This is a genomic window from Ruminococcus sp. AF20-12LB (genome assembly GCF_003478985.1).
In the GTDB taxonomy this organism is placed as follows: Bacteria; Bacillota; Clostridia; order Lachnospirales; family Lachnospiraceae; genus Blautia_A.
On the sequence record NZ_QUGH01000001.1, the window covers coordinates 1 to 230686 of the forward strand.

At 44.0% G+C, this 230686-nt stretch carries 201 protein-coding genes, 1 pseudogene, 2 riboswitches and 1 other annotated feature (1 of these 205 cut by a window edge); of the genes and pseudogenes, 165 read left to right on the plus strand and 37 right to left on the minus strand.

What is annotated here, in order from left to right; genetic code table 11:
* From DWX61_RS00005 to DWX61_RS00035, 7 genes are all read left to right on the plus strand, one after another.
* The coding region (locus DWX61_RS00005) for a zinc ribbon domain-containing protein (protein ID WP_147419606.1) at nt 1–278 on the plus strand (278 nt) is incomplete at its 5' end.
* Nucleotides 279–423: 145 nt separating this feature from the next.
* The gene (locus DWX61_RS00010) at nt 424–921 is read left to right on the plus strand and encodes a GGDEF domain-containing protein (protein ID WP_118623140.1); all 498 of its coding nucleotides are present in this window, start codon (nt 424–426) and stop codon (nt 919–921) included.
* Nucleotides 899–1336, plus strand: a complete 438-nt coding sequence (locus DWX61_RS00015) for a DUF4186 domain-containing protein (RefSeq protein WP_202030576.1) — start codon at nt 899–901, stop codon at nt 1334–1336. Before DWX61_RS00010 ends, DWX61_RS00015 begins: the two co-directional genes overlap by 23 nt.
* A 234-nt stretch (nt 1337–1570) precedes the next feature.
* Complete coding sequence (locus DWX61_RS00020; protein WP_118623144.1) at nt 1571–2056, plus strand: RNA polymerase sigma factor; 486 nt, start codon at nt 1571–1573, stop codon at nt 2054–2056.
* Nucleotides 2053–2790 (plus strand): zf-HC2 domain-containing protein, encoded by a 738-nt coding sequence (locus DWX61_RS00025; RefSeq protein ID WP_118623146.1) that lies wholly within the window; start codon nt 2053–2055, stop codon nt 2788–2790. The genes DWX61_RS00020 and DWX61_RS00025 overlap by 4 nt, the downstream gene beginning before the upstream one ends.
* 274 nt (nt 2791–3064) lie before the next feature.
* Nucleotides 3065–3418: an arsenate reductase family protein gene (locus tag DWX61_RS00030; protein WP_118061718.1), complete on the plus strand. Its 354-nt coding sequence runs from the start codon at nt 3065–3067 to the stop codon at nt 3416–3418.
* The gene (locus DWX61_RS00035) at nt 3415–4269 is read left to right on the plus strand and encodes a YitT family protein (RefSeq protein ID WP_118623148.1); all 855 of its coding nucleotides are present in this window, start codon (nt 3415–3417) and stop codon (nt 4267–4269) included. Before DWX61_RS00030 ends, DWX61_RS00035 begins: the two co-directional genes overlap by 4 nt.
* 42 nt (nt 4270–4311) lie before the next feature.
* On the opposite strand, the gene DWX61_RS00040 is transcribed toward DWX61_RS00035, so the two are convergent.
* Nucleotides 4312–5694 (minus strand): NCS2 family permease, encoded by a 1383-nt coding sequence (locus DWX61_RS00040; RefSeq protein ID WP_118623150.1) that lies wholly within the window; start codon nt 5692–5694, stop codon nt 4312–4314.
* A 212-nt stretch (nt 5695–5906) separates the two neighbouring features.
* Between DWX61_RS00040 and DWX61_RS00045 the strand changes: the two genes are divergently transcribed.
* Together DWX61_RS00045 and DWX61_RS00050 are read left to right on the plus strand one after the other, a co-directional pair.
* A complete protein-coding gene (locus DWX61_RS00045) occupies nt 5907–6395 on the plus strand; it encodes a DUF1648 domain-containing protein (protein ID WP_182433918.1) in 489 nt (162 codons plus the stop codon).
* A gap of 145 nt (nt 6396–6540) precedes the next feature.
* The gene (locus DWX61_RS00050) at nt 6541–6813 is read left to right on the plus strand and encodes a hypothetical protein (protein WP_118623154.1); all 273 of its coding nucleotides are present in this window, start codon (nt 6541–6543) and stop codon (nt 6811–6813) included.
* 198 nt (nt 6814–7011) lie between these two features.
* Here the strand turns inward: DWX61_RS00050 and DWX61_RS00055 are convergent, their stop codons facing one another.
* A complete protein-coding gene (locus tag DWX61_RS00055; protein ID WP_118623156.1) occupies nt 7012–8037 on the minus strand; it encodes a LacI family DNA-binding transcriptional regulator in 1026 nt (341 codons plus the stop codon).
* A gap of 453 nt (nt 8038–8490) precedes the next feature.
* On the opposite strand from DWX61_RS00055, the gene DWX61_RS00060 reads away from it, so the two are divergent.
* The 8 genes from DWX61_RS00060 to DWX61_RS00095 all read left to right on the plus strand — a co-directional run bounded on the left by DWX61_RS00060 (nt 8491) and on the right by DWX61_RS00095 (nt 18210).
* Nucleotides 8491–9867 carry an extracellular solute-binding protein gene (locus DWX61_RS00060; RefSeq protein WP_118623158.1) on the plus strand — a complete coding sequence of 459 codons (1377 nt, stop codon included), beginning with the start codon at nt 8491–8493 and terminating at the stop codon, nt 9865–9867.
* Between the two features lie 110 nt (nt 9868–9977).
* On the plus strand, nt 9978–10856 hold the full coding sequence (locus tag DWX61_RS00065) for a carbohydrate ABC transporter permease (protein ID WP_118061727.1): 879 nt from the start codon (nt 9978–9980) through the stop codon (nt 10854–10856).
* Between the two features lie 15 nt (nt 10857–10871).
* Complete coding sequence (locus tag DWX61_RS00070; RefSeq protein ID WP_118512743.1) at nt 10872–11693, plus strand: carbohydrate ABC transporter permease; 822 nt, start codon at nt 10872–10874, stop codon at nt 11691–11693.
* A gap of 31 nt (nt 11694–11724) precedes the next feature.
* Nucleotides 11725–14109 (plus strand): glycoside hydrolase family 31 protein, encoded by a 2385-nt coding sequence (locus DWX61_RS00075; RefSeq protein WP_118512742.1) that lies wholly within the window; start codon nt 11725–11727, stop codon nt 14107–14109.
* Between the two features lie 64 nt (nt 14110–14173).
* Entirely contained in the window at nt 14174–14632 is a 459-nt protein-coding gene (locus DWX61_RS00080) for a ferritin-like domain-containing protein (protein ID WP_118512741.1), read from the plus strand.
* Between the two features lie 108 nt (nt 14633–14740).
* A complete protein-coding gene (locus DWX61_RS00085; protein ID WP_015526328.1) occupies nt 14741–14920 on the plus strand; it encodes a DUF6472 family protein in 180 nt (59 codons plus the stop codon).
* 315 nt (nt 14921–15235) lie between these two features.
* The gene (locus tag DWX61_RS00090; protein ID WP_118512740.1) at nt 15236–16516 is read left to right on the plus strand and encodes a 2-hydroxyacyl-CoA dehydratase subunit D; all 1281 of its coding nucleotides are present in this window, start codon (nt 15236–15238) and stop codon (nt 16514–16516) included.
* Nucleotides 16513–18210 (plus strand): acyl-CoA dehydratase activase, encoded by a 1698-nt coding sequence (locus DWX61_RS00095; RefSeq protein WP_118623160.1) that lies wholly within the window; start codon nt 16513–16515, stop codon nt 18208–18210. The genes DWX61_RS00090 and DWX61_RS00095 overlap by 4 nt, the downstream gene beginning before the upstream one ends.
* 54 nt (nt 18211–18264) lie before the next feature.
* Here the strand turns inward: DWX61_RS00095 and DWX61_RS00100 are convergent, their stop codons facing one another.
* Complete coding sequence (locus DWX61_RS00100; RefSeq protein ID WP_118623162.1) at nt 18265–19041, minus strand: helix-turn-helix domain-containing protein; 777 nt, start codon at nt 19039–19041, stop codon at nt 18265–18267.
* Nucleotides 19042–19376: 335 nt separating this feature from the next.
* Here DWX61_RS00100 and arfA point away from each other — a divergent pair, with 335 nt between their 5' ends.
* The 6 genes from arfA to DWX61_RS00130 all read left to right on the plus strand — a co-directional run bounded on the left by arfA (nt 19377) and on the right by DWX61_RS00130 (nt 25955).
* Complete coding sequence (gene arfA, locus DWX61_RS00105; RefSeq protein WP_118623164.1) at nt 19377–20882, plus strand: arabinosylfuranosidase ArfA; 1506 nt, start codon at nt 19377–19379, stop codon at nt 20880–20882.
* A 70-nt stretch (nt 20883–20952) separates the two neighbouring features.
* Nucleotides 20953–21942 (plus strand): aldo/keto reductase, encoded by a 990-nt coding sequence (locus DWX61_RS00110; protein ID WP_118623166.1) that lies wholly within the window; start codon nt 20953–20955, stop codon nt 21940–21942.
* A 50-nt stretch (nt 21943–21992) separates the two neighbouring features.
* Nucleotides 21993–22095, plus strand: a riboswitch (TPP riboswitch).
* A 281-nt stretch (nt 22096–22376) separates the two neighbouring features.
* On the plus strand, nt 22377–22931 hold the full coding sequence (gene thiW / locus DWX61_RS00115) for an energy coupling factor transporter S component ThiW (protein WP_118512736.1): 555 nt from the start codon (nt 22377–22379) through the stop codon (nt 22929–22931).
* Complete coding sequence (gene thiM / locus DWX61_RS00120; RefSeq protein WP_118623168.1) at nt 22894–23796, plus strand: hydroxyethylthiazole kinase; 903 nt, start codon at nt 22894–22896, stop codon at nt 23794–23796. Before thiW ends, thiM begins: the two co-directional genes overlap by 38 nt.
* Before the next feature lie 16 nt (nt 23797–23812).
* Nucleotides 23813–24454 carry a thiamine phosphate synthase gene (gene thiE, locus DWX61_RS00125; protein ID WP_015526321.1) on the plus strand — a complete coding sequence of 214 codons (642 nt, stop codon included), beginning with the start codon at nt 23813–23815 and terminating at the stop codon, nt 24452–24454.
* 556 nt (nt 24455–25010) lie between these two features.
* Nucleotides 25011–25955 (plus strand): RpnC/YadD family protein, encoded by a 945-nt coding sequence (locus tag DWX61_RS00130; protein WP_118623170.1) that lies wholly within the window; start codon nt 25011–25013, stop codon nt 25953–25955.
* 17 nt (nt 25956–25972) lie between these two features.
* Here the strand turns inward: DWX61_RS00130 and DWX61_RS00135 are convergent, their stop codons facing one another.
* Nucleotides 25973–26419 (minus strand): Lrp/AsnC family transcriptional regulator, encoded by a 447-nt coding sequence (locus tag DWX61_RS00135; RefSeq protein ID WP_118512732.1) that lies wholly within the window; start codon nt 26417–26419, stop codon nt 25973–25975.
* Nucleotides 26420–26816: 397 nt separating this feature from the next.
* Here DWX61_RS00135 and DWX61_RS00140 point away from each other — a divergent pair, with 397 nt between their 5' ends.
* Complete coding sequence (locus tag DWX61_RS00140) at nt 26817–28247, plus strand: aspartate ammonia-lyase (RefSeq protein WP_118623172.1); 1431 nt, start codon at nt 26817–26819, stop codon at nt 28245–28247.
* 123 nt (nt 28248–28370) lie between these two features.
* Nucleotides 28371–31808 carry a DEAD/DEAH box helicase gene (locus DWX61_RS00145; protein ID WP_118623174.1) on the plus strand — a complete coding sequence of 1146 codons (3438 nt, stop codon included), beginning with the start codon at nt 28371–28373 and terminating at the stop codon, nt 31806–31808.
* Between the two features lie 191 nt (nt 31809–31999).
* Here DWX61_RS00145 and DWX61_RS00150 read toward each other — a convergent pair whose 3' ends face one another.
* The 3 genes from DWX61_RS00150 to DWX61_RS00160 all read right to left on the minus strand — a co-directional run bounded on the left by DWX61_RS00150 (nt 32000) and on the right by DWX61_RS00160 (nt 36973).
* The gene (locus DWX61_RS00150; protein WP_110103604.1) at nt 32000–33373 is read right to left on the minus strand and encodes a sodium-dependent transporter; all 1374 of its coding nucleotides are present in this window, start codon (nt 33371–33373) and stop codon (nt 32000–32002) included.
* Nucleotides 33374–33556: 183 nt separating this feature from the next.
* A complete protein-coding gene (locus DWX61_RS00155; protein WP_182433919.1) occupies nt 33557–35164 on the minus strand; it encodes a response regulator in 1608 nt (535 codons plus the stop codon).
* An 18-nt stretch (nt 35165–35182) separates the two neighbouring features.
* Entirely contained in the window at nt 35183–36973 is a 1791-nt protein-coding gene (locus tag DWX61_RS00160; RefSeq protein WP_118623176.1) for a sensor histidine kinase, read from the minus strand.
* Nucleotides 36974–37185: 212 nt separating this feature from the next.
* On the opposite strand from DWX61_RS00160, the gene DWX61_RS00165 reads away from it, so the two are divergent.
* The 5 genes from DWX61_RS00165 (at nt 37186) to DWX61_RS00185 (ending at nt 42802) form a co-directional block, all read left to right on the plus strand.
* Nucleotides 37186–38493 (plus strand): ABC transporter substrate-binding protein, encoded by a 1308-nt coding sequence (locus DWX61_RS00165; RefSeq protein WP_114001823.1) that lies wholly within the window; start codon nt 37186–37188, stop codon nt 38491–38493.
* Between the two features lie 59 nt (nt 38494–38552).
* The gene (locus DWX61_RS00170) at nt 38553–39425 is read left to right on the plus strand and encodes a carbohydrate ABC transporter permease (protein ID WP_110103600.1); all 873 of its coding nucleotides are present in this window, start codon (nt 38553–38555) and stop codon (nt 39423–39425) included.
* A complete protein-coding gene (locus DWX61_RS00175) occupies nt 39422–40264 on the plus strand; it encodes a carbohydrate ABC transporter permease (RefSeq protein WP_118623178.1) in 843 nt (280 codons plus the stop codon). Before DWX61_RS00170 ends, DWX61_RS00175 begins: the two co-directional genes overlap by 4 nt.
* A 9-nt stretch (nt 40265–40273) precedes the next feature.
* Nucleotides 40274–42442: a glycoside hydrolase family 2 protein gene (locus tag DWX61_RS00180; RefSeq protein WP_118623180.1), complete on the plus strand. Its 2169-nt coding sequence runs from the start codon at nt 40274–40276 to the stop codon at nt 42440–42442.
* A gap of 108 nt (nt 42443–42550) precedes the next feature.
* Nucleotides 42551–42802 carry a hypothetical protein gene (locus DWX61_RS00185; protein WP_044961921.1) on the plus strand — a complete coding sequence of 84 codons (252 nt, stop codon included), beginning with the start codon at nt 42551–42553 and terminating at the stop codon, nt 42800–42802.
* Nucleotides 42803–42889: 87 nt separating this feature from the next.
* On the opposite strand, the gene DWX61_RS00190 is transcribed toward DWX61_RS00185, so the two are convergent.
* Both DWX61_RS00190 and DWX61_RS00195 read right to left on the minus strand, forming a co-directional pair.
* Nucleotides 42890–43093 carry a helix-turn-helix domain-containing protein gene (locus DWX61_RS00190; RefSeq protein WP_270426856.1) on the minus strand — a complete coding sequence of 68 codons (204 nt, stop codon included), beginning with the start codon at nt 43091–43093 and terminating at the stop codon, nt 42890–42892.
* A gap of 100 nt (nt 43094–43193) precedes the next feature.
* The gene (locus tag DWX61_RS00195) at nt 43194–43463 is read right to left on the minus strand and encodes a response regulator (RefSeq protein WP_118512726.1); all 270 of its coding nucleotides are present in this window, start codon (nt 43461–43463) and stop codon (nt 43194–43196) included.
* On the opposite strand from DWX61_RS00195, the gene DWX61_RS00200 reads away from it, so the two are divergent.
* On the plus strand, nt 43454–43636 hold the full coding sequence (locus tag DWX61_RS00200; protein WP_118512725.1) for an MGH1-like glycoside hydrolase domain-containing protein: 183 nt from the start codon (nt 43454–43456) through the stop codon (nt 43634–43636). The two genes, DWX61_RS00195 and DWX61_RS00200, sit on opposite strands and share 10 nt — an antisense overlap.
* Before the next feature lie 124 nt (nt 43637–43760).
* On the opposite strand, the gene DWX61_RS00205 is transcribed toward DWX61_RS00200, so the two are convergent.
* The gene (locus DWX61_RS00205) at nt 43761–44897 is read right to left on the minus strand and encodes an FAD:protein FMN transferase (RefSeq protein WP_118623182.1); all 1137 of its coding nucleotides are present in this window, start codon (nt 44895–44897) and stop codon (nt 43761–43763) included.
* Nucleotides 44898–45228: 331 nt separating this feature from the next.
* Between DWX61_RS00205 and DWX61_RS00210 the strand changes: the two genes are divergently transcribed.
* The 10 genes from DWX61_RS00210 to DWX61_RS00255 all read left to right on the plus strand — a co-directional run bounded on the left by DWX61_RS00210 (nt 45229) and on the right by DWX61_RS00255 (nt 62824).
* Nucleotides 45229–46107, plus strand: a complete 879-nt coding sequence (locus tag DWX61_RS00210; RefSeq protein WP_118623184.1) for a Cof-type HAD-IIB family hydrolase — start codon at nt 45229–45231, stop codon at nt 46105–46107.
* Between the two features lie 156 nt (nt 46108–46263).
* On the plus strand, nt 46264–46893 hold the full coding sequence (gene upp / locus DWX61_RS00215) for a uracil phosphoribosyltransferase (protein ID WP_118623620.1): 630 nt from the start codon (nt 46264–46266) through the stop codon (nt 46891–46893).
* A 51-nt stretch (nt 46894–46944) separates the two neighbouring features.
* Nucleotides 46945–47081, plus strand: a sequence feature (ribosomal protein L10 leader region).
* A 51-nt stretch (nt 47082–47132) separates the two neighbouring features.
* On the plus strand, nt 47133–47642 hold the full coding sequence (gene rplJ, locus DWX61_RS00220) for a 50S ribosomal protein L10 (protein ID WP_118512722.1): 510 nt from the start codon (nt 47133–47135) through the stop codon (nt 47640–47642).
* Between the two features lie 75 nt (nt 47643–47717).
* Complete coding sequence (rplL, locus tag DWX61_RS00225) at nt 47718–48092, plus strand: 50S ribosomal protein L7/L12 (RefSeq protein ID WP_015526302.1); 375 nt, start codon at nt 47718–47720, stop codon at nt 48090–48092.
* Nucleotides 48093–48219: 127 nt separating this feature from the next.
* Nucleotides 48220–50880 carry a right-handed parallel beta-helix repeat-containing protein gene (locus tag DWX61_RS00230; protein ID WP_118623186.1) on the plus strand — a complete coding sequence of 887 codons (2661 nt, stop codon included), beginning with the start codon at nt 48220–48222 and terminating at the stop codon, nt 50878–50880.
* Nucleotides 50881–51087: 207 nt separating this feature from the next.
* On the plus strand, nt 51088–54945 hold the full coding sequence (gene rpoB, locus DWX61_RS00235) for a DNA-directed RNA polymerase subunit beta (RefSeq protein ID WP_118623188.1): 3858 nt from the start codon (nt 51088–51090) through the stop codon (nt 54943–54945).
* A 17-nt stretch (nt 54946–54962) separates the two neighbouring features.
* Entirely contained in the window at nt 54963–58661 is a 3699-nt protein-coding gene (rpoC, locus tag DWX61_RS00240) for a DNA-directed RNA polymerase subunit beta' (protein WP_118623190.1), read from the plus strand.
* Nucleotides 58662–58759: 98 nt separating this feature from the next.
* Nucleotides 58760–60709 (plus strand): serine/threonine protein kinase, encoded by a 1950-nt coding sequence (locus tag DWX61_RS00245; protein ID WP_118623192.1) that lies wholly within the window; start codon nt 58760–58762, stop codon nt 60707–60709.
* A 30-nt stretch (nt 60710–60739) separates the two neighbouring features.
* The gene (locus tag DWX61_RS00250; protein WP_118512717.1) at nt 60740–61555 is read left to right on the plus strand and encodes a PP2C family protein-serine/threonine phosphatase; all 816 of its coding nucleotides are present in this window, start codon (nt 60740–60742) and stop codon (nt 61553–61555) included.
* Nucleotides 61556–61597: 42 nt separating this feature from the next.
* Nucleotides 61598–62824 carry a hypothetical protein gene (locus tag DWX61_RS00255; RefSeq protein ID WP_118512716.1) on the plus strand — a complete coding sequence of 409 codons (1227 nt, stop codon included), beginning with the start codon at nt 61598–61600 and terminating at the stop codon, nt 62822–62824.
* Between the two features lie 101 nt (nt 62825–62925).
* On the opposite strand, the gene DWX61_RS00260 is transcribed toward DWX61_RS00255, so the two are convergent.
* From DWX61_RS00260 to DWX61_RS00270, 3 genes are read right to left on the minus strand one after another with little or no spacing between them, the layout of a single operon-like run.
* Nucleotides 62926–65595: a CAP domain-containing protein gene (locus tag DWX61_RS00260; RefSeq protein WP_118623194.1), complete on the minus strand. Its 2670-nt coding sequence runs from the start codon at nt 65593–65595 to the stop codon at nt 62926–62928.
* A gap of 42 nt (nt 65596–65637) precedes the next feature.
* Nucleotides 65638–66792, minus strand: coding sequence for a serine hydrolase (locus DWX61_RS00265; protein WP_118512714.1), 1155 nt, complete (start codon nt 66790–66792; stop codon nt 65638–65640).
* Between the two features lie 21 nt (nt 66793–66813).
* Nucleotides 66814–67839, minus strand: a complete 1026-nt coding sequence (locus tag DWX61_RS00270) for an N-acetylmuramoyl-L-alanine amidase family protein (RefSeq protein ID WP_270426808.1) — start codon at nt 67837–67839, stop codon at nt 66814–66816.
* Between the two features lie 176 nt (nt 67840–68015).
* Here DWX61_RS00270 and DWX61_RS00275 point away from each other — a divergent pair, with 176 nt between their 5' ends.
* From DWX61_RS00275 to DWX61_RS00410, 28 genes and pseudogenes are all read left to right on the plus strand, one after another.
* Nucleotides 68016–68336: a PadR family transcriptional regulator gene (locus DWX61_RS00275; RefSeq protein ID WP_118512713.1), complete on the plus strand. Its 321-nt coding sequence runs from the start codon at nt 68016–68018 to the stop codon at nt 68334–68336.
* A complete protein-coding gene (locus DWX61_RS00280; RefSeq protein ID WP_118623196.1) occupies nt 68333–69016 on the plus strand; it encodes a DUF1700 domain-containing protein in 684 nt (227 codons plus the stop codon). The genes DWX61_RS00275 and DWX61_RS00280 overlap by 4 nt, the downstream gene beginning before the upstream one ends.
* The gene (locus DWX61_RS00285; RefSeq protein WP_118512711.1) at nt 69009–70013 is read left to right on the plus strand and encodes a DUF4097 family beta strand repeat-containing protein; all 1005 of its coding nucleotides are present in this window, start codon (nt 69009–69011) and stop codon (nt 70011–70013) included. The genes DWX61_RS00280 and DWX61_RS00285 overlap by 8 nt, the downstream gene beginning before the upstream one ends.
* A 237-nt stretch (nt 70014–70250) precedes the next feature.
* The gene (gene cysK / locus DWX61_RS00290) at nt 70251–71183 is read left to right on the plus strand and encodes a cysteine synthase A (protein WP_118512710.1); all 933 of its coding nucleotides are present in this window, start codon (nt 70251–70253) and stop codon (nt 71181–71183) included.
* A 447-nt stretch (nt 71184–71630) separates the two neighbouring features.
* Nucleotides 71631–72065, plus strand: a complete 435-nt coding sequence (locus DWX61_RS00295) for an RrF2 family transcriptional regulator (protein ID WP_118512709.1) — start codon at nt 71631–71633, stop codon at nt 72063–72065.
* Nucleotides 72066–72217: 152 nt separating this feature from the next.
* Entirely contained in the window at nt 72218–73081 is an 864-nt protein-coding gene (locus DWX61_RS00300) for a substrate-binding domain-containing protein (RefSeq protein ID WP_118623198.1), read from the plus strand.
* A 129-nt stretch (nt 73082–73210) separates the two neighbouring features.
* Nucleotides 73211–74068 carry a phosphate ABC transporter permease subunit PstC gene (gene pstC / locus DWX61_RS00305; protein ID WP_118061759.1) on the plus strand — a complete coding sequence of 286 codons (858 nt, stop codon included), beginning with the start codon at nt 73211–73213 and terminating at the stop codon, nt 74066–74068.
* Nucleotides 74058–74972 (plus strand): phosphate ABC transporter permease PstA, encoded by a 915-nt coding sequence (pstA, locus tag DWX61_RS00310; RefSeq protein WP_118623200.1) that lies wholly within the window; start codon nt 74058–74060, stop codon nt 74970–74972. Before pstC ends, pstA begins: the two co-directional genes overlap by 11 nt.
* Before the next feature lie 9 nt (nt 74973–74981).
* A complete protein-coding gene (pstB, locus tag DWX61_RS00315; protein WP_015526284.1) occupies nt 74982–75740 on the plus strand; it encodes a phosphate ABC transporter ATP-binding protein PstB in 759 nt (252 codons plus the stop codon).
* A 4-nt stretch (nt 75741–75744) separates the two neighbouring features.
* Complete coding sequence (gene phoU / locus DWX61_RS00320; RefSeq protein ID WP_118512706.1) at nt 75745–76428, plus strand: phosphate signaling complex protein PhoU; 684 nt, start codon at nt 75745–75747, stop codon at nt 76426–76428.
* 186 nt (nt 76429–76614) lie between these two features.
* Entirely contained in the window at nt 76615–78297 is a 1683-nt protein-coding gene (locus DWX61_RS00325; RefSeq protein WP_330673244.1) for a sensor histidine kinase, read from the plus strand.
* Between the two features lie 267 nt (nt 78298–78564).
* On the plus strand, nt 78565–79893 hold the full coding sequence (locus DWX61_RS00330) for a hemolysin family protein (protein ID WP_270426803.1): 1329 nt from the start codon (nt 78565–78567) through the stop codon (nt 79891–79893).
* A gap of 145 nt (nt 79894–80038) precedes the next feature.
* Nucleotides 80039–80593 (plus strand): TetR/AcrR family transcriptional regulator C-terminal domain-containing protein, encoded by a 555-nt coding sequence (locus DWX61_RS00335; protein ID WP_118512698.1) that lies wholly within the window; start codon nt 80039–80041, stop codon nt 80591–80593.
* Nucleotides 80594–80773: 180 nt separating this feature from the next.
* A complete protein-coding gene (locus tag DWX61_RS00340; protein ID WP_118512697.1) occupies nt 80774–81328 on the plus strand; it encodes an HdeD family acid-resistance protein in 555 nt (184 codons plus the stop codon).
* A 56-nt stretch (nt 81329–81384) separates the two neighbouring features.
* Nucleotides 81385–82761 (plus strand): radical SAM/SPASM domain-containing protein, encoded by a 1377-nt coding sequence (locus DWX61_RS00345; protein ID WP_021652466.1) that lies wholly within the window; start codon nt 81385–81387, stop codon nt 82759–82761.
* 206 nt (nt 82762–82967) lie between these two features.
* Entirely contained in the window at nt 82968–84416 is a 1449-nt protein-coding gene (locus DWX61_RS00350; protein WP_118623204.1) for a uracil-xanthine permease family protein, read from the plus strand.
* A gap of 466 nt (nt 84417–84882) precedes the next feature.
* Nucleotides 84883–86001 carry a hypothetical protein gene (locus tag DWX61_RS00355; RefSeq protein ID WP_270426800.1) on the plus strand — a complete coding sequence of 373 codons (1119 nt, stop codon included), beginning with the start codon at nt 84883–84885 and terminating at the stop codon, nt 85999–86001.
* Nucleotides 85970–86305, plus strand: coding sequence for a hypothetical protein (locus DWX61_RS00360; protein ID WP_270426849.1), 336 nt, complete (start codon nt 85970–85972; stop codon nt 86303–86305). Before DWX61_RS00355 ends, DWX61_RS00360 begins: the two co-directional genes overlap by 32 nt.
* Nucleotides 86306–87025: a restriction endonuclease gene (locus tag DWX61_RS00365; protein ID WP_118623208.1), complete on the plus strand. Its 720-nt coding sequence runs from the start codon at nt 86306–86308 to the stop codon at nt 87023–87025.
* 111 nt (nt 87026–87136) lie between these two features.
* Nucleotides 87137–88744 carry a type I restriction-modification system subunit M gene (locus DWX61_RS00370; protein ID WP_118623210.1) on the plus strand — a complete coding sequence of 536 codons (1608 nt, stop codon included), beginning with the start codon at nt 87137–87139 and terminating at the stop codon, nt 88742–88744.
* Between the two features lies 1 nt (nt 88745).
* Nucleotides 88746–89933, plus strand: a complete 1188-nt coding sequence (locus tag DWX61_RS00375; protein ID WP_118623212.1) for a restriction endonuclease subunit S — start codon at nt 88746–88748, stop codon at nt 89931–89933.
* A gap of 356 nt (nt 89934–90289) precedes the next feature.
* Nucleotides 90290–90571, plus strand: coding sequence for a hypothetical protein (locus DWX61_RS19490; protein WP_330673189.1), 282 nt, complete (start codon nt 90290–90292; stop codon nt 90569–90571).
* A 208-nt stretch (nt 90572–90779) separates the two neighbouring features.
* Complete coding sequence (locus DWX61_RS00390; protein ID WP_118623214.1) at nt 90780–90998, plus strand: DUF3791 domain-containing protein; 219 nt, start codon at nt 90780–90782, stop codon at nt 90996–90998.
* On the plus strand, nt 90995–91507 hold the full coding sequence (locus DWX61_RS00395) for a DUF3990 domain-containing protein (protein ID WP_118623216.1): 513 nt from the start codon (nt 90995–90997) through the stop codon (nt 91505–91507). Before DWX61_RS00390 ends, DWX61_RS00395 begins: the two co-directional genes overlap by 4 nt.
* Nucleotides 91508–91550: 43 nt before the next feature.
* The gene (locus DWX61_RS00400) at nt 91551–91730 is read left to right on the plus strand and encodes a hypothetical protein (protein WP_286188048.1); all 180 of its coding nucleotides are present in this window, start codon (nt 91551–91553) and stop codon (nt 91728–91730) included.
* A 95-nt stretch (nt 91731–91825) separates the two neighbouring features.
* Nucleotides 91826–92290 (plus strand): annotated as a pseudogene (locus DWX61_RS19120) (restriction endonuclease subunit S domain-containing protein); the annotation flags it as partial.
* A 69-nt stretch (nt 92291–92359) separates the two neighbouring features.
* Nucleotides 92360–95344 carry a type I restriction endonuclease subunit R, EcoR124 family gene (locus DWX61_RS00405; protein WP_270426797.1) on the plus strand — a complete coding sequence of 995 codons (2985 nt, stop codon included), beginning with the start codon at nt 92360–92362 and terminating at the stop codon, nt 95342–95344.
* A 52-nt stretch (nt 95345–95396) separates the two neighbouring features.
* Nucleotides 95397–96323: a site-specific integrase gene (locus DWX61_RS00410; protein WP_118623222.1), complete on the plus strand. Its 927-nt coding sequence runs from the start codon at nt 95397–95399 to the stop codon at nt 96321–96323.
* 197 nt (nt 96324–96520) lie between these two features.
* On the opposite strand, the gene DWX61_RS00415 is transcribed toward DWX61_RS00410, so the two are convergent.
* A complete protein-coding gene (locus tag DWX61_RS00415; RefSeq protein ID WP_118623224.1) occupies nt 96521–96709 on the minus strand; it encodes a hypothetical protein in 189 nt (62 codons plus the stop codon).
* A gap of 61 nt (nt 96710–96770) precedes the next feature.
* Complete coding sequence (locus DWX61_RS00420; protein ID WP_118623628.1) at nt 96771–97634, minus strand: class I SAM-dependent methyltransferase; 864 nt, start codon at nt 97632–97634, stop codon at nt 96771–96773.
* 393 nt (nt 97635–98027) lie between these two features.
* On the opposite strand from DWX61_RS00420, the gene DWX61_RS00425 reads away from it, so the two are divergent.
* The 5 genes from DWX61_RS00425 (at nt 98028) to DWX61_RS00445 (ending at nt 104094) form a co-directional block, all read left to right on the plus strand.
* Complete coding sequence (locus tag DWX61_RS00425; RefSeq protein WP_118512694.1) at nt 98028–99311, plus strand: aspartate aminotransferase type Ic; 1284 nt, start codon at nt 98028–98030, stop codon at nt 99309–99311.
* Between the two features lie 72 nt (nt 99312–99383).
* Nucleotides 99384–100784: a L,D-transpeptidase family protein gene (locus DWX61_RS00430; RefSeq protein ID WP_118623226.1), complete on the plus strand. Its 1401-nt coding sequence runs from the start codon at nt 99384–99386 to the stop codon at nt 100782–100784.
* Complete coding sequence (locus DWX61_RS00435; RefSeq protein ID WP_330673190.1) at nt 100777–101892, plus strand: D-alanine--D-alanine ligase family protein; 1116 nt, start codon at nt 100777–100779, stop codon at nt 101890–101892. Before DWX61_RS00430 ends, DWX61_RS00435 begins: the two co-directional genes overlap by 8 nt.
* Before the next feature lie 64 nt (nt 101893–101956).
* Nucleotides 101957–103345, plus strand: a complete 1389-nt coding sequence (locus DWX61_RS00440; protein ID WP_118512692.1) for a UDP-N-acetylmuramoyl-tripeptide--D-alanyl-D-alanine ligase — start codon at nt 101957–101959, stop codon at nt 103343–103345.
* Nucleotides 103346–103494: 149 nt separating this feature from the next.
* Nucleotides 103495–104094: a hypothetical protein gene (locus DWX61_RS00445; protein ID WP_118512691.1), complete on the plus strand. Its 600-nt coding sequence runs from the start codon at nt 103495–103497 to the stop codon at nt 104092–104094.
* A gap of 294 nt (nt 104095–104388) precedes the next feature.
* Here the strand turns inward: DWX61_RS00445 and DWX61_RS00450 are convergent, their stop codons facing one another.
* Complete coding sequence (locus tag DWX61_RS00450; protein ID WP_118512690.1) at nt 104389–105657, minus strand: Glu/Leu/Phe/Val family dehydrogenase; 1269 nt, start codon at nt 105655–105657, stop codon at nt 104389–104391.
* A 273-nt stretch (nt 105658–105930) separates the two neighbouring features.
* Here DWX61_RS00450 and DWX61_RS00455 point away from each other — a divergent pair, with 273 nt between their 5' ends.
* On the plus strand, nt 105931–106794 hold the full coding sequence (locus DWX61_RS00455) for a MurR/RpiR family transcriptional regulator (RefSeq protein WP_118512689.1): 864 nt from the start codon (nt 105931–105933) through the stop codon (nt 106792–106794).
* Between the two features lie 56 nt (nt 106795–106850).
* On the opposite strand, the gene DWX61_RS00460 is transcribed toward DWX61_RS00455, so the two are convergent.
* Nucleotides 106851–107117: a hypothetical protein gene (locus DWX61_RS00460; RefSeq protein WP_015526267.1), complete on the minus strand. Its 267-nt coding sequence runs from the start codon at nt 107115–107117 to the stop codon at nt 106851–106853.
* A gap of 227 nt (nt 107118–107344) precedes the next feature.
* Here DWX61_RS00460 and DWX61_RS00465 point away from each other — a divergent pair, with 227 nt between their 5' ends.
* The 14 genes from DWX61_RS00465 to DWX61_RS00530 all read left to right on the plus strand — a co-directional run bounded on the left by DWX61_RS00465 (nt 107345) and on the right by DWX61_RS00530 (nt 125198).
* Nucleotides 107345–109603, plus strand: a complete 2259-nt coding sequence (locus DWX61_RS00465; RefSeq protein ID WP_118623228.1) for a hydratase — start codon at nt 107345–107347, stop codon at nt 109601–109603.
* Between the two features lie 2324 nt (nt 109604–111927).
* Nucleotides 111928–112626 (plus strand): RluA family pseudouridine synthase, encoded by a 699-nt coding sequence (locus DWX61_RS00470; protein WP_118512687.1) that lies wholly within the window; start codon nt 111928–111930, stop codon nt 112624–112626.
* A gap of 140 nt (nt 112627–112766) precedes the next feature.
* Nucleotides 112767–113864, plus strand: coding sequence for a substrate-binding domain-containing protein (locus DWX61_RS00475; RefSeq protein ID WP_118512686.1), 1098 nt, complete (start codon nt 112767–112769; stop codon nt 113862–113864).
* A gap of 275 nt (nt 113865–114139) precedes the next feature.
* The gene (locus tag DWX61_RS00480; RefSeq protein ID WP_207664982.1) at nt 114140–114475 is read left to right on the plus strand and encodes an ATP synthase subunit B family protein; all 336 of its coding nucleotides are present in this window, start codon (nt 114140–114142) and stop codon (nt 114473–114475) included.
* Between the two features lie 16 nt (nt 114476–114491).
* The gene (locus tag DWX61_RS00485) at nt 114492–116498 is read left to right on the plus strand and encodes a V-type ATP synthase subunit I (protein ID WP_118623230.1); all 2007 of its coding nucleotides are present in this window, start codon (nt 114492–114494) and stop codon (nt 116496–116498) included.
* A 4-nt stretch (nt 116499–116502) separates the two neighbouring features.
* Nucleotides 116503–116973 carry a V-type ATP synthase subunit K gene (locus DWX61_RS00490; protein WP_015526259.1) on the plus strand — a complete coding sequence of 157 codons (471 nt, stop codon included), beginning with the start codon at nt 116503–116505 and terminating at the stop codon, nt 116971–116973.
* Nucleotides 116974–116993: 20 nt separating this feature from the next.
* On the plus strand, nt 116994–117587 hold the full coding sequence (locus tag DWX61_RS00495) for a V-type ATP synthase subunit E (protein ID WP_118623232.1): 594 nt from the start codon (nt 116994–116996) through the stop codon (nt 117585–117587).
* A 27-nt stretch (nt 117588–117614) separates the two neighbouring features.
* Nucleotides 117615–118589, plus strand: coding sequence for a V-type ATPase subunit (locus DWX61_RS00500; RefSeq protein WP_330385182.1), 975 nt, complete (start codon nt 117615–117617; stop codon nt 118587–118589).
* On the plus strand, nt 118582–118902 hold the full coding sequence (locus DWX61_RS00505; protein WP_118623234.1) for a V-type ATP synthase subunit F: 321 nt from the start codon (nt 118582–118584) through the stop codon (nt 118900–118902). The genes DWX61_RS00500 and DWX61_RS00505 overlap by 8 nt, the downstream gene beginning before the upstream one ends.
* 24 nt (nt 118903–118926) lie before the next feature.
* The gene (locus DWX61_RS00510) at nt 118927–120696 is read left to right on the plus strand and encodes a V-type ATP synthase subunit A (RefSeq protein WP_118623236.1); all 1770 of its coding nucleotides are present in this window, start codon (nt 118927–118929) and stop codon (nt 120694–120696) included.
* Between the two features lies 1 nt (nt 120697).
* Entirely contained in the window at nt 120698–122071 is a 1374-nt protein-coding gene (locus tag DWX61_RS00515; RefSeq protein WP_118512681.1) for a V-type ATP synthase subunit B, read from the plus strand.
* A 14-nt stretch (nt 122072–122085) separates the two neighbouring features.
* Nucleotides 122086–122760, plus strand: a complete 675-nt coding sequence (locus DWX61_RS00520; RefSeq protein WP_022427340.1) for a V-type ATP synthase subunit D — start codon at nt 122086–122088, stop codon at nt 122758–122760.
* A 531-nt stretch (nt 122761–123291) separates the two neighbouring features.
* Complete coding sequence (locus DWX61_RS00525; RefSeq protein WP_118623238.1) at nt 123292–123846, plus strand: phosphatase PAP2 family protein; 555 nt, start codon at nt 123292–123294, stop codon at nt 123844–123846.
* Nucleotides 123847–124007: 161 nt separating this feature from the next.
* Nucleotides 124008–125198, plus strand: a complete 1191-nt coding sequence (locus tag DWX61_RS00530) for a pyridoxal phosphate-dependent aminotransferase (protein ID WP_118623240.1) — start codon at nt 124008–124010, stop codon at nt 125196–125198.
* Between the two features lie 159 nt (nt 125199–125357).
* Here the strand turns inward: DWX61_RS00530 and adhE are convergent, their stop codons facing one another.
* Together adhE and typA are read right to left on the minus strand one after the other, a co-directional pair.
* Entirely contained in the window at nt 125358–127994 is a 2637-nt protein-coding gene (gene adhE, locus DWX61_RS00535; protein WP_118623242.1) for a bifunctional acetaldehyde-CoA/alcohol dehydrogenase, read from the minus strand.
* A gap of 734 nt (nt 127995–128728) precedes the next feature.
* Nucleotides 128729–130561, minus strand: coding sequence for a translational GTPase TypA (gene typA, locus DWX61_RS00540; protein WP_118512766.1), 1833 nt, complete (start codon nt 130559–130561; stop codon nt 128729–128731).
* 201 nt (nt 130562–130762) lie between these two features.
* Between typA and DWX61_RS00545 the strand changes: the two genes are divergently transcribed.
* The 15 genes from DWX61_RS00545 to DWX61_RS00615 all read left to right on the plus strand — a co-directional run bounded on the left by DWX61_RS00545 (nt 130763) and on the right by DWX61_RS00615 (nt 147176).
* On the plus strand, nt 130763–131389 hold the full coding sequence (locus DWX61_RS00545; protein ID WP_015526248.1) for a single-stranded DNA-binding protein: 627 nt from the start codon (nt 130763–130765) through the stop codon (nt 131387–131389).
* A gap of 131 nt (nt 131390–131520) precedes the next feature.
* Nucleotides 131521–132027 carry a cob(I)yrinic acid a,c-diamide adenosyltransferase gene (locus DWX61_RS00550; RefSeq protein WP_118623244.1) on the plus strand — a complete coding sequence of 169 codons (507 nt, stop codon included), beginning with the start codon at nt 131521–131523 and terminating at the stop codon, nt 132025–132027.
* Between the two features lie 35 nt (nt 132028–132062).
* Nucleotides 132063–132959, plus strand: a complete 897-nt coding sequence (gene dapA, locus DWX61_RS00555; RefSeq protein ID WP_118512676.1) for a 4-hydroxy-tetrahydrodipicolinate synthase — start codon at nt 132063–132065, stop codon at nt 132957–132959.
* A 35-nt stretch (nt 132960–132994) separates the two neighbouring features.
* A complete protein-coding gene (dapB, locus tag DWX61_RS00560; RefSeq protein WP_118512675.1) occupies nt 132995–133750 on the plus strand; it encodes a 4-hydroxy-tetrahydrodipicolinate reductase in 756 nt (251 codons plus the stop codon).
* A gap of 234 nt (nt 133751–133984) precedes the next feature.
* Nucleotides 133985–134416, plus strand: coding sequence for a hypothetical protein (locus DWX61_RS00565; protein WP_118623246.1), 432 nt, complete (start codon nt 133985–133987; stop codon nt 134414–134416).
* A gap of 80 nt (nt 134417–134496) precedes the next feature.
* Nucleotides 134497–135267, plus strand: coding sequence for a phosphoribosylformimino-5-aminoimidazole carboxamide ribotide isomerase (gene hisA / locus DWX61_RS00570; protein ID WP_118623248.1), 771 nt, complete (start codon nt 134497–134499; stop codon nt 135265–135267).
* A gap of 247 nt (nt 135268–135514) precedes the next feature.
* Entirely contained in the window at nt 135515–136042 is a 528-nt protein-coding gene (gene hpf / locus DWX61_RS00575; protein WP_118512672.1) for a ribosome hibernation-promoting factor, HPF/YfiA family, read from the plus strand.
* 332 nt (nt 136043–136374) lie between these two features.
* Complete coding sequence (locus tag DWX61_RS00580) at nt 136375–138225, plus strand: fibronectin type III domain-containing protein (protein ID WP_118623250.1); 1851 nt, start codon at nt 136375–136377, stop codon at nt 138223–138225.
* 232 nt (nt 138226–138457) lie between these two features.
* A complete protein-coding gene (gene secA / locus DWX61_RS00585; RefSeq protein WP_021652694.1) occupies nt 138458–141037 on the plus strand; it encodes a preprotein translocase subunit SecA in 2580 nt (859 codons plus the stop codon).
* A gap of 154 nt (nt 141038–141191) precedes the next feature.
* The gene (locus DWX61_RS00590; protein ID WP_118623252.1) at nt 141192–142025 is read left to right on the plus strand and encodes a carbon-nitrogen hydrolase family protein; all 834 of its coding nucleotides are present in this window, start codon (nt 141192–141194) and stop codon (nt 142023–142025) included.
* Between the two features lie 73 nt (nt 142026–142098).
* Nucleotides 142099–143218 (plus strand): peptide chain release factor 2 gene (gene prfB, locus DWX61_RS00595; RefSeq protein WP_118512668.1). Its coding sequence is split into 2 segments (ribosomal slippage): nt 142099–142173 and nt 142175–143218, totalling 1119 coding nucleotides; the frame shifts between segments, so codons are not numbered across the junction.
* A gap of 172 nt (nt 143219–143390) precedes the next feature.
* The gene (locus tag DWX61_RS00600) at nt 143391–143843 is read left to right on the plus strand and encodes an ACT domain-containing protein (RefSeq protein ID WP_059086691.1); all 453 of its coding nucleotides are present in this window, start codon (nt 143391–143393) and stop codon (nt 143841–143843) included.
* A gap of 4 nt (nt 143844–143847) precedes the next feature.
* A complete protein-coding gene (locus DWX61_RS00605; RefSeq protein WP_021652697.1) occupies nt 143848–145059 on the plus strand; it encodes a homoserine dehydrogenase in 1212 nt (403 codons plus the stop codon).
* Between the two features lie 21 nt (nt 145060–145080).
* The gene (locus tag DWX61_RS00610) at nt 145081–146289 is read left to right on the plus strand and encodes an aspartate kinase (protein WP_118623254.1); all 1209 of its coding nucleotides are present in this window, start codon (nt 145081–145083) and stop codon (nt 146287–146289) included.
* Nucleotides 146290–146387: 98 nt separating this feature from the next.
* Complete coding sequence (locus tag DWX61_RS00615; RefSeq protein WP_118623256.1) at nt 146388–147176, plus strand: DUF975 family protein; 789 nt, start codon at nt 146388–146390, stop codon at nt 147174–147176.
* Nucleotides 147177–147234: 58 nt separating this feature from the next.
* On the opposite strand, the gene DWX61_RS00620 is transcribed toward DWX61_RS00615, so the two are convergent.
* Nucleotides 147235–147723, minus strand: coding sequence for a Gx transporter family protein (locus DWX61_RS00620; protein ID WP_118623258.1), 489 nt, complete (start codon nt 147721–147723; stop codon nt 147235–147237).
* Nucleotides 147724–147824: 101 nt separating this feature from the next.
* Entirely contained in the window at nt 147825–148193 is a 369-nt protein-coding gene (locus DWX61_RS00625) for a NusG domain II-containing protein (RefSeq protein ID WP_118623260.1), read from the minus strand.
* A gap of 416 nt (nt 148194–148609) precedes the next feature.
* On the opposite strand from DWX61_RS00625, the gene DWX61_RS00630 reads away from it, so the two are divergent.
* The 21 genes from DWX61_RS00630 to DWX61_RS00730 all read left to right on the plus strand — a co-directional run bounded on the left by DWX61_RS00630 (nt 148610) and on the right by DWX61_RS00730 (nt 177070).
* Complete coding sequence (locus DWX61_RS00630) at nt 148610–149203, plus strand: FMN-binding protein (protein WP_118512662.1); 594 nt, start codon at nt 148610–148612, stop codon at nt 149201–149203.
* Nucleotides 149200–149973 carry a 4Fe-4S binding protein gene (locus DWX61_RS00635; RefSeq protein WP_118623262.1) on the plus strand — a complete coding sequence of 258 codons (774 nt, stop codon included), beginning with the start codon at nt 149200–149202 and terminating at the stop codon, nt 149971–149973. The genes DWX61_RS00630 and DWX61_RS00635 overlap by 4 nt, the downstream gene beginning before the upstream one ends.
* A 3-nt stretch (nt 149974–149976) precedes the next feature.
* On the plus strand, nt 149977–151041 hold the full coding sequence (locus tag DWX61_RS00640; RefSeq protein ID WP_118623264.1) for an FAD:protein FMN transferase: 1065 nt from the start codon (nt 149977–149979) through the stop codon (nt 151039–151041).
* A 125-nt stretch (nt 151042–151166) separates the two neighbouring features.
* Nucleotides 151167–153389 (plus strand): penicillin-binding Tp47 domain A-containing protein, encoded by a 2223-nt coding sequence (locus DWX61_RS00645; protein ID WP_118623266.1) that lies wholly within the window; start codon nt 151167–151169, stop codon nt 153387–153389.
* A 164-nt stretch (nt 153390–153553) separates the two neighbouring features.
* Complete coding sequence (locus tag DWX61_RS00650; RefSeq protein ID WP_118623268.1) at nt 153554–155155, plus strand: FMN-binding protein; 1602 nt, start codon at nt 153554–153556, stop codon at nt 155153–155155.
* Between the two features lie 346 nt (nt 155156–155501).
* Complete coding sequence (locus DWX61_RS00655; RefSeq protein WP_118512657.1) at nt 155502–156449, plus strand: L-lactate dehydrogenase; 948 nt, start codon at nt 155502–155504, stop codon at nt 156447–156449.
* Between the two features lie 72 nt (nt 156450–156521).
* Entirely contained in the window at nt 156522–158678 is a 2157-nt protein-coding gene (locus DWX61_RS00660; protein WP_118512656.1) for a Tex family protein, read from the plus strand.
* 342 nt (nt 158679–159020) lie between these two features.
* Nucleotides 159021–159884, plus strand: coding sequence for a mechanosensitive ion channel family protein (locus DWX61_RS00665; protein ID WP_330673192.1), 864 nt, complete (start codon nt 159021–159023; stop codon nt 159882–159884).
* Nucleotides 159885–160294: 410 nt separating this feature from the next.
* Nucleotides 160295–160687, plus strand: a complete 393-nt coding sequence (gene panD, locus DWX61_RS00670) for an aspartate 1-decarboxylase (protein ID WP_015526224.1) — start codon at nt 160295–160297, stop codon at nt 160685–160687.
* A gap of 101 nt (nt 160688–160788) precedes the next feature.
* Nucleotides 160789–161628 carry a pantoate--beta-alanine ligase gene (gene panC, locus DWX61_RS00675; protein ID WP_015526223.1) on the plus strand — a complete coding sequence of 280 codons (840 nt, stop codon included), beginning with the start codon at nt 160789–160791 and terminating at the stop codon, nt 161626–161628.
* A 3-nt stretch (nt 161629–161631) separates the two neighbouring features.
* The gene (locus tag DWX61_RS00680; protein ID WP_118623270.1) at nt 161632–162618 is read left to right on the plus strand and encodes a bile acid:sodium symporter family protein; all 987 of its coding nucleotides are present in this window, start codon (nt 161632–161634) and stop codon (nt 162616–162618) included.
* Nucleotides 162619–162820: 202 nt separating this feature from the next.
* Nucleotides 162821–163849 carry an AraC family transcriptional regulator gene (locus DWX61_RS00685; RefSeq protein ID WP_118623272.1) on the plus strand — a complete coding sequence of 343 codons (1029 nt, stop codon included), beginning with the start codon at nt 162821–162823 and terminating at the stop codon, nt 163847–163849.
* 106 nt (nt 163850–163955) lie between these two features.
* Nucleotides 163956–164204: a hypothetical protein gene (locus tag DWX61_RS00690; RefSeq protein ID WP_118512653.1), complete on the plus strand. Its 249-nt coding sequence runs from the start codon at nt 163956–163958 to the stop codon at nt 164202–164204.
* A 479-nt stretch (nt 164205–164683) separates the two neighbouring features.
* Nucleotides 164684–165988 carry a phosphomethylpyrimidine synthase ThiC gene (thiC, locus tag DWX61_RS00695; RefSeq protein WP_022426187.1) on the plus strand — a complete coding sequence of 435 codons (1305 nt, stop codon included), beginning with the start codon at nt 164684–164686 and terminating at the stop codon, nt 165986–165988.
* Nucleotides 165989–166347: 359 nt separating this feature from the next.
* On the plus strand, nt 166348–167667 hold the full coding sequence (locus DWX61_RS00700; protein WP_118623274.1) for an ABC transporter substrate-binding protein: 1320 nt from the start codon (nt 166348–166350) through the stop codon (nt 167665–167667).
* A gap of 101 nt (nt 167668–167768) precedes the next feature.
* Nucleotides 167769–168629: a carbohydrate ABC transporter permease gene (locus DWX61_RS00705; protein ID WP_118623276.1), complete on the plus strand. Its 861-nt coding sequence runs from the start codon at nt 167769–167771 to the stop codon at nt 168627–168629.
* Between the two features lies 1 nt (nt 168630).
* A complete protein-coding gene (locus DWX61_RS00710; RefSeq protein WP_118623278.1) occupies nt 168631–169461 on the plus strand; it encodes a carbohydrate ABC transporter permease in 831 nt (276 codons plus the stop codon).
* Nucleotides 169462–169726: 265 nt separating this feature from the next.
* The gene (locus tag DWX61_RS00715; protein WP_182433920.1) at nt 169727–171418 is read left to right on the plus strand and encodes a sensor histidine kinase; all 1692 of its coding nucleotides are present in this window, start codon (nt 169727–169729) and stop codon (nt 171416–171418) included.
* Nucleotides 171396–172898: a response regulator transcription factor gene (locus tag DWX61_RS00720; protein ID WP_118623282.1), complete on the plus strand. Its 1503-nt coding sequence runs from the start codon at nt 171396–171398 to the stop codon at nt 172896–172898. The genes DWX61_RS00715 and DWX61_RS00720 overlap by 23 nt, the downstream gene beginning before the upstream one ends.
* Nucleotides 172899–172934: 36 nt before the next feature.
* On the plus strand, nt 172935–176138 hold the full coding sequence (locus DWX61_RS00725) for a glycosyl hydrolase (protein ID WP_118623284.1): 3204 nt from the start codon (nt 172935–172937) through the stop codon (nt 176136–176138).
* 48 nt (nt 176139–176186) lie between these two features.
* Nucleotides 176187–176304: riboswitch (FMN riboswitch) on the plus strand.
* Between the two features lie 130 nt (nt 176305–176434).
* Complete coding sequence (locus DWX61_RS00730; protein ID WP_118512651.1) at nt 176435–177070, plus strand: ECF transporter S component; 636 nt, start codon at nt 176435–176437, stop codon at nt 177068–177070.
* Between the two features lie 127 nt (nt 177071–177197).
* Here the strand turns inward: DWX61_RS00730 and DWX61_RS00735 are convergent, their stop codons facing one another.
* Nucleotides 177198–178586, minus strand: coding sequence for an MATE family efflux transporter (locus DWX61_RS00735; protein WP_270426773.1), 1389 nt, complete (start codon nt 178584–178586; stop codon nt 177198–177200).
* A 176-nt stretch (nt 178587–178762) separates the two neighbouring features.
* Between DWX61_RS00735 and DWX61_RS00740 the strand changes: the two genes are divergently transcribed.
* Entirely contained in the window at nt 178763–179374 is a 612-nt protein-coding gene (locus DWX61_RS00740) for an NUDIX hydrolase (protein ID WP_118623286.1), read from the plus strand.
* Between the two features lie 499 nt (nt 179375–179873).
* On the opposite strand, the gene DWX61_RS00745 is transcribed toward DWX61_RS00740, so the two are convergent.
* On the minus strand, nt 179874–180395 hold the full coding sequence (locus DWX61_RS00745; protein ID WP_118623288.1) for a hypothetical protein: 522 nt from the start codon (nt 180393–180395) through the stop codon (nt 179874–179876).
* Between the two features lie 336 nt (nt 180396–180731).
* On the opposite strand from DWX61_RS00745, the gene DWX61_RS00750 reads away from it, so the two are divergent.
* The 4 genes from DWX61_RS00750 to DWX61_RS00765 all read left to right on the plus strand — a co-directional run bounded on the left by DWX61_RS00750 (nt 180732) and on the right by DWX61_RS00765 (nt 185897).
* Entirely contained in the window at nt 180732–181916 is a 1185-nt protein-coding gene (locus DWX61_RS00750; protein WP_015526215.1) for an SAM-dependent methyltransferase, read from the plus strand.
* 78 nt (nt 181917–181994) lie between these two features.
* A complete protein-coding gene (locus tag DWX61_RS00755; RefSeq protein ID WP_118512648.1) occupies nt 181995–183101 on the plus strand; it encodes an ROK family transcriptional regulator in 1107 nt (368 codons plus the stop codon).
* 301 nt (nt 183102–183402) lie between these two features.
* A complete protein-coding gene (locus DWX61_RS00760; RefSeq protein WP_118623290.1) occupies nt 183403–184431 on the plus strand; it encodes a zinc-dependent alcohol dehydrogenase in 1029 nt (342 codons plus the stop codon).
* A gap of 101 nt (nt 184432–184532) precedes the next feature.
* Entirely contained in the window at nt 184533–185897 is a 1365-nt protein-coding gene (locus tag DWX61_RS00765; RefSeq protein ID WP_118512646.1) for an MFS transporter, read from the plus strand.
* A gap of 48 nt (nt 185898–185945) precedes the next feature.
* On the opposite strand, the gene DWX61_RS00770 is transcribed toward DWX61_RS00765, so the two are convergent.
* Both DWX61_RS00770 and DWX61_RS00775 read right to left on the minus strand, forming a co-directional pair.
* Nucleotides 185946–187922, minus strand: coding sequence for an EAL domain-containing protein (locus tag DWX61_RS00770; RefSeq protein WP_118623292.1), 1977 nt, complete (start codon nt 187920–187922; stop codon nt 185946–185948).
* Between the two features lie 48 nt (nt 187923–187970).
* Nucleotides 187971–188186, minus strand: a complete 216-nt coding sequence (locus DWX61_RS00775; protein ID WP_118512644.1) for a FeoA family protein — start codon at nt 188184–188186, stop codon at nt 187971–187973.
* Between the two features lie 297 nt (nt 188187–188483).
* On the opposite strand from DWX61_RS00775, the gene DWX61_RS19125 reads away from it, so the two are divergent.
* From DWX61_RS19125 to DWX61_RS00825, 11 genes are all read left to right on the plus strand, one after another.
* Nucleotides 188484–188804, plus strand: coding sequence for an MATE family efflux transporter (locus DWX61_RS19125; RefSeq protein WP_118512643.1), 321 nt, complete (start codon nt 188484–188486; stop codon nt 188802–188804).
* Between the two features lie 38 nt (nt 188805–188842).
* On the plus strand, nt 188843–189175 hold the full coding sequence (locus tag DWX61_RS19130) for an MATE family efflux transporter (protein ID WP_244789912.1): 333 nt from the start codon (nt 188843–188845) through the stop codon (nt 189173–189175).
* A gap of 65 nt (nt 189176–189240) precedes the next feature.
* A complete protein-coding gene (locus DWX61_RS00785; protein ID WP_118623636.1) occupies nt 189241–189777 on the plus strand; it encodes a methylated-DNA--[protein]-cysteine S-methyltransferase in 537 nt (178 codons plus the stop codon).
* A gap of 90 nt (nt 189778–189867) precedes the next feature.
* Complete coding sequence (locus DWX61_RS00790) at nt 189868–190365, plus strand: nitroreductase family protein (protein WP_118623294.1); 498 nt, start codon at nt 189868–189870, stop codon at nt 190363–190365.
* 47 nt (nt 190366–190412) lie between these two features.
* On the plus strand, nt 190413–191018 hold the full coding sequence (locus DWX61_RS00795) for a hydrolase (RefSeq protein ID WP_118623296.1): 606 nt from the start codon (nt 190413–190415) through the stop codon (nt 191016–191018).
* A gap of 155 nt (nt 191019–191173) precedes the next feature.
* Nucleotides 191174–191395 carry a hypothetical protein gene (locus tag DWX61_RS00800; protein ID WP_118512642.1) on the plus strand — a complete coding sequence of 74 codons (222 nt, stop codon included), beginning with the start codon at nt 191174–191176 and terminating at the stop codon, nt 191393–191395.
* Nucleotides 191396–191479: 84 nt separating this feature from the next.
* On the plus strand, nt 191480–192097 hold the full coding sequence (locus DWX61_RS00805) for a flavodoxin family protein (protein ID WP_118512641.1): 618 nt from the start codon (nt 191480–191482) through the stop codon (nt 192095–192097).
* A 90-nt stretch (nt 192098–192187) separates the two neighbouring features.
* Complete coding sequence (locus DWX61_RS00810; RefSeq protein WP_118512640.1) at nt 192188–192619, plus strand: Rrf2 family transcriptional regulator; 432 nt, start codon at nt 192188–192190, stop codon at nt 192617–192619.
* A 307-nt stretch (nt 192620–192926) separates the two neighbouring features.
* Nucleotides 192927–193322: a pyridoxamine 5'-phosphate oxidase family protein gene (locus DWX61_RS00815; RefSeq protein ID WP_118512639.1), complete on the plus strand. Its 396-nt coding sequence runs from the start codon at nt 192927–192929 to the stop codon at nt 193320–193322.
* A gap of 226 nt (nt 193323–193548) precedes the next feature.
* Entirely contained in the window at nt 193549–194529 is a 981-nt protein-coding gene (locus tag DWX61_RS00820; RefSeq protein ID WP_118512638.1) for an SIR2 family NAD-dependent protein deacylase, read from the plus strand.
* Nucleotides 194530–194628: 99 nt separating this feature from the next.
* Nucleotides 194629–195450, plus strand: coding sequence for a protein-ADP-ribose hydrolase (locus DWX61_RS00825; protein WP_118623298.1), 822 nt, complete (start codon nt 194629–194631; stop codon nt 195448–195450).
* A gap of 91 nt (nt 195451–195541) precedes the next feature.
* Here the strand turns inward: DWX61_RS00825 and DWX61_RS00830 are convergent, their stop codons facing one another.
* Together DWX61_RS00830 and fliB are read right to left on the minus strand one after the other, a co-directional pair.
* Nucleotides 195542–195859, minus strand: a complete 318-nt coding sequence (locus tag DWX61_RS00830) for a LysR family transcriptional regulator substrate-binding protein (RefSeq protein WP_118623300.1) — start codon at nt 195857–195859, stop codon at nt 195542–195544.
* 32 nt (nt 195860–195891) lie between these two features.
* Nucleotides 195892–197040, minus strand: coding sequence for a flagellin lysine-N-methylase (gene fliB / locus DWX61_RS00835; protein WP_118623302.1), 1149 nt, complete (start codon nt 197038–197040; stop codon nt 195892–195894).
* A 201-nt stretch (nt 197041–197241) separates the two neighbouring features.
* On the opposite strand from fliB, the gene DWX61_RS00840 reads away from it, so the two are divergent.
* Nucleotides 197242–198078, plus strand: a complete 837-nt coding sequence (locus DWX61_RS00840; RefSeq protein ID WP_118512634.1) for a S8 family serine peptidase — start codon at nt 197242–197244, stop codon at nt 198076–198078.
* Nucleotides 198079–198132: 54 nt separating this feature from the next.
* Here DWX61_RS00840 and DWX61_RS18835 read toward each other — a convergent pair whose 3' ends face one another.
* Nucleotides 198133–198303 carry a hypothetical protein gene (locus tag DWX61_RS18835; protein ID WP_005428285.1) on the minus strand — a complete coding sequence of 57 codons (171 nt, stop codon included), beginning with the start codon at nt 198301–198303 and terminating at the stop codon, nt 198133–198135.
* A 156-nt stretch (nt 198304–198459) separates the two neighbouring features.
* On the opposite strand from DWX61_RS18835, the gene DWX61_RS00845 reads away from it, so the two are divergent.
* Both DWX61_RS00845 and DWX61_RS00850 read left to right on the plus strand, forming a co-directional pair.
* Nucleotides 198460–198840, plus strand: coding sequence for a TnpV protein (locus DWX61_RS00845; RefSeq protein WP_005428283.1), 381 nt, complete (start codon nt 198460–198462; stop codon nt 198838–198840).
* 309 nt (nt 198841–199149) lie between these two features.
* Complete coding sequence (locus DWX61_RS00850) at nt 199150–199815, plus strand: PBECR4 domain-containing protein (protein ID WP_005428282.1); 666 nt, start codon at nt 199150–199152, stop codon at nt 199813–199815.
* Nucleotides 199816–200226: 411 nt separating this feature from the next.
* On the opposite strand, the gene mobQ is transcribed toward DWX61_RS00850, so the two are convergent.
* The 6 genes from mobQ to DWX61_RS00880 form a co-directional block, all read right to left on the minus strand.
* On the minus strand, nt 200227–201936 hold the full coding sequence (gene mobQ / locus DWX61_RS00855) for a MobQ family relaxase (RefSeq protein ID WP_023924145.1): 1710 nt from the start codon (nt 201934–201936) through the stop codon (nt 200227–200229).
* Between the two features lie 135 nt (nt 201937–202071).
* On the minus strand, nt 202072–202293 hold the full coding sequence (locus DWX61_RS00860; protein ID WP_005428277.1) for a hypothetical protein: 222 nt from the start codon (nt 202291–202293) through the stop codon (nt 202072–202074).
* A 169-nt stretch (nt 202294–202462) separates the two neighbouring features.
* On the minus strand, nt 202463–203320 hold the full coding sequence (locus DWX61_RS00865; RefSeq protein ID WP_118043958.1) for an ATP-binding protein: 858 nt from the start codon (nt 203318–203320) through the stop codon (nt 202463–202465).
* On the minus strand, nt 203317–204033 hold the full coding sequence (locus DWX61_RS00870; RefSeq protein ID WP_005428274.1) for a replication initiator protein A: 717 nt from the start codon (nt 204031–204033) through the stop codon (nt 203317–203319). Before DWX61_RS00870 ends, DWX61_RS00865 begins: the two co-directional genes overlap by 4 nt.
* A gap of 24 nt (nt 204034–204057) precedes the next feature.
* Complete coding sequence (locus DWX61_RS00875; RefSeq protein ID WP_005428271.1) at nt 204058–204441, minus strand: hypothetical protein; 384 nt, start codon at nt 204439–204441, stop codon at nt 204058–204060.
* Nucleotides 204442–204444: 3 nt separating this feature from the next.
* Entirely contained in the window at nt 204445–205548 is a 1104-nt protein-coding gene (locus DWX61_RS00880) for a ParM/StbA family protein (RefSeq protein WP_436286257.1), read from the minus strand.
* 351 nt (nt 205549–205899) lie between these two features.
* Here DWX61_RS00880 and DWX61_RS00885 point away from each other — a divergent pair, with 351 nt between their 5' ends.
* The 7 genes from DWX61_RS00885 to DWX61_RS00915 all read left to right on the plus strand — a co-directional run bounded on the left by DWX61_RS00885 (nt 205900) and on the right by DWX61_RS00915 (nt 213236).
* Nucleotides 205900–206655 carry a hypothetical protein gene (locus tag DWX61_RS00885; RefSeq protein ID WP_005428267.1) on the plus strand — a complete coding sequence of 252 codons (756 nt, stop codon included), beginning with the start codon at nt 205900–205902 and terminating at the stop codon, nt 206653–206655.
* Nucleotides 206648–207541 carry a hypothetical protein gene (locus tag DWX61_RS00890; protein WP_005428264.1) on the plus strand — a complete coding sequence of 298 codons (894 nt, stop codon included), beginning with the start codon at nt 206648–206650 and terminating at the stop codon, nt 207539–207541. Before DWX61_RS00885 ends, DWX61_RS00890 begins: the two co-directional genes overlap by 8 nt.
* A 12-nt stretch (nt 207542–207553) precedes the next feature.
* On the plus strand, nt 207554–208195 hold the full coding sequence (locus tag DWX61_RS00895; RefSeq protein ID WP_009245407.1) for an ABC transporter ATP-binding protein: 642 nt from the start codon (nt 207554–207556) through the stop codon (nt 208193–208195).
* Nucleotides 208196–208213: 18 nt separating this feature from the next.
* A complete protein-coding gene (gene ccpM, locus DWX61_RS00900) occupies nt 208214–209494 on the plus strand; it encodes a Cys-rich peptide radical SAM maturase CcpM (RefSeq protein ID WP_015526201.1) in 1281 nt (426 codons plus the stop codon).
* A gap of 128 nt (nt 209495–209622) precedes the next feature.
* A complete protein-coding gene (locus DWX61_RS00905) occupies nt 209623–211143 on the plus strand; it encodes a DUF6034 family protein (protein WP_005428257.1) in 1521 nt (506 codons plus the stop codon).
* 115 nt (nt 211144–211258) lie between these two features.
* The gene (locus DWX61_RS00910) at nt 211259–212353 is read left to right on the plus strand and encodes a S8 family serine peptidase (RefSeq protein WP_009245400.1); all 1095 of its coding nucleotides are present in this window, start codon (nt 211259–211261) and stop codon (nt 212351–212353) included.
* Nucleotides 212354–212378: 25 nt separating this feature from the next.
* Nucleotides 212379–213236, plus strand: coding sequence for an ABC transporter transmembrane domain-containing protein (locus DWX61_RS00915; RefSeq protein ID WP_015526198.1), 858 nt, complete (start codon nt 212379–212381; stop codon nt 213234–213236).
* A 238-nt stretch (nt 213237–213474) separates the two neighbouring features.
* Here the strand turns inward: DWX61_RS00915 and DWX61_RS00920 are convergent, their stop codons facing one another.
* Nucleotides 213475–215784, minus strand: a complete 2310-nt coding sequence (locus tag DWX61_RS00920; protein ID WP_353652857.1) for a tetratricopeptide repeat protein — start codon at nt 215782–215784, stop codon at nt 213475–213477.
* Between the two features lie 277 nt (nt 215785–216061).
* Between DWX61_RS00920 and DWX61_RS00925 the strand changes: the two genes are divergently transcribed.
* From DWX61_RS00925 to DWX61_RS00940, 4 genes are all read left to right on the plus strand, one after another.
* Nucleotides 216062–216229: a hypothetical protein gene (locus DWX61_RS00925; protein ID WP_009245398.1), complete on the plus strand. Its 168-nt coding sequence runs from the start codon at nt 216062–216064 to the stop codon at nt 216227–216229.
* A 76-nt stretch (nt 216230–216305) separates the two neighbouring features.
* Nucleotides 216306–217895, plus strand: a complete 1590-nt coding sequence (locus DWX61_RS00930; RefSeq protein WP_009245397.1) for a recombinase family protein — start codon at nt 216306–216308, stop codon at nt 217893–217895.
* Entirely contained in the window at nt 217892–219484 is a 1593-nt protein-coding gene (locus DWX61_RS00935; protein WP_005428244.1) for a recombinase family protein, read from the plus strand. Before DWX61_RS00930 ends, DWX61_RS00935 begins: the two co-directional genes overlap by 4 nt.
* Nucleotides 219485–219591: 107 nt before the next feature.
* Nucleotides 219592–220434 carry a S8 family serine peptidase gene (locus tag DWX61_RS00940; RefSeq protein WP_243119068.1) on the plus strand — a complete coding sequence of 281 codons (843 nt, stop codon included), beginning with the start codon at nt 219592–219594 and terminating at the stop codon, nt 220432–220434.
* Between the two features lie 321 nt (nt 220435–220755).
* On the opposite strand, the gene DWX61_RS00945 is transcribed toward DWX61_RS00940, so the two are convergent.
* Nucleotides 220756–221193, minus strand: coding sequence for an Rrf2 family transcriptional regulator (locus DWX61_RS00945; protein ID WP_118623306.1), 438 nt, complete (start codon nt 221191–221193; stop codon nt 220756–220758).
* 228 nt (nt 221194–221421) lie between these two features.
* Between DWX61_RS00945 and DWX61_RS00950 the strand changes: the two genes are divergently transcribed.
* Nucleotides 221422–221754, plus strand: coding sequence for a nitrous oxide-stimulated promoter (locus tag DWX61_RS00950; protein WP_118064022.1), 333 nt, complete (start codon nt 221422–221424; stop codon nt 221752–221754).
* A gap of 40 nt (nt 221755–221794) precedes the next feature.
* Nucleotides 221795–222421 carry a DUF3786 domain-containing protein gene (locus tag DWX61_RS00955; RefSeq protein WP_118623308.1) on the plus strand — a complete coding sequence of 209 codons (627 nt, stop codon included), beginning with the start codon at nt 221795–221797 and terminating at the stop codon, nt 222419–222421.
* Here DWX61_RS00955 and DWX61_RS00960 read toward each other — a convergent pair.
* Nucleotides 222343–222990 carry a TetR/AcrR family transcriptional regulator gene (locus DWX61_RS00960; RefSeq protein WP_082424858.1) on the minus strand — a complete coding sequence of 216 codons (648 nt, stop codon included), beginning with the start codon at nt 222988–222990 and terminating at the stop codon, nt 222343–222345. The genes DWX61_RS00955 and DWX61_RS00960 overlap by 79 nt on opposite strands.
* A 168-nt stretch (nt 222991–223158) precedes the next feature.
* On the opposite strand from DWX61_RS00960, the gene DWX61_RS00965 reads away from it, so the two are divergent.
* The 8 genes from DWX61_RS00965 to DWX61_RS01000 all read left to right on the plus strand — a co-directional run.
* Nucleotides 223159–223929: an ATP-binding protein gene (locus tag DWX61_RS00965; RefSeq protein ID WP_118623310.1), complete on the plus strand. Its 771-nt coding sequence runs from the start codon at nt 223159–223161 to the stop codon at nt 223927–223929.
* Between the two features lie 85 nt (nt 223930–224014).
* Nucleotides 224015–224947 (plus strand): AAA family ATPase, encoded by a 933-nt coding sequence (locus DWX61_RS00970; protein WP_118623312.1) that lies wholly within the window; start codon nt 224015–224017, stop codon nt 224945–224947.
* 6 nt (nt 224948–224953) lie between these two features.
* Nucleotides 224954–226771, plus strand: coding sequence for a cobaltochelatase CobT-related protein (locus tag DWX61_RS00975; RefSeq protein ID WP_118623314.1), 1818 nt, complete (start codon nt 224954–224956; stop codon nt 226769–226771).
* Nucleotides 226772–226787: 16 nt separating this feature from the next.
* Entirely contained in the window at nt 226788–226982 is a 195-nt protein-coding gene (locus DWX61_RS00980) for a hypothetical protein (RefSeq protein WP_015524507.1), read from the plus strand.
* A 22-nt stretch (nt 226983–227004) separates the two neighbouring features.
* Nucleotides 227005–227775, plus strand: coding sequence for an ATP-binding protein (locus DWX61_RS00985; protein ID WP_118623316.1), 771 nt, complete (start codon nt 227005–227007; stop codon nt 227773–227775).
* Between the two features lie 89 nt (nt 227776–227864).
* A complete protein-coding gene (locus DWX61_RS00990; protein WP_118623318.1) occupies nt 227865–228614 on the plus strand; it encodes an ATP-binding protein in 750 nt (249 codons plus the stop codon).
* A 203-nt stretch (nt 228615–228817) separates the two neighbouring features.
* A complete protein-coding gene (locus tag DWX61_RS00995) occupies nt 228818–229522 on the plus strand; it encodes a LytR/AlgR family response regulator transcription factor (protein WP_117510049.1) in 705 nt (234 codons plus the stop codon).
* Nucleotides 229523–229545: 23 nt separating this feature from the next.
* Nucleotides 229546–230686, plus strand: the 5' portion of a protein-coding gene (locus DWX61_RS01000; RefSeq protein WP_118623320.1) for an ATP-binding protein. It continues 167 nt past the right edge of the window; only the first 1141 of its 1308 coding nucleotides appear in the window; the start codon lies at nt 229546–229548; its stop codon lies off the right edge, out of view.

Below are 230686 nucleotides of genomic sequence, written 5' to 3' on the forward strand. Positions count from 1 at the left end.
GAGGGCTGCACCTTGGGAAAGGTGTGCAGGATAACGGGTACGGGCAGTTTCTGTTCATGTTGGGATACAAGCTGGAAGAATATGGAAAACATCTTATAAAAGTAGACCGTTATTTTGCATCCAGTAAGATCTGCAGTGTATGCGGACATAAGAAAAAGGAACTGGCATTGTCGGACAGAATGTATGTTTGTGAATGTGGAAATAGGATGGACCGGGATGTGAATGCAGCAGTCAACATCCGTGAAGAAGGAAAAAGAATCTATAAAGAATGTGCCTGACGGCACAAGAAAAAAATCCGTAACCGGATAAACATAAAAAACAAAACCGCGGGACACGCGGGGATAGCCTGTTTTAGCTTTGCCCTAAAGGGTAATCGAGCAGGAAGCCCCCACTTCAAAATCGTAAGATTTAAGTGGTGGGAGCATGTCACCGGACAGCCTGAAAGCCAAGGAGCGTAAGGCGCGTCTGCAGTACATGAGCTACCGTGATATGCTGACGACCTTGTATAACAGGAACAGGTATATTCAGGTTCTGGAAGGCATGCAGGCAAAAACAGTGATAAAAACAGGAGTAGCATATATTGATATCAATGGTCTGAAACGGGTGAATGATCTTTACGGACATGAGGCCGGAGACAGGCTGATCATAAATACAGCGCGTTCCATGCTTGCGATTCTGCCGGAGAATGCTTACCGGGTAGGTGGCGATGAATTTGTACTCATCTGTTTTGACATGGATGAGAAGATTTTTCGGAGTAAGGTCAGGGATATCTGTGACAGCATTGCTGCTAAAAGGATCAGTGTTTCTGTTGGCGCTGTCTGGGAGGAAAGCTCTTCGGAGCTTGAGACCATGCTGAGAAGAGCAGATGATCTTATGTATGAGGAAAAGAAGAAATATTATGAGGAACATGGAGTTGTTTGACCGGCTGGCACAGTCGAAATTCCGCAGCGGTTTTTATCTGAAAGAAAAAGATAAGGCTTATGCAGCAGACAAAGGCAGAGAAAAAATAGAAAAGCATGCACAGGATTTCATCCGTATGCGTCTGGCGCCTGCAGTGATCCCCAATGACGGGAAACAGACGCCGATGAAAGGCCATCCTGTATTTCTGGCCCAGCATGCCTGTGCCTGTTGCTGCCGTGGCTGCCTGGAGAAGTGGCACGGGATACCAAAAGGGCGTGAACTGACCGGCGAAGAACAGGAATACGTTGTGGATGTGCTGATGACCTGGATCGACCGGCAGATGGAAGGATACCGGCCGTCGAAAAGTTTGGCTTCAGCTTCCGGGAAGAAAGCGAAGGAACCGGAGTATGAGCAGCTGACGCTGCCGTTTGTATAGTTGATCAGAAGCGCAGCGACAGGTTCAATTGTGCTTGTTTGTACGAAAAAAAGAAATAACGATAAGAACAGGAAAAAGTTTCTGATTATGTTGTGCCCGGTATTTTTATATCGGGCATTTCGTTTGTAATGGAAGAAAGAGCTGGAAATCCGGGTAAAATTTTTCCGGGATTTTCTGTAACGTTTTTGAAACGGGTTCGTCTTATAAGTGAGAAGGGAGGAAAGAGAAAAACCGATGAACATAGAGGAACTTTACCGGACATATTTTGACATTGTATATCGGTATATCCGTTCTATCTCACAGGATGGAGCGCTGGTTGAGGAAGTGACACAGGAAACGTTTTTTAAAGCTCTGGAAAAGATAGACCAGTTCCGGGGTGACTGTGATGTGCGTGTGTGGCTCTGCCAGATCGCAAAAAATACGTTGTACGATCATCTGAAAAAACAGAAGAAGCAACTTCTCGGGGATGAGAAGCTGGAAGAAGCAGAAAGTGATGGCGGAGAGCTTCTGGAGGAAAAGCTGGCGCAGCGGAGCCAGGCTATGGAGATCCACAAAGTTCTGCATAGACTTTCGGAACCGTATAAAGAAGTTTTTTCCCTGCGGACCTTCGGAGAGCTTAAGTTTAGTGAGATCGGAATGCTTTTCGGAAAAAGTGAAAACTGGGCGAGGGTGACTTATTACCGTGCAAGAGTAAAGATCAGAGAGGAGTTGGAGCAATGAGGATCACATGTGATGTAATACAGGATCTGATGCCATCTTATGTGGACGGCATTTTAAGTGAAGACAGTCAGGCGTTGGTAAAAGAGCATATGGAAGCTTGTGAGGAATGCAGAAAAATGTTGGAGATTATGAAAGAGGAGCAGGGAAAAGAGCAGGCTCAAATGATATCATCTGCAGCCTCCGGAGCACGACGCAGAGCTGATGAAACGGAAAATATCGGAAGTGCAGCCGCACTGAAAAAAATCCGGAAAAAATTAATGATACGCAGAGTGCTGACAGCAGCAGTGGCAGTTATCCTGACACTCATCGTTGCGGCAGCAAGCTACAACCACTGGTATTTCAACGAAAAATACATGACCCTGGAAAATAGCGGAATGTACGTAAAAAATAATAATTTGTATTCTTCTAATAATCTCATCAATCGAATGAAAGTACAGTACACAGAAGATGGAAAAACAGAGTTCGTCTACGCCATTGACGCGCCATATGCAGGAACTCTGGAACTGAAAGGCGATGACATGCTGCTTCAGGATTTTTCCAAAAAGACAGAGGAAGTATCACCGGAAGATGACAGCACCCCGGAAACGGTAACAGAGGTTTATTATATGAGTGCGGAAGCCGGAAAGAAGAGCCTGGAATTAACAGAGCTGGAAGTAAAGGGAGATCTGGATGCAGCGGAGAAAATTGTGGATGAGATGAAACAGGAATCGAAGCTGATATGGTCGGAACAATAGAATAAAACTCTGTTTATGAATCAGGTAGAGATTTGTAATTCACAAAGGATTTATTCACTCTGGTTAAATGGAAACAGGCAAAGGTACTGTTCACTGGCAAAACCAGGCAAATGCAGGAAGATGGGCAGATACAGGATAGAAATACTGCATCGTCTATGTTAAAATAAAACCTGGACAGTACAGTAAAAAAAGTTCTATAAAAATTCTGTGCTGCAGGCGACAAAAACAGACAGCAGTGAATTTATTTACTGCTGAAGAACAGGAGGGACACAACATGTTATTTGTATGCTATCCAAAATGCAGTACCTGTAAAAAGGCTCAGAAATGGCTGGATGAGAGCAATGTGGAATATACGTTGCGTGATATCAAGACGGACAATCCAACTGCAGAGGAACTGAAAGCCTGGTGGGAAAAAAGCGGTCTTCCGCTGAAGCGTTTCTTCAATACCAGTGGAAATATTTATAAAGAGATGAAACTGAAAGATAAACTTCCGGAGATGAGTGAGGAAGAGCAGCTTGCGCTTCTTGCAACAGACGGGATGCTTGTGAAACGACCAATCCTTGTTGGGGAAGACAAGGTGCTGGTGGGCGCTAAAGAAAAAGAATGGGAAGAGTATCTGAAATCATGAAAAAGAAACTGAATTATGCGGATATCGTTAAGGAAACCGCAATCCTCACCGCGGCAGTGGCGATCATTGCAGCAGCGGTATATTTTTTCCTGGTGCCAAGCCATACGTCGGTCAGCAGTATTTCCGGTCTTGGAATCGTGCTTTCCAACTTTGTGCCGCTGCAGCTGTCGGCTATTACCATGATCCTGAATGTGGTATTGCTGATCATCGGATTTTTTACCTGTGGAAGAGAGTTTGGAGTTAAGACGGTTTATACCAGTGTGATGCTGCCGTTGTTTCTGAGATTGTTTGAGATCATTTTTCCAGATTTCGGTTCCATGACAGACAGCCAGGAACTGGATGTTCTGTGTTATGTTCTGGTAGTGAGTGTGGGACTTAGCATTCTTTTTAACCGGAATGCATCCTCAGGCGGACTGGATATCGTGGCGAAGATCATGAATAAGTATCTCCACATGGAGCTTGGAAAAGCCATGTCCCTTTCCGGTATGTGCGTGGCACTTTCCGCGGCGCTTGTGTATGATAAAAAGACGGTAGTCTTAAGTATTCTGGGAACGTATTTTAACGGAATTGTTCTGGATCATTTTATTTTTGATCATAACATCAAACGGCGCGTCTGCATTATCACGAAGAAGGAAGAGGAGCTGAGGCAGTTTATTGTTCATGACCTGCACAGCGGAGCCACGATCTATGAGGCCATCGGAGCCTATAAAATGGAAAAACGTCATGAGATCATAACCATTGTAGATAAAGGTGAATATCAGAAGCTGATGAAGTTTATAAACCAGGAGGACCCAAAAGCTTTTATTACGGTTTATAATGTGTCGAATATGCGGTATCAGCCGAAGAAATAAAAAACTCCCGGGATAAACCTCCCGGGAATTTTTTACCATATTTTACAGGAAAATATATTTCAGGATAAACAGCACTGCCAGTACATACATCAGAGCGCTGATCTTCTTTTCTTTTGCCTTACCTGTGATCAGGTTGATGGCTACGTATGTGATAATTCCCATGGAGATACCTTCGGAAATGCTGTAGAAGAACGGCATTGCGATGATACATACATAACATGGGATCGCCTCGGACATATCGCTGAAATCAATGCTGATAACATTGCTGAGCATGTACAGACCAACGATCACCAGAGCCGGAGCTGTGGCAAAGGACGGAATTGCCAGGAAGATCGGTGACAGGAACAGGGACAGGCCAAATAAGATGGCAGTTGTCACTGCAGTAAGTCCGGTTCTTCCGCCCTCGGATACACCAGAAGCACTTTCTACGAAAGTAGTAGTTGTGGATGTACCGAGAACAGCACCTGCAGTTGTTGCAACAGCATCTGCAAGAAGGGCACCCTTGATGTGAGGGAGCTTTCCATTCTTATCCAGCATACCGGCCTTGGAGGATACACCAACGAGAGTTCCGAGAGTATCAAAAAGATCTACAAATAAAAATGCAAACAGGATAACAAGGAAATCCAGTGAGAAAACTCCGTCAAACTGCAGCTTCGCAAAGATCGGAGCAAGACTCGGGATAGAGAGTCCGTTGCTGAAATCCGGAAGCAGGCTGTAGAAGCCGATTTCCGGGTTCGGAACATAAAGTCCGGCGAACTGACAGATGATTCCAAGTCCCCATGTGATCAGGATACCCCAGAGGATATTTCCCTTTACATTCTTAACAACCAGGATTCCGGTTACGATGATACCGATCAGAGCCAGGATAACGGTGATCCCGACGTTGTTGAAGGATGCCTCCACACCCTTGGCTGCGTTATAGCCATCTACAGAGAAAAGCTGCAGCAGAGTGGAGCCGCCGATCACGATATTGGCATTCTGTAATCCTACAAATGCGATGAAAAGACCGATACCAACGCTGACTGCGGATTTCAGGTTCAGAGGGATCGCGTTGAAGATTGCTTCACGTACATTGGTAAGTGAAAGAACGATAAATACGATACCTTCTGCAAAAACTGCGGTCAGTGCATACTGCCAGCTGTATCCCATACCGATAACGACTGTATAGGCAAAGTATGCGTTCAGACCCATTCCGGGTGCCAGTGCGAACGGGTAGTTGGCGAAGATCGCCATCAGCAGTGTTCCAAGGAAGGCTGCCAGTGCGGTAGCTGTGAATACAGCTCCGGAATCCATGCCGGTCGCGGACAGGATGTTCGGGTTAACTGCCAGGATATACGCCATTGTCATGAAGGTGGTGATACCTGCCAGAACCTCTGTTTTAGCGTCCGTTTTATTTGCGGACAGCTTGAAGATTTTTTCTAACATATTTCTTTCCCTTTCTTAAATATGTTTTTGGACAACATGTCTATTTTATCATATAAAAATTTCGTATGCAATCGTTAGTGCTCGCAGATATGGCTATAATAGGTCTTTTTTTGCAAAATACTTTTACAGGCAGGCAATTTGTGTGTAAAATACAGGAAAGAGAGTATTTGATTTACAGACGGGTTTATTTTGAAATAAAAGGGGGATGGATAATGTCTGAGAAAAAACTGCGGAATATTACAGATGTGCTCTGCTTTTTGATGATCCTTGGGTACGTGATGTATCTTGTGGCCACCTGGGGAAATCTGCCGGAGAGGGTGCCGATCCATTTTAATGCGCATGGGATCCCGGACCGGTATGGGAAGAAGGGCAGCCTTCTTCTGGAGCCGATTTTGGGGCTGCTGATCCTGGCGCTTCTGATGTTCTGTCAGAGATTTCCACAGTGGTGGAACTATCCGGTTGAGGTGACAGAGGAGAACAGAGAGCATATCTTTGAAATCGCGTCAAAAATGATGTCTGTGATCAAGCTGTTATCCATTGGAGTATGTCTTTATGCCGGGATCAGCGGGAATCTGGGAACGGCACCTATGTGGCCGGTGTGGATACTGATCGCAGGGATTTTCGTAACCTTGCTCCGGGGAATCCGGGGGATATATAAGGCTGGTAAAGAAACTGGCATGGATGAGGAGGATAAATCGTGAAGCGGTTGCGTTTGTGATCATGCAGCAGAGTGGAAGATAAATGTCCGATTTATTGTACTGAATATGGCTGGAACCAGCGAAAGCGGATCGCGAATATCCGCTTGGCGAAATTATAATAAAAACAGGAAAGGAATCTCAGGAGCATATGGCAGATACAAGAACAGATGAGCTTTACAGAGCGCTTCAGGATAAGGGATATCCCGATGAGCTGTGCCGGGAAATCGCCTATAAACATGTGAATACCGATTACACAGCTACACGGATGCTGGGGTATTTATACAGGGTGACAAGTCCCAGAGTGGAGGATGTGATCGATGAGATGCTGGCGATCTTAAGTGACCGGGAAGCCATCATCCGGAAAAAAGAGCTGGAGCACGCCCAGGCTACGATCAACAGCGTGTATCGGGAGGGTTTGTAACGGAAATCCCGGAGCTGTGCCAGTGCTGGCGGATCAGAAGCACTGCAGCAGTTCCGGGATTTTTTGATTTGATCCTGGTTCATGAACAGATACCTTTGGGGGTTCAGATGCTGAGTTCACAAAAACACTTCGCAGAACATTATCGGTGAACAGTAACAGGGATCCAACATCAAAAAATAAGAGGTAGAATCCCTGTACTTAATACAAAGAGATCACCGACTGCCTGTCCACGATCTCAACATCCAGGGCAGACTGGCAGGAGGAGCTGACAGAGCCGGTACGGATCTTTTCCAGAAGAAGGCTGGTGGCCAGCTTCGCCTTCTGGGGGATGTTCTGGGAAACCGAAGTCAGTTTTGGCAGGGTGTACTGGCAGAGAGTCAGGTTATCATATCCGATCACAGAGAGATCCACAGGAATGCGGTAGCCGCCCAGGCGGGCACCCTCCATAATTCCGATAGCACAGATATCCGCTGTAGTTACAACAGCGGTAACTGGAGAACAGTTGGATGCAATCTCACGGCCGGCCTGGATACCGCCCTCATAGGAAGGAGAGTACTCATAAACGTAATCCGGGTTAAAAGGGATATGGTTCTCCTCCAGCGCCCGTTTATAGCCATTGAAACGGTTGGTAAGAACGTGACGGTTTTTGTAATCGGCCACAAAAGCAATGGCGGAATGACCGTGATTGATCATATATTTTGTGGAAAGATACATGCCTTTCTCATCATTGGAGGTAATATTGATGAGATTGGGATGCTCCAGCTCGCAGTCAAAGGTGGCGATGGGGCAGGTGGCGGAATCCATCAGCTTCGCCATGTATTCGCCGGCGACAGGATAAAGAATGATGATTCCGTCTACATTCCAGTTTTTCAGAAGGGAAATGATATCCGCATTTTTTGATACAGAGCGGATCATGGTGAAATATTCATTCTTTTGCAGCTCTCCTTCGATAACACCGATCATGGTGCTGACATAAGGGTTCTCAAAATAGTTGATTCCCAGGAGCACATCTTTTTCATCGAGGGAAATGATAATGCCGATGATATGGGATTTTTTATTGGATAAGCTCCGGGCATTCAGGTTGGGAACATATCCGTATTCTTCTATGATCGCATTGACCTTGTCTCTGGTTTTCTGGGAAACGCGGCTGGTTTTGCCGTTGATCACATTGGAGACGGTCATCATACTGACACCGGCCAGGTCTGCGATATCTTTTAATGTCATACTACACACCTCTGTTCTTCCATAGCAGTTTCCGGGAAGGAAACTGCTGTCATACATACATATATATTATATAAAAAATTCTGACACATTTCTCAGTTAAAAATAAAAATACAATGAAAAATCCAGAATTTATGTATCCTCTTATTACAGGTTTACAAGGTTTAAACACGAAATATAAATGTTCGAAAAAAACGGTTTATAAACTATGCATATTATAGTCCAACATAGTGAAAAAATCAATGTATGATTGCGGGAAAATAAAAAAATGCAGCCTTGAAATATGAAAAATGCACAAAAAACTCATATAAATACTAGAAAAATCGATGAAATAATAAAATTATATTGACGAATCTCTATGCGCGTGATAGATTAACAATAGATTTAGCGCTAAACTAAAAGGAACGGAAAACGTAGTCAAAAAACAGGAAAATACCGGAAAGAAAGAGGTAATGCATGAAAAAGAGAGTTTTTGCAGCGGTAGTTGCTGCAGCAATGGTTGTAACTGCATTTACAGGATGTGGCAGTACAGGAAGTTCTGCCGGAAGTGACAGCAAATCCGAAGCCAAAGCAGAGGCACCTACAGAGCCTTTCGGAGATACGGTCAAATATGACCCAAGCGTGGAGATCAATGACGGAAAAGACATCACCGTAGAGCTTTGGGAGTGGGGCAGTGACGAGCTGTTCCAGCAGATCATCGACGGATACACAGCGATTCATCCAAATGTAACCATCAATCTTGTTGATAACCCATGGGAGGATTACTGGACCAAGCTTCCTCTTGCACTGGATGGAAACAACGGACCGGCTATTTTCAACGTACATAACAGCTACCATGAGAACCTGATCAATTACATGGCTCCTCTTGATATCCCCACAGAGGATCTGGAGGCAGATTTCAATGGTGTAAGCGCCCATGTGATCGATGGAAAGGTTTACTATATTGATTACGGTATGATGACCGGATCTGTATACTACAACAAAGATATGTGGGAGAAAGCAGGTCTGACAGATGCTGATATCCCGAAGACCTGGGACGAGATGATCGAGGTTGCCAAGAAGCTTACTATTAAAGACGGTGACAAGATCGTTCAGGCAGGTCTGAACTTCAACGATGATTTCCATCAGAATTACCTTCTTGGCCTGAATTATCAGCTGGGAGAAAACCTCTTCAAGGAAGACGGAGTTACTCCGAATGTAAACTCTGATGCAATGAAGAAGGTAATGCAGATGCTGGTAGATATGTATGATGTAGACGGCGTCGGTTCCAAGGACTTCGGTGAGAAAGCAGCAGACAGCTTCGGACAGGGACAGTCAGCCATGGTTATCCAGTGGGGACACTACTACAACACTCTGAAAACAACATGGAGCAACATCGACTTTGGCGTATTTGAGATCCCGACCTTTGACGGCGAGCCATATGCTTACAACCGTTACAACGGTGAGTCTACCTTTGGTGTGAACAAAAACGCTCCGGCTGACCAGCAGGCAGTTGCACAGGACTTCGTAAAATATTTCCTGGCAAACGATGACGCACAGATCGCATTTAACCTGGCAATGAGTACCTTCCCGGCTAAGAAATCTCTGGCAGATAATGAGAAGATCCTTGAGAATCCTTCTCTGAAGGTTCTTTCCGAGCACATTGACCACTATATCTGGCCGGGCCCGATGCCTGCAACTGTAGAGACTTCTATGAAAAAAGCAGGAGAGGATGTATTCTTCAACGGTGTTGACATCGATACTGCCCTGGACGAAGCAGAAGCCAACATCACAAAGGATATGAAGAACAGTACATTCAAATCTGTAGAAAACCTTTATAAGTATGCAAAATAAAAAGATGCCGTGAGTAATCCGCAGGTATCAGAGCAGAAAGGCGCACTTGGAAAAGGGTGCGCCTTTCTCGGCAAAAAGATGTGTATCGAAAAGATAAGGAGGATGCATCGATGTTTAAAAAAACAAATCCGCTGCAGAGCAAAAGCGAGATCATTTTGAGAAATATCGTTGTTCTGGCAATGGTGATCTTCTTTACGGTATTTCTGATCGTACCTATTGGAATCGCTTTTGCAGGAAGCTTTCATGAGTGGAACCCGTTGAGCGGTACTTACCGGTTCCTGGGTCTTGAGAATTATAAGGAAGTATTTACCAGTGCTCTGTTTGGAAAATCCATGTTGAACACAGTGATCTTCTCTGTTGTAGTTATTTTCTTTCGTGTAGGTCTTGGACTTGGAATCGCCTATGCGATCTATTCCACACTGATAAAATATAAAAGCTTTTTCAGAGCTGTATATTACATGCCAGTTGTAACTCCTATGGTAGCCGTAGCCTTTGTATGGAAATTCATGTACAATCCTCAGATCGGTACCATCAATCAGATCTTCGGACTGGATGTAAACTGGCTGATGAATCCGAAAACTGCTCTTCTTGCAATTATGATCATGACCATCTGGAAGGATTTCGGATATGCAGTTGTTATGTACATGGCAGGTCTCTATTCTCTTCCGACAGATGCTCTTGAGGCTGCAAAAGTAGATGGCGCCAACGCATGGCAGACGTTCCGTTACATCACACTTCCGCTGCTGAAGCCTATGACACTGTTCGTTATCATCACTTCTATTATTTCCTACCTTCAGGCATATGTTCAGATCCTGATCATGACAGAAGGTGGTCCCGGAACAGCAACTTACCTTGCATCCTACATCATCTATGATGAAGCGTTTGTAAAATACAACTTCGGATATGCATCTGCACTGTCCTTTGTATTGTTCGTTATCACAGCAGTATTTACCTGGTTATCATTCCGTGTTTCCGGAACAGAAGATTAAAGGAGGAAAACATTCATGAAAAGAAAAGTCAGCAGTATTGCTTTAAATGCACTCCTTCTGATCCTTGGAGTGGTTACCGTATATCCTTTTGTATGGATGATTTTTTCATCCTTCAAGGAAAATCAGGAGATCATGGCTCTGGAGCAGCATCTCCTTCCGCAGAAATTCATCATTGATAACTACATCAATATGAACGCACATTTTAATTTTGTCCGTTTCTTTTTAAACAGTATTGTTATTACGGTAGTGATCACTCTGATCGTAATTTATACAAGTACTATCTGTGGTTTTGTACTGAGTAAATACAAATTTAAAGGAAGAAATATTCTTTTCGGATTCGTACTTTCTACTATGATGATCCCGTGGTGTGTTACCATTATCCCGAAGTATTCCATGATCCAGGCATTTGGCTGGATGGACAGCTACAAAGCACTGATCATCCCGGCTATGTTCAGCGGCTTCGGAATCTTCATGATGAAGCAGCATATCTCCGCACTTCCGGATGAGATCCTGGAGGCGGCAAGAATTGACGGAGCCAATGAGTTTTATATTTTCCACAAGATCGTATTACCGATGTCAAAAAACGGAATCTTCAGTATTGCGATCTTCCAGTTCCTTTGGGCATGGGAGGATTTCCTGTGGCCATACCTGGTAATTACAAACAAAGACAAACAGCTTCTTGCCGTTGGTCTTAAGATGTTTAACGGACAGTATTCCACAGATTATGGTGCACTGTTTGCAGCAACTGCCATTTCTATCATCCCGGTACTTCTGATCTATCTGTTTTTCCAGAAACAGTTTATCGCCGGAATTGCAGCTTCTGCTGTAAAGGGATGATGGCATACAGATAATAAACGGAGGAACATAAATGCAGGACATATATAAAGTAGAAACGCATCCTCTGGCGTTAAGTGAAAATATGATCACAGGGGATAAATACAGGATTACGTTTCTCACAGAGGGATTGATCCGTCTGGAGTATGATGAGGAGGGCGTATTTGAGGATCGCCCCACGCAGATGGTGTTTTTCAGGGATTTTCCGAAAACGGACTATCGTGTAGTGCGTACAGAGGATGGGATCGAGGTCCATACGAAAAGAATCCATCTTATTTACAATGAGAAGGAATTTACCAGTTGGGGATTAAGTATTCAGGTAAAAGGAAACCTAAGTGCCTATCACAGCATCTGGCACTACGGAGAAGAGATCCATGATCTGAAGGGAACTGCCAGAACACTGGATATGGTGAACGGAGCTACAGAGCTGGAGCATGGTATTCTTTCCAGGTTCGGATATTCTCTGGTGGACGACAGCAGGTCGCAGGTGCTTTTGCCGGACGGCTGGATCGAGCCAAGAAGAAAGGGCATCAAGGATCTGTACTTCTTCGGATACGGACATGACTACAAAGAAGCACTTCATGATTTTTACAGACTCTGCGGAAAAACACCGATGCTTCCAAGGTTTGCTCTCGGAAACTGGTGGAGCAGATATTATAAATATTCTGAAGAAAGCTACAATGAGCTGATGGATAAATTCCAGGAAAAAAATATCCCATTTACGGTTGCAGTCATTGATATGGACTGGCATGTGACCGATGTTGATCCGAAATACGGAAGTGGCTGGACCGGATATACCTGGAATAAAGAGCTCTTCCCTGACCCGAAGCGTTTTCTGGATGGTTTACATAAAAGAGGAATGCGTACCACATTAAATGTACATCCTGCAGACGGCGTGCAGGGCTGTGAAGAAATGTATGAGGACATGGCAAAGGCCATGGGTGTGGATTATGAAAATGAAGATCCGGTAGTATGCGATCCGGCAAGTCCGAAATTTATAGAAGCCTATTTCAAATATCTTCATCATCCGAGAGAGGAAGAAGGTGTGGATTTCTGGTGGATCGACTGGCAGCAGGGAAGCAATTGTAAGATCGAGGGTCTTGATCCTCTTTGGATCTTCAATCACTTCCATTTCCTGGACAGTGCCAGAAACGGAAAACGTCCCATGACCTTTTCCAGATATGCAGGTCCCGGAAGCCACAGATATCCGATAGGCTTTTCCGGAGATACTCATATTACCTGGGATTCCCTTGATTTTCAGCCATACTTTACATCCACAGCCTCCAACATCGGTTATGGATGGTGGAGTCATGATATTGGTGGACATATGCTTGGATATAAGGATGACGAGATGACCGCCCGCTGGACACAGTACGGGATCTTTTCTCCGATCATGCGTCTCCACAGCTCATGCAGTGACTTCAACGGAAAAGAGCCGTGGCGTTTCAAAAAGGAGACAGAGGTTGTCATGGAAGAAGCTCTCCGTGAGCGCCACAGAATGATGCCGTATCTTTATACAATGAACTACAGAAGCTACCAGGAAGATCTTCCTCTGGTGGAGCCGATGTATTACGAATATCCGGAGGCACCGGAGGCATATGCAGTAAAAAATCAGTACTTTTTCGGAGATCAGCTGATGGTAGCGGCTGTGACAACACCGAGAGTAAAAGGCCTTAATGTAGCGAAGACGGCAGTATGGCTGCCGGATGGGGTATGGTATGATATTTACACAGGTCTGCGCTATGAGGGTGGACGAATGGTGGATATGTACCGTACTCTGGACAGTATCCCGGTTCTTGCAAAAGCAGGCGGCATTCTGGTGATGACCGATGAGATCCGTGGAACAGAGGCGGAAAAGAATCCGGAAAGCCTGAATATCCGGGTATTCCCGAGTGCTGACGGAAGCTTCAGATTGTATGAGGATGACAACGAAACCTGTGCTTACGAAAATGGTGCCTGTGTATTTACGGAAATGGATTATAAGGAAAAGAATCAGGGAGTGTTTACCATTCATCCCGCACAGGGAAAAACAGAGCTGATCCCGGCAAAGAGAGCTTATACCGTGGAGTTCTGTAATTTTGCGAAAACAGGCACAGATACTGTGAAGGTTCTGGTTAACGGAGCAGATGCTGAGGCTGCTGTAAAATATGAGGAGAAGCTTCAGAAGATCTGTGTGGAAGTGGCAGCAGATACAGCGGCAGAGGTGCAGATCATTCTCGCAGGAGAGGTAGCGGATAATCGTATAGAGAAACGTATCTTTGATTTCCTGAACCAGGCAGAGATCGGTTTTGTGCTGAAGGACAGATTATATCAGCTGATCACAGCCGGAAAGAAGCTGCCGGTTCTTCTGTCGGAGCTTCAGTCTATGGAACTGGAAAAGGATCTTTACGGAGCACTGATGGAGATCCTGACTGCGTAAAATATGAATAAAATCGCGTTTCCAAACCATACTATCATTATTATCAAAAGAAAGGATGATCATAATGATATTAAAGGAAAAAGAACGCACAGTGATCCAGGATCTTCAGACACAGGAAAAAAGCTGCATTGAAAAATACGGAAAATACGCACAGCAGGCCAGGGATCCGGAGCTTAAAAGCTTATTTCAGACTCTTCAGAAAAAAGAGCAGGAGCATTACGATTCCCTGAGCCAGGTGCTTTCCGGCACAGTTCCACAGGTAAACTGCAATGACAGTGACGGCCGTGATTACCAGCCAAAGACTACTTACACATCTGTGATGTCCTCAGAGGATAAGGAACACGATGCTTTTCTTGCAACAGACTGTATCGGAACAGAAAAGCTGATTTCCGGAGAATACAACTCGGAGGTTTTTGCTTTTGAAGACAGTGGTGTGAGGAAGCTTCTGGCAGATATCCAGGTGGAAGAGCAGAATCATGCGGAGATGCTTTACAAATATAAGACTGCGAACGGAATGTTCTGATATATAAAAAAAGGGAGGATTTCAGTAATGGAATTCTTCCTTTTTTTATTATATAATCAGGAGAACAGCAGGGAGAAATACTTTCCTGCAAAGAGAGGAGGAATAGATATGAAGGGAACCAGCTGCGAATACTGTGCAAACTATACATATGATGAAGAGTGTGACGAATATTACTGTGATGTCAATCTGGATGAGGATGAATATTATCGTTTTGTGAGCAGTGATTACAAGGAATGTCCGTATTATCGTTCCGGAGATGAATATAAGGTGGTACGTCATCAGATGTGACATAGAGTAACGGAAAAAACAGAGCAGAAATAAAGTGATAAGATAAATGCAGGTTTTCCACGAAAAGGAATGAGAGTTTTGGGGAAAATCTGCATTTTGATGTTTTGATATGTGCAAAAGGCTTCAAATTTGTAAAAATTGGCGTGTTTACATTTGAAAAAAATATCTTTATAATAAAAATATTGGTCTGACAGGTAGAATCTTTATACCATCCAGACGATGATAATGCTACAGGATTTTGTCTGAGACAAAATTTCGGGTAAGCGTCTGACAGACTTATAATAGATTTTTTGACTTGATGGAGGGTGTGACAGATTGGATATTATAAAGAAATTTGGGGATATGGTGGGAGAGGAATCCATCAGGGACCCGGAAAAAGCACGAAAACTTCTTCTCACTGGCTACCGGCTTCAGGAAAAACGTCTGCAGCTTTTTCCTGACAGGAAGCTTCCGGCTTCGGGACAGTATGTAGCCCGTGTAGTTATGCAGAATATTATCAAAGCCCTTGCAAAACCGGACGATACTGCTCTTGTGAGTATTTTTGTACCGGGAGAACTTCTGACAGCAGCAGGGATCACTCCGTATTCCGTGGAGGCAATGTCCTGCTTCATCGCCGGAACCAGATGCGAGCAGGCATTTCTGGCACAGACGGAATCAGAGGGCTTTCCGGAAACCATGTGCTCCTATCACAGAGTTTTTCTGGGAGCGTCCATGACAGGACTGGTACCGAAGCCCAAATGTACCATCTACACAAACCTTGCCTGCGATGGAAACATGATGACGTTTCCTTATCTGAAACAGAAATATCAGATCCCGGGCTTTTATATTGACGTACCCTATGAAAAAAATCAGGATTCCATCAGCTATGTTGCAGATCAGCTCCGCGAGATGAAGAAATTTCTGGAGGATGTCACAGGGAAAAAAATCTCCGAGCAGTCGGTACAGCGTGCAGTTGCCAACAGCAATGAAGCGGCCTCCTATTACAGCCGCCAGCTTGCCCTCAGGAAGGATCACGATCCGGTGACTTCCCTGACAAATGAGCTGTATGCGATCTTTATGTGCCATCTTCTTGCGGGCTCAGAGGAATCCCTGAAATACACAAAAATGCTTCTTGAGGATGTGAAGAAGGCACCAAAGGGGGAAGGTCTTCACATTTTGTGGATGCATATGATGCCGTTTTTGCAGGAGCCGGTAAAGGATGTATTTAATTACAGCCGGAACGTGCACATCAGTGCCTGTGATTTTGTCGCAGACGGCTTTCAGCGGATGCAGGCCTCGGATCCTTATGAGGCCCTTGCGGAAAAAATGGTCAACTGTATTTACAACGGAAGTGTGAAGCAGAGAATCCGGCGCGCCCAGGAGCTGGCGGACCTTACAGAGGCAGACGGCGGGATCCTTTTTGCACACTGGGGCTGCAAGGGAACCATCGGAGCTTCCAGCCTGATCAAAAATTCTCTGGAAAACGCAGGACTTCCAACCATGGTCCTGGACGGTGACGGCTGCAACCCGGCCAATTCCAGTGATGGCCAGGTATCCACACGACTTCAGGCATATCTGGAAATGTTGTCAGAAGGTAAGGAGGGAAAGAGATCATGATACATTACGTCTGTAAATATACACCGCTGGAGCTTTTTAAGGGTTTTGGCGAGGAATGTGCGGTTCTTGAGGAAATGCCGGAGAATTTTGAGCTTTCGGATCAGATCGCACATGCCAACCTCTGCGGCTTCGGAAAATCTGTGATCCAGGCAGTGCTGGAGGGAAAGGTAGAGCAGCTTGTTCTTGTTAACTGCTGTGATTCCATGCGCCGTGTGTACGACATTGTGGAAAGTACCGGTAAATGTAAATTTCTGTACATGCTGGACATGCCTCATGAGGATAACGACTGTGAAAAGGTGAAGCTTGCCCAGGGCATCCACCGTCTGAAGAAAGCTTATGAAAAATTTTCGGGGAAAACCTTCGATAAAAGTGGATTTCTGAATGCTTTTTCCCATGAAGATGTGGATAACCAGCCATACATCGGCGTTCTGGGTGTCCGTGTCAGCGGTGTCCTGGAAAAAATGATCCGGGATAACATCCGCATGGATGTGGAAAACCTGACCTGTACAGGTGGAAGACGTCTTGCAGTGATCCGTGAGGAGCTGGAAAAAATGGAAGACGATGCCATGTTCCTGGCTTATGCGGATGCACTTCTTTCCCAGATGCCCTGCTTCCGTATGAACAACAGCACCCGAAGAAACCGGCTGTATATGGATCCGAACCTGAAGGGGATTATTTATCATACCATCAAGTTCTGTGATTATTATGGTTTTGAATATGCAAGTATCAAGAGAGATATCAAGGTTCCGCTTCTGAAGATTGAGACAGATTTTACAAGCCAGAGTGCAGGTCAGCTCCTTACCAGAGTACAGGCTTTTGCGGAGACCCTGGAAGGCTCTGAGGATATGGACCCATCAAAAGGAATTAGCGAGGAGATAAGAAAAAAAATGGAATCAGGAGTTTATTATGTGGCAGGGATCGACAGCGGTTCCACAAGTACGGATGTTGTGATCCTGGATAAAGACGGAAAAATTAAATCGACCATGATCATCCCCACAGGCGGCGGCGCTATGATGAGTGCAGAGAAGAGCCTGGAGATGGCCGTGGAAAAAGCAGGGATCAGGAAAGAAGATATCGTGCGTATCGTTACTACCGGATATGGACGTGCCTATATTGACAGTGGTGATGACAGTATCACAGAGATTACCTGTCACGCAAAGGGAGCCCATTATCTGAATCCGAATGTGCGTACAGTTATCGACATCGGCGGTCAGGATATTAAGGCGATCAGCATTGACGAGAACGGTGCGGTAAAAAATTTCCTGATGAACGATAAATGTGCGGCCGGAACCGGACGCTTCCTGGAAATGATGGCCCGTACTCTTGGACTTTCCCTGGAGGAGATGAGTACCCGTGGTCTGGAGTGGAAAGAGAACGTAGTGATCTCAAGCATGTGTACTGTATTTGCGGAGTCCGAGGTAGTTTCTCTGGTTGCCCAGAATAAGGATGTGGCAGATATCATCCATGGTCTGAATGTATCTGTTGCTTCCAAGGTAGGAGCTCTTGCAGCCCGCCTTGGCAAAAAGAATCCGGGGGAATACATGATGACCGGTGGTGTTGCCAGAAATAAAGGTATCATCCAGGCACTGGAGGAGAAGCTGGGTGCAAAGCTTTATATCTGTGATGAGGCACAGCTTTGCGGTGCACTTGGTGCGGCACTGTTTGCTTATGAGAAGTGTAATGCGGCACGGTGATCAGATCAGACAAGTTGCCTGCGCAGTGAATGCAGAGTGTGAATATCCTTTTGGTCAGGGGCGGCGTGCCCACTCACTGGGCGAACAGCCACAGTTCTTTCGGAAGTACCGGCTGAAGTGGGAGAGATTTGAAAATCCGCACAGCAGAGCCACCTGCTGAACAGGCAGAGCTTCGTTGGTGAGCAGGTTTTTGGCTTTTTCCAGACGGAGCAGATTCAGGTCAGCATGGGGCGTGCTGTCAAAAAAATTCCGGTAGCAGGAATAAAACTGACTTTTTTCGAGATTAGCCATGGCGCAGAGTTTTTCTGTTGTCCATGGCTTTTCGTAATTGGTGAGCATTTCCAGGCGGATCTTCTGGAACAGGCTGTATAGCTCCGAGTCGGAAGAACTGCCGGCATCTGTACTACGGAGTTCCCGTGTGGCAGTGATCATCAGCTGGCAGAGCAGAGCATATTCATAATCCCGGGAAAAAGCTTCTCTGGCCAGATATTCATGCTGCAGTTTGCGGATATAGCGATCGATCTCCTGGCAGTCATTAGGGTAAAAAATCTCGTTGCAGGGAAGTCCGAACCGTTCTGCCAGATTTTCTCCGCAGGAAAAATGCACATAGCTGTTCCGGAATTTTCGCACAGCCTGATAATGCTGGGGATTTCCCGGAGTATAAAAGATGCAGGCATTATCCCGGGTGACAGTAAGCTGACCGCCCAGATAAACCTTCATTGGTGTTTTAAATAAAAGAAAAAGAAAATCTCCGCTTCCCTCCGGCCGGAAAATCCTGTCGTAATCGGAGTTGGAACGGTTGTATTCGCAGAAATTTAAGGTGAAATCCATGGAAATGCTGCGCTCCTTTCATTACGTAGATCAGACAATCCGACTGTGGCATTGTAAAGAACTTTCTGTCTGGAAGTATAAAGTAAAGTGACAGAGGGACGTCCGTCTGGTAAGACTGTCTTTACGATAAATCTTACCGGAAAAAAAGTCAACTATTTCGGAAGATAATCACTGGTATGGATAGAACAGGATGGTAAAATGAAACATAGAAACGGTTGATTTCCGCTGAGAGTGTGTGAGCGAACAGAGGCGTAAGAGCCGGTATATGGCGGAATCGGAAACAGAGCTAAATGCGGTAGCAGCAGAAAATAATAATTTACAGGAGGATTTTTACAATGAAAAAAGCGCAGATCATCGTGGACAAATATTTCCTCACCGGAAAAACAGACAAAAGGATCTTTGGTTCCTTTATAGAACATCTCGGACGTGCGGTTTATGAGGGGATTTATCAGGAAGGCAGCCCTCTTTCTGATGAGCAGGGATTCCGGAAGGATACTCTGGAACTGGTAAGAGAACTTCAGGTACCGATCGTTCGTTATCCGGGTGGGAATTTTGTATCCGGATTCCGTTGGGAGGATAGTGTCGGGCCGAAAGCTCAGCGTCCGTCCAGAACGGATCTGGCCTGGGGTGTCATCGAGACAAACCAGTTTGGACTCAATGAGTTTATGGACTGGTCCAGAAAAGCCGGCAGTGATGTGATGATGGCAGTAAACCTGGGAACAAGAGGCCCGGAGGATGCGAAAAATCTTCTGGAATACTGTAACTTTAAGGGAGGTACCTATTACAGTGATCTCCGTAAGGCTCACGGCTATGAACAGCCGCATGATATCAAATTATGGTGTCTCGGAAACGAGATGGACGGTCCGTGGCAGATGGGACATAAAACTGCGGCAGAGTACGGAAGAGTTGCAGCAGAGACTGCCCGCCTGATGAAATTTATGGATCCGGAGGTTGAGACTGTTGCATGCGGAAGCTCCAATCTGGAAATGCCTACCTTTGGCTCCTGGGAGTATACGGTTCTTGACGAGGCTTACGATCAGGTGGATTATCTTTCCCTGCATCAGTACTATGGAAATGCAGCGGGAGACACTGCCGATTTTCTGGCAAGCTCCAAGGGAATGGATGATTTTATCTCAGGAGTGGTTTCCATCTGCGATGCTGTAAAAGCAAAGAAGCATGGAAAAAAACAGATAAATCTTTCCTTCGATGAGTGGAATGTATGGTACCACAGCAATGAACAGGATAAGAAGCTGGAAAAATGGGTACAGGCGCCCCATCAGCTGGAGGATGTTTATAACTTTGAGGATGCACTTCTTGTGGGAAGTATGCTGATCACACTTCTCCGTCATGCAGATCGTGTAAAGATCGCCTGCATGGCACAGCTGGTAAATGTTATTGCGCCGATCATGACATCCGATACAGGCGCATGGCGTCAGACGATCTTTTATCCGTATATGCTGACAAGTGTGTTTGGAAGAGGAACCGTCCTTAATACACAGGTTCTTACACCTATATATGAGAGCAAGACTTATGGAGAGGCTCCATATCTGGATTCGGTGTGCGTCTGGAATAAGGAAAAGGATACACTGACGATCTTTGCGGTGAATAAGAGTCTGGATGAGGATATGGAAGTTTCCTGTGATTTAAGACAGTTTGAGGGGTATAAGATCATAGAGCATATCGTGCTGAATAACGATAATCTTCAGGCAGTTAATACAGAGGCGCAGCCCGAGAATGTAGTTCCTGTAAAAGCCAGTGCAGAATGCTCAAAGCTGGACGGCGGAAAACTGGAAGCAGTATTTACAAAACACAGCTGGAATATGATCCGTCTTGCGAAATAGGTGTGGGTGAAGTATAGTAGAAGTAGTTGCAGATAAGGTAAATCATGGGACATTATGGGAGGATTTTTTTATGTACGCACCTGCAAAGGAACGATACGAAACCATGGAGTATAACCGTTGCGGAGAAAGCGGTCTGATGCTTCCGAAGGTATCTCTCGGATTATGGCATAATTTCGGAGATACATCTGATTATGAAAATATGAAACAGCTTTGTTTCACAGCTTTTGACAACGGAATCACACAGTTTGACCTTGCCAATAATTACGGTCCGGCTTACGGAAGTGCGGAGCGGAATTTTGGCAAGATTTTGAAAGAAGAACTGATGCCGTACCGTGATGAGCTGATCATCACAACCAAGGCAGGCTATGATATGTGGGAGGGCCCTTACGGAAACTGGGGCAGCCGCAAATATCTTCTCGCAAGTCTTGACCAGAGCTTGAAACGTATGGGCCTGGAATATGTGGATATTTTTTACCATCACAGAATGGACCCGGAGACTCCCCTCGAGGAAACTATGGGCGCGCTTGCAACCGCAGTTCAGCAGGGCAAGGCCCTCTACGTAGGACTTTCCAATTATGATGGAAAAACCTTAAGTCAGGCAGCAGCGATCCTGAAAGACCTGAAATGCCCATTTGTGATCAACCAGAACCGTTATTCCATTTTTGACAGAACTGTGGAAGAGAACGGTTTAAAGAGAACTACCGGCATCCTGAAAAAAGGCCTGATCACTTTCAGCCCGCTTGCTCAGGGACAGCTGACAGACCGTTACCTGAACGGTATTCCGGAGGACAGCCGAATCCGCAGGGACGGAAGATTCCTGAAAGAAAGCGCCCTGACACCGGAGCGTCTGGACCAGATCCGGAGACTGAACGATCTGGCAGCACAGCGAGGCGAGAAACTTGCAGACATGGCACTTGGCTGGCTGCTCCAGCATGAGGAAGTCACCAGCGTGCTCATCGGAGCATCCAAACCGCAGCAGATCATTGATAATGTGAAGGCTATCCACTGTGCGCCGTTTACAGCTGAGGAACTGCGTCTGATCGACGCGATTTCTAAATAAGAGAAGTTTGACAATGAAACAGGGGTATGCTATATTGAAAAACAGAAAAGAAAAGTGCCAGCGGGAGCTTGTGTGACAGGCTGAGAGGAAGATAGATCTTCGACCGTACCTGATTTGGGTAATGCCAACGGAGGGATTGTGATTTCAGAGCGTGTCTCCGTGGAGTTTATCCATGGAGATGCGCTTTCACTTTTTTATGTGAGCTTCTGCGAAAGAGCGGGCAGGAAGGGGAGCGCCTTAATGTCTGGCAGGAGAGTGATATTCCGGAGGATTTTTCCGGAAGGATCATGTAAGCGATGGGAATCCGTGTTTTCGGAGTGAGAGGAAGTAAGGGAACTTCGACCGCCAAAATCTAAGGGCAGACTGCAGCAGACGGGAAGCTTTTGCCCGGATCTGACAGGGCTCTGCCTGATATTTCAGGGAGGAAAAACACTATGGAAAAACAAAGGATGCACACGCTTCGTATGGTAATGCTGGCAATGATGGTAGCGATCGGTGTCGTTATTTCACCGATCCTGAGGATTGAGGGAATGTGCCCCACGGCACATCTTGTCAATATCGTATGCTCGGTTCTGATGGGACCGTGGTATTCCCTTCTCTGTGCGACCATGATCGGCGTGATCCGTATGATGTTCATGGGAATTCCGCCACTTGCACTGACCGGTGCAATATTTGGCGCATTTCTTTCAGGTGTGTTCTACAGACTTTCCAAAGGCAAGATCATCTGCGCGGTGATCGGTGAGATCTTTGGAACAGGTATTATCGGATCCATGGTTTCTTATCCGGTGATGGCATTCCTGATGGGAAGAGGCGGGCTGACAGCATTTTATTATACGCCGATGTTCCTTGCAGCAACCACAATGGGAGGATGTGTTGCCTATATTTTCCTGAAGGCTCTGAGTAAAGCAGGTCTTCTGGTGAAATTCCAGGCAGCTTTGGGTTCAAAAACATATGAGACAAAGAATTTTACAACTGCGAAAGCGAATTAAAGAAGAAAAGCCGCTGATCCATTGCATCACCAATCCGATCTCGATCCATGACTGTGCCAACGTGGTCCTTGCAGTAGGTGCAAGGCCGATCATGGCGGAGCATCCGGCAGAGGTGACAGATATTACGGCATCGGCCGGTGCACTGATGCTGAATCTCGGGAATATTACTGATGCCAGGATCGAGTCAATGAAGCGTTCTATGAGAACAGCGATGGAAAATAAAATCCCGGTTCTTCTGGATCTGGTAGGGGTTGCCTGCAGTGATCTCAGGCTGGATCTGGCACGGGAGCTTTTGAGCATCGGCCATCCGGCAGTGCTGAAGGGAAATATGTCAGAGCTTCTGGCTGTTTCCGGACTGCCGTCTCATGCGATCGGAATCGATGCGGGGGCGCAGGATGCCCTGACTGCGGAAAATATGGAGACTGTCAGTGAGGTGCTGAGGGCTTTTTCAAGGAGTAATCAGGCAATTGTGCTGGCTACCGGGAAACAGGATTTTGTTACGGATGGTGAACGGGTTGTTCTGGTACAAAATGGCAGTGCGGCGCTGTCCGGGATCACAGGAACCGGCTGTATGGTCGGTGCACTGACTGCGGCGTTTTTGCCAGGGTGCGAAGATAATATTGCGAAAAAGATGACGGATAGTATAGAGGCAGGTGTCCGGTCTGGCGTTGAGATGGAATTAAATGGGAAATCCGGGAATTATTTGGCTGCGGCAGTGCTTGGTACTGCACTTATGGGTATCGCCGGCGAGGAAGCGGAGAAGATTTCCCGCGGTCCGGGAAGCTTTCAGGTGAATTTGCTGGATGAGATCTATGGGCTTTCGGATCGACAGCTGCTGAATCTGTTGAAAATTGAAATGTACTGAAAAAGAGGGGATCAGGATGGATAGAAAAGATTTGGATGTAACGTTGTATCTGGTGACGGATAGTTCTTATCATACGGAGGAGTCTTTGCTCCGTACGGTTGAGGAGGCTTGTAAGGGTGGTGTGACTCTGGTCCAGCTTCGCGAGAAGAATAAGGGTGGACGTGAGTATCTGGATAAGGCTTTTAAGGTGAAGGAGATCACAGATCGTTACAATGTGCCGCTGATCATTGATGATCGTGTGGATGTAGCGCTGGCCTGTGATGCGGCTGGTGTGCATGTTGGAGCTTCTGATATTCCGGTTGCTGTGGCAAGGAAGCTGATGGGACCGGATAAGATCGTGGGGGCTACTGCCAAGACGGTGGAGGCTGCTGTGAAGGCTTATGAGGATGGTGCGGATTATCTTGGTGTGGGGGCGATTTATCCTACTACTACTAAGGTTGTGACGATTCTTACCAAGGTTTCTACGTTGAAGGATATCTGTGAGGCGGTTCCGATTCCGGCGGTTGCGATCGGGGGATTGAATGCCGGGAATATGGATGTGCTTGAGGGTGCCGGTATGAGTGGTATGGCGGTTGTTTCTGCGATTATGAAGGCGGAGGATCCGAAGAAGAATGCGCGGGAGCTGAAGGAGAAGATTGTTGCTTTGATGGGAAAGTGATTTAGGACATGAGTGAAGAGCAGTGGTGAATTTGAGGTTCATTGCTGTTCTTTTTTTGTTGAAATACGGACGCCCGTGAGGCGTGTGCTGCCTGTCGCCGGGGCTTCGTCGGGGGCTGCTCGGGAGTTTGGGTGTAAATGTTGGGTTGAGTGGCCTTTGCCGGGAGATGGATGAGCTATCAGCGCTGCGCTGGATAGCTGGGAGGAAAGGCTGAGTTTCCGGTTGCCTGACGGTAGGGGGCCGAGACATACCGCGCGGATTTATGCGATCAGCATAAATTCTGTGCATCGCGAAGCGTGTTACTGAGAACGGAGTGAACAGTAACTGCTGTCGAATGTTGTTGAGATTTTTGGATGAATTTTGAGTGATTTTTATTATAGTATGTGGTATGGTTGTTATATCTTATAAGATCTTTTGTCTGTATGGACATTCTTGGAGCTTCGAGTTCTGAAGCATTTTCCATTTTTGGGTACTGTGAAATTTATGAAAGGCCGGTTTAGGGTGTTTTCATGTTTTATTTGTGTGGTATAATCTATATATACCAGTAGGAGTGTTAATGACTAACAATACTATATTTGATGATGTTTTCCGGACGATAGTGGAAAAGATGACATATCTGACCGTTCCGCTGATCAATGAGGTGTTTCATACATCATATCCGGAAGATGTGAAGATCATGCACCTTAGGAATGAGCATCAGCTTGAGGATGGTGAACTGATCACGGATGCTCGACTTCTGATCGGGGATAAGGTGTACCATATTGAGTGTCAGAGTTCTGATGATACTATGATGGCGATCAGGATGTTTGAGTATGATCTTGCAATTGCCTTGGAGAACAGACGGAGAGTCGGAAGGAAGTTTTATGTAGAGTTCCCGAAATCTTGTGTGATATACTTGAGATCTACGAAGAATACGCCTGATGTTGAGGAAGTGAAGGTTTTGTTTCCGGATGGACAGGTGTGTGTGTACCGGGTTCCGACAGTGAAGATGGAACTTTATACGAAGGATAGTATTTTCGAAAAGAATCTGTTGATGTTGCTTCCGTTTTACGTGATGAGGTATGAAAATGTAGCAGATATATTTGCTAAAGATTCGGAGAAGTTACAGGGATTGTTGATGGAATATGAAGATATCAGGATAAAACTTGAGAGAGAATTTTCAATCACTGGAAGAGCAGGTATGTATACAGATCTTAATAAATTGATCATAAGAATATCGGATTATATTTTTCGAAAAGAAGAAAAAGTCAGGAAAGGAGTGGGTGAAGTTATGGGCGGAAAGGTTTTGCAGCTGGAGTCGGAGCGACTTCGGGAGGAAGGTATGGCTATTGGAGAAGTCCGTGGAAAAGCGGAAGGGAAAGCAGAAGGAAAAGCAGAGGGAGAAGCAAGAATACGAGCCCTGATCAATTGTCTGATCTCGGATGGTCGCGTGGATGAGATACAGAAGATGGCTGATAGTGAGGATGTGTGTAAAGAATTGTACAGGGAATACGGTTTATAAAAAAATGCCGGTGGGGGTTACTCCACCGGCAGATCTCTGTGTTCTACGTTGGTGGAGAATACGATCTGTGTTTTGGTACGGCCGAACTGCTGGAGTTCGTTGATGAAGTGGTCCAGTTCCATGGTGGAGCGGAAGGCTACTTCGATGAGCATGGAGTAATCGCCGGTGACGCAGTTGCATTCGATGACGTTTGGGATGGACTGGATGAAGGGGCAGAAGTCTTTTTTCTGGTTGGGTTCTACTTCCAGGTTGATGAATGCTTTTATATGATAACCGAGAAATACCGGGTTGATCTGGGCGTGGTAGCCTGTGATCAGCCCGTTTTTTTCAAGGTGTTCGATCCTGGCGGAGACAGCGGGGGAGGAGAGGAAGACTTCCTTTGCGATTTCCTTTACCGGGGTGCGGGCGTTTTTCTGAAGCATTTCGATGATCTTTCGGTCGATGTTGTCGAGTTTGTGTTCCATGTGGAATGGCTCCTTTCGATGAAAAAATGTTATTTGCAACTGGTGCAGAGCTGCGTGGGGAAGTGGATTGAAAATATGTATTTCTGTATTGATTATACTGCGCGTGTTGTTACAACACAAGAAACGACTTAATATAAATAAGAAAAATAAAAGAAATTCTTAAAAAGATTAATATAAACTTTTGAAAAACACGGATAATCATGGTTTTCCCTTAAAAGTATTTACAAGCCACAAAGAAAGTGTTAGTTTCTTAGGCATCAGAAAAACAGCTGCTGATAAAAATGAAAATAACAGAATGATTTGTAAACAGTGAATATCCGTCGGACTGAAAAAATGAGATCAGAGGGCGGGCAAATCAGATGTGCACAGGATCAGAAGAAAGAAGAGGGATGACAAAATGACAACAGAAACAAGACTGGAAGCAGATTCAATCGGAACTATGGAAGTGCCTGCAGAGGCTTATTACGGAGTTCAGGCTTTAAGGGCAAAACAGAATTTTCCTATTACAGGTACAAAGCTTCATCCGGTATTTATCAGGAACCTGGCACAGATTAAAAAGGCAGCAGCTATCACTAATAATAATGCAGGGCTTCTTCCGGAGGATAAGGCAGATGCCATTGTCAGAGCCTGTGATGAAGTGATCGCAGGAAAACTGGCTGAGGAATTTATCGTAGATGCCATTCAGGGTGGTGCCGGAACCAGCGCAAATATGAATATGAATGAGGTGATCGCAAACAGAGCCGGTGAGATCCTCGGATGTCCGAAGGGCAGCTATAAAATGGTCCATCCAAATGATCACGTAAACATGGCGCAGTCCACCAATGATGTGATCCCGACGGCCGGTAAGCTTACCGTTCTGGATCTTCTTGCACCTCTGGAAAAAGCACTGGTAAGACTTGAGAAGGAGCTTGCAAAAAAGGCAGAGGAATTCGATGATGTGATCACTATGGGACGTACACAGCTTCAGGATGCAGTTCCGATCCGTCTTGGCCAGGTGTTCCACGGTTATGCGTCTATGGTTTCCAGAGACCGGAAACGTATCGAAAAGGCTCACAGGGAAATGTATACCGTAAACCTCGGAGGAACTGCAGTGGGAACTGCTATCAATGTTTCTGATTCTTATTTTTATAAGATCGTGCCAAATCTGGAAAAGCTTACAGGTTATCCGCTGAAACAGGCCGAGGATCTTTTTGACGCAACAGAAAATCTGGACGGCTTTGTTGCAGTTTCCGGTGTGGTAAAAACCTGTGCGGTGGATCTTTCCAAGATGTGCAACGATCTTCGACTGATGTCTTCCGGCCCGAAAACCGGATTTGGAGAGATCAATCTTCCGGCAAAGCAGAATGGGTCTTCCATCATGCCAGGTAAGGTAAATCCGGTCATTCCGGAGGTGGTAAGCCAGGTTGCTTTCCACATCGTAGGACATGATACCACCATTACCATGGCGGCAGAAGCCGGACAGCTGGAGTTGAATGCTTTTGAGCCGGTTGTATTTTGTAATCTTTTTGAATCCATTACGACTCTGGAAAAAGCAGTGGATACATTGAGCGTAAACTGCATCACAGGAATCACCGCAAACCGCAAACGCTGCAAAGACCTGATGGAAAGCAGTGCAGGAATCGCAACGGCTCTTTGCCCGCATATTGGCTACAAGGCGTCTGCAACCATCGCAAAAACTGCAGTAAAAACCGGCAAATCTGTCCGGGAACTTGTTCTGGAACAGGAGATCATGACTGAGAAAGAGCTGGAAGAGGTTCTTGATCCGTATCTGATGACAGAAGTCGGAGAAGAGCGGAAAGAGGATGAAGCAAGAAGGAAAGCCTGCTGAGAACGGAGTGAACAGTAACATCGACAGGAATAAGATATCAATGAATACACACAGGAGACTTGTCACAGTGCAGGTCTCCTTTTATAATGGAAGAAATGCGATAAGAAAAGAAGGGAAAGATACATGCTTAAACGAACAGCCATCCGGGCACTTTGTAATACAACGGCATATCAGAGAGGTCTTGATATTTATCGTACCGGAAAGAGGATCCAGTCGCTGGATATTAAGTCGGAAGGAGCTGTGGATAAAATATCTGCAGCAGTGAAGGGAAGTGGGCGTAATGTATACAATACAGGCTTTCAGTATGATACAGAAGCGGACCGCATAAAGGAAGCATACTGTGACTGCCCGGCCTTTCGCAGCTATTCCGGGATCTGTAAGCATTGCGTGGCAGTGCTTCTGGAATATGGAGACCGTAAGGCCTATGAGCGTGTGGAAATCCGCAGACAGCAGGATGAGGAACAGAAGCAGGCAGAGTTATTCAGCGGAACAGCATTTCCGGCTGCTTTATCCGGACCAGGGCAGCCTGCAACGAAAACCACCGTTGAGCTGAAAAGCCTCCTTAATCGCCAGCTATACAGCCGTATGCTTCCGTTTTCCGGGGATCCGTATTTTGGCAAGGTGGAGCTGGAAACCTGCCTGAAATTTAATTCTGTGAGAAATTGCTTTACCGTGGAATTCCGTGTTGGCTGTGAGAAAAAATATATCCTTAAGGACGTGTTGGCCTTTGTGTGGAATCTGGATCATAATGAGAAGGTTTCTTATGGAAAAAATCTGGAATTTATCCATTCAGATGAAGCCTTTTCAGAAGGATCCAGAAGCGTGCTGGCCTTTATCCGGGAATGGGTCGAGAATCATCACGGCACTTACATGTCCAGATATGAACAGCTGAAGGATATAGCTGTGGAAAAGGTGAGGGATCTTACCGTTGACAGAAAAGAACTTGAGGATTTGCTTCTTATACTTGGCGAAAAAAGTTTCAAGTTCAAAATGAACAATGATCCGGAAACAACATGGTATTCTGTCAGAGAAATTCCGGACAGGACGCTGATGATCCGGAAGAAGGATCAGGGGTTATCTCTTGAGATCGCGCCGGTATACAGTGTGACAGGCATACGGTATCATATGTATTTTGATAATGCGAAGGTATATCTGGTTTCCAGGCAGGAGCTTGGAGCAGTGGAGGAATTTGTTGCCTGTCTGGAGCGGCTTCCTGCAGGCCGAGGCTTTATTGATGAACCGGATGTGCCTGCGTTTGTGCGTGAGCTGCTTCCTTCTCTGAAAAAATTTTTTCACTGTGATCTCAGGGATTTCCCGGAAGAAACAGGTCTTGAATGCTACAAGGCTGCATATGAGATCTATCTGGATGCGCCGGAGCGTGACTGGATCACCTGTAAGGCATTTTCTGTTTACGGGAAGGATAAATTTTCGGTTTTTGACCGAGATGTGTCTGCCCGCACCAGGGATATTCCAGGAGAGATGAGGGTGTTTGCACTGCTGTCGAGGTATTTTAACGGGTATGACGCACAGCGGCTGGAGCTGGCCCTGGACTGCCGGGCCGGGAAGACGGAGAAGCCGTTTGTAGAAGAGGTACCTGTGGATATGAACAGCGCAGATATTAATTCAGTACTGCATATTCAGGGACGGGAAAGTGCGACAGATTCTGAAGAAAAACTCTATCAGCTTCTTACCGAAGGCATCCCCGCCATGCAGAAAATCGCAACCGTCTATATTTCCCAGTCCATCAAACAGATGAGGGTAACAAAACTGCCAAACATCCGTCTTGGTGTTTCTCTGTCAGCCGGACTTCTGAACCTGGATCTGGATGTGGAGGGGATGGATCAGGCGCAGCTTTTTGATATTCTTTCCAGGTACGATCGCAGGAAAAAATATTTTCGCCTGAAGGATGGCAGCTTTCTGGATGTTTCCGATGGTCAGCTCAGGGAGCTTTCTGCTCTGAAAAATGGACTGCAGATCAGTGATCGTGAACTGAAAAAAGGAAAGACTCAGGTTCCGGCCTATCGTGCTATGTATCTGGACAGTCAGCTGAAGGGCGGCGATCTGATCAAAGTAGAGAAGGATAATGCCTTTCGTGCGTTGATCCGGAACATGCAGACAATGGAAGAACATAAATTTCAGATTCCCAGGGAGCAGGAAAAAATCCTCCGGGGCTATCAGAAAGAGGGCTTTTACTGGATAAAAACTCTGAAGCATAATCAGTTTGGAGGAATCCTGGCAGATGATATGGGACTTGGAAAAACCCTCCAAGTGATCACATTTCTCTGGTCAGAATTTCAGGAATCTGCGCCGGGAGAAAATAGACGTGCCCTTGTGATAACGCCTGCTTCGCTGGTGTTTAACTGGATGAACGAGATCGAACGTTTTGCGCCGGGACTTCCGGCTACCGTTGTGACTGGTGATGTGAAGGAGAGGAAAGCACTGATCAAAAATGCGGGAGAACGGGAGGTTCTGATAACCTCCTATGACCTTCTGAAACGGGATCTGAAGGCTTATCAGAACTTGGATTTTGCTGTGCAGATCATTGATGAGGCGCAGTATATCAAGAATCACGGAACTCAGGTGGCAAAGGCTGTGAAGGAGATCCGGTCGGAATTCAGGCTTGCGCTGACTGGTACACCGGTGGAGAACAGGCTCAGTGAGCTGTGGAGTATTTTTGATTTTCTGATGCCGGGATTTTTGTATTCTTATGAGAAATTCCGCAAGGAAATAGAGCTTCCAGCTGTGCAGTACAGCAATTCCGATGCGATAGAGCGTCTGCAGAAAATGATCCGTCCTTTTGTGCTGCGGAGATTGAAGAGGGATGTGCTGAAGGATCTTCCGGATAAGCTGGAAAAAGATATGTTTTCCCCGTTGGAAAGCGAGCAGAAGGAGCTGTATGAGGCCCATACGGAACGGCTTCGCCTGATGCTTGGGATGCAGTCGGATGCGGAGTTTCGCACTTCTAAACTGCAGATCCTTGCAGAGATCACGAGGCTGCGGCAGATCTGCTGTTATCCGGGACTGGTATATGAAGGATACAAAGGGAATTCTTCCAAGCTGGAGATGTGCATGGAGTTGGTTCAGAATGCGGTGAATGGCGGACATAAGCTCCTGTTGTTTTCCCAGTTTACTACCATGCTGGATGTGCTGGCTGTCCGTCTGAAAAAAGCAAAGATTTCTTTTTATATGCTGACGGGGGCTACTTCCAAGGAAAAACGGGCGCAGATGGTACATGCATTTAATGAGGATGATACTTCTGTTTTCTGCATTTCTCTGAAAGCAGGAGGAACAGGCTTAAATCTTACTGCGGCAGATATCGTGATCCATTATGATCCCTGGTGGAATCTTGCCGTGCAGAACCAGGCCACAGACCGCGCCCACCGCATCGGTCAGCAGAACGTTGTCAGTGTCTACCGCCTCTTTATGAAAGACACCATAGAAGAACGAATCCGGGCTCTTCAGGAAAGAAAACGGGAACTGGCTGATGAGATCTTAAGCGGCGAGGGAATCGGCCAGGCTTTGATCAGCAGAGAGGAAGTACTGGAGCTGCTAGGCAGGTAAAATTCTTAACTGAATCAAGTAAGTTCCCTGCTTCAATTACGAAAAGCAATACGCAGTGAGGGGACTTGCTTGTATCGGGAAGAATGCAGGCTGTGAATATCCGCCTGACTCAACAAAAACACCCCCGATGGAAATCGCGTGTGTAAATCACATACGATATCCGTCAGGGGTGTTTTATTTAAAGTTTTATTTTATGCAAAAAACTTATCGTACAGACCAAAGAAGAAGATAAACAGAATGATCAGCGGCAGGATATAAGTGATGTATCCGCGCATCCATTTCCGGATCTTCATGCCTTTTCCGGTGTTGGCTTCTTCTGTGAAGTTTTCCCAGCCCCAGCCCCGTTTGGAAACACAGAAAAGCAGGTATACAAGAGAACCAAGCGGGAGCAGAATGTTGCTTACCAGAAAATCTTCAAGGTCGAGAATTGCGCCGCCGAATACCTTGAGCCAGTCCCAGGACCATACATTGTATCCAAGTACGCATGGCAGAGACAGAAGGATGATGGCGATGGCATTTACAAGACTGGATTTTTTTCGGCTCCAGCCGGTAAGCTCCATACCGCAGGAAATAATATTTTCAAATACAGCCAGGATGGTAGAGAAAGCTGCAAATGACATAAAGATGAAGAACAGGCTTCCCCACAGTCTTCCAAGCGGAATGTGGTTGAAAATATTCGGCAGTGTGATGAAGATCAGGCTCGGTCCGGAAGTCTGGTCAACATTGAATGTGAAACATGCCGGGAAAATAATAAGTCCGGAGGTGATCGCAACAAAAGTATCCAGAAGCGCAATATTCATGGATTCACCAAGCAGTGCATGATCTTTTCCGATGTAGCTTCCGAAGATAGCCATTGCGCCGATACCAAGACTAAGAGTAAAAAATGCCTGGTTCATGGCACCGGTGATGGTGGAAATGATACCGATCTCCTTCATGCGTTCAAAATCCGGGATCAGGTAGAATTTCAGTCCCTCTTTGGCACCATCCATGGTAAAACTGTTGATGGCAAGAACAACCATGATCACCAGAAGAGAGATCATCATAACCTTGGTAACTTTTTCAAGGCCGTTCTGAAGACCGCGGGAGCAGACAAAAACACCTGCAATAACAACAACGATCATCCAGAATCCCATAGTAACGGGCTGGCCAAGCATGTTGGTAAACTGTCCTGCAACACCGTCGGAATCAAGTCCCTGGAATTTACCGGTGGCTGTCATATAGAAGTAATTCAGCATCCAGCCTGTAACAGTGGTGTAAAACATCATCAGGAGATAACATCCGATCAGAGTGATATATCCATGGATGTGCCATTTCTGTCCTGGTTTTTCCAGTGCGTAATATGCTTTGACAGGACTCTTCTGGCTGGCACGTCCAACAGAAAACTCCATAGTCATAACAGGAAGTCCAAGAAGGGCCAGGAAGATCAGGTAAAACAGTACGAATGTGCCGCCACCGCCCTGTCCGGCCATGTAAGGGAATTTCCAGACGTTTCCGATTCCGATGGCACAGCCAGCAGAAATCAGAATGAATCCCAGACGGGATCCAAGTTTTTCTCTTTCTTTCATAACTCACCTCATTATTGCAGTATGGTAAACTGCTATTTGTATAAAGTCGCAGGTTTTATCTTAACACATTCCGGGATATTGCACAATAAAAAGAACTTGCATTTTACATAAAACATATGTTAGAGTAAAATGTAATTTTAATGAGATGAAGCGGTGAAACGTTACGCTTTAATGAGATAAAGATCATGTGCCGATAGAACCTGGATAACTGTTCTTTTCAGTCAGGGATACAAAGTTTTTTGGAGAGATTCCGTAATATTTCCGGAAACATTTGCTGAAATATCCGGAATCAGAAAATCCGCATAAAGAAGCTACATTTTGAATGGAAGGGCTGTCTTCCAGAAGAAACTGTCTGGCTTTTTTCATGCGGCAGACATTGATATAAGAGGTAAGTGTAACTCCGGATTCCTGACTGAATACAGCAGAGAGATGCTGGGGATTGACAAAAAAATGGGAAGCAATAGTTTCAAGACGAAGATCCGTCTGATTAAAATTCAGACAGATATATTCCTGAACCTGGGACACAAGAGCTGACTTCCGCGGATCTTTTTCATCAGCAAGGGAATCCAGAACTGCTTTGCAGGTAGACTGGAGCAGTTGTTTTAATTGCAGGGCACTCTGGCAGTTCTGGTAAGTATTCAGGGCGTTTTCCAGAAGAGGAAAAAGTGTTTCACGCTGACTGCACTCCGTGATAAAACCGTCAAGTACAGTAAGAAAAGCAGCAGTTACACTCCAGGTCTGCCGGATGTGGATTTTTTTTGTGATGATATCGTTGAAATATTCATCAATATATTTACAGAGAGCCGATGAATTTTGCTGGCGCAGAAAGATCAGGATATCATCATAAACCAGAGGCTTTAATGTAAAATCAGCGGAATGGGACTGGGGCGTGAAATAAAGAAATCCGGAAGAAGACGCAGTTCTGTTATGAAAAACAGAAAGAGCCTCTTCATAGGAATAACGGATTCCTTCCACGCCTTCATGAGGTGTTCCGCAGCAGAAAAAAGTGGAAATCTGTGCAATATTATCATATATCCCGGCAAGTCTGAGACAGGATTGTTCCAGATCGGCAAAAGAAAAATCAGAGCTTTTTTCCATGATGATATACTGTCTCATCTGAGAATAGTCAATGTAAATAAGCTCTTTGCACACAGGCTGTAAGATTTCTCTGCATATATTTTCCAGGATAGTGTGGAGCAGAGAAAAATCACCTTTTTCATCCCATATTTCCGGATTGGCACTGTGGATCTCCATAAGAATAGTAAGATAACCGGAAGTTTTATGAACCGGAATTTTTTCCAGATCATCCGGGGAAATGGTTGTTCCACTGATCACTTTCTGGAAGAAATTAAGCTGCATTTGTCGTGTATACAGATCGCGGAACTGAAAATAATTATTCACATAACTGTTTCTGGAATTTTCCTGATCGATCTCGTCACTTACTTTCTGGAGTGTCTCCATAAGCTCCCGGTGATCCAGTGGCTTCAGGAGGTATCCGCGGACCTGAAGAGAGATGGCTTTTTTGGCATAGTCAAAATCTTCGTATCCTGTGGAAAGGATGAATCTGGTATGACAGTCTGTTCCAAGAGCTGCAATCATATCCAGACCGCTCATAACCGGCATGGATATATCCACAAGGGCAATATCGGGTTTGACATTTTCAATAAGCTGGATTCCGGCCTGTCCGTTATTAGCTTCCCCTGCAATGTTATAAATGTTTTGTTTTTCAAGAAAATTGATCAGAGATTTTCTGAAAAAAATTTCATCGTCAATAATTACGAGTGTTTTCAATTTATATTTCCCCCTCAATCAGATTTTTTTGTCAGGTATTACTATGGTTACAGTGGTTCCCTTTTCAGGTGAACTTTCGATGGTGAGTCCGTAATTCTCACCGTAGAGAAGAGCAATCCTGTGGTTGATACTTGGAAGCCCGAAAGAATGTCGGGCAGTTTTGAAGTCTCTGATAGAACGGTTAAGTTCGGCAAGTTTTTCCGGCGGGATACCGGAACCATTATCAGAAACAGAAATACAGATGGTACCATTTCTGATAGAAACATTTAAGTGAATATGGCTCATCTGGCTGGTAAGTCCGTGGACAAAAATATTTTCCACAACAGGCTGTATGGTCAGCTTAGGTATCTCTGCCCCATGATCCTCCCAGGACGGCTCATAGGTGATCTCGTAATCAACAAAATCCATATACCGCAGATTCTGGATATAAAGATACTGTTCTGTAAGAAGCAGCTCCTGGCGCAGAGGAATGATAAACTGTCCCTTTGAAAGAGAGTTTCTGTAGAAAGATGACATGGCAGACACTGCTTTTACTGCGGTATCATTCATGTCAAGTTCTATGAGAGACTTGATGGTGTTTAAAGTATTATAAAGAAAATGGGGATTGATCTGGGACTGTAAAAGACGTATTTCCATTTTCTGTTTGGCATTTTGTTCCTCATAGATATCGTTAAGTAATGTCTGGATCTTCTGCATCATAAGGTTAAACTGGTTATAGAGAACTGCAAGTTCATCATTTGAAGAGTAACTGGCAGAAATATTCAGCTTTCCGGCAGACGCAGATTTCATTTTTTCTACAAGTCTCTGTATAGGTGCGGTGACAGTACCTGTACATAATATGGAAAAAAATACAGATAAAATAAACACTACAATGCTGATCAGAAGAATATTGTGCAGGATCACCATATGATCCAGAGGCAGACTTTCCAGAGGAATCAGGTTGATCACATTCCAGTTCAGGTCAGGATAGGATTTGCAGATAAAAAGAGTGTTAGTGCCGTCTACGGAAAAAAACTGCCTGTAGGTTTCTGTCAGGGTTTTATAATTCTCTGAACTGATTTTTGTATAGGATGAGAAGTCTTTATAAATACCTTCGGATGAAGAAGAGGAAAGTATCTGTCCATTTTCATCAGTAATATAGAAATCCCTGGAAGAGCTGTCCGGAAGGTCGCGGAATGCAGAGGAAATATTTGTTTCTCTGATCAGAAGGACCAGGGCGCCCAGATATTTGGTGTTATCAATGTTTGTAATGCTTTTTAAGGCTACAAAGGTTGGCTCCCCGCTTATCTGGAAGGGTCCGAGAAACTGAAAAGCCAGATTAGTCTGAAGGCTGTCAAGGACTTCGGGATCTAAAATGGAATCAAGCTGATCTGTTTCTGTGGTACTGCTGTGAAACCAGTGGTTTTCTGTATCCAGGATATCCCAGGCATAGATGTTTTTGTGAAGTCCGATGATACGCTGGGCCTGGTCTGTAAGTTCGGAATTTACCAGAAAATGTTCCAGTGTGTTTTCGGGAACTGTGGGGTTTTCTTTTAAAACATCGGCGATATTGCTGTTGATGGAAAGGGTGATGGCATAGTTTGATATATGATCGATCTTTTCTCCAAGGTTGCTGGTGATCAGGGATAGCTGCTGCTGGCTGGAAAGTGCGGCACGCTTGATCAGTACTTTTTTGGATGCAGTATAAAAAAACACGGAAGTAAGCATAAGTATCAGAGAACTGAGCAGCAGATATGTAATAAAAAGCCTGCGTTTCAGACTGATTCCTAAAAATAATTGAAACGCCTTTTTTTTCAGATTTTCTATCATGGAATCCCCCTCCTGATTTTATTGGCTACATTATATAATAAGGGAAAAATTCTCACAAGTGTTGGGAAATTATTGGAGAAAATATTCCAGGTACAGCGAAGATTTTCCATGTATTTTTCCGGACGGATTTAATATAATGGTCTCATCGATAAGGAAAGCGGAACAAAATATTCAATCCGGATGAATAGAAATGTACCAAAAGGAGGACGAAAATGAAATTAAAAAAAGTGATGGCTGCTACACTTGCCACAATGATGTGTCTCTCTTCATTCAGCATGATGAATGTGTGGGCAGATAAAAAAGAGGATTCCGAACCACTTGTGATCAATTATATCAGTGCCAGAGGCGAAACAGATGCAGCGTTAAAAACATTGAAGAAGCTTGCAGAAGATTACAAAAAAGATCACCCGGATTTTGAATTCAATGTAGAGTCTATTGCAGACAGAGAAACATATCTTCAGAAGATCAAGATCCTTGCATCCAGCAATGAGTTGCCGGACTGGTTTGATGCAGATCCGGAGGCATTTTTTGAAGGCCTTTGCAAAAAAGATCTGATCTACAGTGTGGATGACCTTTATGATGAACTGGGTATCAAAGACAAGTTCTTTGATATTGCACTGAATTATCCGAAACTCAGCGACGGAAGCAATTACCTTATGACCTGGCAGGGAAATGTAGAGTATTTCTGGTATCACAAAGACATGTTTGAAAAAGCCGGAATTACTGAAACACCCCAGACACTGGAAGATCTCCTGGATGTGTGCAAGAAGCTGAAAGATGCGGGAATGACCCCGATATCCGCAGGAAATTACGACATGATCATGCGTTATCCGGCATTTAAGGCTTTCAGACTGGAAGGAAATGACTTCATTGACAATGCAAGAATGGGAAAAGAAAAATTTAATTCTGAGACAGGTATCGCAACAGCCCAGTATACACAGGATATAGCCCAGTATTTCAGTGAAGGATGGACAAGTTCAGATACTACCGCGCAGATGGATCTGTTTCTGAACAGTGGTGCGGCAATGTTATACACCGGAACATGGGATACACCGGATCTTACAGATGATGAGGGAAATCTTAAAGATGATATTTCCATGTTCAAACTTCCTGTAGACAGCGAGGGAACCGCTACGGGAGAAAATGATTACTATGCGAATTGTGGAATCGGAACTGCCATTCTCAAGGATTCCATGAGTGATGAGATGAAAGATTTCATCAGTTATGTATGGGATAATTTTGCTGATACGGCAATGTATGAGTTCAATATGCTTCCATCCATGATGCCAAGTGATTCGGAGAAGCTGCCGGAGCTTACACAGCAGATTTTAAGTGATCTTGAGAACTGTGGCACTTTTGCCCAGTGCTGGGATGTTCGTCTGGATCCTTCTACAAACGAGGTTTACAGAAAAGAGCTGGCAAGCCTTGGAATGGGAGAATCAACTCCTGAAGAGTTCTGTGAAAACATGGACAAAGCTGTAGAACAGTATGCATCTGATTATTTTGACACTGAAGAATAACTGATAGAATGCGCAGATGCGGAATTTTATCTGCATCTGCGTATGAAAGGGGAGAGGATATGAAGCCCAGAAATAAAATCCAGCCTTTACCGTTTGTTCTTCCTGCACTGTTCATATATATTCTTACTGTTATCATCCCAATTCTGTGGTCAATGGGTTACAGCCTTTTTTCCTGGAATGGAATCGGTGATATGAAGTTTATCGGACTGGAAAATTATGTGAGGATGTTTCAGGATGAGACATTTCGTGAGGCTGTTGTAAATAATCTTAAATTTGTTGTACTGGGAAGTCTGTTCCAGTTATGTGCAGGACTGATCCTGGCGATTTTGCTTACACATATTTCCAAGGGTGGAAATATTCTGCGGGTTATTTATTTTATTCCATGTATCATTTCATCTATGGCGATCTGCCAGATTTTTTCCAAAATGCTTTCTGTCCAGCCCCAGGGCCTGGTTTGCTATGTGATGGAAAAACTGGGAATGGAACCTATCGCTTTGCTGGCAAATTCCCATACAGCGCTGATTACCATAACCCTGATCGATGGATATAAATACTGTGGTCTGTACATGATCATTTTTTATTCCGCATTTGTATCCATATCAAAGGATGTGATCGAGGCATCTACAATGGATGGCTGCAATGTTTTCCAACAGTATCGTTACATAAAGCTTCCGCTGGTGAAAAATATATTCAGCATTGTCATTGTAATGCTTGTAAATGGTTGTCTGAAAACCTTTGATGTATTCTATATTCTTGACAATAAATCCAGATCAACAGAGATGGTGGCAACTTATATGTATAAAACTGCTTTTAATTCGGCTGACTTTGGCTATGGAAGTACATTGTCCGTTTTTCTGGTCATTGAATGTCTGGTAGCAGTAGGGATTATACAGAAATGCCTGGGATCGGCGAAAGGAGATGGGTCAGAATGATAAAATCAAGAAAAAATATACCTATTCGTGCTGTGTTCTATGTAGTGATCCTTATTTTTGTCATGATACAGGTCTACCCTATTTTCTGGGTTGTCTGCTCCAGCCTGAAAACACCGGATGAAATGACATATACTGCACAGTATGCTCTGCCATCAGGATTTTATCTTGGAAACTATATCAGCGCACTGACGATCTCATCCATTCCAAGATATTTTCTTAACAGTACGGTTGTGGCAGTTCTCACACTTCTTGGCATCGTAGTCCTGGGATGCCCGGTTGCATTTGTGATCAGCAAGGTAAAGGTAAAATATGCCAATGCACTGATGGCATTTTTCCTGTTTGGAATGATGGTGCCTATTTTTTCCTGCCTTATACCCATGTTCCAGATTTATAACAGGATCGGACTGAGAAATACATACTGGGCACTGGTGCTTCCGCAGATCGGGTTCGGACTTCCAATGTGTATCTATCTTTACACCGGATTTTTTAAATTTATGCCGGATTCTCTTCTGGAAGCAGCAGTTATTGACGGTGCCACAATGGGAACCACATTCCGCAAGATCGTGGTACCTATGGCTAAAAATACTACAATGACAGTTCTTACATACAATTTTGTTTTTGTATGGAACGAATTTACATATGCCAATACATTTATCTCATCTTCTGATATGAAAACTCTGCCAATTGGCCTGAATGACTTTGTGGGGCAGTTCGGAAGAGTGGACTGGGGAAGTACATTTGCGGCGATCGTAATATCGATCCTGCCTACACTGATCGTGTATTTTATTCTTAACAAAAACATAATCGAAGGTATGGCTGCAGGTGCGGTCAAGAGTTAGGAGGCTGAAATGGAAACAAGGATTGAATTAAAACAAGGATGGAAAATTTTGCAGGATGTTCATGATACAGGGGAAAAGATCGGGCTTTATGCTGCCAGGGAAGCGGATACTTCCGTAGGTTCCCAGGTGTCTGAATGGGAGGAACTGGAGGAACTGAAACATCTGCAGCTTATCTATGCCAGACAGCCATATTTCGGGCGTGAACTGAGATATTTCAATCAGGCGCCCTGGTGGTACAAAACAGAGTTTGAAGTTCCGGATCAGAAAGTTACAGATGCTGTCCTTAAATTTACCAATGTTGATTATTATGGAAAAGTATGGCTTAACGGAGAATTTCTTGGAGAGCATGAAGGATATTCCGCTCCATTTTCCTTTAATGTAAAAGATAAGCTTGTTTTTGGAAAGAAAAATTATCTCATTGTAAAGGTAAGTTCTCCATGGGATGATGAGGTGGAGCTGGATGCACAGGATTCCAGAACCCACCTGGTAAAAAGAAATATGGTAAAAGGTACCTACGAACATTCTGATACATTTATCCAGAGAGATGTAAATCCTGTAGGAATCTACGGAAAAGTGGAACTGATCCTGACAGAAGAAGGTGTTCTGGAAGATCAGACAGATCTGAAGTATAAACTGGATCCGGATGTAAGGAAAGCAGACGTATATGTGGAAACTGAAGCGCGAGGTCTGAAATCCGGGGAGACATATGATTTTAATGTAAAGATCCGGGAAAAAGAGTCCGGTCTTATAAAGACAGAAAAAACTGTTCAGATAATGGCAGAGAAAGCAGAGACAGGTTTTAAATGTGAGCTTAAAGTGGAAGATGTCAGACTGTGGTCCACATGGGATCATGGTTATCCCTGGATGTATCAGGCAGAACTTACGTTAAGCAGGGGAAAAGACATACTGAGCAGCAGAACAACGAATTTTGCTTTTCGGGACATTCAGATTGAGCGTAATGAAAAAATAACAAGATTCTGGCTTAATAACAGGAAACTGTATATAAGAGGAACCTCTTATTTTCCGGATTGTTATATTTCTGCAATGACAAAGGAACGGTACCTGAGAGATCTTCTTAATATAAAGGCGGCAGGTTTTAATCTGGTACGAGTACATGTCCACACAGAGCAGGAAGTTTTTTATGATCTGTGTGACGAGCTGGGAATTGCAGTTTTTCAGGATTCGGAGTACAACTGGACGCATCCTTCAACAGATGAATGGGCGCAGAGATTTGCAGATGTTTACAGAGAAAATGTGAAACTTCTGAAGCATCATCCGTCTCTGATCTGCTGGATCATTATGAATGAACCGGGATGTATTGATCCGGATGGAAATGTGAGAAGGAGATTTATGGAGGAAAATCCGGGACCTGCTTTGTACAGGGAAGTACAGAAGATGGATCCGGGCAGACCGATCATCAAGGGTTCTTTCTGCGAAGACGATCTGCTTAGCGGGGACAGCCATAATTATCTAGGTTCTTTATGCGGTGGAGAATATGCAGATATTTATGAGCAGACAGAAAAGCTGAATACAGAGTACGGATTTGATGCACCGGGCAGCAGTGAAAATCTGAAAACTGTTCCGGCGGTATATCATCGTCTGGAAAAACTGGTGGATGATATCCCGAAGATCCAGGAATATCAGTATAAGCTTCTGAAATATTATACAGAGCATTACAGAATCCAGAAATATGAACCTTGCTCAGGATATATACAGTTTATGTTTATCGATCTGTGTCCTCAGAGCTTCTACGGATTATATGACTGGTGGGGAATTCCCAAAAAGGGTCTTCAGGCTATACTGGAAAGCAACGCACCAGTGGGTGCTTTTGCAAAGCACAAAGATTATCTGGACAGTCTGTACATTGTAAATGATACAGATGGAGCTCTGGGAGAGTGTGAACTTACATGGATCATTACAGAAACATTGAACGGAGAACTGGTGGAAAAGGGAAGTGTTAAAGTAGAAGTTCCGGCAGACAGCCGTGTCATGGTAAAAACCTTTGAGAAAGAATACGGAAAAGGCAAGAAGTGGAACCTTACACTAATTCTTTCTGATAATAGCGGTAAATGTATGGCAAAGAATACCTATCAGGATATCTGTACTTTGCTTTCAAGAGTTGATGGGCATCCGGACCGTATGAGCCATGAGTTTGGAATGAGACTCTACTGGGCCTGAGATATCCGTAGCTCACAGGCACTTTCATCCTTGACTTGTGTCAAAAATCACAACATGTTATACTTTGTGTATAAAGGAAGATTTTCGGCGTGGAAGGAGCGATATTATATGCGTTTACAGAAAGTACAGGATGCCCTGAACAAAAAAAATATCAAATTCGAATACACAGAGGAAGATGGTTGCGGAAGTCTGGATTTCATGTTCCGTGGACTGAAATTCCATGTATGGGAATACGAGGACAACGGTTGGGGTGCCGAGACCAATATTTATGCGGCTGGAAGAAGTGAGGACATTGACGGAGATTATGAAGAGAAGATTTCTGCAGAGATTCTTTCCTGGCCAGATATGATCAATAACTGAATATAATAATATTGAATAAAGTGGCTGTAACTGAACGAATACGCTCAGTTACAGCTACTTTTTATCGGAGAAAAGTTTTCTGAAGAACTATAGCTGTACGTTCAGGTATTCACTGGGAGATATCTGACAGTTCTTTTTAAAAACCTTGCTGAAGTAATTTCCATTGCTGAAACCAAGATGCCAGGCAATGTCGTCGAGAGTCATATCCGTAGACGGCAGAAGCCGTTTCGCCTCGGTGAGCTTCAACTGCATAGTATAGGAAAAAAGATTCTGACGTTTTTTTAAAACAATCTGGACAGATGCTCCTTACTTAGAAAAAAAGATTCTGCAATATCGGCCAGGGAGATATTTTCCAGATAATGTGCATTGATATAATCAAAAACGTCACCGATTACCTTACTGGTGAACGCAGAGCAGGCTTCAGTATGTAATCAATAACACCGGCCTGGATCGCAAGTCTTGTATATTTGAAATCGCTGAATCCGCTGATCACACTGATTTTGCTGTCGATGTGAAGTTCTTCCAGATTTTTTAAGAGCTGTGTTCCGTCCATGACGGGCATTTTCATATCTGTGATAATAATGTCAGGATGCTCTTTGAGAATGATCTTCAGGCCATCTTCGGCATTATCTGTTTCCAGAAGATCACTGTTTGCTCGGATTTATCCCATGGTGTTTTGAACTTCCGGATAAGGGATATGAAGAAGCTTGGGAGCAGATTGTGAATCCGGAAGGTTTTGCCTCCCCCTGTGGCCCTACAACTGCGGAACAGAGACATCCACGGTACGGATATGAACAGGCAGATTATGAATGTCTGTGGAACGGTCCATCCTAGCCATTTTCAACGACACAGACACTGACAGCAATGGCAAATCTTCTGAAAGATTATCCGCAGACTTATGTGACAAATATGGTCTATCTGGAATGTTTTTGGTTGTTGCTGAAAAAGATTTCATGGTTCAGGATTCCACATCAGTGACCCTGATCTCATCCTGGAATCCGTCCGTATAATGCAGCTCATAATCCTCTGTGATAAATACAGCCTGCACGCCTTTTTTCTCTGCAAATTTCAGTCCGTCCTCCAGACCAAGGGCGAAACAGGTGGTGCTTAAGGCATCGCCGTCTACAGACTGGTCGGAGATGATCGTCACAGAGATCAGGCCGTTATCATAAGGATAGCCGGTTTGGGGATTCAGGATATGATGATATAATTTTCCGTTCTGCTTAAAGCACCTCTCATAAATCCCGGAGGATACAACGGATTTTCCGGTGATATCCATAACAGCCTCTGTTTCGTTGCGATCTGCAAAGGGCTTCTGGATGCCTACTTTGAAGGGAGTGCCGTCAGGCTTCGAGCCGATGCAGAGGACATTGCCGCCAAGGTTGATGATAGCACTGTTTACGCCTTTTTTTACCAGAAAATCTTTCAGGCGGTCTGCAATATAGCCTTTGGCAATGGCGCCTACATCGAACTGGATGTCATCAGAGGGAAGTGTGATATCCTGCCCGTCAATGGTGACGCCGTTGGAGCTGCACAGGGGGAGAACTTTCTGAATATCTGCATCATCCGGAACCTTCGGATCTTCTGCTGTGAAATCCCAGAGAGAGGTCAAAGGCGCAATGGCGATGTCAAAGGCACCGTCGGATTCCCTGGTGATATCGAGTCCTTCGGAAAGCAGAGAGGCAAGGTCTTCAGATATATGCCAGGTGTCTGCTGTGCCGCTGACCGGATATGGAGTAGTCTGCCCGTCAGCATTGGGATCTTTATCCGATGTATCTTTGCGGTGATTTAATTTATAAAGCTCGCTTTTCTCATTTGTCCGGCTGAAGACCAGCTCATATTTATCGCACAGTGCCAGACAGTCATCCAGGAGAGCTTTATCCTGAGAATCGTAAATTGTGATCTGCACAGCTGTATTCAATTTGATACTACTGATACTGATGGGCTGATTTCCGGTGGTGGATGTATCTGCATCAGTGATATTTCCGCAGCCTGTGAAAAGGAGCATTGGACAGACAAGAACTGTGCACAATATTAAATAGAAGAAACGGGAATGCGAGCGGCTTCTTTTGGAATGAAAAAAATAAGTTGACATAATATTCTCCTGCTTTCTGATTGACTGGCCTGACTGAAGAGCATTTATTTGATGCAAATCTATGTAGTACATGTGGATGGGGTTATTCATTTAACCGAATCAAGTAGCGACGCGGATTGCGAATATCTGCCTGACTGACATCAGACAGATTTATGAAATCTCATTATACCATGTATTTCTGAAATCAGAAAGGCATATGCCTGTCGTAAAAATCATTGTATTTTGCAATAATATAAGATATAATTTCTCCGAAAAAAGAACATATTTGCTATGGATGATATGGATCCGAATGATTGACCGGATTTTTTACAGATAAAAGGAGAAATTTTTTATGATAAAAGTAATTGCAAGTGATATGGACGGCACACTTCTTGGTGATGACCACAGGATTGCGCCGGAAACCCTTGCGGCGATCAGGCGTGCCTGCGATGCAGGAATCCGTTTTATGGTTGCCACCGGCCGGAATTTCCCCGGTGCCATGGAGGAACTGAAGGGAACAGAGCTGACCTGTGATTATGTGGTGAGCAGTGGTGCTGAAGTACGGAATCCGCAGCAGGAGGTTGTAAAGAGAACACCGATCTCTATTGAACTGTGTGACGAGGTCTACAATACGGCAAAAAAATACCCGGTATCTGTGGCATTTTTTACGGATCGCTACGATTACCGTATTGGAACAAAGAAGGAAATTGAAGACGGGATCATTCAGCAGATCCGCCTTTTTAATATGGACATAGATACCAGTGAGGAAATCGTCCGGAAGTCGCCGCAGTACCGCAGGATCGCCGGAAATACGAAAGGGATTTCCGATATCCGTTCTCTGGAAAGCAGCGGTGCGCCGGTATATAAGATCTTCATTTTTGCGGCAGATGTGGAGCAGCTGGAGAAACTCGGCGATGAGCTGAGAGAAAATCCGGCTGTTGCGGTAGCTTCTTCTTTTATATATAATCAGGAGGTTACAGCAGTGGAGGCACAGAAAGGTCCCGTTCTGAAAGAATATATTGAAGCTCTGGGATATACCATGGATGAGGTAATGGTTCTTGGTGACAGTCTTAATGATTATTCCATGATCTCTATGGATTTCGGCGCAACCGTTGCAATGGAAAACGCAGTTCCGGAGATCAAAAAGGCAGCAAAATACATCACAAAGAGCAACAATGAGTTTGGTGTGGCTTATGCTATCAATCAGGTTTTGGAACATCAGGGAAAATAGTTTTACCCCTTTTGAAAAAGTGTCATATATATTATAATGTAGAAGGATGAATACAGAAAAGCGAAAGGATTACGTTCTTGGGTATAAAGCAGAATGGGATGAGAATGTTCGCTTTACAAAAAACACAGACAAAGAGAGGAAATCACGATGGAAAAAATGGAAAATGTTTATATTATGGATCACCCGCTGATCAAACACAAAATTTCAATGCTCCGTGACAAAAGCACAGGAACAAACGAGTTCCGTAAGTTGGTGGAGGAGATCGGAATCCTGATGGGATATGAGGCACTTCGTGATCTTCCTACAGAGGAAGTGGAAATCGAGACACCGATAGAAACCTGTAAGACACCGATGATCTCAGGCAAGAAGCTGGCAGTGATCCCGGTCCTCCGTGCAGGACTTGGAATGGTAAACAGCATTCTCACACTGGTGCCGTCTGCAAAGGTCGGACATGTGGGACTTTACCGTGATCCGGTAACACATGAGCCCCATGAGTATTACTGTAAGCTTCCGGAATCTATTGACGAGCGTATTTCAGTGATCGTTGATCCGATGCTTGCAACCGGCGGTTCTGCCGAGGCTGCCATTGATTTTGTCAAGAAACAGGGCGGAAAGAATATCAAGTTTATGTGCATCATCGCAGCTCCGGAGGGACTGAAACGTCTCCATGAGGCGCATCCGGATGTACAGATCTACTGCGGCTCCCTTGACAGAGAGCTCAATGAGAATGCTTATATCTGCCCGGGACTTGGTGATGCCGGTGACAGAATTTTTGGAACAAAATAATTTTTTTAAAAACTCAAAAAAATACTTGACACACCCGGCACTGTTATGGTATTGTACCTAAGAACGCTGCCGAAGACAGTAGGTGCCGTAAGGCATAAGGATTAAAACGCCTACCGAGGTCCAAGTATTCTGAGTTAAGATTACACAAGGCCTTATTGCGAAGCAGTAAGGTCTTTTTTTAAACAGATTGACTTATTGCGACGGCGGTATACAAAATCTATAAGGAGGTGTACCATTTCATGGCAAAAGTAGAACTGAAACAACCAATCGTAGAAGAGATTTCTAACAGCATTAAGAACGCTGAGTCTGTTGTACTTGTAAACTACAGCGGTCTTACAGTTGAGCAGGATACAATTCTTCGTAAAGAGTTAAGAGAAGCTGGTGTTCAGTACAAGGTATACAAGAATACCATGATGCGTCGTGCATTCGAGGGTACAGCATTTGAGAGCCTCAGTGATCATTTACATGGCACAAATGCGATCGCTATCTCCGAAACAGACGCAACTGCTCCGGCAAGAATCCTTGCTAAATATGCAAAACAGTTCCCGGCACTGGAGCTGATCGCAGGTGTAGTTGAAGGTAACTACAATGATCAGGCCGGAATTCAGGCACTGTCCACAATTCCTTCAAGAGAGGAACTTCTTGGAAAACTGCTTGGAAGTATGCAGTCTCCGATCGCAAACTTCGCTCGTGTGCTTAATCAGATCGCAGAGCAGAACGGCGGAGCTGACGCAGCAGCTGCTGAGTAATCCCAGCAACGTGCAATTGGCGGCATAATGACCGCATGATTATTAATTAAAATTTATAAATGGAGGGAAATTAAAATGGCAAAATTAACAACAGAAGAATTTATTGCAGCAATCAAAGAATTATCTGTATTAGAGTTAAATGACCTTGTAAAAGCTTGTGAGGAAGAGTTCGGTGTTTCCGCAGCAGCAGGTGTTGTTGTAGCAGCAGCAGGTGCAGCAGGCGAGGCAGCTGAGGAGAAAGATGAGTTTGACGTAGAGCTTACAGAGGTTGGCGCTAACAAAGTTAAAGTTATCAAAGTTGTTCGTGAGGTTACAGGTCTTGGACTTAAAGAGGCTAAAGCTATCGTTGATGGTGCTCCGAAGGTTGTTAAAGAGGGCGCATCCAAAGCTGAGGCTGAGGACATCAAAACTAAACTCGAGGCTGAGGGAGCTAAGGTTACACTTAAATAATCCAATCAGATCAGAAGTTTTAAAGGCTGTTGTGACTGCCGGTTTACCGGTGGCGCAGCAGCCTTTTTGCCATACCTGATAGAACTTGCAGCTGGTGATGAAGCATAACAGAAAGTGAGATTGGAATATGAAAAGAAAGATTGCAGCCTGTTTTCTGGCAGGCGTGCTTGGAATGACCGGAATTCCTGTTCCGGCGGCAGCGACGCAGACAGTTTCCTCTAAAAATACGGTATCTTCCGTAAAAGCTGCAGATCCGCTGACTGCGATACAGGAACAGGCCAGTGCCATGGATGCCCAGGAGCAGCTGGAAGAAGAGGAAGAGATGCCTGCCCAGGATCCGGATCCGCTGGTTCTGGATAACGGAAATGTAGTTCCTGCATCGCAGGCTTCCTGGGTGAAGGAGGAAGGCGACGAGACAGCGGCAGTTTTTGATGCCCGGAATGATTTTTCTGACGGAGCTTCGGAAGAAGAGGAAGTTGTGGAGGAGCCTGTCCTGTCTGCTGCGCCGGAATCGGAAGCGGCAGAGACAGATATGGAAGCTGCCGGGGCAGAGTCTGCCGTATCTGTGACGCCGGAACCGGAAACGGAAGAGAAAGCGGAGACTGCTGACACAGAAGAAAACAGTGCTTCGGAAATGACGGACACGGAGGCAGATGGAGAAACAGCTGACGAATCTGCCGGTGCTGCGGAAGTTTTTTCGGATGAGACCGAGGAGACTTCTGTGGAGCTTCAGATGGAAGCAGGAGAGGAGACGGAGGTTTCTGCCGGTGCATCCTCAGAAGAAACGGAGGACTTCTATGACCAGGAGGACTTTTCCGCAGGGGAGGCTTCCCAGGGTGACCTTGGAACATATCAGGAGGAAACGCTTGCTGTGGAAGATGGCCAGGACATTACAGCTCCGCTGAATACTCTGTTTCTTCAGCTGAAGGATAAGGCCACAGAGGAAACACCCTATAAGATTATTATCCCGCCGGGAAATTACCAGCTGACAGGAACCCTCTGTATGTACAGCAATATGTATCTGTATGCAAGGGGTGCGGTCATCACAAAAACCTCTGCGACCAAGCATCTGATCCTGCGTCTTGGAAACACAAAGGATTCCCAGGGCGGATATGACGGATACCAGAATATTGTTATTGATGGAGGAACCTGGGATTATAATTACCAGTGCGTGGCGGACAAGGATGCACCGGGCGGTTTTGTCGGCTTCTGCATTGGCCATGCCAGAAATGTTACCATCAAAAATGCTACATTCCTTAATAATCTGAAGTCTCATTTTCTGGAATTTGGCGGTGTGAAAAATGCCAGGATCACAGGCTGCACCTTCAGCGGTTATTACAAAAATTACGTAGGCGGCGGTCAGGAGTGCATCCAGATCGACTGCTGTACAGATGAGACGAATGTTTTTCCACAGTACCGGCCTTACGATGGAACTACCTGCGAGGATTTTGTTGTTGATGGAAATGTATTTTCAGATGTTTTTTCCGGGGTGGGAACTCACAGCATGATGTCCGGAGAAACCTATAAGCGGATCACGGTTACCAACAATACCTTCCATAATATAAAAAAACGCTGCATAGAATTTATGAATTATGAAGATGCTGTTGCAGAGAACAACACCATGGTAAATGTGGGAATGGGTGTGGATGTTATATCCGCAAGCAAAAATGTTCATCAGACCCAGGGCTATGAAGGCGGACCGGATACCCAGAAGGACAGAGACATCCGGATCGCCGGCAACTATATCAGCCTTGCAAAAACCTCCAGCATCGGCGGAGTGGCATGGGTCTGCAGCGGTGTTCATATAGAAGGCTACGAGATGAAGGCAGAGGGTGCCATTCCAAAAGGGATGTATCCGGTAAAAGGTGTAACGGTGGAAGATAATGAGATCTCGGGATACGGAAACGGAGTCAGTATTTCTCTTGCAGATACGGACACAGTAACCGGAAACCAGATAAAAATGAAAAAAACTTCTGCATATTCCAATCTGGGTATTTATGCGAAGGATGCCAGAGGAACGGTGATCACCGGAAACACGGTTTCGGGAACTGCCAATGCGGGAATCTATATTAATGAAGCGAGATATGCCAAAGGCTCCGGAGAGAAGAATCTTGTCAGTGACAACGGAGTTTCGGCTGCAGGCGGAGACGGAATATATCTGCAGTCAGTAAACGCGGCTTCCACTGCGGAGAAAAATACGGTGAAATCAGCCGGAGGATCCGGAATCCGGGTCAGATCCGGAGGAAACATCAGCATTCTCGGGAATACATGCGCTTTAAACAAAGACCACGGAGCAAAGATCGAATATACCACAGGAAGTATTCGGGTAAAAAATAACAGCTTTTACTCAAATGTAAAAAGTGGTCTCATGATCTGGAAAGCCAAAGCTTCGGAGATTTCCGGAAACCGCATGTACAAAAACAAAGGAAATGGCGTTTATGCATATAATTCTGTCATCACTGCCATGAAATCCAATTCCTTCAACGGAAACGGAAAAGCACAGGCACTGTATGCAAAGGACTGCAAAGGCTGGAGCAGCATCAACAGACCGTCCGCGCAGAAGGTTACGGAAAAGAGCACGGCTATAACCGGAAAGGCAGCTGGTAGCAGAACAGTTACCGCATACACCGTCCGTTCCGGAAAAACTGCAAGACTTGGAGGGGCTGCAGTGGACAAAAACAGCCGTTTCACTATTAAAATAAGAAAACAGAAAAAGAATACCGTACTGAAGCTTGTGTCAAAAGACAGATACGGCAACGCAGTAACGGTAACGGATAAAGTGAGATAAATAAGAAGCTTCTATTCTGTACATCGTATGTACAAAAGGAACAGAAGCTTTTTTTGGGAAAAATGTAAAAAAATCAAAAAAAGTGCTTGACACACTTTTTTTCTTATGTTAAAGTGGAGGATGCTATATTATGGCTAGATATGCCTGCCTAAAGGTCAGGCGGGATCATGTTGTAATAAATAATAAAAAAACAGGGGTGAAACGTCAATGGAAAAAAACAGAATTCGTTCTGTAAAAACTGGAAAAAGCATGCGTATGAGCTACCAGAGACAAAAAGAAGTCCTGGAAATGCCAAACCTGATCGAAGTTCAGAAAGATTCCTACCAGTGGTTTCTTGACGAAGGTTTAAAAGAAGTATTTGATGATATTTCTCCGATCGCAGATTACGGCGGAAAGCTCAGTCTGGAATTCATCGATTTCACATACGATGAAAAAGATGCAAAATATTCCATCGAGCAGTGTAAAGAACGTGACGTGACTTATGCCGCACCTTTGAAGGTTCGAGTAAGGCTGATCAATAAGGAAACAGAAGAGATCAACGAACACGAGATTTTCATGGGAGATTTACCGCTGATGACAGCTACGGGTACCTTTGTTATCAATGGTGCTGAGCGTGTTATTGTCAGCCAGTTAGTACGTTCCCCTGGAATCTACTACGCGATCGCTCATGATAAGCTTGGTAAGAGACTGTTTTCCAGTACTGTAATTCCAAACAGAGGTGCATGGCTGGAGTACGAGACAGATTCAAATGATGTATTTTATGTACGTGTAGACAGAACAAGAAAGGTTCCGATCACTGTTCTGATCCGTGCACTGGGCATTGGAACCAATGCTGAGATCATTGATCTGTTTGGTGAAGAGCCAAAGATCCTTGCCAGCTTTACAAAGGATACCTCCACAAACTATCAGGAAGGTCTCCTTGAGCTGTATAAGAAGATCCGCCCGGGCGAGCCGCTTGCAGTAGAGAGCGCAGAGAGCCTGATCATGGCAATGTTCTTCGATCCGAGAAGATATGACCTTGCCAAAGTCGGACGTTATAAATTTAATAAGAAGCTTCATTTTAATAAACGTATCGTAGGCCACAAGCTTTCCCAGGATGTTGTAGATACAACAACAGGTGAGATCCTTGCTGAGGCTGAGACACTTGTTACAAAAGAGCTTGCTGATACATTACAGAATTCCGCAGTTCCGTACGTATGGATCCAGGGTGAGGAGAGAGAGATCAAAGTCCTTTCCAGCCTTATGGTTGATATCCGTCATTATCTTCCGGAGCTTGAGGATCCGAAGTCCCTGGGTGTTACAGAGTTAGTATACTACCCGGTACTCGAAAAAATTCTGGAAGAAAATGACACATTTGAGGACAGATGTGAGGCAATCAAACGTGATATCCACGACCTGATTCCGAAGCACATCACCAAGGAAGATATCCTTGCGTCCATCAACTACAATATGCATCTGGAGTATGGCCTTGGAAACGATGATGATATCGACCACCTGGGCAACCGTCGTATCCGTGCTGTCGGTGAGCTGCTTCAGAACCAGTACCGCATCGGTCTTTCCAGACTTGAGCGTGTGGTACGTGAGAGAATGACAACACAGGACACAGAGAGCATTTCTCCGCAGTCCCTGATCAATATCAAACCGGTAACTGCAGCAGTTAAGGAGTTCTTCGGTTCTTCCCAGCTGTCACAGTTCATGGACCAGAACAACCCGCTTGGTGAGCTGACTCATAAGAGAAGACTTTCCGCACTGGGACCTGGCGGTCTGTCACGAGACAGAGCCGGATTCGAGGTTCGAGATGTACATTATTCCCACTACGGAAGAATGTGCCCGATCGAGACTCCTGAGGGACCGAACATCGGTCTTATCAACTCCCTTGCATCTTACGCAAGAATCAACCAGTACGGTTTCGTAGAGGCTCCGTACAGAAAGATCGACAAGAGCGATCCTTCCAACCCGCGTGTAACCGATGAGGTTGTATACATGACAGCGGATGAGGAAGATAATTACCATGTAGCACAGGCGAATGAGCCTCTGGATGAGGAAGGCCACTTCATTCATAAGAATGTATCCGGTCGTTACCGTGAAGAGACACAGGAGTACGAGCAGCACATGTTTGATTACATGGACGTATCTCCTAGAATGGTATTCTCCGTTGCTACAGCCCTGATTCCGTTCCTGCAGAACGATGATGCGAACCGTGCGCTGATGGGATCCAACATGCAGCGTCAGGCCGTTCCGCTTCTTACAACAGAGGCTCCGGTTGTTGGTACAGGTATGGAGACCAAGACAGCCGTTGACTCCGGTGTATGTGTTGTTGCGAAAAAAGCAGGTACTGTACTTCGTTCCACATCTACAGACATCACCATCAAGAACGATGACGGAACAAAAGATGATTACCATCTGACCAAATTCATGCGAAGCAACCAGAGCAACTGCTACAACCAGAGACCGATCGTGTTCCAGGGTGAGCACGTTGAGGCAGGACAGGTTATCGCTGATGGCCCGTCTACATCCAATGGTGAGCTTGCACTTGGTAAGAACCCGCTGATCGGATTTATGACCTGGGAAGGTTATAACTACGAGGATGCCGTTCTGCTTAGCGAGAGACTGGTACAGAATGATGTTTATACATCTGTCCATATTGAGGAATATGAGGCAGAATCCCGTGATACCAAGCTGGGACCGGAAGAGATCACACGTGACGTTCCGGGTGTCGGCGATGATGCTCTGAAAGATCTGGATGAGCGTGGTATTATCCGTATCGGTGCTGAGGTACGTGCCGGTGATATCCTTGTTGGTAAGGTTACTCCTAAGGGAGAGACAGAGCTTACTGCTGAGGAGCGTCTCCTTCGTGCCATCTTCGGTGAGAAGGCAAGAGAGGTACGTGATACTTCCCTGAAAGTACCGCACGGTGAGTATGGTATTATCGTAGATGCCAAGGTATTTACAAGAGAGAACGGCGATGAACTGAGCCCTGGAGTAAATCAGGCAGTACGTATTTATATTGCACAGAAGAGAAAGATCTCCGTTGGTGATAAGATGGCTGGTCGTCATGGTAACAAGGGTGTCGTTTCCCGTGTACTTCCAGTTGAGGATATGCCATTCCTTCCGAACGGACGTCCGCTCGATATCGTGCTGAACCCTCTGGGTGTACCTTCCCGAATGAATATCGGACAGGTCCTGGAGATCCACTTAAGCCTTGCTGCCAAAGCACTTGGCTTCAACATTGCAACACCAGTATTCGATGGCGCCAACGAGGTTGATATCCAGGATACTCTGGAGCTTGCCAACGATTACGTTAATACGGAAGACTTTGAGGAATTCCGTGAGAAATATAAAGATATCCTTGCACCGGATGTTATGCAGTACCTTGACGAGAACAAAGCTCACAGAGCACTCTGGAAGGGCGTTCCTATCTCCAGAGATGGTAAGGTAAGACTTCGTGACGGACGTACAGGTGAGTACTTCGACAGCCCTGTAACCATCGGTCACATGCATTACCTGAAACTGCATCATCTGGTAGATGATAAGATCCATGCACGTTCCACAGGTCCATACTCCCTGGTAACACAGCAGCCTCTGGGTGGTAAAGCTCAGTTCGGTGGACAGCGTTTCGGAGAGATGGAGGTTTGGGCACTGGAGGCATATGGTGCTTCCTACACACTGCAGGAGATCCTGACAGTGAAGTCTGATGATGTGATCGGACGTGTTAAGACCTATGAAGCAATCATCAAAGGTGATAACATTCCTGAGCCAGGTATTCCTGAGTCCTTTAAGGTACTTCTTAAAGAGCTTCAGTCTCTTGGTCTGGATGTACGTGTACTCAGCGAGGACGGAGAGGAAGTTCACATTATGGAGACTTCTGATTACGGAGATACGGATCTTCGTCACGTCATCGAGGGAGATTCCAGAGGACGCAGAGATGAGGAGTCCTTCGGTAAACACGGCTATACCAAGCAGGAGTTCAGTGGAGAAGAACTTGTCAATGTAGAAGAAGATGAAGACATTGAAGAAGACGAGGACATGATCGAGTTTGAAGAGTCCTTTGATGATGAGGAATAAGAAAGGGGAAAGAATACATGGCAGAAACAACGAACGCCAATGAAACATATCAGCCAATGACTTTCGATGCCATCAAGATTGGACTGGCGTCCCCTGAGAAGATCAGAGAGTGGTCACACGGTGAGGTTTTAAAACCTGAAACAATCAACTACAGAACCTTGAAACCTGAAAAGGACGGTCTTTTCTGCGAAAGAATTTTTGGACCGAGCAAGGACTGGGAGTGCCACTGTGGAAAGTACAAAAAAATTCGCTATAAAGGCGTTGTCTGCGACAGATGTGGTGTTGAAGTAACCAAATCTGCCGTTCGTAGAGAGCGTATGGGACACATCGAGCTTGCAGCTCCGGTGTCTCATATCTGGTACTTCAAAGGAATTCCGTCCCGTATGGGTCTGATCCTTGATATTTCTCCGAGAACACTGGAGAAAGTGCTTTACTTTGCAAACTATATCGTTCTGGATCCTGCTGATTCCGGACTTATGTACAAACAGGTACTCACCGAGCGTGAGTACCAGGAAGCACGTGAGTCTTACGGAGAGGGATTCCGTGTAGGTATGGGTGCCGAGTCCATCATGGAGCTTCTGAAAGCGATCGATCTTGAGAAAGATTCCGTCGAGCTGAAAGCAGAGCTTCAGGATGCAACTGGCCAGAAACGTGCAAGAATTATCAAACGTCTTGAGGTTGTGGAGTCCTTCCGTGAGTCCGGCAACCGTCCTGAGTGGATGATCATGACCGTTATCCCGGTTATTCCGCCAGATCTTCGTCCTATGGTACAGCTGGACGGAGGACGTTTTGCAACATCTGACCTGAACGATCTTTACAGAAGAATCATCAACAGAAACAACCGTCTGAAAAGACTTCTGGAGCTTGGTGCTCCGGATATCATTGTCCGCAACGAGAAGCGTATGCTGCAGGAGGCTGTAGATGCCCTGATCGATAACGGACGCCGTGGACGTCCTGTAACAGGCCCTGGAAACAGAGCTCTGAAATCCCTTTCCGATATGCTGAAAGGTAAATCCGGACGTTTCCGTCAGAACCTTCTTGGTAAACGAGTTGACTATTCCGGACGTTCTGTAATCGTCGTAGGACCGGAGCTGAAGATTTATCAGTGTGGTCTTCCGAAAGAGATGGCTATCGAGCTGTTTAAACCTTTCGTTATGAAAGAGCTTGTTGCCAACGGAACTTCCCACAACATCAAAAATGCCAAGAAAATGGTAGAGAAACTTGAGCCGGCAGTATGGGATGTCCTCGAGGACGTCATTAAGGAGCATCCGGTTATGCTGAACCGTGCACCTACACTGCATCGTCTGGGTATCCAGGCGTTCGAGCCGATCCTTGTAGAAGGTAAGGCGATCAAGCTTCATCCACTTGTTTGTACTGCGTTCAACGCTGATTTCGATGGTGACCAGATGGCCGTACATCTTCCGCTTTCCCAGGAAGCACAGGCAGAGTGCCGTTTCCTTCTGTTATCACCGAACAACCTTCTGAAACCGTCAGATGGTGGTCCTGTAGCCGTTCCTTCACAGGATATGGTCCTTGGTATCTACTACCTGACTCAGGAGAGACCTGGAAACAAGGGTGAGGGAAAGTTCTTCAAGAGTGTCAACGAGGCAATTCTTGCATATGAGAACAAAGTCATCACACTTCAGACCAAGATCATTGTACGCTGCCATAAGACAATGCCGGATGGCACTGTTATCAGCGGCAATGTTCATTCCACACTGGGACGTTTCCTGTTCAACGAGATCCTTCCACAGGACCTTGGATTTGTAGACAGAAGCGTACCTGGAAACGAACTGCTTCTTGAGGTTGATTTCCTTGTAGGTAAGAAACAGCTGAAGCAGATCCTTGAAAAAGTTATCAATACTCACGGTGCAACAAGAACAGCTGAGGTACTTGACTCCGTTAAGGCTATGGGTTACAAATACTCCACACGTGCAGCCATGACCGTATCCATTTCCGATATGACCGTGCCACCGCAGAAGCCGGAGATGATCAAGCAGGCCCAGGATACTGTTGACCGTATTACAAAGAACTACAAACGTGGTCTTATCACAGAGGAAGAGCGTTACAAAGAGGTTGTTGATACCTGGAAGAAGACGGATGATGAGCTTACAAAAGCACTTCTTACCGGTCTTGATAAGTACAACAACATCTTCATGATGGCTGACTCCGGAGCCCGTGGTTCCGATAAGCAGATCAAGCAGCTTGCCGGAATGCGTGGATTGATGGCTGATACAACCGGTCATACAATCGAGCTCCCGATCAAGTCAAACTTCCGTGAGGGTCTTGACGTACTGGAATACTTCATGTCCGCTCATGGAGCACGTAAAGGTCTTTCCGATACCGCTCTTCGTACAGCCGATTCAGGATACCTGACAAGACGACTTGTTGACGTATCCCAGGATCTGATCGTTCGTGAGGCAGACTGCTGTGAGAACAGAGCAGAGATCTCCGGTATGGAAGTTCGTGGATTCATGGACGGAAAAGAAGAGATCGAGAGCCTTCAGGAGCGTATCACAGGACGTTTCTCCTGTGAGACAGTTAAGAATAAAGACGGAGAAATCCTTGTTAAAGCAAACCACATGATCACACCGAAGCGTGCAGCCCGTATTATGAAAGAGGGCGTAAGCAATCAGACAGGCGGACCGATCGACAAACTGAAGATCCGTACCATCCTTTCCTGTAAGTGCAAGGTTGGTGTCTGCGCAAAATGTTATGGTGCGAACATGGCTACCGGTGAGCCGGTACAGGTTGGTGAGTCTGTTGGTATCATCGCAGCACAGTCTATCGGTGAGCCAGGTACACAGCTGACCATGCGTACTTTCCATACCGGTGGTGTTGCCGGTGGAGATATCACACAGGGTCTTCCTCGTGTCGAGGAGCTTTTTGAGGCAAGAAAGCCGAAGGGTCTTGCGATCATCACAGAGATCCCAGGTGTTGCCACGATCAACGACACTAAGAAGAAACGTGAGATCATCGTAAACGATCCGGAGACAGGCGATTCCAAGACTTACCTGATCCCATACGGTTCTCGTATCAAAGTCCTTGATGGACAGGTTCTTGAGGCCGGTGATGAGCTGACAGAAGGTAGTGTAAATCCGCATGATATCCTGAGAATCAAGGGTGTGCGTGCAGTTCAGGATTACATGATCCGTGAGGTTCAGCGTGTATATCGTCTGCAGGGTGTTGAGATCAACGATAAGCATATCGAGGTTATCGTTCATCAGATGCTGAAGAAGATCCGTATCGAGGATAACGGAGATACAGAGTTCCTGCCAGGAACACTTGTTGATGTCCTTGATGTTGAGGAAGTTAACGAGAAACTTGAGGCAGAGGGCAAACAGCCGGCAGAGGGCAAACAGGTTATGCTTGGTATTACCAAGGCATCCCTTGCTACAAACTCTTTCCTGTCAGCAGCATCCTTCCAGGAAACAACAAAAGTCCTGACAGAGGCTGCTATCAAAGGTAAGGTCGATCCGCTGATCGGTCTGAAAGAGAACGTTATCATCGGTAAGCTGATTCCTGCAGGTACAGGTATGAAGCGTTACAGTGAGATTAGTCTTGACACAGGAATGCCGGAGGTAAAAACAGCCTCCGAGGAGCCTGAGGATACAGAGGAAATTTCCGTAGAGGAAGAGAAGACTGAGACTGCTCCGGAGGAAGAGACCATTGCTGTTGAAGAGACAGCAGAGGAAACTGCACCGGTAGAAGAATAAGTCGATATACCTTGCTAATATAAATAAATCTCCCCCCGGAAATCCGGAGGGAGATTTCTGTTTATAAGCAGGGATTTTCTGAGAGAGGAGGGATTGCGATGGACAAGGAACTGCCAATTTCCCCGTGGCCGGAATGGAAGATCGTAAGCAAGATCGGGGAAGGCTCTTTTGGAAGAGTGTATAAAGCTCAGAGAACTGAGAAGGGACGTTCTTTTTACTCGGCAATTAAGATAATCACAATCCCCGCCAGTAAAGGGGAGCTGGACAGTGTGCGCTCAGAATCCGGTGATGAAAAATCTGTCCGCGGTTATTTTGAAAATCTGGTGGAGGAGTGCATTCAGGAAGTAAGCACCATGGAGTATTTCCGGGGAAATTCCCACATTGTATCAGTAGAAGATTACAAGGTGATGGAATATCTGGATGAGATTGGCTGGGATGTTTTTATCCGCATGGAATATCTCACAAGCTTCATGGAGTATTATGCGGGAAAAAATCTCACAGAAAAAGAAGTGATGAAGCTTGGCATTGACCTTTGTAAAGCACTGGAATACTGCGGGCAGCTTCACATCATTCACAGAGATATCAAACCGGAGAATATCTTTGTATCCAGGTTTGGGGATTTCAAGCTGGGGGACTTTGGAATCGCCAGAGAACTGGAAAAAACCATGAGCACCCTTTCCAAAAAGGGAACTTATTCTTATATGGCGCCGGAGATGTACAGGGGAGAACAGTACGACAGCAGAGTGGACATTTATGCACTTGGCCTGGTGTTATATAAACTGATGAATCATAACAGACTTCCGTTTCTGAATCTTGAAAAACAGCTGATCACATACAGAGATAAGGAAAACGCACTCACGAGGAGAATGTCAGGCGAAACACCGCCATCACCTGTGGATGCAGGAGAGGCTTTCGGCTCCGTTATCTTAAAAGCCTGTGCCTATGATGCAAAAGAACGATATCAGACTCCTGATAAGTTTCGGGAAGCACTGGAAGAAATCCGGTATGGAGCGGCAAACAGAGAACAGGGAGTTCATGAGAAACAGAAACCAGTGGAGGAAAGACCTGTTCCGGAGTCCATGCCGAAGTTTCTCCAGGAGGGTGCCGCCAGACAGCTGGCAAGAACAAGTCAGCTGAATACGAATGCGATCCGTCAGGCACGTAGAAATCCTGCGCCGGCATCCGTACAGCCGGAGAAACCGATAGCCGGAGAAATAGTAAAAAATGCAGCCCGGAATACGCCAAAGGCTCAGAGCACAATACAGAAGCCTCAGAAATCTGCATCCGAAAAAGCAGTATCTGAAAAAGATAGCCGGTCCGGTTATCTGTCAGGACGTTCCCTTCAGTCAGAGCCCGGTACAAGAAAAACCGGAGCTGTAAAGCCCAGAGTTACCTCTATCACAGATCTGGAAGACGACCGTGACCAGAATCTCCAGGAGTGGGAGGGGTCCGTGCCAGAGAATGGCGGAAAAACCGATGACAGAAAGAGACGGAAAGGTATTTTCAGAATGCTCATAACTGCCGGGATCCTTGTTGTGCTGATCGGCGGGATCCTTGCGGTACGAACGATACGGAAACCTGCGGATAATGGAGAGCCTTCGTATACAGATTCTGATGATTCTGATGCTCTGAACAAAGGAAATTTCGGTACTGCAGACAATTCGGATAAAAGCTTCGCGCAGGCAATGGAAACGATACGTGACCATGCGACAACCATAGAAAATGCTCTGGACAGTTATAGACGTGAAGGCACAGAGGGGGATCGCCTGCGCTTTTATAACGGATCAGGAGAGATTGCCAAAGTGCTTGTATATCCCGGCAGTTCCGCAGATGGCGTTTATGAGGAATATTTTTACTGGGGTGAGCAGATGTTTTATACTTATGTATGGGACGGAGATGAGAAGCAGTATTTTTATTATCAGGACGGCCTTCTGATCCGATGGATCGATGCAGATGGCAGGGTGCATGATAAAGAGAGCGATAACGATAAATATGTAGAACTGGGAGACAAATACTGGAGTAATTCTGTAGTGGAGCTTCAGCAGTAATGTCGAAGGGGTTTTACGAAAGGAAAAAGAATGGCCTATCAGATTGATTATGCGTATACATGTCACACCGGAAAGGTGAGGACAAATAATGAGGATAATTTCTGGTGCTGCGGAGTGCGTCTGCCGGTGCACAACCAGGGGGTTGACGGGATCCTGGCAGGTCATACACAGCACTGGCAGCTTCCAATGCTGGCCGTTTTTGACGGCATGGGCGGAGAAAGCTGCGGTGAAATGGCAGCTTCTGCAGCTGTGGAAGCGCTGGGAGGCTTCTATGAAGAAAACAAAAAGACCCTGAAAAAAGAGCCTGTGGTTTTTCTGACAGGAGCCTGCGAAAATATGAATGAGGCAGTATGTCGCTACAGCAATGAAAACTGTATCAGAAGCATGGGAACAACCATGGCACTTTTGTCTTTCAGTGAAAAGGCGATCTATGCCTGCAACCTTGGGGATAGCCGTATCTACCGTCATTTTCAGGGGAAGCTCCAGCAGATTTCCACGGACCATGTGATCGGTGGGAAAATGCTGGGAAAAGCTCCGCTGACGCAGTATCTGGGCTTCCAGGAAGAAAACATGGCATTGGAGCCTTCTATCGTGGAGATCGGTTATCAGCCGGGGAGCTCGTATCTGATCTGTTCAGATGGAGTGACAGACATGCTTTCTGATCAGGAGCTTCAGAATATCCTTGACGGGACAGAAACCGCAGAAGAAAAAGTAGGTAAGATCCTGGAACAGGCATTGGAAAGAGGCGGCAGAGATAATGTGACACTGGTCCTTGCACAGATCAGCGGCTATGAAGAAAAAAATCTTCTCAAACGCTGGGCAGAACGCCACAGTACCGGACGGTAATAACCCCGGGGAGTAAGAAAAGGGATAAGGAGAAAATTTGTGATGAGAAATCGAATGCAGGATCTTGATTTTGAACAGACAGTTGCCTTCGATTCAGTGAAGGACTTTGAATTTACAAGAAAGGCGGCACAGAAGTTCCGCCAGGTTGTCAGTCTGGATTCCTTTGAAGATGAGGATGCAGATGTTATTTTTCATTATCTTTACAAGGAGATGGAACTGGTTTCCTTTGGTGACTATCTGAAACGATATGTGTATGAGCGTGCAGAGCTTGAGGAGCCTTTTTCCCAGGTGCCGCAGGAAGTCTACAGGGAGATCGTTGTGGAATCCTTCAAGGAAACCTACACACCGAAATCCATGTCACCTACATCAGCCAAACTGAGTTCTCTGGTGAATAACTGGCTGACTCAGGCATCTGTGAAGCGTGAAACAGTTTTTCTTCTGGGGTTCGGACTTCGGATGAGTACAGAGGATGTTTCAGATTTTCTGACCCGGGTGCTTCGTGAGCAGGATTTTGATTTTCATAATCCGGAAGAAGTGATCTACTGGTATTGCTATCGGAATCATCTTGGCTATTATAAAGCTGAGGAATATAAAGAAACCTACAAACAGATGACTCCGGTGGAAAAAAAGACCGGAGAGATCGTGTATGGCACAGGGCTTTGTCTGGACAGTGAAGAAAAGCTTCTGGAATATCTGGCTTTTCTGAAAGGAAGACATGATGATCCGAAATCAGAGAAGAGCCAGGCTTTTCAGGAATTTATGATCCTTCTGGAGCGGGCAAAGAAGATCATTGCAGCCATGTATCAGGAAGATGAGGAAGAAAACGGTGGCAAAAAGATCTGGAAGCCTGAGAATATCAGTGCTTCGGATCTGGAAAAGGTTATCTGCAGCGGGATTCCTATTAATAAAATGGGAAATCTCAAAAAGATGTCCGCATCCATTCTGGCAAAACATTTCAGCCAGAAGCGCTTCAGCCGCCAGAGGATCAACAATATCCTGAACCATAAATTTCCGGTGGAGCGGTTCGATCTGATCACGCTGGAGTTTTTTGTGATCTCTCAGGAGATGGCAGATGATGATCCGTATACAAGATACCGCCATTTTCTGGAGGAGATTCAGGAAATCCTGGCCCGCTGTGAAATGAGTGAGATCTACATAGTGAACCCATATGAGTGCTTTCTTCTGATGTGCCTGCTGACAGACTGTCCGTTGGCAGTATTTTCCGAGATTTGGGAAAAATCCTATGAAGAGGGAGAAGAAAAGAATTGAAAAAAGGATGATGCGTATTGTGCTTGCGCATCATCCTTTTTTGCTGAATGCGGATGACTGGTTCGACCATTTGCCTGGCCTGACTGCCCGCTTATCCGCTGTTATCTTGCTTTTCCGGTTTTTACCGCACTTGCAGGTCCTGTCTTTGCTTTTCTGTTTATAGTACGGTATGGAACCACTCTGTAACTGTATGTGGTGTTCTTTGATGTTTTAAACGTATAATTTAAGTTTCTGGCGGAAACGGTTTTTACTTTTTTGAAGGAGCCGTTTCCTTTTTTCTGATAGAGGACATAGCCGGTTGCTCCGGGAACTTTTTTCCAGGAAAGTATCTGTTTTCCTTTGAGGGTTTTAAGCTTTGTGGACGGACGGAGCAGATTCGGTTTCACGGTCACTGCTTTGGAAGTTGGACTGTAGATATAACCGGAGGATGTTTTTCGGCTTGCACGGATCACGTAAGAATACTTATTTCCGATAGTGATCTTTGTGTCTTTGTATGAAGTAGTATTTGCGTTTAAAGTTTTGATCTTTGCGTATTTTCCGGAATTTGTTTTTCTGTAGAGAATATAGCTCCGGGCATTGTTTATACGGTTCCAGCGGAGTGTACAGCTGTTCCAGGATGTGGAAGCCTTGATTGCCGGCGCTGTTAATTTCACAACCGCCGGAGCCGGAGTACCGGAAGGTTTCGGAGCCGGAGTGCTGGTTGGTTTTGGAGTTGGAGTGTTGGTTGGTTTCGGAGTTGGAGTAGCAGTTGGTTTCGGAGTTGGCGTAACTGTCGGTGCCGGAGCGGATATTTTAAAGGTCAGGGTCTGGCTTGCAAAATATTTATTGATTCCGGTGACAGTTACAGATCCGGTACCAGTCTTTGTGTTATCCGCCCAGGAAAGGACATAATCGGTACCTTCCTGAAGTGTAGCAGAGCCGTATTTTACAGTCGGTTTCGGCGTTACTGCATTACCACTGAAAATCTGTTCCGGAATGTCCGAAAGATCACAGAGTTTTACAGATGTCATCTGCCTCGTTCCGGAATAATTCTGCTTGTAGGAAATAGAAAAACCAAGGATTTCATTGCCGGCAGAACAGCGCAGGGAAGTGATCGAGTAATCGTCGGAGGTCAGCTGTACGCCATTATAGGTGATCACAAGATGATTCCGCAGGAAAGTGGTTACAGATCCATTTCCACAATTAGTATCCGGAAGTTCGATCGTCTCGCCGGAGAGCTTCAGTGGATTGATGGTGAAGTATTTGGAAAAACCGCTTCTGTAAATGCCGATACCGGTTATATGGACACGAGGTCTGTTGGTTCTGGAACTTGCCATGGTGTTATCAAAATAAGAAAGGGTATAATCAACATCTTTCTTTAAAGTAACACCATTTAATGTGACCGTTGGCTCCGGCTTGAATTCTTTGCCAGGAGCATATTCATAATCCGGTATATCGCCGATTTCAGCCTCTGTGATCGGGGTAAGATCGATGTAGAAAGATTTATTTGTTTCACCGGTGAAATTTCCCTTACCGGAGACAGTAACATAAGCGTTTCCCTGTTGGGCATTGTTATGCCAGGAGAGTGTATAATCTACATTTTCTGTCAGGGTTATACCATTCCATGTGACGGTTGGCTTCGGGGTCAGTGGAGTTCCGGTATACAGATAGGAGGACTGGGAAAAAGTAACCTCTGCCTGAGAGAGATTGATCTGCCAGATACCGAAATTATTCGTCAGAGTTCCGGAATAAAGGCCAAGACCTGTGATCGTGAAAGTTCCCACACCGCTGTTTTGATTGTTGGAGAAAGACAGAGTGTAATCTTTTCCCTCAGTCAGTGTGCGGTCATGAAACTTAAGTACAGGGGAAAAAGTAATAGGCTTTCCGGTATACTTCCAGGAACCTGTATAGGTCAGGGATGTTTCTTTGGAATCTTCCAGATCATAGTAGGCATTGAGATCTGCAGTCAGTATTTTGTCAGGGCAGGATTTCAGTGTTGCGGTAACTGTTGTGTTTCCTTTACTTTTCAGCCGGATCACACCACTCTGATCCACAGTAGCAACAGATGGATCACCTGTTGACCATGTAAAAGAAGACGGGTCGAGGCTGGAACTCATATAGCTGAATCCGTTACAGGTTGCATAAATGGTCAGAGTCTTCTGTTCTTCTGTGAATTTTACAGGAGAAGATACATTAAAATGGATGTTCATTAGGCGTGGAAGCACGGAAAGAACAGGGGAGACATTCTGGTTGGCAGGCTGTGTGCAGGTTTCTGCTGCGTGAGAAGAAAAGCACTGGATCCAGTAGAGATGACCGTTCTGTGAGTAGCAGCCGATTCCGGCAGAAACATTTTTGGAATTCATGATGTTCGTGTAATGTCCGGAAGATTCGATCCATGATTCCATAACTTCTTCAGGAGTTCCCTGGTTGATCGCAAGATTTTCACTTGGATCCTCAAAATAAGGAAAGGCTGAAAAACAGATGGAACCATTGGGACGGGTATGACTGGCGTAAACGGTCAGTTCTTCTGCTCTGGTCATGGCGCATTCCAGAAGGTTCTTATCCATAGTGACAGGATTCCGGTTCTTTTTGGCACGCTCCTGATTTACCAGATCAAGGACCTGGTAAGCATAGTCATAGCGGCGGATACCCTGGCTGAGTTTCAGCTCAACTGTACTCTGGTCAGAGGCTGCCTGCACACGGACCATGTGGACTGGTGCCAGCAGAAGAAGCAGGAGCAGCAGCGCCGGCCAGAATAAATGTCTTGTTTTTTCCTCTTTTGTCTCGTTCATGATGTTTTCCTTTTCGGTAAAAAATGTAGATGTTTTCTTTCGTTATTCGTTGTAGTAGCCATAGATCGCACGGCTGTCCTGTGCGATGGTGTTCTGTGCGGCTGTGGTGTCGTTAAGATCCTGTGACATAAAGCAGACTACCAGGTCGATTCCCTTGGCTGTGTCATAGATGATGCCGGCATCATTTTCTACGGTGTCCAGTTCACCGGTTTTGTTGGCAACCTTTACATTGGAAGGCATCTGAGCCGGGATCTTGTTTTTTCTGGTCTGCATTTTCAGGAGGCGGTACATGTATTCCGCTCCTGCAAGTGTGTCATTATTGTCGGTAGCAGTACCCTTGTCGATCTGGTAGATGGTCTTCAGGAATTTTCCGCAGTCTTTTGCAGAAGTGTAGTTATCTCCGTTGGAATTATCTGCAAGAAGAAGACGTCCCATGGATGTGCTGGTGTATCCATGATCCTGGCAGAATTTGTTCACACGTGCCATTCCGGCTGCATCATCACCGCCGCCGAGGTAGTTGACAAGAGTGTTGGCTGCATCGTTGTCACTGACGGTGATCATGGAATTCAGCGCATTGTCCAGGGCATCTTTGCTGTATTTGGAGGAAAGACTGTCATAATCTTCGTATACGGCACCCATGATATAGAGCTTGATCAGGCTGGCAGCCTGCATCTGCTGGTCATTGATGGCTCCCTCGGTATTTTTTGCAAGGTTGCATACATACACGGACCAGGTTCCGTTATCGGTGGGAAGAAGGGACTGTACCTGGTTCAGAAGGTTGTCCATACTGGAGTCTGAATTGTCTGTGAAAGTGCCTCCGCTGGATGGGGAAAGTGTTCCTTCTTCCTGAGTGGAAGAAGAACTGTCCTTGCTGCCGGAAGATTCGGAAGAATCGGAAGCTGCAGATGTATCTGTGGATTCTTCCTGTACGGAAGGACCTTGGATTTCAGCTGAAGATGCTGCGGCAGCAGCGCTGGAAACGGTAGGATCATCAGGATAAAGAGCATCCAGCTGATCGGCTTTGCTGCTGAGCTCAGCGGCAGAATCAGAAACCTCCTGCACACTTTTCTGCAGCTTGTTAACTTTTGTCTGGAGAGAAGCAAGCTTGTCTAGGGAGCGGACATTCAGTGCCCCAAGTCCTGCCAGTGCGATGACAAGCACTGCGATCACAATATACAGAAATGTATTTTTTTTCATATATAAACAAACTCCTTTTTATTATTGGAAATAAGCATCGATTCCATTGGCGATCCCTTCTGCCATAGTCTGCTGGAAGGAAGAATCTGCCATTTTCAGATCATCGCTCTGGTTGGTCATAAATCCCATTTCCACAATAGTCACCGGAATCGTGCTCCAGTTGATGCCTGTCATGGAATCGGTGTAGATGATTCCGCGGTTCTGGAATCCGGTAGCTGCGCAGTAGGAATCCACAATGCATTTGGATAGTTTGTTGGAACTGTCATAGAGACTGGAAACATAAGGATTCTGCTGGGACGGACACATGGTCAGAGCACCGGAGACATCTGCAGAATCATCTCCGTTTGCATGGATACGGACACAGATCTCCGCACCCTGGGAAGCGACCAGCTCTGCACGCTCCTTGTTGCTGATAGCGGCATCATTGTCTGTCCTTGTCATTATTACCTGGTATCCACGCTGTTCCAGGATATCCTTAAGCAGAAGAGAAACATCCAGGTTCAGCTGATACTCGGGGAGACCGCTGAAGGAACCTCTGGTTCCGGTGGAAGCCTTGGCCTTCATGGTGGAGGAACCTGGTCCGTTAGGCTCTGTGGCACTCATATCAACATTTTCGCCCTGATGTCCGGGATCAATCCCGACGATATGGCCGTTGGAAGCAGAAGATGTGGTGTCATCACCGCCATCCGTGAATCCTTCGCCGCCGGCTTCACTGAAAACGGAAGGTTTGGTTGTTTTCTGGCTGTTTTCGGATTCCGGCGCCCGTTCGTGCTCTCCGGTGCTGTTTTTGACAGCTTTTTCTGTCTGTGCCCGCTGTTGCAGGTATTTGTTGGCTGCCTGTTTCTTTTCGATCTTAGCTGTATAAAGTTCGATGTCTTCTTTCATGGATTTCTGCTTTTGCTGGACCGGTTTGATCACGGATGCCATTTTCTGGTCAACTGCATCAATCTTCCGGTAGGTTTTATAGCTTAAACCAAAAAGCAGTCCAATACAGATAAGACCCGTCAGAAACAGGACGATCGCCATCAGATGAGGCTTTTTTTCCATAAATTCATGTCCTTTCTGGGTGGATGTTTTGTATTTGTAAATATTATAAAGAAGGAGGTAGGAAAAAGCAATTGTGAAATTGGTGTTGACAACAGGGAAAAGTGTGATATTATATATATAAAATAATTATATATAAAAATTTTATATATAAAATAATTACATAAAGAGGTGAGCGTATGTATTACTATCCGGTGTCAGCTGTGCTGACGGAATGCCTGATCCTTTCCGTTGTGGAACAGCAGGATTCTTACGGGTATGAGATCAGCCAGACGGTGAAGATGGTTGCATCTATCAAGGAGTCAACATTGTATCCGATCCTGCGTAAGCTGGAGACAGGTGGTTATCTCACAACGTATTCCGAGGAGTTCCAGGGCAGGAAGCGAAAGTACTATTCCATCACGGAAGCCGGTCGTGAACAGCTGGAATATCTGAGAAAAGAGTGGAGAGAATACCGCGATACCATAGATGATATTGTGGAAGGGAGACTTCGAAAATGACAAGAAATGAATATATGGAGCAGCTGAAGAAATATCTGAAGCGGCTGCCGAAAGAAGATTATGACAATGCCATTGAGTATTTTTCGGAATACTTTGATGAGGCAGGACCTGAGAATGAACAGCAGGTCATGGAAGAACTGGGACAACCCCGGGAAGCAGCAAGGGAGTTGCTTTTGAACCTTCTGCAGGAAAGTGTTGGTGGCGGCAAGGACAGTACCGGGGAAAAAACGGCAGCACTGCCGGAAGTCGGTTCCGTTGTCCAGGGGCGGAGTACAGCAGGGCAGAATGCCCATGATTCCACAAAAAATAAGCGTTCCCCGGGGAAGATCATCCTCCTTGCCATCCTGGTCCTCTGTGCGTCACCAGTCAGTCTGGTACTTCTGATCAGTGCGCTGACAGTACTGTTTGCAGTAGTTGTTGTGATCGCATCAGTGATCTTTTCCCTGGGTGTGACAAGTGTTGCAGCGATAGCCGGAGGAATCCTGCTTGCCGGTTTTGGTGCGATGCTGATACTGAAGTCCGTGGCAGCAGCGTGTATGATGGCAGGCAGCGGATTTCTTATGGCAGGCGCCGGGATCCTGATCGGAATTCTTACCATATATATCTGTAAATGGTGTGCAACAGGAATCGGACGTCTGGTAAACAGATTTGTAAGAAAGAAGGTGCGTAAAGATGAATAAGATTGCAAAGACAGCACTGATGACAGGCACAGCACTCTGTGTGGCGGGAGTTGTACTTTCCACTGCCGGATATTTTGCTGGGGGAAAAGATTTCACATATGCTTCCGATCATTTCTATGTATCCGGAGGAAATTCTTCTGATAAAAACCTTGCAGTGATGGAAAAACAGCAGATCGATGATTTTACGAAACTGGATGTTGATTTCAGCAATCTTGATCTGGAAATCCGGACTTCCGATGATACTCATTATTATATGGAATACAAACTTGAAAAAACCGGAAAAAAAGATCCTCTTACATGGGAAGATAAAGACGGGAAACTTACCTTAAAAGAGTATGAAGGTTCTTCAGGAAATTATTATATAACATATGATCTGGGAATCTTCAGAGAGCATGTAAAGAAAACAGAAACGCAGAAGTATTTAAACACAGTGATCCTTTATGTGCCGGAGAACGCAGAACTTTCGGAGGGCGATATCCATCTTTCGGACGGAGATCTTAACGCAGAACAGCTGCTTTGTGAGAAAATGACAGTGAAGCTCTCAAATGGAGATATGAATCTGGACAGAGGTGAGTTTAAAGATTTCGAGGCGACACTTGGAGACGGGGAGCTTGAGATCGGGGATATCCGGACAGGATCTCTGAAACTGAAAAACAGCAACGGTGATGTGACGCTGAAAAGGGCAGCTCTTGGAGATGGGGAGATCAGCCTTGGAGATGGTGAGTTGCAGATCGGAGACAGCAGTTTTAACGGCGATATGGATATCAACAGTTCTGACGGTGATGTTTCCATTGAAATGAAAGCTGGCAGCGTGAAAAAAACCAACATACATCTGGAGACCACAGATGGCGATGTGGATGCTTCCGGCGTATCAGAAGGCAGAAGCAGTGAGGGGGATTCTTACTCTGTCTACGAGAATAAAGTGGATACTTCCGCACCGGCTCTGAATGTGAAATGCGGAGATGGAGATATTACCTTAACAGAATCAGAAAAGTGAAAAAGAGTTCTGCATACATGGAACCCCACCTGTATGCAGACTTTTTTTATGCCTGGTAAAGGCACGACAGAAAGCTTTGGAAAGAGGATTTCTCAGGCAAAAAATTCCTGCGTTTTTTTCTCTGAAATGTATTGACAAATCCCTGTACTATGATATAATTCAATCAAATCACAGAAAGCATATATAGTTACTAGGAAATAGGGGAATGGATATAAGAGAAATAAGGAGGACACCATCATGGGTAAAATTTACGGAAGCGCACTGGAACTGATCGGAAACACACCGCTTGTGGAGGTTAAGAACGTAGAGAAGTCTGAGGGACTTGAGGCTACAGTACTTGCCAAGCTTGAGTATTTTAACCCGGCAGGAAGCGTTAAGGACAGAATCGGTAAGGCAATGATCGAAGATGCAGAGCAGAAAGGTATTCTGAAACCAGGCGCAACCATTATCGAGCCCACATCCGGTAACACGGGAATCGGACTTGCAGCTATCGCAGCAGCCAAGGGCTATAAGACGATCCTTACCATGCCGGAGACCATGAGTGTTGAGAGAAGAAACATTCTGAAAGCATACGGCGCAGAGGTAGTTCTGACAGATGGAGCCAAGGGAATGAAGGGAGCCATTGCCAAGGCAGAAGAGCTTGCCAAAGAGATTCCGGGAAGCTTTATCCCAGGACAGTTCGAGAACCCGGCCAACCCGAAGGTACATGCAGCAACAACAGGTCCTGAGATCTGGAACGACACAGACGGGAAGGTAGACATTTTCGTAGCCGGTGTTGGTACAGGCGGAACGATCACAGGTACAGGCGAGTATCTGAAGAGTCAGAACCCGAATGTGAAAGTAGTAGCTGTTGAGCCGGCAACATCTCCTGTACTTTCTGAGGGAAAAGCCGGCCCGCATAAGATCCAGGGTATCGGCGCAGGCTTCGTTCCGGATACACTTGACACCAAGGTTTATGACGAGATCATCACGGTAGAGAATGAGGATGCATTCGAGACATCCAAACTCCTCACAAAAAAAGAGGGAATCCTTACAGGAATTTCTTCCGGTGCAGCTCTCTATGCTGCGATCCAGCTTGCAAAACGCCCGGAGAACAAGGGTAAAGTGATCGTAGCACTTCTTCCGGACAGTGGAGACCGTTACTACTCCACACCACTGTTTATAAAATAATCGATCCGAAGACCGCTTCTTTTGCCCCGAAGCGAGACTCTGCGGGATTATTTGCGGCGCTCCTGAATGCCTGTTCAAGCAGGCTGCCGGAGCGCCGGTTTTATTCTTGATTTTGACGCACGGCAAAGATATCTGACGCAGGACTTCACGCTATGATGGACGGGATTGTTTTCAGTAATTTATGGAATTGCTATAATTAAGTAAGCACTCTGTGGGGACGTGCTTGTATCTTGCAGCTTTTTCAGGTATAATAGAGAAAACGAATAAAACCTATTAACAATATAAAGAATAAAGTCTGCAAAGCAGACACTGCTATCTGTGCATCACAGAGAAGGGTGCCGGTCATGGAATACAGAGGAATATTTCCGGCTGAACAGCTGCACAATAACAGAAAGAGCAAAAGGCTATGAATCAGAAGAATACTGAAATATTGGAGGTAAATATTACATGAGGATTTCTACAAGAGGAAGATATGCGCTGAGACTGATGTTGGATCTTGCCACAAATTATACAGGAAAACCGATCCGACTGAAGGATGTGGCGAAGCGTCAGGGGATTTCCGATAAATATCTGGAGCAGATCATCTCCATCCTGAACAAAGCAGGCTTTGTCCGCAGTGTCCGTGGCCCTCAGGGTGGCTATGCACTGCAGCAGACCCCGGATAAATATACCATCGGAATGATCCTCCGTCTTACAGAGGGAAGTCTTTCCCCTGTGGAATGTCTGGACGACAACGGAGCCATCTGTGACCGTGAGGAGAACTGCGTCACCCAGATCCTCTGGAAAAAGCTGGACGACGCTATCAAAGGTGTAGTAGATCATATAACCCTGGAAGACCTGATGAATTGGCAATCCGTGAAGGCGGACGAGTATATCATATAAAAAAGCTGCGTAAGCAGCTTTTTTTTTATCCCGTTTTTTAACCAACATTTTACAAAACTGCGATTTTATATTTTACCTTCCATTCCTATAATAACACCTGTACTTAAGCAGTGAGCAAGTAAAAATGATCATAGAAATGAGGAGAAAAAATCATGAAAAAAAGAATCGCAGGCATCTTAACAGCAGCACTTATCGGAACTACAGTAATGGGAACAGTTGTAATGGCAGCACCATCCGGAGCGATCGACGTAATTTCCCGTGAGGACGGATCCGGAACACGTGGAGCATTCGTAGAGCTGTTTGGTATTGAGGAAGAAAAAGACGGCGAGAAGGTAGATATGACAACACAGGAAGCAAGCATCACAAACAACACAGATGTAATGCTTACCACAGTAGCAGGCGATGAGAACTCTATCGGATACGTATCCCTTGGTTCCCTCAACGATACAGTAAAAGCAGTAAAGATCGACGGAGCAGAGGCAACAGCCGAGAACGTTGCAGATGATACATACAAGGTAGCACGTCCGTTCAACATCGTAACAGGCGACAAGCTCAGCGATGCAGCACAGGATTTCATTAACTACATCGTGAGCTCTGACGGACAGGACATCATCGAAAAAGAAGGCTACATCAAAGTAGATGAAAAAGCAGAGGCATACAAAGCCGGAGATGCAAAAGGCAAAGTCGTAGTTATGGGATCTTCTTCCGTAGGACCTGTAATGGAGAAGCTTGCAGAGGCATATCAGAAAACAAATAAAAACATCACAGTAGAGGTTCAGGTCAGCGACTCTACAACAGGAATCAACAGTGCAGCAGAAGGTGTATGTGATATCGGAATGGCATCCCGTGATCTGAAGGACGAAGAGAAAGATAAAGGAATCAGCTCCGAAGCAATCGCAAGAGATGGTATTGCAGTAATCGTAAACAACGGAAATGACCTTGAGGAACTTTCCAGTGACCAGGTAAAATCCATCTTCACAGGCGACATCACAGACTGGGAAGACGTTACAAAATAATCTCCCGAAATTGCGAAACTGATTATTGAAGTATCTTCCACAGAGCGGCGATCATGACAAGGTCAGGAAAGCCGCTCCGTTATATATCAGCACAGTGGATATCCACTGGAACAGAGAGAAAGGTGTCTTATGAATCATTTAGGAGAAAAGGCCATGAAGGTCGTTTTCCTCATTGCGGCCTGTGCATCGGTTCTCGCAGTATTTCTTATCTGTGTGTTTCTTTTTGCAAATGGCCTTCCTGCAATGGGAAAGATTGGTCCCTTAAAATTCCTCTTCGGAACAGAATGGAGACCAACAAACGATAAATTCGGAATTCTGCCGATGATCGTGGCAAGTATTTATGTAACAGCAGGAGCGATCCTTATCGGAGTACCGATCGCACTTTTTACATCCGTGTTCATGGCAAGATATTGCCCGAAAAAAATCTATAAACCACTGAAATCCGGTATTGAGCTTATGGCAGGCGTTCCATCCATCGTATATGGCTATTTTGGTCTGGTTCTCCTGGTACCGCTGATCCGCCAGCTGTTCGGCGGAACCGGAAGCAGTATGCTGGCAGCATGTATCCTTCTGGGAATCATGATCCTTCCGACGATCATCGGAGTTACGGAATCGGCAGTACGAAGCGTTCCGGAAAGCTACTATGAAGGCTCACTTGCACTTGGCGCAACAAAAGAAAGAAGCATTTTCTTTGTTATGCTTCCTGCAGCAAAGTCCGGAATCCTGGCAGGCGTTGTCCTTGGGATCGGACGTGCCATCGGTGAGACCATGGCCGTGATCATGGTAGCCGGAAACCAGCCGCGTATGCCGAAGGGACTTCTTCAGGGTGTACGTACCATGACTGCAAACATCGTAACAGAAATGGGATATGCATCAGGACTTCACAGAGAAGCACTGATCGCAACAGGAGTTGTACTCTTTGTATTTATCCTGATCATCAACTTAAGTCTTTCACTGCTGAACAGGAGGGCGGAGCATGCAAACTAACGTATCAGTAACCGCAGATCTTGCGGCAGAAGCAACAATGAAAAAAAGAAATACACTTACTATAGGAGACCAGCTGAAGTCCTACGCAAGACATCCTGGCGCGGGAGTCCTGGCATTCCTTACATTGCTGGGAGCGGTGATCACTTTTGCACTGCTGTTCTTCCTCATCGGCTATGTGCTTGTAAAAGGTATCCCCTATCTGAACGCAAGTCTGTTCAGTTTCACCTATACCTCAGAGAACGTCTCCCTTCTCCCGTCACTGATCAATACCCTGATCATGACACTGGTATCTCTGGCGATTGCCGCTCCGGTAGGAATTTTTGCAGCGATCTTCCTTGTGGAATATGCAAAAAAAGGCAGCCGCTTTGTAAAGCTGATCCGTATTACCGCAGAGACACTTTCCGGTATTCCATCCATTGTATATGGTCTGTTCGGTATGCTGTTCTTTGTAACCACACTGCACTGGGGCATGTCTCTTCTTTCCGGTGCGCTGACTATGGTGATCATGGTACTTCCCCTGATCATGCGTACCGCTGAGGAAGCACTGAAATCTGTTCCGGATTCTTACCGTGAGGCAAGCTTCGGACTTGGAGCAGGCAAGCTCCGTACTATTTTTACGATTGTACTTCCCTCCGCAGTTCCCGGAATCCTGGCAGGTGTGATCCTGGCCATCGGACGTGTGGTAGGTGAGACTGCAGCACTTCTTTATACCTCCGGTACTGTTGCGGCAGTTCCAAACAGCCTGATGGGTTCCGGACGTACCCTGGCACTTCACATGTATGTGCTTTCCAGTGAGGGACTTCATGTAAACCAGGCATCTGCAACAGCAGTAGTCATTCTGGCATTTGTACTTGTTATTAACGGACTGTCCGGTCTGGTAGCCAGAAAAATTGCGAAAGGATAATGATCGATCATGAGTGAAAATACAAAAATTTCAATTGATAATATGAATCTTCATTATGGAAGCTTTCATGCCCTGAAGGGAATCAATATGGAGATCCCGGAAAAAGAGATCACAGCATTTATCGGACCAAGCGGCTGCGGCAAATCCACACTTCTGAAATCCTTAAACCGTATGAATGACCTTGTGGAAGGCTGTACCATCACAGGAAAGGTAGAGCTTGACGGGGAAGATATTTACGGAGATATGGACGTGAACCTTCTGCGTAAACGTGTGGGTATGGTATTCCAGAAGCCCAATCCGTTCCCGATGAGCATCTATGATAACATTGCATATGGCCCGAGGACTCACGGTATCCGTTCCAAGGCGAAGCTGGATGAGATCGTGGAAAAATCTCTCCGTGATGCGGCAATCTGGGATGAGGTCAAGGACCGCCTGAAAAAAAGTGCTCTTGGAATGTCAGGCGGACAGCAGCAGCGTCTCTGCATTGCCCGTGCCCTGGCAGTACAGCCGGAGGTGCTTCTTATGGATGAGCCCACATCTGCCCTGGACCCGATCTCCACTTCCAAGATCGAGGATCTGGCAGTAGAGCTTAAAAAGGATTACACCATTGTCATGGTCACACATAACATGCAGCAGGCAACCCGTATCTCCGACAAGACAGCATTTTTCCTTCTTGGTGAGGTTGTGGAATTTGCGGATACAGACAAGCTGTTCTCCATGCCGGCAGATAAGCGTACAGAGGATTATATTACAGGAAGGTTTGGTTGATATTATGTCAGAACGTTTTGTAAGACAGCTGGAAGAGCTTCACGTGGGACTGATCACCATGGGAAGTCTCTGTGAAAAAGCAATTTCACTTTCTGCCAAAGCTATTCAGGGTGAAGGCGGAATGACTCTCATTGGCAAGATCTTTGAGACGGAAAAAGAAATCGATGCACAGGAAAGAGAGATTGAAAATCTCTGCATGAAGCTTCTTCTTCATGAGCATCCGGTAGCCGGAGATCTGCGATCCATTTCCGCAGCGCTGAAGATGATTTCCGATATGGAACGCATCGGTGACCAGGCAGCAGATATTGCGGATCTGTCCAAGCACATCGAGGACAAAGCAGTTACCGGAGATATCATTAATATCCGGAAGATGGCAGAGGATACTGTCCGGATGGTTACAGAAAGCATCGATGCCTTTGTAAAGGGTGATCTTGAGCTTTGCAGAAAAGTTATTGACGATGATGATAAGGTGGACGATGCCTTCAATGATATCAAGGAAAAGCTGGCCGAGGTTCTGAATAACGGAAAGCCGGATGCAAGTATCGGTCTGGATATCCTTATGGCTGCAAAATATTTCGAGCGTATCGGTGATCACGCCGTGAATATTGCAGAGTGGGTGGAATATTCCATCACAGGAAACCACAGAAGCGGTTCCAGCCATACAGATAACTATTTTGTTGAGGAATAGAAATAAGTAAGAGCAGATTGGAAAGAGTTGCATTATTGTAAAAAAGTGCTGTGGTATTGAAAGGATATCACAGCACTTTTTATAATGTGATGAAATTTACAAGGATTTAACTTTTTTCAGATAATTATTTTTACATTGGTTTTGTAAAATATCATATAGATTTCGGAGAAAGGAAAGGGCTGAGCTTTGAGCAAAAAAATATTTAAGTATATCATGCTGGTTTCCTCACTGATCACAGTACTGGGACTGGCATTTGTCGTGGGGATCCTTTATCACTATTTTCAAGGACAGCTGATGGGTGAGCTGAAGAAAGAAGCCGTGTATATTTCCAGAGGTGTGGAAAGTGCCGGGACAGATTATCTGAAGAAGCTGAATGATGAGGAGTCCAGGATCACCTATGTGGATGAAAGTGGAAAAGTTATCTACGACAATGAGGCAGATGTGGAAAGCATGGATAATCACGGACACCGCAAGGAGATCCGTGAAGCAGAGATCAACGGAGAAGGTGCAGATGAAAGAATGTCATCAACTCTTTCCGAAAAAACCATGTATTATGCAGTACGCCTTGAAAATGGCAATGTGCTGAGAGTTTCCAGTAACCAGGCTTCTGTATGGATGCTGCTCCTGCAGCTGCTTCCACCTTTTGTTGCAGTTCTGATACTTATGCTGCTCCTGTCCGGCGTATTTGCATCCAGGCTTTCCGGAAAGGTTGTGGAACCTCTTAATGGGCTTGATCTGGAGCATCCTGAGGAGAATGATGCCTATGATGAGGTACAGCCGCTTCTCAGCAAGATCGGCAGACAGAGCCGGCAGATCCGTCTGCAGCTTGAGGCAGCCAGAAGACAGCAGAAGGAATTTTCTATTATCACGGAGAACATGCAGGAGGGACTTCTTGTGATCGACCGTTATACCATGGTACTTTCTGTCAACTCCAGTGTGGGAAAGCTTCTTAAGGTAAAGGAGATCAAAACAGGAGAAAGTGTATATCTTCTGAACCGCTCGGAGGAGTTCCGAGGTGTCGTTGGGCAGGTCCTTGAAGGAAAACATGAGAACAAGATCCTTCGTCTGGGTGGCAGTGAGATTCAGGTGATCGCCAATCCTGTCACAAGAGAAAACAAGACAGAGGGTGCGGTGATCCTTCTGGTGGATGTGACCGAAAAAGTAGAAAGGGAACAGCTGCGAAGAGAATTTTCCGCCAATGTTTCCCATGAACTGAAAACGCCGCTGACTTCCATTTCCGGATTTGCTGAGATCATGCAGGACGGATTTGTGAAGGATGAGGATGTGAAGGTCTTTGCAGGACGCATCTATAAGGAAGCGCAGAGACTGATCCGTCTGGTTGGGGATGTGATCCGCATCTCCCGTCTGGATGAAGGCGGATTGCCGTATCAGTGGGAAAAACTGGATATTTACAGTCTGACTCACGATATTTTTTCTACCTTACATGAAGCTGCTGAAAAGCAGGAAGTGCATATGTATATGGAAGGCGGAAGTACAGTGCTGGATACAGTGCCGACGATCATGGAAGAGGTTCTCTATAATGTCTGCGATAATGCTGTCAAATATAACCGTCGGGGCGGAGAGGTCTTTGTGAGGCTGAAGGATGGCGAGGATGCAGTTCGCGTGAATGTGCGGGATACAGGGATCGGTATTCCGAAGGAAGATCAGGAACGCATTTTTGAACGCTTTTATCGGGTGGACAAAAGCCATTCCAGGGAAATCGGCGGAACCGGTCTTGGCCTTTCCATTGTGAAGCACGGGGTAAAAACTCTGAACGGCAGGCTGTGGCTTAACAGTGAACCGGGACAGGGAACAGAGATCATTATGGAATTTCCGAAACATCATATGGAAAAAGAAGCAGCAGAGTGAACATAGGTCGTGCAGCGATGATGTTCATAGGCATGCAGCAGAGTGGAAGATGAAAGGCCGTTCTGTTGCATGTATCTGCTGTTTTTTATATTATAGTATAGTATATTGCTGGTTGGAAGCGGATGGTTTGACAGACCGGAAGGGTTATGCTATCTTATGTAATAATAATCAGAATAAGCAACAGGAAAGCGGATAATAACGGTCCGCTTTCTGTATTATAATTGGTTCGGGATAATTCCGAACGACTATACTGAGGGGAATAAAAATATGATACAGGCAATTGTTTTACTGGTATTCCTGATCTTTCTGAACTCTGTTTTCGCAGGTGCGGAAATGGCGATTCTGTCCATGAATGAAGCAAAGATGAGGGAGCTGGTGGAAGAGGGAGATCACCGGGCGCAGATTTTGATAAAGCTCACAGAACAGCCGGCACATTTTATGACAGCGATCCGTGTAACGGTAACTACGGCAGGATTTCTGCAGAGCGCTTTTGCGGCAGAATATTTTGCACAGCCGATGACAGCAGCACTGATAAGGTCAGGAATAGATGTACCACAGAATGTTCTGAAGATCGTATGCATGATCATTGTGACTATACTGCTTTCCTATGTAAGTCTTCTGTTCGGAGAACTGGTGCCAAGACGTCTGGGAATGAAAAATCCGGATGAGCTGTCTCTGCGTCTTGCAGGACTTCTTAAGATCGCGATGATTGCAGTCTGGCCGGCTACCGCACTTCTGACAGTAACTGCCAATGGTGTGTTGTATCTGATGGGGATCAAACCGGAAGAAAAAGAGGAGCAGGCCACAGAGGAAGAAATCCGTATGCTGCTTACAGAGGGAAATGAACAGGGCAGCATCCAGCAGGAAGAAAGCGAGATGATCCAGAATGTTTTTGACCTGGATGATACTGCGGCAGATGAGATCTGTACACACAGAAGAGATGTGGTTGTCCTCTATATGGAAGACTCCGATGAGGAATGGGAAAGGATCATCAGAGAGAACCGTCACACCTTTTATCCGGTATGCGGGGAGGATCAGGATGATATTATCCATATTCTGGACACCAGAGATTATTTCCGCCTGGATGACAGATCCAGAGAAGCTGTTCTGCAGCATGCCTGTTATTCACCGTTTTTTGTACCGGAATCCATGCGTGCCAACCTGATCTTCAGGGAAATGAGGGAGAAACGGGATTATTTTGCAGTAGTGCTGGATGAATACGGCTGTTTTGTGGGGATCGTCACTCTGCATGATCTTGTGGAAACACTGGTGGGAGATATTGACGACAGGACGGATTTGCCGAAGCCGGATGATATTGAGAAGACAGGAGAACATATCTGGAAAATACAGGGGGGAGCGATCCTGGATGATGTGGCAGAGGCTGTAAATGTGGAGCTTCCTGTAGAAAAATATGATACCTTCAGCGGCTTTGTCTGTGGAGTTCTGGAACGTGTACCGGAGGATGGAGAACAGTTCCGATGCAGTTGGAAAAATCTGGATATTGTGGTAAATCAGGTCAGAAACCATACCGTTGTGGAGGGGATCGTTCATATTCAGCCAGAGAAAAAAGTGCAGGAACAGAAAGAAGAGATCTGACAAAACCTTGTTCAGTCAGGCCATAGGACAGTTATCGGGGGGAGGATTTATGGACATTTTCTAACATGTTGTTGCTTGAAAGAGTGTTAATATTGTGACATAATAAGGGAATAACCCGAGGAAAGCTTGTGATGGGGGAGAGAAAATGCCAGGTTTTACAAGACAGATCATACTGCATACACTGACGGAACTTATGAACGAAAAACCATTGTCCAAGATTACGGTAAAGGACATCGTGGAACGCTGTGGAGTAAACAGGAATACATTTTACTACCATTTCAGGGATATTCCGGATGCGGTGGAAGCAATGGTGAAGGAAGAGCTGAATGACATTCTGAAGGATCAGAAAGCACCGGAATCAGTCAGCGACTGTATGGAAATCCTTGTCAATGCAGTTCAGAAGAACAAAAAAGCCATGATACATCTGTACCGCTCGATCCAGAGGGATGTATTTGCCGATTATCTGGATCATGCCACGGAGCGTGTGGTGGAGGAGCTGATCAACAGGGCGGTCGGGGACTTTGAAATGGATCAGGAGGATAGGCATCTTATAAGCCGGTATTATAAATGCGTATTTGTGGGAGTGATCCTGGACTGGCTGCGGCATGATATGGATTATGATATCCTGTCAGATATGCATAAGCTGGAGTATATTTACGAGAAGAGCCTCGAGAGTCAGTACAAAAATCTGAAAGATTAAAAATATCCATTCACCTGTGGAACAGGAATGTCCTCGAATATTATTAAAATATAGAAACAGTTAATTTTGAGCTGGTGTCTGAAATTTAGGCACTGGCTCTTTTTTGTCTGTTTTTTTAAACGACACGGTGATGTATAATTCAGTACAATAAATGAGAAAAAATTATCAAGGAGGGAACGTATGGATGACCTGAAACAGCTGAAGCTTGTAAAAAACATCTACATCGTCATGTCATTACTGTTCTGCGTGCTGGGTATTTTTCTGATGGCAAAGCCCAAAAGCTCTGTAAAAATGCTGTGCGTGCTTATGGGAATCATGCTGATCCTGTACGGAGCTATTAAGATCAGCGGATATTTCACGCGAGATGCTTTTTGTCTGGCATTTCAGTTCGATCTGGCTTTCGGGATCCTGCTGATGGCAGTGGGAGTGATCATGATAGCCAGAAAAAATTTCGCAGTGGATCTTATTTTTTCCGTGTTTGGAATCCTGATCCTGGCAGATGCCCTGTTTAAGATCCAGATGTCTGTAGATGCGAAGAGATTCGGTCTGGCGCTGTGGTGGCAGATCCTGCTGATCGCACTGGTCACCGGAGTAATCGGAGTTCTGGTTTTTATCAGGCCATTTGAAGCAGCAGCTACGATGATGGCGTTGGTAGGATTTTCCATTTTGTTGGAAGGAATCCTCAATCTGTGGGTCGGGATCCTGACGATCAAGATCATCAAGAGTCGGCTTTAAACATAAACATAAAAATAACCAATCACTTTAGATAATAACATAGGAGGAAATAGAGTATGGGAATCGTAGACAAAGCAAAACAGGCAGCGATCGCAGCTACCGTAACAAAAGCACTGGATTATCTTGAGAAGGATCCGGAGACAAACATACCGAAGATCATGGAAATGGTTGATAAAGTAACGCCGGATGGCTGGTATGCAGGACAGAGAAATGCGATCCGTCACTCCATCGAGGCAAAGGACAACTGGTATCAGCTGATCCTTCGTATGTATCAGCTGGATGCAGGCGTACGCCAGACATTCTTCCGTAACTTTATTGTAAATGCCAGTCTTAAGGGAAGCGCAACGCAGGAAAAGGTATCAGAAGAGAATGACTGCAATGTACCGTGGGCAATTCTTCTTGATCCTACCAGCGCATGTAACCTTCATTGCACAGGATGCTGGGCAGCAGAGTATGGCCACAAGCTGAACCTGGATCTTGAGACCATCGATTCTATCGTAAAACAGGGTAAAGAGCTGGGAACCTATATGTACATCTACACAGGCGGTGAGCCACTGGTCCGCAAAAAGGATCTCATTAAGATCTGTGAGATGAATCCGGACTGCGAGTTCCTTTCCTTTACAAACGGAACTCTTATCGACGAAGAATTCTGTCAGGAAATGCTCCGTGTGAAAAACTTCGTTCCGGCTATCAGCCTTGAGGGAACAGAGGCAACTACAGACGGACGTCGTGGAGATGGCGTATATCAGAAGGTTATGCATGCCATGGAGCTTCTGAAGAGTCACGGACTTCCGTTCGGTGTTTCCACATGCTACACATCCGCAAACGTAGATGCAGTAAGCAGTGAGGAATACTTCGATCATCTGATCGAGTGCGGTGCTTATTTTGCATGGTTCTTCCACTATATGCCGGTTGGAAATGATGCGGCAGCAGATCTTCTTCCCACACCGGAGCAGAGAATCAAAATGTATGACAGCGTCCGCAGATTCCGTGCCACAAAATCTCTCTTCACAATGGACTTCCAGAATGATGCAGAGTATGTAGGCGGATGTATCGCAGGTGGCCGTCGTTACCTCCATATCAATGCAAACGGAGACGTGGATCCTTGTGTATTCATTCATTTCTCCAATGCGAACATTAAAGAATGTACACTTCTTGAGGCGCTGAAGAGCCCGATCTTTATGGAGTATCACAAAGGTCAGCCGTTCAACAAGAACATGCTTCGTCCATGTCCGATGCTTGAAAATCCTGAACTTCTCCGCAAGATGGTTGAGCGTGCAGGAGCGAAATCTACAGATCTTCAGTCACCGGAAACAGCGGAGCATCTCTGTGCAAAGTGTGATCACTATGCAGAGGTATGGAAGAAACAGGCCGATGAGCTCTGGAGTGAGAGCCAGGCGAAAAAAGCTGCAAAAAAATCAACAACTTGTTAATTAATACTTGATATAGATGTTGGGATACTGTATAATGAACCCGTTTTTCAGGAGTCTGAAATAACAGTTCAGATAAGAGTGTCGAAAAAGAAGAGACACGATACGTGTACTGACAGATAACAGGGCGGTTATATTCAGCAGTGGGTATAACTGCCTTCTTTTTTATGTTATCGTCAGGACATAGGGAAAGAAAGGATGGATTCATTATGGAAAAACAGGAGAAAAACACAGCCAGCCCTTATGAGCTGGACGGACGCCCGCCTCTTAAGGTGGCAATTCCCCTTGGACTGCAGCACGTGCTTGCCATGTTTGTGGGTAATCTTACCCCGCTTCTGATCATCACAGCTGCCTGCGGGATCGAAGCAGGAGGGGATCTTCAGGTTGCATTACTTCAGAATGCAATGCTGATCGCAGGAATTGTTACACTTGTACAGGTCTTTACGATCGGACCGGTCGGTGGCAAGCTTCCTATCGTTATGGGAACAAGTTCAGGCTTCATCGGCGTATGTCAGAGTGTTGCCGGAGTTATGGGAAATGGTGTCATTGCCTATGGTTCGATCATGGCGGCCTGCTTTATCGGCGGTCTTTTTGAGACTGTTCTGGGAAGCTTTCTGAAGCCCTTAAGAAAATTTTTCCCATCTGTTGTAACAGGTACGGTTGTACTTTCAATCGGTCTTTCACTGATCGGTGTGGGAATCAGCTCTTTTGGTGGCGGAAATTCCGCAAAGGATTACGGTTCTCTTGAAAACCTTTTCGTAGGCTTTGTAGTTCTGATCGTGATCATTGTACTGAAGCATGGAACAAAAGGCTTCACAAGCTTTTCTTCAATCCTCATCGGTATTATCGTGGGATACATTCTGGTAAGTATCATGGCTATGGTACTTCCTACAACATTTACATATGTAGATGACACAGGTGCTGCTGTGGAGGCTACAAAGGCCTGGGTTCTCAACTGGGACAAGGTTGCTCAGGCAAAATGGTTTGCGGTACCGGCACTGATGCCTGTAAAATGGGTATTTGACGCACGTGCGATCGTGCCGATCCTGATCATGTTTATTGTAACTGCAGTTGAAACAGTTGGTGATATTTCCGGAATCACAGAGGGTGGTCTTGGAAGAGAGGCTACAGACAAAGAGCTTTCCGGTGGTGTTATGTGTGACGGACTTGGATCTTCCTTCGCAGCACTGTTCGGCGTGCTTCCGAACACATCCTTCAGCCAGAACGTTGGTCTGGTTGCAATGAATAAGGTTGTAAACCGTTTCTGTATCGCTACAGGAGGAATCTTCCTGATCGCATGCGGACTGTTCCCGAAGCTTGCAGCACTGATCTCCATCATGCCGCAGAGTGTTCTTGGCGGCGCTGCTGTTATGATGTTCTCATCCATTGTTGTCAGCGGTATCCAGTTAATTACCAAGTGGCCGATAGGACCGAGAAATGTTACGATCGTTTCCGTAGCACTTGGTCTTGGTTATGGACTTGGCTCCAATACAGCGATCCTGGTGCATCTGCCGCAGGCGATCAGCCTGATCTTCGGCGGTTCCGGTATTGTTCCGGCAGCGGTGTTTGCTATTATTCTTAATATTGTTCTTCCGAAGGATGAGAAGAGTGAGATTGAGAGAGCTGAGGAGATGCTGGAGAAAGTTAAGAATAAATAAGAAAGTGTAAGAATAAAAAGAGTTTTTTTCTTTTTTAAGACTGCTGGACTTTATTGGTCTGGCGGTCTTTTTTTTATATGTTTTTATTTTTTGTTTTTGGGATAAAGGCTCGGCCTTTTGGAAGGCGGTAATTTGCGAGAAGGGGAAGCACTCGGAGTTGCGAAGGCCGTCTCCCCTTCTCGCGCTCTTCCCCTCCTGGCCACGCCGCTGTTCTGCGTTGTGGTGGGCGTGAATGTTCTGACAGGGTGCGGGATTCGGGGGTGTTGAGGAGGGGAGGCTGTGCCGCTCTGTTGGGAGGTAAAATGTCGAAATAATCTTCTTGTGATTTCGCCCATATTGTGCTAGACTGAAATTATATTCATCAAATAGGATTGAAATAATTTATTTGTAAAGGATAAGAAAGATAATAGAAATTCAGCTTGGATTGTAGTAATATGATATATATCTATTGAAAGCAGGTGATTTTATGCGTACACCTATGGATGAAGCAACATTTTTAGAATTTTATAAAAATACTCTTCTTTGTGGATCTAATAATTTTCAGCGTTTTATATGCAAAAAGCTCGAATTGGATAATAAAATCACATTTGAAGAACAGAGAAAATTGAGTGATAGTGACGAGACACTGTTTTTTGAATCAAAAAAGGATTTTAAGGGAATTATTACAAAGACAGCGACATCAAGAGCGTTTTCAAGTTTCTATGAAGAAATGGAGTATAAAAAGTTATATAAATATTCAGTTCCATTTTTTTATGAAACAGGGGAAAGAACAATAGAGGATATATTAAAAGAAAAACAGATTTCTATATTTGACGGTAAAACATACGAACCGGATTTAGTCATTGATAGAGTATTAAGTGAAGCAATTCCCAGAGCTTTCAGGGAGGACAAAAAATATTTCATAAAATTTGTCTTACAAAAAGCGTATTTACATTCGGAGACATTTGAGCAGATAAATTACAGATATCCGGTGGTGATTTATATTGATCCATTGATAAATGTATTAGAAATACGATATGATTCAATGAGATATAGTTACAATGAACAGGTTGACAAGGATGCATATTCTAAAATTGTGATGTACTGTGTAGAATGGATAAAAGATACGTTGGGTCTTAAACTGTTTGCTTGTGAACATACAGAAACTATTCGGATTATTAATAATATTCAGAATACAGAAGTACGAATGTATAAACAAATGATGGAAATGAAATCAGGCGGTTCTGCTGAATTAACAGCTGCTGAAAATGGTGATTATGTATTGCCATTTATTGGAGAAATCAGGGAACTGATTGATGAAAATGAAGACCTGTTTAGTGAAGCGGATGAAGTAAAACAACTTTTATTGCAATATCTCAATGAAAAAGAAGCAACTGCAAGCTATCCATACATATATGTAAAATGGGTAAAACCAGTAGAAACACAGAGCTATATTGTAAAAATTACTTTTGATTATTTCAACAATAGATACACATTATTACAGCATATTACGGGAAGTTGTAAAGATTTAGGAATGGGGCGAATGAATGATGCAATTGAATATCTTTCAGTCAGTGGTTCCTTTGTTAAAGGAGAAGAAATTTAATATCGATTTTGACGCATTCTTAAACTATATGGGTCAGTATCATTCCAATGAATGGATTTATCCGGATGCAGTTCATAGAGAGCTTGGAATTGCAATTAAGGAAATTTATGATATTTTGGAAGTATGTGTTGATAAAGGGCTGGTTGAACAATATTTACAGATTTATTGCCCAGTATGTCAGAGATTTACTGGAAACATTTTCAAAACAGTATTAGAGATCCCAGAGTTTGTTAACTGTGTACATTGTGATTCTGAGATTGAAAATCCGCTTCAGCATGCGATAATTATTTATAAGGTATTGTAATTGGATTTAGAAGAGAAAAGATTCAGAGATGCAGAAAACTTATTAAATCAGTCGGGGTACACACTGGCTGAGTTTCTAAGAGATTCTAGCCGTTATAAATCTACTTTATTAATGCTGCCAGATGATGAGCTCAGGGCATATCAAAAATTATATGCTGATATTGCAACAGGAGGATTATCCAAAGGGGAAAAAGGTAAAAAGCTTGAAGAATTATCAACGATACTGTTTCAAAAAAGTGCAGGTTCTTTATTAGATGTATATAGAAATTGCAGAACAAGTACGAATGAAATTGATTTGCTGATACGTTGGACTGAGAGAGCGAGATTATCAGGGATTCAAGCCGCTTTTCCATGTTTTGGTGACTCATTTTTATGTGAATGTAAGAATTATGATGGACCAGTAAATGTAACATATGTAGGTAAATTTAGTTCACTAATGTCTGCTGCTAATACAAATTTTGGAATTATGATCTCATGGGAGGGAATAACAGGAAGAAATAAATGGAGCGATTCACAAGGCTTAATTAAAAAAATTGCTTTGCGTGAAAAGCGGTATATTATAGTTCTGGATAAAGATGATTTGGAAAAAATATATAAAAAAGAAGAAAGTGTATTTTCTGTTATTTATGATAAATATATTGCTTTAAAGAATGAAATTGATTATCGCCAATATATAGATAGACATGAAGCAGAAGATATGATTATTGAGAAGGGGCAGTAAACCCTTCTCTTTTTTTCAAGAATGGCAATGAATAGAAATATATGCCATAATTTACCCAGGTATGTTATACTTGTTTTATAAGAGGACTACGAAAACTGGAGGATAAATAACATGGCGGAGCAGGAAAACAGTAAGGATCTGATCAGTGTATTGTGGAGTGGGGCGGATATACTTCGTTCCAAAATGGATGCCAATGAATATAAAAATTATTTGCTTGGTATTGTTTTTTATAAATATTTGTCAGATTCTTTTTTGATCAAGGTATATGACATGATCTGTGATGATAAACCGGAATCATTAAAAGAGGCGTTAGACGTTTATGTGGAAGAATTGCAAGGTGAAGATGCCGATGAGCTGATAAAGGAAATGAAGGATGAATGCCATTATATCATTGAGCCGGAACTTACGTACACCTGTTTTGCAGATGCAGCCAGAAATAATGTATTTAACCGTGAGCAGTTACAAAAGGCATTTAACAATATTGAACAGAGTGATCCTATATTTGCGGATCTGTTTGCGGATATTGATCTGTATTCCAACCGCCTGGGAGCGGGCGATCAGAAACAGAGTGACACGATTGCCAGTCTGATCAGAGAAATTGATAAAGCAGACTTGTTGAACACAGATGCGGAGATTCTTGGAAATGCTTATGAATACCTGATCGGACAGTTTGCGTCAGAGACAGGAAAGAAAGCAGGAGAATTCTATACTCCCCAGGCAGTATCCAAGATACTGACTCAAATTGCTATTGCAGGGCAGGAGGATAAAAGAGGTCTGTCTGTTTATGATCCCTGTATGGGATCCGGTTCCCTTCTTCTGAATGCAAAAAAATATGCGGAGAAACCGGAATATATTAAATATTACGGCCAGGAGCTGAATACATCTACCTATAATCTCGCCAGAATGAATATGTTTCTTCATGGAATCTCACCGGAAAATCAGAACCTCCGCAATGGAGATACCCTGGATGAAGACTGGCCAACAGGAGAAGAAACAGATTTTAATATGGTACTTATGAATCCTCCTTATTCGGCCAAATGGAGTGCAGCAGCCGGATTTTTGCAGGACGAAAGATTCAGTGATTATGGAGTACTGGCACCGAAATCAAAAGCAGATTATGCATTCCTTCTCCATGGCCTGTATCATCTGAAGGGTAATGGAACTATGGCAATCGTATTACCACATGGCGTACTGTTCCGTGGGGCAGCAGAAGGAAAAATCAGGGAAAAACTTCTTCGTTCCGGAAATATCTACGCAGTCATCGGACTTCCGGCAAACCTGTTTTACAATACGTCCATTCCAACCTGCATTATCGTGCTGAAAAAACAAAGAGATTTATTGGAGAGGGATGTTTTATTTATTGATGCTTCTAAGAAATTCAACAAAGGAAAGAAACAGAATGAGATGACAGATCAGCATATTACTGAGGTTATGGAGCTGTACAGCAAACGTGAAACAATAGAAAAAGAATCTTTCCTTGCAAGCTTCGATGACATAGAGAAAAATGATTTTAACCTGAACATTCCCCGCTATGTAGATAATTTTGAAAAAGAGGAAGAAATAGATCTGAATGAACTGTTATCTAAAATGAAGAAAACAGATGAAGAACTGCAGCAGACACAGACAGAGTTCATGTCTCTTTTAAAGGAACTGACATCTCCAGATGAAAAAATAATGTCTTCATTAAACAATCTGATCGAAAAAATGGAGGGCAGATAGTATGGCAAAACCAACGATTAGATTTAGAGGATTTGATGATGAGTGGGAACAGCGTAAGTTAGATGATGTAGTTGAATTTCTTGATACAATGAGAAAACCTTTAGAAGGTGCAAAACGCATTTCTGGCCCGTATCCATATTATGGAGCCTCTGGTATTGTTGATTATGTGGATGGATATTTATTCGACGAAGAGTTGATATTGTTAAGTGAAGATGGTGCCAATATTATTGACAGAAATTATCCGGTATGCTTTCTAGCAAGCGGAAAATACTGGGTAAATAACCATGCGCATGTTCTTCGAACAAAGCAGGGAAATGAAAATAATTTTATTTGCAATTCATTAGAACGAAAAGACTATACGCAATATAATACAGGAATGGCAATGCCAAAACTTAATAAGGAGACATGTAAAAAAATCCCTATTTTATGCCCTGGATTTGAAGAGCAAAAGAAAATTGGAGATTATTTTAGAAGTCTTGATAACCTCATCACTCTTCACCAGCGCAAGTGCGACGAAACAAAAAAACTAAAAAAATATATGCTTCAAAAAATGTTTCCACAAAATGGCAGTAAAGTTCCGGAAATCAGATTCAAAGGATTTACTGACGAGTGGGAACAGCGTAAGTTGGGGGATGTCCTTGATGATATGTATAATGGACAAACTCCATCGAGAAATAAAAGTGAATATTGGAACGGAAATATAAAATGGCTGTCAAGCGGAGAATTAAATCGTGGAACAGTATACGACAGCATAGAAATGATAACAGAAGACGGTCAAAAATCAGCCAATTTACGGATAGTTCCTAAGGGTACTTTCATAATGGCTATTACAGGTCTTGAAGCGGCTGGAACCCGTGGAAACTGCGCATTACTTGGGTTTGATACAACACTCAATCAGTCATGTATGGCATTGTTTCCAAAGAAAGATTTGCTTACTTCGGATTTTTTATTTCAATGGTATAGAAAAGTCGGAGAAGAGTACGGGCTTAATTATACTCAGGGAACGAAACAGCAAAGCTATAATGCTGAACTAATTAAAATACTACCGATTTCATTGCCTTCGGTAGCTGAGCAGAAAAAAATAGCTTCTTATTTGAGCCACATCGACCACCTCATCACTCTTCACCAGCATAAGTGCGAAGAAATAAAGAAATTAAAGAAATTTATGTTACAAAATATGTTTATTTAGGAAAAATAAATAAGGCTTTCATAAGAATTCTAAAAGGTGAAAAAAATACTATTGAAAATGCTTAATGAAATAAAAAAATATGGCTTAAGATGAAAGCAAGTGATGGATAATGATGTATGAACTGTAAGGTATGGAGGGTGCAAAATGGAGCATGGTAAAGTAGAACGTCAGATCGTTGAATTTCCTGAAATCAGAAAAAACAGATATACAAAAGATTTTTGATGGAAAAATGCAAGAATTTGATACTGTAGAAGGTCCAATGACAGATGATAAAATTTAGAATTTTGTAAATGATTTCTTGAATCATAGTATTCGGGTTTGGGAATGTCTTGAATACGAGAGGGGTGAAGCTGTCAATGACGATACAATGGAATAAAGATGATTTATTTTATGTGTGCACAATGATTGAATATGTTTCCAGAAAAACGCATAATAAAAGTAAAGATGTTGTAGTTCGAATGCCTGATAAAGCCCTGGCACATCAGCTGAAAGTTGCAGGTATTAATCATTGTCTTTCCTTCGAGCAGGTAGCTGATGAATGGATTGAAGATTATGGGATACCGAATGGGAATTATGATAATATTTCAAAATGCAGATATGAAGTACCGACCGTTACAGCAATAGGACGTGTATATTAGACATTGATATCAGAGGTAGATTCTTTATATCAGGACATTGTTGAAGCGATAAAAATGGTTTACAGTTCTTTTATCAGCGATGAGATATCTGATTATAATTCCAGTGTATATTACAGTAATCCAGACTATATTAGATGTTCTTATGAGGCAGGAAAATTATTGGATTAAGAAAATTGTTTTATGAGTTCAGAATAATGAGGTGATTTTAATGAGTGAACAGAAAAGAAAAATAGGTTTTACTGTTGCATGTGTAAATGAATTTGCCAATAAGTATGATCTGAGCATTAAAGAGGCATTTCAATATCTTTTTCGTTATAAAGGAATAGCTTTTATTAAAGAAAATTATGATGTTGAGCATACACTGGATTTTGAAACAATATTAGAGGATCTGGGAATTCTGTGCAAAAATAACGGGGGTACATTATGAGATTATATCATGGGAGTAATATAGTGATTGATAATATAAATCTGGCAATGTGCAGACCATACAAGGATTTTGGACAGGGATTCTATCTGACAGATATTGAAGAACAGGCTCAAAAGATGGCAGCAAGAGTAGCAAGGATTTATGGAAAAATGCCGATTATAAATGTCTATGAGATTGATGATAATTTCAGAGATTTATATAATCTTAAAATTAAAGATTTCGGGATACAGACGACAGAAGAATGGGCAAAATTTGTAATGAATAATAGAAGCAGGGCATTTACAGATACGAAAGATACTTTGTGTAACAAAGACAATAAATATGATATTGTCATAGGCCCTGTCGCAGATGACAATATGGCTTTGCTGTTTCGACAGTACGAAAATGAAGTTATAGATTTTGAAACATTATTAAAGGGAATGATTTATAAGAAAACTTCTTCACAATATTCCTTTCATACTGAAAACAGCGTGAAACTTTTGCGAAAGGTGATGAGCAAAGATGTGTAAAAAGGATCAATTGCTGGAATATTCCATACAGGATATTGTTGATATGATCAGTACCGATCAGAATATAGAATATGATGAAGCGATGAACAAATTTTATAATTCGGAAGTTTTTGAAAAGCTTGTAGATAAAGAAACGGGATTGTATTTGGAAAGCCCGGAATATGTATACGATTTATTTAAAGATGAAATGAATTTTGGACATATTATTCAGGCAGAAATTTAATCGCATCAAATAAGTTGTGAATGCGGAAGTTTACTGATTGTCAGTGTAAGTGCCTGGTATTGTTGTTTTTATAATCTAATGCTTGGGAACAGCGTAAGTTGGGAGAAGTTCTAAAAGAAAGGTCTGAACGTGCAAATGGTAGTGAAGAGTTACTATCTGTAACAATCGGAAATGGTGTCATTAAGCAGGCAGATTCCGACAAGCGTAATACGGCATCAGACGATAAAAGTAATTACAAAATTGTGCGAAAAGGGGATTTGCCGTATAATTCTATGCGTATGTGGCAAGGGGCTGTAGGAAATTCAGAATATGACGGAATAGTAAGCCCTGCATACACTGTATTAGTACCAACTGAAGAAGCGAATAGTAAATTTTTTATGGAACTATTTAAGAAAGAATCTACTTTACAAATCTTTCAAAGATGGTCCCAAGGGCTTACGTCAGATACCTGGAATTTAAAATATCCAGCATTGTCAACGATTCAATTTTATATTCCATCTGTTTTTGAACAGACGAAAATAGCTGATTACTTTATACAGCTCGATCACCTCATCACTCTTCACCAGCGCAAGCTACCATTCACCCGAATACTACGAAAATACACCAAAATCACAAAGGAGACAACGCAAATGTCTGAATTAGAGAGAATATTAGAAGAAAAACTGATCGAACAACTTGTTTATGGAGATTCTCAGTGGACATACCGTAAGGATCTGAAAACAGAGGAGGATCTGTGGGAAAATTTCAAATATATCCTGGAACAGAACAATAAGGATCGATTAAACGGAGAACCGTTGTCTGATACAGAATTTGAACAGGTAAAAAATCAGCTGCAGTTTTCTTCTTTTTATAAGGCTGGTGAGTGGCTTGTCGGTGAAAATGGTAAAGTTCAGGTTCATGTGCAGAGAGATACCGAGCGTTTGCATCTGGTAGTTATGAATCATGAGCATATTGCGGGAGGTAGCAGTGTTTATGAGGTCATCAATCAGTATGAAGCGTTGAAAAGTGATGAAGATGCAGGCATTTCGGAGCGTGACAGAAGATTTGATGTGACTTTGCTTATCAACGGTCTTCCCATGATACATATTGAGCTGAAAAACAAGCAGCATTCCTATATGGAGGCATTTCGTCAGATAAAAAAATATATCGGAGAAGGCAAGTTCACCGGTATTTTTTCAGCAGTACAGATGTTTGTGGTAAGTAATGGAGTAGACACCAGATATTTTGCAGCAGCCAGTGATACAGAGCTGAACGAGAAGTTTATGAGCGGATGGGTAGATAGGGAAAATAAGCCGGTATCGGATTATCTTGATTTTGCAAAAAGTGTACTTCGTATTCCGGAAGCTCATGAGATGATCGCAAGATATACTGTTTTGGATAAAGATGCGAAACGACTGATTCTTCTTCGACCATATCAGATTCATGCGATTGAATCCATACGGGAAGCATCCAAAACTACAAAATCCGGCTATGTATGGCATACAACCGGCTCCGGAAAAACGTTGACTTCATACAAAGCAACAAGGAATCTTCTTATGGATATTCCTTCTATTGATAAAGCAATCTTTCTCATTGACCGAAGAGATTTGGACACACAGACAACCATGGCATTTCAGGCTTATGCCAACAATGATTCCATTGATGTTGATGAAACCAGCAATGTAACAGATCTGAAAAATAAACTGAAGTCCGGCGACCGGCAGGTAATTGTAACAACGATACAGAAGCTGCAGATACTGATCAGTAAGCGAATTATAGAAGATACACCAGAATACAGAAAAATTAAAAATCTTAAAATCGCTTTTGTAGTGGATGAATGTCACAGGGCTGTCACACCAAAAACCAAAAGAGAACTGGAACATTTTTTTGGAAGATCTTTATGGTATGGATTTACCGGCACGCCAAGATTTCCGGAAAATCCATATCCACAGCTGGGAGATCTGCCACGTACAACGAAGGATCTGTATGGGGAATGTCTTCACAAATACACAATACAGAATGCGATTCATGATAATGCTGTACTGGGCTTTCAGGTGGAGCATAATGGACCGAAACAGATTACAGATGAAACCGATACCAGTGCATATGATAATGAAGCTCATATGTTGAAAGTGCTGGATGTTATTTTGAATAAATCTTATTATAAGCTGGGATTTCAGAACGGAAAAGGAGAAACCTATGAGGGACTTCTTACAACAAGTTCCATTCAGTTGGCACAGAAGTATTATGATCTTCTTTTAAGAGTAAAAAAGGGAGAAACGTCGCTGAAGATCGATGAGAGAATCCGACAGGTGCTTCCGGATTTTCCGAAATTTGCCATTACCTATTCAGTAACAGAAAATGAAGAAGGTTCCCACGTAAATCAGCAGAAGATGCAAAGATCATTAGATGAATACAATAGGATGTTTGGAACAAAATATGAGCTTTCTCAGATCCAGAGCTACAACGGAAATCTGAATAAGCGTCTTGCGCGCAAAGATGCAAAATTCAAAAGCCGAAACGAACAGCTGGATCTGGTTATTGTTGTAGATCGACTGCTGACGGGATTTGATGCTCCGTGTCTGTCCACAATTTTTATTGACAGACAACCCATGGGACCCCATGATCTGATCCAGGCATTTTCCAGAACAAACCGTATTTTTAACAGAAATAAAACCTATGGACAGATCGTAACCTTTCAGGCACCGAAATTATTCCGGAAAAGTGTGGACGATGCCGTAAAATTATATTCTGCCGGCAGTACAGGCTCAACATTTGTAGCAGATTGGGAAGAAGTGGAACCGGCCTTTCGTAAGGCACTGGCAGCTTTACGTATTTCAGCAGAAACACCGGATGAAATAGCGGATATGTCACTGAAAGAGAAGAAGGTGTTTGTAAAAATATTCCAGAATTTTGACCGACTGTTTGCACAGCTGAAATCTTTTACAAAATATGAGGATAGTATGCTGGAGGAATATTGTATTACTCAGAAAGAATACGAGGATTATGCCGGGTATTATCAGAATGCAATGGAAGAAATCCGAATCGCAAACGGAGATGGAAAAGACCAGCCAGGGGATGATGAGACGCAACCAGCAGATTTGGATTATGAGTTAATGGCGTACAGTAACACCAAAATTGATTATGAATATATCATTAATCTGATCCAGAATATTGTTACACCGGATGAAGATTCAGAAGATAGTTCACCGGAAGAACGTCAAAAGCGTATAGATGAGGTTAAGCAATATGTCTGTGAATTGCAGAAAACAAACTCTAAGGTAGCAAAAATCATGACAGATCTGATCTATGAAATTGAAATGGATGACAGAAAATTCAGGGGAAAATCCATTCTTAATATAATGGAAAAAATGAAATATGATTGCATTGATAAAGTGGTTTCGGATTTTTGTACAACCTGGTATGCATCAAAAGAAGATGTAATGTATGCGGCCATGCATTACAGAAATGGAAAGATACCTAATGAAAGCGTGATCAAAGATACTATTAATTATGCAGAGTATAAGGCAGCACAGGAAAAACCTTTGCCAAAATTTAAGTATAATCGGCGCTGTATAGAAGAATTAGGTAAGATCCTGGATGAGGAAATAAAGCCGCTGATCAATATTGCATAATATACTGTAATTGCTTATATCAGTGTAAGTGATTTCTGGAAAGGAATAACCTATGCAGAATGATGTAAACAAAAAACAGCTGTTTTACGAGTATTATCATCAATGGATAGAAGTATACAAAAGAGGTGCAATCAGAGAAGCGACAATGGCAAAATATCTGATGACGTTGAAATGGGTAAAAAAACTTGCTCCGAATCTGCAGGTGTCGGAACTTACCCGGACAACGTACCAGAAACTGCTTAATGACTATGCCAGGGAACATGAAAGACAGACAACACTGGATTTTCATCATCAGCTGAAAGGTGCGGTTCTGGATGCGGTAGACGAAGGTCTCATTGAACGTGATCCAACCAGAAAGGCGATTATCAAAGGAAAATCACCAGGCGCAAAGAAGATAAAATATCTTAATCAATTTGAACTTCATACCCTGATCGCACATCTGGACATTGGGGAGCAGGTAAATTGGGATTGCTTTATCCTTCTGGTTGCAAAGACTGGCATGCGTTTTTCGGAGGCACTTGCCATCACACCGGCAGATTTTGATTTTGCACGACAGACTTTATCTGTAAGTAAAACCTGGGATTATAAAGGTGATGGTGGATTTCTACCAACAAAAAATAAATCATCTGTAAGAAAAATCCAGATTGACTGGCAGATCGTAGTTAAGTTTTCGGAATTGATAAAGGGACTTCCCCAGGACGAACCGATTTTTGTAGGCGAAACAAAGATATATAATTCTACAGTAAATGATGCACTGACCAGACATTGCAAAGAATGTGGAATATCGGAAATATCGATTCATGGACTCAGGCATACCCATGCATCATTACTGTTGTTTGCCGGGGTATCCATTGCCAGTGTGGCCAGAAGACTGGGGCATGCCAGTATGACAACAACACAGAAAACATATCTGCACATTATTCAGGAACTGGAAAATAAAGATGTGGACCTGGTTATGCGAACTCTGTCCGGTTTATAAAGTATTATATTAATAAAAATCATGAAAATGTTGTCTGTTATAGAGTTACATAGCAAATAAGGATTGCAGATATGCGTCTGACAAAAAGAAATACTTACGCTGATTGAAAAAAGAACCTGTAAAAAGTGAATCAGATAACACTTTTTTACAGGCCCTTTTTTCACATTAATTCCGGAGCTGCTATAAATTGTAGCCAATCAGTAATTGTAGGCTCCCTCATAAGCATTGCATCGTTCCTTCCGATGTCCCTGCTCTACACAGGAGCTGCATCGGTCACAAAATTCCTGTTCATAGCAGGTGGAACAGACACACCCCTTACAGGCATTCCGGTCATAAGCCGGCGTGCAGGTAAAAGGAAGAGTATCCTTCGTAGTTTCCGTACTCATAAAGATCACGCTCCTTTTTTTTATATTATAGACCTATCAAAGAAGCGTTTCAATACAAATCTTACCGGGAGGAACTCCACCGTCCGGAAGCTCCGCAAGGAAGCACCAGCCCACTCTCCGTCACAGGAAGCCCGATTTCCTGAGATTCCACATTACCTTTCCAAGGCTTCAGTTCGGTAGCCAGCATATAAGTCAGCACAGCCGGTGCAAGCCCCGTAGTATAGGAATTCACCAGGAAAAACAGCGGATCATCACTGAGGATCTTCGTACAAAGCTTGATCAGCGGATGGATCGCATCCTCGATCTTCCAGATCTCGCCCTTAGGTCCGCGGCCGTAAGAAGGCGGGTCCATAATGATCGCATCGTAATGATTACCTCTGCGGATCTCACGCTCTACGAACTTCACGCAGTCATCCACAAGCCAGCGGATCGGCGCACCGGAAAGTCCGGAAGCAGCAGCATTCTCTTTTGCCCAGTTCACCATACCCTTTGAAGCGTCCACGTGAGTAACGGAAGCACCGGCTGCAGCTACAGCCAGAGTAGCGCCGCCGGTATAGGCAAAAAGATTCAGCACCTTGATCGGGCGTCCTGCATTGCGGATCTTTTCACTGAACCAGTCCCAGTTCACAGCCTGCTCCGGGAAAAGTCCTGTATGCTTGAAGCTGAAAGGCTTCAGATTGAAAGTAAGGTCCTTGTAATGGAGCTCCCACTGATGAGGCAGATCAAAGAACTCCCACTCACCGCCGCCACGGCTGCTTCTGTGATAATGTCCGTTCATATGCTTCCAGCCACGGTTTTTGCGGGGAGTATCCCAGATTACCTGCGGGTCCGGACGAACCAGAAGATAATCTCCCCAGCGCTCCAGCTTTTCTCCTTTTGATGTATCAATAACTTCATATTCTTTCCATCCATCTGCAATCCACATGATGATCAATACCTCTTTCATAATAGTAAATTTATAAGATATATATAGCATTTTTATATAGCATTTCCGGAGATCACTGTACCAGATCCGGCCGATCGGGACGTGAATCCATAAAAACGCCATAATAATGTTTTTTCCAGTATAGAGGAAAAATGGATGCTGTGCAAGAGAAGTGCAGGATTTTCCACGAAAGATTTGACAACAGCGCTTTTACATACTAAAATGTACGCAGAGATTTTCTGCCGGGGCAGAGGCTTCCCGCTTCCGTGAAACTGTGGCTGTTTTTTGCGGAAGAGATTTTGCAGAGAATTCCTGACAGACAGAAATCGTTAACAGAAGAAACACAGCAACCGCAGATATGAAACTGTGCACAAAAAGAGGAGAAGCAAACTTATGAAAAAATATTGTGAGATGAGCAGGGAAGAGCTACTCGATTTAAAGAAAGAACTCGACCGTAAGTTCGACGAGATCAAAGCTGAAGGTCTGGCACTGGATATGTCCCGTGGTAAACCTGCACCGGATCAGCTTGATCTTTCCATGAAAATGATGGAAGTACTTGCAGGGGATGCAGATCTGAAATGTGAGACCGGTGTGGACTGCCGTAACTATGGAGTCATCGACGGAATCCCGGAAGCCAAGAGACTTCTCGGTGAGATGTCAGAGGTAGAGCCTGAGAACATCATCATCTATGGTAACTCCAGTCTGAACGTAATGTTCGATACCATTGCACGTTCCTATTCCCACGGAGTAATGGGAAATACACCATGGTGCAAGCTTGACAAGGTGAAATTCCTCTGTCCTGTACCAGGATACGACCGTCATTTCCGTATCACAGAATTTTTCGGCATTGAGATGATCAACATTCCGATGTCTCCGGAAGGCCCGGATATGGACATGGTTGAGAAGTATGTCAATGAAGATCCGGCAGTAAAAGGAATCTGGTGTGTTCCGAAATATTCCAATCCGCAGGGCTACACTTATTCCGAAGAAACAGTTAAGCGTTTTGCGCATCTGAAGCCGGCCGCACCGGACTTCCGTATTTACTGGGATAACGCTTACAGCATCCATCATCTCTATGATGACAATCAGGATTTTCTTCTTGAGATTCTTGATGAGTGTGCAAAAGCAGGAAATCCGGACATTGTTTATAAATTTACTTCTACCTCCAAGGTAAGCTTCCCTGGTTCCGGTATCGCAGCAGTTGCTGCATCCAAAGCGAACCTGGATGACTTCCGCAAATACATGACTGTACAGACCATCGGACACGACAAACTGAACCAGCTTCGTCACGTTCGTTTCTTCAAAGATATCAACGGACTGCATGAGCATATGAAGAAACACGCAGACATCCTTCGTCCGAAATTCGAGCTTGTTCTCGCAACACTGGATAAAGAACTTAATGGACTTGGAATCGGTGAGTGGACCAAACCTCACGGCGGATATTTCATTTCCTTTGATTCTATGGAAGGCTGTGCGAAAGCCATCGTTGCCAAAGCAAAAGAAGCAGGCGTTGTTATGACTGGAGCCGGCGCAACCTATCCATATGAAAAGGACCCGAAAGACAGCAATATCCGTATTGCGCCAAGCTACCCAAGCGTTGAGGAACTTGGCAAGGCAGCAGAGGTATTTGTTCTCTGTGTGAAGCTTGTAAGTGTGGAAAAACTTCTGGAGAAATAAATCGATCACATCAGACTGCCCGGTATTTCAGCATGCGTAATACCGGGCAGTCATAACTATTGGAGAGAGCTCATGGATGAGGAAAAAGAAAAAATGAAAACAGGCAAAAAGTTGGTCATTGCACTGATCATGATCCTGCTGATCCTTACAGCAGGGGCTTATGGATATGGTGTACACTATTTTACAGATCATTTTCTGCCGGGATCTCAGGTTAATGGTTTTAACTGCTCTTATAAAACTGCGGATGAAACAGAAAAACTTCTTGCAAAGGAAGTGCAGGCATATGTCCTTACCGTTGAGACAAGAAACAACGGAAAAGAGAGCATTACCGCAAAAGAAGCCAGCCTGGTCTACAAGCCGGATGGCGGAGCCAAAAAGCTGATCAGGAAACAGGACCGGTACAAATGGTTCCTTGCTTTTAATCAGAAGAAAAAATATACACTGGCAGCGGATACTGCTTATGAAGATCAGAACAAGCTGACAGAGGCTGTGAAGAACCTGAAATGCATGCAGAAGGACAATATGGAAAAGCCTGAAGACGCATGCATTAAGGATAATGGCGAAACCTACGAGATCCAGCCGGAAAAAGAAGGAACGACCCTGGATACAAAAAAGGTTCAGAAGGTGATCCGTGCAGCTGTTTCCGCAGGAGACAAAGCAGTCAGTCTGGAAAAGAAAAACTGCTACAAAAAACCATCGATATATAAAGACGATGAAGCTCTGAAAAAAGACTGTGATCAGATGAACAAGCTTACCAGCTGCGTGATCACCTATGATTTTTCGGACCGGTCTGAACAGCTTGACCGAAATACCATCAAAGACTGGCTGGTCAGGGACGCAAACGGAGATTATATAGTAAACAAAGACCAGGTTGCAGCTTATGTGAACAGCCTGGGATACAAATATGATACCTTTGGCTGCACGAGGACATTTACCACCTACGATGGCCGCCAGAAAACCATCAAGGGCGGTGATTATGGATGGGCTATCGATCAGACCGCAGAGACTGAATGGCTTTATAATGCCATTCTTGCAGGAACCACAGAAGTGAGACAGCCGGCTTATGCTTACAGTGGACTTTGCAGAGATACCAATGATATCGGAAATACATATGTAGAGATTGACCTGACCAACCAGAGAATGGTATTCTATAAAGACGGACAGCTTCTGGTAGATACACCGGTAGTTACCGGCTGTGTCCGAAAGGGCCATTCCACACCAACCGGATGCTTTGCACTGGATGCCATGCGTTCACCGGCAGTTTTGAAGGGACCTGGATATGCATCACCGGTTACATACTGGATGCCGTTTTCCGGAGGAGTCGGAATCCATGACGCAAGCTGGCGTTCACAGTATGGTGGGCAGATCTATATCACAAATGGTTCTCATGGCTGTGTAAACACCCCGAAGGATAAGGCGGCAATCATTTATAATAATATTAGTGTAGGAGTACCGATCGTAGTTTATGAATAAGAGATTAAAAGAAATATTAAAAGAATACGAAGAAAGAAAACACAAGATCATCAAGGGAGATGAAAGTATGAATATCGTTGTATTGGCAGGCGGAACCAGTACAGAAAGAGAGATTTCCATCGTAACAGGAACAGGTGTCTGCAAGGCACTTCGTAAAAAAGGCCATAATGCCATTCTTGTAGATATTTTCTGCGGACTGGAGCCGGTGGACTGGGATGAGCCCTTTGGAGATAAAGATTATGAGGTAGATTCTGCGGCAGAGTATATGAGAAGCTTCGATGATGATATCGAAGAGATCAAACGCACAAGAAGAAGCTTTTTCGGACCGAATGTACTGGAATTGTGTCAGGCAGCAGACATTGTATTTATGGGACTTCACGGTTCCAACGGAGAGGATGGAAAGGTTCAGGCAACCTTCGATCTTCTGGGAATCCGTTACACAGGAACCGGATATTTAAGCAGTGCCCTTGCTATGGATAAGGGTCTCACTAAGAAGATCTTTCTCATGGATCAGGTACCGACACCGAAGGGCGTTTCCATGCTGAAAGAAAACTGTACAAGAAACATCCATGATCTTGGTATGGAATTTCCTGTTGTTGTAAAAACATGCTGCGGTGGTTCAAGCGTAGGTGTTTATATTGTAAACAATCAGAAAGAATATGAGGATGCCATTGATGGTGCTTATTCTTATGAAGATGAGGTAGTTGTTGAAGAGTATATCAGAGGCCGTGAGTTTTCCGTTGCAGTTGTAGACGGAAAGGCTTATCCGATCATCGAGATCGCACCGAAGCAGGGCTTTTATGATTACAAAAACAAATATCAGGCAGGCTCCACAGTAGAAACCTGTCCGGCTGAGATCTCACCGGAACTGACTGAGAAAATGCAGCATTATGCGGAAGCTGGCGCAAAGGCTCTCTGCATTGAAGGCTATGCACGTTTTGACTTCATGATGAAAGAAAACGGTGATATGTACTGCCTGGAGGCAAACACACTTCCGGGAATGACACCCACCAGTCTGATCCCGCAGGAAGCAAGGGTCCTGGGAATCGACTATCCGGATCTCTGTGAAGAACTGATTCGCATTTCTTTTAAGAAATACAGAAAATAAAATATCTGACCGTAACTCCTCCTGTTGTCAGGAGGAGTTTCTGGCAAAAGAAAGGATTTTATTCATGAAAAATCTTACATTGGAAAATATCACAAAAGTCTGCAATGGTATTTACCACGGCCCGCAGGAAAAACTTCAGGAGGAAGTGACTGCGATCACAACTGACAGCCGTAAGGTGGAAAAAGGAGGTCTTTTTGTACCGGTAGTAGGAGAGCGTGTAGATGCTCACCGTTTTATCCCGCAGGTAATGGAAGCAGGTGCACTTGCAACCTTATCCGAGAGAACTCTTGAAGGAGCGGATCATCCGTATATCCAGGTAGGCTCCTCCCTTCAGGCAGTAAAAGACATTGCGGAGTTTTATCTGGAGCAGCTTGATATTCCTGTTGTGGGAATCACAGGAAGCGTTGGAAAGACCAGCACAAAAGAGGTGATTGCCTCTGTGCTGAAGGAAAAATACCGTACACTGAAAACTCAGGGGAATTTCAACAATGAGCTGGGACTTCCACTGACAGTATTCCGCCTTCGTGATGAAGATGAGATCGCAGTTCTGGAAATGGGAATCAGTGATTTCGGTGAGATGACCCGTCTTGCAAAGATCGCAAAACCGGACACCTGCGTGATCACAAACATCGGAACCTGTCATCTGGAAAACCTTGGGGACAGAGACGGCGTCCTGAAGGCAAAAACAGAGATTTTTCAGTATGTGAAGAAAAATATCGTACTTAACGGTGATGATGATAAGCTCTCCACAGTAAAGGAATACAACGGTATGCAGCCGGTATTTTTCGGAAACGGAGAAAATGCTTCTGTTACCTGTGAAAATGTGGAAAGCCGTGGCCTGAAGGGAATGAGCTGTGACATCTGTCTGAAGGGAAAAATGGCAGAGAACGGAGAACTCCAGACATTTCATGTAGATATTCCAATGCCGGGACGTCATATGGTATCCAATGCGCTGGCAGCAGCAGCTGTGGGCAGACTTTACGGACTGAATGCAGAGCAGATCAAAAATGGCATCGAAAGCCTGGAACCGGTCAGCGGAAGATTCAATATGATCGAGACCGATAAATTCATGATCGTAGATGACTGCTACAACGCAAACCCCATGTCCATGAAGGCTTCCCTGGATGTTCTTCAGGACGGACTTGGAAGAAAGGTTGCCATCCTTGGCGATATGGGTGAGCTTGGAACTGATGAAGCTGCACTTCATGAAGGTGTAGGCGTTCATGCAGGTCAGTGCAGGATCGATGCATGTATCTGCGTAGGACCACTTGCAGCCCATATCGCGGAAAAAGCATCTCAGACCAATCCGGACCTGACAGTCATCCGGGAAAAAGATCTGGAAAGCCTTCTTAAGAACCTGAACACATATGTGAAACCTGGAGATACCATCCTCGTAAAGGCTTCTCACTTCATGAAATTTGAAAATGTAGTCAAAGCACTGCAGGAAATGTAAAAAGACCGAAAACAGGGGCAGCATTTGACGAACGAAAATTCTTTCCAGTTAAGTTATATAGAAGTATAATATTCCTAAGGCGATGAGCAGTGCAGCTATAGAACGAAAGTACGCTCAGGCACTGTGCGGCAGTGAAAAAGGGAGGGCTTATGCTGGAGATGATCATGAAGCTGAACATCCCGCTTTACGTCATGACATCCATGGGATGTATCGGCGGTCTGGGGATGCTGGCAACAAACCTTACCTACCGAAGAATGATCCGAAATACGCAGCGATTACAGAATCTGAAAGAAAAATGGCTGAACCTGTGGAAGTCAAGGGACAGGCTCTGGCATCGGATGAACCGATTTGTGTGGTATCCGTCACTGTTTTGTACATTTCTTCTGGGACTGTCTGTTTTTCTCAACAGCAGACTGGGATACAGGGAAGGATTGCCTATGCTTTATCTCTATATAGGGGCAGCAGTGCCGGTAGTACTGCTTCTTCTTCGTCAGGCATTGGACTTTTCTTATAAGGAAGAGCTTGTGATGGCTTCTCTTGCAGATTATGTGGAACAGGTCCGTACCTGGGTAGAGGAAGTACCGGTCGCAGAAAAACCGGATCCTGTTTTGCAGGAAGAGATCGTAGATAAGATCACCAGAAGTATCCGTCAGACGGCTGCTACCGGAAGCCACTTCAGCAAGATGCTTTCTCCGGAGGAGGAAGAGATCATGCGGGAGATCATACGGGAATTTATGAATGCAGAGTAAGAACAGAACCTGTTATATCTGAGAAAATACTGACATGCGCATAAGGATATTCCTGAATAAGGAGAGCGGATGCAGTGATTTCCAGAAATGCTGCAGATTAACCGAATCAGGTAAGTCCCCTGCCTCAATTGCGAAAAGTAATAAGCAATAAGCAGCGGAGGGCTTGAGGATATCCGCTTGACGAAATATATACTTACAAAAAAACTCTCCGGCAGATACGATTCTTTGTATCCGCCGGAGAGTTCTTTTATGTATGCAGTTGTGTAAGATAAGGAATTTATCAGCTATACCGCCTCAACCCATGGAGATCGGGCCGCCACGGAGCTTGCCGGCTGTGGTGATCCTCTTGATCGCAACCATGTAAGCTGCCATACGGAGCGTTACATTTTTCTCCTGGCTGAGAGCATAAACTTCATTAAAGGCAGTAAGCATGATCTTCTGAAGCATCTTGTTAACTTCATCAAGATCCCATGTAAGGTTCTGGATGTTCTGTACCCACTCGAAGTAGGAAACAACAACACCGCCTGCATTGGAAAGGATATCCGGGCATACGATGATTCCTCTGGAATTCAGGATCTCGTCAGCTTCAACAGAAGTCGGTCCGTTGGCAGCCTCGATGATCAGTTTTGTCTGGATGCGTCCGGCGTTATCTTCTGTGATCTGATTCTCAAGGGCAGCTGGGATCAGAACATCACATTTGCAGGTGATAAGGCCGTCATTTGTAACGTGGGAAACGCCCTCTGCCTCGTATTTATCAAGAGTATTTCCTTCGGAAATAAATTTGCGGATCGCAGGAATATCAAGTCCGTCCTCGCAGTAAAGACCACCGGTGTAATCACTGACAGCAACCACCTTCTGACCATTCTTATAAAAAATCTCAGCGGCAGTTCCGCCTACATTTCCCATACCCTGAACAGCGATAGCGGCGTGTGCAGGATCAACATGATTCTTTTCCATGCACTGATAAGCGATGATGGTAACTCCGCGTCCGGTAGCTTCTACACGGCCGACAGAACCGCCGATCTCGATCGGTTTACCGGTAACAACACCCGGAACAGTATGGCCTGTGAACATGCTGTAGGTATCCATGATCCATGCCATGACCTCACCATTTGTATTAACATCCGGAGCTGGGATATCCTTATCCGGTCCGATGATCGGAAGGATACGGGTTGTATAACGACGAGTCAGACGGATCAGCTCAGCTCTGGAAAGCTTGGAGGGGTCAACCTTAATACCACCCTTGGCGCCGCCGTAAGGAATATTTACAACAGCACATTTAAAAGACATCCATGCTGCAAGTGCCTTTACCTCGTCCATGTCGGAATTCTGATGGTAACGGATGCCGCCCTTGCACGGTCCACGTGCGCTGGAATGCTGAACACGGTATCCCTCGAATACTTTAATAGAACCGTCATCCATACGGATCGGGATAGAAACCTTAAGCTCACGTTCCGGGTAGCAAAGTGTTGCGTAATCTTCATAACTGAGACCAAGTGCCTCTGCAGACTGCTTCAGGACAGAGAGCATATTGTCGTATGGATTATACTTTTTATCTGCCATTGTTACCACTCCTTTGAAAATAAATATTTTTAATTTTTGTATTAAGAATAATATTATTCATCTGATGAACAGAGTATATCATAATGAATTTGAATAGTAAATAATTTTATTCATTAAAATATATACAAAAATATTTATATTCTTTTGGGCGTTTTTACATAACCATATGTTAAAATAAAAACAGTGTATAACAGAATAGAATGTGAACATTCGATTTACTGCTTTACGACAGATGTATCAAGTATAAAATCAGTAAGACCAGGAGGATATTTCATGGAAAATCAGTTACAGAAGCTGATCATTTCAGCACAGCTGACACCAAAGGAAAAAGAAGTTGCAGACTATGTTCTTGAAAATCTGCAGAAATGCTGTTTTATGACGTCAACAGAGCTGGCCGGGGTGCTGAATGTGAGCTATTCCTCCGTGATCCGGCTTACCAAGACACTGGGCTTTACCGGGTATCCGGACTTTCAGAATTTTCTGAGGGAGAGCTATGCGGAACAGTCCAGGGATGTGGATGCCGGAATCCTCATTCCTGCGGAACGTATCGAGGCGATCAAGAAAAAGGAGCACAAGGCAACGGTTCAGGATACGGTATGCGCCTATACTCTCAGCAATATCCAGAGTACCATCGCCGGCAATACCGAAGAACAGTACCGTAAAGCCACCAGTATCCTCATCAACAGCGATGTGAAATATATTTTTTCCTCAAGAGGATCAACCTGTGTGGGAGAATTTCTGAATACGATCCTCAGACAGACACTTCCTCATGTATATAATTACGGAAGTCATGGACAGAACATGTTTGATTTTGCCAGTGATCTGAAAAAAGGTGATGCTGCTGTTTTTATCACCTACTCCAGGTATTCCAGGCTGATGTATCTCACTGCTGAGATGGTACATAAGCAGGGGGCATCCATTATCCTTTTGACAGACAAGCCTACCTGTGAAACAGCCAAGTTTGCGGACGTGGTACTGACGGCCAGAGGCGACAGCAGTGAATTCTATAATTCCTATGTAGCAGGAATGTTTGCCGCAGAAATGCTCTGCGCTTATATATGCAGAGAAACAAACTACTCCAATCAGGAGCTGCTGGAGCGCATTGATGAATATACCTCCCAGATTGGGAATTTTTAAAAAAAGAGAACGCAGGATAAGCATTCGTGGCTTTCCTGCGTCCTTTTACATGTTACTCAGTCTTCCTCGATTACCTGGATCTCCAGATAGTCGAATTCAATATGTTCAATGAAATTATCCTGATAAAAACGAGCCTTATCATGCTTTTTGAAATCCCGCACTGTGGCATCCAGCCAGATAGGATTTCCCAGATCCATTTGATAGCAGATTTCCTCAAGTCCGTGAAAAATCTTGTGGGTTCTGGTATCATCGCTGTCATCACAGACAACGGTGTCCTGAAGCATGCGATTGTCTTTCCATATTTTTCCCCATAAACGAAACATAAACAGTACCTCCGTATTGAAACTGCCACAGCCGGCAGAATATAAATATCCGTCCGATATGGTCTTCAGTATAGCGGATTTTGCAGGGAAAGTAAAGCACAGGGCAGCAACGCTTGTACGCAAAACAATGCACCAGGTATGCTCACTTTTATTGACTAATGTGTAAAAATCCTCTATAATAAACGAAATTATGAAAAAAAGAATCATTACAGATTGGAGGAACCGAAATGAAACTTTACGATACCGGCGTTTATCTTCAGAACGGACAGGAAATCATTCCTGAGAACCAGGCTGATCTGCCTGTAGCGAAAGAAGAGGCTGCTAAGAATACCATCGCATATTCTATTCTCAAGGCTCATAATAAATCCGATAACATGGAGAAACTTCAGATCAAATTCGATAAACTGACTTCCCATGATATCACATTTGTGGGAATCATCCAGACTGCAAGAGCTTCAGGACTTGAGAAGTTCCCGGTACCATATGTACTGACCAACTGCCATAACTCCCTCTGTGCAGTAGGCGGAACCATCAATGAAGATGACCACATGTTTGGTCTCACCTGTGCCAAAAAGTACGGCGGAGTTTATGTACCGCCTCATCAGGCAGTTATCCATCAGTTTGCAAGAGAAATGCTTGCAGGCGGCGGAAAGATGATCCTCGGCTCCGACAGTCATACAAGATACGGAGCACTTGGAACCATGGCTATGGGAGAGGGCGGACCGGAGCTTGTAAAACAGCTTCTCTGCCAGACATACGATATTAATATGCCAGGCGTAGTTGCTATTTATCTGAAAGGTGCTCCACGTCCGGGTGTAGGACCGCAGGATGTTGCGCTTGCCATCATCGGCGAGGTTTTTGCCAACGGCTATGTGAAGAATAAGGTTATGGAGTTCGTTGGACCAGGAGTTGCCAGCTTAAGCGCAGATTTCCGTATCGGTGTTGATGTTATGACAACAGAAACCACATGTCTTTCCTCCATCTGGCAGACAGATGCGAAGATCGAGGAATTCTATGCGATCCACGGAAGACCGGAGGATTACAAAGAACTGAAACCGGGCAACGTTGCATACTATGACGGCTGTGTAGAGATCGACCTCAGTGAGATCAAACCAATGATCGCAATGCCGTTCCACCCGAGTAACACCTACACCATCGATGAGCTGAAGGAAAACCTTGACGATATCCTTGCAGATGTGGAGAAGAGAGCACAGGTAAGCCTTGACGGAAAGATTCCGTTCACATTGAGAGATAAGGTAGTTGATGGCAAGCTTTATGTTGAGCAGGGAATCATTGCCGGATGTGCAGGCGGCGGATTCGAGAATATCTGCGCAGCAGCAGATATCCTCAAGGGCAAAAATATCGGCCATGATGCCTTCACCTTAAGTGTATACCCGGCAAGTACTCCAATCTACATGGAACTGGCTAAGAATGGTGTTCTTGCAGAACTGATCGGAACAGGCGCAGTTGTGAAAACTGCATTCTGCGGACCGTGCTTCGGCGCCGGAGATACACCTGCAAACAATGCATTCAGTATCCGTCATACAACCAGAAACTTCCCGAACCGTGAAGGCTCCAAGATCCAGAACGGTCAGATCTCTTCGGTTGCACTTATGGATGCACGTTCCATTGCAGCTACAGCAGCAAACAAGGGATTCCTTACCTCAGCAGAGGAGTTTGACGGAAGCTATTCCGAGCATAAATACTACTTCGATAAGTCTATCTACGAGAACCGTGTATTTGACAGCAAGGGCGTGGCAGATCCAAGCGTAGAGATCCAGTTTGGACCGAATATCAAAGACTGGCCGGAGATGGCTGCACTTGCAGACAACCTGATCCTGAAGGTTGTTTCCGAGATCCACGATCCGGTTACTACCACTGACGAGCTGATCCCGTCCGGTGAGACATCCTCCTACCGTTCCAATCCGCTTGGACTTGCAGAGTTCACACTGTCCAGAAAGGATCCGGCTTATGTTGGCCGTGCAAAAGAGATCCAGGCAGCACAGAAGGCGATTCAGGCAGGTAACTGCCCGGCAGAGGCTGTTCCGGAACTGAAACCGGTTATGGAAACCATCCATAAATCCTATCCGGATGTTGATAAGACAAACCTTGGCGTAGGAAGCACCATCTTTGCAGTGAAACCTGGCGATGGCTCTGCCAGAGAGCAGGCTGCATCCTGCCAGAAGGTACTTGGCGGCTGGGCAAACATTGCCAATGAGTATGCAACCAAGAGGTATCGTTCCAATCTGATCAACTGGGGTATGCTTCCATTCCTGATCCCGTCCGGAGATCTTCCGTTCAAGAACGGTGATTATCTGTTCTTCCCGGGAATCCGCAAGGCGGTTGAGGAAAAAGCAGACGTGATCAAGGGATATACTGTTGAAGGTGATTCTTTGAAGGAGTTCGATGTAACTCTGGGTGAGCTGACAGATGATGAGAGAGAGATCATCCTTAAGGGTTGTCTGATCAATTATAATCGTAAATAGATGCAGGGATTGAACATATGCAGAGCGTGAAGGCGTTGGAGCTGTGTTCATGAATATGCTGCAGAGCGGAATATAGTAATTTAAGAATTTCCGTGTTGTTTTGCAGACTGGTGACCGTTTTGATCAAGGTTGCCGGTCTGCTTTTTTACTTTTAGAGGTGTGGTTGTGGGAAGTTTTTAGGGTTGTGGATACTTATTTTTATGGGATTTGGATGATGCGGACGCGTGAGATGTCCTGTGGGGAGCAGAGGCTGTCGTTTCGCCTGGTCATACTAAGCGTCTGAGGCAACCTGTGAAAAGGCCGGCCCATAACTCGCCATGTACGCTGATGCGTACCCGGCTCAGACAGATGGGCCTTATTCTGCGGCCTGTATCCGCAGAATACCTTTCCACAGGTCACCCCAGACGCCAAGTATGACCAAAGGCTCACTCCGAAGCCCCTGCTCCCCACAGGACACCTCACGCTGACATTCCCAGAGACAAACCCCAGCCCCGGTAAAAATATCAAGAAAAGCTCAATAAATGATGACCGTCTCAACACTCTTCGTTATTCAATTTTTCTTCTTCGTTCTTTCGAATAAAGTTTATCTCAATCCCCTGCAAACATTGCAAAGTACAAACATTGTAAAGTACAAACATTGCAATGTTTGCAGGGCCAATACAGTCACACAGAAACTTTTCTAACTAACTTTCCATGTTCGAAAGTCAGGGCGGGAAGGACGGGCGGGGCGGGTGACTCTGCAGGAGTCGTAGTACTTCTTAGGCCGCGGGGAGGCTGCGTTGCTGGAAAAATCCCAGCTGTTTGAGCGTTAGCGAGTTCTGGGATTTTTTCAGCGGTTTTAGCAGAATCCCCGCAGCCTTAGAAGCACTAGATCTCCGAAGCCTCACCCGCCCCGCCCGTCCTTCACGGCCGTCCGTTCGCAACATACCATCCCGTTCTTCACAACTTCACAATAGCATAAATTAACAGAAAATAATAAAAAACACAAACAAATTATAAAATATAAACACCTAACAAAACAAATAAATAAAAATAATAGCATAAAAACACAAAAATGTATTGACAAATACCCGCAACGATGTTATTATAAGACCATCAAAAACAACAAGAGAAAAACAAAAAAGAAAATCATTCAATTCATAGCATAGATGCACATGAAGGATGAAGAAAGGAAAAGGTGATTCCAGTGGGAACATAAACAAACACCATCATCAATATGAGAGTGACAGGAACCGGATTTCCTGCAAGAAAGACCTGATACAGATCACATATGATACACCTTAAGAAAACAGAAGTTTCTTTTATGAAATATAAATAAGATCCTCTTAAATCTTACTTATATTTTAAGAAATCAGAAACAAAAGGAAATCAGTATTTCAGGTAATATAGAATCGGTAACTCATATTGAACAACTGTCACACACCTGATACAAAGATTTCAGGAAATATGTAAAGAAATATTTCCCGAAAGAGTAAAACCCTCAACTCACCGGTTCGTTGGAAAGAAGAGATTCCAAGAACAAACGTGAAGATGAGAACGATACTTTGAAATGCATATCAGAACCATTAGGATATGGATTGAAGCTTTGCATCAGAAGAATATCTGAGAGGATATTAAAAACAGAAGAATCGGGCAGGAACTTTTTTCCAGGATACTTTAAAGAACTGCAGAGGAGAAAATCCCAATAGGTCGATTTGAATCAGCAGATCACAAAGTACAGAGATAACAAATGGTTTTGAATTTAAGAAGTTAAGTCCAGAATTGTTTAGTGAACAGGAAAAAGTATAACCACCGAAATTCTTCAGATAAACAGGAAATCAAACATCGTAAAAGATGATTTCCAATCTATAAAACTTTCTAAATAATCGAGGAGATATACTTACATATATCAGTCGTTTATGAGCAGGAAATAAAAAAGAAGAGAGAATCTGAAAAAGAAAAATTTCAAAATTGAATAAAGAGAATCGAAATTATTTTATAAAGTATATAAAATCAGAGATTTCGATTGATAAATATAATAAGTATAACAAGAAAACTTTATTCGAAAGAACGAAGAGGAAGAAAAATTGAATAACGAAGAGTGTTGAGACGGTCATCATTTTTGGAAACTGTAAAAGTAAAAAAAGTGATGACCGTCTCGTTGTGTATATAAGATTGCATATGTTAAGTATATAATCGTTCCGAAAAGCCCTGGATAAAATAATATGATCCGATCAGAGATCAAAATTTTCAATCAGAGATTTTCCGAACAGTTATATTTATCAGTTGCCATCAAAAACATCATCAGTTATACTTCTGTGAGAAAGGAAGTAAGATGAGAAAATATGTGGAATTATCAGATTGAAGAAAATATTTTATATGAAGACAAAGAAATCCTTGTGTGCAGAAAAACAGCAGGAATGCCGGTGCAGGCAGCAAAAATAGGAACAATGGACATGGAAAGTGCCCTGAAAAATTATCTGGTTAAAAAAACACCGGGGAAGATCCCATATCTGGGAGTAGTGCATCGCCTTGATCAGCCGGTAGAAGGCATTCTTGTATTTGCGAAAACATCCGAAGCAGCAGGAAATTTGAGTAAACAGATGATGGCAGGAGGCGCCGGAAAATATTACCTGGCAGTAACAGAGGGAAAAGCAAAGAACTCAGAAGGGACTCTTACAGACTATCTGAAAAAAAATGGAAAAGCCAACATGTCTCAGGTTGTGTCTGCAAATACACCGGGAGCAAAAAAAGCAATCCTTCATTATAAAGTTCTGGATCAGCAGGAGATAAACGGAAAATCCCGGACACTTCTTAAGATCAGGCTGGAAACAGGTCGACATCATCAGATCCGTGTGCAGCTCTCTCATGAGGGAATCCCCCTTCTGGGAGACCGGAAATATAATCCTTCAGGAGAAAAAGGTACATCACTGGGACTTTGTTCCAGTTGTCTGGAATTCAAACACCCCAGAACAGGAAAAATGATGAAGTTTGAAACAGAGCCACAGGGAAGCGCGTTTCTGGATTTTGTGAAAAAAATGTAAAAACTCTGGACGGAAATACGAAAAAGTGTATAATGTAAAAAGCAAGTAACCAAATGTAAGTTTTTTGTAAAGTATAAGTTACTGTGGACGGACAAGGCAGACGATAAAGAACAGTAACCAGCGAGGAAGAGGAGATTACAATGAAAAGAGCTGCAGTAGCGTCAGCAGCCTTGTTGGCTGTGGCAACCCTGCTGACAGGCTGTCAGAAAGAAGAAGTAGAAAAGCTTGTTGCACCGCTTGTAGCAGATGTCCAGGAAACCCCTGAAGCAACCGAAGTGGAAGAAGAAAAAAGCCCGCTGATCCCTGAGATCGATGACACTCTTTCTATTGAAGAAGGTGCCAGAATAGCTGTTGTCAGCAAAAGCAAAAAAGGTGAGTTCTGGAATAAAGTAAAAGAAGGAATGGAAGCTGCTGTCAAGGACGTAAATGAGGCGTACGGTTTCAAAAAAGACAAGCAGATCACGATGACCTTTGAGGGTCCGGATGATGAAGAGGACGTAGAAAGTCAGATCAATACTCTTGATGCAGTGATCGCTGAGAATCCATCTGTAGTGTGTCTTTCTGCCGGAGACATGGATTCCTGTCAGGCACAGCTGGAAGCAGCGAAAGAGAACGGAATTCCGGTGGTCGCATTTGATTCCAATGTCAGTGATACGAAGCTGGTCAGAGCTTTCCGTGGAACAGATAATACACAGATCGGCAAATATGCAGCATATAAGCTTGGTAGCGCCATTGGAAAAATGGGAAATGTGGCTGTTTTTTCTGCACAGGAGAAAACACAGAGCGCTCAGGAACGTGTAAAGGGATTTCTGGATAATATTGCAAATTATACGGATATTAAAGTGGTGGAAACCGTATATTCTGACCAGGTTGATGATATGAAGGAAGCCATGAAGGAAGTTCTGGATAAATATCCGGCACTGGATGGTGTTTTCTGCACCAATGCCGAGGTTTCTGAAATGTTTCTGGAGGTAAATAAGGACACAGGAGAAAATAAAGTTGCTATGGTAGGCGTAGATGCAACCAGCAAACAGCAGGAAGCAATCCAGAAAGGGGAAGAACTGGGAGTGCTTTCCCAGAATCCTTATGCGATGGGATATCAGACCATGTGGGCGGCTATTCAGTCTACTGCACCGAAGAAGGAAACAAAGATTGATAAGAAGGTTTTACTTGATCCGGTATGGATCGATGCTGAGAATATCAAAAGCGAAGACATTACAAATTATCTGTATAATTAACAGATAATTTGTAATTTGGTCGGATGAGGCAGTTCACATTTATCACCTGTTCATAACTGAAAGCCATCAGTCCGATGAAGATGTAAAGAACATTTTCATCGGGCTGATGGCTTTTTTGAATAAAAATAAAAAATATGAATAGAATAAACAAATAAAAAGTGTGCGAAAAAATGGCAAAAATATAACATATATGACGAGTTTTTGACACAATACAAATAAATTTCTCGTTAAAATGCATAATAAACATTGTTTTAAAAAAGCGATTGTGGTACAATTTGGATATGCAGAGAGGCGGTGATCAGATGATCCAGGAAACGATCAAGGCAGTGAAAGAGGCGGAGGCAAAAGCGCAGCAGAAGATAAAGGATGCATCCGTCCGTGCACAGAGTATCATCAGCGAAGCTGAGAAAGAGGCAGAGAATATTATCAGAAAGTCGGAAACAGCCGCCGGCGAACAGGCGGCATCTGATATGAAAGCAGCCGAGGAACGTGCACACAGTACAGAGAACACTGTCGTTGGACAAGTAGAGGAGGAGCTTGCAGCTTTGAAAAAGAAAGCGGAGTCGAAGCACGAGCAGGCTATCCAGGCAGTAATGGACAGTTTGTTCTGAGAGGGGGAGTGCGAAAATGGCAGTATTGCAGATGCAGCGAATCAGTATCTGCGCAATGAAAAAGAACCGTAAGGCCATATTGGAAGAACTGCAGTCAATTGGAGTATTGGAGATCGATGCAGCGGAGCTGGATCCGGAGCTTAAGACGATGGATACCATGAATGCCCGGCTGATCTTTGAGAAGAACGCATCCCTTTGTGATCAGGCAATCGAAATACTGGATGAATTTTCAAAGGAAAAGCAATCCATGCTGGCATCCCTGGCAGGGAAACCGCTGATCGGAAGGAAGCAGGAGGAAGAAGCTATCCGGGATCAGGAAGAGATCCTGAGAACAGCCAGAGAAATCCAGGGATACCGGAAGAAGCTTACAGAGAACAGTGCGGCGGCAGTTAAGCTAGAACAGCAGGAAGCAGCTCTTGCTCCATGGCTGAAGCTGGATATTCCGATGAACTTCGGAGGTACAGCGAAAGCAGCGGTACTTGTGGGAAGTATTGACGGAAATATAACTCTGGATCAGGTATACAGTCAGCTGGCAGCGGATGCACCACAGCTTGAAGCCTTTGATATCCGGGAAATCTCAAATGACGCCGGTAAGCTGAGCCTGGTGGTTGTCTGCCTGAAAGCACAGGCGCAGGAACTGGAAGAAGCGCTTCGGATGCAGGGATTTGCAAGACCGGCACAGCTGGTATCAGAGGTTCCGGCACAGGAGCTGGAGAACCTTAAGAATGAAGTGGTACGCATTCAGGAAGAGTCCGAACAGATCCGGGAGCAGATACGAGCTCTTCACGGCAGGAAGAGCTCTCTTCAGCTTTTGTCCGATTATTTCCGAATCCGTGCACAGAAATATGAGGTATTAGGACAGCTCCGCCAGTCGGAGAGCACTTTTTTTGTGACAGGATATCTTCCGAAGAAACAGGTTCCTGCAATGGAGAAACGGTTTACGGAGAAGTACGATATTGTTTTTGAAGCAGAAGATGCTGAGGGAGAAAATGTTCCGGTTGCCCTTCAGAATGGTAAATTCGGAGCAGCAGGAGAGGGAGTTCTGGCAGCATTTGGTCTTCCCGGAAAGGGAGAGATCGATCCTTCCACGATCATGACAGCCTGCTATGTATTTCTTTTCGGACTGATGTTGTCAGACGCAGCATATGGACTGATCGTCTTTGCAGTCTGTCTGGGAGTACTTCTGAAGTTCCCCAGGATGGAGAGCGGAATGCAGAAATCCATCCGGCTTTTTATGTACTGTGGATTGTCCACTTTGTTCTGGGGAGTGATGTTTGGCGGATATTTCGGAGATTTTATCGATGTATTTTCGAAGGTATATCTGCACAGGCCGGTCACGGTGAAGCCGGTATGGTTTGCACCGTTAAATGAGCCGATGCGACTTCTGGTGTTTTCCATGCTGTTTGGCCTGATCCATATGTTTCTGGGAATGGGGCTTAAGGGCTACATGCTGTTACGTGACAGAAAATATCTTGACTTTTTCTGTGATGTAGTGCTTTGGTTCCTGCTTCTTATGGGACTGATCCTGATCTTTATCCCAAGCAGCATGTTCCGTTCTATTTCTCAGATGGATCTGAATCTTTCACCGGCAGTGATACAGGTCGGAAAATGGATGGCGATCATCGGAGCAGTGGGAATTCTCTTCATGTCAGGAAGAGATAAGAAGAATCCGTTCCTGAGACTGGCGCTTGGAGCCTACGATCTTTACAATATCACGGGATGGGTCAGTGATATCCTTTCCTACTCCAGACTTCTGGCTCTGGGACTTGCCACCGGAGTTATCGCGTCAGTTATGAACCAGATGGGAAGTATGCTGGGAGACAGTGTTCTGGGATGGATCGTATTTATCCTTGTATTTGTGATTGGTCATATCTTTAACCTTCTGATCAATCTTCTGGGTGCATACGTGCACACCTGCCGATTACAGTACGTAGAGTTTTTCGGCAAATTCTTTGAGGGCGGAGGAAAAGAGTTCCACCCCTTCCGCGAAAATACAAAATATGTAGATATTAAGGAGGATTAATATTATGAGTGGTATCGTTTGGGCATTATTGGGAGCAGCAATTTCCGTAGCTCTTGCAGGTATAGGTTCCGCCATCGGTGTTGGTACAGCCGGCCGTGCAGCAGCAGGTGTTGTAACAGAAGACCCGGACAAATTTGCCAAGGTTCTTCTTCTGCAGCTTCTTCCTGGTACTCAGGGTATTTACGGACTGCTGGTAGCATTCCTTGCACTTTCCAAGGTTGGTATCCTGGGCGGCGGTGTTGCTGATATTTCCCTGGAAACCGGTCTTATGATCTTTGTGGCTTGTCTTCCGATTGCTATCGCAGGTCTTCTTTCCGCGATCCATCAGGGAAAAACTTCCGTAGCTTCCATCGGTATCGTAGCCAAGAAGCCGGAGCAGTTCGGTAAAGCCATGCTTTTCCCTGCAATGGTTGAGACATATGCGATTCTGGCTCTTCTGATCTCCATTCTTGCAGTCAGCGGAATTCAGGTTTGATTCATCAGGAGGGGCAGAGCATGACAGGATTAGAGAAGATGGTAAGCCAGATTCTTGAAGAGGCCGATGCTTCTGCAGCCGTTGCGATCAGTGATGCGGAGAAAAAAGCCGCAGAGATCCTCAGGGAAGCCGGAGAAAAGGCAGATAAGATCCGGCAGCAGAGAGAAGAACAGTCCAGGGCAAAGGTGAAAAGCTATGAAGAGCGGACAGCTTCCGCTGCAGATATGAAGAAGCGTACCGCAGTTCTTGCAGCCAAGCAGGAACTGATCGGAAATGTGATCGCAGATGCCTGTGACCGTGTGAAGAATCTGGATGAAGAAAAATATTTTGGGATCCTTAAGAATATGGCTGAGAAATATCTTCTTCCAAGAGAAGGAGAGATCTGTTTTTCAAAAAAGGATCTGGAACGTATGCCGGCAGGTTTCCGTGAGGAAATAAAGAGCCTGGCACAGAAAAAGGGTGGTGTGCTGGAAATTTCCGGTGAAACCCGAAACATAGACGGAGGTTTTATCCTGATATACGGCGGCATTGAGGAAAACTGTTCTATTGATGCCATGTTCGCAGAGAAGCGGGATGAGCTTCTGGATCAGGTAAGAAAGATTTTGTTTGCGTAAAACACCATCGCAAAAAGGAGGGCGTGAATGATGTTTGGTGAAGATTATGCCTATGCGGTGGCGAGGATACGTGTTCTGGAGACCGGACTTCTGAATCAGGCGGCGATCGAGCAGCTTCTGGCATGTCAGGATGAGCAGCAGTGCCTTCAGATCCTTACAGAGAAGGGCTGGGGAAACGGTGATCCTGCAGCCGGTGCGGACGCCATTCTTTCCCGGGAGAGAGAAAAGATCTGGGAGATCATGGATTCGCTGGTAGCGGACCGATCTGTTTTTTCTGTCCTTTCTTATCAAGATCTTTTCCATAATCTGAAGGCAGCTGTGAAGGCAAGTATCCTGCAGGGAGCAGCACCGAATATTTTTTTCAGCGACTGTTCCATTGACGGAGAGGATATGGTGAAATTCCTGAAGGATAAGGAATATGATCGTTTTCCTGAGGACATGCGGGAAGCGGCAAGAGAAGCCTATGAGACTTTTTTGCACACAAGAGACGGACAGCTTGCGGATATTATCGTAGACAGGGCAGCACTGGATGCCATAAAAAAAGCCGGAGAACGGTCAAAAGAGGAAATCGTCCGGCAGTATGCGGAATCCACGGTAGCGGTAGCAGATATCCGGATCGCAGTCCGTGCCTGCAAAACAGGAAAAAGTTCGGACTTTATGAAAAAAGCCATGGCAGAATGTGACACACTGGATAAGGAGAGACTGATCCACGCGGCAGTAAGCGGAATGGATCAGATCATGGGTTATCTGGCAGAAACGAAATACGGGGACGGAGCTCTGGCACTGGCGGAATCAGCTTCCGCCTTTGAGAGATGGTGTGATAACCAGATCATGGAGACCATCCGCCCTCAGCTGTACAATTCATTTTCACTGGGACCGCTGGTAGCCTATGTGCTTGCCCGTGAAAATGAGATTAAGACGGTGCGGATCATTCTCACCGGAAAGCGCAGCGGCCTTCCGGAAGAGTTTATCCGGGAAAGGGCAAGGGAAATGTATGTATAAGATCGCAGTTTTAGGTGATTATAACAGCATTTACGGGTTTGCGGCTCTTGGCCTTGATACTTTTCCGGTGGAGGATCCCGCAGAAGGTAAAGAGAAGCTTAACCGTCTGGCGGCCGGTGAATATGCGGTTATTTATATTACGGAACAGCTGGCGGCCCAGCTTTCCACAGAGATCAGTAAATATAGTGAGGAGCTGATGCCTGCGATCATTCAGATTCCCGGAATTTCCGGAAACACAGGTGCAGGTATCGAAAATGTAAAGAAATCCGTGGAGACGGCAGTTGGCTCCGATATTCTTTTCAGTAATGAGTGACAAGAAAGCAGGTGATTGGTTCAGATGAGCAGAGGAACCATTAAGAAGGTGGCAGGACCGCTGGTAATTGCCAAGGGTATGCGGGATGCAAATATGTATGACGTGGTTCGTGTAAGCAGCCAGCGTCTGATCGGTGAGATCATTGAGATGCATGAAGATGAGGCTTCCATACAGGTATATGAGGAGACTTCAGGACTTCGTCCGGGAGAACCGGTAGAGTCCATGGAGGTGCCTCTTTCCGTGGAGCTTGGTCCTGGCCTTATTACAAGCATTTACGATGGAATCCAGCGTCCGCTGGATGACATCATGAAGGTAGCAGGCAGTAACAACCTGAAACGAGGCGTTGAGGTTCCAGCCTTGAAGCGGGACAAAAAATGGAATTTCATTCCGGTTGCGAAGGTGGGAGATCAGCTGGAGGGCGGCGATGTTCTTGGAACCGTTCAGGAGACTATTGTTGTTACACAGAAGATCATGGTACCGCCCAATATGAAAGGTACTCTGAAGGAAATTAAATCCGGTGAGTTTACCGTGGATGAGACCGTTGCAGTTCTTTCCACAGCAGACGGCGATAAAGAGTTGACCCTGATGCAGCACTGGCCGGTACGACGTGGCCGTCCGTATAGTAAGAAACTTCCGCCAGCCAAGCCTCTGGTAACAGGACAGCGTGTTATTGATACCATGTTCCCTATTGCCAAGGGTGGTGTGGCAGCAGTTCCCGGCCCGTTCGGAAGCGGTAAGACGGTTATCCAGCATCAGCTTGCAAAATGGGCTGAGGCAGATATCGTGGTTTATATCGGCTGCGGTGAGCGTGGAAATGAGATGACAGACGTTCTGAACGAGTTTCCGGAGCTGAAAGATCCGAAAACAGGACAATCCCTGATGGAGCGTACTGTTCTGATCGCCAATACCTCAGACATGCCTGTTGCGGCACGTGAGGCTTCTATTTATACGGGGATTACCATTGCGGAGTATTTCCGTGATATGGGATACTCCGTAGCATTGATGGCAGATTCCACTTCCAGATGGGCTGAGGCTCTCCGTGAGATGTCCGGACGACTGGAGGAGATGCCAGGTGAGGAAGGTTATCCTGCATATCTTGGTTCCCGTCTTGCGCAGTTCTATGAGCGTGCCGGACATGTGATCTGCAGTGGAAAAGACGGAAGGGAGGGTGCCCTGACAGCAATCGGCGCCGTATCTCCTCCAGGTGGTGATATCTCCGAGCCGGTTTCCCAGGCGACACTTCGAATCGTAAAGGTATTCTGGGGACTGGACGCAAACCTTGCATATAAACGTCATTTCCCGGCGATCAACTGGCTGACCAGCTATTCTCTGTATCTGGACAGCGTTGGCGGATGGTTTGACGAAAATGTAGCGAATGACTGGATGAAGCTTCGCCAGAGAATGATGACCCTTCTTCAGGAAGAGGCAGAGTTGGAAGAAATCGTAAAGATGGTAGGTATGGATGCGCTTTCTCCGGGTGACCGCCTGAAAATGGAAGCAGCCCGTTCCATCCGAGAGGATTTCCTCCACCAGAACTCTTTCCACGAGATCGACACCTACACATCTCTGGAAAAACAGCACAATATGATGCGTCTGGTACTTGCATTTTATGATGCGGGTCTGGATGCGCTGAAACAGGGCGCAGATATCAATGATATCGTAAAACTCCCGGTACGTGAGCAGATCGGCCGTTATAAATATACAAAAGAAGATCAGCTGGCAGCAGAATATGAGAAGGTAACCCGCCAGCTGGCAGCAGAAACTGCAGAACTTCTGGGAAAGGAGGGCCTGTAAAATGCCAAAAGAATATAGAACCATACAGGAAGTTGCCGGCCCTTTGATGCTGGTACGTGGCGTTGAAGACGTGGCATTTGACGAGCTTGGTGAGATTGAGCTTGCCGATGGCGAAACGAGAAGATGCCGTGTTCTGGAGATCGACGGAAGCAATGCACTGGTACAGCTGTTTGAGAGTTCCACAGGTATCAACCTTTCCAACAGTAAAGTACGTTTCCTGGGACGGAGCATGGAGCTTGGTGTATCCGGCGATATGCTGGGCCGTGTCTTTGACGGACTGGGCCGCCCTATCGATGATGGCCCGGAGATCCTTCCGGAAGAGAGAAGAGATATCAACGGACTGCCTATGAATCCGGCAGCCAGAAGTTATCCGGAGGAGTTTATCCAGACGGGTGTATCTGCGATTGACGGACTGAATACTCTGGTACGTGGACAGAAACTTCCGATCTTCTCTGCATCCGGTCTTCCCCATGCACAGCTTGCGGCACAGATCGCAAGACAGGCGAAGGTTCGCGGAAAAGATGAGCAATTTGCCGTTGTATTTGCAGCCATGGGTATTACTTTTGAGGAGTCAAACTTCTTTGTAGAGAGCTTTAAGGAAACCGGAGCTATAGATCGTACTGTTCTCTTTGTGAACCTGGCGAATGACCCGGCTGTTGAGCGTATCGCTACTCCGCGAATGGCACTGACAGCAGCGGAATATCTTGCCTTCGAAAAAAACATGCACGTATTGGTAATCCTTACGGATATCACAAACTATGCGGATGCTCTCCGTGAGGTTTCAGCAGCTCGTAAGGAGGTTCCGGGACGTCGTGGATATCCCGGATATATGTACACAGATCTTGCTTCTCTTTATGAACGTGCAGGCCGTCAGAAAGGAAAATCAGGAAGTATCACCATGGTTCCGATCCTGACTATGCCTGAGGATGATAAGACCCATCCAATCCCGGATCTTACCGGTTACATCACAGAGGGACAGATCATCCTGAGCCGTGAGCTTTACCGTAAGGGAATCACACCGCCCATTGATGTTCTTCCGTCTCTGTCACGACTGAAGGATAAGGGTATCGGTGAAGGCAAGACAAGAGCAGACCATGCTAACACCATGAACCAGCTGTTTGCCGCATATGCTCGTGGTAAAGAGGCCAAAGAGCTGATGACCATTCTTGGTGAGGCAGCTCTCTCCGACATTGACCTGATCTATGCAAAATTTGCGGATGCTTTCGAGAAGGAATATGTTTCCCAGGGCTATCAGGCTAACCGTGATATTGAGGAAACACTGGCCATCGGCTGGAAGCTGCTTTCCATTCTTCCGAGAAGCGAGCTGAAACGTATCGATGACAAATTCCTTGATCAGTATTACGGAAAAGTATAAAGGGGGGATGATTTGTGGCATCAACACAGGTGAATCCTACCCGTATGGAGCTTACGAAGCAGAAAAAGAAGCTGGTGACTGCAGTACGTGGCCACAAGCTTCTGAAGGATAAGCGGGACGAGCTGATGAGACAGTTCCTGGATCTGGTACGGGAGAATATGGAGCTGCGAAAAAAAGTAGAAGCCGGTATCCGAAGTGCCAACACCAATTTTGTCATTGCAAAAGCTGGAATGTCGGAGGAAACGCTGAATACGGCACTGATGGCTCCCAAGCAGGAAGTTTATCTGGAAACCGGAAAAAAGAATGTTATGAGTGTGGATATTCCTGTTTTTGAATACAAAACAAGAACACCGGATGCCAACGATATCTATTCCTATGGCTTTGCTTTTACATCCAGTGATCTGGACGGAGCGGTAAAATCTTTGGCAGACATCCTGCCGGATATGCTTCGTCTGGCAGAAGTGGAAAAGGCCTGTCAGCTTATGGCTTCCGAGATCGAAAAAACAAGACGTCGTGTAAATGCCCTGGAGCATGTCATCATACCGGAAGCCCGGGCAAACATTAAATACATCACCATGAAGCTGGATGAGAATGAGAGAAGTACTCAGATCCGACTGATGAAGGTGAAAGATATGATGCTGGAGGAGGCACATCATTATAAGGAGCGGGAGGCAGAGCGCGGAGCGTAAAGCGCAGTCATCCTGAAAGAAAAAGAAAAGTTTATATAGAAAGTTTGCAGCTGTTCAGAACGTAATATCCCACGAGGGTACTGAACAGTTACGAAGGTTTTAAGTAACGGGAAGGAGACGTCTCTGTGCAGTGTTTTGACAGCACAGAGACGTTTTTTGATGGACAAGTGGATATTCGTAATTGAAGTAGGTCACAGAAAACCCGAGACATACTGTGCGAATTTATGCGATCAGCATAAATTCTGTGCATTTCGAAGCGTGTTACTGAGAACGGAGTGAACAGTGACAGTTATTTAGTTAATTTATAAAATATTTAGTTTTTGTTATCAGAAAATCAAGAAAAATACAGTATAATAGATAAGAGGTAGATCAGACAGCTGCAGATGCAGAGATATAAAAGAAAGCTGCTCTGTCTGCTGAAAAATAAAGAAAGAGGAGAAACTGATTTGACCAGGTAAACTGCCGGGCAGCTGCATGGCTATGAACAGCTGGCAAAGCAGATTGCGGTATCGTCTGATCAGTAAGAGGTATATGAATATTTTACAGTCAATACAACAGCTGGACGGAGAAATCCTTCTTCTGATCCAGCAATATTTAAGAACGGATATGCTGACACCATTTATGAAATCTGTTACATTTCTGGGAAACGGAGGATGGTTCTGGATTCTCTGTGCAGTTGTTCTTCTTGCTGTCCCAAAGACAAGAAAAACAGGCTATGCGGCAGCCTTGTCCCTGATCTTCGGGGCAATCGTTACCAACCTGCTTCTCAAAAATATAGTGGCAAGACCAAGGCCTTTTACGGAAATCGAAGCGCTGATCCCCATGATCACAAAACCGAAGGATTTTTCTTTTCCGTCAGGTCACACCACAGCGTCCTTTGCCGTTGCTCTGGTAATGCTCCGGATGCTTCCGAAGAAATTCGGAATCCCGGCAGTAGTCCTGGCAGCACTGGTGGCATTTTCCAGACTGTATCTTGGTGTCCATTATCCGACAGATGTTCTGGCCGGATTCGTGATCGCGCTGGTGGGAAGTACGCTGTCAGTGTGGATCGTGCGAACGAAACCGGAAGACAAACAGGTACACTAGATTGTCCTGAAGGTAGGAAAATATGAAACACTTTACCTGGACAAAGTATTGACACGCTGAAGCAAGACGGGGTAAAATTGTAGACAGTATGACAGATTCTGACTATGGTAGAAATAATGATTTGGAACCCTGTAAAATCGGATAAAAGGAGAATATACAAAATGATATCAGAAAAAATGAAACCCTACGTAAAAAATAATTCCGCCATCCGTATGATGTTTGAGGAAGGAAATCGCCTCCGTGCGAAATATGGTGCAGATAAGGTTTTTGACTTCAGCCTCGGAAATCCAAGTGTACCGGCACCGGACAGCGTCCGCGAAGCAATTATTGAGCTTGTAAACACTACTGATCCGACAGTTCTTCACGGATATATGAGCAACGCAGGATTTGAGGATGTACGCCAGACCATCGCAGAATCCCTCAACAGACGTTTCGATACGAAATTTTCCGCAAAGAATCTGATCATGACCGTCGGTGCTGCAAGCGGACTGAATGTGATCCTGAAAACAATCCTGAACCCTGGAGAAGAGGTGATTGTTTTTGCACCATATTTTCTGGAATACGGTGCATATGTCCGTAATTATGATGGTGTCCTTGTGGAAATCTCTCCGGATACCACAACCTTCCAGCCAAACCTTGCTGAATTTGAGCAAAGAATCACACCGAAGACAAGAGCGGTTATCGTAAATACCCCACATAATCCTACCGGAGTTGTATATTCAGAAGAAACGATCAAAAAACTTTCCGCAATCCTGGAAGCAAAACAGAAAGAGTTTGGAATCGTGATCTACCTGATCTCCGATGAGCCATACCGTGAGCTGGCTTATGATGGCGTGGAGGTCCCATACCTGACGAAATATTATAATAATACTGTTGTAGGCTATTCCTACAGCAAATCTCTTTCACTTCCGGGTGAACGTATCGGATATCTGGTGATCCCTGATGAGGCAGACGGAAGCGAAGAGCTGATCTCAGCAGCAACCATTGCAAACCGTACACTTGGCTGTGTAAATGCACCGTCCCTGATCCAGAAGGTAGTTGCAAAATGTGTAGACGCCAAGACTGATCTTGCAGCTTATGATAAAAATCGTCAGGCACTTTATAATGGCCTGAAAGAATGCGGATTTGAGTGCATCAAACCACAGGGTGCCTTCTATCTCTTTGTAAAATCTCCGGTTGAAGACGAAAAAGCCTTCTGTGAAGCCGGTAAAAAATATAACATCCTTATGGTACCGGGAAGCTCCTTCGCATGCCCCGGTTATGTGAGACTTGCATATTGTGTATCCTATGAGACAATTGTGAATTCTCTTCCTGAATTTAAGAAACTTGCAGCAGAGTATGGCTTGAAATAAATAAACGATCATCACAAAGCAGTTGAATAAAAGATCCCCGGTACAGTCTGTTCATGCAGACATGTATCGGGGATCTTTTGCAAGAGGGAATAAGCAAATGAAACGTAGCCGGGAGTGAATAGACTCCCGGCTGTGTTTCATTAAAAGGATGTTCCACATTTATTTGGCTTTTTTCTTTTCTTTATTTGGCATTTCTCCGTAGTAAGCTTTCAGATAGATATCTTTCAGCTCGGATACAAGCGGATATCTCGGGTTGGCACCGGTACACTGGTCATTGAAGGCCTGCTCGGACATCTCATCCAGAGTTTCCAGGAAATACTTCTCATCTACGCCGTAATCACGAATCGTCGGCAGGATCTCGATAGTTCTCATAAGCTCATCCAGTTTAGCAAGAAGTTTTTCGAATACTTCTGCATCGTTCTTGCCTGTAAGACCTACAGAACGTCCGATCTCAGCGTAGCGTGCAAGTGTCTTCGGATACTGATACTGTGGGAAGGTACCCATCTTAGTCGGAACCTCAGCACTGTTGTAACGCATAACATCCAGAAGAACAACTGCGTTTGCGATACCGTGTGGCAGGTGATGGAAAGCACCGAGCTTGTGAGCAAGAGAGTGGTTAACGCCGAGGAATGCATTGGCGAATGCAAGACCTGCCATGCAGGAAGCGTTAGCCATATGATCTCTGGCCTCTACGTCATTGCCATCTTTATATGCTCGCGGCAGATACTCAAATACAAGCTTGATCGCTTTCAGTGCAAGACCATCGGTGTAATCGGAAGCCATCATGGAAACATAAGCTTCAATAGCATGTGTCATAACGTCGATACCGGAAGCACGGGTAAGTCCCTTCGGTGCGCTCATCATGTTATTGGTATCTACGATTGCCATATCCGGGAGAAGCTCGTAATCAGCCAGTGGCCATTTAACGCCGGTATCCTGATCTGTGATGATGGCGAAAGGAGTAACCTCGGAGCCTGTACCGGAAGAGGTCGGGATCGCTACGAAGTAAGCTTTTTTACCCATCTTCGGGAAGGTATAAACTCTCTTACGGATATCCATGAAGTCCATGGACATATCGGAGAAGTCAGCGTCCGGATTCTCATAAAGCATCCACATAACCTTGCCGGCGTCCATTGCGGAACCGCCGCCAAGAGCGATGATGCAGTCCGGCTCAAAGGCTGTCATAGCCTTGGCACCGGCTCTGGCGGAAGCGAGAGACGGGTCAGGAGCTACATCAGAGAAACATGTATGAACGATGCCCATCTGATCCAGTTTATCTTCGATCGGTTTGGTGTAGCCATTCTTGTAGAGGAAGGAGTCTGTTACGATGAAGCAGCGTTTCTTGCCCATAACAGTACCGAGCTCATCAAGAGCAACCGGCATACAGCCCTTCTTAAAGTAAACCTTTTCCGGTGTTCTCATCCAGAGCATATTCTCTCTCCTTTCAGCAACAGTCTTGGTATTGAGAAGGTGTTTGACACCAACGTTCTCGGATACGGAGTTACCGCCCCAGGAACCGCAGCCAAGAGTAAGGGATGGAGCAAGCTTGAAGTTGTAAAGGTCACCGATACCACCCTGGGAAGAAGGAGTATTGATAAGGATACGGCAGGTTTTCATAGCTGCCTCGAATTTATCCATCTTCTCAGTTTCATTTACGTTGATGTAGAGGGAAGAGGTGTGACCATAGCCGCCGTCTGCAACAAGCTGTTCAGCCTTTGCAACAGCGTCGTCAAAATTCTTGGCCTTGTACATGGCAAGTACAGGGGAAAGCTTCTCGTGTGCGAATTCCTCGCTGATATCAACGGATTCAACCTCACCGATCAGGATCTTGGTCTCAGCCGGTACAGTAACGCCTGCCATTTCAGCAATGGTAGCAGCCTTCTGTCCTACGATCTTGGCATTCAGTGCGCCGTTGATAAGGATGGTCTTTCTGACTTTCTCGATCTCGTCTTTCTTAAGGAAGTAGCATCCTCTGTAAAGGAACTCTTCCTTCACTTCTTTATAAATGCTCTCCAGAACAGTTACGGACTGCTCGGAAGCACAGATCATACCATTGTCAAAGGTCTTGGAGTGGATGATGGAGTTAACTGCAAGACGGATATCTGCGCTGTCATCAATAATGGCAGGTGTATTTCCGGGTCCTACACCAACAGCCGGTTTACCGGAGGAGTAAGCTGCCTTGACCATTCCGGGACCACCGGTGGCGAGGATGATATCAGCGTTCTGCATTACCATGTTGGTAAGATCAAGGCTTGGGATATCGATCCATCCGATGATTCCTTCCGGCGCACCTGCGGCAACAGCTGCTTCCAGAACAACTTTTGCAGCTTCAATAGTGGATTTCTTGGCACGCGGATGCGGGCTGATGATGATCGCATTACGGGTTTTCAGGGAAATAAGAGATTTATAGATTGCTGTGGAGGTCGGGTTGGTTGTAGGGATAACTGCGGCAATCAGTCCTACAGGTTCCAGGATCTTCTTGAGTCCGTAAGCCTTGTCTTCTTCTACAACACCACATGTTTTAGTGTTCTTATATGCATTGTAAACATACTCTGCTGCGTAATGGTTCTTGATAACCTTGTCTTCCATGATGCCCATTCCTGTTTCCTCAACAGCCATCTTGGCAAGTGGGATACGCATCTTGTCAGCGGCGGTAGCAGCTGCCTTAAAAATCTTGTCAACCTGCTCCTGTGTGTAGGTAGCAAAGATCTTCTGTGCTTCTTTCATTGCAGCCATTTTCGCGGTCAGGGCTTCTGGAGTGTCGATGATGGTAGGGATAGTTTCTTTCTTTGCCATGTGGAATCCTCCTGTTTTCATATGATAATGGTCTGTGGTTCTGCGGGCTTATCCTTTTTTCGCCGGCAGATGCTGCAGAGTTTTTGTAAGTCCCCGCGCTGCGTTTCGTTGTTGATTCAATCTGATTGAATTTTCTGGCTTGATACTGATATGGTATCAAAATTCTGAAAAAAACGCAAATTCTGAATTTTTTCGCTATGTGCAAAATGACGAACAGAAAATCGTGGGAAAATACTGTAAATTTTACTTTGCAGAACGCTGAATTACTGGAAAAACATTAAAAAAAATTTTTGAAATTCAGCATTATGCATAAAAAACATGTTAAAAAATTGTCAGCACTGACAAAAAACATGCATACATATGAAGGGCGGGCAAAAGATAAAACGCAGCATGCAGTTAAAATATTAACGTTAAACTTTTGTCAAACAATCATGTACACATTATAATTCAAGTAATTTCAGACGTCAATAGCGGATTCGATAAATAATTAACAAAAATAAAGGGGCATTTTGACAAATAATTAACAAAAATATCATACCATGGTAAAGTATAGAATCATAAGAAATAAAAAAACTTGAAATTGCTAAAAATTTCAGAATAATTAAACAAAAACTATTCGGATTTTCCGGCAGAAAAAAACTGCCATACGGGAAATGCTTCCCATATGGCAGTTGTATAAATGTGGTTGATGCGAAATATTACCGGTGAACCGTAACTATAGCAGTCAAAACCTATCAGCTCTTACGGAATGCGGCACGTTTTCTGTCTCTGGAGTCCAGAATACGTTTACGGATACGAAGGCTTGTCGGTGTTACCTCAAGAAGCTCATCCTGGTCGATGAACTCAATGGCCTGCTCAAGACTTAAGATCTTTGGCGGAACAAGCTTCAGTGCATCGTCAGCGGAAGAAGAACGAGTGTTGGTAAGGTGCTTGGTCTTGCAGACATTCAGCTCGATATCCTCGGCCTTTCCGTTCTGTCCGATGACCATACCGCTGTAAACCTTCTCGCCAGGTCCGACAAAGAGAGTACCACGTTCCTGAGCAGAGAAAAGACCGTAGGTAACAGTTTCGCCTGCCTCGAATGCGATGAGTGAACCCTGTTTACGGTACGGGAAGTCTCCCTTGTATGGTGCATATCCGTCAAACATGGTATTCAGGATACCGGTACCCTTGGTGGAGGTAAGGAATTCATTACGGAATCCGATCAGTCCACGGGAAGGGATGGAGAATTCGAGACGTACACTTCCGTCGCTTGCTGTGCTCATACCCTGAAGTTCACCCTTACGCTCGCTGAGCTTCTGGATGATAGTACCGGAAAATTCCTCCGGAACGTCAACATATGCGATCTCGATCGGCTCAAGCTTACGTCCGCGATCATCTGTGTGATAAAGTACCTCCGGTTTGCTGACTGCAAACTCGTATCCTTCACGGCGCATATTCTCGATAAGAACGGAGAGATGAAGCTCACCACGTCCGGAAACCTTGAAGCACTCGGTTGTGTCTGTGTCTTCCACACGAAGGCTGACATCGGTGTTCAGCTCACGGTAGAGACGGTCACGAAGGTGACGGGAAGTAATGTATTTACCTTCCTGTCCTGCAAGAGGGCTGTCATTTACGAGGAAGTTCATGGAGATTGTCGGATCGGAGATCTTCTGGAACGGAATTGCTTCCGGATTATCTCCTGCACAGAGAGTATCACCGATGTGGATGTCCGCAATACCGGAGATTGCAACGATAGCACCGATGGTGGCACTCTTAACCTCAACCTTGTTCAGACCGTCAAACTCATACAGCTTGCTGATTTTCACACGCTCGTGCTTGTCCGGGTCATGATGGTTCAGAAGCATCAGCTCCTGGTTTACGGAAATAGTTCCGCGCTCAACCTTACCGACACCGATACGGCCTACATATTCATTGTAGTCGATGGTGCTGATAAGAACCTGTGTATCTCCGTCCGGATCTCCCTCAGGAGCAGGGATCGCATCAAGGATAGTCTCAAAAAGAGGAGCCATATTCTCAGGCTTATCATCAAGGTTACGAACTGCGTAGCCGGCCTTTGCGGAGGCATACAGGAACGGGCAGTCCAGCTGCTCGTCAGATGCGTCCAGGTCCATGAGAAGTTCCAGAACTTCGTCGACAACCTCCTCCGGACGTGCTTCCGGACGGTCGATCTTATTGATGCAGACAATAACATGCAGGTTCAGTTCGAGAGCTTTACGAAGTACAAATTTAGTCTGAGGCATGGCACCCTCGAAGGCGTCCACAAGAAGAATAACGCCGTCTACCATCTTCAGCACACGCTCTACCTCGCCGCCGAAGTCCGCATGACCTGGAGTATCGATGATATTGATTTTTACATCCTTATAATGAACTGCGGTGTTTTTGGAGAGAATCGTAATGCCGCGCTCACGCTCAATATCGTTGGAGTCCATGACACGTTCCTGGACTTCCTGGTTTTCACGGAAAACACCGCTCTGTTTCAAAAGCTCGTCAACAAGTGTTGTTTTACCGTGATCGACATGGGCGATAATGGCCACGTTACGAACATCTTCACGCTTGGTCTTCATATAATCCAAATCCTTTCTTTCCATATATAAGTAATCTTTTTTGTTAAAAATGATGTCCAAATTTATAGTCTATCACATTTTGGTGAGATTACAAGACATAAAAAAATATTTTTGGTTTTTCATTTTTCAGGCATATTATACCGCAAATGCACATAGATTGATATAGACGAAATACACGAAGAGGAAGGAGAGCTACTTATTATGGCAGATAAAATTATTGAAAACAATCAGGTATCCGTTATGGGACGGATCGCTACGGGGTTTACTTTCAGCCATCAGGTCTTTGGAGAAGGATTTTACATGATGGATATCCTGGTAAAACGTCTCAGCGATTCGGAGGACAGGATCCCGGTGATGGTGTCTGAGCGGCTGATCGATATCACACAGGATTATGTGGGAGAATATATCGAGATCCACGGACAGTTCCGATCCTATAACCGTCATGAAGAAAAGAGAAACCGGCTTGTGCTTTCGGTTTTTGCCCGGGAAGTGAAGTTTGTTGGGGAGGAAGAAGAAACTGTGCCGGTTAATCAGATCTTTCTGGACGGATATATCTGTAAACCGCCTGTATACAGAAAAACACCGTTGGGAAGAGAGATCGCAGATCTTCTGATGGCAGTCAATCGACCTTACGGAAAATCCGATTACATACCATGTATATGCTGGGGAAGAAATGCCAGATATGCTTCTGCTTTTGAAGTAGGCGGGCATGTACTGATCTGGGGCAGGATCCAGAGCAGGGAGTACATGAAACGGATTAGTGAAAACGAGACAGAAAAAAGGATTGCCTATGAAGTTTCGGTAAGTAAATTGGAATATGTTGAGTAACATTGGATATATTTTGGAATAGTGGTGAGAACATTAAGGTAACACTTGCATTTCCAGCCAATCTGCGGTAATATAAAAAAAATCATAAAAATGGGGAATTACCGGTTTTACTAACAGTAAGAGGAAAAATCATGGAAAGAGAAATAACAGAGGTTTATTGTGGGAACGGGAAAGGAAAGACAACTCTGGCTGTAGGCCAGGGGCTGCGCTTTGCCACACAGGGAAGAAGTGTGATCATCATACAGTTCCTCAAAGGCAGGGAACGCAGAGAACTGGATTTCCTTGAGGAACTGGATAATTTTGATTTCAAGATTTTCCGTTTCGAAAAAATGGACACCTGCTATAATGACCTGAGCGAGCAGGAAAAGGCAGAAGAGAGAACCAATATTCTCAATGGCCTTAATTTTGCACGGAAGGTAATTGCTACCAGAGAGTGTGATTTCCTGCTGTTGGATGAGATCCTCGGGCTTATGGATAAAGGAATCGCTCCAGTTGAGACGATCATCGATATGCTTAAGCAGAAGGATGAAAGTATGCATATAATTATGACCGGACGCTGGCTTCCGGATGCTTTGAAGCCCTATGTGGATAGTATTACTACGATAACAACAGAGCTGACTGACCAGGAACGGGAATAAGCAATATTTCACAGAAGAAAGAAGGAGGAAGACAAATGGCAATTTTTAAAGGAACAGGCGTTGCAATCGTAACACCTATGCATGAAGATGGTAAGGTGAATTTTGAGAAACTTGAGGAGATCCTTGAGGATCAGATCGCGAACAGCACAGACGCCATCGTTATCTGTGGAACAACAGGAGAATCTTCTACTCTGACACACGGAGAGCATCTTCAGACAATTAAGTTCACAATTGATAAAGTTAACAAACGTGTGCCTGTTATCGCAGGAACAGGTTCCAATTGTACAGAGACAGCGATCATGATGTCCAAGGAAGCAGCTTCCTATGGCGCAGACGCTCTTCTTATTGTAACACCTTACTATAACAAGGCTACACAGAAGGGTCTTATCGCTCACTACACAGCAATTGCCAATGCAGTTCCGGAAACTCCGCTCATCATGTACAACGTACCGAGCCGTACAGGCTGCAACATCCAGCCGGCTACAGCAGCTTACCTTGCAAAGAATGTAAAGAACATTGTCGGAATCAAGGAAGCAACAGGAGATCTTTCCCAGATCGCCAAAATGATGTCTCTGGCAGACGGACAGCTTGAGCTTTACTCCGGAAATGATGATCAGGTACTTCCGATTCTTTCTCTTGGCGGACTTGGAGTTATCTCCGTACTTTCCAACGTTGCACCGAAGTTTACACATGACATGGTCATGAAATATTTCGACGGCGACACCAAGGGAGCAACAGAGGATCAGCTGAAAGCTCTTCCACTGATCAATGCACTGTTCAGTGAAGTAAACCCGATTCCTGTTAAGACAGCTATGAACCTTATGGGAATGAACGTAGGACCTCTTCGTATGCCACTCTGTGAGATGGAAGAGGACACAAAGACAGCTCTTGCAAAAGAGATCGAGAAATTTGGCCTTAAGCTTGCTAAATGATCTGACTGTAAGCGAAAGGTAAAGGAGAATATACTATGGTAAAAATCATCATGCACGGCTGCAACGGACATATGGGCCAGGTCATCAGCGACATTGTGGAGAAAGATCCGGATGCTGAGATCGTAGCAGGTATTGATATTGCGGATCAGGGAAAAAACAGCTATCCGGTATTCACCGATATTGACGCATGTCAGGTAGAGGCAGATGCGATCATTGATTTTTCTTCCGCAAAGGCAACAGACAAGCTTCTTGAGTACAGCGCGGCACGCCAGATCCCGGTTGTTCTGTGCAGTACCGGCTTAAGCCAGGAGCAGCTTGCAAAAGTTGAAGAAACATCCCGAAAGGTAGCAGTGCTGAAATCCGCAAACATGTCTCTTGGTATCAACACACTTCTGAAGCTGGTTCAGGACGCAGCCAGGGTTCTTGCAGCTGCAGGCTTTGATATGGAGATCGTAGAGAAACATCACCGCCTGAAATTAGACGCACCGAGTGGTACTGCACTTGCGCTGGCAGACAGCATTAATGAGGCTATGGATAACCAGTATCATTATGTATATGACCGCAGCCAGAAACGTGAAAAACGCGATGATAAGGAGATTGGTATCTCCGCAGTTCGCGGCGGAACTATCGTAGGTGAGCATGAGATAATTTTTGCAGGTCAGGACGAAGTGATCGAGTTCAAGCATACTGCATATTCCAAGGCTATTTTTGGAAAAGGTGCTGTAGAAGCAGCCAAATTCCTTGCCGGCAAACCGGCAGGACGTTATGATATGAGTGACGTGATTGGCTGATCCTGACAGATTGAGCCGCAACAGAATAAAATACAGGTAATACAGACGAGGTTCGTGTAAAATCGGACCTCGTCTTTTTTTTATGAAATTGTGGGCGATTTCATTCATGAGCATGCAGTGGAACGAAAAACGAATGTCCGCTCTACACTATTTTTGAAATTTTTCCCAGAATAGGATAGCGGAAAAAGTGCCATATTAGGAATACAGAATTTTTCAGAAAAAGGAGAAGATCATATGAAAAAATGGAAGGCGATTCTTTTTGGTACTTTGCTTACCCTGTCTCTGTGTACATTTACAGCCTGCGGCACAGAGGTAAAAAATGCGGATGAAACAGTGGATGAAAAAGATACAAACGAAAATACTGCCGCAGAAGATGAAAATATGGGAGAAAAAGCAGACAATGACGGTGTGAAGGACAATGGAGAGCATACTAAAGATTCCGGCACGGATAACAATGAGATGTCCGATGGAAATATTACCGTGACGCCTGCAGGAAATGAAAATAACGGGACAGCAGCATCCGGAGCTGCGGATGCTGACAGAAACGAAAATGACGGAACGGTATCTGGTGAGCTGGGTGACAGTGTAAAGGACCTTGGAGACGGCGTAGGTAATGCAGTGGATGATATCGGAAACGCAGTGGGAAATGCGGTAGAAGGAAGATAACAGATATTTTACCACAGCATTGCATAAAACTGTTTCAGATGCTATTATCAGTGCATGGAAAGAAAACGGAGGACAGGATTATGAAATTCAGACCATGCATTGATATACATAACGGAAAGGTAAAACAGATCGTAGGAGGAAGCCTGAAGGATCAGGGGGACCAGGCGGCAGAAAATTTTGTGTCAGAGCAGGATGCGGCATTCTATGCAGAGCTTTATAAGAAGGCAGGGTTAAAGGGCGGTCATGTGATCCTTCTGAACGGAAAGGATTCTCCGAACTACGAAGCAACGAAAGCCCAGGCACTTCTGGCGCTGGGAAAATATCCCGGAGGGCTTCAGATCGGAGGTGGCATCTGCCCGGAGAATGCGGCAGAATATCTGGAGGCTGGTGCCAGCCACGTGATCGTAACTTCCTATGTGTTTAAAAACGGAGTGATATCCTGGGAAAATCTGGAGGAAATCCGTGATGCAGCAGGGAAAGAACATCTTGTACTTGATCTGAGCTGCCGCAAAAAAGATGGCAAATATTATATTGTCACAGATCGATGGCAGAAGTTTACAGAAGAGATCGTGACATCGGAGCTGATGGAAAGACTCGGAAGCTTCTGCGACGAATTTCTGGTCCATGCAGTGGATGTGGAAGGAAAGGCCCGAGGTGTGGAAACAGAGCTTGCAAAGCTTCTGGGACAGTATGCAGCTCATCCGGTGACCTATGCAGGCGGTGTGGGTTCTATGGCAGATATTGAAGAACTTCGAAAAGCAGGACAGGGCAGATTGGATGTAACTGTTGGCAGTGCTTTGGATATTTTTGGCGGAAGCATATCCTTTGAAGCTCTGGCAAAAATGAAATAGTATACACAAATAGTGAAGCAGAAGCTTTTGTCCCATCAATCTTCTGGCACTGGTGTACAGATATAAATTTGTAATGAATTAATTAGCTGAAATACTCTAATAGTTGCGCATTCACGACAAAAAAAACATTTTGAAGGAATATATCGAATAAATTTGGAAAAAATTTATGAAATTTTTGAAAAGTGATGTTAAAATTCAATTTAATATGTTATAATAGCAACATAAAACAGCAAAGGGGATGGAAGTCATGAAATTTATTATTAGTGGAAAGAATATAGCAGTAACAGAAGGACTTAAAACAGCTGTTGAGGACAAGCTTGGTAAACTTGAAAGGTATTTCACTCCTGAAACTGAGATTTCAGTAACCTTAAGCGTTGAGAAGGATCGCCAGAAGATCGAGGTAACGATCCCTGTGAAAGGTAGTATTATCCGTTCCGAGCAGGTAAGCAATGATATGTATGTATCCATCGATCTGGTCGAAGAGGTAATTGAGCGTCAGCTTCGTAAATACAAGAACAAGATCGTTGACAAACAGCAGGAATCCACAAACTTCCAGAAGGCATACCTTGATAAGGATTATGAAGAGGATGAGGAAGTTAAGATCATCCGTACCAAAAAATTCGGGATCAAACCAATGTATCCGGAAGATGCATGCGTACAGATGGAACTTCTCGGACATAATTTCTTCGTATTCTTTAATGCTGAGACAGAGCAGGTTAACGTAGTTTATAAACGTAAAGGAAATACTTACGGACTGATCGAACCAGAGTTCTGATAGGGGATTCTATTATTACAACTGAATATTGAATGGAAGGCTCCGGGAATCTGTGTGAGAAATCGGCAGGTTTCCGGAGTCTTTTATGTCACAACAAAATCAGACTTCTTTTCTGTTGCAAGCAATAGGGGAGAACTATATAATGAAGACATATGCGAAAGGAGGAAGGAGAAATGAAAAAGAAGCTGCCAAATGGCAGTCTACGGATAAGATACAGTCTGTACAGTACAAGTTTCAGTCAGCCTCACTTTCTGAAAAATAATATTGTGTAGAGTGCGAATATCTCCTTGACATAATAAATATGTAACACATGGAGAAAAGGAGGAAGGTAAATGAAGAAAAAAGTTCTGGCACTTTTTTTAAGTGCCGCGCTTTGTGTGACGGTGCTTCCGGCAACCGGTATGGCTGCAGAGTTTGGCAGTGGTGATGCAGAAATCATAGAAAATGCTGCTGACAGCCAGGAGATGTTTTCCGCAGAGGAAACTACAGAGCCTATGGGAGAGACCGGGCAGCCTGCAGAAGACAGTGAGGATATTTCTGAGGGAACTGTGGATAACTCTTCCGGTGTAATCATGGAAGATGTGGAAAATACGGAAAATGCGGAGACCAGCGAGGATGCTTTCGGCGAAGCTGAGGAAGGAGTTTCAGAAGAAATCTCCAGTGAGGATGATCCGGAAGTATTATTGACAGAACTGATACCTGAGGAAGCCGGAGACAGTATGGAAGAAGAAACCGTAGAAGCTACGTCAACGTCAGATCCGGAGCTGACAGTGGCACCGGCAGCGGATCCGGAGCCGACAGTGACACCGGCAGTGACACCGACAGCGAATCCTGAGCCGACAGAGATCCAGAAACCGACAGTGACACCAACACCGGTGCCCAAAATAAACGTAAAATGGACCGGAGAAAAATGGGTAAGCCGCAGTTCTGTAAACGTGACACTGCAAGTTGATGCAAACGGAGCCTGTTACTACAAAGCTGCAGCGAGAAAAAAGGACGGAACATCTGATGTTCCGAGGATTGATACGGGAAACTCTCGTGTGTTGGTTACTGCAAACAGAAGCTTTGTGATATATCTTAAGAATCTGGATACAGAGAAAGAATTTGATCTGTATCTTAAGATACTGGGTTCAGATGGAAGAACCAGCAGACTGAAAAAGTTAATACTGAATTCCAGAGGAATTCGTCCAGCTTACGATGTGACACCGACACCTAAACCTACACTTACATCTGCACCTCCGGATTACGGTGTAACGCCGACACCGACATATACACCTTCTATACCGGATGTCAGAGGAAGTGTCGTCAGAGGTCTGGATTCTCCGCTAAAATTTACTCCGAATAAATATTATAATTTTACCGTGACCGGCGCGGGAACTACAAATTCAAATCCCGGGCCTGGAGACGTGAAGTGGGTGCCGGTTTACTGGAGTACTTCACCAAATCCAACCGATAACAGGAAGAATACTACATGGCGGATCGGATCTGCCAAAGGAATAAATAAAGCCGCAACTTATAACATGTATATCTTTTTTCAGAAGTATGTTTATCAGAAATCTGCATGGGAAAAGACTGACGAAGTACAGTCAGCCGTATACCAGTTCCGGTCCGCGGCCCTGACAACTGTAAAGCTTACCACTCCCGGGCTATCCGGTATTTCCAACAGCCCTGCCGGCATCATCTTCAAATGGAAAAAAGCTGCAAATGCTTCCGGCTATAAAATCTATCGAAGGACCGGAAACAGCAGCAAGTGGGTCAATATCGCTACCGTAAGCGGAAGCAATACACTGGTCTACACAGACGGATCAGTAAAAGCAGGAACCATGTATACCTATACAGTCCGCGCATACAAAGGCTCTGCTTTAAGTGCTTATAACAAAAACGGCAGCCGGATCGTCCGCCTGACAGCTCCGGTGCAGTACAAACCGTCCAGCAAGGCTTCCGGGAAGCTGACTGTCCGCTGGAAAAAAGCAGCTGGCGCTTCCAGCTATCAGATCCAGTATGCGGCATCAAGGTCCATGAGAGGATCCAGGACAGTGTCCACCAGTGCACTGACTCGAACACTTTCCGGTTTGAAAAAGGGAAGCACCTGCTATGTTCGTATCCGTTCCTGTAAAAAAGTAAACGGAAAGGCATATTATGGTACCTGGAGCAGTGTAAAAAATGCAAAAGTAAGGAAATAAGATATGTAATATCCCGCGGGATCCTCGAAAACAGGATCCTATGCGGGATATTTTCTGTTGTTCCTGACATGATTTGTTAAATAATTGTTCATTGTTTTTATAACAGGAAAGTGGTAGAATATATACCATATGTGATCCAGTATAACGGATATCAACAGAGAACTGGAATGATCCCAAATTGGACAGATCAGAGACAGCAGTCTTATTCGAATAAAATGATTGGAGCAGAAACATGAATGTTTTTTCAAAAGTATTTGGAACCCGCAGCCAGCGTGAGGTAAAACGTATCATGCCGCTGGTTGAAAAAACCGAGAGCTATCAGTCTCAGATGCAGCAGCTTACTGATGAGCAGTTACGAGACAAGACAAGAGAATATAAGAAACGTCTTGCAGAAGGTGCAACACTGGATGATCTTCTTCCGGAAGCATTTGCCACCGTACGTGAGGCAGCCAAACGTGTACTTGGAATGGAGCATTACCGGGTACAGATCATCGGTGGTATCATCCTTCACCAGGGCCGTATCGCCGAGATGAAAACAGGTGAAGGTAAAACTCTTGTTTCTACACTTCCTGCATACCTGAATGCCCTTGAGGGAAAAGGTGTCCACATCGTAACCGTCAACGACTACCTGGCAAAACGAGATGCCGAGTGGATGGGTAAGGTTCACGAGTTCCTTGGCCTGACCGTAGGCGTGGTACTTAACGACATGAAGCCGGAAGAGCGCCGTGCAGCATACGGATGTGATATCACATACGTAACAAACAACGAACTTGGATTTGATTATCTTCGTGACAACATGGTCATCTATAAAGAACAGCTTGTTCAGAGAGATCTTCACTACTGTATCATCGATGAGATCGACTCTGTTCTGATCGATGAGGCACGTACACCTCTGATCATTTCCGGACAGAGCGGCAAGTCCACCAAGCTTTATGAAGTGTGCGATATCCTTGCACAGCAGCTGGAGCGTGGTGAGGCCAGCCATGAAATGACCAAGATGGCAGCCATCATGGGTGAGGAGGTTATCGAGACCGGTGACTTCGTCGTAAATGAGAAGGACAAGATCGTCAACCTTACCGAGCAGGGTATCAAGAAGGTTGAGAAATTCTTTAATATCGAGAACCTGGCAGATCCGGAAAACCTGGAAATCCAGCACAACATCATCCTTGCACTTCGTGCACATAATCTGATGCATAAGGATCAGGATTATGTTGTAAAAGATGACGAGATCCTTATCGTTGATGAGTTTACCGGACGTATCATGCCGGGCCGTCGTTACTCCGATGGTCTTCATCAGGCAATCGAGGCGAAAGAGCATGTGAAGGTTAAAAGAGAGAGTAAGACTCTTGCAACCATTACCTTCCAGAACTTTTTCAACAAATATGACAAAAAAGGCGGTATGACAGGTACAGCTCTTACCGAGGAAAAAGAGTTCCGTGATATCTACGGCATGGATGTTGTAGAGATCCCGACCAACCGTGTGGTACAGCGTAAGGACCTTGACGATGCCGTTTACATGACAAAGAAAGAGAAATTCAACGCCGTTGTAGAGGCAGTTAAGGAAGCTCACGCAAAACATCAGCCGGTATTGGTTGGTACGATCACCATCGAGACTTCCGAGCTTCTCAGCAGAATGCTGAAGAGAGAGGGAATCCCCCACAACGTATTGAATGCCAAGTTCCATGAGCTTGAGGCTGAGATCGTAGCTCAGGCAGGACAGGCAGATGCCGTTACCATCGCGACCAACATGGCAGGTCGTGGTACCGATATCAAGCTTGATGATGTGGCAAGAGAGGCCGGTGGTTTGAAGATCATCGGTACCGAGCGTCATGAGTCAAGACGTATCGATAACCAGCTCCGTGGACGTTCCGGACGACAGGGAGATCCGGGTGAATCCCGTTTCTACATTTCCCTTGAGGATGATCTGATGCGTCTGTTCGGTTCCGAGAGATTGATGAAAGTGTTCACATCTCTTGGTGTTGAGGAGAATGAGCAGATCGAGCACAAGATGCTTTCCAATGCCATCGAGAAAGCCCAGGAGAAGATCGAGTTTAACAACTTTGGTATCCGTAAAAATCTTCTCGACTATGACCAGGTTAACAATGAGCAGAGAGAGATCATCTACGAGGAGCGCCGCCAGGTACTTGACGGTGAGAATATGCGTGATGCCATCTACAAGATGATCACAGATATCGTAGACAGCATGACAGACATGTGCTTCTCTGATGACATGGATTCTTCTGAGTGGGATCTTAATGAGTTCAATACTGCAATCACTCCGATCATCCCGATCCACCCGCTGACCGCTGAGAAGGTAAAAGGCCATAAGAAAGACGAGATCAAGCACATTGTGAAGGAAGAGGCTGTGAAGCTTTATGAAGCAAAAGAGGCTGAGTTCCCGGAACCGGAGCAGCTTCGTGAGCTTGAGCGAGTTGTCCTTCTGAAATGCATCGACAGCAAATGGATGGACCATATCGATGATATGGAAATGCTCCGTCAGGGTATCGGTCTGATGGCATATGGCCAGAGAGATCCGGTTGTTGAGTACAAGATGAACGCATTCGAGATGTTTAACAGCATGATCAGTTCCATTCAGGAAGACACTGTACGTATGCTGTATCATGTTCATGTAGAGCAGAAGATTGAGCGTGAGCAGGTTGCTAAGGTAACCGGCACAAACAAAGATGACAGTGCAGGCCCGAAGAAACCGGTTCAGCGAAAAGAAGATAAAGTATACCCGAATGATCCGTGCCCATGCGGAAGCGGCAAGAAATATAAACAGTGCTGCGGACGTAAGGCTGCCAAGATCTGAGAAGGAAGATAAAAATAGTCTCACCCAGATGATGCGGTGGGGCTATTTTTTCTGGAATTTCTGTTACACAGGAACAGAGTACAGCGAATATTAATCATCCTGCGTCAATATGGCAGATACTTAATTTTCGCTGTAAGAGAAGGGACATGATAATATGGCAATTATAAAAACTGCAATTCTTCAGACACATGTATATACTGATAAATTTCGCAACATTACCCAGGCGGCAGAACTTCTTGCCGGCCCGGAGCTTCAGGGAATCGATCTGGCAGTCCTGCCCGAAATGTTCTGCTGCCCATACGAAAACAAATACTTTCCGGAATATGCCGAACCAGAGGGGGGAGATACCTGGGGAAAATGCTCCCGGATAGCAAAAGATCGCGGAATTTATCTCGTAGCCGGAAGCATGCCGGAACGAGACGATGCCGGCAATATTTATAACACTTCCTATGTATTTGACAGAAATGGCCATCAGATCGGTAAGCACCGGAAGATGCATCTTTTTGACATCGATGTAAAAGGCGGCCAGTATTTTAAAGAATCCGATACTCTGACACCAGGAGACCAGGTGACGGTTTTTGACACAGAATTTGGAAAGATGGGCCTTTGCATCTGCTACGACTTTCGTTTCCCGGAACTTGCCAGGCTGATGGTGGACAAAGGAGCTCAGGTGATCATCGTGCCGGCAGCTTTTAACATGACTACAGGGCCCCTTCACTGGGAGCTGATGTTCCGCCAGAGAGCCGTGGACAACCAGGTGTACACCATCGGAGCGGCACCCGCCAGAGACCTGAACGCCGGATATCATTCCTGGGGCCATTCCATTGCCGTAGATCCCTGGGGAAAAGTCCTCATGGAGATGGATGAGAAGCCGGGAGTGAAGGTTGTGGAACTGGAACTGGACGAGGTAAAAAAAGTCCGGGAGCAGCTGCCGCTTCTGAAGCACAGGAGAGGGGATATTTACGCCCTGACCACGTTTTCGTTGTAATTTTTATGCCCATATGGTATTGTATAAGACAGGCAGGAAATCCTGCATCAATATATAGAAAGAAGGTGAAGCTGTGGTTGAGTTAGATCAGTTCAAGAGTATTCTTGCAACATACACAGAGCCATTAGTGGAAGTGAGGGATTCACTTTGACCTCGCTAACAAAGAGCAGAAGGTCGAAGAATTAGAGCGCGAGATGGAAGCGCCTGATTTCTGGGATAATGCGGAAGCATCCCAGATGAAGATGAAACAGTTAAAGAGTCTCAAGGACGATATTGAGACATACCATAATCTGGAAACACAGATGGAAGATATGGAAACCATGATCGAGATGGGGTACGAGGAGAATGATCCTGAGATTGTCCCTGAGATCCAGGAAATGCTGGACGAGTTCCAGGCAAGTTTTGACAGCATCCGTGTGAAGACACTTCTTTCCGGAGAGTACGACGGAGAGAATGCCATCATCAAGCTGAACGCAGGAGCCGGCGGTACAGAAGCCTGCGACTGGTGCGGAATGCTTTACCGTATGTACAGCAGATGGGCGGAGAAGAAAGGCTTTGCGCTGGAAGTACTGGATTACCTTGACGGTGATGAGGCCGGTGTGAAATCTGTAACCTTCCAGGTGAACGGAGAGAACGCCTACGGTTATCTGAAATCCGAGAAGGGTGTTCATCGTCTTGTACGTATTTCCCCGTTTAATGCAGCAGGAAAGAGACAGACCTCTTTTGTATCCTGCGATGTTATGCCGGATATCAAGAAGGATCTGGACGTTGAGATCAATGATGACGATATCCGTATCGATACCTACCGAAGCAGTGGTGCCGGCGGACAGCATATCAACAAGACCTCCTCTGCGATCCGTATCACCCATTTTCCGACAGGAATCGTGGTACAGTGCCAGAATGAACGTTCTCAGCACATGAACAAGGATAAGGCTATGCAGATGCTGAAGGCCAAGCTGTATATGCTGAAACAGCAGGAAGCTGAGGAGAAGCTTTCCGGCATTCGAGGCGAAGTGACAGATATCGGCTGGGGAAACCAGATCCGTTCCTATGTCCTGCAGCCATACACCATGGTAAAAGACCATAGAACCAATGAAGAAACCGGTAATGTTGACGCAGTTCTGGACGGCGGTATTGACATTTTTATCAATGCATACCTGAAATGGATTGCGCTGGCGAAAAAGAAAGAATAACATTACTGTCACGGAACCCCATAAAGACAGAGAAAAGGACTCCGCAGGCAAAAAAAGCGCTTGTGGAGTTTCTTTTATTATGATAATATATCTCTTGTACAAAAACAGTTGTCTTTATGAAACGGACAGGGGGCTGCTGGCCACAGTGTGAACAGCAGTCAGAGAGGTTACTATGCAGAAACAGGTTGAAAAGAAAAAATACTATGTAGTAAGAGAACGGGCAGTGCCGGAAGTACTTCTCAAGGTGGTTGAGGCCAAGAGACTGCTGGAATCCAAACGGGTGGCTACTGTTCAGGAAGCTGCTGAAAGGACCGGGATCAGCCGCAGTTCTTTTTACAAATATAAGGACGATATTTTTCCTTTCCACGAGGAGACCAAGGGAAAGACCATCACCTTTATCATTCAGATGGACGATGAGCCGGGGCTTTTATCAATGGTGCTGCAGACGATTGCCCGTTTTCACGGTAATATCCTGACCATACATCAGAGTATTCCAATTAACGGAGTCGCAACACTGACGCTGAGCGTTGACATCCTTCCGGGAGAAGGCGACGCAGAGGCTATGGTGGAGGATATTGAGCAGAGAGACGGTATACACTATTTGAAAATTTTAGGCAGGGAGTAAGCATATGATAAACATAGCAGTATTAGGCTACGGTACAGTAGGAAGCGGAGTTGTTGAAGTCATCAACACCAATCATGAGAGCATTAACAAGAGAGCCGGAGATGAGATCAACATCAAATACGTTCTTGACTTAAGAGATTTCCCGGGAGATCCGGTTGAGAAAGTTCTGGTTCATGATTATGAAGTGATCGTAAACGATCCGGAGGTAGATATTGTTGTTGAAGTTATGGGCGGGATCGAGCCGGCTTATACTTTTGTAAAAAGAGCGCTTCAGGCAGGAAAGAGCGTAAGCACATCCAATAAGGCCCTGGTAGCCAAGCATGGTTCCGAGCTCATGGAGATCGCAAAAGAAAAAAATATCAACTTCCTTTTCGAGGCAAGCTGCGGCGGTGGTATCCCGATCATCCGTGCACTGAATTCTTCATTGACAGCAGATGAGATCGATGAGATCACAGGAATCCTTAACGGAACCACCAACTATATGCTTTACAAGATGAGCACAGAGAACTGTGATTTTGATACGGTTCTGAAGGAAGCCCAGGCAAAGGGCTATGCAGAGGCAGATCCGACTGCAGATGTAGGAGGTGCTGACGCATGCCGCAAGATCGCCATCCTTTCTTCACTTGCATACGGAAAATTCCTGAATTACGAGGATATTTATACAGAAGGAATCACAAAGATCACACCGGCAGATATGGAATATGCAAAAGAGCTTGGCATGACCATCAAGCTTCTTGCCACAAGCCGCAGGATCGGAGATTCTTTCTATGCAATGGTAGCGCCGTTCCTGGTAGGTCAGAGCAGCCCGCTTTACAGTGTAAATGATGTGTTTAATGCAGTATTTGTGCACGGAAACGTTCTTGGAGATGCCATGTTCTACGGAAGCGGAGCAGGTAAGCTTCCGACTGCGAGTGCAGTAGTTGCAGATGTTGTGGATGAAGCAAAGCATCTCCACAGAAATATCATGACAAACTGGAGCAGCTATGCCCTGAAGCTTATGGATATGGATGAAGTTGAGGGACGTTTCTTCGTACGTGTGTCTGATACTACTATGGATGAAGTGGAAAAAGCTTTTGGTGATGTACAGACCATTGAGCCGGATGACCTTCCGGACGAATTCGGATTTATCACACCGGTGATGAAGCAGGCTGAATATTATGAGAAGATCAGCAAGCTTACCGGAAAAGTACTGGCAATGATCCGTGTAAAGGATTGATGCCGAAGGGAAGAAAAGAACATGTTGATCGTAAAAAAATTTGGCGGTACTTCTGTGGCAAACAAAGAGCGTATCTTTAACGTTGCCAGAAGATGTATCGAAGATTACAAAAAAGGAAACGACGTGGTGGTCGTGCTTTCTGCAATGGGTAAGTATACCGATGAGCTGATCACCATGGCAAAAGATATCAATGACAAACCTCCGAAACGTGAGATGGATATGCTTTTTACCATCGGAGAGCAGATGTCAGTGGCACTGATGTCCATGGCTATGGACAGTCTGGGAGTACCGGCTGTTTCCCTGAACGCCTTTCAGGTGGCTATGCACACAACAAGTGCACACGGCAGCGCACGCCTGAAAAAGATCGATGCGGCACGTATCCGCAGAGAGCTGGATAACCGCAGGATCGTTGTGGTCACAGGCTTCCAGGGCATTGATAAATATAATGACTATACCACACTTGGACGTGGCGGTTCTGATACCACAGCCGTAGCTATTGCAGCAGCACTTCATGCAGATGCCTGTGAGATCTATACCGATGTGGACGGTGTTTATACCGCTGATCCGCGTAAGGTTTCGAATGCCCGCAAGCTCAAGGAGATCACTTACGATGAGATGCTTGATCTGGCAACTTTGGGTGCGGGAGTGCTTCATAACCGTTCTGTGGAGATGGCAAAGAAATACGGCGTGCCGCTGGTGGTACGTTCCAGTCTCAACAACAGCGAAGGAACTGTGGTAAAGGAGGAAGTAACAGTGGAGAGAATGCTGATCAGCGGTGTTGCTCTGGATACAGATGCAGTACGTATTGCTGTGATCGGACTTAAAGATTCACCAGGAGTGGCATTTAAGCTTTTTGATACCCTGGCTAAGAAAAATATCAATGTGGATATGATCCTTCAGTCTATCGGCCGTGCCGGAACCAAGGATATTTCCTTTACTGTTGATAAAAATGATCTGGACGATGCAATGGATGTTCTGGAAGCTAACCAGGCACGCATCGCCTATTCTGAGCTTCATGCGGAGAAAAACATTGCCAAGCTTTCTATTGTAGGAGCAGGCATGATGAGCAATCCGGGTGTTGCTGCAAAAATGTTCGAGAGCCTTTACAATGAGGGTGTGAACATCAATATGATCGCAACATCTGAGATCCGTGTGACGGTTCTCATTAACGAGAAAGATGGCGTACGTGCCATGAATGCAGTACATGATGCGTTTAATCTTGCAGACTAAACAAATGTGAAATATGAGAACATGATATATTTGAAGTAAAATGACGCGGCGGAGGCTTGGATGAGTCTCCGCCTTCTATAACGAAGGGATACAGAATTATGAGAAAAAATCTGAAGGGCTGTAAGAAGCTGGCAGGGGAAACTCTGACCGGTAATTTTACTGTCCCTGTGATCGGGAGCATTGCAGTTGCGGCGATGAGCGCAATTTCAAGCTATATTTCCACAGCACTTTTTCCGGGAGATTCCCTGTATGCGATCATTGGAGGAGAGGTATTCAGTTTTATCCTTTCTCTGGTGATCTGTGTTTTTTCCGCAGGACTTTACCGGATCTATCTGAATATTTCCAGAAGGGAAGCCTACTCTTTCGGAGATCTTCTGTACTTTTTCAGCCATCAGCCGGATCATGTGATTGTGGCATCCTTTGTGCTGGCATTGATCAATCTGGTGACATCACTTCCACTGGTGTGGTTTTCTTTTACAAGCAATATGGGAAATACAACGAAGGAGCAGATGAACTGGGCAGTAACTTACATGCTGCTCACACTTCTCGGGTTCGCGCTGAACCTGCTGGCAGCTATGCCGTTCACCATGAGCTATTACATCCTGTCCGATAATTCGGACATAAAAGGAGTACAGGCGCTGAAAGCCAGTGCGAAGCTTATGAAAGGACATTACTGGGAATATATGAAAATGCTCTTAAGTTTTGTTCCGTGGATCATTTTTTCCATATTTACATTGTATCTGGCACTGATCTGGCTGGTGCCTTATATAGAAACCTGTATGGCAGTTTTCTATCGGAATATTTCCGGAGAGTTCGATGAGCCACCGGCGGAGCCGTATCCTCCGGTGACTCCGATCCCTCAGTTCCATGATGAAACAGAAGCCTGATCGCCTTTCCGGGCACGCAGTTGTTGCAGGCTGTGGAAGAAATTAAAACTTACATCCATTATAGATTCAAAGGAAGTCGTCCCACAACTTCCTTTGTCAACACTCCTATGAGAATACCTGCCAGGACACCTGCCACCAGCAGTGCCGGTGCATAAATCATCAAACTCGTATTGCTCACCACGATCATGGCAACGATCAGCTGACCGATATTATGTGTGACACCACCGGCCACACTGATACCGATCAGACTGAAGCAGGAATGTTTTTTCAAAAGATCCATCACAGTCAGGCTAAGCGCAGCGCCAGCCAGACTATACAAAATACTGAACAGATTTCCAAACATAAATCCGATCACCAGGATTCTGACAACGGACACGAGAGCCGCTTCTTTAAAGGAATATCGGTTCAGTATAAAAAGCACCGCCAGGTTTGCAAGCCCGAGCTTGATACCCGGAATCCCTGTAAATACAGGGATCAGAGACTCCACATATCCAAAAATGATTGCTACTGCGGCAAATAATCCGAGATAAGCTGTTTTTCGTTTCATAAATAAATCCTTTCATTTGTTGCAGGAATATCACAGACAGAATACCATCTGTCAGAGAAAACTGTACGGAGAATATACATTACGCATATTCTCCGGAAATTTTATGTCACCGCATCAATTTTCGGGGAACTCTCCGAATCCTCTGCAGTATTTTCCCCCTCTATCACAACCTTATTAGGAAGGCAGATGATGGATCCGCCGTGCGCGTCCACAGCCTTCTGTTTCATACAGTAATGATCCGGGCAGGTTGCTTCGATCATGGTAACTTTTCCATCTTTGATCTCGCAGACATTGGTGTCTCCGATGTGTATGACCTGGTCCTGGGAAAGAGAATAGGTTCCGAACTCTTTTCCGTCAACGGTAATACGGATCATATTATGGGAACGTTTCCCCGCAATCTGAAAACCAAGCCAGAGAACCCCTGCCAGAATCAGGATCCCGGCAATAAAAATCATTTCTTTTTTCTTCAAAACAAATCTCCATTTCTGTTACAGATTCAAAAAAATCATATCATAATCGAAATTAAAAGGCAAACATAAGTTAATGATATCTAACCATAATTCATACAGCTGTTCCAAACGGAAAGGGAGGAGTGGCGAAAAAATTCACATTATAAAAAGTTAAAAACTACTAACAAAAATGTAGACAAGAAAAAAATCAGATGATATAATACTTGACTGTAAGTTAGCAACATCTAATTTTATAAAAATGATTAATCTAAACTAATTTATGGATATGGATAAAAATTACATAATTTATCCAAAAGACAGTTATACGCAGATTGCAGGACTGAATCGAGAGCATCTGACGCAGCAATATATGTTCGTATAGCCTGAGTCTGATGCAGCAATTTACGGAATTGTTATAAATACAAGGGAGAAAAGAGATGAAAAACCAGAATTTTTACATGAGAGTGATCTCATTGCTGTTAGTGGTTCTTGCTGTGCTTTTTTATAACAGCAGCATGAAAGCCCAGGCAAATGAAAAAGAGATCGCGGCTCTGACAGATAAGGTAGATACACTTCAGGAGCAGCAGAATGAACTTCTCAGCGCGCTGGAGACAAGCTACGCAAACCGTGTGAAGAACCAGAGTACTGCAGCAGAAACCGAGGCATCCAGCAGCGACAGCACAGACAACGAATCTGCGGACAGCTCCGGTTCAGGCAGTACAGCGGACAGTGGCGAAGCAGACAGCAGCGGAGATAATGTCTATAAAGACGGAACCTATACAGGAGAAGCACAGGGTTACGGTGGAACGATTCAGGTTGAGGTGACGCTTTCCGGTGATGAGATCACATCCATTAATGTGACAAGCGCTCCCGGTGAGGACAGCGCGTATCTTTCTCAGGCAGAAAGCGTGATCGATTCTATTATCAGTGCCCAGAGTACAGATGTGGACACCGTATCAGGAGCAACTTTTAGTTCCACAGGAATTCTGAATGCGGTTGATGAAGCTCTTGGAAAGGCGGAAAATTCATGAAAAAGAGACAGAGGGAAGTAAGGCTGATGCGTGCGGGGATACAGTTAGCGTTCTTTATTGCGGCACCTTCTCTGTTCTCTACAGCTTTTGCGGGAATCAAATCAATCTTTCTTGCCATTGGATCCGGACAGGCGGTGGAGTGGAATTCTTTTTTGACCGTGACGGCCGTTCTTCTGATCTTCACCTGCTTTTTCGGAAGACATTTCTGTGGATATGCGTGTGCGTTCGGATTTTTCGGCGATGCCGTGTACGAAGGCTTTTCCTGGATCTGGACGAAATGTTTTCATAAAAAAAAGAAACCAGCCCTTTCTGAAAAGCTGGTCCACAGACTTCAGAAAGTCAAATATATCGTACTGGCCCTGATCCTGCTTTCCTGCATCACAGGTGTATACGGAAAGCTCACAGGAACCAGCCCGTGGGATGTTTTTTCCATGATCACAGCTGGACGGCTTCCAAACAGTAAATACTTGGTGGGGATCATCCTGCTGATCCTGATCATGATCGGAATGTGCACCCAGGAGCGCTTTTTCTGCCAGTTTCTCTGCCCGATGGGAGCGGTGTTTGCGTTGATGCCGATTTTGCCGGGAGCCTTATTCCGGAGAAATCGTGAGAAATGCCCGCCGAAATGCGGACTTTGTAAAAAGAGATGTCCGGCGCATCTGGATATTGACGGTGATACGGCGATGTCAGGGGAATGTCTTTGCTGCCATGCTTGTGCGGCGACATGCCCGCGGAAAAATATTCACATTGGAACAACTGAGGAAAAATAATCTATGAAATATCAGGCTCTTAAAAAGAAAGCTTTTTTTGCTACAGCAGTACTCACAGGGACAGTGATGCTGTTTCCGGTTGGATGTCCGGCTGCGGCAGAGAAAGATATACAGAACTATACAGATACCGATTTTGCCATGGATACTGTGGTATCGGAAACACTTTATACCACAGGAGACGATATAAACAGTAAACTGACTTCAATTCTGACAGATGTGGAGACGAATCTTCTGTCCTGGACAAATGAGAGTTCGCAGATTTATAAGGTGAACGCAGATTGCGGAAATGATACGGAGATTTCTGAAGAACTTTCCGGATATCTGGAACGCATCCTTGCCATTGCGAAAGATTCTAATGGAGCCTTTGATCCGACGATCGGAGAACTGATCCGGCTGTGGGATATCGGAGGGGAGAATCAGCGGATTCCCGGAAAAGATGAAATTCAGGAAGCGCTGAAGGATTCCGGATACAAAAAGGTTTCCCTGGATAGAAATATGGTTCATATGGACAAGGGCTGTTCCCTGGATCTCGGAGCTGCCGGAAAGGGAATCGGCTGTGATTCCATCCTGGAATATCTGAAAACGCAGAAAGAAGTCTCTGCGGCGCTTATGAATCTGGGAGGAAGCAGTGTCATGACTTACGGAAGCAAGCCGGATGGTTCTTCCTGGAATGTGGCGGTGACCGATCCCCGAGCTGAAAATGACGATGACTACCTTGGTGTGGTTGCCTTAAATGGTACAGAATTTCTTTCCACATCCGGAGATTACGAGAAATATTTTATTGAAGATGGTGTGAGATATCATCATATCATGGATCCATCCACCGGATATCCCGCAAAAAGCGGAGTGACCGGGGTAACGGTAGTCTGTGACACAGGTCTGGAGGCAGATGCGCTTTCCACAGCATGTTTTGTGCTGGGGGTGGAAAAAGGGGCACAGCTGTTGAAAGCTTACGGTGCAGACGGACTTTTTGTGGATGAAGATCATCATGTATATCTCACTGATGGGATGAAAGAGCGGTTCAGCCTGATTGCAGATTCCTACAGTGTGGAGGATATTGCAGAGTGAAGCTGATCTCCCGGCGATCCGGTTTATGACCGTTTGGCAGAGGGAATGCTCATATCCGCGTTACTTGCGATAGTAAACCTGGAAAGGGTTCTATAAATATATCATATTTTTAGGAGGAATAAGCAATGCAGAAGTGGAATCTATTGAAAAAAACAGCTCCATGCATTTTAAGTCTTGCAGTGGCAGCAACAACCTTTCCGACCGCTGTAATGGCATCTGATCTTGATGCAGCCGTGGTTTCCGAGGCAGAGGCAGGAGATACGGAGGATTTTGGCACAGAGGAAACGGCAGAGGATACTGAAGTTGTAGCAGAAGAAGCTATAGAGGATGCTGCAGACGAGACAGAGGATATCCAGCAGGAAGATACAGAAGCTGTCGAGACTCTGGATAAGACAGCAGAGGAAGCAGACCCGTTCTCTACAGGGGAAGAGGATTTCACAGAAGGCGATGAAGTGGCGGAAGCATTTTCCGATTCTGACCAGCTGACAGGCGAGTATCAGTACGTATATGCAGGACTTACCTGGGGTGAGTACTGGGCAGCAGAAGGCGTCTATGCAGCTGGAGATACAAGCTCTTCGGAAGAGAAGGATTCACATAGTGAGTTTGATACAGGAGCTTTTGATACAGTAACAAGAGCGACTGCAAATCATGGACTCCACAGAGGAAGCTATCAGACAGAAGCTACGATCATTGCTGAAGACGGAACCAGATTCGACGTATCCTACTGGGAGGATAAAGGAAGCACACTTTATCTTACAGACGGTTCCAAGGTAAAATGGAACAGAGGCAGTATAACAACAGAAGATGGAAAAACCTATACGATGGATCATTATGAGATATATGGTCTGAAATATGTTCCGGTAGCAGTTAAGACCGCAGATTTTGCAGATTTCTGCAAAAAGTATAATGTCGTACAGGATGGAGCTATGCTCTCCGGAGGATACAGTGAAAACAATCTCCAGTATTATAAAGGCCTTGTGGCAGACGTAAATGCACAGACAAATGGTCTGAAATATGCGGAGAAAAATGGTGACGGCTTTACATTTACAGCAAGAAAATCAGACGGAACAGCTTCCGGTATCAAGGATCAGGCGTTAAAAACAGCAACAGGGATCAAGCCGAGTGTAAAAGCAGCAAGCGGAAGCTACGGCGAATTCCTCCGTGTGGATCTCAATGGAAATTATGGCGATCTTGGTGCAAATATGCAGGCTGTACGCTGGGATTATTATGGAGATGATTCCACATATACAAAATGCCTCGCTTCTTATGGAACCAAGTTTGCCGCAGATAACTGGATGCATAAAGCAATGGGAATCCAGCTTGGACTTACAAAATCTGCACGCTGCAAGCTTCCGGGAGGAACAGACGGAACAGGATACTGGAAACTGACAGTGTATGCTCTTGGATATAATGACTATACCTACAGCTTCCAGGCAACTGAAGAGAATATCGTAAATCCTACAATGGAGCCAACTGATTTTACAAGCCTTAAAACAGAAGTGGAAGCTGCAAAAGCTTTGACAGAGAAGGATTACACAATTGCAACCTGGAAGTCCTTTGCCGGTGAGCTTCAGGAAGCAGAAGATATTCTTGCAAAAACAGACGCAAGCCAGGCTGAGGTAAATGAGGCACTTGAACATCTTCAGGGAGCAGAGAAAGAGCTTCAGAAGGTAACAGTTACACTTGATAAGGCAGCTACTGTATATACAGGAAAAACAAAGGCTCTTAAGGCAACAACAAATGACAGCGATGCAATAGTGACATTTAAGTCCGGCAACACAAAGGTTGCAACAGTAAGCAGCAAGGGTGTTGTTAAAGGCGTAAAAGCCGGAACAGCAGTTATCACAGCAAAGGTCGGAAATGCCACAGCAACCTGCAAGGTAACAGTAAAAGCTTCTACAATTAAATTTGCAAAGGCCTCCGTAACGATCTACAAAGGAAAAACAGCAACTGTAAAAGCAACTGCAACACCATCTGCAACTGTAAAATACACAAGCAGCAACACAAAGGTTGCAACCGTAAACAGCAAAACAGGTGTTGTAAAAGGAATCAAAGCAGGAACCGTTACGATTACAGCAAAGGCAGGAGCCCTGAAGACAACCTGCAAAGTAGTTGTCAAGAATCCTGCATTCAGTCTTGTAAAATCTTCTGCAACGATCAAAAAAGGTAAAACAACAACCATCAGATCCAAAGCAGCACCTGCAGGCAAGGTTACATATACAAGCAGCAATAAAAAAGTTGCAGCTGTAAACAGCAAGGGTGTTGTAAAGGGAATCAAAAAAGGTAAAGCAACGATCACAGTGAAATGCAACGGAATTACAAAGAAATTTGTGGTAACTGTTAAATAATGCAACTGTTTAGCAAAGAGTAAGAACAACCTCTGCCGCAGACCCTTTTATGTCTGCGGCAGAGGTCTGCTCATTTCTACAGCAATCCGGAAAATCACCTGGAATGCGATACAGAGCATATGCCTGACGGGAAGCCGCATAGAAAGAGGGGAGAACAAGTATCCATGGAAAAAGATTTAAAAGATAAAAAACCAGCCGAAAATGGCACACCCAAGGTGCCCTGGACGAAAATGATCCCTGCAGCAGCTGTGATTGCGGCGCTTGCGTTTTCGGGCATAAAGGCGAAGGGATCCGAGGAATCAACGGAAGCAGTACAGAAAGCAGAGACAACCGTGATGTCTGCTTCGGAGTTGGAAAAATATCTCGGATATGAAGAAGGAAATACTGTTTCTGACAGCACATCTGCCTCAGATAAGAAAAACAGTACATCAAAGAAAAGCTCATCAAAGAAAAGTGCGAAAAAAACAGCAGCAAAAAAAAGTTCTGGTACGAGAACGGTTTCAGAATCAGCAAAAAGCAATGCCGGTGCGGCAGGACAGGGTTCTACCCAGACCCCGGTAGCGGCAGTTCCGGCCAATGGCTATAAAGATGGAGTATATGAAGGATCTGGAACCGGATTCGGTGGTACGATCCGTGTACAGGTAACAGTCAGCGGAGGAAAGATCACAGCCATTGATATTCTGGAGGCATCCGGGGAGACGGCTTCTTATTTTGCGTCAGCTCAGGGTGTGATCAGCAGGATGATCGCCGGAAATACACCGAATGTAGATGCAGTCAGCGGAGCAACCTATTCCTCAAACGGAATCATCCAGGCAGTTCAGAATGCGCTCTCCCAGGCAGCGGCAGATGGAAGCAGCCAGCAGGTCACCCCTGCACCTGTAGTAACGGCTGTACCAACTATGACACCATCACCGTCACCTACAAAAAAACCATCTTCTGCAAAGGAGCCGGAAGATCCGGACAGTCCGAAAAAATATCTGGACGGTAAATATACAGCTTCGGCAAAGGGCTTCAATGGAGACGTGAAAGTAATTGTGACCATCAAGGATGGAGTGATTGAAGCTCTGAAACAGGAAAATACGGACACGGAGCAGTTTTTTGAAAGAGCATGGAGCGTGCTGGAAAAACAGATCATAGGCACAGATTCTGTGGATGATATTGATGCAGTCAGCGGAGCAACCTATTCTTCCAACGGAATTCTGAATGCTGTAAAAAAAGCTCTCAAAGAAGCGGTCAATCCGGAGTATGGAAAGAAACCCACACCAACTCCGACAAAGAAACCGATACCAAAGCCAACAGCCACACCGAAACCTGCGGCAACGCCGAAACCAACAGCCACACCGAAGCCAACAGAGACACCGGCAGCAACCCCGACGCCGGAGCCGGACGACCCGGATGTGACGCCGGTTCCTGAAAAACCCAATGTAACTCCAACACCAGGGACAGATGAGCCGGATGCCACGCCGGAGCCAACGGAAGCACCGGAACCGGCGGGAATGTACAGAGATGGAACGTATACGGGATCAGCTTTTGGATATGGAGGAAAAACATATCTGACAATCACGATCTCAGGAGGCCAGATCGCATCCATTGAGCAGACAAATCAGGATACACCGGAATTTTTTGATCCTGCATGGAGCATGATCTATTCTCAGATCATGGCAAACCAGTCGGCAGATGGAATTGATACTGTCAGCGGAGCCACATATTCATCCGAAGGGATCCTGGACGCTGCACAAAAGGCCCTTGCCCAGGCGAAGAATTAACCGGGTGAACGTTGGAACAGCTATAAACATCTGAATCTAAGCCAATAATAAGAGATGAAAGAAACCTCTGGACTTCTGATTTTTTTTGAAGTTCAGAGGTTTTTTGCCATGTTTCTGAAATTGTTTCTATAAATCGATAAAAAAATAACAGGAATGTATACAGAATAATATGGGAAATATCAGAAAATACAAGTGGTTTAAATAATTTGAAATGCAAATTGGCAGGGATTAACCTGAGAAATACAATAAAATTTTTATTGCACAGGGCAATGTTTTATGTTATGTTTGAATGTATGTAATTAAAGTTGTTATTTAAATGACAAACAACGCTGAAAGGAGAACAAATATGAGCAGTAAAATTACGATCATCGGAGCAGGAAGCGTGGGTTCAACTATCGCTTACACTTTATCACAGAAGAGCATTGCCTCGGAAATTGTCCTGATCGATATCAACAGGCAGAAGGCAGAGGGCGAGGTCATGGATATTGACCAGGGAACCAGCTTCCGTGAACCGATCTCCATTGTGGCAGGAGATTATCCGGATGCGGCTGATTCTGACATTGTGATCATCACTTCCGGCATTGCCAGAAAACCGGGACAGACACGTATCGAGCTGACACAGACCAATGTCAACATTATGAAGAGCATCACTCCGGAGATCGTAAAGGTGGCTCCAAAAGCGCTTTATATTATTGTAAGCAACCCATGTGATATCATGACCTACGCATTTGCAAAAATTTCCGGTCTTCCAGAGAACCAGATCCTTGGTTCCGGAACCGCCCTGGATACGGCCCGTCTCCGCTGCAGACTTTCCCAGCACTACGGCGTATCTGAGAAAAACATCCACGCCTATGTATTCGGAGAGCATGGAGATACTTCCTTTGTACCGTGGTCCAGAGCCTTTGTTGCAGGTGCGACCCTTGATGAATTTGACAAGATTGTTCATGAGGATCAGAAAGATCTGCAGCCACTTGACAGAGAAGAGGTTCTGGAGTATGTTCATACTTCAGGATCAACTGTGATCGCCAAGAAGGGTGCTACATTTTATGCGGTAGCCGTATCTGTTTGCAGACTTTGCTCGCTTCTTCTTGCTGCATCTGATACAATAGTCAGTGTATCAACCATGCTTCACGGAGAGTACGGTGTTGAAGACGTATGTCTTAGTACCATGGCTTCTATCGGACCGGAAGGTGTAAAACGTATCGTTCGTGTTCCGCTGACCGAGGAGGAGACAGAGAAGCTTCATGCAAGCGCCAATGCTCTGAAGGACGTGATCGCACAGATTGATCTTTGATAAATGTCAGAAGCTGTGTAAAGAGGAAAATGCAGCCTCAGGCAAATTTGAAACAACGGGAGAAAGATAAAAATGGATATTATTCAGGTAATTACCAGAGAATTGAACGTTGAGAAATGGCAGGTTGAGGCAGCAGTTAAGCTGATCGATGAAGGCTGCACCATTCCTTTTATTTCCAGATACCGTAAGGAAGCAACCGGTACACTGAACGACGAACAGCTTCGTAATCTTAATGAGAGACTTACCTATTTAAGAAATCTTGAGGATAAAAAGGCTCAGGTTCTGGGCAGCATCGAGGAGCAGGGCAAGCTGACTCCGGAGCTGAAGAAACAGATCGAGGCAGCGCAGACACTTGTTGTGGTAGAGGATCTTTACCGTCCGTACCGCCCGAAGCGCCGTACACGTGCCATCATCGCCAGGGAAAAAGGTCTGGGACCTCTGGCTGACATCATTCTTCTCCAGATGACGAAGAAACCTCTTGAAGAAGAGGCAAAAGCATTTCTTTCTGAGGAAAAAGAAGTCAAAACTGTGGAAGAGGCCATCAGTGGTGCCAGAGATATCATTGCGGAGCACATTTCCGATGAAGCAGATTATCGTATCAGCATCCGTAAGAGAACAATGGATAAGGGAACTATATGCTCTAATGCGAGAGATGAGAAGGAGCAGTCTGTATACGAGATGTATTATGACTTTGAAGAGCCGGTGAAAAAGCTTGCAGGTCATCGTGTCCTTGCTCTGAACCGTGGTGAGAAAGAGAAATTCCTTACTGTGAAGATCCTTGCACCTGAGGAAGAGATCATCCGTTATCTTGAAAAACAGGTGATCGTCCGCGATAATCCATACACTACACCTGTTCTGAAAGAAGCCATTGAGGACAGCTATAAACGTCTCATCGGACCGGCTATTGAGCGTGAGATCCGGAGCGCCCTTACAGAGGCAGCAGAGGATGGTGCCATCCATGTCTTTGGCAAAAATCTGGAGCAGCTTCTCATGCAGCCTCCGATCGCAGGACAGGTAGTTCTTGGCTGGGACCCTGCCTTCCGTACAGGATGCAAGCTGGCAGTGGTAGATCCGACCGGAAAGGTTCTGGATACCACAGTTATTTATCCCACAGCACCAACCAATGAGACCAAGATCCGTGCCGCAAAGGAAACCCTGAAAAAGCTTATCAGCAAATATCATGTGACACTGATCTCTGTAGGAAACGGAACGGCATCCAGAGAATCCGAGCAGATCATCGTGGAGCTTCTTAAGGAAATTCCGGAAAAGGTCCAGTATGTCATCACCAACGAGGCAGGTGCCTCTGTATATTCCGCAAGCAAGCTTGCCACGGAAGAATTCCCGAATTTCGATGTTGGACAGAGAAGCGCCGCATCCATCGCAAGACGTGTACAGGATCCGCTTGCAGAGCTTGTAAAGATCGATCCGAAATCCATTGGTGTCGGTCAGTATCAGCATGATATGAACCAGAAGAAGCTGGGAGAAGCCCTTAACGGTGTTGTGGAAGATTGTGTAAACAAGGTCGGAGTGGATCTGAATACGGCATCTGCCTCCCTCCTGGAGTATATTTCCGGAATCAGTAAGGCCATCGCAAAGAATATCGTAGCCTACCGTGAGGAAAACGGCCGTTTCCAGACAAGAAGAGAGCTTCTTAAGGTTGCCAAGCTTGGTCCGAAAGCCTTTGAGCAGTGTGCAGGTTTCACACGGATCACAGGAGGCAAAAATCCTCTGGACGCAACCAGTGTCCATCCGGAAAGCTATGACGCAGCAAAAAAACTCCTGGAAAAGCTAGGCTACACACCGGAAGATGTGGCAGAGCGCAAACTTTCCGGTATTTCCGGACAGATCCGCGATTACGGAAAACTGGCAAAGGAGCTGGAGATCGGAGAGCCAACCTTACGTGATATCGTAAAGGAACTGGAAAAACCTGCCAGAGATCCACGTGACGAGATGCCGAAACCGATTCTCCGTACTGATGTACTGGACATGAAGGATTTGAAAGAGGGCATGGTTCTTAAGGGAACTGTTCGCAATGTTATTGACTTTGGTGCTTTTGTGGATATCGGTGTGCATCAGGACGGCCTGGTCCATATTTCCGAGATGAGCGAGAAATTCATCAAACATCCGCTGGAAGCGGTCAGTGTGGGAGACATCGTGGATGTCCGTGTTCTTGGTGTTGATATGAAGAAAAAACGTATCAGCCTTTCCATGAAGGGAATTAATAAATAAAGAAAAAACCCGAGACATACCGCGCGAATTTATGCGATCAGCATAAATTCTGTGCATCGCCAGGCGTGTTACTGAGAACGAAGTGAAAAGTAACGTATATTCTGCAGCATTCTGCGGCGGATTACCGGACAGAAATACAATAAAGCTATAACCTATAACAGAATTACAGCAGTGGTTTATACCCTATACTTTATAAAACCGGAGAAATCAGGTTTACAGGGAAAAACTACTGCTGTATTATTATATTACCAGATGCGGATTATAGGGAATGTTTACATCAGGAATACATAGATCGATCCGCATATGTATATCGAATGATCGATCAGACAGGGGGGATTATATTTGGATAGTACTGTACAGACCGTGCAGGAGGTCGGAAATCAGGTAAACCAGTACAGGCAGATGTTTGAAAATTATCTGCCGGACATCACAAAATTCGGAATCAAGGTTGTTCTGGCTATCGTTGCTTTCTGGGTAGGAAGCACGGTAATTAAATGGATCGTAAAGTTTGTGAGGAAATCACTGACAAAATCCAGGCTGGATACAGGAGCGGCACAGTTTATATCCTCACTGGTCAAGATCGTACTTTACATACTCCTGATCTTTAATATATCCACAAGCTTTGGAGTAAAGGAATCATCTCTGGCAGCACTTCTTGGAACTGCAGGTGTTACTATGGGTCTTGCCCTCCAGGGCGGACTTGCCAACCTGGCAGGAGGTATGATGCTTCTTCTGTTCAAGCCTTTCCAGGTAGGGGATTACATCATCGTTAACGGACAGGACGGAAGCGAGGGAACGGTAGCCAAGGTCGAGATTTGTTATACAACGTTATTATCCATTGATAACAAGCACATCGTGATCCCGAACGGTACTCTTTCCAATGCGACCATCACCAACGTAACAGCAAGGGATCAGCGAAGGCTGGAGATCAAAGTGGGGATCTCTTACAATGCAGATATCCAGAAGGCCAAGGATATCCTGGAAGATATCCTCACCGAAGATCCGGATACAAGAGAAGACGAAGAAATGGTGGTATTTGTAGACGAGCTGGCAGAAAGCTCTGTGATCATGGGCTTTCGTGTCTGGGTAGATACCGACCGCTACTGGGCAGCTAGATGGAGATTGAACCAGAGGATCAAGGAAGATTTTGATTATTATGGAATCGAGATTCCTTATAATCAGCTGGATGTGCATATCCATAAATAATATGCATCAAGGAAGAAAGATAAAGCCCTTTCACATGGCAGAGAATATGAAAATTATTGACAAACCAGTGCCGGGGTGTAATAATACCCCACAGAGATAGTATTTGGACTCAAAACTATACTCTGGCTGAAATCACTGGAATCTTATATAAAAATAGCCAGCCGGAACCCGGAATCGGGAACGGACGGATATATGAAAATTATAAAAGATTATGAAAGATACGAGCCTGTATTAATAACATAAATTATGTGAATGATTTTTATGTACAAAAAACAGGACTCAATATACAGGGAATCAATCAGAAGCGTTTCAGGGTCGAAGTGTGCCCCGAGACGCTTTTTTATTAAATACGGAAGCGGATGCTTTTATCCACTTGAAAGTTATTCCCTGCAGGAAAGGACTTATATAAGATGACAATAGAGATGTTAAAAGGAAAGATCCACAGAGCAACCGTTGTCCAGGCGGAACTGGATTATGTAGGAAGTATCACTGTGGATGAGGAACTGCTGGAAGCTGCCGGGATACTGGAATATGAGAAGGTTCAGATCGTAGATGTGAACAACGGCAGCCGTTTCGAGACATACACCATTTGCGGAGAACGCGGAAGTGGTATGATCTGCCTGAACGGAGCAGCAGCAAGATGTGTGAGTACCGGTGACAAGATCATCATCATGGCTTACGCACAGTACGAGCAGGAAGAAGCCCGTACCCACAAGCCTGCAGTTGTATTTGTAGATGAAGAGAACAGAATTAGCAGAGTGACTAATTATGAGAAACACGGACTGCTGAAGGATATGGCCTGACGCAGATCAGAAATACAATAAGACGAAGGTGAATTCAGAAAAGAGGCTATCTCGAATCTATAAAGAAAACCGGTTCCGGAACCGGAAAAGAGGAGAGCACAATGCAGGTAACAAAAACAGTAGAAGAAACAAGAAAACAGATCAAAGCGTGGAAAAAAGAAGGAAAAACAGTAGGCCTTGTGCCAACCATGGGATTTCTCCATGAGGGACACGCAAGCCTGATCAAAAAATGCAGAGAGCAGAATGATATCGTAGTGGTATCTGATTTCGTCAATCCTACACAGTTCGGTCCTACCGAAGACCTGGAAGCCTACCCGAGAGACTTTGAGCGTGACAGCAAACTCTGCGAAAGCCTGGGAGCGGACCTGATCTTCTGCCCGGAGCCTTCCGAGATGTATCATGATCCCCACGCATTTGTAAGTATAGATACTCTGTCAGAGACACTTTGCGGAAAAACACGTCCGATCCATTTCAAAGGTGTGTGTACCGTTGTGACCAAGCTGTTCCACATTGTGGCACCGGACAGAGCATATTTCGGACAGAAAGACGCACAGCAGCTGGCCATCATCCGCAAGATGGTAAGTGATCTGAACTTCGATATTGAGATCGTAGGCTGTCCGATCATCCGTGAGGAGGACGGACTTGCAAAATCCTCCAGAAATACATATTTAAGCCCTGAAGAGAGAAAAGCAGCTCTTTGCCTGTCAAAGGCAGTAAAAGCCGGACAGGAAGCCATTCACGCAGGAATCCCGGCAGAAGAGCTTCTCGGAAAAATGCGAGCAGTGATCGAAGCAGAGCCTCTGGCAAAGATCGATTATGTATCCATGGTAGATGCACTTACCATGCAGCCGGTGGAAAAAGCTGACCGCAGCGTTCTTGTAGCAATGGCTGTTTACATCGGAAAAACAAGACTGATCGACAACTTCAGCTACGAGGTGTAATGTATGGGGAAAATTTTAAAGAAAATCGGAATTATCAGCAGCCTTGCATCCAGATATATCGGGATTATTATCATCGCTTTTTCCTGCCTGGCTTTTTTCTGGCGTGACGGATTTTCCTGGATGACGAACTATACGTCTGTATTTCTGGGAGTGATCATGTTTGGTATGGGTCTGACCATAAAACTGGATGACTTCCGGGCAATTTTTTCCAGACCCAAAGAAGTGGTGATCGGTGCAGTGGCTCAGTATACCATTATGCCGGTGATCGCCTGGCTTCTGTGTAAAGTGATGAACCTTCCGGCAGATCTGGCACTGGGAGTGATCCTGGTGGGATGCTGTCCGGGCGGAACAGCCAGCAATGTGATCACCTATATCGCAGGAGGTGATGTGGCGCTTTCTGTGGGAATGACCATAGTTTCCACACTGGCAGCGCCGTTGATGACACCGTTTCTTGTATATGTTCTGGCAGGAGCCTGGGTGGAAGTATCCTTCTGGGCTATGGTGATTTCTGTGGTAAAGGTAATTCTGATCCCGGTTCTCCTGGGAGTTTTTCTCCGGAGCCTTGCGGGAGAGCATGTGGATAAGGTATCCGATGTTATGCCGCTGGTGTCGGTTGTAGCTATTGTTATGATCATCGGAGGAATTGTGGCTGTAAATGCAGAGAAGATCGTAAGCTGTGGAGTTCTGGTGCTTGGAGTAGTGGCGATCCACAATTTCTGTGGTATGATGCTGGGATTTCTGGCTGCAAAAATCTTCCATGTGGAGTATTCCAGAACAACAGCTATAGCTATAGAGGTAGGCATGCAGAACAGTGGCCTTGCTGTCTCACTGGCAGCAGCTAATTTTGCAGCCAGTCCGCTTGCAACACTTCCGGGCGCGATCTTCAGTGTATGGCACAATATTGCGGGCTCCATTTTTGCGGGGATTCGCCGTGCAGGTGCAGAACGTCAGATAGAACTAGGGAGCAGTACATTGGCAGAAGAAAGATAAAAAGTCAGAAGAATACTGAAGGAAATTCGAAATATCGTTTATAAAGAAGCCTGGTGGCGTATGGGATAATCTGTACGTTGCCGGGCTTTTTGCGTTGTGGATTTGAAAATAGCATGTTAGACTGGAAACATAAATCGCAGATATAAGACGGGCTCAGGAAAGGAGCTTGTGAACATTAAACATTGTAAAAGAGGACACTGCAATGAAATATGATGATTTGATACAGGAATTGAATACATGGGAGTATGATGAGAAGATATACCGGGAATACTATTTTATGAAAAAAACTCCCGAGAAAGTTAAAGATTTTGTGAAAAGCCATTCTGATCACGAACTGGAAGTAGGATGGGTGCTGAATCCAGAATTACTGAATCAGCATGCAGGTGAAGATGAATTTATTTCTGAAAAATATAATGTAAGTCTTGTAAAGCATCCCCGTTATCTGCCGGTATTTTATCATGAACATGATTTTTTTGAAATCATATATGTTCTGTCAGGAACCTGTACTAATTCCTTCCGGGATTCCACAGAGAAACTGACAGCAGGAGACCTGTGCCTGCTTGCACCTAATGTCAGACATGGAATTTTGGCAGTGGAGGATGACAGCATCATTCTGAATATCCTGATCCGCCGCAGCACATTTATGGATATCTTTTATAATACAGTCCGTGATAAGACCCAGATTTCCGGTTTCTTTGTAGGAAATCTATATTCCAGAGAAAAAATACGCTACCTTCTTTTCCATACGAAGAATGATATAGTTATCCGCAATTACATTCTGGACATGTATAGGGAACAGAAAACCGGCGACAGTTTTTCGGACAGGATCATCTGTAGCATCCTTACATTGTTTTTTGTGGAGCTGACCAGACGCCACGGGAAAAAAGTAAGCATACCGGATAACAGAAGAGAACGGACGGAGCAGGAATCCGAAATGCTTGCTTATATGATGAGAAACTGCAGTACAGTAACTTTAAATGAACTTGCAGAGAAATTTCATTTTTCTGTACCATATTGTTCAAAACTGATCAAATCTATCTCCGGAAAAACTTTCTCCAATCTTCTCACAGAGATCCGTCTGCAGCAAGGCGAACAGCTTCTTCTCTGCAGCCAGCTCAGCGTAGAAGATATCAGTGACAGGGTAGGGTATAAAAATCCGGAAAGTTTTATCCGTGCATTTCGCCGCTTATACAATGATACACCAAGCCAATATAGAAGAAAGAATAAATAAAGTCAATTAAATTGATTATTTTAGACCATGGAAGCAGTTCCGATATTCCGCTATGATGTAGGTAAATAAAAAATATCAATGCAGAATAAAAAAGGAGGAAGCCAGTATGAAATATAATGATACTTATTCTATGATCGGAGCTATGATTAACCAGGGATTTGAAGTTGAGTTTAAGAAAGAACGGGAGAAAAAAGAAAAACGCCGCAGATTTTTACGGAAATTGATCGTCATGATATCTCGATTAAAGAAAAGTTCGGGAAATATTACGGAGAATATGTCTAACAGTGCCGGTAAATGCAGATGTGACGCACATACGATATGTGCATGCGCTGTCGATTGCGGAGACAGAGTGTGATAATCTGGTACAACCAATAGACACAAGTCACATTATGTCGAAAGAAAAAGTCAGAAAATGCAGAAATGCGGTTTACAAATTTTAGCCGGTATACTATAATAACCACATGGACGAACAGACGTCCCCAACATATGAAAACAGGGGGGCCCGCTGAAGCGAGCTGAGAGTAGACTGTAAATGTCTTGACCCATAACCTGATTTGGATAATGCCAACGTAGGGACATATGCACGAAGGATTCTTAAAGACACAGAAGATCAGAGAGTACAGAAGAGATCAGAAGTACAGAAGATTTTCATTAAGTACGTAAGATTAAGAGCCGGTTGCCGTGATGCGTGTGCGTTGCAGCAGCCGGTTTTTTGTTGTATAAACACAAAGAATTTACAGAGGGATACCCTATAACTATCTGCCGGGAACAGAACTTCCGACAGTAGTGACAGATTTTCCAGATTTGGATACAAAATGAAAGGAGTTTTTTTACATGAGAAATTACAGTACACAGATGGAGGCTGCCCGTAAAGGCATCATCACACCTGAGCTTGAAATCGTAGCTAAGAAGGAACGCATGACAACAGAGGAACTGCTTCCGCTGGTAGCCTCCGGTAAGGTGGCTATCTGTGCAAATAAAAATCACAAATGTATCGATCCGGAGGGCGTAGGCTCCATGCTCCGCACCAAGATCAATGTAAACCTTGGTGTATCCAGAGACTGCAAGGATTACGACGTGGAGATGCAGAAGGTTATGGAAGCTGTAAACATGGGCGCTCATGCCATCATGGATCTTTCTTCCCACGGAAATACCATTCCGTTCCGACGCAAGCTGACATCCGAGTGTCCAGCCATGATCGGAACTGTTCCGGTTTATGACTCTGTTATCCACTATCAGAGAGATCTTGATACACTGACAGCCAAGGATTTTATCGATGTAGTAAGACTCCATGCACAGGATGGTGTTGACTTTGTAACTCTTCACTGTGGAATCACAAGAAAGACCATCGATCAGATCCGTAACCACAAGAGAAAAATGAATATCGTTTCCAGAGGAGGATCTCTTGTATTTGCATGGATGTGCATGACAGGTGAGGAGAATCCGTTCTATGAATACTACGACGAGATCCTGGATATCTGCCGCGAGTATGATGTGACCATCTCTCTTGGTGATGCCTGCCGTCCGGGATGTCTGGCTGATGCAACAGATGTATGCCAGATCGAGGAACTTGTACGTCTTGGCGAGCTGACCAAACGTGCATGGGAAAAGGACGTCCAGGTTATGGTCGAGGGACCGGGACATGTGCCGCTTGATCAGGTTGAGGCAAATATGAAAGTACAGCAGTCCATCTGTCAGGGCGCACCGTTCTATGTATTAGGACCTATCGTAACTGACGTTGCACCGGGATATGACCACATCACATCCGCGATCGGCGGCGCAGTAGCAGCTATGTCCGGAGCAGCATTCCTCTGTTATGTAACACCGGCAGAGCACCTTGCACTTCCGAATCTTGAAGACGTAAAACAGGGAATCATGGCATCCAAGATCGCAGCACATGCAGCAGACATTGCCAAAGGTGTCCGCGGTGCCCGTGAGATCGATGACAAGATGGCAGATGCCAGAAGAAAGCTTGACTGGGAGGCACAGTGGGAATGCGCCATGGATCCAGAAACCGCAAAACGTATCTGGAACGAGCGCAAACCAGAGCATGATGATACCTGCTCCATGTGCGGTAAATTCTGTGCAGTACGAAGCATGAACAAGGCACTTGCAGGAGAGCATATCGATATTCTGTAAAAAAACGGAATGCAGATAAGCATGCAGCACAGTATAACTGTTTTCGGGATATTCAGCAGCCAGCCGGAGCGGATATATTATTTCGTTGCAGTATAATCAGTATAATATAGAAGAAACCGGAATATCAGAGCCGTCCATGTCTGTGGTAAAATATCACAACAGGGCGGCTCTTTTTCTGTGTATAAAATAAAAATATACATACAAAATATCGTCTATATGACGAAAAAATACATGTTCCATATGCAAAGTGCTCAATAATCCATGCAGAAGGATTGGATAATCCATGTATTTTTTGTGTCCAAATTGTTAAAATAGCATCATCAAATAACGGAGAACGTCAAAATAAAGGAGGACGAAACATGAAAAGAAAGATGCTCAGCGTTCTGCTCTGTGCAGCGATGATGGGAACAACACTGGTAGGTGCAACAAGCGTACTTGCAGCTGACGACAAAGATTCCGACAGCAAATGGGAGTACAAAGAGGCTACTCTTACATTCCTGATCGATCCGGACACAGCATCATCCGGATATCAGGCAGTATTTGATCTCTGCGAGAAAGAGACAGGTATCCACATTGAGACAGAGCTTCGTGCATCAGGCGGTGACGGAGACAACCAGGTAAAAACAAGACTTGCATCCGGCGAGATGACAGATCTTTGCGGATACAACTCAGGAGCTAAACTCAATGAGCTTGATCCGGAGAACAACTTCATCGATATTTCCGGCGAAGAGTGGGCAAGCCGTCTTGACGATACATTCGCATCTGCAGTAAGTGCAGGTTCTGATTCCGCAGTATACGGTGTACCGCTTACCGCTTCCATGCTGGGATGCGTTCTTTACAACAAAGATCTTTATGAGCAGTATGATCTTGAGGTTCCGGACACATGGGAAGATTTCCTTAAGAACTGCGATACTCTGAAAGAGGCTGGTGAGACAGCAGTGATCGGATCTCTTGGAGATTCCTGGACCATTCAGGTTCCATACCTTGGAGATCACTACAATGTACTTGCAGCAGAGCCTGATTTCTCAGAGAAATTTGAAGCTGGCGAGGCAAAATACGCTACAACAGAGGCTGGTCTTGCAAGCTTCCAGAAACTTGCTGATCTTCAGGATTACTTCAATGATGACTACACAGCAACTACATATGCAGATGCATGCGATAAACTTGTAAATGGTGAGGGCGCACACTGGTTCATTCTTTCCCAGGCACTTTCCAGCATCTACGAGCTTTACGGAGATGATGTAAATAAGATCGGTGTTATGGGTGTTCCTGGAACAGATGCAGATAACCACGGAATCACAGTTTGGGAGCCAACTGCTATCTATGGAAATGCAAACAGCGATAAGAAAGATGATATCTTAAGATTCATGGAGTTCTACACATCTGATGAGGCACTGGATGCATTTACAGCTGCACAGAAACCGGACGGCCCATACTGCATCAAGGGCTATGAGCTTCCGGATGACGCATATGACGGAGTTAAAGAGGCTCAGGAGAAATATTTCGATGCAGGCAAAACAAGCGTTGCAATGGAGTTCCAGACATCTGTAAAGGGAACAAACTGCGAGTATATCTGCTCTGAGGTTGCAACCGGACAGTCTACAGCAGAGGAAGCTGCAAAGGCTTACGATGAGGACTGCAAGAAACAGGCTACACAGCTCGGACTTGACTGGAAATAAATGAATGTGTGTCGGCCGACTGTGTTGCAGGCGGCCGATTTTACGGAACTGCATTTACAAAAAGCTGCCAGATATCTGGAAAAACGGAAAGGAAATAGAGCATGAACAAAAAGAAAATATATAGTTTATGGTTCCTCGTTCCGGCAGTTGCGATCTTTGTGATCTTTTTCATCATTCCGATGGTGACATCACTGTTTTTTAGCTTAACTGTATGGGACTTGAAATCATTTACATTCTGTGGCTTTGATAACTATAAAACGTTCTTCAGTGAGAGATCCTTAAGTATATCTGTAAGAAATACCCTGATCTACGCATTTCTTACAAGTGGACTGAAGGTGATCATTGCATTTTTCATTGCATTGTTCCTGACAAGTAAGATCAAAACAAAAGATTTCTTAAGATTTCTTGTATTTTTCCCGAATCTTGTCAGTGCAGTAGCCATCGGTATTATTTTTAAGGCACTGATGCATCCGAGCAAGGGTCTGTTCAATACACTTCTTGCAGCCATCGGAATTTCCGGACCGAACTGGCTTGGAGATACAAGCCTGGCACTGTTTTCTGTGATTGCAGTTGATGTGTGGAAAGGTGTCAGCATTTCCACAGTTATCTTTATTGCAGGTATTACTTCGATTGATTCCAGCTATTATGAGGCTGCTTCCATTGACGGTGCAACCCGCTGGCAGACGATCCGAAACATTGTAATGCCTCTGGTTCGTTCTTCAACAAATACTATCATCACACTTTCCCTGATCGGCGGACTTCGCTGCTTTGACCTGATCTGGGCTATGACAAAGGGTGGTCCTGGATTTGCAACTGACGTACTTGCATCGGTTGTTTACAAGCAGTACGCAGCAGGCTTCTTCGGTCTGTCTACAGCAGGAAACGTTATCATGTTTGCGGTAATTGCGATCATCGCATTCCCACTTCAGAAGTTCCTTAACAGCAGGGAGGTGTACAACTAAAATGAAAAAACAGAAAAGAATTACCTTATTAGGAGACATCCTCGGATGTGTTTTCGGTATTCTCATTTTTGCAGTACCGTTTCTCTTCATGCTGATCAATGCACTGAAGGACAGAAAAGAAGCAAATCTTCTGAGACTCTCCCTTCCGACGGAGTGGATGTGGAGCAACTTCAAAGAAGTATTTTCCGCAAACAATTATCAGATCATCACAGCATTTAAGAACAGTATCATCCTCACGATAGGCTCCCTGATCGTGTTGATCATTGTAGGCTCCATGGCAGGCTATGTTCTTCAGAGAAGATCTGACAGACCTGTAAAGATCGTGGATACACTTGTTATGACAGGTCTTATGATCCCTCCTGCGATCCTTCCTACCATCTGGGTTATGCAGGGACTTCATATTTATAAAACCATGTTTGGTATGATCATGGTTGAGACAGCACTTCAGATTCCATTTACCATTATGCTTTATAAGGGATTTATGAATACGATCCCGGTAGAGCTTGAAGAGGCCGGATATATTGACGGTTGTACGAGAAACAATCTGTTTGTAAAGATTATTTTCCCTCTTTTGAAACCGGTTACTTCCACAATCATTATCCTGAATGCGGTAACGATCTTCAATGACTTTACAAACCCGCTGTATTTCCTTCCCGGAAATGACAACGTAACAGTTCAGCTTACTCTTTACAACTTCATGGGAAGATATTCCAGTTCCTACAATCTGCTGTTTGCAGATGTACTGCTTATCACCATTCCGATGCTGATCCTCTTCCTGTTCTTCAACAAGAAGATTGTAGATGGTATGGTAGCCGGAGCTGTCAAAGGCTGATGCAAAACAGGTTACCAAATATGCAAGATCAGTTTTGTATGGTAAGATTTAAGATGCCGTGCAACTGGGAAAAACAGATACTCTGCTGTACAGGCGGGGTATCTGTTTATTACTATATACAGATGAAATGCGAGGTGTTCTTATGAAATTCCGTACAAAACTGATCTTAGGTTTTTCTGTTGTAATATTTTTTATATCAACAATTTTGGGGATAGTCTGCTATAACTATAATTTTAGAAGGCTGTCAGAAAAAGCAGCGCAAAATTTGAAATTATATTCCAGGCAGACTGCTTCTAATGTTGACTTTACCATAGATTCCATGAAGCATGTGACAGACTATATCCTGTCGGACCAGGATATGCTCAATGCGATGAAAACGCTTCCGAAGTATTATGAAAACGGCAGTTTTAGTGTCGGCAGGACAATAGTGCACAATGACCTTTTGGATGCGTTGAATTCAGGACTTGCTATGTATTATATCAACAGAAATTTTTACAGAGTGATTATTTTTAATGAATTCGGAGATGTGGCATCCAGTACCAATACCGGTTCCAAGCTTACCAATAAGGCAAGAAATACATCCAACATCAAATGGCTGGATTCAGCAGACAGAATGCACGGTAAACCGATCCTGATAGCACCACATATGGATGGCTGGGGAATCCGGGAAAGCGAGGAAGTTTTTTCTCTGGCCAGAAAAGTACAGGGCGGAGATTTCGGATATATTGAAGTTCAGTATGCTACGGATGAACTGAAGGATATATTTGAGATTCCGGATTCCGATATTAAAGTTGTGGCGTTTCTTCCGGGAGGAGAAGTATTGTATCAGTCTGAGGGATTGACTGGCGATCTGGTAAGCTACATGAAGAAGCATCCGGAAGTAACAAAAATGGATTCCATTACCGTTTCTTCAGACACGAGCATGTGGGCATCGGCATCAGAAGTGTCAGATAATTACGGGATCCGGGTGGTTGCACTGGAGAAAAAGACGGAGATCGTTGCGGGCATGAAGGAAGCGGTGATGATCGCACTGGGAATGGCTGTCGGCTGTTTTGTGATCTCTATGGGAGTGGTGATCTTTATTGCAAGCAGGCTTTCCAAGCCACTTACTGCACTGAAGGATCAGATGGAAAATACCGGGCTCGAGAATCTGGATGCAGAGCTTGCAGTTCCGGATACAGATGATGAAGTGCAGGCAGTAGGAATCGCATACCAGAACCTGATGCGTCGACTGAACGAATCCATTGTAAAGGAAAAACGAATGTCTATTCTGCAGCTTCAGGCTCAGTTTGATACCCTTCAGGCTCAGGTTAATCCGCATTTTCTCTATAATGTACTGAATGTGATATCGAGCAGAGGCATTATGGACGGTGATGAGGAAATCTGTGAGATATGCGGCTGTCTGGCAGCCATGCTCCGATATTCCACAAACACAAAGGAGAGATACGCAACGGTAGAAAAAGAGCTGGAGTATCTTGAGCGTTATATTTTTCTGCTGAAATCCAGGTATGAGCATCGCCTGGAAGTGGAAGTAGACTGTGAGGAATCCGTAAAACATGAACAGCTTCCCAAGATTGTGCTGCAGCAGCTGGTGGAGAACAGCATACAGCATGGATATAATAACAGCAAAAATATCATGAAAATTTATGTACGTGGCTGGCGGGATGAAACCGGCTGGTACTTTGAAGTACGGGATAACGGACAGGGTGCCACAGATGAAGTATGTGAAGAGTTAAAACAAAAAATGAAAAAAATCCGGAAAAAGATCATGTCCAGAGGAAGCAGCATAGAGATGGAAATCGGAGGTATGGGACTGGCGAATACCTATGCCAGAATGTTCCTTCTGTACAATGGAAGAGCAGTATTCCGGATACGAAACCTTGAAGAAGGATTAAGCGTCATCATAGGAGTATCGGAAAAGGAGGTCGAAGCCGATGTATCAGGTGATGGTCGTTGATGATGAGCCGATGGCAGCCAGTCTGATCGTCAACATTATAAAACAGAAATACAACAAGTTCGAGATTATGGGAACTGCTTATAACGGTGAAGAAGCACTGGAGCTGATACAGGAAAAAGGAGAACCGGATATTTTGATCACAGATATCCAGATGCCGGTAATGAACGGATTGAAGCTTGTGGAAGAAACAAAAAAGCAATATCCCAATGTGATCAGTGTGATCGTCAGTGGATATCAGGAATTTGAGTATGCAAAACAGGCAATTGCTTTTGGGGTGTGTGATTATATCCTGAAACCGATCGTGCCCTCGGAATTTTCCAAACTGATCACCAGGATAGAAGAAAAGCTGAAACAAAAATATTACAAAGAACGAAATACACTGATACACAAGATGGTAAATGAAATTCCTGTGGATGAAAAAACACTTTGGAGATATTTTCAGTCAGAATGTTATTACGGGGCCATTGTAAGACTGAACGGACTTCCCAGTCGTTACGGGGAACGGGGGAAAAAGGAAGTCTTTTCAGACATCAATGAGATGATGATCGCATATGGACGTGACACTCAGGAGACACTGTATCTCTGTCCGGGAGAACTGGTCAGTGATGAGGATTATGAACAGATGATCAGGAGACGTATTGGAAAAGAACAGCCGGAAGCTGCATATGTGACGTCTGTGATCCGGCGGAGATCAGTTCCGGCAGCACAGATCGGAGAAATGATGCGAGAGCTTTACCGGAAGCTGGATTCTTCTATTATCCTTGGAAAAAATCAGACATTGCTCCTGGAGGAAACCGCATCGCAGGTTCAAGCTGGAAGACCGGGAAAGGATTACGAATATCTGGAAGAGTTGGAATATCTGGCTGGCAAACAGAAGTACGACCGGCTTCAGAAGGAAGTAGAAGCACTGATCAGCAGGTGGGTGCAGGAAGAACATCCTCAGCTGTGGATCGAAGGACGTGTGCGGCAGATAGGCTATCTGCTTCAGCGTTATGATGCAGGAAATCGGGATTACCGGGAGTCAGAATTTCTTATGGATGATATTTTTTCCACTGCAGAAAATGTGGAACAGCTTTGCAACGGGATTTCCGATATCTTTTTTAAGGATATAAAGGAAGATCTGGCATCCACACAGAAAACAGATACCGAAGAATATTTTGAGAGTGTGAAAGAATACATCCGAAAACACATGGCGGAACAGCTGTCTCTGCACAGTGTGAGCAAAGCAGTGGGAGTTTCCCAGACATATTTAAGCAGACTTTTCAGAAGGTATGAGGATGCATCTTTTAATACTTATCTGACAGCACTTCGCATGGAGAAGGCAAAGCTTCTTCTTCAGCGTGAAGAGAAGATGTATGTGAAAGATGTTGCGGAAAAGGTAGGATACAAAGATCAGTTTTATTTCAGTCGTATTTTTTATTCCTATACAGGAGTGAGACCATCAGAATATGTTGAGAAAGAAAATCATGGGATGATATAACAAAAATAATATTAATCTAAAATGGAGGGTTAAGGTATGCTGTATCATAATGGGGAAAAGCTTACAAAAGAGAAATTTCAGGATCCGGGAAGCGAGTACAGAGCGGCTCCGTTCTGGGCATGGAACTGTAAGATGACAGAAGCGGAGATCGACAATACTCTGGATGCTCTGAAGGCGATGGGAATGGGCGGCGGACATATCCACTGCCGCACAGGAATGGATAATCCTTACATGGGCGAAGAGTTTCTGGATCTGGTAAAATATTCCTGGAAAAAAAGCCTGGAAAAAAATATGCTGACCTGGCTGTATGATGAAGACCGCTGGCCATCCGGAGCAGGCGGCGGACTGGTAACAAGAGACCACAAATACAGGATCCGTTTTCTGCTTTTCACTCCGGAGTGCCAGGATGGAAAAGAGATTGAAAACAGCGAACTTCGTTCTTCCGGACAGGCGATCCGAAGCAATGAGCGTACATTTCTTGGAAAATATCAGGTACGGCTGGAGGATGGTTACCTTACAGAGTATGAAAAGATCGATGAGGATGCACCGCTGAAGGAGGGATTTCAGGAATGGTTTGCCTATCTTGAGGTGTCCGGTGATAATCCATGGTTTAACAATGAGGCGTATCTGAACACACTGGATAAAGAGGCAGTGGAGCGTTTTATCCAGGTAACCCACGAGAAGTATTATGAAAATCTGGGAGAGGAGTTTGGGAAAACCATTCCTGCCATCTTTACAGATGAGCCGCAATTTTCCCATAAACAGTGCCTGGATTTTGCAGATGAGCGGATGGATGTGACCATTCCATATACCGATGATCTGGAAGAAACTTTCCGTGATGCATATGGACATAGCCTTCTTAAGCATCTTCCGGAACTGTTCTGGGAACTTCCGGGAGATGCAGTTTCCAGAATCCGTTATGAGTATCATGACCACATTGCGGAGCGTTTTGCAGAGGCTTTTGCGGATACTGTGGGAGGCTGGTGTAAGGAACATGGCATTGCCCTGACCGGACATATGATGGAGGAGCCGACTCTGGAAACACAGACAGCGGCCCTGGGAGAAGCCATGCGTTCCTATCGTTCCTTTGAGATCCCGGGAATTGATATGCTTTGTGACAGAAGAGAATTTTCTACTGCAAAGCAGGCAGAAAGTGCTGTGCACCAGTTTGGAAGAGAGGGAATGACAAGTGAACTTTATGGTGTTACAAACTGGGATTTTGATTTCCGGGGCCATAAGCTTCAGGGGGACTGGCAGGCAGCTCTTGGAGTAACGGTCCGTGTGCCGCATCTGACCTGGACCTCCATGGCAGGTGAGGCAAAACGTGATTATCCGGCTTCTATCAGCTACCAGTCACCGTGGTATAAAGAATATCCTCTTGTGGAGAATTATTTTGCAAGAGTCAATACAGCTCTCACAAGAGGCGTTCCGCATGTGAAGCTGGCAGTGATCCATCCGGTAGAGTCTTACTGGCTTTTCTGGGGACCGAAGGAGCAGACAGCACCAATCCGTGAGGAGATGGATGAAAACTTTATCCATATGATCGAATGGCTGCTTTATGGTACCGTTGATTTTGATTTTATTTCAGAGTCTCTGCTTCCGGATCTGAATCAGGGACAGGAAGAGGAAAAACTTCTGAAGGTGGGAGTAATGAAATATGATACAGTTCTCGTACCGAACTGCCTGACACTTCGAAGCTCTACCTTGGAGATTCTTGAGAAATTTAAGGAAAGAGGCGGCCGGGTGATCTTTGCAGGACAGCTTCCGAAATATGCAGATGCCCGTCCGTCAGACAGAGGTGCGAAGCTGGCAGAGAAGTGTGAGATTGTGTCATTCAGTAAGTACCGTCTGCTGGAAGCTGTGAAAGAGGCAAGAGATATCGAGGTACTTGAGGATGACGGTAAACCAGCTACAAACCTGATCTACCAGATGAGAGAAGAGGGAGAAAACCGCTGGCTGTTCCTGTGTCATGTAAACCGTACAGAGAAGGTCTCCGATGCCTGTATCGTGATCAATGAACTGCAGGAGCGTAAGAAAAATCAGGATCTTCCAAGAGAAGAAAAACTTCGCATCCGTATCCGTGGATCCTGGAAGTTGACGGTATATGATGCCATGACAGGTGAAATTTATCCGGTGAAAGCAGAGTACCATAAAGGGGACACTGTTCTGGAACGAAGCATGTTTGATCACGACAGTCTTCTTCTCTGGCTGGAGCCGGCTGGCACAGCATCCATGGTATCAGAAGAATTGCTTTCTGAAACAGATAATGCTGAGAATACTGAGAATGGTTCTGCAAGTGAGGAGAAGAAATGTAGCTGCCAGCTGGATATTTCCGATCAGGTGGAGATTGTTCGCAGTGAGCCGAATGTAAGTATTCTGGATCTGGCTGAATATGCGTTTGACGGTGGGGAGTGGCAGCCGGAGGAAGAGATTCTCCGCATTGACAATCTGTTCCGTGAGAAACTGGGATATCCGCTCCGCATGGAGGCTTTTGCACAGCCGTGGACCAATGACAGAGAGGAAGGCTTTGAACATACTTTGTCCCTGCGATTCCATATTCATACAGAGGTTCTGTTGGAAGGGATTTTCCTTGCCATGGAAAATGACGGGAAAACCAGAATATTCCTGGATGAGAAAGCAGTGGAAAACCGTGCAGAGGGATGGTATACAGATCACTGTATCCGCAAAGTGCCGCTTCCGAAGATGGAATCCGGAGAGCATGAACTGGTTGTGGAGATCCCTTACAATTCCAAAGTGAATATCGAAGCAATGTTCCTGCTGGGAGAGTTTTCCGTGAAAGTTGTGGGAAGAGATCAGGTGCTGGATGCGGTGAGCCACAAGGCAGCCTTCAGTGATCTTACCGTTCAGGGTTATCCGTTCTATGGTGGAAATGTGACATATAAAATTCCATTTATCAGCAAAGGCGGAGAAGTAAATGTACGGGCAAATCTGTTCCGCGCACCGGTTATGAAGGCTTCTGTGGATGGAAAAGAAGCGGGGTATATTGCATTTTCTCCTTATGAGGTATCTCTTGGTGAACTGCCGTCAGGAGAGCATCTCCTGGAGCTGACTGTATTTGGAAACAGGGTGAATACATTTGGAACCTTACACAACTGTGACCAGAAAGAAGACTGGTATGGACCAAATGCATGGAGGACAACCGGTGACCTCTGGTCCTATGAGTATCAGATAAAACCGTCAGGCCTTCTGAAAGCGCCGGTTTTTGTAGAGAAAAATTAAGGCTTGTAATTATAAAAAGAGCGCGTTATAATGAACCCATAAAAAAGAAAATTTCTTCGGGGCAGGGTGTGATTCCCTACCGGCGGTATAGTCCGCGACCCGCTTTGGCGGCTGATCTGGTGAGATTCCGGAACCGACAGTAAAGTCTGGATGAGAGAAGAACGCGCAGTATTTGAAGAACGTGCTCAGTGCCCCGGGAAGAAGCTCCCGGGGCTTTTTATGTGAAGAAATTTTTTTCGCATAAAGATTTCTTGTAGAAATTTTCTTTGAATATTTCTGAAGAAGGAGAGAGAGTTATGAGTGAACAGATATTACAGAGAGGAAATGCCGTGGAAAGAAGCAGAACAAGAACCATCGCGCAGGTAGCCATGCTTGGTGCTGTGGCAGGAGTATTGATGAATCTTGAGTTTCCGATTCCTTTTCTTGCACCGTCTTTTTATCAGCTTGATTTTTCCGAGGTACCGGTTATGGTAGGAACTTTTGCCATGGGACCTGTGGCAGGTATTCTGATCGAGCTTGTGAAGATCCTTGTACATCTTGTGACCAAGGGAACTATGACAGCCGGTGTTGGTGATGTTGCCAACTTCCTGTTTGGATGTGCCTATGTGGTACCGGCCGGCCTGATCTATCGTTTCCATCACAAAAAAAGCAGAGTACATGCAGTTGCAGGTATGGCAGTGGGAACTGTTCTGACAGCAATCCTTGCATGTTTCATCAATGCTTTTGTACTGCTTCCGGCTTACGGTAAGGCTTTTGGAATGCCGATCGAGACCTTTATCCAGATGGGAAGCGCAGTACACAGTTCCGTAAACGGACTGCTTACCTTTGCACTGCTGATCATTGTACCGTTTAATATCTTTAAATATGCACTGACATCTCTGATCGTGTTTGTGATTTATAAGAAGATCCGTGTTGTACTGAAGGGTGACTGATCATAAGCAGTTGCCGGAGGATGAAGAAAAGATCAGAAATTGGTGGTTTCAGATAAATATCTGAGAATGTGAGAAATGCCATGTAATATATTGCCGATGGGCAGTAAATTACATGGCATTTTTTATGTCAGGCGTTTTGTTCAGCAGCTTTCATGACTCCGAGCTCACGTCTGGCAAAAACAACGGCCAGTATAAATGCAGAGGTATCTGCAATTGGTCCTGCGTACATGACGCCATCGATTCCGAAGCAAATCGGGAAAATGACGATCAGTGGCAGCAGGAAGAGCACCTGTCTTGTAAGGGACATGATCACACCAAGCCTGGCTTTTCCAATGGATGTAAAAAAGCCGGCGGACATAGGCTGGATTCCGTTGGCAAAGGTCATCAGCATGAAGATGCGGAGATATTTTTCTGCAAAATGAAAGTACAGGTCGCTGCCGTTTCCGAAGATGCCTACGATCTGATGTGGGAAGAACTGGAAGCAGATAAAAAATATGGTTGCGATCACAGTACATAAGATTACGGAATAGCGGTATGTCTGGCGCACGCGGCTGTATTTTTCGGCACCGTAATTAAAGCCCCAGATGGGCTGGGAGCCCTGGGAGATTCCGATGCAGATGGCCATAAATACCTGGTTGACTTTGGAAATGATTCCTGCACAGGCGATCGGAATATCACTCCCGTAGGCTGAGAGTGCCCCGTAATGGCGAAGTGTATTGTTCATGACGATCTGCACTGCAGCAATGGCAACCTGATTGATACAGGATGCCATTCCCAGAGAAAAAATGGCAGACAGATTGCGTGCCTTAGGAATCAGCATGGAGCGGTCCAGGTACATTTTCCGAAGTCTGGAAAAATAAAAAATGATCAGAAGTCCGGATACGACCTGCCCGATCACGGTTGCCCAGGCTGCACCTTTGATGCCCCAGCCGAATCCAAAGATGAAAAGTGGGTCCAGGATGGTGTTGATGACAGCACCAGCCAGGATACAGGTCATGGAATAGGTGGGACTCCTGTCTGCACGGACCAGGTGATTGCCGCCTGTGCTTAAAACGTAAAAGGGAAGTCCAATGGCGGTGATCCCCATGTAATCAATGGCATAGGGCATGACGTCCGGTGTTCCGCCGAAAAAATGAAGCAGTGGCTTCAGGAACAGAAGGACGATGACAGAGAGTATCGTACCGGAGATTATCAGCGAGGAAAGTCCGGTTCCTGCGATGGAGCTGGCTTTTTTTTCGTTTCCTGCGCCCATTTCCAGGTTGTAATTGGAGGCACTGCCGATTCCAAGGAGCAGTGCAGCAGCAGTAGAGATAATGGTTACAGGAAATGCGATATTTGTGGCGGCGTTTCCAAGCATTCCTACGCCCTGGCCGATAAAGATCTGGTCAACGATATTGTACAGAGCGCTGACCAGCATGCTGATGATGGCGGGAATGGCGAATTTGGTGATCAGGCTGCCTACAGGGGCGGTTCCCAGAGGGTTTTCGGTCTGGGCAGAGGTGGTCTGGTTTTTCAATGTTTTTTCCTTCTTTCTTGTCTACAGTAGCTGTTTGGTAATGTAATAAGTAATTTTTATAGTAGGGTATTTATTATAGCACTATTGTGAAGTGAGTGTAAGTATAAAAAATTGACCTTTGGTTTTGGATGGGATAAAATGTCTTTAGAAAAAATTTTCGGGAAGGAGCTTTTCAGATGGGTAAGATCAACAGTGTGAAAAAACTTACAGATAATAAGTTCGTGAATCTTTATGGGGTGGATGCGACCAGTGTACATGATACGCCGGTTTCTTATTTTGTGGCTTCCAGGGCGAAGTGTGTGGAGAATTTGAAGCTTTCTACGGGGGAGAATCATCCGGACGGGGTGATCATTTACAGTATTTATGGAGAGCAGAGGGATAAGGTTGTGCTGATCCGTCAGTATCGGTATACGATCGGCGGGTATATTTATGAGTTTCCGGCGGGGCTTGTGGAGCCTGGGGAGGATTTCCATGAGGGTGCTGTGCGGGAGATGTTTGAGGAGACCGGGTTGAAGCTGGAGCCGATCAAGGTTGCGGAGGCTTTTGAGAAGCCTTATTTTACGACGATTGGGATGACGGATGAATCCTGTGCTACGGTTTATGGGTATGCCAGTGGTGAGGTTAGTAAGGCTGCTCAGGAGGATAGTGAGGAGATTGAAGTTGTTATTGCTGACAGAGATGAAGTGCGAAGAATTTTGAAGGAGGAGAGGGTTGCTATTATGTGTGCTTATATGTTGATGCACTTTTTGAAGGATGAGGAGCCGTTAGGGTTTCTTGGGGAGATTTAAATGATGGAAGGGGACGCCAGCGAGGGGCTTCTTTCCAGACTGGGGCTTCGTCGGGGGCTGGCTTCTAAGGTGCCGGAATTCTGCTAAAAGCGCTTCAAATAATCTCGAACTCGCGTCTGAAGCCGCTCAAACAGCGAGATTTTTTGAAGCAACGCAGATTTCCGCCACCTAAGAATCAGCTCCCCTCCTGCAGAGTCAGTCTGGAAAGAAGCCCCTCACTGGCTGTGTGTTGGCCGTGAGACGTGTTAAATCTCGTGGGGAGTGTTGATAGTATGGTGGCATGACGGGAGTTGGATGAGCCGTCAGCGCTGCGCTGGACGGCTGGGAGGAAAGGCTGAGTTTCCTTGTGGTTTGACGAGAGGGGGCCATCGGCGCTGCGCTGGACGGCTGGGAGGAAAGGCTGAGTTTCCTTGTGGTTTGACGAGAGGGGTGGCCATCAGCGCTGCGCTGGATGGCTGGGGAAAACGGGGAATCTGCGGCTGCGGATTCCCCGTTTTGATCAGAGTTCTATGAGTTTTCCAAGGTCTTTGTTGTATTTGCAGTATTTGCCGTTTTCGGAGATAAATGGCTGGTAGGTGTCGGTCCGGTTGTCTTTGACGTAGACGATTCCGGTGGCGATCATTTCTACCAGGGAGAAGCGTTTGCTTAAGCTGGAGATCCAGCGGTAGGTTTTTTCGTTGCCGGAGTCTGCCATGAGAAGGTTGTAGCCGCCTGGGCAGGATTCTAGGGTGAAGTAGACTTTCTGGGACCGGATGGAGGTGTTGAAGACCTGACCGGTGATGTAGGTGGAGAAGTTGGTTTCTACAAATTGGCGGAAGGTGTAGAAATCGTAGATCACGCCGGTGGTCTCATCTTTGATCTTGTCGCCGCGTTCGATGCGGGCTTTCAGGAGTTTGAGGACTTCGATGGTCCAATTGATGAAGGAGATGCTGCTGTAGGTCATGCTTTCCTGAAGCTTGTCGACCAGCTGTTTTGACAGAATATTGGATTTTGATGCTTCATTAAAAAGTTCTTCGTTCATAATGTTCCCTCCAGTGTTGAATTTTATATGGTTTTCGCTCTTTTTTTGTATCTTTTATTATAAGTCTGAATTGTATATAAAGCAATAAAAAATACGTAAAATACAAAGGCGATTATTGAAAAGTGATATATAATTAACAGATGTGTCTTAAAAATATCAGTGTTTTTACCGGCTTGTTTAAAAATGGATTGTAAATATCTAGTTTATTTCACTAAGTGTAAGTGAGAAATTTACCAAATATCCCCATTTTATTGATGGAATTTTGTCGTATATCTCCCTTGACATAAAGCCTTCCTCCGGGTGTATCATATGCAGTGTTAAAGGAGGTAGACTATTATGTTTGAGACATTACAGGAGAAGACTGAAGAGAAAGCAATGGTGCAGTTCCTTGAACGCTTTACAGATTATCCATTTCTGGTAAAGTTCAAGAATTCCGAGTATCACATCGGAGAGGGTGAACCTACATTTACGGTGAATTTTAAGAAAGCGATTCCTCTGGCAGATCTGATGAAGAGCACATCCCTTGCACTGGGTGAGGCGTATATGCGTGGAGATCTGGATATCGAGGGAAATCTTTATGAAGCGCTGGATCATTTTCTGGGTCAGATGGGAAAATTTTCTACCAATGAATCTGCTCTGAAAAAGATCATGTTCAGTTCAACATCAAAGAAGAACCAGGAAAAGGAAGTAACCAGCCATTATGATATTGGAAATGACTTTTATAAACTTTGGCTGGATGAGACTATGAGTTATTCCTGCGGGTATTTTATCCATGAGGATGATACGTTGTATCAGGCACAGGTAAATAAAGTTGATTATATTCTTAAAAAATTACATCTGGAAGAGGGTATGAGTCTTCTGGATATCGGCTGCGGCTGGGGCTTTCTGCTGATCGAGGCAGCTAAGAAATATAAGGTTCATGGTACCGGTATCACCTTAAGTCATGAACAGTATGCAGAATTTCAGAGACGGATCAAGGATCAGGGTCTGGAAGATTATCTTACGGTAGAGCTGATGGATTACCGTGATCTGCCAAAGAAAGAGTATCAGTTTGACCGTGTTGTCAGTGTCGGTATGCTGGAGCATGTTGGACGTGATAATTATCAGCTGTTTCTTGACTGCGTAGAAAAGGTTCTGAAGCCGGGCGGACTGTTCCTGCTTCATTTTATCAGTGCTCTGAAGGAGCATCCGGGCGATCCGTGGGTCAAGAAATATATTTTTCCGGGTGGAACTGTTCCGAGCTTACGTGAGATCCTGAACCATATGGCAGAGGACAATTTCCATACCCTGGATATCGAAAATCTCCGTCTGCATTACAATAAGACATTGCTTCACTGGGAAAAGAATTTCCGGGACAATATTGAAAAAGAAAAGACTATGTTTGACGAAGAGTTCCTGCGTATGTGGGATCTGTACCTGTCAGCATGTGCGGCAACCTTCCACAACGGAATTATCGATCTTCATCAGATCCTTATGACCAAGGGTGTGAATAATGATCTGCCAATGACCCGCTGGTATTGATTTTCTCTTTACAAATCTGCCGGAAAGGAATATCATACTTTTATAAAAGAATTAATAAAAGCAATCAAGAGGTTTGATATGGCAGGAAAAGCAGAGAAAAAAAACAATACAAGATCCAGGATCATCACCTATGTGATGAATAACCGGAGCACCTCAAAGGTGGAGCTTTCCAAAAACCTGAATATGAGTATGCCGACTGTGCTGTCCAACGTAAATGAACTGATGGAGAGCGGTGTTCTTGTAGAGACCGGGGAGTATGCATCCACAGGAGGCAGAAAGGCGAAAAGTATCGGCATTAATCCTTCTTACCGTTATGCAGCAGGAATTATGATCACGGCGAATCATGTCGGGATGGTCCTGGTAAATATGCGGTCAGAGGTTGAGAAGACAGAGCGTGTAAGAATGAAGTTTTCTCCGGAGACTTCTTACTGCCTGGAGTTGTCTTCCCTGGTCAAAGATTTTCTGGGAGATATGGAAGCTCCTGAGAAGCTGCTTGGAATCGGAATCTCAATTCCCGGGATCATCAGTCGGGAGCAGCATCTTGTTGTGAAATCGCATGCGCTTAAGATCGAAAATTACAGCCTCAGTTTTCTGGAGCAGGCTTTTTCCTGTCCTGTTTATTTTGAAAATGACGCGAATGCAGCTATGCTGGCGGAAGATCTTCATCTGTATCAGGACGCGATCTATCTGTCTCTTAATAATACGCTTGGCGGTGCTTTCTGTATTGACGGGAAACTGTTTGCCGGGCAGAATCAGAAGGCCGGTGAGTTTGGCCATATGATCCTGGTTCCGGGTGGCAGACCGTGTTACTGCGGCAAGAAGGGATGCGCAGACGCTTACTGTGCATCCAGCGCGCTGACCGGTGAGCGCTATGAGTCTTTGGAACAGTTTATGGACAGTCTTTCCGCAGGAGAAGCAGATGCCTCTGAAAAATGGGGAGAGTATCTGGACCATCTTGCCGTACTGATCTCCAATCTCCGGATGGCTTATGATATGGATATTATCCTGGGCGGCGAGGTTGGCGGATATCTGCCGGATCATATGCTGCCTCTCGGAGAAAAAGTGATGGAGTACAATGGTTTTGACCGTGATACCAGATATCTTAAGAACTGCAGCTACCGGAAGGAAGCATCTGCAGTTGGCGCGGCGAAGCACTTTTTTCATGAGCTGATCAAAAATATTTAACCGAATCAAGTAAGTCCCCTGCGGGGGTGTGAATATCCGATTGACCAAATGCATAGAGAATACGAATCATGCAGAGAAAAGAATCTGCAGCTCCGGCATGGAAGAACCTTGCCGGAGCTGCGGGTTCTTTTTTTATGTGGTGGATAGTGAAATGTGCATAAAAAAACCGGATCGAATTTGTTCAACAGGGAGAATCACCGGAAACCCTATTGACAAATCCTCTCAAAAGAACAATAATGTAATTACTTTAATAAAACAATTAATAAAAGATAATACATAATAAACAAGGAGGAAAAACATTATGATCCAGCAGGTAATGACAAATCCAGGAGAGATTATTTTCAGAGAGGTTCCGGTTCCGAAGGTGGGAGATGACCAGGTTCTCGTTAAGATCATGAACATTGGTATCTGCGGTTCCGATATTCATGTATATCACGGCAAGCATCCTTTTACCAAGTATCCGGTGACACAGGGACATGAGGTGTCCGGTGAGATTACAGAGCTGGGAAAGAATGTCACAGGCTTTCAGGTAGGACAGAAGGTAACGATCGAGCCACAGGTATACTGCGGACATTGTTATCCATGCCGCCACGGCAAATATAATCTCTGCGAAGAGCTGAAGGTTATGGGCTTCCAGACAACAGGAACAGCTTCCGAGTATTTTGCGGTAGACGCTTCCAAGGTCACACCGATCCCGGAGGAAATGTCTTATGAGGAAGGTGCGATGATCGAGCCTCTGGCAGTTGCTGTTCACGCAGTGAAACAGATGGGCGATGTGAAGGGGATGAATATTGCTGTTCTTGGTGCCGGCCCCATTGGAAATCTGGTGGCACAGAGTGCCAAAGGAATGGGCGCTGCGAAGGTTATGATCACGGATGTCAGTGATCTTCGCCTTGAGAAAGCGAAAGAGTGCGGTATTGATGTGTGCGTAAATACCAAGGAGAAAGATTTTGGTGAGGCTATGGTGGAAGCTTTTGGCCCGGATAAAGCAGATGTGATCTATGACTGTGCCGGAAATAACATCACCATGGGACAGGCGATCAAATACGCAAGAAAAGGCAGCGTGATCGTGCTGGTAGCTGTTTTTGCGGATATGGCCACCATTGACCTGGCAGTTGCCAATGACCATGAGCTGGATATCAAGAGCACGATGATGTACCGTCATGATGACTATGTGGATGCCATCGATCTTGTGAACGCAGAGAAGGTTCATTTAAGACCGCTGATTTCCAAGACCTTTGCCTTTAAGGATTATCTCAAGGCTTACCAGTATATTGATGCCAACCGTGAGACAACCATGAAGGTTATCATCAACGTGCAGGAGAAATAACACCAGGAAATGTACTAACAGGAAATCTCCCGGATGTGGATGTCCGGGAGAGATATAAGCGATAAGCAGTAAACGAGGAGTAACGAAAAACAGGAGGAGTTATGGGTAGTGAAGACAGATACGGAAAGGTACCGCTGATCAGTAAGATCGCGTATGGCTTTGGTGATGTAGGCTGTAATTTCAGCTGGATGTTTGTCAGTAATTTTTTGATGATATTTTACACAGATGTATTCGGGATCAGTATGACGGCTGTTTCAGCACTGATGCTGTTCTCAAGATTCTGGGATGCGATCAACGATCCCATTGTCGGAGGACTTACGGATAAGACGAAGACCAGATGGGGACGGTACCGTCCGTGGCTGCTCATTGCGGCGCCTGTTACAGCGATCCTTCTGATGATGACGTTCTGGGCACATCCGGACTGGTCGGATACATCCAAGATCATCTATATGGTGATCACATACTGCCTGCTGGTGTTGGGATATACCTGTGTAAACATTCCATACGGAACGCTTTGCGGCGCAATGACACAGGACATTGATGAGCGGGCGAAGATCAACACGTCCCGTTCGGTTGCGGCTATGATCGCTATCGGAATTATCAACATCATTACTGTGCCTTTGATCGGAAAACTGGGAAGCAGCAGTCAGAAGACAGGTTATCTTTTGGTAGCTATCATTTACGGATGCATTTTTGCGGCATGTCATATTTTCTGCTTTGCAAAAACAAAGGAGCAGGTGACCACACCGGAAAAAGAAAAGATCTCCATCCGGGTTCAGCTGAAAGCAGTCATGCAGAACCGGCCATATCTTCTGGCACTGGTGGGACAGGTACTGTTTGGTTTCACTCTTTACGGAAGAAACGCGGATGTTCTGTATTACTTTACCTATGTGGAGGGAAACGCGTCTTACTATACAACTTACTCCATGTGTATCATCATTCCGTCCATTATCGGAGCTGCCTGCTTTCAGCCGGTCTTCCGGAAACTGAACAACAAAGGGCGGACAGCGTCTCTGTTTGCGCTCCTTACCGGAATTTCCATGCTTGCCATGTATTTCTTTAATGTAAAAGAATCTCCGGCTGCCTTTTACGCCCTGGCAGGAATCACACAGTTCTTTTTCTCCGGATTTAACACGGCAATCTATGCGATCATACCGGACTGCGTGGAATACGGAGAATGGAAAACAGGTCTTCGCAACGATGGTTTCCAGTATGCGTTCGTATCCCTCGGAAACAAGATTGGAATGGCGATCGGAACAGCGCTCCTTGCGGCGCTTCTGGGAAAATACGGTTATGTGGCAAACCAGGCCCAGAATTCAGCCGTGCTCAGCATCATGAAACATTCCTTTACCACGATCCCCGGAATCCTGTGGATCGTTACGGCAGTGGTGCTGTTCTTCTACAGATTGAACAGAAAAAGATACAATGAGATCGTGGAAGATCTGAAACATGGAAAAAGAGGATAATATGAGAACCATAAAAGCTCCCGGATGTGGCTGTCCGGGAGCTTTGCTTTATATATGGAGAAGTGTTTCAAAATCCTTTTGGCACATAGGTCGGTAATACAGAAAGCCTTGGATTTCGTCACAGCCCTCTGCTTTTAAAAATTCTGCAATTTCTTTTGTTTCCACACCTTCGCATACGATAGATTTTCCCATACGTTTCAGCATATGGAAAACTTCCTGGAGAACGATCTGGGTGTTTTCGGTCAGAGAATCCCCCAGGAATTTTCGGTCGATCTTAACTTCATTAAAGAGCAGATCTTTCAGTGTATTTAATGAGGAATAACCAGAACCGAAATCATCCATGGAGATTTGGATATTCAGCTGCTTCAGGCGTCGGATCACCTGATTGACAGCTTCTGTATTATTTACATAAGTGGATTCTGTGATCTCAAAGGTCAGCCTGGAAGTATCCACCTGATAGGTATGTATCAGCTCGCAGATCTTTTTTACAAAGTTTTCCGGTTCTTCGAAATGAAGAGGAGAAACATTTAAGGACAGCCGAAAATTTTCGGGAAGAAATTCCACAGATTCCTGAAGCCAACGGAAGGTTTTTTCATAAACATAATAATCCAGGCGGATCACAAAGCCGTTTTGCTCAAAAAGAGGAATATATACAGCTGGTGACCATAGCATTTTTTGGTCACGAATCCATCGAACCAGAACTTCCGCACTGGAGATATTTCCATTTTGGGGAGTTACTTTGGGCTGAAAATATATTTGAAATTCCTCGTTTTTCAGTGCCTGATGAAAAGAGTGGAGAATCTCGGCCTGCATTTTTTCCTGGCGGTCGATCTCATCAGAATAAATACAGCAAGGAGAAAGCATTTTTTTGGAAAGTCTACGGGCTACATTTGCACAGGAAAGGATAGTTTCCGGAGTGGTATCGGCATCAGGAACAAGGCAGATTCCGGAGTTGGTACGGAAAAAATTTACATGGAAGGTATTTCTCATACGCTTGCAGATTTTTCGGTCAAGAGCTTGGATCTCTGAAAGAAATGCATCATTTGTAAGATCAGAAATATCTGCAATGCTGATAAAAACATCCGAGAAAAAACGAGTGGTAAAAATGGTAAAAGGTGCACCGGCAATTTCTTCATAGACCATGTTCAGAATCTCATTTCCCAGGGAATATCCATATTTATCATTGATAAAATGAAAGTTTTCCACATCAATGGAGATCAGAGCAAGGGAATGGGTGTTTCCGGTATTACTCTGAATCTGCCGAATCTTTTCGGAAAGAGTTTCAGAAGAAATCGTGGGAATTGCAGTGCCTGCACAAACGGAACGGGAAGAAAATTTTTTATTTGCTGCAATTTTCTTATGCGCTTTATCCTGATACATTTTCTGATCTGCCGCATTAATAAGATCCTGCATCATAAAGTAGTGATTTTGATAGCTGACCTCGTAACCGATGGCATAGCTTAGCGGAAGGGTGGTTCTGCTATTATATTCCTGTACAAGGGAATTCAGTTTTCGGGCCATCTGTCGAAGAGAGGCTTCTGAAGTATTTTGTTGGATGATGATAAATTCATCTCCTCCGTAACGGGCAAGGAAACTGTCAGAATCAAGGATGCGCGTCAGACAGTAGGAGAAGGACTGGATAAATTCGTCTCCTTTTTCATGCCCGTAGGTGTCATTGACATATTTCAGATCATTCAGATCGAACATCATGACACCGATGCCAAAGGTACTCGGACGGTTATTTAGCTCCAGAATCAGTTTTTCCAGGGAAGTTTTATTGTGGACACCGGTGATATCACGGAAGGCTTTTACGATAAGGCGGGAAAGCAGCTCTCTCTGAATCAGGGAAAGGGCAAGAGTCACCACAAGCAGAGCCAGTGCAATTTCCATAAGCCGGAGCATAGGATAATAAGAAACACCGGGTTCCTGAAGAAATTTCAGGAGATACAGGTCAATGATCAGCAGGATTACAAGCGCCAGCAGGATGCATTCACAAAGATGAAGTACACTTTTTTCTTTTTTCATAAATTAAATAAATCTCCTTGTTGTTTACTGATAAAATGGCAGAGTATTTCAGACTTGCACGATGATCATTTTGGCAAAGTCCTGATTGATGCCGATCTTGCTTTCCTGGATTCGTACAATATAAGAGCCGAAAAGAATCGACAGAATCCGTACCGTTGCTCCTTCAAGAAAACCAAGCGTTTCCAGATGATGGCGTTCGTTTTCATTGCCGCATATTTTTTGAATGATATAATCTGTGTTGATATCAGCTAAATTCAGTGGCATAGTTCCTCCGGCAAAATGGTTTTATTTTAAATTAGTTTTAACTAACATTATATCGCAAAGAAAAGATATGTCAATGGTTTGCAGAGTGTTACTTTTGAGTGAAATTTTTCAAAGCAGTTTTATATGGGACGACAGGCGGAGCAGTTTGTGATATGATAAAAAAATATCGTCAATAAATATAAGAATGTTTAGAAATTGTTTAGCCGACAGGCGTATAAGGAAGATGAATAAAAATGCAGCAGGGGAGATAGAAAAATGGATACGGTAAAATAAGATTTCAGCAGACTTTTTCGCTGTATGCAGCGCGCCGAAAGAGGAGAAGAGCTGACAATAGGCTTCTTTGGCGGTTCAATCACCCAGGGCAAGATCCTGAAGCCGCTGATTAATCTTGTGAGCAGCTTTGCCATGGGAACTACGGTTCTGCTGGGGCAGCAGATTGGCTGTGGAGAGCGGAAAAAGGGAGGTCGGACGGTGGGAACAGCTATCGTGATGTTCGGAGTGATCGCGCTGATCATGACTGTGATCCTTGTGATTTTTGCGCCTCAGGTCAGCAGTATCATGAATGCGCCGGAAGAAGCTTTTGACAAGACTGTGGATTATGTACGGATCTGCTGGTAAGTATTTCCTTCCTGATCATTCTTGCCATCGTGAATTCCATGGGTGTGACAGCTTCCGCAGGAGTGGGAGTTGCGGAAAAAGTCTGCGCGTTTATCATGCTGATCTCCTCAGCATTTATGCAGTCCATCTCTGCTTTTGTGGCTCAGAATTACGGCGCGGGACAGATGGACCGTGCAAAAAAAGCACTGCATTATGGGGTGGCAGTTTCTTTTGCCATCGGCGTGGGAATGTTTTTCCTGTCATTTTTCCATGGAGGTGCTCTGGCGGGAATCTTCTCATCGGATACCATGGTTATTGATGTGGCGGCAGATTATCTGAAAGCCTATGCCATTGACTGCATGCTGTATCTGAAAAAGAAGCAGCGTGTATAAAGTGATATGGTACGGGATTATTATGGTAATGGAAATGTACTTATATGAAAAAAGAGGAAAATGCTATGGTTTATACAACGGATTATCAGTCACCACTGGGAACGATCTTTCTTGCGGCAGATGAAAAAGGTCTTACCGGTCTGTGGCTGGAAGGGCAGAAATACTATGCTGCCCAGATAAAAAAAGAAGAATGCAGGCAGGAAGAAACGCCGGTATTGAAGGATACAGAACGCTGGCTGGATATTTATTTTCAGGGAAAAGAGCCGGATTTTATGCCGGCGCTTCATCCGGTGGGAACAGAATTTCAGTGTGCGGTGTGGGAGATCCTGCGCAGGATTCCTTACGGCCGGACGATCACCTACGGTGAGATCGCCGGACAGCTTGCCGCACAGCGGGGTGTGAAAAAAATGTCCGCGCAGGCGGTAGGAGGAGCGGTGGGTCATAACAAGATATCCATTATCATTCCCTGCCACCGTGTGGTGGGAAGTAACGGAAGTCTCACCGGATATGCCGGCGGGATCGACAAGAAGATCGCGCTTCTGAAACTGGAAAAAACAGATATGACCGGATTTTTTGTTCCGAAGGAGGGAACGGCACTGTAGAAAAACAGAAAACGTTTTCAGAAATATGCACTGTTGATTCTTTTATAATTATGATAAAATAAATAAAAATTTTGTACGGGAGGAATCATCATGGAGAATATTTTTCACAGAGTAAGTATCCGAAAATATGAAGACAGACCGGTAGAGAAAGAAAAGATCCTGCAGATCCTGAAAGCAGGTATGCAGGCCCCAAGCGCGTGCAATCAGCAGCCCTGGGAATTTTATGTGGTAACAGATAAAGAGAAGATCAGGAAGCTTTCCGGTGCGACGCCTTATTCCGGCTGCGCGGCAGGTGCGCCTGTTGTGATCGTTCCGGTATATCGCAAAGAAGGCCTGGTGGTACAGTCTATGGCACAGATCGATATGTCCATTGCCCAGGAGAATATCTGGCTGGAAACCGATGCTCTGGGACTTGGCGGTGTGTGGATCGGAATCGCACCGATGCAGGACCGCATGGATGAGGTTCATGACATGCTGGAGCTTCCGGAAAACGTGGAGGTATTTTCTCTGTTTGCCCTGGGCTATCCGGCAGAAAAAAGAGAACAGCAGAACCGGTTTGATGAAAGCAGGATCCATTTCGTGGAATAAAACAGCTGACTGTGAAGAAACATAATGACAGAATCGAGGAACAAAAAATGGAACATATCGCAAGAGATGAAGCATTTGTTTTATTAAAAAAATACAACAAAGACCCTTTTCATATTCAGCACGCACTGACAGTTGAGGCAGTGATGAAGTGGTACGCAAAAGAGCTGGGATATGGAGATGACGCAGAGTACTGGGGCATTGTAGGACTGTTCCATGACATTGATTTTGAACTTTATCCGGAGGAACACTGTCTGAAAGCACCGGAGCTTCTTCGTGAGGCTGGTGTGGGAGAGGATATCATTCATGCAGTGGTTTCCCATGGCTACGGAATTACCGTTGGCTGTGGAAAAACCATTGAGACGGAACCGGAGCATGAAATGGAAAAAGTTCTCTTTGCGGCAGATGAGCTGACAGGACTGATCTGGGCAGCAGCGCTGATGCGTCCGTCAAAAAGCACCAAGGACATGGAACTGAAATCCCTCAAAAAGAAATATAAGAGCAAAGGCTTCGCAGCCGGCTGCTCCAGAGAGGTGATCCAGCGTGGTGCTGATCAGCTGGGATGGGATCTTGCCAAGCTTCTTACCATGACACTGCAGGCCATGGCAGACAGCGAAGATGAGATTCAGAAAGAGATGGAAGCGGAAGAAGTATAAGAATAGTAAAAATCACCAATGCTGAGAAGGGTGTTTTGTGAAAGAAGCCTTTTGCAGAAAAAACTTTTCTGCGGTAAAATAAAAGATAGAATCTGTATAAAATTCAAACAGGCATTTATCGTAGTAAGTTAAGAAAACAGGAAGAGGTGGATAACATGAAAGAATACGAGATCATTATTGAAACGATCAATCCATGCGGCGGCGAGCGTCATTCCCAGCAGGAGATCATTGAAGCGGAGATTGAGAGCCCGGAAGCTTATGTGAAACAGAACGGAAGATTTCCGGTGATCGATACGGCGCAGAATCCGGACGGGGATGTGGTGATCGTAACCGGTGACGGAAACGGTTACATGGTAAGATATACATTTACAGAATAAAAAAACAGCGTCTGCAGAAAAGAAGCTGCAGATGCTGTTTTTTTGTCGAAATGGAAGGCAGTTATGTATAAGGAGGAACAAAACATGAAAGTATTAATGCTTAACGGAAGTCCCAGGGGAAAGGGAAATACAGCACTTGCGCTGGAGGAAATGAAAAAAGTCTTTGAGCAGGAGGGCGTGGAAGCTGAGATCGTGCGGGTAGGACATAAAGACGTGAGAGGCTGCATTGCCTGTCAGCGCTGCTACGAGCTTGGAAAATGTGTCTTTGATGACATCGTAAATGAACTGGCGCCGAAATTTGAAGAAGCAGACGGTCTTGTAGTTGCCAGTCCGGTCTATTTTGCTTCTGCCAATGCCACACTGGTTGCTGTTCTTACCAGACTTTTTTACAGCACCCATTTTGACAAGACCATGAAGGTAGGTGCCAGCGTTGTCTGTGCAAGACGTGGCGGATGTTCCGCCACCTTTGATGAGCTGAACAAATTTTTCACCATCTCAAATATGCCCATCGCATCCAGCCAGTACTGGAATTCCATTCATGGACGGGAGCAGGGAGAAGCAGAACAGGATGAGGAAGGTAAGCAGACCATGCGTGTCCTTGCCAGAAACATGACATTCCTCATGAAGAGCATTGCCCTGGGAAAAGAAAAATTCGGGCTTCCGGAAACAGAAGAACGGGCATTTACTCATTTTATCAGATGACGAGGTGATTTTGATCTTCACCTTACTGTAATCATTGACATTACAACGGGAAGGATATATGATAAGAAAAAACAGAAGAGGTGAAGAAGAATGCAGATATCCAGCAGATTTACGTTAGCAGTGCACATTTTTACATGCATTGATACGTTTCAGAATGAATATAAAGTAACCAGTGATTTTATTGCGGGCAGTACCAATGTAAATCCGGTGATCATCCGCAAGATCCTTCTGCAGCTGAAGGCTGCCGGTCTGGTGCAGGTTGCCAGGGGAACCGGCGGAACTACCATTACCAGACCGTTATCAGAAATCACATTTCTGGATATATATAAAGCGGTGGAGTGTGTGGAAGACAACAAGCTCTTTCACTTCCACGAGAATCCCAACCCGCAGTGTCCGGTAGGAAAAAATATCCACAATATCCTGGATGATAAGCTGCAGCAGGTGCAGGACGCAATGGAGCGGGAGCTTCAGTCTATCACTTTGGAGGATGTGAAAGAAGATCTGGAGAAATATCTTCAGTAGTAAAAGATAAAACAGAACAGAATCGCGAAAGCGCATCACAGAAATGATAAGCCGCTACCAAGCAGAGAAGTTATGAAATCTGCTGAGTAGCGGTTTTTTATATTGTGGGAAATTGCTCAGTGATATTTCATGGTACAAAAAAGCACTTGAGAAAAAAATATAAAAATCTAGTTGTAACTATTGACATTACAATAAAACGATGCTATATTACTTGATGTAATAAAGAAGGTTACAACAATGGCTGGCCGGTCATGAACATAAGAAAATGTTATTTAAGCGAATAATAAAAATAAAGGAGAAAACGATCATGAAAAAAGTAGTAGAATTTTTACAGGCAAACCCGGTACAGTACCTGGCAACTGTAGGACGCGATGGAAAGGCGAAATGCCGCCCGTTCATGTTCTGTTTTGAGAAAGACGGAAAGCTCTGGTTCTGCACCAACAACACCAAGGATGTTTACAAGGATATCCTGGCTAACCCGGAGATCGAGATTTCCGTATCCAGTCCTGAGTATGCATGGATCCGTCTTCACGGAAAGGCTGTTTTTGAGGACAACCATGAAGTAAAGGTATCCTGCATGGAGAATCCTATTGTCAAAGGTCAGTATGAGACTGCTGAGAACCCGATCTTTGAGGTATTCTACCTTGAGAACCCACATGGTCTGATCGCAGACTTCTCCGGAAACCCGCCATATGAATTCTAATTGAATCAACACCCAATTGATTCTATGTCATAACAGACTCCCGATAGCACCAAGGCAAATTCCTGCATTCATTTCTCATTCAATGGACGCAGGAATTTCCTGGTTACTGTTCACTCTGTGAACAGTAACATTTCCAATACATAAAAAGCGGACATTTACAACAGATACATTTCACAGGAACTGCATGGAGGTCTGTCCTTTCGGAGCAGTGGAAAGAAGGTAAGCTATGGAAATCCGTAAACATCTTCATATCGTAAGGAGGCAGAAAAAAGTGGACTGGACACAGTTTTTATGCGGGATACCCGAAAGAGATTATATATTTCAGAAGGAGCCCTATGAGGAACAGATCACACAGGCTTCGGCATATCTGAAGGAAGCAGATCATGTGCTGATCGGAGCAGGTGCCGGCCTTTCTGCAGCGGCCGGTCTTACCTACAGCGGGAAACGTTTTCAGGAAAATTTCAGCGATTTTATAAAAAAATACGGGCTGCAGGATATGTATTCTGCCGGTTTTTATCCATTTCAGACAGAGGAAGAGCGCTGGGGTTACTGGTGCAGACATTCTTATGTAAACCGTATCAAACCACCGGCTTTGCCACTGTATCAGCAGCTTTTTGACCTGGTGAAAGAAAAAGACTATTTTGTGCTGACCACCAATGTGGATCACCAGTTTCAGAAAGCCGGATTTTTGGAAGAGAGGATCTTTGCCACACAGGGAGATTATGGCCGGATCCAGTGCATGAAGGGATGTCATCCCAGGACCTATGATGCCGTTTCCATGTTTGCCCAGATGGTTCAGGCAGAAAAGGACTGTAAGATTCCTTCTTATATGGTGCCGAAATGTCCGGTATGCGGCGGCCCTATGGCTATGAATCTCCGATGCGACCAGTATTTTGTGGAGGATGAGCAGTGGAATGAGGCTGCGGAAAATTATGGAAAGTATCTGAAACAGCTGAAAAAAGGCAAGTCTGTACTGCTGGAGCTGGGCGTTGGTTTTAACACACCATCTATTATTCGCTTTCCTTTTGAAAAAATGGTACGTGAGCACAAAAATACAGAGCTGATCCGCCTGAACAGAGACGAGGCTGTGATACCGGAAAGCTTCGGAGAACGTGGAATCGGAATTAATCGTGACTTGTGCGACAGCTTACGGGATATTACAATAGAAATAAAAAAGATATCCGCAGATCATTTGCAGGACAGCTGATATAAAACCCAACAGAAACCAAAGTGCCCAATGGGAAAAATCTGCGGAAGTATTACAGGCAGGTCAAAACAGAACTGGTAAATAACAGAAGGAGGACATATGGATCAGAAACAGCGTCTTGATTATCTTGTGGAAAAATTCAAAGAAGATTTCGGAGAATACAGGAACCTTAAGGTCTCGGACAACGATGCAGAAAAAAGAAGAATCCTTCGTTCTCTCATGAACATTCGCATGCCCCGGCATATGGATGAAGAAATCCTGAAGGTGCAGGATGAATTCCTGAAGGAAGATGCCAGGGAAAAAGGAATCGTGACACTGAATCAGATCCCGACGGTAAAAGAGGCGTACCACAGTACTGTGCCTTTTGCGGAAAAAATCTCTATCTGGCAGGGCGATATCACCAGACTTCAGGTGGGAGCTATCGTCAATGCAGCCAACTCCCAGATGCTGGGCTGTTTTGTGCCCTGCCACAGATGTATTGACAACGCGATCCATTCGGCTGCGGGAGTGGAGCTTCGTGCAGAGTGCAGCCGCCAGATGAACCAGAAACGGATCCGCTACGGAAGATCCTATGAAGAACCAACCGGCCAGGCCATGGTGACCGGTGGCTATAACCTTCCGGCGGAGCATGTGATCCATACGGTGGGGCCTATTGTTTACTACGAAGTCACGGACAAGTTACGGCAGGATCTGAAAAACTGTTACGAAAGTGTGCTGAACTGCTGCCTGGAAAACAATATCCGGTCCGTAGCGTTCTGCTGTATCTCCACCGGAGAGTTCCATTTTCCCAACAAAGAAGCAGCAGAGATCGCTGTGAACACCACAGAAGCCTTTCTGGAAAAACATGGAGATGCTTTTGACCGGGTGATCTTTAATGTGTTTAAGGATATGGATCTGGAGTATTATAAAAATCAGTTTTAAGTATCCGGTCAGCTCCTGGCTTTATGAAAACAGCCTCGCTGAAGACTGCATATGGTTATGTATGCCACATGCCTTCTGCTGGGCTGTTATTTTATTTTTTAAACAGTTTATCATTACAGAGATCCACAAACAGCTGAGCTGTTCTGGAAAGAGGTCTGTCACTGCGGTAGCACAGGGACAGATGTGAAGAGATCGCAGGTGTGATGGGAATGGCACGCCATGGAGAGTAGCTGGGTCTGGGACCGTTCTCGGGAAGCTGGACGTGAACATCCATCAACAGGGCCACACAGGCCTGATTAGTCACCATGTCCAGAATGGAATCGGTTCTGTGGCTGGTAAAAACGATATTAGGCACAAAATTGGCGTTCTGGCAGGCTATTCTAGCAACACCCTCAAGTTTGCCCCTCACGAAGAGAGCCCTTCAACAACTTTAATTACCCTTTATATTTCCAGCAGATTTTCCAGAGAAAAAATTGATTCCCAATCAAGAAGTTCTTCCATTTTATTAAGATTCTGGTCAGAGTGTTCCAGCTCCCTGGAAAAACGGTAACAGATTGAGACCAGATCTGGAAAGGAAAACTGCTTTTGCTGCAAAAGCCAGGTTCCCATTGCCAGCTCGTGGATCAGGAAGGTGCAGATAACTGCCATTTTTACTTTGGCGAAGATCTGTTCATCATATACGGCCCCGCAGAAATACGTGTAGATCCAATAGAGCAGGAGCTGTTCTTCCTGAATCTTCCAGTCCGGATAAAAGGTTTCGAATTCAAGACAGACATCCTGGTATTGTTGTTCGGTATCACAGGCGGTATATAACGGGGTTAAGGTTTCCAAGAGGTAATCATGCCAGCCAGAGCGGAGAACTTCCATTTGAGGAATGATGGTTTTCCATATGTTTTTTCGCAGGTCAGCAGAAGGCTTTTTGGCAGTGATCCACTTGTGGAGTTTTTTCTGGAAGGAATCTCCGAAAGCAGAATTTTGATGACGACTGCGGATCGTTTCCCATTGAAACAATTTGTTCCGGTCCAGACAGAGCTGAAAATCATGGCCGCAGGCCAGAAGCTTCCGGCGGCGTAACGCACAGGGAACAGAACGGTCCTGGATCACGGAGAAGAGATAGTCTCTGGTGTCCATCAGCGCGGTGAAAAGGAAATAGTCGAAGTCGTCATAAGTCTCTTCTGGAGTTTCCTTTTCCACAGTCCGGAATGTGATTTTTTCTTTGTGGCTGAGAAAGATTCTGGCGGCTTCCGGGCAGGAAAGAGACAGAGACAATTCCCGAAGTCCCTCAAATTCTTCGATATGCCTCGGGTATTTACGGCAGGTATCGCAGAGCATATCTTTGCCCGCTTCGCTGTAGATATCACAGAGATTATCTTCGTTCAAAAATGCACAGCGTTTTTGATAATGACGGAAAGAATGTTCCTTCCAGTCGATGTCATTCAGAAGGCGGTTGCGAAAAGCTCCTTTGCAGTGGCGGTATTTTTTGAGACTGTTTTGATCGATCATGATCTGCCAGCCGGCACAGCAGGTATCCGGACAGCTGCCTGCGATGCAGGAAAATTCATTACAAAAAGTAGGTTTCGTGATTTGCATAATAGTTCTCCCGAAGGTTGTAAATTTTACCTGGAATTATAGCACTGCATAAAAGAAACTACAACAGAAATGAAGCGTGATATCCTGACAGTGTTAAGAATGAGAACTGGAAATTGTCATGTAATCTGATAAGCTTTTCAAGTTAATTAATGTGGGCTAACTGTGTATAGTAAAGTAAGGAATCAAAGAAGCGAGCTTATCATGCCAGATCAGAAAATTGACAATCTTTTAAATCTAGCCCTGGATGCTACAGAAGAGGAACGCCAGAAATCCGGAAATCTGAACACAGGATATGATCCTGCTGGGAAAACCTGGGATGTGATCGTGAAATACACAGGCAGGGAGGAGGAGCTTTCCGGAGAGGGAATACAGGCAGTTCCGCTTCTGGGAAACTATGCAGTTGTTACTTTTCCGGAGCGTGAGATCGACAGCTATTCTGACCGAGAAAATGTGATCTTTATGGAAAAACCAAAACAACTTTATTTTGAAGTGTTTCAGGGAAAAACAGCCAGCTGCATCCAGGCGGTACAGACCGGAGCGGAAGGGTTGACCGGAGAAGGAATCCTTATGGGAATCGTGGATTCCGGTGTTGATTATTTCCACCCTGATTTTCGAAATGAGGATGGAAGCAGCCGGATCCTGTATCTATGGGATCAGGGAATTCCGGGAAAACCACCGGCAGGATATGGGGCAGGAACAGAATATACGAAAGAAGAAATTGATGAGGCGCTTGCACTTGGAGAAAACCAGGGCAGACGCCTTGTTCCGTCTGTGGATATCAGCGGACACGGGACTGCTGTGCTTGGAATCGCAGCCGGAAACGGAAGGGCTTCCGGTGGTGTGAACAGAGGCGTTGCCTATGAAAGTGATCTCCTGGTTGTGAAAATGGGAATTCCAAAGGAGAATTCTTTTCCCAGGACAACGGAACTGATCCAGGGAATCGACTATCTGATGAGGAAGGCGCTGGAACTAAATCGGCCGTTGGTGATCAATCTGAGTTTTGGGAATAATTATGGGTCTCATGAACCTTATAATTAAGGGAAAACATAAGAAAACACTGATATTTCCTGTGTTTTCAGGCAATTCAGTGTTTTACTCGGATTCATGTTTGGTTGTTGTTTGAGTCTTATAATACTCGGTCAGGATCATGTTAATCTGCTGGGAACGTGTACGATAGTTCGCTTTTGCATCCTTATCAATCTCAGCAACCAGTTCTTTGGACAAAGTAGTATAGACCTGAATATTGTTGGAACTGATAGCCATGTGGCACCTCCGATTCAATTTAATAGAATTATTCTATCATACTTCTTCGGGAGGGGCAATGTGAACTGAAAATTGAAGAATTATTGTTACTGTAAAATTGGAACGGTCGTAAAGAAAATCTATGAATAGAGAACGATAAGAAAGGTAGAACAGACAATGAAGAAAACAATTTTTGAAGAGATGGGCGGTACTTATATCAGACATGGGGATTATCTTATCCCTGCTCTTACCTTACCGAAGGAAGAAGAACAAAGGGTTGTCGGTGTATGGGGACAAAGACATTTGCGGTATTTGAAGGAATACCGCAGATTGCTATATCTGAATATGCTTACAAGCGGCAGGCTGAATGGTTATTTGGCTGATATAGAAGAACAGGCACAGGAACGCTTTGAAAGACTTGTAGAACAGATGAAACAGGCACAAGGCATTACAGAACAGCTAAAGGTGGAAAATGTCTTGGAATGGATAGGAAGAATGAACAATATACAAGTATGTGCGAGGGAGATTGTGGATAAAGAGATAATTTATCAAGAATGAAATGTAAGATAAATAGTGTATAAAATGTAGCAGGGCATCATAAGATAAAATTGTAATTGCATTTTCCACATAGTTCGTGTAAAATGTAATTAGAAAAGCTGTGCATCAGCGGTGGGTTGACACCTAAAATCTGATACGTTTTCCGAACGAAGGTGTCGGAGGTTGGCAGGCAACGGAAAAACCTGATATTTTCCAGACGAAGGTGCTGGAGGTTGGCAGACAACGGAAAAATCAACCATGAGAAGGGAATGTTTAGTGCTGCGGCGTGAACATTCCCTTCTCTAAATTTTATGGGATAAGGATTAAGTTATGGACAAAAGACGTGCAATTCAGATTATGACAAAAGCGGCACAACTATATAAAGAACATCTTGAGGATCAGAAGGTTTTGTTCCTATATGGCTTACCGAAAGAGGTGAATAAGCAATTACAGGAAAGTAATAAGATTTTGTCATCTGTACAGGGATATGAAGTTGTTTTCCATAGATACAATTTTTTACATTTGACAGGAGTTCGATTGAATAAAAAAGAGACAGCTTCTGCAATTCATTTTTACCAGAAATGCCTGGATAAGCGATTAACAGAAAATGATTTTGTTTTTGCAAAAGATGGCTCTACGGGGCAAAAATTGGATATATTGGAACGTATGATGCTTATTAAGAAAAACGTAACAATGATAGGAGAATTTACAGATCGAGGACCGAAATTATATACAGAAAAAGCTGCCGGGAATATATGTGGTTGTATTGGCTTCGTAAAAGATAAAAATACGAAATTAAATGTACCGAACACATTGCTGAAAAAGGACATCAGAGATGTAACAGCACAGCCTACATATAAAGTATTTGCTGTAATATCAAAACACTATACAGATGAGAAATATACAAATCTTGTGAAGATGGACAAAAGTATTGATTTGAAAGAGTGTTGTTTCTCAGAAACAATAGAAAATATGATAGATAGAGAAAATCTATAATGAAATATAAAGAAACCATGCTACTGCTTTTTGTAACAGTATCATGGTTTTATTGTTTGTCGTCTATATTTTAAGTTGATTATTACTTTACAAAATTGGCAATGTTATAATTATCATTGATTTTAGAAGAAGGGAGTATCGAGGGAAATTAGTGGAACTGGTTTTGCAAGCATAGCGTTTGGATATCCAAACGCACTTTGGGAGCCCCCCAAACCCCATTTGTTGGCTTTACAAAGTAGGAATTTTTTGCTCAAGATAAAAAGAGAGTGCGTAAGCGGAAAGAAATCAAATTATGCTTACGCACTTTGTGCCTCACTTTTGCTCGGTGGTTAGCAGTTTGTGAATTATTGGGATGAAGCAATATAACTGTTTTGAGAAAACGGGATATTTTTTATATTAGTAGTTTAAACATTATAGTTCTGTGTTGTGCGATTTTTGCCTGGATTGAACAGGATGTTTTTTTTGCAATTCCTGTTTCCTCTGATATTCAAGTTCCCAGGTACGATGAGAGAAGCTATAGGGATCTTCCATATTGAGATCATCCACTTCATGGGTTGCGATATCACGATAGTGATAGTCATAATATTCACCAAAAGTACCTTTGAGCTGCTCAATCAGTTTCTCTCGGAAAGTAGGTCGTATCTGGATTCTGGCATCCAGTAATTCTGTATATTGCTCTGGTTTAGGCCGGAGTTTTTCCTCTTGGAAAGCGACAGCATCTTTTTCAAGCTGCTCTTTGAGAGCCATATCCTGAGAATCGAGAATATCCAGATTCTTATCCATCTGGTCGTATTTTCTGGAAAGGCTCGCCATATCTTTCTCTGTGGAGCATTCAGCCTGAAACAGCAGCTGTTCTTTGGCAGATTTCAGTTCCTCGATTTCTTCTGTTACGGTTGTAAGCTGCTGGTTTAACTTTATATGCTGGAAAGGATTTAGAATACTGGTTTTACTTTTTTGCACATTTAGTTCTTTCTTTTCAGTAACTTTCGCTTTGAGCTTTTTCTTAATGGTATCATATTTATTTAGGATAGGACGAAAATGCTGCATCCAGTCATGGATCACTTCTTTTTGCATTTCATTATGAAGTAAATGATATTGTGTAAAAATCATATGATTGCGGATTGCTTCTAATGTTTCTGCAATTACCGGAATAGATTTTTCGACAGCTTGAACCAATTTTTTTATCTGTGTTTTTAATTCCCGTAGTATTCTGTTATCCGCACGAACCCGACGGTTGATTTCACACCGGTCTGCTATCATGCCTTTCTTTTCCATATTCTGGGCAATGTAGCCTTCGTGGATGGTTGGCTGTTCAGTGATTCCCTGAGCTGCAAAACTGCGGTGATCAATGGCGGCATTTATCTGATTAAGGGCAAGCATTTTATTTACGGCATCTGCCCAGTTTGCTCTCCAGAGGCAGAGCTGTTCCTCACTGTTCCATTGTTCGGAAATCGGGTTTTGTCTGCCATACCGGGTGCTTTTTGGATGTTTGTCGATACGTTCATAACCTTTCTCCTGTGCTGCCGAGGGAGTCAGATATACTTTCTTTTTCCCAGCTTTATAACGATACTGTTTTTCCCAGCCCTCTTTCTGAGCATCCTTAAATTCAGAAGCAGTAAATCCCTTTTCCTCTCCATCTTTGATGCATAGATATTCTTTTTCGGTTTTATACTGCCATGTTCCGTTTTCGTTTAATGGACGGACAGTAAGTAGAATGTGTGCATGGGGATTGTGACCATCTGTATCGTGAATGGCGAAATCGGCACACATTCCCATATCTACAAAATTCTTTTGAATAAAATTCTGAAGAAGAGAAATATTGCTGTCTTTATCCAACTCAATAGGGAGTGCGACAACAAATTCTCTTGCCAGTCGGCTGTCTTTTGTTTTTTCAGCAGCTTCTACAGCATTCCAGAGTTGCTCCCGGTTTTTCCATTTAGGCGGAGCCATAGGGGGAAGCATTACTTCCTGATAGATCAGTCCATGTTTTCGGGTGTAGTCATGCTGGATGCCATCGTAATCATTGTATATGCGGCTACAGCTCATATAAGCAGATGCAGCGACAGCAGACCGCCCGGAACCACGGCTGACGACCTTGGCTTGCATATGATAAATTGCCATATCTGGCACCTCCTTTCGATGTTGCCTGCAACAGCGGATAGCCCTCGGCAGAGCGCACGAGCCCCGTAGGGGATACCACCGCCCGATTTATCGGGTGGTGAGTAAGTGCGCCCTTCGGGAGTAGAACTTGTGTATTTACATTCCTCTTAGCCGGAGCATCAGCTCCCGCTTTAGGGTATCTAAATCCATTTCTTTAATATGTGGAGCAATGCTTTCCAGAATCGCTCCTTCTTGAATCAATCTGCGTGTTCTGGCATTACGTTCCTTTTTACGGTTTCTTGCTTCGATTTCTTCCAGTCTGTGTTTTGCCTGTAAAAGCACTTTTTCTTCTGGTGTCATAATTCTTTTATTTGCCATATCTGGCACCTCCTTTTTATGCCCGTATCCGGGCGATTTAGTTTTAAAATCTTGTGGTTTAGTACTATAGTTTTAGATAACTGACAGTGGCATGTCTCTGGTGATAAATAAGAAAAGAAAGTAGTACTACTGTCAGTGAAAAATAGTTATTGTGCGATGCTGCTTTGTTTCAACTCTGGTTTGAAGTGTGATTATCTAACAGAATTTTTTTCGTTTTTTTTAAATTAGCTGTTGCATTGTCCTGACGGATATTCCGGTTATTGATACGGATGGGAACACATCTCTCCAGAATCCGGTCATAAATTCGCTTGTGTGCGATATCAGCGGCGTTATTCAGCTCTGATAAAGTGAGATTGGTTGTTATGATCAGGGGCTTTTTACTGCGGTAACGGCTGTCAATCACATTGAATACCTGTTCCAGTGCAAAGTCAGAGTTCCGTTCAATTCCGAGGTCATCAATGATCAGAAGGCTGTAGCGGTTTAAGCTGTGGATGAACTGATTCCTGTCTTCAAAATGCATTCCGGTAAGGGCATTCAGAATCCGGGAAAAGTTGGTCATCAGTACCGGGACGCCTTTTTCCAGAAGGGCATTGGCAATGCAGCCTGCAAAGAAAGATTTTCCAGTACCGACATCGCCCCAGATGAGAAGTCCGGAAGCGTTTGCTTTCATCTCTTCCCAGTTACTTACATAATTGTGTGCAAGTTTCATTTCCGGATTGCTGCCGTTATCTTTGGCAAAGGTGTAGTCATAAAGTGATTTGTCCTGTAAGCCGCTGGTTTTGAGATGCTCTATTTCCATTTGCTTTTCATGAAGTTTTCTCTGGGCTTCCTCCTGTTCAAAGATCTCCTGCTGGCACTTACAGCGGATGGAAGGAATAAGAACCTTTCCCTGTAATTCATGCCTGCACTGTCTTGGCGTATTGCATTTGGAACAGTAGATCAGGTGATTTGTTTCGTTAAAATATTCATCAGACTGAAGCTCTCTGTTTGGTGTGATAGCTGTTGGTTTTTCTGTAAATGTTGTCATAATGTTTCGTATTCCTCACTTTCATAATTTCGTTGCCGGGAAACAGGATGATCCTGTCTTGCCCAACGGATGATGGTAGCTGCATGGTTTTGGTATTGCTTTCCGGTAGAAGCCATATAACCGGATAAGCGTTCCATATAGTCCTGCCAGTCAGGGATTGTCTGCCGGATATTTTCCAGCTCCGTCTCTGACAGAAAAACATTTTGAAATGTTCCATAGGGTGAGCGTGGCTCTTTACTCCCTCTTATTGTTAAATGGTTCTTTTTTATCTCTTTCTTATTACTGGACAGTTTTCTGTCTGTATCAGGGAAAGAATCCTGTCTGTCAATAGGACAGTTTTCTGTCTGTCTTGAGGAAAGAATTCTGTCTGTATTGCTGAGGGTTTCTTTCGGGATTTTTACATAGATCCGATTAGGGTGTCCGGGTCCCTGCCGTTTTCGGAAGATAAGCTCTTGTTTTTCCAGTACTGCCAGAGCAGTTTTCACCGTCATCTGGCTTTTGTGGAGAACTTCTGCCAGTGCTTCAATCGTAAAGTAGAGGAACACATGACCATTTGTATCTGACCAGCCCTCATTTTTCTGGGAAAGCCTTGCACGGTCGAGCAGGATCATATAAAGCATTTTGGCAGTTTCGTTTATTTCCATGTCCAGAAGAAAACGGGGAAACATCATATAAGATGGCAGGCTTGTGTCTGCTGTCAGAAAGTCCGTCATGTGTTCACCTCCAATCACAATGGTTTATTCTCCAAGAAAATCCCAGTCTATATCACGATCCGGCTGTTCTTTTTCAGGAGCTGGAAAGGGCATCCTGATGGGGGATTCCCTTTCCAACATGCCTGCAGTCAGCCCGGACAGAAAAATCGGCAATGACTGTTTCAGGCTGTGTTCTACTGCTTCTACAATCTGTTTCACAAAAAGTTCTTCCCGTTCCCTTGTTTCCAGATAGGGATCAGCCTGAGTGCGGTAGTAGCGGTCAAAATAATCGACCAGTGCAAGGGAGATTACCTGGCTGTAAGATTTAAAATTCTGTCTGTCCATCGTCTGTAAATATTCCCAGGCTCTCCGCTGCTGGTCTTTGTCCAGATTAAATCGCAGGTTTGTGTTGCGGATATGGTTCTGCATGGCTTATCCCCTCCTTTTCAGGCTCATATAAGCCAGAGATTCATAACCTTTGGCAGTGGCACAGATATCATCAAGGATGGTAACTCGTGATTTGTCATACGCTCCAAAGTTACGGATCAGGCATCCACCGCCTCCGACCACATACAGGCGCATCAGGCCAGGATTGTATTCATATTTGCGGAGCGTGGCAAAAATATCTGTGACATACTGTCTGGCAACAGCAGTAATACAATCCAGATAAGACGCTGAAATGTCAGCGGTTCCAAACCGCAGAATCTGCTCTACGGTAGATTCTTCAATCTTTACTCCGAAGTTGTCCAGAACAGCGTTTTTAGCGGCAATCATGCATTGGTTTACGCCAAACTTTTCTGTCCAGCACCGGCTTTCCTGTGCTTTCTTATTATTGATATACAGAATGTTCATGGTTCCGTTGCCGATATCTGCAAGAAGATTTGTCCCCTTGAAATCTCCAAGTCGGTTTACGATAGCCGGATATCCCTGCGGGTAAAGGCTGCATCCCACAAAACGGAGATGATACTCTTTGCTGTTAAATCGGTAATGGACTTCTGGATTCTGGAGCAGATAGGAACGGAAATCTTCTCTCTGGTTTCTGATCCATGTCAGAGGAAGCCCGGCAGCCAGATGAACGTCTGCTTCACGGATGGAAAAGACATTCAGTTCCCTTGCAATCGCCATGAGAGTTAGAAGATAATATTCTTCGTCCATAGCTTTATCTGGGATAAATTCTTTGTGTCCTTCGCCAATCCGGTAGTAAATGCCGTTATATTCCAGAATATTCCCGGTGAAGATGGGTTCTGTTTCATAGGCTTTGATTCCGGTTGGTGTGACGGTATTTGCTGTTTTCATGTTGCCGTAGCCGTGATCTACAGCAATGATTTTTGTGTTTCTGAGTTCTCGCATAAAAAACACCTCCATTTTCGTATTGATTAATTCAGCAGGCTGTACCGGTGTGGTACTGCTTTGCTGTGAGATAAGCATACGAAAGTTGGAGGAAAAAGACATTGAGGGAAAATTGAGTTGGAATTGAAAAATAGGATATAATTTTGTAAAATAGAGCAATTTCTTTAGTTTTTTATAGCCCTGCATTTTTTTGTTATAAACGTTCATTAAATGTTGACATGTTATTATATAAATGGTAAAATTGTACAATAAAATGTGGAAAGTTGGATGGAATTTATTGAATTATAATAAAACTAATCGTACTTAACTGGCGGCTTATGTATTTGTAGAACTTAGAATAATAGAAAATTTAAAATATTATCAATTTTTACAGCTGTTGCAATGCTTTCAGTAGGAACAACAGTTTTTGCAAGTCCTTAACTGTTGTTTGATAAGGAGTGTAGTTTTATACAAATAGTGATATTATTGCAAAAAACTAGGATTTTATAAAAATAAAAAAATCAAGTCTATAGCTGTTTGAAGTGAGGAGAAAAGCGTATGAGAAATGTGTTGGCAACGGACATAAAAAACAATATTCGAAGCATTCGCTTTATTTTGGGGATTTTTCTAATCGTTTCGGCTACCCTGATGTCTGAGCATGAGATGTTGCAGAAGATCATAAATGCAGGCGGATCTGCAGAAGGACCAGGCTGGTTCGTAGCATACACCTATTGTATGAACAGCGTTAATATGCTTCTGTTTGTTCCCATTGCCGTTGCTTTTGCGGGTGGAGAGAATACGGAGGCTGAGCTGCACAGTCGTTTTTTTCTGTTCAGTTATATCCGTTCAGGGAGAAAACAGTATCTCGTAGGAAAAGCAGCAGGATTGTTGGTCTCCGGAGGTTTGACAGCTTTTTTAGCCATGGTGTTCCTTCTTGTAATCTGTATACTGAGGTTCGGTCAGTATCCTTCTCTGATTGACGGAAATTATGAGATGGCAGTGCTTGTGGGCAGAACGGCGGTAAGCTTTCTGAGATTGTTTTTAAATGGCGCTTTTTGGGCGCTAATTGGCGGTACGTCGGCTGTCATAACAAAAAATCGCTATATGTCCTATGCCGTTCCTTTTATTCTTTATTATGTCCTGACCGTATTTCAGGAGCGTTACTATCAAAAAGCATTCTTTCTGAGTCCCCGCTATTGGGCGGCGTCTATTTACTACAATGATATCTTCTGCATTGCTATATTAGCGGTTGGAAGTTTTTTAACGGCACTGATCTTTATGTGCGCAATAGAAAGAAGGTTGCGGTATGCGTGATATTAAACAGGCTTTTTGGATTGCAGGCCAGAATTTCTATGGATGGAAAAAAAGTCCGAGGATCTGGATGACCTTTATTTTGGCAGCTATATTATGTCTGATGCTGTCGGATCAGATTATTTCCCATGCGATAAAATATGAGACAATCCTTCAGGTATTCGAGCCGTTTATTTGGACATATGGGGATGCATCCTCTGTTATGCTGTCCTCCCTGCTTTTAATCCTGCTCTTTGCGGACATGCCATTTATCAGTCAGGCAACTCCGTATTGGCTTGTACGCACAAAACGGAAGATATGGCTTGCGGGTCAGATTATCTATGTGATCCTGGCGACTGTGATCTATAATATTTTTTTGGCTGTGATGCTTGGAATTATGGGAGCTCCCTTTTCCTTTACGGGAAATGTGTGGAGCGAAACAGCGGCAATGTTGGGCTATGGCGGTGGGGAGAGCATAACCGTTCCTGTTTCCATAAAAACAATGGAAAGCTCAACTCCTTATATGTGCGCAGCAATAGTGTTTGGACTTGTACTTTTATATACTCTTTTTATCGCAGTTCTCATGTTGTTTTTAAATCTGGCTGCGGGAAATATGGCAGGGGTGATCGGTGCTTTTGCAGTCAGTCTGTATGGGCTCCTGCTGAACCCAGATGTTTTCCGGAAACTGTTTCATTTTACAGAAAGTCAGGAATATAGGGCGAACGTGTTCTGCGGCTGGCTGTCTCCGTTGAACCAAGCTACCTTTCCCATGCACAGCTTTGGTTATGATTACCTGCCAGGGATCGGGATGAGCATGTTCATATTTGCAATATTAATCATAGCGCTGATCGGCTTGTCAGCCGTCCGAATTAAGGGCTATAATTTCTCTTTTACGCAGACAAACGAATAAATGGAGGGCAAAATGGAATATGCAATCAGGTTGAAGGGACTGACAAAATCCTTTCAAAAAGAAAAAGTATTAAAGAACATTACCCATGATTTTGAAAAAGGGAAGATTCATGGGATTATGGGGTTTAACGGTTCAGGGAAAACCGTAATGTTTAAATGCATCTGTGGATTTTTACAACCTGAGAGCGGCACAGTGCTCGTAGGGGGAAAACAGATCGGGAAGGAGCTGGACTTTCCAGATTCCGTAGGCATTATCATTGAAAACCCTGGCTTCTTTCTGGATCTCAGCGGTTTTGCGAATTTAAAGAGACTGGCGTCTCTGAAACACCGTATTTCCGATGACGATGTGAGGGCGACGATGCGTGCCCTAGGGCTTGATCCTCTGTCTAAAAAGAAGGTAGGACAGTATTCTCTTGGAATGCGTGAACGTCTTGGTATCGCACAGGCAATCATGGAAGATCCGGAGCTTTTGATATTGGACGAGCCTTTTAATGGTCTGGACAAGCAGGGGGCAGGAGAGGTCTGCGAGCTTTTGCGGGGATTAAAGGAACGAGGGAAGACTATTCTTATCGCAGCACATAACATGCTGGAGATCGAATGGCTCTGCGATACGATCTGTGAGATGGATGCAGGTGTCCTGACGCAGATAAAATAAAAATACGGGGGAAAGAATATGGGAAAGGTATTAATTAAATGCATTCAAACACCAATGCAGAAATATTTTTATGATCGTTCTTTGGATTCTGTAGTTATGGTGAATGATGAAGAATATCAGATATTAAAAACTGTGGAAAAGACAAAATTGGTTCCTGATGGAGTGTTAAGACGGTTTGTGAAAAGCGGATTATTGCGTGAGACTGCGATAGAAGAAATTGAGCATCCTGAGACAGAAAACTTACATTTGTTGGCAGAACATTATATGGGCAATCTGATTTTGCAGGTAACTCAGCAGTGTAATTTGAGATGCAAATATTGTGCATATTCTGGAAACTACTATAATCGTTCCCATACGTCAAATAGGATGGATTTCGAGACAGCCAAAAAAGCAATAGACTTTTATTTGAAAAGAAGCGAAAAAGCGGATCAACTTGCATTATCATTTTATGGGGGTGAGCCTCTTCTGGAATTTGAATTGATTAAGAAATGTGTTTCCTATATTTTACAACGTAAAGGGGATAAAAAAATTCTTTTTACTATGACGACTAATGGGACTTTAATGACAGAAGATGTCATAGAATTTTTGGTAAAATATGAGTTTAATCTTATGATTAGCCTTGATGGTGATAAGAAAAGTCACGATATAAATCGAAGATTTAAAACAGGAAAAGGTTCATTTGACATTATTTTAGAAAATTTGAGTAGACTGAAAGCTTACAATGAAGAGTACTATTCAAAAGTTTTGTTTAATTGTGTTATTAGTTCTTCATCAGATCTTGAAAATATATATCGATTTTATTCGGAAGAAGAGCTGTTTGAAGCAGGGACAGTGAATTTCAATTATGTAAATCCAGTTGGTTTAAAAGATGAGACATTGTCGCGCATAACACAAAAAAATTTCAGAGTACATCGACTAGCATATATAAAGATGATTTTATCTGTATTAGAGAAGCGAAAATGGGATGCACAAAGTCGATTGTTGCGAAGAGAACTGCAAGATATTGAGTTATTATATGAACAGCTACATAGTCATGTTGCTGAAGGCAAAAAAACACATCATGGTGGTCCATGCATTCCTGCAGTTAGAAGACTATTTGTGGATACAAAAGGTGAATTTTTTCCATGTGAAAGAGTTTCGGAAGAAGATTCAGAAATGTGCATCGGAAGTTTGGATTCGGGATTTGATTTTGATAAAATGAGTTTCCTACTTAACCATGGTAAGATGATTAAAGAAAAATGTTTAGGATGTTGGAATTTGAGAATGTGTGCATATTGTTTGGCGCAAATTCCAAAATAAATAAGGTAGTCTGTTTCTAAAAAATATACGAAAACGTTAATAGTGTCAGGAAGGTATTTATAAGTTAAAGAGTTTATAATTGAAGTTTCGTGAAAAAGCGACAATTCTATAAGATATATGGAGGAAAAATGAAAAAAAGTGTTCTAGCAATTATGGTAGGTGCGTTGTGTATTATTCTTTCCAGCTGTCAGGAAACACCAGAGGAGAGTTCGGTAGTCAGCAAAGTGGATGGGATTAGCGAGGCGGCTGTCTGTGAACCTCTTAAAAAAGGAGAAAAGAGAGAGACAAATGTTCCAACGCATTGGAAATTTGAAGAAAAGAAAAGCAACGACCGTGTGGTTATCCAGGCAGATATTAAGTTGGGCGAACAAAGCATTGGCAATCTTCCAGTCATAGAGATGCAAAATCACGAGTTAACGCAGGAAGAACTGAATGGATTGATTGATTATTTTACGGACGGTGAGGAACTATATATGCCACAGATGGTGACAAAGGATGCGTATCAGGAAGTGTTAGACAGGATTTCCAGCAAGGAAGGAAGTTACTTGCAATCAGCATATTCTACATCGATTGCAGGGATTCAAAACGCAACCCGAGAGGGGATGGAGCTTGCACCGGATGAAGCGTCTGCACCGGAAAAGATGGAGATAAAATTTCAAAAAAAAACAGAGGATCACGGTGTGGAAGCGGCACGGAGTTGGATGAGTACTGAATTGGAAAACACAGATACAGAGGATTATTTTACTGCAGATGTGGGCGAGGACAGGAAGGCATATATAGAAGCAGAGCGGTATAATCAGGAAATTGACAATGACAGTAGTTTTCTCTGGATGGAGGGTTCTAATTTTATAGAAGAAGAAACAATAGAAACTGAGGAAATGCAGAGTGAGTATTACAGTAGCTTTGGCATGGATACCAACGGCTATACAGAGAAATTTCATGAACTGGCAGATGCGTATCGAAAGTGCATGGACAAGATCACCTTTACAGAGGAAGATGGAAAGGAACAGGCAGAACAAGTTTTAGAGGATTTAGGTATCGATGGAATGGGCCTTGTAGATTCTGATCGTACCGTGTGGTTCCCGAATGGCGCATGTTCAGAGCGCAATGGTCTGGGACTTGGTAGTGATGCTTTGTGGCAGGGAGATCTGGATAGAGGATTACCGGGATATCTGTATTGTTTTTCGAAAAGTGTAGAGGGTATTACTTCAGTTCCTGATGGCGTGGTTGCGGAAGAAACAGTGGATAGTTATGTGCCTCCGTTCCAGGTAGAAACAATCTCTATTCTGATAACAGAGGAAGGAATTAAATATTTTAAATGGGATGGGATATCGGAAGAAGTCTGTACGGTGACGGAAAATACAAAGCTTCTGCCTTTTGAAAAAATACAGGCAAAGCTGACAGATCAGATTTTTTATTGGTATTCCGGAAAAGGCCAGTCTGCCAACGACACTACCGCACTGGAGTATGATGTGGTAAACGCAAAATTGCAGTATACTTATACCACAGCCTATCAGGAGCCGAAACACGCATGGTTGGTTCCAGCATGGATTTTTACTGTCAGGGAAAGTATTGGTGGAAATTCTCTACAGGAGCTTTCTTATGTGATCAATGCTTATGATGGCAGTGTGATTGGAGAAGCATATTAGGGTTCAGCGACACTTGAATTTTTATTGACCATAGAATTACAAGGTTTATCATGAGAATAATAAATATGCGATATTTGGCTTGGATATATAACAGGTAAGAATAGGAATAGTGCAAATGATTAAGCTCGCATTGATTGATAACGGTATACCTTATCATATGAGAAATAACAGGAATCAAAGGATTGTTCATAAATCTTTTTTGGCTTCTAAATGCGATCCAAGTGAGTATAAAGACGATAAATCATTCCATGGCGCTGTATGCGTCGGAATTATCACAAGCATATGTAGTGATATAGAATTATGGGACTTGAATGTGACTGACTCTGCAGGAACAACACAGATCACAGTTTTGCTGGAAGCTTTGGAATGGTGTATTCAAAATAAAATAAAGTTAATTCACATGAGTCTTGGAACAATCAATTATTTTGATATTAAACCCTTATGGATTCAAATAAAAAGATTACTTGATGCTGATGCGATTATAGTAGCAGCATATCATAACAGAAATATAAAGACTTATCCAGCTGCATATCCAGGTGTTTTTGGTGTCAGGCAGGATCGTTATGGTCTTTTGGGAAATGGTCAAATTCTGTTTCAAGAACAAAAAGGTTATAATATTGAGAATTCTATTATAGCAAATTTTTCGTGGAATGGGATCGTAAATCAAGCCAATAGTTATGCGGCTCCTGTTGTCACTGGACATATTGCTACATATTTAAACAGAAAGCCCACAGCAGGATTTGATGATGTTATGGACTTTTTGATGACTATAGCAACGCATAAATCTGATTATCCGGATATACTAGAAAATGTAATAAGGGATAAAACCAATATAGAGATACCGGTAATTGCCGGTATTGATTTAGATTACGAGGAAATGATACAGCTAAAAGTGATGTTTAGTCAGAACGGTTATTACGCAATAAATCTGCAGAAAAATCCTTTAGATGAAAATGTAATTCCTTTAGAATATTATGACGATTCCAATGAGTCATTGAACGATATCCTTTATACAGTATATATAGCTTATGAACCTGATATTATTCTTTTGAATCAAGAGGAAGAAATATTTGAAAGTAGTAAGGCATCAGATATAGATATGTATATTGTGCGTAAAAATAATATGTATGAATTGTATGCAGAAGATCGAATAGGAATAACTTACAATATAGAGGATATATATGAGCTTGTTTGTCAATATTTTGCTTAACGAATAGTGAGGATGGCAATTGGATATGAGAGAAAATGGGAAAACATGGTATCGAATTTGTAAAATGTTGTGTGAATATAAAAAGTATTTTCCAGGGATTATCTGTTGCCTTTTGGGTTCATCATTCATAACGTTTATACACCCACTGCTTATAAGACAAATAACAGATTGTGGTATATTGCAGAAAAACATGAAATACATTCTTTTATTTTCTGTTATATTAATAATAATTTCTTTAACCCAGCAAGAGTTAAATATAATCCAAACAAAATTATTTTCAAATGTACATAATCAGTTTACACATTCTCTCTATAAAAAGACTTACTGGAAAATCAATAGGATGAAAATACAGTATTTTGCTGAAAGAGGAAGTGCAGAGATTATAAATACAATTGGTATGGATATTGATAATGTGTCATCTGTTGTGGATCAGATTACTCAGTTTTCTATATCATCAATTCTCCAAATAATAGGAGGAGTAGTTGGGCTGTCCTTATTAGACTGGAAATTAGCAATATTGATAGAAGCAATTATTCCACTGAAATTTATAATAGTGTCCTATTGTGCAAACAAGAAACGGGAAGTGTTTGAACAGTGGATTGAGGATAAACGAAAGTTTATGAGTTGGTTTGCCGAGTGTATAAATGGAATTCATGAAATGAAGCTCTGGAATCTGTTTCAGGTAAAAAAATCTCAATTTGAAGGTCTGCAAAAAGATTTGATGGATTCATATAAAAAGAACGCAATGCTAGATGAATATAGTACTGTCAGTGTTGTAGTAATAGACACGGTTGTAAATGCGTTATTATATATATTAAGTGGGCTTTTTATAATAAAAGGAGAATTCACTATAGGCGGAGCATTTGCTTTTATTACATATTGAACAAGCAGAGGAGCATATTTACAAGTTCTCAGGCATTGATGAAGGCAATATACCTAGACTATAAAAAATTTGAGATAGGAGGAGCGAAAAGTGTCAAAAAAAGAAAAGTGATCCTTATGTAAACGCTCCATGTCTAAGAAAAAATGGAAATGGACAAGCGCCTAGTCTTGGAGTGTATCTCAAAACTAGGCGTTTACATTATTGAGGCAATATATTTTACAAGTGTTTGTAGGAACCGTTAGTGCTTGGTGAGAAGAATACTTTTTGCCAGAGCAATTCCAGCTTGTGGATACAATTCTTGAATTGCTTGATATTTTTCTTCAATCAATTCGGGTTCGTCTGCCCATATATCCTCATAAATTTTCAAGGCTTTTTTAAAATGGGTTTTCGCTTGCGAAATATTTGCAGTGATCAGGCAGATACTTCCAAGGGATTCCTGTACCTGGGCATAATCCAAACAGTGGTTTGAATTATATTCTTTGATAATCTGTGCTAATTTCTGAAGAGCAGACAGGGCAAGGTCAGGTTCTTGTATTTCAATTAAGAGGACAGCATAATTATTAATCTGAGGAATACTGTCATTAGTATAAAGAAGCTGGTATTGTTGTAAAAGAGAGATACCCATTTTCATGTGCCTTTTAGCGAGATCAAGTTGTCCGTTGATTCGGTAAAGCCCTCCAAGATTGGAATGGAGGTTGGAAACCAGGTGGGCATTTTCTTTTGTGGTTTCTTTTATTTGAGCAAGTGCTTCTTTTTCTAATTTTATCGCTTTTTCTGTTTTGAGTTCCAGAGTTGCCTGATAATCCAATAGTAAGGCACGGTCAGATGCAGTCCCGTAAGTATTTGCTTTTATAAAATGCTGTAGTTCCTGGATGATTTTTTTCATACCCTTTTGATAGTGGTACTTCTCCATATATGGAAAAACATCTTCTAAAAATAACAGGTATTGGGGAATATCGTCCTTTTCAATGAAAAGCATGATGTTTTCTACTGTTTGAAATAATTTTTTATAATAGCTAACTTCAATGCCATGCATCAAACATATTTTTTGCAGAGAATCCAATAACGTGTGGCAGCTTGTAACAGAAGGTGCGGTCTCGGAAACTGCAATTTCCTGAATCATTGGATGCAGAGAAATAGTATGCCGGAGACTTGACTGTACAAAACCTGTCTCGATCAGATCATTCACGTCATTTAAAGTAGGCAGCTCCAGCCATTTGGAAAATATACGGGCAGAAATACCAGATGAAGGCATAAAACACATATTGCACATAATATCCTGCTGTTTCCGTGATAAGGAGTATAACGAAAACAGGGTATGGATATGGTTGTAATAGGTGGCTTTTTTGCTCTGACCATCTTTCATTACTTTAATCTTATCTTCATTATGAAGAGAAGCCTTTTCCTCTTGAAGTTTTATCAATAATTGCTCTGGAGTTAAAATTCCATTTTCCAGAAGTTTGGCTGCCAGTTCGACAGCAAAAGTATGGTAGTGTACAGTTTCTATGATTTTTTCTACGATTGCCCGGTTTTCCTCTGCTTCTGAATAAAATACAGATGTCAGTTGAAAAAGAGTGGGTATATCTTTCAGTTCTTTTAATTGAAAACTACAGTATTCAGACAGTTGGCTTCTGGTTGTAAATAAAACCCGGCAACGGTATTTTAATACGACTGACAGGCAACTGTCCTGTGTGGATGTGACATTAAAATTGTCTATGATCAGCAGTGTATCAGATTTCAAAGAGCGTAAGAAACGGTTATGTCTTTGAAAACGTTCCTGCTCACTGATTTCTGGTGGATCATCAATAAAATCCATGTCTACAATATCTTGATATAGATTACCGGTGTATTCCATATAGAGAATATTGGTGTACTGTTTTCTGTATTGCTTTGCATAGGCTTTAGCAAGCTCGCTTTTTCCAATTCCGGCAATTCCATAAAGAAATATATGTCGGTTCTCTTCAAACAAAGTATGGAGTTCATCCAGTTCTTCTTCTCTTCCTAGAAAATGACGGCATGGTTTTGGGACTTCGCTGTCCATAATGTAATCCAGAACAATCGGAGATAGAACACCTCCTGCAATCAGTTTTTGATTTCTTGTATCACGTTTAATAAATTGCCGTTCCATACCAAAAGAAAGTACTTTTGCTAAAAACAACAGCCTTGAATCAGAAGGTTTATATAGAGATACAAGTTCCTGCTTTTTTGTATCCGAAATCGTATCGTCCTGTATGAATAACGTGTAAATGTCCTGTATAACCATGTTGCAGTCTGCCATTAAGGGAAGTAAGTTCCGCTGAATGGTTGTTGCCAGTTTTTTCTGATTGCTGGGTTTTGCATAATATGAGGTTATTTTGGGACTGATTTTTGCTTGTCCGGTTATCCAGCGGCAAATTAGACCATTATCCATAGAAAAATCTTCATTTATCGGATCATTCATAAAATCTTCAAATAATTCGTATAAAAAATCAGGTTGGTTCATCTGATTGCTTTCACTGATTTGATTTTTTAGGCATGTGCTAATAGAAGAAAAATCACATCGTTCCAACAGAAATCCCTCCTTTGGTTTTCGTGTTTTATATTCTTAAAGTCTTTTTATTATAACACGAACAAATGTTCCGGACAATAGGAATTGATACTGTATAGGAAGAAAATGAATCTTAAAAACTCAATCTGCGGTCAATTTCAATTCAATGTGATTGGTGCAGAATAATTTTAGAATGTAATCAGGCTTTCGAAAGCCGAATTCAATTCATACAGAACTTTTGTACAATCCTGCCGGCATAGGATGTAGAGAGAACTGTATGCTGAAGGAGGCATATAGCATGAATACGTTATTTGATTCTGTAGAAGTTCTGGATACAAAAAAAGAAATCCAAAAAGAGAATGTAAGCTATGAACATGCAGGATATCAGATTCGAGTGCATTTTAATGGGGAAAAGACATTGATCCAGTGCATTCAGAATCTTACTGAACGAAAAATTGCAGGTTGATTTTCTTAAGTTCTTGTTGTAAAATAAAGACAATTAAAGACAATGACTACGCAAGACCGATGAAAAGAGGGATAGAATGTATCAGGCAGGAATTTATTGCCGAATTTCCATTGAAGAGCAAAATAAAGAGGGTGAATACAGCAATAGTATTCACTCTCAGATTCAGATGGCAAGAGATTATATTGCAGAGAATAAAGATATTGCAGAGAAAAAAGTTTATGTAGACGATGGGGCTTCTGGAAGTAATTTTGAAAGAACTGAATTTCGGAGGATGCTGGCAGATATTGAGCTTGGTGTTATCAATATGGTGATTTTTAAGGACGTATCTCGACTTGGAAGAGAACATATTGATACCAACTATTATCTAGGCAAATATTTCCCGGAGAAACAGATTCGGATTGTTTCGATTCTGGATAATTATGATTCAGCCGTTGGAACTTATGATGAAATGTTAGAAATAAAAACTTTGCTGAATGATATGTATTTGAGAGATACATCCAGAAAGATTAAGACAACGATTCAGACCAAAAGAAGTATGGGCGAATATACTCCGAAACAGCCCCCCTTTGGATATGTGAAAAGTAAAACAATTCATAATCATCTGGAAATTGATCCTTATGCAGCCGAGGTTGTTCGAAGAATTTACAGAATGTATCAAAATGGATTTGGCTGTACGGTTATTTGCAGGACTTTGAATGAAGATGAAATCCCTTGTCCCGCAAAATATAAAAAGGAAGTTTTAAAAACCAATTATGTATGGGATTCGGGAAAAGGTCTGTGGACATCGTCTACTGTAAGTGGAATTTTAAAGAATCCGGTCTATACTGGGGCGGTTGTGATTCGGAAACATGAAAGACCGTCTTATAAGCTGAAATACAAAAAGGCAATTCCCCTGGAAGAAATGGAGCTGGTGCCGGATGCACATGAGGCAATCATTTCTAAAGAAGAGTTTGATAGGGTTCAGCAAATAAGAAAGGGGCGCAGAGTTTCCTATTTTGATAAAAACAATGAACCACATAAATATGTGGGACTGCTCTTTTGTGGGAAATGTAAAACAGCCATGCGAAAACGTTATCTGGCATCTCATAAAGACTATGACGGATATATGTGTGGTTTTCATCAGAAGCAGGGGCAGAATTACTGTGAGCTGAATCATATTACATTTGAAAAGCTGGATGAACTGGTTGTATTTGCAATCAACCAGCAATTGAAACAGATGAAGATGGATATGAAGAATCTGGAAACTCAGATCAGACAGAAACAGCCGGAACTGGATGGTAAAATTGCAAAATTGCAGGCAAAAATAGAAAGAAATCTGGAATACCGGAAACGAGCATATGAACAGTTTATGGATGAAGTACTTTCCAAAGAGGAATATCTGGAATTAAAACAGATGTATGAAACAGAGAATCAGAAATATCAAAAAGAATTATCAGAACTGAACCATGAAGAGCAAAGGCAGCGGGCGGCGGTCAATGAAACAAAGATATGGTTGGAGCACTTTAATCGCAGAAGAATAACGGTAAAGCAGCTTACCAGAGAAGCGCTTGTGGAGTTAGTTGATAAAATTTATGTATATCCAGAGCAGAAAATAGATATATATTTTAAGTTTGCTTCAGTAGAGAGTTCACCAGATAGAATACTTGAGAAAGATGGGGTGATATGATGTATCAGATGGGTGTATATTGTCGTCTGTCGAAGGATGATGGAGAGAATAAAGTTAGTGAGAGTATTGAAAATCAGATGAAACTGATTCGTGAGTATGTGACTAAATCAGAGGATCTGGAAATCGCAGATATTTATATTGATGACGGTTATTCGGGGCTTTATTTTGCGAATAGACCGGAATTTCAGCGGATGATGGAGGATATCTACAAAGGGAAAATTCAAGGCGTTATTACGAAAGATATTTCCCGGCTTGGGCGTGAACATATTGAAACCAGTAACTATATTGAGCGTGTTTTTCCATCTTTGGGTGTGCGTTATATTGCAATTTTGGATGGCGTGGATTCTGTTCATCACAGTAATGAAGAATTGGCACAGTTTAAGACGTTGTTTAATGATATGTATAGTCGTGATATATCTAAGAAAATCAGAGGTGCATTGACCGCCCAGAAGAAACGGGGACAGTTTATGTCTGGGTTTGCCCCATATGGATATGTAAAAGATCCGGCAGATAAGCATCATTTTCTTGTAGATGAAGAAGCAGCTAAAGTGGTACGGAGAATCTTTTATATGAGTTTGGAAGGATATTCCAGGGATGGTATTGCAAAGAAACTGAATCAGGAAGGAATTCTGACACCGTCAGAGTATAAGAGAAAGGTGCAGGGATTGAAATATGCCAATGCATTAGAAAAAGCGGGTGCAAAGGGCTGGGCATATCCTACGATCAATGTAATTTTGCGAAACAGAGTTTATACAGGGGCTATGGTACAGCATAAATCAGAAAAGATATCCTATAAAGTGGAAAAGTATCAATATATTCCAGAGGAACAGCAGTATATTGTGGAAGGAATGCACGAAGCAATTATTAGCAAAGATACTTTTGAGCAGGTACAGGAACTTATGAAGAAAAGAACACGGACACCGGGATTTAATAGCGAAGTGAGAAAGGTAAATCCATACGCAGGAATTATTGTTTGTGGAGATTGCGGATATAATTTCCAGAGGGTTACTTGTCGGGACGGTTATGAGTGCGGTACCTATCACAAAAAAGGAAACACAGTTTGTTATTCTCATTTCATTAAAAAAGAAGTATTGGATTCTATTGTAAAAAATGAAATCCAAAGACAAGCGGAACTGGCACTGAAAGAAAGTGATAAGGATGAAATATTAAAAGTAGCAGATAGGAAGAAGGAGGTGCAGAGACGATGTGCAGAAGCAGACCAGCAGATTGAACGGTTACAAAAAGAACTTGCGGCTGTCCAAAAGTATAAAAAGAAAACTTACGAAAATTATGTAGATGGTGTTCTGGATAAAGAAGAATATCTCTCCTATAAGGCAGAATATGAAAAGCAGGATAAAGATATCAGGGCGAAGATTCAGTTGGCAGAACAAGAGAAAGACAGCTTTGGAGAGGCAGAAGAATCTTATGAAAACTGGATAGAGAAATTTATCAAGTATGGAACATTATCCGAAGTGACAAGAGAAATTGTGACAGAATTGATTGAAAAAATTGTTGTGAATGGAGATAAGAGCATTGATATTGTATTTAAGTATCAGTCGCCTTATCCGGTAGAAAAACAGGCAGTGTAAAGACTGCAAATTTTTTTACAGTAATTTTCCCCTAGTTATAATGAACACACAGAGGAGACTCCCTCCTGGAAAACTATATTGATACAGTTGCGGCCATGGGGCGGACTGTGATCGTTACAGGAACCGGAAATAACGGCAGCCAGCCCTGGCATGCGGGAGGAATTCTGCAGCAGGGGAAAACAGAAGAAATCCAGTTGGCGGTGGGAGTTTTTGAAACCACATTAAATGTACAGTTATGGAAGGATTATGAAGATGAGATGGAAATTTATCTGGAAAGTCCGTCCGGAGAACGGATCGGTCCATTATATGAAAGGCTGGGCCCACAGCGGCATCTGCTGGAAAATACAGAGCTTCTGATCTATTATGGAAAACCCGGTCCCTATCAGCTGTCACAGGAAATCTACATAGATTTCATTCCTGAGGGTAATTATGTGGACAGTGGTGTCTGGAAAGTTCTTTTGAGTGGAAAACGTGTGCGCTCCGGACAGTATTTCCTCTGGCTGCCGGGTGGAAATGTACTGAATCGCGGAACCGGGTTTTATTCTCCTCGGGCTGTGGGAACTTTGACGATTCCTTCCACTGCCGGAAAAGTTATTTCTGTTGGAGCTTATGATTCCAGACAGAATGCCTACGCAGATTTTTCCGGAAGGGGAAGTCAGTTCCTGCCGATCCGGAAGCCTGACCTCGCAGCTCCCGGCGTATCCATCTCCGCCCCGTTTCCCGGTGGAAGCTACGCCACTGTTACCGGAACTTCTTTTGCGGCACCCTTTGTCAGCGGAAGCGCAGCTCTGCTTATGGAGTGGGGGATCGTGAAAGGAAATGATCCGTTTCTTTATGGGGAAAAGGTGAAGGCGTATTTGAGGAAAGGCGCACAGAGTGTGGGCGGGTATGAAGAGTATCCGAATGTGGAGGTGGGATGGGGGGAGAACGTTATAATAAGGTCACATTGAAGAAAGTCAGTAAAATCAAGTGTTTCCGTTCATTTTCTCAACACAGAAATGAAGCACTTTTTCCATAAATTTGAAGAAAATCTGCCCGGGTTAGACGCAAAATGATATGGAAAGCACCTTTTGTAGCAATGACATAACATGAACCAGCAGTTCTGTTATGGACAGTTAATGAAATAAGAATCAAACGAAAGCGAGGTCATGATAATATGAAACTGACTTATATAGGATCAATTAAAAATGTTTTTCCACCATAATAAAAAAAATGGTGGCATTTCGTATTTGCTGAAGGTACATGAAAATGTTCTCCTGTTAAATGATATTTTATAAGTTGTTTTCTATAGATATCCGCTGATAGTAGATATCTATGATATCCTGTAAAGTAATCGTATTCATTTTTTCTTCGGCAGTCTTTTGAATTTCATTATAAAATCCCTGCAAAGATAACTGAATGTTAATGCCAACGCCACATTCTGGATTGGTATGAGTATCTAAATGAAGCAATGGTTTATCACCTTCAACTGCTTTATAAATATCCAGCAATGTAATCTGATCTGCTGGTTTTGAAAGAGAAGGACGGGCATGTCCGGCTACACTGGTCATAAGTTCCGCTTTTTTTAGTTTTAACATAAGCTGGCGTACAAAGCCGGGATTTGTATGGACACTTTCTGCAATTGAGGCGCTGGAGAGAGATTTTTCCTGGTTGATAGCAATCAGAACCATCACATGAACAGTATCGCTTAATTTCGTTGAGTATTTCATGATAAGAAACTCCTTGTAGTATGATATAATGATTTTGGTTTCACGTTTTTGAGGCGAAAATATTTCTGGTTTGTCAAAAACATCCCAAGTTCTCAACAGCTCTTTTTAATGTGTTGAGAAATTGTACATATTTTTTATTTTGATGATTGTAAATAATATAATTACAACTATAATGAAATTTAAAGGAAAAGTCAACATAGTAATAAAACTTACGGAGGATTGTATAATATGCTGATTGTGGACAAATTAAAAGGAAATTTATATACCAGAATCAAAAAACATATGACTAAAAAAATGTATCACCTTTATTATCGTGAAAACAGGGAAGCTTCACAGTCTAAAGAAGAATATGAAGCAAATTTATTAAGAGCATACCGACATTTAGACGCATGCAGATTCAAAAATAAGGGATGGCCATGTCCAACATGCCCAAGTTGCTGTTTTTGTGGAAAAGATTATGAAACTATGACTGAGGTAATGGATTTTGTCCGGGAATGGATAAAAGAGAATCCGGATAAAGCCAGATTAATGAAACCACCAAAATCCTTGCATAAACATTGATTATTACATGATGCGATAAAATATTTACAAAGGAGAACTTATGGAATACAGAAATCAAACAGAAAATCGTGCATTTCAGGAAATGCTGCAGGCAGCAGTAAAACGGCTGCAAAATCGTTCCGGAGAGGATATTGCTGCAAAAAGTGGGGCTGTTTTTCATAGCAGCCGAAATGTGCTTGAGGTACCGAGTTTTCATGAAGTGTTTGAAATTCAACTTCCTGAGTTTTATATTAGTTCAGATATAGATGAATGGCATTATCTGACATTGCTGCATTATCTGGATATGGCAGATGGAACGGAAGGCTCACAGAAGCTCATTACTTTTGGCAACCTGAAAGATGGATTGATTCGGGGGACCAAGTTTGACCGGACTGCAGAGCAGAAACTGGAAAAGCTTTTGCAGGACAAAGATCCTGAGAAAATTCAGAAAGCATGTACAAGTCTGGGTGCAGAATTCACAGAGACAACGGCGGATCTGTGTGCTGCTTTTCCAGTTCTGCCAAGATATCCGGTAACTTTAAAGATATGGTTTGCAGATGAAGAATTTCCTGTATCCGGCAAAATATTTCTTCAGGATCATGCTGATCATTATCTAAGTGTAGAAGATGCGGTAACAGTTGGAGAAATTTTGCTGCAAAAATTATCGGAAGCATTTTCTTCCCTCTGATCATGAATCAGAAAACTTTCCAGTCCGGCTTTGATAAATTTGTCGATTACTGTCTGAATCTGTTTCCAGTCATTACAGTGATTGCGGAGCATCAGTCTGTTGATGGAAAGGCAGCCATTCATTTGAAAATAAAAAACCGATTCTGCCTGTTCAAAGGTCAGGAGGCTGTGTGACATAAGCCAGGTCACATAGCCTTCTTTTGTATTTTCTGCTATTTTTTCCAGAAGAATAGGGGCAATTGCATCATCCAGAAACAGTGCCCTGTATTGTGATTCCATCTGTATTTTCTGACAGAACGGATAGGAACAGCTTTTTTGATTTAGACAGAATAAATGATCTACAGTTGTTAACATATCCTGAGTCATATCATTAAAAATATCTGATAATACATCATGGATATCGTAGTAATGAAGATAAAAAGTGCCACGGTTGATTTCAGCATTTTTGCAGATCTCTGTAACTGTAATTTTCGTAAAACTTTTCTGATTTAACAACTCTAAGAACGTATCTTTTATGGTTTGCCTGGTATAGCGGGTACGGCGATCTTGTTTTCTCGTTTTTTCTGACATTATATACTCCTGTATTAGTTAGTATCATATAATTTCTCAACAATTTTCCTGATGTGTTGAGTAACCATACAAATCTCACAGATTGATTATTGTAATTTATATAGTAACAACTATAATGAGGTTTAAAGAAAAAGTCAACAGATTGTTCAGAATTTTAGGAGGAAAAACATGGGACATGTAATTGCAGTATCAGGAAAAGGTGGCGTAGGAAAAACAACTCTTTGTGGATTGTTGATCCAGTATTTATGTGAAAGCGGAAAACGTCCGGTCCTGGCGGTGGATGCAGATGCAAATGCAAATTTGAACGAAGTGCTCGGTGTTGAGCCGGAGATTACACTTGGGGAGCTGAGAGAAGAAATTGAGCGGGCAGGAGTTGATCCACGGTATCAGATTCCGACAGGAATAACAAAACAGGCTTATCTGGAAATGCGTCTCTCCGATGCAATTGCAGAAGAAGATGATTATGATTTGATGGTAATGGGGCGAACCCAGGGACAGGGCTGCTATTGTTTTGTAAATGGTCTTGTGCAGACCCAGGTTCAGAAACTGCAAAGCCATTATCCATATATTGTGGTTGATAACGAAGCAGGTATGGAACATATCAGCAGAGGAATCCTGCCAATGATGGAAGTTGCGATTCTTGTAAGTGACTGTTCCAGAAGAGGTGTTCAGGCGGCCGGACGTATTGCAAAGCTGATGAAGGAGTTAAACTTTAAACCACAGAAAACCGGATTGATCGTGAATCGTGTTCCAGATGGAAAACTGGATGCCGGAACTCTGGAAGAAATCCGAAATCAGGGACTGGAATTGTTAGGGGTTGTGCCACATGATGACCAGGTATATCAGTATGACTGTGATGGAAAGCCGATCATACAGCTTCCGAAAGATTCTCCTGTAAGAAGTGCACTGGGAGAAATTGTAAAGAAGTTGGGATTGTGAGTTGGAGGATTGAAAGTTTGAAGATTGAGCAAACAGAAATATTATCTGATTTGGTATAACCAATTGCAAAGAAAGGAAAATCTTCATGAGAAATCATTGGACAGAAATAGAAAAATATTTAGAAGACCAGAAGATAGCGCAGGAACTGATTGGAGAACTGAGAGATTTTCACATGCGTTATGAGGTAGAAAATCAAGTAAAGGAACGGGTAGAAAAACCGGATATCCTATTTTATGGGAAAAAGATTCTGGAAATGTCAATAGCAGCGCTTCTTCAGGGAGATAACCTGTTACTTTCCGGTGCGAAAGCTACAGGAAAAAATGTACTATGTGAGACACTGGCATGGATATTCGGAAGACCGGAATACGACATTTCTTTTCATGTAAATACAGACAGTGCCGATCTGATTGGAACGGATACCTTTATAAATAATGAGGTTCGCCTTCGGAAAGGCCCTATCTACCAATGCGCGGAATTTGGAGGATTTGGAATCCTGGACGAAATCAATATGGCAAAAAATGATGCGGTTTCTGTACTGCATGCCACACTGGATCATCGGCGCAGAATCGATATTCCAGGATATAACAGGATTTTACTTCATCCGGCAACACGATTTATCGGTACGATGAATTATGGTTACGCAGGTACCAGAGAACTAAATGAAGCATTGGTTTCAAGGTTTATGGTAATTGATATGCCTGAAATGGATGAGGATAGTGTCCTTTTTGTATTAAGACAACATTTTCCAGATGGGGAAAAAAGTGCACTGAAAGTTTTTGCAGGACTGTTTCTGGATTTGCAGATCAAAGCTTATCATGGAGAAATCTCAACAAAATCTCTTGACCTGAGAGGACTGGTTTCTGCTGTAAAAGCAACAAAAAGCGGACTTTCTCCAATTGATGCAATCCAGATGGGGATCATAAATAAAAGTTTTGATGTATTTGAAAAAGAGATCGTAGAAGATGTGGTTTCTACCAGAATCCCATCTTCCTGGACCGGAAAAGACATATGGGGGTAAACTTGTATGGAGGATGTCAGATGGCCGGCGGAACAACTGGAAGAACATCATCTGGAGATCAGTAATCGTATCAGAAATCTTTTTTGGACAGTCAGTGGTGATTATGATATAGAATTTGAACCGGACACAGAAAAATATGTTTATTCAAAACAAACGGTTCTATATGAGGCAGTGAAGCAGGGTGCCTTTGCACGATATTTTGATCAGAAGAAACTTGGCATGTATTTGATGAAAAAATTATATTTTTCTGCTGGAGAAGATATGCTTTTGCCTCTTGCTGGATTATGCATGGATGCTGCAGTGAATCGTTTTATCATTCGAGAACGTTTGGGAACAAAGGAAATCAGAGAACAGGCGTTCAGAGAATTGGAAAAGGACGAGAAAGAGCAGGTATCAGACAAAGCTGGAACAGACCTGATTCACAGGATTAGGCTTCTGTATATAAGGCATGTTCTGGAGAACACAGACGATGAGGGAATGGATCCACAGGCAGAGATTGCATTGTACAAGATTCTTTCTCTGAAGGATGCAGAAAATACGGAAGATGTCATAAACGTGATAGATGAGATTTATAATCATGTTCTGGATCCCTCTTTTGAAAAAAAGAATGGAAATCTGGAGAAGATTCTGAATTTACCGGATATGGCATTGGCCAATGACGCGTGGCAGGAATGCATGACGGATGAACAGATGGAAGACATCATTCAAAAATATCTTTCTAATCTCAAAAAAAAGATGATGAGTCTGGATATCAGAAACAAAAAGAAAAAAAGATTTTATTTCTCTCCGGAAAATGAAGAAGTTCCGGAAAGCTCGGAGAATATAAATCCACAGGCAGTGCGACGGATACGGGAATATGTGGAACTGAATTACGGAAAATCGTATCTAAGTGAAGCGGAGCAGGCCAGAGTCAACCGGAAATTTTGTACAGGAATCCACAAAAACTGTATTCTGTATCTTACAGATGGAATTTTACAAAACCCTGTGATAAAAAATAATCAATACCGTTTTTCTCAGCTGCAGTTTGAAAAAAATAAAGCCTATTATGGAAATAATCACTGGATCATCAAAAGAAATATTTCTGTGTTGGCAGAGTCACTGAAACGGGCATTTATAATCCGAAAGGATGATTTTGTCAGCAGATCTGATGCAGGGCAGCTTGTTCCTGAGAGGTTATGGAAAATTGGAAGAACAGACGATGACAAGTTATTTAATAGAAAAAAAAGATCTGATGATTCTGAGTTTGTAATAGACGTCCTGATTGATTCCAGTGGTTCCCAGGCTGACAGACAGGCTCAGGTAGCGGCTCAGGGATATATTATCAGTGAAGCATTAAGCCAGGCAGGAATTCCTCATCGGGTGACAGGATACTGTGCTTTCTGGGGATATACAGTAATTCAGAGATTTCGGGATTATGAAGATCCAAGGGAAACAAATGAAAGAATCTTTCAATTTCGGGCGTATGCCAATAACAGAGATGGGCTTGCACTGAAAACAGTCTGTTCCTCTCTCATGGAGCGACCGGAAAAAAATAAGATTTTAATCGTATTAAGTGATGGAAAACCCTGTGATATGAGCATACAACGACCAGGAACCCGCCAGCCCAAGATCTATGACGGAGAAGGAGCTGTGAAAGATACTGCATATGAGGTGCGTCGAGCCAGAAATCAGGGAATTTTCGTAATTGGTATTTTTGTAGGGAATGAAGAAGAACTCTCCGTGGAAAAGAGAATCTATGGAAAAGATTTTGCCTATATTCGTAATATCAGCAATTTTTCCCGTATAGTAGGAACTTTTTTGCGAAGACAAATTGATATGGAATGAAAATGGAGGAATCACTATGGGTAAAATTGAATTTTCCAATTGCCAGGATGTAAGAAATCAGAAAAAGATACAGGAATTAGACTGTCCACGCTGTCATGAACCGGGAGGCATTGAAGCCTTTGTGAAAGACGGGATACTTGCAGAGGACGGAGTATGTGATAACTGTGGATATATTCTTCCGGAAGGAACAGAACTGGAGGAAGTGGAATAAGAAGCATTTAAGGAGATAACAGATGAAAATTGCTGTAACTGGAAAAGGCGGAGTAGGGAAAACTACGATATCTGCAGTATTAGCACGGCTGTATGCAGAAGAAGGGAAAAAAGTATTTGCTGTAGATGTGGATCCAGATGCAAATCTTGGACTTGCACTGGGTTTTTCAGAGGAAGAACTGGAGAGTATTACGCCTATCAGTAAAATGAGAAGGTTGATTGAGGAGAGAACAGGTGCAGATAAAAGTAATACTTTTTATAAAGTCAATCCAAAAGTGGATGATATTCCTGAAATTTACGGAAAAGAAAATAATGGTGTTCGACTTCTGGTTTTGGGAACTGTGGAAACTGCGGGAGGCGGATGTGTATGCCCTGAAAATGTAATGTTGAAACGAATTATTAATAATTTGGTTTTACATAGAGATGATATAGTAATCTTGGATATGGAAGCAGGACTTGAGCATTTAGGACGGGGAACAACGGAAGGAATGGATCAATTTATCGTCGTGATAGAGCCGGGGGCCAGAAGTGTTCAGACTTATAAAAATGTAAAACGTTTGGCAGAAGAATTGGGTGTAAAGGAAGTAAAGGTCATAGCAAATAAAATCAGAAATGATGAAGATGAAAAGTTTGTAAGGTCTAGAATCCCGAAGCAGGATTTTTTGGGATGTGTTCATTATAATGCAGAAGTTATAGAAGCAGACAGAGAAGGAAGATCCCCTTATGGATGCAGCAAGACAGCTACGGATGAAATTCGAAAAATTAAGGAGATATTTGATGTAATGGCAAAATAGACATTATATTAATTTAATTATTTTTCGAAAACAGTTTGAAGCATGGCCATATGTAATGTTTATTATTAAAAAAAGGAGTAAATATAGAGATGAAAATAGCAGTTTGTGGAAAAGGTGGATGTGGAAAAAGTACAGTAACCAGTCTTTTGGCTAAGGCTTTAGCCAGACGAGAAAAAGAAATTTTGGTAATTGATTCCGATGAATCTAATTATGGTCTACACCGACAGCTAGGTATGAAGCTTCCCAGAGATTTTACAGACTATTTCGGTGGTAAGCAAAATGTTTTAAATGATATGATGTTATCAAAATTTACTCATCAGTTTTTTGAGGAAACCTGGACTATAGATGATATACCGGAAGATTATTATAGCCTGAAGGACGGTGTAAAACTGATGACCAGTGGAAAAATTCATCAGGCAAATGAAGGGTGTTCTTGCGCTATGGGAACTGTTATGACTCAATTCATCCAAAATCTCAGGCTTACAGAAAACCAATTTGCGCTAATGGATATGGAGGCTGGTATTGAACACTTTGGACGTGGAATTGATAATGGTGTAGATCTGATATTGATAATCATAGATCCATCCTATGAATCCCTGCAGCTTTCCAAAAAAATCGGGGAATTATCGGAAAGTATTCGAAAACCATTTTATTACGTTCTCAATAAAGTAACAAAAGAGAATCAGGAAATGATGTATGAAGCTGTATGGAATTCAAGTCGAGTCGCTGTATCTCTTAGTGCGGATCCTGGTATTATGGGAGAGGGACTGATTGGGAAAGAACTATCAGAAAAACCAGATGCTATTGAAAACTTAACAGAATTTCTACTTTCTATTTAAAGAATGAGGAGATTTACTGTGGATATATGATAAAAGAAAACCAGATTATACAGATGTGATTTGTAATATTACATCCACTTGACGCAAGAGAGAAGCAGTGATATATTGAAACAAAAGTTATTTATAAAATAACATTAAAACCCTGGAACTATATTGTGTGATTGAACAGTTACAAAAAATGCAATTCTTGTGGAGGGAATAGGATGATACAGATTGCAATTGTGGAAGATGAAGAAATTTACGTAAAACAATTAACAGAGTATATCCGGAAATATCAAACGGAAAGGGGAAGATCAATAAAGGTTACGGTATTTGGTGATGGAGAAGATATCACTGAGAATTACAGTGGCGGTTTTGACATTATTCTGATGGATATTCAGATGCGGTTCATGGACGGTATGACAGCAGCAGAAAAAATCCGTCAGATGGATCAGAAAGTAATTATTATGTTTATTACAAATATGATTCAATATGCAGTACGTGGATATGAAGTTGATGCAATGGATTATGTAGTAAAACCGGTTGAGTACTTTTCTTTTTCGCAGAAACTGGATAAAGCAGTTGGACGTATGCGCTCTGAGGTTAAAGAATTTCTTACGATTCCGATTGGGGAAGGAGTTGTAAAGATAGATATAGCAGATATCTATTATATTGAGGGGCAGAGACATAATGTAATTTATTATACTTCGAGAGGAGATTACTGTTCAAGAATTACGATGAAAGAACTCGAAGAAAAACTTGCGGTACATAATTTTTTTCGATGTGCAAAGGGATATCTGGTAAATATGAATCATGTAGAGGGATTTGTTGGTTCTGATTGTGTGATTCATAATGTACATATACCTGTCAGCAGAACCAGAAAAAAAGAATTCATGAATCTGCTTCTGCAAAACCTCAATATGGAATGATTTCATGCGAAATGGAGGATACTATGTTATATCAGGATATTCCAAGAATTTATACGGCAATAGCAGAGTGGGGATCATGTTTGGTTTATCTTTATATCCTAAAAAAAGAAAACATGAAATCTGTACATTTTCTTACAGGCAGTCTTTTCATGTTGGCAATGCAGAGTATCTTTCTGACTTTGACAGGCAGCGTAACTGAAATTTTGTGGGTTCCCTGTATGATGATCGCTGCAGGTATGATGTATGGATTTCTTATGGTCGGAGGAAATATGAAGCCTCTGGGAGCGGCTTATTGCTGTGCCCGTGCATTTGTTCTTGCTGAGTTTGTAGCTTCGCTGCAGTGGCAGATTGTATCTATTGTACAGGCATGGGGGAATCAGAGCATCTGGGTTGAAATTCTGATCACGATGGTTATTTTTGGAGGCTGCTTTACTATTAATATTTATTTAGAAAAAGATCTCCTGAAGCAGAATTATCTTGAACAGATGACAGTAAAGGAAGTAGCAGCGGCGGCAATCATGGCTGTTGCAATCTTTGCTTTTAGTAATCTGAGATTTTTAAATGAAAATGTACCATTTGCGAGCAGAGAACGTGCAGATATTTTTTCTATCAGAACACTGATCGATTTTGGAGGAATTGCAATCCTGCATGCTTATCAGAGCAGGATCAGTGAGTATGTTGCCGAGAAAGAACTTTCAGTAATGAACGTGATGCTGAAAAGCCAGTATGATCAATACCGAAATTATCAGGACAGCCTGGATCTTATACAAATGAAATACCATGATCTGAAACACCAGATAACGGGACTTCGTGCGGAATCAGATGAAGAGAAACGAAAAAAATGGATTGATTCCATGGAAAAGGAAATCGCTGCCTTTGAAAATATAAGCAGAACGGGGAATCAGGTACTTGATACGATTTTGGCAGCTAAGATTTTCCATTGTCGAAAAAATCATATACAGATTACCTGTGTGGCAGATGGAAAATTATTGGATCATATGCATGTAACAGATATATGTTCTATATTTGGAAATGCTTTGGATAATGCGATTGAACATGTAATTTTGATTCCAGATCAGGAAAAAAGACTGATCCATCTGACAGTATCCGCTCAAAAAGGATTTGTGTTTATCAAGATAGAGAATTATTGTGAAGCAGAAATTT

Excerpts from the sequence above, each read along its gene's own strand:
- DWX61_RS00010 (WP_118623140.1), top strand. The coding sequence starts at position 424 with ATGTCACCGGACAGCCTGAAAGCCAAGGAGCGTAAGGCGCGTCTGCAG.
- DWX61_RS00015 (WP_202030576.1), top strand. The coding sequence starts at position 899 with ATGAGGAACATGGAGTTGTTTGACCGGCTGGCACAGTCGAAATTCCGC.
- DWX61_RS00020 (WP_118623144.1), top strand. The coding sequence starts at position 1,571 with ATGAACATAGAGGAACTTTACCGGACATATTTTGACATTGTATATCGG.
- DWX61_RS00025 (WP_118623146.1), top strand. The coding sequence starts at position 2,053 with ATGAGGATCACATGTGATGTAATACAGGATCTGATGCCATCTTATGTG.
- DWX61_RS00030 (WP_118061718.1), top strand. The coding sequence starts at position 3,065 with ATGTTATTTGTATGCTATCCAAAATGCAGTACCTGTAAAAAGGCTCAG.
- DWX61_RS00035 (WP_118623148.1), top strand. The coding sequence starts at position 3,415 with ATGAAAAAGAAACTGAATTATGCGGATATCGTTAAGGAAACCGCAATC.
- DWX61_RS00040 (WP_118623150.1), bottom strand. The coding sequence starts at position 5,694 with ATGTTAGAAAAAATCTTCAAGCTGTCCGCAAATAAAACGGACGCTAAA.
- DWX61_RS00045 (WP_182433918.1), top strand. The coding sequence starts at position 5,907 with ATGTCTGAGAAAAAACTGCGGAATATTACAGATGTGCTCTGCTTTTTG.
- DWX61_RS00050 (WP_118623154.1), top strand. The coding sequence starts at position 6,541 with ATGGCAGATACAAGAACAGATGAGCTTTACAGAGCGCTTCAGGATAAG.
- DWX61_RS00055 (WP_118623156.1), bottom strand. The coding sequence starts at position 8,037 with ATGACATTAAAAGATATCGCAGACCTGGCCGGTGTCAGTATGATGACC.
- DWX61_RS00060 (WP_118623158.1), top strand. The coding sequence starts at position 8,491 with ATGAAAAAGAGAGTTTTTGCAGCGGTAGTTGCTGCAGCAATGGTTGTA.
- DWX61_RS00065 (WP_118061727.1), top strand. The coding sequence starts at position 9,978 with ATGTTTAAAAAAACAAATCCGCTGCAGAGCAAAAGCGAGATCATTTTG.
- DWX61_RS00070 (WP_118512743.1), top strand. The coding sequence starts at position 10,872 with ATGAAAAGAAAAGTCAGCAGTATTGCTTTAAATGCACTCCTTCTGATC.
- DWX61_RS00075 (WP_118512742.1), top strand. The coding sequence starts at position 11,725 with ATGCAGGACATATATAAAGTAGAAACGCATCCTCTGGCGTTAAGTGAA.
- DWX61_RS00080 (WP_118512741.1), top strand. The coding sequence starts at position 14,174 with ATGATATTAAAGGAAAAAGAACGCACAGTGATCCAGGATCTTCAGACA.
- DWX61_RS00085 (WP_015526328.1), top strand. The coding sequence starts at position 14,741 with ATGAAGGGAACCAGCTGCGAATACTGTGCAAACTATACATATGATGAA.
- DWX61_RS00095 (WP_118623160.1), top strand. The coding sequence starts at position 16,513 with ATGATACATTACGTCTGTAAATATACACCGCTGGAGCTTTTTAAGGGT.
- DWX61_RS00100 (WP_118623162.1), bottom strand. The coding sequence starts at position 19,041 with ATGGATTTCACCTTAAATTTCTGCGAATACAACCGTTCCAACTCCGAT.
- arfA (WP_118623164.1), top strand. The coding sequence starts at position 19,377 with ATGAAAAAAGCGCAGATCATCGTGGACAAATATTTCCTCACCGGAAAA.
- DWX61_RS00110 (WP_118623166.1), top strand. The coding sequence starts at position 20,953 with ATGTACGCACCTGCAAAGGAACGATACGAAACCATGGAGTATAACCGT.
- thiW (WP_118512736.1), top strand. The coding sequence starts at position 22,377 with ATGGAAAAACAAAGGATGCACACGCTTCGTATGGTAATGCTGGCAATG.
- thiM (WP_118623168.1), top strand. The coding sequence starts at position 22,894 with ATGAGACAAAGAATTTTACAACTGCGAAAGCGAATTAAAGAAGAAAAG.
- thiE (WP_015526321.1), top strand. The coding sequence starts at position 23,813 with ATGGATAGAAAAGATTTGGATGTAACGTTGTATCTGGTGACGGATAGT.
- DWX61_RS00130 (WP_118623170.1), top strand. The coding sequence starts at position 25,011 with ATGACTAACAATACTATATTTGATGATGTTTTCCGGACGATAGTGGAA.
- DWX61_RS00135 (WP_118512732.1), bottom strand. The coding sequence starts at position 26,419 with ATGGAACACAAACTCGACAACATCGACCGAAAGATCATCGAAATGCTT.
- DWX61_RS00140 (WP_118623172.1), top strand. The coding sequence starts at position 26,817 with ATGACAACAGAAACAAGACTGGAAGCAGATTCAATCGGAACTATGGAA.
- DWX61_RS00145 (WP_118623174.1), top strand. The coding sequence starts at position 28,371 with ATGCTTAAACGAACAGCCATCCGGGCACTTTGTAATACAACGGCATAT.
- DWX61_RS00150 (WP_110103604.1), bottom strand. The coding sequence starts at position 33,373 with ATGAAAGAAAGAGAAAAACTTGGATCCCGTCTGGGATTCATTCTGATT.
- DWX61_RS00160 (WP_118623176.1), bottom strand. The coding sequence starts at position 36,973 with ATGATAGAAAATCTGAAAAAAAAGGCGTTTCAATTATTTTTAGGAATC.
- DWX61_RS00165 (WP_114001823.1), top strand. The coding sequence starts at position 37,186 with ATGAAATTAAAAAAAGTGATGGCTGCTACACTTGCCACAATGATGTGT.
- DWX61_RS00170 (WP_110103600.1), top strand. The coding sequence starts at position 38,553 with ATGAAGCCCAGAAATAAAATCCAGCCTTTACCGTTTGTTCTTCCTGCA.
- DWX61_RS00175 (WP_118623178.1), top strand. The coding sequence starts at position 39,422 with ATGATAAAATCAAGAAAAAATATACCTATTCGTGCTGTGTTCTATGTA.
- DWX61_RS00180 (WP_118623180.1), top strand. The coding sequence starts at position 40,274 with ATGGAAACAAGGATTGAATTAAAACAAGGATGGAAAATTTTGCAGGAT.
- DWX61_RS00185 (WP_044961921.1), top strand. The coding sequence starts at position 42,551 with ATGCGTTTACAGAAAGTACAGGATGCCCTGAACAAAAAAAATATCAAA.
- DWX61_RS00205 (WP_118623182.1), bottom strand. The coding sequence starts at position 44,897 with ATGTCAACTTATTTTTTTCATTCCAAAAGAAGCCGCTCGCATTCCCGT.
- DWX61_RS00210 (WP_118623184.1), top strand. The coding sequence starts at position 45,229 with ATGATAAAAGTAATTGCAAGTGATATGGACGGCACACTTCTTGGTGAT.
- upp (WP_118623620.1), top strand. The coding sequence starts at position 46,264 with ATGGAAAATGTTTATATTATGGATCACCCGCTGATCAAACACAAAATT.
- rplJ (WP_118512722.1), top strand. The coding sequence starts at position 47,133 with ATGGCAAAAGTAGAACTGAAACAACCAATCGTAGAAGAGATTTCTAAC.
- rplL (WP_015526302.1), top strand. The coding sequence starts at position 47,718 with ATGGCAAAATTAACAACAGAAGAATTTATTGCAGCAATCAAAGAATTA.
- DWX61_RS00230 (WP_118623186.1), top strand. The coding sequence starts at position 48,220 with ATGAAAAGAAAGATTGCAGCCTGTTTTCTGGCAGGCGTGCTTGGAATG.
- rpoB (WP_118623188.1), top strand. The coding sequence starts at position 51,088 with ATGGAAAAAAACAGAATTCGTTCTGTAAAAACTGGAAAAAGCATGCGT.
- rpoC (WP_118623190.1), top strand. The coding sequence starts at position 54,963 with ATGGCAGAAACAACGAACGCCAATGAAACATATCAGCCAATGACTTTC.
- DWX61_RS00245 (WP_118623192.1), top strand. The coding sequence starts at position 58,760 with ATGGACAAGGAACTGCCAATTTCCCCGTGGCCGGAATGGAAGATCGTA.
- DWX61_RS00250 (WP_118512717.1), top strand. The coding sequence starts at position 60,740 with ATGGCCTATCAGATTGATTATGCGTATACATGTCACACCGGAAAGGTG.
- DWX61_RS00255 (WP_118512716.1), top strand. The coding sequence starts at position 61,598 with ATGAGAAATCGAATGCAGGATCTTGATTTTGAACAGACAGTTGCCTTC.
- DWX61_RS00260 (WP_118623194.1), bottom strand. The coding sequence starts at position 65,595 with ATGAACGAGACAAAAGAGGAAAAAACAAGACATTTATTCTGGCCGGCG.
- DWX61_RS00265 (WP_118512714.1), bottom strand. The coding sequence starts at position 66,792 with ATGAAAAAAAATACATTTCTGTATATTGTGATCGCAGTGCTTGTCATC.
- DWX61_RS00270 (WP_270426808.1), bottom strand. The coding sequence starts at position 67,839 with ATGGAAAAAAAGCCTCATCTGATGGCGATCGTCCTGTTTCTGACGGGT.
- DWX61_RS00275 (WP_118512713.1), top strand. The coding sequence starts at position 68,016 with ATGTATTACTATCCGGTGTCAGCTGTGCTGACGGAATGCCTGATCCTT.
- DWX61_RS00280 (WP_118623196.1), top strand. The coding sequence starts at position 68,333 with ATGACAAGAAATGAATATATGGAGCAGCTGAAGAAATATCTGAAGCGG.
- DWX61_RS00285 (WP_118512711.1), top strand. The coding sequence starts at position 69,009 with ATGAATAAGATTGCAAAGACAGCACTGATGACAGGCACAGCACTCTGT.
- cysK (WP_118512710.1), top strand. The coding sequence starts at position 70,251 with ATGGGTAAAATTTACGGAAGCGCACTGGAACTGATCGGAAACACACCG.
- DWX61_RS00295 (WP_118512709.1), top strand. The coding sequence starts at position 71,631 with ATGAGGATTTCTACAAGAGGAAGATATGCGCTGAGACTGATGTTGGAT.
- DWX61_RS00300 (WP_118623198.1), top strand. The coding sequence starts at position 72,218 with ATGAAAAAAAGAATCGCAGGCATCTTAACAGCAGCACTTATCGGAACT.
- pstC (WP_118061759.1), top strand. The coding sequence starts at position 73,211 with ATGAATCATTTAGGAGAAAAGGCCATGAAGGTCGTTTTCCTCATTGCG.
- pstA (WP_118623200.1), top strand. The coding sequence starts at position 74,058 with ATGCAAACTAACGTATCAGTAACCGCAGATCTTGCGGCAGAAGCAACA.
- pstB (WP_015526284.1), top strand. The coding sequence starts at position 74,982 with ATGAGTGAAAATACAAAAATTTCAATTGATAATATGAATCTTCATTAT.
- phoU (WP_118512706.1), top strand. The coding sequence starts at position 75,745 with ATGTCAGAACGTTTTGTAAGACAGCTGGAAGAGCTTCACGTGGGACTG.
- DWX61_RS00330 (WP_270426803.1), top strand. The coding sequence starts at position 78,565 with ATGATACAGGCAATTGTTTTACTGGTATTCCTGATCTTTCTGAACTCT.
- DWX61_RS00335 (WP_118512698.1), top strand. The coding sequence starts at position 80,039 with ATGCCAGGTTTTACAAGACAGATCATACTGCATACACTGACGGAACTT.
- DWX61_RS00340 (WP_118512697.1), top strand. The coding sequence starts at position 80,774 with ATGGATGACCTGAAACAGCTGAAGCTTGTAAAAAACATCTACATCGTC.
- DWX61_RS00345 (WP_021652466.1), top strand. The coding sequence starts at position 81,385 with ATGGGAATCGTAGACAAAGCAAAACAGGCAGCGATCGCAGCTACCGTA.
- DWX61_RS00350 (WP_118623204.1), top strand. The coding sequence starts at position 82,968 with ATGGAAAAACAGGAGAAAAACACAGCCAGCCCTTATGAGCTGGACGGA.
- DWX61_RS00355 (WP_270426800.1), top strand. The coding sequence starts at position 84,883 with ATGCGTACACCTATGGATGAAGCAACATTTTTAGAATTTTATAAAAAT.
- DWX61_RS00370 (WP_118623210.1), top strand. The coding sequence starts at position 87,137 with ATGGCGGAGCAGGAAAACAGTAAGGATCTGATCAGTGTATTGTGGAGT.
- DWX61_RS00375 (WP_118623212.1), top strand. The coding sequence starts at position 88,746 with ATGGCAAAACCAACGATTAGATTTAGAGGATTTGATGATGAGTGGGAA.
- DWX61_RS19490 (WP_330673189.1), top strand. The coding sequence starts at position 90,290 with ATGACGATACAATGGAATAAAGATGATTTATTTTATGTGTGCACAATG.
- DWX61_RS00390 (WP_118623214.1), top strand. The coding sequence starts at position 90,780 with ATGAGTGAACAGAAAAGAAAAATAGGTTTTACTGTTGCATGTGTAAAT.
- DWX61_RS00395 (WP_118623216.1), top strand. The coding sequence starts at position 90,995 with ATGAGATTATATCATGGGAGTAATATAGTGATTGATAATATAAATCTG.
- DWX61_RS00400 (WP_286188048.1), top strand. The coding sequence starts at position 91,551 with ATGATCAGTACCGATCAGAATATAGAATATGATGAAGCGATGAACAAA.
- DWX61_RS00405 (WP_270426797.1), top strand. The coding sequence starts at position 92,360 with ATGTCTGAATTAGAGAGAATATTAGAAGAAAAACTGATCGAACAACTT.
- DWX61_RS00410 (WP_118623222.1), top strand. The coding sequence starts at position 95,397 with ATGCAGAATGATGTAAACAAAAAACAGCTGTTTTACGAGTATTATCAT.
- DWX61_RS00415 (WP_118623224.1), bottom strand. The coding sequence starts at position 96,709 with ATGAGTACGGAAACTACGAAGGATACTCTTCCTTTTACCTGCACGCCG.
- DWX61_RS00420 (WP_118623628.1), bottom strand. The coding sequence starts at position 97,634 with ATGTGGATTGCAGATGGATGGAAAGAATATGAAGTTATTGATACATCA.
- DWX61_RS00425 (WP_118512694.1), top strand. The coding sequence starts at position 98,028 with ATGAAAAAATATTGTGAGATGAGCAGGGAAGAGCTACTCGATTTAAAG.
- DWX61_RS00430 (WP_118623226.1), top strand. The coding sequence starts at position 99,384 with ATGGATGAGGAAAAAGAAAAAATGAAAACAGGCAAAAAGTTGGTCATT.
- DWX61_RS00435 (WP_330673190.1), top strand. The coding sequence starts at position 100,777 with ATGAATAAGAGATTAAAAGAAATATTAAAAGAATACGAAGAAAGAAAA.
- DWX61_RS00440 (WP_118512692.1), top strand. The coding sequence starts at position 101,957 with ATGAAAAATCTTACATTGGAAAATATCACAAAAGTCTGCAATGGTATT.
- DWX61_RS00445 (WP_118512691.1), top strand. The coding sequence starts at position 103,495 with ATGCTGGAGATGATCATGAAGCTGAACATCCCGCTTTACGTCATGACA.
- DWX61_RS00450 (WP_118512690.1), bottom strand. The coding sequence starts at position 105,657 with ATGGCAGATAAAAAGTATAATCCATACGACAATATGCTCTCTGTCCTG.
- DWX61_RS00455 (WP_118512689.1), top strand. The coding sequence starts at position 105,931 with ATGGAAAATCAGTTACAGAAGCTGATCATTTCAGCACAGCTGACACCA.
- DWX61_RS00460 (WP_015526267.1), bottom strand. The coding sequence starts at position 107,117 with ATGTTTCGTTTATGGGGAAAAATATGGAAAGACAATCGCATGCTTCAG.
- DWX61_RS00465 (WP_118623228.1), top strand. The coding sequence starts at position 107,345 with ATGAAACTTTACGATACCGGCGTTTATCTTCAGAACGGACAGGAAATC.
- DWX61_RS00470 (WP_118512687.1), top strand. The coding sequence starts at position 111,928 with ATGTGGAATTATCAGATTGAAGAAAATATTTTATATGAAGACAAAGAA.
- DWX61_RS00475 (WP_118512686.1), top strand. The coding sequence starts at position 112,767 with ATGAAAAGAGCTGCAGTAGCGTCAGCAGCCTTGTTGGCTGTGGCAACC.
- DWX61_RS00485 (WP_118623230.1), top strand. The coding sequence starts at position 114,492 with ATGGCAGTATTGCAGATGCAGCGAATCAGTATCTGCGCAATGAAAAAG.
- DWX61_RS00490 (WP_015526259.1), top strand. The coding sequence starts at position 116,503 with ATGAGTGGTATCGTTTGGGCATTATTGGGAGCAGCAATTTCCGTAGCT.
- DWX61_RS00495 (WP_118623232.1), top strand. The coding sequence starts at position 116,994 with ATGACAGGATTAGAGAAGATGGTAAGCCAGATTCTTGAAGAGGCCGAT.
- DWX61_RS00500 (WP_330385182.1), top strand. The coding sequence starts at position 117,615 with ATGATGTTTGGTGAAGATTATGCCTATGCGGTGGCGAGGATACGTGTT.
- DWX61_RS00505 (WP_118623234.1), top strand. The coding sequence starts at position 118,582 with ATGTATAAGATCGCAGTTTTAGGTGATTATAACAGCATTTACGGGTTT.
- DWX61_RS00510 (WP_118623236.1), top strand. The coding sequence starts at position 118,927 with ATGAGCAGAGGAACCATTAAGAAGGTGGCAGGACCGCTGGTAATTGCC.
- DWX61_RS00515 (WP_118512681.1), top strand. The coding sequence starts at position 120,698 with ATGCCAAAAGAATATAGAACCATACAGGAAGTTGCCGGCCCTTTGATG.
- DWX61_RS00525 (WP_118623238.1), top strand. The coding sequence starts at position 123,292 with ATGAATATTTTACAGTCAATACAACAGCTGGACGGAGAAATCCTTCTT.
- DWX61_RS00530 (WP_118623240.1), top strand. The coding sequence starts at position 124,008 with ATGATATCAGAAAAAATGAAACCCTACGTAAAAAATAATTCCGCCATC.
- adhE (WP_118623242.1), bottom strand. The coding sequence starts at position 127,994 with ATGGCAAAGAAAGAAACTATCCCTACCATCATCGACACTCCAGAAGCC.
- typA (WP_118512766.1), bottom strand. The coding sequence starts at position 130,561 with ATGAAGACCAAGCGTGAAGATGTTCGTAACGTGGCCATTATCGCCCAT.
- DWX61_RS00545 (WP_015526248.1), top strand. The coding sequence starts at position 130,763 with ATGGCAGATAAAATTATTGAAAACAATCAGGTATCCGTTATGGGACGG.
- DWX61_RS00550 (WP_118623244.1), top strand. The coding sequence starts at position 131,521 with ATGGAAAGAGAAATAACAGAGGTTTATTGTGGGAACGGGAAAGGAAAG.
- dapA (WP_118512676.1), top strand. The coding sequence starts at position 132,063 with ATGGCAATTTTTAAAGGAACAGGCGTTGCAATCGTAACACCTATGCAT.
- dapB (WP_118512675.1), top strand. The coding sequence starts at position 132,995 with ATGGTAAAAATCATCATGCACGGCTGCAACGGACATATGGGCCAGGTC.
- DWX61_RS00565 (WP_118623246.1), top strand. The coding sequence starts at position 133,985 with ATGAAAAAATGGAAGGCGATTCTTTTTGGTACTTTGCTTACCCTGTCT.
- hisA (WP_118623248.1), top strand. The coding sequence starts at position 134,497 with ATGAAATTCAGACCATGCATTGATATACATAACGGAAAGGTAAAACAG.
- hpf (WP_118512672.1), top strand. The coding sequence starts at position 135,515 with ATGAAATTTATTATTAGTGGAAAGAATATAGCAGTAACAGAAGGACTT.
- DWX61_RS00580 (WP_118623250.1), top strand. The coding sequence starts at position 136,375 with ATGAAGAAAAAAGTTCTGGCACTTTTTTTAAGTGCCGCGCTTTGTGTG.
- secA (WP_021652694.1), top strand. The coding sequence starts at position 138,458 with ATGAATGTTTTTTCAAAAGTATTTGGAACCCGCAGCCAGCGTGAGGTA.
- DWX61_RS00590 (WP_118623252.1), top strand. The coding sequence starts at position 141,192 with ATGGCAATTATAAAAACTGCAATTCTTCAGACACATGTATATACTGAT.
- DWX61_RS00600 (WP_059086691.1), top strand. The coding sequence starts at position 143,391 with ATGCAGAAACAGGTTGAAAAGAAAAAATACTATGTAGTAAGAGAACGG.
- DWX61_RS00605 (WP_021652697.1), top strand. The coding sequence starts at position 143,848 with ATGATAAACATAGCAGTATTAGGCTACGGTACAGTAGGAAGCGGAGTT.
- DWX61_RS00610 (WP_118623254.1), top strand. The coding sequence starts at position 145,081 with ATGTTGATCGTAAAAAAATTTGGCGGTACTTCTGTGGCAAACAAAGAG.
- DWX61_RS00615 (WP_118623256.1), top strand. The coding sequence starts at position 146,388 with ATGAGAAAAAATCTGAAGGGCTGTAAGAAGCTGGCAGGGGAAACTCTG.
- DWX61_RS00620 (WP_118623258.1), bottom strand. The coding sequence starts at position 147,723 with ATGAAACGAAAAACAGCTTATCTCGGATTATTTGCCGCAGTAGCAATC.
- DWX61_RS00630 (WP_118512662.1), top strand. The coding sequence starts at position 148,610 with ATGAAAAACCAGAATTTTTACATGAGAGTGATCTCATTGCTGTTAGTG.
- DWX61_RS00635 (WP_118623262.1), top strand. The coding sequence starts at position 149,200 with ATGAAAAAGAGACAGAGGGAAGTAAGGCTGATGCGTGCGGGGATACAG.
- DWX61_RS00640 (WP_118623264.1), top strand. The coding sequence starts at position 149,977 with ATGAAATATCAGGCTCTTAAAAAGAAAGCTTTTTTTGCTACAGCAGTA.
- DWX61_RS00645 (WP_118623266.1), top strand. The coding sequence starts at position 151,167 with ATGCAGAAGTGGAATCTATTGAAAAAAACAGCTCCATGCATTTTAAGT.
- DWX61_RS00650 (WP_118623268.1), top strand. The coding sequence starts at position 153,554 with ATGGAAAAAGATTTAAAAGATAAAAAACCAGCCGAAAATGGCACACCC.
- DWX61_RS00655 (WP_118512657.1), top strand. The coding sequence starts at position 155,502 with ATGAGCAGTAAAATTACGATCATCGGAGCAGGAAGCGTGGGTTCAACT.
- DWX61_RS00660 (WP_118512656.1), top strand. The coding sequence starts at position 156,522 with ATGGATATTATTCAGGTAATTACCAGAGAATTGAACGTTGAGAAATGG.
- panD (WP_015526224.1), top strand. The coding sequence starts at position 160,295 with ATGACAATAGAGATGTTAAAAGGAAAGATCCACAGAGCAACCGTTGTC.
- panC (WP_015526223.1), top strand. The coding sequence starts at position 160,789 with ATGCAGGTAACAAAAACAGTAGAAGAAACAAGAAAACAGATCAAAGCG.
- DWX61_RS00680 (WP_118623270.1), top strand. The coding sequence starts at position 161,632 with ATGGGGAAAATTTTAAAGAAAATCGGAATTATCAGCAGCCTTGCATCC.
- DWX61_RS00685 (WP_118623272.1), top strand. The coding sequence starts at position 162,821 with ATGAAATATGATGATTTGATACAGGAATTGAATACATGGGAGTATGAT.
- DWX61_RS00690 (WP_118512653.1), top strand. The coding sequence starts at position 163,956 with ATGAAATATAATGATACTTATTCTATGATCGGAGCTATGATTAACCAG.
- thiC (WP_022426187.1), top strand. The coding sequence starts at position 164,684 with ATGAGAAATTACAGTACACAGATGGAGGCTGCCCGTAAAGGCATCATC.
- DWX61_RS00700 (WP_118623274.1), top strand. The coding sequence starts at position 166,348 with ATGAAAAGAAAGATGCTCAGCGTTCTGCTCTGTGCAGCGATGATGGGA.
- DWX61_RS00705 (WP_118623276.1), top strand. The coding sequence starts at position 167,769 with ATGAACAAAAAGAAAATATATAGTTTATGGTTCCTCGTTCCGGCAGTT.
- DWX61_RS00710 (WP_118623278.1), top strand. The coding sequence starts at position 168,631 with ATGAAAAAACAGAAAAGAATTACCTTATTAGGAGACATCCTCGGATGT.
- DWX61_RS00720 (WP_118623282.1), top strand. The coding sequence starts at position 171,396 with ATGTATCAGGTGATGGTCGTTGATGATGAGCCGATGGCAGCCAGTCTG.
- DWX61_RS00725 (WP_118623284.1), top strand. The coding sequence starts at position 172,935 with ATGCTGTATCATAATGGGGAAAAGCTTACAAAAGAGAAATTTCAGGAT.
- DWX61_RS00730 (WP_118512651.1), top strand. The coding sequence starts at position 176,435 with ATGAGTGAACAGATATTACAGAGAGGAAATGCCGTGGAAAGAAGCAGA.
- DWX61_RS00740 (WP_118623286.1), top strand. The coding sequence starts at position 178,763 with ATGGGTAAGATCAACAGTGTGAAAAAACTTACAGATAATAAGTTCGTG.
- DWX61_RS00745 (WP_118623288.1), bottom strand. The coding sequence starts at position 180,395 with ATGAACGAAGAACTTTTTAATGAAGCATCAAAATCCAATATTCTGTCA.
- DWX61_RS00750 (WP_015526215.1), top strand. The coding sequence starts at position 180,732 with ATGTTTGAGACATTACAGGAGAAGACTGAAGAGAAAGCAATGGTGCAG.
- DWX61_RS00755 (WP_118512648.1), top strand. The coding sequence starts at position 181,995 with ATGGCAGGAAAAGCAGAGAAAAAAAACAATACAAGATCCAGGATCATC.
- DWX61_RS00760 (WP_118623290.1), top strand. The coding sequence starts at position 183,403 with ATGATCCAGCAGGTAATGACAAATCCAGGAGAGATTATTTTCAGAGAG.
- DWX61_RS00765 (WP_118512646.1), top strand. The coding sequence starts at position 184,533 with ATGGGTAGTGAAGACAGATACGGAAAGGTACCGCTGATCAGTAAGATC.
- DWX61_RS00770 (WP_118623292.1), bottom strand. The coding sequence starts at position 187,922 with ATGAAAAAAGAAAAAAGTGTACTTCATCTTTGTGAATGCATCCTGCTG.
- DWX61_RS00775 (WP_118512644.1), bottom strand. The coding sequence starts at position 188,186 with ATGCCACTGAATTTAGCTGATATCAACACAGATTATATCATTCAAAAA.
- DWX61_RS19125 (WP_118512643.1), top strand. The coding sequence starts at position 188,484 with ATGCAGCGCGCCGAAAGAGGAGAAGAGCTGACAATAGGCTTCTTTGGC.
- DWX61_RS19130 (WP_244789912.1), top strand. The coding sequence starts at position 188,843 with ATGGGTGTGACAGCTTCCGCAGGAGTGGGAGTTGCGGAAAAAGTCTGC.
- DWX61_RS00785 (WP_118623636.1), top strand. The coding sequence starts at position 189,241 with ATGGTTTATACAACGGATTATCAGTCACCACTGGGAACGATCTTTCTT.
- DWX61_RS00790 (WP_118623294.1), top strand. The coding sequence starts at position 189,868 with ATGGAGAATATTTTTCACAGAGTAAGTATCCGAAAATATGAAGACAGA.
- DWX61_RS00795 (WP_118623296.1), top strand. The coding sequence starts at position 190,413 with ATGGAACATATCGCAAGAGATGAAGCATTTGTTTTATTAAAAAAATAC.
- DWX61_RS00800 (WP_118512642.1), top strand. The coding sequence starts at position 191,174 with ATGAAAGAATACGAGATCATTATTGAAACGATCAATCCATGCGGCGGC.
- DWX61_RS00805 (WP_118512641.1), top strand. The coding sequence starts at position 191,480 with ATGAAAGTATTAATGCTTAACGGAAGTCCCAGGGGAAAGGGAAATACA.
- DWX61_RS00810 (WP_118512640.1), top strand. The coding sequence starts at position 192,188 with ATGCAGATATCCAGCAGATTTACGTTAGCAGTGCACATTTTTACATGC.
- DWX61_RS00815 (WP_118512639.1), top strand. The coding sequence starts at position 192,927 with ATGAAAAAAGTAGTAGAATTTTTACAGGCAAACCCGGTACAGTACCTG.
- DWX61_RS00820 (WP_118512638.1), top strand. The coding sequence starts at position 193,549 with ATGGAAATCCGTAAACATCTTCATATCGTAAGGAGGCAGAAAAAAGTG.
- DWX61_RS00825 (WP_118623298.1), top strand. The coding sequence starts at position 194,629 with ATGGATCAGAAACAGCGTCTTGATTATCTTGTGGAAAAATTCAAAGAA.
- fliB (WP_118623302.1), bottom strand. The coding sequence starts at position 197,040 with ATGCAAATCACGAAACCTACTTTTTGTAATGAATTTTCCTGCATCGCA.
- DWX61_RS00840 (WP_118512634.1), top strand. The coding sequence starts at position 197,242 with ATGCCAGATCAGAAAATTGACAATCTTTTAAATCTAGCCCTGGATGCT.
- DWX61_RS18835 (WP_005428285.1), bottom strand. The coding sequence starts at position 198,303 with ATGGCTATCAGTTCCAACAATATTCAGGTCTATACTACTTTGTCCAAA.
- DWX61_RS00845 (WP_005428283.1), top strand. The coding sequence starts at position 198,460 with ATGAAGAAAACAATTTTTGAAGAGATGGGCGGTACTTATATCAGACAT.
- DWX61_RS00850 (WP_005428282.1), top strand. The coding sequence starts at position 199,150 with ATGGACAAAAGACGTGCAATTCAGATTATGACAAAAGCGGCACAACTA.
- mobQ (WP_023924145.1), bottom strand. The coding sequence starts at position 201,936 with ATGGCAATTTATCATATGCAAGCCAAGGTCGTCAGCCGTGGTTCCGGG.
- DWX61_RS00860 (WP_005428277.1), bottom strand. The coding sequence starts at position 202,293 with ATGGCAAATAAAAGAATTATGACACCAGAAGAAAAAGTGCTTTTACAG.
- DWX61_RS00865 (WP_118043958.1), bottom strand. The coding sequence starts at position 203,320 with ATGACAACATTTACAGAAAAACCAACAGCTATCACACCAAACAGAGAG.
- DWX61_RS00870 (WP_005428274.1), bottom strand. The coding sequence starts at position 204,033 with ATGACGGACTTTCTGACAGCAGACACAAGCCTGCCATCTTATATGATG.
- DWX61_RS00875 (WP_005428271.1), bottom strand. The coding sequence starts at position 204,441 with ATGCAGAACCATATCCGCAACACAAACCTGCGATTTAATCTGGACAAA.
- DWX61_RS00880 (WP_436286257.1), bottom strand. The coding sequence starts at position 205,548 with ATGCAGGGCTATAAAAAACTAAAGAAATTGCTCTATTTTACAAAATTA.
- DWX61_RS00885 (WP_005428267.1), top strand. The coding sequence starts at position 205,900 with ATGAGAAATGTGTTGGCAACGGACATAAAAAACAATATTCGAAGCATT.
- DWX61_RS00890 (WP_005428264.1), top strand. The coding sequence starts at position 206,648 with ATGCGTGATATTAAACAGGCTTTTTGGATTGCAGGCCAGAATTTCTAT.
- DWX61_RS00895 (WP_009245407.1), top strand. The coding sequence starts at position 207,554 with ATGGAATATGCAATCAGGTTGAAGGGACTGACAAAATCCTTTCAAAAA.
- ccpM (WP_015526201.1), top strand. The coding sequence starts at position 208,214 with ATGGGAAAGGTATTAATTAAATGCATTCAAACACCAATGCAGAAATAT.
- DWX61_RS00905 (WP_005428257.1), top strand. The coding sequence starts at position 209,623 with ATGAAAAAAAGTGTTCTAGCAATTATGGTAGGTGCGTTGTGTATTATT.
- DWX61_RS00910 (WP_009245400.1), top strand. The coding sequence starts at position 211,259 with ATGATTAAGCTCGCATTGATTGATAACGGTATACCTTATCATATGAGA.
- DWX61_RS00915 (WP_015526198.1), top strand. The coding sequence starts at position 212,379 with ATGAGAGAAAATGGGAAAACATGGTATCGAATTTGTAAAATGTTGTGT.
- DWX61_RS00925 (WP_009245398.1), top strand. The coding sequence starts at position 216,062 with ATGAATACGTTATTTGATTCTGTAGAAGTTCTGGATACAAAAAAAGAA.
- DWX61_RS00930 (WP_009245397.1), top strand. The coding sequence starts at position 216,306 with ATGTATCAGGCAGGAATTTATTGCCGAATTTCCATTGAAGAGCAAAAT.
- DWX61_RS00935 (WP_005428244.1), top strand. The coding sequence starts at position 217,892 with ATGATGTATCAGATGGGTGTATATTGTCGTCTGTCGAAGGATGATGGA.
- DWX61_RS00945 (WP_118623306.1), bottom strand. The coding sequence starts at position 221,193 with ATGAAATACTCAACGAAATTAAGCGATACTGTTCATGTGATGGTTCTG.
- DWX61_RS00950 (WP_118064022.1), top strand. The coding sequence starts at position 221,422 with ATGCTGATTGTGGACAAATTAAAAGGAAATTTATATACCAGAATCAAA.
- DWX61_RS00955 (WP_118623308.1), top strand. The coding sequence starts at position 221,795 with ATGGAATACAGAAATCAAACAGAAAATCGTGCATTTCAGGAAATGCTG.
- DWX61_RS00960 (WP_082424858.1), bottom strand. The coding sequence starts at position 222,990 with ATGTCAGAAAAAACGAGAAAACAAGATCGCCGTACCCGCTATACCAGG.
- DWX61_RS00965 (WP_118623310.1), top strand. The coding sequence starts at position 223,159 with ATGGGACATGTAATTGCAGTATCAGGAAAAGGTGGCGTAGGAAAAACA.
- DWX61_RS00970 (WP_118623312.1), top strand. The coding sequence starts at position 224,015 with ATGAGAAATCATTGGACAGAAATAGAAAAATATTTAGAAGACCAGAAG.
- DWX61_RS00975 (WP_118623314.1), top strand. The coding sequence starts at position 224,954 with ATGGAGGATGTCAGATGGCCGGCGGAACAACTGGAAGAACATCATCTG.
- DWX61_RS00980 (WP_015524507.1), top strand. The coding sequence starts at position 226,788 with ATGGGTAAAATTGAATTTTCCAATTGCCAGGATGTAAGAAATCAGAAA.
- DWX61_RS00985 (WP_118623316.1), top strand. The coding sequence starts at position 227,005 with ATGAAAATTGCTGTAACTGGAAAAGGCGGAGTAGGGAAAACTACGATA.
- DWX61_RS00990 (WP_118623318.1), top strand. The coding sequence starts at position 227,865 with ATGAAAATAGCAGTTTGTGGAAAAGGTGGATGTGGAAAAAGTACAGTA.
- DWX61_RS00995 (WP_117510049.1), top strand. The coding sequence starts at position 228,818 with ATGATACAGATTGCAATTGTGGAAGATGAAGAAATTTACGTAAAACAA.